This is a genomic window from Achromobacter mucicolens (assembly GCF_902859725.1).
Classification (GTDB): Bacteria; Pseudomonadota; Gammaproteobacteria; order Burkholderiales; family Burkholderiaceae_B; genus Achromobacter; species Achromobacter mucicolens.
The window spans coordinates 1-226,695 of the sequence record NZ_CADIJP010000004.1 but is presented as its reverse complement, the minus strand read 5'-3'; the positions used below and the strand labels follow the sequence as shown (position 1 = coordinate 226,695).

Here is a 226,695-nt window from a genome sequence, read left to right as displayed (position 1 = left end):
GATTGTCTTGTTCTGGTACTTCACTTCCCAGGACAGGGTGTCGGAGCCCGGCCGGTCGGCCTGGTAGACCACCTGCGCCACCGGCACCGATTTGTAGGCGCAGCGCCCGGAATCGTTGGATTGTCCGCGCGTCTGCAGGATGCTGGCCTTGCCCAGCGTCGGCATCTGGGTGATCGCGACGCGCGGCGCCCGCAACGCCAGGCAGTCCGACCCACGAATCTCATAGTAAGAGGCCAGAACGGCAACGTCCCCGGACTTCAAGGTTTGCGCCTGGGCAGAGGCCGAAAACCCCACGCCAAGCGTGGCGAGGACGATGCAAAAACGGTGACGCATTCGATTTAGGGACATTAGTGGGACAAAAGAGACAGTATTTGGGGCGGGACGGCGGGCAGTGTGCCCGGCTATCGTGGCGTCTTCAAGACGGCGGGCTTGCCTGACTGGAACTTTAATCGCCAAATGTAGCCAAAACCCGGTGCCGTTGCGAAAGTCGCAGATCTCCCTGCCGAGGGGCGTGGACACCGGAATGGCGCCGTTGAAGGCTCTGCGTGCGCCCAAAGCGCCGCGAGCGCGGCTTTTTTGGTCAAAACCGCGGCTTAGTCCTTGATTTCTCTCAATAACTATTTTGAAACTAGATTGTCATCAGACGGCTAAGGTAAGCTAAACTTTCAGCCACTTCTCATGCGAGGCTCATAACAGCTTTATGGATTACATCCTCTCCTTCATTGCCGGCGGCCTGACCCAAGCGACTTGGTGGCAGATCGTCGTTTTCACTTTGGTCGTGACGCACATCACGATTGTTGCGGTCACGGTTTTTCTCCATCGCAGCCAAGCGCACCGCGGTCTGGATCTTCATCCGGCTGTCATGCACTTCTTCCGCTTCTGGCTCTGGATGACGACCGGCATGGTCACTAAGGAATGGGTGGCCATTCACCGCAAGCATCACGCCAAATGCGAAAAAGAAGGTGACCCGCACTCGCCCATGCTGTTCGGCATCTGGAAGGTGCTGTTCCGTGGCGCCGAGCTGTACCGCGAAGAGTCGAACAACAAGGAAACCATGGCCAAGTTCGGCCACGGCACGCCTGACGACTGGCTCGAGCGCAACGTCTACAGCAAGCACAGCCTGTGGGGCGTGCTGACCATGCTCGCCATCGACATCGCCCTGTTCGGCGCCATCGGCGTCACGGTCTGGGCTGTCCAGATGGCCTGGATTCCCTTCTGGGCCGCCGGCGTCGTCAACGGCATCGGCCACTTCTGGGGCTACCGCAACTACAACAGCCCGGACACCAGCACCAACGTGTTCCCGTGGGGCATCGTGATCGGCGGCGAAGAGCTGCACAACAACCACCATGCCCACGGCACGTCCGCCAAGTTCTCGGCCAAGTGGTATGAGTTCGACATCGGCTGGTGCTACATCAACATCCTGAAGTTCTTCGGCCTGGCCAAGATCAAGAAGGTTGCGCCCAAGCTCAAGCTGGACGACTCCCGCACTGGCATCGACCTGCGCACGCTGCAAGGCGTGATCACGCACCGCTACGAAGTCATGGCCCGCTATGCGGACGTGATCAAGAGCGCCGCCCGCGAAGAACTGGCCAAGCTGAAGGCCTCGCGCCAGGAAGGCAACGCCGAATGCGGCTACACCAAGCTGCACAGCGTGCGCCGTGCCATCCACCGCAACGAAGAAATCCTGCAGCCCGAGCAACTGGCTGCCGTGGACAAGGCCATTGCCCAGAACAAGTCGCTGTCGACGCTGGTGCAGATGCGCCGCGAACTCGGCCGCATCTGGGAAAGCTCCAGCGCCAGCAGCGAGCAACTTCTTCATGACCTGCAGGCCTGGTGCCAGCGCGCCCAGCAAAGCGGCATCGCTGGGCTTGAGCAGTTCGCTCAACATCTGCGCCGCTACGCGGCATGATGCTAGAGAAGCTCAATCCTGAACAACGCGCCGCAGTAACGTTAGAACCGCAGCACGCCCTGGTCTTGGCCGGGGCGGGCAGCGGCAAGACCCGGGTGCTCACCACCCGCATGGCCTGGCTGATTCAAACCGGCCAGGCTTCGCCTTTTGGGCTTCTGGCGGTCACGTTCACCAACAAGGCAGCCCGCGAGATGCTGGCGCGCATGTCGGCCATCCTGCCGATCGATACGCGCGGCCTCTGGATCGGCACGTTCCACGGCCTCTGCAACCGCATGCTGCGCGCGCATCACCGCGACGCAGGTCTGCCGCAGAGCTTTCAGATCCTGGACGTCACGGACCAGCTTGCGGCCATCAAGCGCCTCATGAAGGCCAACGGCGTGGACGACGAAAAGTACCCGCCCCGCGATGTGCAGCGCTTCATCAACGGCGCCAAGGAAGAGGGCCTGCGCCCCGCCGACGTCGAAGCATACGACGCGCACCGCCGCCGCCTGATCGAGATCTACCAGCTCTACGAAGCGCAGTGCCAACGCGAAGGCGTGGTCGACTTTGCCGAGCTGCTGCTGCGCGCCTATGAGCTGCTGTCGCGCAACGCGCCCGTGCGCGAGCACTACCAGCGCCGGTTCCGCCACATCCTCGTCGACGAGTTCCAGGACACCAACACGCTGCAGTACAAGTGGCTTCGTTTGCTGGCGGGCGGTGGCGCGGCCATCTTCGCCGTGGGCGACGACGACCAGTCCATCTACGCCTTCCGCGGCGCCAACGTCGGCAACATGGCTGACTTCGAGCGCGACTATGCGCATGGCACCGTGATCCGCCTGGAGCAGAACTACCGCTCGTACGGTCATATCCTGGATTCGGCCAACGCGCTCATCGGCCACAACTCGGGACGCCTGGGCAAGAATCTCTGGACCGACCAGGGCGAGGGCGAACCGGTGCGCGTCATCGAGCAGCCGTCCGATGGCATGGAAGCGCAGTGGATCGTGGACGAGATCCGTTCCCTTATCCATGAAGGCAGCGACCGCCGGGAAATCGCCGTGCTGTATCGCAGCAACGCGCAGTCGCGCGTCATCGAGCACGCCATTTTCTCGGCCGGCATCCCGTACAAGGTGTATGGCGGCCTGCGCTTTTTTGAGCGCCAGGAAATCAAGCACGCGCTGGCCTACCTGCGCCTGATGGCCAACCCGCACGACGATACGTCGTGGATGCGGGTGGTCAATTTCCCGACGCGCGGGATCGGGGCACGCACGCTCGAACGACTGGCCGATGCCGCGCGCGAGCACGACACCAGCCTGTATGGCGCGGTGGCGCGGGTTGCGGGCAAGGGCGGATCCAACCTCGCCCAGTTCGCGCAGCTGATTCATCGGCTGATCGAAGAAACCCGCGAGCTGCCGCTGCCCGAAATGGTCGAGCACATGCTCGAAGCCAGCGGCCTGAACGCCCATTACAAGGCCGAGCGCGAAGGCGCCGAACGGCTGGAAAACCTGAACGAACTCATCACGGCCGCGGCGGTGTTTGCGTCCGAGGAAAACTACGACGGCATGCCCGCCGGCCAGGTTCCCGACGGTGACACGTCCTCCACGCTCATGCCGGGTGTCGTGGACGCGCCTGCAGTTGCAGGCGACAACCTGACGCCCCTGGCCGCGTTCCTGTCGCATGCGGCGCTCGAGGCCGGCGACAACCAGGCCCAGCAAGGCCAGGATGCCGTCCAGCTCATGACGGTGCATGCCGCCAAGGGCCTGGAATTCGACGCCGTGTTCATTACCGGCTTGGAGGAAGGGCTGTTCCCGCACGAGAACAGCATTCTCGAGCCGGCCGGCCTGGAAGAAGAGCGCCGCCTCATGTACGTGGCGATCACGCGCGCACGGCAGCGCCTGTACATCAGCCTGGCGCAAAGCCGGATGCTGCATGGCCAGACGCGATACGCCATGCGCTCGCGCTTCCTGGACGAAATTCCCGAGCAGCACCTGAAGTGGCTGACCCCCAAGGCCGGGCTGGCCCCGGTCAGCGCGACGGGTGCGGGGTGGGGCGGCGGCAACCGCGGCGATGCCTTTGGCCGCAAGCCGACCAACACCATTGCGCCGCGTCAACCCCGCGGTGTCGCTACCGGCGTCACGGTGGGCGACAAGCAGTATCGTGTGGGACAGGGTGTGCGTCACGCGCGTTTCGGCGACGGCACGATCATCGGCCTGAGCGGCGCGGGACAGGACGCCCAGGCGGAAATCCACTTCCGCGATGTCGGCGCCAAAACCTTGGCGCTCGGCATCGCCAAGCTCGACATTGTTCAGGGTTGACACATATGGCCAACAACGATTCCCCCAAAGCCGAGCTGGCGTCCCTGCGCGCCGAAGTCGACGAGATCGACCAGCAGATCATGCTGCTGCTGGGCGTGCGGTTCCGTTGCACGGACATGATCGGCGAACTGAAAACGAACCACGGGATGGATCTGGTGGACCCCAAGCGCGAGGCCCAGCAGGTCGAGCGCATCCGGCGCCTGGCACTGGAAGCCGGTGTGCCGCCCGATCTGGGCGAAACCATCCTGCGCGAAGTGATCGACACCGTGATCGACAACCACACCCGCCTTCGCGAGCGTCCGTACTCGTGACCACTGGCGCGCGTCCGTGGCGCGTCAGGCAAGTGCTCGGGTATAGGCCAGCCGAAAATAGCTAGCCCCAAAAAAACCGGCCCCAATTCGGGGCCGGTTTCTGTTTGAAGCCCGCTCATATGTGGGCCTGCTTCTTTTGGGTCAGGCTTCGCTCTGGTCGATCTCTTCCAGCGAGCCCTGCAGCTCCAGCCACTGCTCTTCCAGTTCCCCCATGCGCTTGCCGTGTTCGCCGTGGTCCGCCATGACCTTCTGGCGTTCGGCGCGACGCGCGTCGGAATACAGGTCCGGATCGGCGATCACCGCGTCCAGGGCCGCGAGCTTGCCCCGCAGCTTTTCCATTTCGGATTCCACCTTGGCCAGCTTGGACTCCAGCGGCTTGCGCAGGGCGGACAGGCGTTGCCGCTGTTCGGCTTCGGCGCGGCGCTGCGCCTTGCGATCGACGACTGGGTCACTGCCGTTTTCGGCGTTTTCCCGAGCCTCGGCGCGTTCGTCCGCATTGCGCGCGGCCAGCCAGTCGCGGTAGTCCTCCAGGTCGCCGTCGAACTCGCGCACCGCGCCGTCCGCCACGATCCAGAAGCTGTCCACGGTGGTGCGCAGCAGATGGCGATCGTGCGACACGAGCAGCATGCTGCCCCCGAAGTCTGCCAGGGCGGTGGCCAAGGCTTCGCGCGTCTCGACATCCAAGTGGTTGCTGGGCTCGTCCAGCAGCAGCAGATTGGGCTTCTGCCAAACGATGAGCGACAGCGCCAGGCGCGCCTTTTCGCCGCCCGACATCGGGCCCACCTTGCTGGTGACGGTATCGCCCGAGAAACCGAAACCGCCCAGGTAATTGCGCAGTTCCTGCTCTCGCGCCTCGGGCGCCAGGCGGGCCAGGTGCGCGATTGGCGTGCTGTCCACGTCCAGCATGTCGAGCTGATGCTGGTGGAAGTATCCGATCGCCAGACCGCGCGAAGCGCGGCGCTCGCCGGCCTGCACGGGCAGTTCCTCGGCCAGGGTCTTGATCAGTGTGCTCTTGCCGGCGCCGTTGGCGCCCAGCACGCCCACGCGGCTGCCCGCGCGAACCATCAGCGTCACATCGCGCAGGATGGGCACGGCATTGCCCTCGGCGTCCGTGTAGCCCGCCGACAGATGCTCAAGCGTCAGCAGCGGATCGGGCACCTGGTCGGGTGATGGGATGCGAATGTCGATGCCGGCTTCCGCTTGCAGCGGCGCCAGCACCTGCATGCGCGCCAACGCCTTCACGCGGCTCTGCGCCTGCTTGGCCTTGGACGCCTTGGCCTTGAAGCGGTCGATGAAGCCTTGCAGGCGGGCCGCCTCGCGTGTCTGGCGGTCGTAGGCAATGCTGGACTGGCGCAGGCGCTCGGCGCGCTGCGTCAGGAAGTCGCCATAGCCGCCGCGATACCGCGTCAGCTTGGCATGGTCGAAATGCAGGATCGATCGCGCGACCGCGTCCAGGAACTCGGTGTCGTGGGAGATCAGCATGACGGTGCCTTCGTAGGCGGCCAGCCATTTCTCCAACCACAGCATGGCGTCCAGATCCAGGTGGTTGGTCGGTTCGTCCAGCAGCAGCAGTTCGGACGGGGCCATCAGCGCGCGGGCCAGCGCAAGGCGCATGCGCCAGCCGCCCGAAAAGCTCTCGACCGGTTGCGTCCATTCGGTGGGCTTGAAGCCCAGACCGGCCAGAAGTTGCTCGGCACGGGAGGCGGCGCTCCAGGCGCCGGCTTCCACCAGCGCGGCTTCCACTTCGGCGATCTGCGTGCCTTGGTCGTCGGACAGCGCCGCGCGCTGCGCCTGCAATGCGCGCAGATGCGTGTCACCGTCGATCACGAACTCGCGGGCAGGGCGGTCGTCCGCGTGCAGTTCCTGCTCGACGCTGGCGATGCGCCAACCGGCGGGCAGCGACAAGGTGCCGGCGTCCGCGTCCAGCGCGCCGGTCAGCAGCGCGAACAGCGAGGACTTGCCCGCGCCGTTCTTGCCCACGATGCCTACCCGTTCCCCTGGGTTCACGACAAATTCGGCGCCGTCCAGCAGCACTTTCGTGCCGCGGCGCAGGGTCAATCCGTTGGCGCGTATCACAGGCTCAGTTGCTCGCGGGTAAGCAGCAGAAGCTGGTCCGAGGCTTCCTCGGTGTCCAGCCAGACGGGCGACAGCTGCGGGAAGGCGGCCTCGAAGAAATCGCGCTCATGGCCGATTTCAAGCACCAGAACGCCGTTCTCCGACAGGTACTGTGGGGCGGCTTGCAGAATGCGGCGCACGAGGTCCATGCCGTCGTCGCCGCCGGCAAGCGCCAGCTGCGGTTCGTGCAGATATTCCTGCGGCAGGGCGCGCATTGAGCCGCTGTTCACGTAGGGCGGATTGCAGACGATCACGTCGTATTCACGCGCGGGCAGGGCGTCGAAGAGGTTGCTTTCGTGCAGGTCCAGGCGGTCGGCAAGACCGTAGTCGTCGACGTTGCGGCGCGCGACTGCCAGGGCATCGGCGGACACGTCCACGGCGTCCACGTGCGCGTACGGGAAGGCCAGCGCCGCCAGGATCGCCAGGCAGCCGGAGCCGGTGCACATGTCCAGCACGTTCTCCACGGCCAGCGCATCCTGCACCCACGGCGACAGCCCCTCGTCCAGCAGCTCGGCGATGGGCGAGCGCGGCACGATCACGCGCTTGTCCACGTAGAACCGGTGGCCGCGAAGCCAGGCTTCGTTCGTCAGGTACGCGGCGGGCACGCGCTCGGCCACGCGCCGGTCCAGCAGGTCCAGCACACGCTCGCGCTCTTCGCGCACGACGCGCGCATCCAGGAACGGATCCAGCGTGTCCAGCGGCAGGTGCAGCGCGTGCAGGGTCAGGTAGACCGCCTCGTCCCAGGCATTGTCGCTGCCATGTCCCAGCGACACCTGGGCGCCGTTCAGGCGCGAGACGCCGTAGCGGATCAGGTCGCGCACGGTCTGCAGTTCTTCGCGGGAGGTTGCGTTCGTATCAGGCATTCAAATCACCGTCCCAGGGGGAAAACGGAAAAACGCCCCCTGAAAGGGGGCTGGAAAGCGTGCGCGGCGGGACTGGCGTCCCGCCGGCGCGGGCATCATGCAGGCAGCAGCAGGTTTTCCAGCGTGCGCCGATAGATGTTCTTGAGCGGTTCCAGCGAGGCGACCTCGATGCGCTCATTGACCTTGTGGATCGTGGCGTTGCCGGGGCCGAACTCGATGACTTGCGGGCAGATCTTGGCGATGAAGCGGCCGTCCGACGTGCCGCCGGTGGTCGACAGCTCGGCGGTCACGCCGGTTTCCGCGTGGATCGCCTGCACCAGCGCGTCGGTCAAGGATCCGCGCGGGGTCAGGAAGGGCTCGCCGCCCAATTCCCAATCCAGCTCGTACTCCAGGCCGTGCTTGTCCAGCACGGCGTGAACCTGCTGCTTCAGGCCTTCAGGCGTGCTGGCCGTGGAAAAGCGGAAGTTGAACAACGCCACGGCCTCGCCGGGCACGACGTTGGTCGCGCCCGTGCCCGAGTTCAGGTTGGACACCTGGAACGTCGTGGGCGGGAAATACTCGTTGCCCTGGTCCCATTCAATGCTGACGATCTCGGCCAGCGCCGGTGCAAGCTGGTGAACGGGGTTGCGCGCCAGATGCGGATAGGCAACGTGCCCCTGGATGCCCTTGACCGTGAGCTTGCCCGACAAGGAGCCGCGGCGGCCGTTCTTGCAGGTGTCGCCCAGCACATCGCCTGAGGTGGGCTCGCCCACGATGCAGTAATCCAGCTGCTCGCCGCGCGCCTTGAGCGCGTCGCACACGATGGCGGTGCCATCGATGGACGGGCCTTCCTCGTCGGAAGTGATCAACAGGGCGATCGAGCCGTCATGCTGCGGGTGGGCCGCCACGAATTCCTCGGCCGCCACCACGAAGGCGGCGATCGAACTCTTCATGTCGGCCGCCCCGCGGCCGTACAGCCAGCCGTCGCGTTCCGTGGGAACGAACGGATCGCTGTTCCACTTCTCGCGCGGGCCCGGGGGCACCACGTCGGTGTGGCCGGCAAAGACCGTCAGCGGCGCGGCGCTGCCGCGCCGTGCCCACAGATTGGTGACGCCGCCCTGCGCGATGGTCTCGCAGGTAAAGCCGATGCGTTCGAGCCGGGCGGCAATCGCCGCCTGGCAGTCTTCGTCGGCGGGCGTGACGGAGGGACGGGCGATCAGGTCCTTGACCAGATCCAGTACGGCCGAATTGCTCATCAAGCCCTCAGCAGGTCGTTGATGCTGGTCTTGGCGCGGGTCTGCGCGTCGACACGCTTGACGATCACGGCGCAGGCCAGGCTGTGCGTGCCGTCGGCGGAGGGCAAGGAGCCCGGCACCACGACCGAACCCGAGGGCACGCGGCCGTAGGTGATCTTGCCGGTGGCGCGATCGTAGATCTTGGTGCTTTGCGACAGGAATACGCCCATGGCCAGCACCGAGTTCTCTTCGACCACCACGCCTTCCACGACTTCGGAACGCGCGCCAATGAAGCAGTTGTCTTCGATGATGGTGGGGTTGGCCTGCAGCGGCTCGAGCACGCCGCCAATGCCCACGCCGCCCGACAGGTGGACGTTCTTGCCGATCTGGGCGCACGAACCGACGGTGGCCCAGGTGTCGACCATCGTGCCTTCGTCGACGTAGGCGCCGATGTTCACGTACGAGGGCATCAGCACCACGTTGCGGGCGATGAACGAGCCGCGGCGGGCCACAGCCGGCGGCACCACGCGATAGCCGCCTTGCTTGAACGCGTTGTCGCCGAATTCCGAGAACTTGAGCGGCACCTTGTCGTAGAACTGCAGGGGCGCCTGGCCCATGATGGCGTTTTCGTTCAGGCGGAAGGACAGCAGCACGGCCTTCTTGATCCACTGGTGCACGACCCAGTCGTCATTGATCTTCTCGGCCACGCGCAGGCGGCCCAGGTCCAGCCCGTCGATGGTGTGCTCAACGGCTTCGCGCACTTCGGCGCTGGCGTCGATGGGCGACAGGTTGGCCCGGTTCTCCCAGGCTTGTTCAATGGTGGTCTGCAGGTCGAGAGTCATAGCGGCTCAGCTTTTAAAGGTTGGTCAAACAGAAGTATGTACAAAATGGGCGATGCGCTCGGCCGCCTGCACGCAGTCGGCCAAGGGCGCCACCAGGGCGATGCGGATGCGTCCCTGGCCCGGATTCATGCCGTGCGCCTCGCGCGCGAGGAAGCTGCCAGGCAGCACGGTAACACCGGTACGGCCATAGAGGTCGCGCACGAACGCCGTATCGGAACCGGGCGTTGCCGCCCACAAATAAAACGAAGCCTGCGGCCGCGACACATCCAGCACCTTTTGCAGGATGGGCAGCACCGCGTCGAATTTCTCGCGGTACTGGCGGCGGTTTTCCTTCACGTGCGCCTCGTCCGTCCACGCGGCAATGCTGGCCGCGGACACGATGGGGCTCATCGCACTGCCATGATACGTGCGATACAGCAGAAACCGGCCGATCAGCGCCGCGTCGCCCGCCACGAAGCCCGACCGCAGGCCCGGCACATTGGACCGCTTGGACAGGCTGGAGAACACCACCAGATTGCGGTAGTCGTCCCGCCCCAGACGCCGCGCCGCCTGCAATCCGCCCAGCGGGGGATCGCCCTCGTCCAGATAGATCTCGGAATAGCATTCATCCGACGCAATCACGAAACCATGACGGTCCGACAGCTTGAACAGCGTTTCCCACTCTTGCAGCGACATCACGTTGCCGGCAGGGTTGCCCGGCGAGCACACGAACACCAGGCGCGTCTTCTTCCAGATGTCTTCGGGCACCTGGTTCCAGTCGCTGCCGAAATTGCGTACTGGATCGGCATTGACGAAGTAGGGCGTCGCGCCCGCCAGCAGCGTGGCGCCTTCGTAGATCTGATAGAACGGGTTGGGGCAGATCACCACGGAACCGGCCGCGGGATCGATCACTGTCTGCGTGAACGCAAACAGCGCCTCGCGCGACCCCAGGGCCGGCAGCACTTGCGTTTCGGCATCGGGCGCCGGAATGCTGTAGCGGCGCGCCAGCCACTCGGAAATCGCCCGGCGCAGGGCCGGATCGCCCTTCGTCGACGGGTAGACTGAAAGCCCGGCCATGCCGTCGCGGATGGCTTGCGCCACGCGCTCGGGCGCGGCGTGTTTAGGCTCGCCGATCGACAGGTTGATGGGCGTAATGCCGTCCGGCTGCGTGCTGGCAGAAGCCAGCAACGCGCGCAGTTTTTCGAACGGGTAGGGGTGCAGGGCATCGAGGCGCGGATTCATGACGCAAGATTTTAACAAGCAAGCTACAATAGCGGGCTTGGCCTATTGCGAAGGTGGCGAAATTGGTAGACGCACCAGGTTTAGGTCCTGACGCCGTAACAGGTGTAGGGGTTCGAGTCCCCTCCTTCGCACCACCAAACTTCCCATGTTTTTCCGTGAGTTAGGTTTCAGACCTATCAGGTTTCGAGCTAACCATTTCGGGAATCAGGACGGAGTGGCTGGGCGGGAATATTTTCCCTTTTCCCCAAGCCGTCCTTCATCTTGCCGCTGGCCACGAATCCGCATCCGCCGCGGACGCACCTTCCATGCCACTGAAACGGGCCCGGCCGCCAAGGCCTCCTTGCCCCGCGCCCAGTCTTCGCGTGCCCAACCCTGCCGCGTCTTGGCAACCCCGCCGCACCCGTCCAACGTCCGACCCGTTCGTGAAAGACACGACATGATTTCCACACTGATATACCGCAGCCGTGCTGTCGAAACCATGAATGCGCAGGATCTGACCGATCTGTTGACGCCCGCCCGAGCGCGCAACGCCGCGTTGGACGTGACCGGCATCATGCTCTTTGACGGCGTGCACTTCGTGCAACTGCTGGAAGGGCCCGATGAAGCGGTATCGCGCCTTTTCGATTCGATACGGCGCGACGACGCCCACAAGAACGTCGTGCTGCTCATGCAGGACCAAGGGCCGGCCCGCCGGTTCGGTGGCGATGCGATGGCCTTGCTTGACCTGCGCGAGCTCGGCCCGCAAGAGGTGTCCTCGCGCATTCTTGCCAAAATGACAGTTTTCGCCCGGCTGGCGCGTGGAGACGACCGGGTCGTGAAGATCCTGGGCTGGTATGCCGCCGCGCGGGGGACCGATCATATCGTCGAGGGCGAAGATGCGGCCCACTGGTGGTTTGCGGCGAGCGGCGCGGCTGCGATCCAGGAAGACCCCGCAGCGCCCGCCCGCGCGTATCCCTTTGCACTGCAACCCATCGTCGATCCCATGCGGCGCGAGGTCACATCCTTCGAGTTCCTGATCCGCGGCAGATCCGGAGAATCCCCTGAACAGATGTTCGCCAGTCTCGATCCCGCTCAGCGTTACCGCGTCGATCTGGAATCGAAAGCCGCCGCATTCGAACTGGCGCGGCGGTTGGGTCTGGACAATGTGAAGCTGTCGGTCAACCTGCTGCCGATGTCGCTGATCGAAGACCCGTCGGCGGTCAGCCGCCTGGTGGATCAGATTGCGGCCTGCGGTCTCTTGCCGCAGCACGTGATCGTGGAAATCACCGAACAGGAAGCCATTGAGCGCCCGTTTGCCTTCAGGGACGCGATCGCACGCCTGCGCCGGGCAGGCATCGGTGTCGCGATCGATGATTTCGGGGCAGGGTTCGCGGGCCTGTCGCTGCTGGCCGAATTTCAGCCGGACAAGCTCAAGATCGACCGGCAACTCATCCGGAACATTCATCTGGACGGCCCCCGCCAGGCGATCGTTTGCGGCATTGCGCGCGCTTGCAGCGCCATGGGCATCACGCCCGTCGCAGAGGGCGTGGAACGGGTCGAGGAATGGTGCTGGCTCCAGGCCGCCGGTTTCGAACGCTTTCAAGGCTATCTGTTCGCAAAGCCCGCACTGAATGCAGTGCCCGATGTGCGGTGGCCTGAGCGCGTTCAGGCTGATTGACGATCCGCGGGCGTCGGGACGACGTTTACGCACGCGGGCCACCGCTCGGCCGCTTTCGGCAACCAGGCGGTAAACCAGGCCGCGGCAGCCTGCGCCGCCAGGATGACGACCGTGCCTGCGGTGGCGGTGAACGCCGGCACGTACATCATCGCCAGATCCGCGACGACGATGACCATGAAGGCGGCCGCCCATGCCCAGGCAGTTGGATATTGAATGTCGTCCCCCCGCATCCCCCATCTGCCGGATTCCAGGGCGCCCGCCATCGGGCTATTTTGACCATTACCTTCGCGCCCGCCCCTACCTTAGGGCTTTCGATATCGAGGAATGGTCATGTACTCATTACCCAAGCGTTGCGGCGCGGAGTTCTTCGGCACCTTCTGGCTGGTGCTGGGCGGGTGCGGCGCGGCGGTGCTCGCCGCCGGATTTCCCCAGTTGGGCATCGGATTCTTGGGCGTGGCGCTGGCGTTTGGCCTGACCGTCCTGACGATGGTCTTCGCAGTGGGTCACATCTCCGGCGGGCACTTCAATCCTGCGGTCACGGTGGGGCTGGTGGCGGGCGGACGCTTTCCCGCCAAGGAAATCCTGCCGTACGTGATCGTGCAGGTGCTGGGCGCGATTGCGGCGGCGGCGGTCCTGGCATCCATTGCAAACGGCAAGCTGGGCTTTGACCTGCGGGCAAGCCACTTTGCCGCCAATGGCTATGGCGCGTATTCACCCGGCAAATACACATTGCTGTCCGCGCTGGTGACCGAATTGGTGCTGACGGCCGGTTTTATCTTCGTGATTCTTGGCGCGACCAGCCGGCGCGCGCCGGCAGGCTTTGCAGCCATTCCCATCGGCTTCGCGCTGACCCTCATCCACCTCATCAGCATCCCGGTCACCAACACGTCGGTGAATCCGGCGCGGTCGACCGGGCCGGCACTTTTTGTAGGCGGCTGGGCGCTGGAGCAATTGTGGCTGTTCTGGGTGGCGCCCATCGTGGGCGCGATCATCGGCGCGGTGGCCTACCGGCTGGTCAGCGATCCGGCGCTCGAGCGCGGATGACACGTCCGATCCGCATCGCGCGCGTGATTTAGGGCTACGGTGGGCAGGAAAATGGGGCCAGCCAGGTGATGCGGCGGTGGGGCAGGTTGTACATTACGCACTATCACCTGCCTTACCTTTACAGGATTGCCATCATGACCGCCCCAGAAGTCGTAATTTCCTCCTCGATCGCCTGCGCGAACGATCGGCCTTTCGTGCTGTTCGGCGGCATCAATGTCCTGGAATCCAAGGAACTGGCGCTGCGCGCCTGCGAGGAATACCAGCGTGTGACGCGCAAACTGGGCATCCCCTACGTGTTCAAGGCGTCGTTCGACAAGGCCAATCGCTCGTCCATCCATTCGTATCGCGGTCCCGGACTGGAAGAGGGTATGAAGATCTTCGAAGCCGTGAAAAAGGAGTTCGGCGTGCCGGTCATCACCGACGTGCACGAGCCTTGGCAGGCCGCGCCGGTCGCCGAAGTCGCCGACATCCTGCAACTGCCTGCATTCCTGGCCCGCCAGACCGACCTGGTCGTCGCGATGGCCAAGACGCAACGCGTGGTCAACATCAAGAAGCCGCAGTTCCTCAGTCCCACGCAGATGCTCAACATCGTCGAGAAGTTCACCGAGGCCGGCAACGACAAGCTGATTCTCTGCGACCGCGGCACGAGCTTCGGTTACGACAATCTGGTCGTCGACATGCTGGGCTTTGGCGTGATGAAAAAAGTATCCGGCAACCGTCCGCTGATCTTTGACGTGACCCACGCGCTGCAGCAGCGATCGGCCCTGGACGCCGCATCCGGCGGACGCCGCGAACAGGTGGCCGAACTGGCGCGCGCGGGCATGGCGGTCGGGCTGGCGGGCCTCTTCCTGGAAGCCCATCCCGATCCCAAGAACGCAAAGTGCGACGGTCCCAGCGCCTTGCCGCTGGACAAGCTGGAGCCCTTCCTGACGCAGCTCAAGCAGCTTGACGACCTGGTGAAGTCTTTTGCGCCCATCGACATCGAGCCCTGAAGCAGGCGCGGTCATGCCGCGCACGCCAAGCTGTTATACGATCCAGGCCACACGTTAGGGAGGCCTGGATGTCTTTGTATGTGATCGTCGCCGTGCGCAAGGAGGCCATGAGTGGCCATATCGCCTATGTGCGCTGGGGGCAGGCCGTGCGCGGCGTTCCCGGGTGGATCTCGGAGCCCACCACGGCGGCAGCCTCCGAAGTCATTGAACTTCTCAAGGACGGCGCTGAGGTCGAGACCGCGATCAGCGTGGACGGCTTGACCGTCGCATCGCGCGCGGTGCGCGTGCTGGTGGATGCCCGGGGCCGCGAGCATCTCGCGTCCGTCCCGGTGCCAAGCTCCACCTTGCACACGCTGTTCGACCTGCCGGAGTTCTGAGCGGTCTGGCTGTATTAGTGGCTGCCTAAGTGGCTGCCGTAGTGGCCGCCTTAGCGGCGGCCTTCGGCGAAATTGCGCAATGCGTCGCCGGCCATCCGATAGCGCACCCATTCGTCCTGAGGCAGGGCGCCAATGGATTGAAAGAAATCGATCGCGGGCTGGTTCCAGTCCAGCACACTCCATTCAAGCCGCCCGCAATCGTTTGCCACCGCCTCGCGCGCCAGATGGCGCAGCAGATCGCGTCCCGCGCCGATGCCTCGATGTTCGGGCGTGACGTACAGATCCTCCAGGTAGATGCCGTTCTTTCCAAGCCAGGTGGAGTAGCTGTAGAAATAGACGGCGTAGCCGATGGCCTTGCCCTCGACCAGGCACATCAACGCCCGGGCCGGAGCGCCTTGCGCAAACAAGGTGCGTTCGACATCTTCAGCGCTGGCGATCACCTCATGCGCGGCGCGTTCGTAGACCGCCAATTCGGTGATGAAGGCATGGATCTGGGCCGCGTCCGAAGGGACGGCAGGACGAATTTCGATGTTCACGGAAGCTTCCTGTTTACTGGGATGGCCATCCTACTCTTTCTTTGCGCAGCGGGCATGCGCAAACGTCGGGATTACCCTTGTTGCGCGGCGGCCCCGCTGGCGCGACGCTTTACCGGGATTGCACCCAGAGTCCGGACGCGTGCTCACGAAGGATGCCTTCAATGCCCGAGACTGCTCCTGCTGCCGCTCAAAAGCTCCCGCCTGCCCTCCGTGGCCGCCGGTTTTCCTGGATCTGGCTGGTGCCGATCGTCGCGGCGCTGGGTGGCTTGCTGTTGGTGCTGAAGGTCTGGATGGACGCCGGCCCGCAGGCCACGATCAGTTTCCAGACGGCAGAAGGGCTGGAGGCGGGCAAGACGCAGGTCCGATACAAGGAAGTGAATGTCGGCGTCGTGGAGCGCGTGGCGCTCAACGCTGACAGAACGGGCGTGATCGCGACGGTGCGGCTCAACAAGGATGCGGCGGGCCTCTTGCAAGAGGGCACCTTGTTCTGGGTGGTGCGGCCCCGGCTCACGCTTAGCGGCGTCTCCGGCCTGAGCACCTTGCTTTCTGGCGCCTACATCGGCCTGGATCCGGCTGGCCTGCGCGGCGGCGTCGATCCCGGCAATGCAAGCAAATTCGCGTTCGTCGGCCTGGAGGTCCCACCCGAAGTGACACAGGACCGGCCGGGCAAGCGCTTCACGCTCAAGGGCCATGACCTGGGATCGCTGGATATCGGATCGCCCGTCTATTACCGGCGCATCGCGGTGGGACAGGTTGTGAGCTATCGGCTGGACAGCACCGGCAAGGGGGTAGACATCCAGGTGTTCGTGGATGCGCCAAACGATGCATATGTGAACGAAGGCACGCGCTTCTGGAATGCGAGCGGGGTGGATTTTTCGGTGGATGCGCGGGGGCTTGACGTGCGCTCGCAATCCCTGCTGTCGGTGATCGTGGGGGGCGTCGCCTTCGATTCGATAGAGACCCGCCATCATGCCGCGGCCAAGCCAGAGGCCACGTTCGTCATCTACCCCTCCGAAACCGCTGCGCGGGCGCAGCCGGATGGCATGCCGTTGCATATCCGCATGCGGTTTGACCAGTCGGTGCGCGGCCTTTCCGTCGGCGCCCCGATCGACGCGTTTGGCGCTTCGGTCGGGCAGGTCGACGCCATCGGGCTGGAATTGGACCGTACGACCAACCAGTTCTACGCGCTGGTGGATGCCACGCTGTACCCGGAGCGGCTGGGCGCGAAGACCTTCGAAGAGATCCGGGAGTATGCCGGATCGTCGCTGGAGCATCCCAGCGGCAAGCTGATGGCGGCCATGATCGAGCACGGCCTGCGCGCGCAATTGCGCATCGGCAACCTGCTGACGGGCCAGCTGTACATTGCGATGGCGGTGTTTCCTGATGCCAAGCCCGTCACGTTCAAGATGGAAGAGGTGCCCTTCATCCCCACGGTGCCAAACAACCTCGATCAACTGCAACTGCAACTGAACTCCATTCTGACCAAGATCGAGAAGATTCCGCTGGAGGGCCTGGGCGCGGAACTGGGCAACCTGCTGCAAGGCACCTCCAGACTGGTCAAGCGGCTGGACACGCAGCTTGCGCCCGAAGCGTCCGCGATGCTGCGCCAAGCTAGCCGATCGCTGGGCGCGGTGGGCGGGTTGCTGAGTCCCGATGCGGGCTTGCCGGTCAACACGAGCACGCTGCTGCAGGAACTGGCCCGCACCGCGCGGTCGTTGCGCGAATTGGCCGACTACCTGCAAGCCCATCCGGGGTCGCTGTTGCGCGGACGCGCGCCGGATCCGGTGACTGGGCGGGCGCCAGCGCGTTAAACCATACGTTTCCCATCAGGAACGCCACTTGCTGCAAGCCATGCAGGGGCGCCAGGCGAGAGCGGATCGAGCGGCGCCGCGACAGAGGGGAGACTCAGCATGGACCATAGTGAAATGATGGCGCGCATGATCACGTTGCCGGTGGCGCCTGGCAGGTTTGACGGCTGGGACGGCGTGCTTTCCACTTTGGCCGACTGCCTGTTGCAGGTGCAGGGCAAGCTGTCTGACGCCGACGTGAAGCGTTTTCTGGACGTCGGCGCGCTGGTGTATCGCACCTGCTGTCAGGACGAAGCGCGCCAGCGCTGGACGGCCGAAGAACTCGCGGCGTATCACCGCAAGGCGCCTGTCGACGCCTGAGACGCAGGCGTGGCGCACCGCGGGGTCAGAAAAGACACTGCCTCAGCGCAAAAGTCCGCCCGAAGGCGCGGACTTCGTCGCCGTCCACCGACGCCGACACATCCCAATGCTCACCGCGCGTGACCAGAATGGACTGGCTGGAGAAGGCGTGCCGCAGCGCAAACTGCCAGAAGGCGCCTTCCGATCCTTCGGGCGCCAGATCATGCGGGCCGATCTGCAGGCGCGACGGCCGGGGCGTGGCGCCCAATGACCATTTCAGGGCAATCACCAGGAACGCGAAACGCGCGGACGTCGTGGCGGGCTGGATGCATAGAACTCGGATCTTCTCGCTCATGGCCGTGACCCTGGCTGAACAGACCAGTCCAGCGTAGCAAACGCCGTGCCGCGGCTCCATACCGCGTTTGGTCGACTCGACGCGCGGTGCCGCTGGCGCTTCGTCGTCCGCAGTGCGGTTGCTAGAATGACCAGCCGTCCCACGCCGGACTGCACAGGAGAAGCCCATGTCCCGAGTCGTCGTCAATCCCGATACGGTGTTCAACTCCGTGCAGTACGGTTTCAGCCAGGCGGTGATCGTTACCGGACAGCGCCGCATGCTGCTGTCCGGCCAGGTCGGCGTCGATGCCAACGAGCGCACGGTCGGACCCGGGCTGCAAGTGCAGACCGAAGCGGCGCTGGACAACGTCGAACGTGTCCTGGCGGCCGCGGGCGGCAATCTGTCGCAGGTCATCATGCTGCGGATCTACATTTGCGACACGGTCCGCACCGAACAGGAGGTCGTGGCGCAGGCGCTTCGCGACCGCTTCAAGGTCGATCCGCCGCCGTCGTCGTGGATCATCGTCAGCGGGTTGTCGTTGCCTGAATGGCTGATCGAGATCGAAGCGGAAGCGATGCTCGATTGAGCTGTCCTTGCGCCTAGGGCGCCCCGCCGCGCCAGGGCGGCGCGGCGAAGGCCGCGCGCAGCGCCGCCAGAAACCCCGCCGTGCGCGCGGACAGTTCCTGCCGCGATTTCACCAGCGCCACCACATTCGCATCGGGCAGGCTCCAGCCGGCCAGCAACGGGACCAGCGCGCCTGCACGGACGTGCGTGGCCACGTCCCATTCTGAACGCGCGACGATGCCGTGTCCGCCCAACGCCCACTCCAGCGCAGTGGCCCCCGCGTTGCACGACAACACGGGCGCGATGCGAACGCCGACTGCTGCGCCCCGGGCGCGCCTGAACCGCCACAGGGTCACGTCTTCGTCGTTCTCGCGCAGGGCGATGCAGTCATGGTTGCGCAGGTCTTCAGGCATGGCCGGCGTGCCGCGCCGCTTCAGGTACGCGGGCGACGCGCACAGCATGCGCCGGTTCGGCGCCAGCGGGTGCGCGACAAGGGTGGAGTCGCGCAGTTCGCCAATGTGCACCATGACGTCCCAGTTGTCCGACGCCAGGCGGGGAGGGCCGTCCGATAGCGTCAGGCTGGCCGTTACGTTCTCGCTGCGCGATCGGAAGTCGGCCACCAGGGGGGCGATGTAGCGCTGGCCAAAGCCCAGCGGCGCCACCACCCGCAGATGCCCCGCCACAACGCCGCGCCTGCCCGTAAGTTCATCGGCCAGCACCGTCAGGTCATGACTGATCTGCCCCGCACGCATGGCCAGCAGGCGGCCCTCGTCGGTCAGTGCGATGCCGCGGGCCGATCGGTTGACCAGTCTCACGCCCAGCCGCTTCTCCAGTGCATTGAGCCGCTGCGTGACTGCTGGGGGCGTCACATCCAGCGAGCGCGCCGCCTGCGCCAGCGATCCGGCAGTGGAAAGACTCAGGAAAAAGCGCAGGTCGTCGGTTGTAATCATTCAGGTTTGGATTAATGGAATATTAAGTTTGAATTAAACATGGGAAGTGGCGAGCGCGCCATACTTCGTCCTGATCCCGACGGGCCAGCCGTGCCCGCGCCCCTCATCCCTCAAAAGATTCCCATGACTCTGGAAAGCCCCGCGCCCACCCTGGATTCCCTGGAAACGCCCTGCCTGCTGCTGGACGAAACGCGCATGACGCGAAACATCGACCGGCTGAACGCCCTGATGTCCGGGCACGGCGTCAGGTTGCGTCCCCATCTGAAAACGCCCAAATCCATCGAGGTCGCGCGCCGTCTCATGACGACCCCGCAAGGGCCAGCCGCCGTATCGACGCTGCAGGAGGCCGAGCAATTCGCGGCCGCCGGCGTCACGGATCTGCTGTATGCCGTCGGCGTGTCTCCGTCGAAGCTCGATCGCGTGCTGGCCTTGCGTCAGCGCGGCATCGACCTGACGGTGGTGGTCGACAGCATCGAGGCCGCGCGCGCGGTGTCGGCGCGTTCCAAGGCTGCCGGCGATGCCATCCCGGCGCTGATCGAAATCGATTGCGACGGGCACCGCGCCGGTGTGCAGCCCAAGGACACCGGCCAGTTGCTGGCCATTGCGCGCGTGCTGCACCAAAAGGGCGCCTGCCTGCGCGGCGTCATGACGCACGCGGGCGAATCGTATGGCTGCCGTAGCGTCGAGGCGATCGCCGATATGGCCGAACAGGAGCGGTGGGCCGCCGTCAGTTGCGCGCAGGCGATTCGCGACGCGGGGTTGCCGTGCCCGGTGGTCAGCGTCGGCTCAACGCCCACCGCGCACTTTGCCCGGAACCTCGAAGGCGTCACGGAAGTCCGCGCTGGCGTGTACGTCTTTTTTGATCTCGTGATGGCCGGCCTGGGGGTGTGCAGCGTGGACGACATCGCCGCCACGGTGCTGACCACCGTTATTGGCCATCAGCCCGATAAAGGCTGGATCCTGGTGGACGCTGGGTGGATGGCCATGTCGCGGGACCGTGGCACGGCAAAACAGCCGGTGGACCAGTTGTACGGCTTGGTGTGCGACGTGGACGGCGCGGTCTACCCGGACGTGCTGCTTGCCGAAACCAACCAGGAGCAGGGCATCATCAAGGTACGCCCCGGCAGCAACGCGGTGTTGCCCGACCTGCCGATCGGCGCCAAAGTGCGTATCGTGCCGAACCACGCTTGCGCGACGTGCGCTCAGCACGACGCCTACGAGGTCGTGCGTTCCGGGGAGCCGGGCGTGGTGTCGCACTGGGAACGCTTCCGTGGCTGGTAGGCCGCGCATCATCAAGGAGGACGCTCGCATGGACCTCATCCAAACACCCGACGCCACCCCGCCGGCGGGCCATTATTCGCAGGCGATCCGCGCCAACGGTTTCGTCTTCGTCTCGGGGCAGTTGGGCTTTTTGCCGCCGGCCGCACCTGGCGTGCGCCCCGTCCTGGCGGAGGATGCGGCAGGCCAGACGCGGCAGGCGCTGCGCAGCGTGCGCGCAATCCTGGAGGCTGCTGGTTCCTCGCTGTCGTCGGTGGTCAACGTGACCGTGTACATCCCGGACGTCAGCCTGTGGGATGAGGTCAACGCGGTGTACGAGGAATGCTTTGGCAGCCACCGGCCAGCCCGCGCCATCGTGCCCACCCGAGAACTGCACTATGGCGCGTTGGTGGAAATCAGCGTGGTGGCGTTGGGCTGATCGGAGTTCGCAGCCGGGCAGGGGAGCAAAGGGCGGCAGGCAGGCGCCGCCTATAATGCGTGCGCCTCAATGCCCTTGGCGGAGACCGTCCCCATGCACTACGAGTATCTGTTCTGGTCCATGGCTGCCATGGTGGCCGCCGCACTTGCTGGCGGCACCTTGTGCGGCCGCCTGCGGACGGTCAAGCAGCTGCTGATCGGCCTTGTGGCGTGGTCGGCGGCGATATTCGTGGCCGTGCTGGTGCTGGCGCGGCTGGGGGGATTCGATGAACTGTCGGCGATGTTGTCGATCGCCGCCTTCATGTTCAGCCTGGTGATCGGCGCCGCGGCGGCGCTGTTGACGCGGCGCATCCGGCAACGCCGGCAAACGGCTCAATCATTGCGCTAAGCCGCGCGGATCGTCCGGCTGCGCCTTTCGGCGCAGCGTCTCATTCTTCGGCGTCGAAGTCCTCGTCGTCTTCGTCTTCGTCGTCCTCATCCTGCTCCAGGGCGTCGTAGCCCTTCCACGTGATGCGCCAGCGCGTGGCGCCGGCAGTCGCCGCGGTCTCGCTGATCTGCTTGACCAGGCCCGCATCTTCCAGCAGGTCCAGGTGATGCGCGATGAGCTGCAGGCCTTGTTCTTCGGGGTGCGGCGCCAGGGCGGCGTTCTTGATGTCGTGGGTGCTCAGGTTGGGGCCGGGGGCGTCGCGCAGGGCGCCCAGAATCGTGACGACCAGATCGAAATCGCGTTGCATGATGTCCACCATGTTGGGATGAAAGAACACGTTGACAATAGCAGACTTCCGCGACGGCGATAGGACGGCGCGCGCGCCTGCGTTACAGTCCGGGGTTCTTGCTAAACCACATTCGAAAACACCATGAAAAAACCCGCAGAACGGGATTGTCTGGCGGTCGTCCCAGGCTACACGGGCCAGTCCGCCAAGCTGTTCCTCTCCCGCGGCGAGGACGAGCGCATCGACGGCGTGACCGTCTACGACCTGCTCGGGCACGTCAAGCAGCAGGGCGATGCCGAGGCTGCCGCAGCCTGGGTGGGCGAATGGCTCGCCAAGGAAGCCGACAACCGCAAGGCGCGCCGCACGCAACTCCAGGCCCAGTTGTTCATCTGCAAGCTGGCCGCCGACGAAAAGACGGCGTTCCTCGCCGCGCAGAAGCCGCTGGCCCGGGTGCTGGCCGAAGCCGGGGTGCGTTGCCGTACCGTGGCGGCCACTTCCGGGGCCGCTCGCCAGTCGCTTGGCCCCAGCGTCAAGAAACGTTAGCCTAAGGCTGTTATAGTCGCGCCTGGGCGTGCGTGTGCACCTGTGAGGTGCGTGCCCAGGCGGGTTCAGCCCGCAAATCAAGGAAGATGGAAATGGAAATACTCAGTCGGCACGTTGCCGACGTAGCGGGCGGCGTCGAGCTGCACACCACCCTGGACGGCGAGAGCATCAGCGCTTATGTCGTCATGGGCGTGGATGATCTCAATGCAATCGCAGACATCGTGCCTCGCGAAAAAGTCGATGCCGGAGCGGATATACACGCCGCCAATGTCGACAATGTTGATAATGCTCAAGAACAGATCGACCAAGTGCTGGAAAATATGAACCCCGGCGACGTGGCGGTTTTCCTTTGCTCGGGCCCCGATGCTTTTGGCGCGGCGCTCGACTTGTTGGGTTTACCTATCGACGAGTAAGCCTGGCGGCAAACCATAGTGCCATCCGAACGGCGTATTGCAGGTCGTACGCGCTTTTGATGGCATTTATATAAGCCTTGTTTGTTTTTTTATGATGTATGGGTGTTAACACCTATGCAGGGACTCGTTTACCCTTTAAAAACGTGCAGAATAACTGCGCAGTTTCTCTTTGTTGCATTATTGGCACGTGTTTTTTAGGATTATGTTGACTTGTGAGGGGAATATAACGATAGTGTCGGCACACGATCACAAGCGTTGCGATTTTCGATCAGTGCGGTGCCTTTTCCGGCTCAGCGTTATTGTTCTACTGTCCCCTCCTTGATTGATTCGTGACCTCCGGGCATTTGCCCATTATCTCTAGGAAATACAGTATGGAAACCGGCGTCGTTAAGTGGTTCAATTCGGAAAAGGGTTATGGCTTCATCACCCCGGAAGCGGGTGGCAAGGATCTGTTCGCTCACTTCTCCGAAATTCAGGGCTCGGGCTTCAAGTCTCTGGAAGAGAACCAGCGCGTCAGCTTTGTGACGGCCAATGGCCCCAAGGGCCCGCAAGCCACGAAGATCCAGGTCCTGTAAGGCTCTGAATTTTCGCAAGAAGGCCCCCTAGTGGGGCCTTTTTTGTTTTCTGCGCGTTATGCTGGGCGGCTTATTTTCCGTCGCGCTACCCATTCTTTGGGAATGGCGGCGCGCTCACCCTTACGCACGCATCGCCATGACCGCAACCACCCCCACGCCGTTTGTCACGAAACCTCAGGATGTGGTCGCCTTCTGGCTGCACGCCGGGCCACCCCAATGGTTCAGCAAGAACGCACAGTTCGACGCCAGCTTTCGCGAGCGCTTCGAAGAGGCGCATATGGCAGCAGCCGCGCGCCGGCTCGATTCCTGGCTGGATGACCCCTCGGGCGCGATCGCGCTGATGATCCTGCTGGACCAGTTTCCCCGCAATGCCTACCGGGACACCGCGCATATGTTCGCCACCGACGCGCTGGCGCTGCATTTTGCGGAACGCGCGATCGCCGCGGGCCATGATCTGGAAGTCGATGCGTCGCTGCGCCAGTTCTTCTACATGCCGTTCGAGCACGCCGAGAGCCTGGCTGCGCAGAACCGCGCTGTCGCCCTGATGGAACCGTTGGGTGCGGAAGCCGTGAAATGGGCCGTCCTGCATCGCGACATCATCAAGCGCTTCGGACGCTTCCCGCATCGCAACGCGGCGTTGGGACGGCAGACGAGCCAGGCAGAACGGGAGTTTCTGGAATCCGGCGGATTCGCCGGGTAGGGCGCGGAACCTCGCGAGGCGAGCCCGGTGTGTCAGTTTCCACGTGTATCGGAGCGTGGCAAGTTGAAAATGTTCAACCCGCCCAGCGGCTTGGCTTGCGCTTTTTAGCGGGTGTAGGGCCCGTTTTCGGGATCAAAAACAGGCCTTTAGGACATTTGACGTTTTTCCAGATTCGCCAATAAACTGGTTTCAGCGAGATTCTCAAGCGACGCGGTCTGCGTTCTCCTTGGTCGCCGTCAGTGGTGCCGCGGTTGCTATCCTCTCCCATCCTTGAAGATCTGGCGTCCCGCGAGCAATCGCTTTTTAGGTCAAGGACATCCCATGGCAACCGGCATCGTCAAGTGGTTCAACGCCGAAAAGGGTTATGGCTTCATCATGCCCGACGACGGCAGCAAGGATCTTTTCGCTCACTACTCCGAAATCCGCAGCGAAGGCTATAAGTCACTGCAGGAAAACCAGCGGGTCACTTTCGACGTTGGAACCGGCCCCAAGGGCCCCAGCGCCAAGAACATCAAGGTAGCGGCCTGAGACCTATCGGGTAGCGCGCCGGGTGCGCCCGGTGTTCTATCCATAAAAAAGCCCCCACGTTTGTAGCGTGGGGGTTTTTTTGTGTGGGCGCTCAGTGCTTGGCGTTGCTGCCGGTCGAGAGCTTGTCCACCAATGCGATCCCCAGCGCCGAAAGAATGAAGATGGCGTGGATGATGGTCTGCCACATCACGCCGGCTTCGGTGAAGCGCGCATTCGGCGTGCCGATGGTGCCTGCTTCGATGAAGGTGCGCAGCAGGTGGATTGACGAGATGCCGATGATGGCCATGGCCAGCTTCACTTTCAGGACGCTGGCGTTGACGTGGCTCAGCCATTCCGGTTGATCGGGATGGTTCTGCAGGCGCAGGCGCGACACGAACGTCTCGTAGCCGCCAACGATCACCATCACCAGCAGGTTGGAGATCATGACCACGTCGATCAGACCCAGCACGATCAGCATGATCTCCATTTCGCCGAAGCTGGTGGCGTGGGTGACGAGGTGCCACAGTTCCTTGAGGAACAGCATGACGTATACGCCCTGCGCGACGATAAGTCCCAGGTAAAGCGGAAGCTGCAACCAGCGCGAACTGAAGATGAGATTGGGCAGCAGCCCGAGGCGAGGAGGGGGATTCGGGATCATGATGGGTGCGAGCCGTTGTGGTTTTGCGAAAAAATGCGCGGCGGCAATTCTATCAACGCCATGAGACAGCGGACATCTCTTTCAACCGGCGGCTTGCCGGTGCTCGGATGCCTAGCATGGCGTCCTTCGAGGCGCTCGGCTTTTTGGTAAGCGAAATTCGCATTTGCGAAACTCTGTGCCGAAATACGTCGAAAGCTGGAGCCGTATATAGAATTGCCGCCTCGTTTGCATAGAACAAGTCAATAGGAGTTTGTTCCCATGAAGATCCGCTACACCGTCGCCGCGTTGGCCATTGCGCTCGCCCCTTACTCGGCCGCACATGCGTTGGATATCGGTGGGCTCGTCGGCGCCGGCGCCAAGGTTGTCCAGGCGGCCACGCTGAGCGATGCCGAGATCAAGACCCTGTCGGACAAGGCATGCGCACAGAGCGATTCGCAGGAAAAGATCGCCGCGCCGGGCAGCAAATACGACGCTCGTCTGCAGAAGATCGCAAAGGCGCTGGGCGGCACGGTCAATGGCCAGAAAGCCAGCTACAAGGTCTATGTCACCAAGGACGTGAACGCCTGGGCAATGGCCAACGGCTGCATCCGCGTCTATAGCGGCCTCATGGATATGATGACGGACGACGAAGTGATGGGCGTGGTCGGCCACGAAATCGGTCACGTGGCGCTGGGCCACACCAAGAAGGCAATGCAGACCGCCTACACGGTGTCGGCTGCGCGTGACGCGGCTGGCGCGGCGGGCGGCGCGACCGTGTCTCAACTGAGCTCCTCGCAACTGGGCGACCTGACCGAGAAGTTCATCAATGCGCAGTTCTCGCAATCGCAGGAAAGCGCGGCGGACGATTATTCGTTCGACCTGCTGCAGTCCAAGAAGCAGAATACGCGTGGCCTTGTGACCGCGTTCCAGAAGCTGGCCGAGCTGGATGGCGGCAAGAGCGATATGATGAGCTCCCACCCGTCCTCGACCAAGCGCGCGCAGCACATCGAAGACCGCATCGCCAAGGCCAAGTAACCTCTCAGCCAGGCGTCGATCCTCGCTTTTTGGGCGATAAACGGGGCGCGAGCATCCGGGCAAATCCGGGGCTCGCGCCCCTTTGCGTCAGGGTTCCGGAAGTTTCCGGTAAAATGCCGCGTTTATCCGCCCGTAATCTCATCTCTCGGAAAATAGGTCTTTTAATGCAGCCTGTGGTTGAAACCCTCTCCGGCCTGGAGCGCCGTGTTGATCTGGCCGTCTCGGTGGCCGACGTCGAAAAGGAAGTCCAGGCGCAATTGAAGCGCGTGGCTCGGACCGCCAAGGTCCCCGGCTTCCGTCCGGGCAAGGCGCCGCTCGCCATGCTCGAGCGCAGCCATGGTCCCAGCATCCGCTACGACGTGATCAATAGCCAAGTTGGCCGTGCCTTTGAACAAGCCATCGACGGCGCCAAGCTGCGCGTCGCTGGCGCCCCGAACCTCGAGCCCAAGACGGAAGGCGTTTCCGACGACACGCTGGCGTTCACCGCCACGTTCGAGGTCTACCCGGAAGTCGCCGTGCCGGACCTGTCCGCCCTGGCCGTCACCCGCTACGAAACCGCCGTCACCGATGCTGAAGTTCAGCAGACGCTGGACGTGCTGCGCAAGCAACGCGCCACGTTCGAAGCCCGTGAAGGCCGCGCCAGCGCCGATGGCGATCGCGTGACGCTGGACTTTGCCGGCACCATCGACGGCGTGCCGTTCGAAGGCGGCAAGGCCGAAGACTTCCCGTTCGTGCTCGGCCAAGGCCGCATGCTGCCGGAATTTGAAGAAGCCGCGCGTGGTCTGAAGGCTGGCGAAACCAAGGTTTTCCAGCTCAAGTTCCCCGATGACTACCAAGGCGTGGAAGTTGCCGGCAAGACCGCCGAATTCACCATCACCATCAAGGAAGTGGCTGAAGGCGTCCTGCCCGAACTGAACAGCGAATTCGCCAAGTCGCTCGGCCAAGCCGAAGGCGACGTCGAAAAGCTCAAGGCCGACATCCGCAGCAATATCGAGCGCGAAGTGAAGGTCCGTTCGCAAGGCCGCACCAAGTCCAGCGTCATGGACGCCCTGGTCGAAGCCGGCAAGTTCGACGTGCCGAAGGCGCTGGTCGACAACGACGTGCAAGGCCGTATCTCGGCTGCCCGCGAAGAACTGAAGCAGCGCGGCGTGCCCAATGCCGAATCCGTGCCGATTCCGGCCGAAGCCTTCTCGACCGAATCCGAGCGCCGTGTCCGCCTCGGCCTGCTCGTCTCCGAACTGGTCAAGCAAGCTCAGCTGCAAGCCAAGCCGGAACAGGTCCGCGCGCGCATCGAAGAATTCGCCCAGAACTACGAACAACCCGCCCAGGTTGTCAGCTATTACCTGGCAGACCGCCAGCGTCGTGCTGAAATCGAGGCTATCGTGCTGGAAGACAACGTCGTCGCGCACGTGTTGGAAAAGGCCAAGGTCACCGACGAAAAGGTGCCTTTCGATCAGTTGATGGGGATGGCGTAACACTATGCAGAGATTCACCGATTTCTATGCGGCAATGAATGGCGGGTCTTCGGTGACCCCCACCGGCCTGGGCTACATTCCCATGGTGATCGAGCAGTCGGGGCGCGGCGAGCGCGCCTACGACATCTATTCGCGTCTGCTCCGCGAACGGCTCATTTTCCTGGTGGGGCCGGTGAACGACGCCACGGCCAACCTGGTCGTGGCTCAGTTGCTGTTCCTGGAATCGGAGAATCCTGACAAGGACATTTCCCTGTACATCAACTCGCCCGGCGGGTCGGTGTACGCGGGAATGGCCATTTATGACACCATGCAGTTCGTCAAGCCGGACGTGTCCACCCTGTGTACCGGCCTTGCGGCCAGCATGGGCGCGTTCCTCTTGGCGGCTGGCAAGAAGGGCAAGCGTTTCACCCTGCCCAACTCGCGCATCATGATTCACCAGCCCTCGGGCGGCGCCCAAGGGCAGGCCTCCGACATCCAGATCCAGGCTCGCGAAATCCTGGACCTGCGCGAGCGCTTGAACCGCATCCTGGCCCAAAACACCGGGCAAAGCATGGAGCGCATCGAGCTGGATACGGAACGTGACAACTTCATGTCGGCCGAAGATGCGGTATCGTATGGACTGGTGGACAAGGTCATGGCCTCCCGGTCCGAAGGCTGACTTCCCGGTTGATCCAGACCCGCTGCCATCATGTTTGAGTAAGCGCATGCGCTAGGCCATGTACCCGGCCTGGCGCATCTTTACCTGAGATACGAAAGAAATATGCCTGAAAAAAAGGGATCGGCAGACGCTAAGGTGCTGCATTGCTCGTTTTGCAATAAAAGCCAGCACGAAGTCCGCAAGCTGATCGCGGGTCCGTCGGTATTCATCTGCGATGAATGCATCGACTTGTGCAACGACATCATCCGCGAAGAGGCGCAGGCCACCGCGCGCGCGGCGATTCGTTCCGAGCTGCCCACTCCGGCTGAAATCAAGACTTTCCTCGACCAGTACGTCATTGGGCAAACGTCGCCCAAGCGCATGCTGGCCGTGGCCGTCTACAACCACTACAAGCGCATTCGCCACGGCGAGATCAAGGGCGACGAAGTCGAGCTCTCCAAGAGCAACATCATGCTGATCGGGCCCACCGGCTCCGGCAAGACGCTTCTGGCCCAGACGCTGGCTCGCATGCTGAACGTGCCTTTCGTCATGGCCGACGCCACCACGCTGACCGAAGCGGGCTACGTGGGTGAAGACGTCGAAAACATCATTCAGAAGTTGCTGCAGAACTGCAACTATGAAGTCGAAAAGGCCCAGCGCGCCATCATCTACATCGACGAGATCGACAAGATCTCGCGCAAGTCCGACAACCCGTCCATCACGCGCGACGTGTCGGGCGAGGGCGTGCAACAGGCCCTGCTCAAGCTGATCGAAGGCACGGTGGCGTCGGTTCCCCCGCAGGGCGGCCGCAAGCATCCGAACCAGGACTTCGTCCAGGTCGACACCACGAACATCCTGTTCATCGTCGGCGGCGCCTTCGACGGGCTGGAAAAGGTCATCCGTGACCGTACTGAAAAGTCGGGTATCGGCTTTTCGGCGTCGGTACGTGCCAAGTCCGAACGCGGCGTGGGCGAACTCTTCTCCGAAGTGGAACCCGAAGATCTCATCAAGTTCGGTCTCATTCCCGAACTGGTCGGCCGTCTGCCCGTGGTCGCGACGCTGGACGAGCTGGACGAAGCCGCACTGGTCCAGATCCTGACCGAACCCAAGAACGCCTTGCTCAAGCAGTTCCAGAAGCTGTTCGCCATGGAAGGCGCCGAGCTCGACGTGCGTCCGGCTGCGCTCAAGGCCATCGCCCGCAAGGCGCTGCGCCGCAAGACGGGGGCCCGCGGCCTGCGTTCCATCATCGAACAGGCGCTGCTCGACACCATGTATGACCTGCCTTCCCAGGGCAACGTCAAGCGCGTGGTCCTCGACGAAAACGCCATCGAAGGCGAGGGCAAGCCCCTGCTGATCTACGCGGATGAAAATGCCGCGCCAGAGAAGCCGGAGCGCGGAGAAGTCCGCGACGCCGCCGCCTGATATTTCAAAAAAGCCCGTTCTCGTAACGGGTTTTTTTACCTAGGGCGCGCCTACATCCCCGATCGCACTTTTCAGCCGCCCGTCATGGCCGCATACTGAAGGCGGTTCCAGGGCCTTTTTGGGGCCTTTTGGTGATCCAGGCGGCCGAGATCTTGAATTTTCGGCTATTGTTCCCATAACAGACGTAATTGACGAGTTTGCTCGGGTATTACCCGGGTGCCCCGTCCCCATACGCCGAGTCATACCGAGGAACCTCATATGTCTGCCAGCCAGACCCTGCCTTCCGACCCGATCGACCTTCCCCTGCTGCCGCTGCGCGATGTCGTAGTGTTCCCGCACATGGTCATCCCGCTGTTCGTCGGCCGACCGCGCTCCATCCGCGCGCTCGAGGTCGCGATGGAAGCGGGCAAAAGCATCATGCTGGTGGCCCAAAAGTCCGCCGGCAAAGATGACCCCACGCCTGAAGACGTCTACGAGATCGGCTGCGTCGCCGGCATCCTGCAGATGCTCAAGCTGCCTGACGGCACCGTAAAGGTGCTGGTCGAGGGTACGCAGCGCGCCCGCATCAACTCCATCGAAGACGCCGATTCGCACTTCACCTGCCAGGTGTCGCCCATCGAACCGGACGCCATGCAGGGCTCCGAAACCGAAGCCTTGCGCCGCGCCATCGTTGCGCAGTTCGAGCAATACGTAAAACTCAACAAGAAGATCCCGCCCGAGATCCTCACCTCGCTGGCTGGCATCGACGATGCTGGCCGCCTGGCTGACACGATCGCCGCGCATCTTCCCCTGAAGCTCGAGCAGAAGCAGAAGATGCTCGAGATCACCGGCACCTCCGAACGCCTCGAAGGTCTGCTCACGCAACTCGAAACCGAAATCGACATCCTTCAGGTCGAGAAGCGGATTCGCGGCCGCGTGAAGAAGCAGATGGAAAAGAGCCAGCGCGACTACTACCTGAATGAGCAGGTCAAGGCCATTCAGAAAGAGCTGGGCGAAGGCGAAGAGGGCGCGGACATCGAAGAGCTTGAAAAGAAGATCATCGCTGCCCACATGCCCAAAGAGGCGCGCAAGAAAGCCGATGCCGAGCTCAAGAAGCTCAAGCTCATGTCGCCCATGTCGGCCGAAGCCACGGTGGTGCGCAACTACATCGACACGCTCATCAATCTCCCCTGGAGAAAGAAGAGCAAGATCAACAACTCGATCAGCAACGCCGAAACGGTGCTGGACAACGACCACTACGGTCTCGAAAAGGTCAAGGAACGGATCCTCGAGTATCTTGCCGTGCAACAGCGCGTGGACAAGGTGAAGGCGCCGATCCTGTGCCTGGTCGGCCCTCCGGGCGTCGGCAAGACCTCGCTGGGTCAGTCGATTGCCAAGGCCACGAACCGCAAGTTCGTGCGCATGGCCCTGGGTGGCGTACGCGACGAGGCCGAGATCCGCGGCCACCGTCGTACGTACATCGGTTCCATGCCCGGCAAGATCGTGCAGAACATGTCGAAGGTCGGCGTGCGCAATCCCCTGTTCCTGCTTGATGAAATCGACAAGCTGGGCATGGATTTCCGCGGCGATCCCTCGTCGGCCTTGCTCGAAGTGCTGGATCCGGAACAGAACCATACGTTCCAGGACCACTACATCGAGGTCGACTTCGATCTGTCGGACGTCATGTTCGTGGCTACCAGCAACACGCTGAACATTCCGCCGGCGCTGCTGGACCGCATGGAAGTGATCCGCCTGTCGGGTTACACCGAGGAAGAAAAGATCCACATCGCCCGCGACCATCTGCTGCCCAAGCTGATGAAGAACAACGGCGTGAAGGATACCGAGCTGACCGTGGACGACAGCGCGCTGCGCGATATCGTGCGCTACTACACCCGCGAAGCCGGTGTCCGTGCGCTCGAGCGCGAAGTCGGCAAGATCTGCCGCAAGGTCATCAAGCAGTTGCTGACCCAAAGCGATCGCGCCAAGGCCGAGGGCAAGACGCCGGAGGTCAAGGCGGTCAACGTTACGGCCGACAACCTCAGCGACTACCTGGGTGTGCGCCGCTACGCGTTCGGCATGGCAGAAAAGGAAAACCAGATCGGTCAGGTGACCGGCCTGGCGTGGACGGAAGTCGGCGGCGACCTGCTGACGATCGAAGTCGCGGACATGCCCGGCAAGGGCGTCATCCAGCGCACGGGTTCGCTCGGCGATGTGATGAAAGAGTCGGTCGAGGCGGCGCGCACGGTTGTGCGTTCGCGGGCTCGCCGTCTGGGCTTTGCCGATAGCGTCTTTGAAAAGCACGACATGCACGTGCACGTGCCGGAAGGCGCAACGCCCAAGGACGGTCCGTCCGCCGGTATTGCGATCACTACCGCCATGGTCTCGGCGCTGTCGCGCATTCCGGTGCGCGCCGACGTCGCCATGACGGGCGAGATCACGTTGCGTGGTGAAGTCCTGCCGATCGGCGGTCTGAAGGAAAAGCTGCTGGCCGCCCATCGCGGCGGTATCAAGACGGTTCTGATCCCGGAAGAAAACGTCAAGGACTTGGCGGAGATCCCGGATAACGTCAAGAACCACCTTGAGATCGTGCCGGTCCGTTGGATCGACAAGGTGCTGGAATTGGCCTTGGAGCGTCTGCCCGAGCCCCTGGCCGAGGAAGAAGCCGTCAAGGAGCCGCTGGTTGCCAAACCTGCGGAACCTGGCTCGACCGACCCGGTGATGAAGCACTGATGGCGTCTTGAACGCCGGGGCGCCCTCGAAAGAGGGTGCCCGAAGCCGAAAGGCGTCACCAGGTCTTGTTGACGCCCGAAAGCAAAAAACCCCGCTTTCATGAGCGGGGTTTTCTTTTTGGTGAGCTTGCCTACCAGTTTGGGCGGGGTGGGGGGGGGGCGCCCGCCAGAGGGCTGCAGCCTAGTGCAGCGCTTGAGTGCGGATGAGACCCACCGCAATGCCTTCCAGCGCAAATTCCTGATCGGCCTTGACCACGATTGTTTCGAAGTCGGGGTTTTCAGGCAGCAGTTCGATATGGCCGTTCTGGCGTTGGAGCCGCTTGACCGTGACGTCGTCGCCCAGGCGGGCCACCACGATCTGGCCGTTGCGCGCTTCGGACGCCTTCTTGACGGCCAGAAGATCGCCTTCGAGGATGCCAGCGTCGCGCATGCTCATGCCGCGCACCTTGAGCAGGTAGTCGGGGGCTTGGGCGAAAAGGCTGGGGTCCACGCCAACTTCGCGCTCGACGTGCTCGGCTGCAAGGATGGGGCTGCCAGCTGCCACGCGGCCGACCAGCGGCAGCAGAAGCTGGGCGAGGGCGGGGATGGGAAGCGACGATTGCACCGGCGCGGCGGCGGCATCTTTGAGCCGGATTCCGCGTGAGGCGCCAGCCGTGAGCTCGATGGCGCCCTTGCGTGCCAACGCCTTGAGGTGGTCTTCTGCGGCGTTGGGAGAGCGAAAACCCAAGGCCTGGGCAATTTCGGCGCGGGTCGGCGGAAAGCCGGTGCGCGCGACCGTTTGCCTGATAAGGTCCAGGATTTGTTGTTGGCGATCCGTGAGTTTGCTGGCCATGGCGATGATCCGGTGTGAGCGGACTGTACATATATACAGCGCCATTCTGGGGGACGCAGCGCAAAAAAGCAAGCGGGGCACGATGCCAACAAAAACGGGACCCGAAGGTCCCGTTCTGACTGCTGACGGCGCACTGCCGACTTGATTTACAGCACGGCTGCGATGCCGGCTGCCACCTTGTCGATGTTGCCGCTGTTCAGCGCGGCCACGCAGATGCGGCCGCTGGACACGGCGTAGACGCCGTGTTCTTCACGCAGGCGGTCCACCTGGGCGGCGGACAGGCCCGAGTACGAGAACATGCCGCGCTGCTTGAGCACGAAGCTGAAGTCCTGCTTGCCGCCGTGTTCCTTGATCTTGTCGACCAGTTGAGCACGCATCAGGCGGATGCGATCACGCATGCCGGCCAGTTCTTCTTCCCACAGGGCAAACAGCTCGGGCGTGTTCAGCACCGTCGAGACGACCGTGCCGCCGTGCGTGGGCGGGTTGGAGTAGTTGGTGCGGATGACGCGCTTGAGCTGGCTCAGCACGCGCGTGGCTTCGTCCTTGCTGCCGGCGACAACGGTCAGCGCGCCGACGCGCTCGCCGTACAGCGAGAACGACTTCGAGAACGACGAGCTGATGAACATGGTCATGTCCATGTCGGCGAACAGGCGCACGACGGCGGCGTCTTCCTTCAGGCCATCGCCGAACCCTTGGTAGGCGATGTCCAGGAACGGGACCAGGTTGTTTTCCTTCACGACGGCGGCGATCTGCTTCCACTGGTCGGCGGTGGGGTCAGCGCCGGTGGGGTTGTGGCAGCATGCGTGCAGCACGACGATGGTCTTGGCGGGCGCGGCCTTCAGGTCGGCCAGCATGGCTTCGAAGTTCAGGCCACGGGTGGCGGCGTCGTAGTAGGCGTACGTGCCGACTTCAAAGCCGGCGCGTTCGAACAGCGCGCGGTGGTTTTCCCAGCTGGGATCGCTGATCAGCACCTTCGAGCCCGGCAACAGCTGGCGCAGGAAGTCAGCGCCGATCTTCAGGGCGCCGGTGCCGCCCAGGGCTTGCGTGGTCAGCACGCGACCGGCGGCGGCCAGCGCGGAGTCCTTGCCCAGAAGCAGGGCCTGCGCTCCGGCGTTGTAACCGGCAATGCCTTCGATCGGCAGATAGCCGCGGGCGGCAGCGGCTTCGATGCGGGCGGTTTCGGCCTTGCGCACAGCGCCCAGGAGCGGGATCCGTCCCTGATCATCGTAATACACGCCCACACCCAGGTTCACTTTACCGGGGCGGGTATCCGCGTTGTATTGTTCGTTCAGACCAAGAATGGGGTCGCGCGGCGCGAGCTCGACGGAATCGAAAAGGGTGCTCATGGGACTCTGATGAGGTGGGTGGACGCAGTACGAAGTGCTGTGGATAATGGGGGGTTTACCCTGGAACAGTCTAGCATGCCTAAGAGCGCAATAGACCCGAGCGCGGGGGCTCCCGCCGCAGGTCCGGGATTCGTCGATTTCCCTGACAGCCCCTTTCATCTTTACCAACCCTATCCGCCGGCGGGGGACCAGCCCACGGCCATCGCAGGGCTGACCCAGGGTGTCGAAGACGGCCTCATGTACCAGACGCTTCTGGGGGTGACCGGGTCGGGCAAGACCTACACCATGGCCAACGTCATTGCGCGCATGGGCCGCCCGGCGCTGGTGCTTGCGCCCAACAAGACGCTGGCCGCGCAGCTCTACGCCGAAATGCGCGAGTTCTTCCCGAAGAATGCGGTCGAGTATTTCGTTTCTTACTACGACTACTACCAGCCCGAGGCCTACGTGCCGACGCGCGATCTGTTCATTGAGAAGGATTCGTCTATCAATGAACACATCGAGCAGATGCGGCTGTCGGCCACCAAGAGCCTGCTCGAGCGCCGTGACACGATCATCGTGGGCACGGTGTCGTGCATTTACGGTATCGGCAACCCCGGCGACTATCACGCGATGGTGCTGATCCTGCGCTCCGGCGATCAGATCGCCCGGCGCGAGATTCTCGCGCGTCTGGTTGCCATGCAGTACACCCGCAACGATGCGGAGTTCACGCGTGGGGTGTTCCGCGTGCGCGGCGAGACCATCGATATCTTCCCGGCGGAAAGCGCCGAGCTCGCATTGCGCGTGACGTTGTTCGACGACGAAATCGAAAGCCTGGAATTGTTTGACCCACTGACGGGCCGTATCCGCCAGAAGCTGCCGCGCTTCACCGTCTATCCCGGTTCGCACTATGTGACGCCGCGCGACACCGTGCTGCGGGCCATCGAAACCATCAAGGAAGAACTGCGCGAACGCGTCAAGCGCTTCGTCGACGACGGCCATCTGGTCGAGGCGCAGCGTCTGGAGCAGCGTACCCGCTTCGATCTGGAAATGCTGCAGGAGCTGGGATTCTGCAAGGGCATCGAGAACTACTCGCGCCATCTGTCAGGCGCCGCGCCGGGTGAGCCGCCGCCGACCTTGATCGACTACCTGCCGTCCGACGCGCTGATGTTCATCGATGAAAGCCACGTGACCATCGGCCAGCTCAGCGCCATGTATCGCGGAGACCGGTCGCGCAAGGAGACGCTGGTGCAGTACGGCTTTCGTCTGCCGTCGGCGTTGGACAACCGCCCGCTCAAGCTCGAAGAGTTCGAAGCGCGGATGCGCCAATGCGTGTTCGTTTCGGCAACGCCGGCCGCGTACGAACAAGAACATGCGGACAACGTCGTGGAGCAGGTGGTGCGCCCCACGGGGCTGGTCGATCCGCTCGTGCAGGTGCTGCCCGCCCGCACGCAGGTGGACGATCTGCTCGGACAGATCAAGGCGCGTGTCACGCAAGGAGATCGCGTGCTTGTCACGACGCTCACCAAGCGCATGGCCGAAGACCTGACCGACTTCCTGAGCGAGCATGGCGTGAAGGTGCGCTACCTGCACTCCGACATCGATACGGTCGAGCGCGTCGAAATCCTGCGCGACTTGCGTCTGGGCACGTTCGACGTGCTGGTGGGCATCAACCTGCTGCGCGAAGGGCTGGACATTCCCGAAGTGTCGCTCGTGGCCATCCTGGATGCCGACAAGGAAGGCTTTCTGCGTTCGGAGCGCAGCCTGATCCAGACCATCGGCCGCGCGGCGCGCAACCTCAATGGTCACGCGATCCTCTATGCCGACCGGATCACGGACTCGATGAAGCGCGCCATGGATGAAACCGCCCGCCGGCGCACCAAACAGCTGCAATTCAACCTTGACAACGGCATCACCGCTCGCGGTGTGCAGAAGGCAGTGCGCGAGTTGATCGACGGCATCGTGGCGCCCGCCCAGCACGACACGCTGGAGGCCGCAGTGCCCGCCGAACTGCTGAAGGACGAAAAGGCGCTGGCGCGCGAGATCAAGCGTCTGGAAAAGCTGATGATGGATCACGCGCGCAACCTCGAATTCGAGCAGGCGGCCGCGGCGCGGGATTCGCTCAATGCGCTCAAGCAGCGGGTGCTGCTCGACGGGGCGGTGTAGGGGCTATATATGTTTCAGTTCATGTCCGTACGCTTACTGTATCCTGAATAGCTGCAAAAAGTGGTGCGTTGCAATCATGGTGTAACCATTCGGGAATTTTGCGCGGTTTGCATCTCAATGGTTACCTCAATATAAGCTTGCAAGCCCATGATTTTGTTGTGGTTATGCCGGCCTCTGATTTGCGCTGCGTCAATTGCGCGGGCGCAAAAAAAGCTTGCCTTATCTCGGGTTTTCCCGCACACTTGCTTCCATGATGACCAAGGTACTTTTCGTTTGCATGGGCAATATCTGTCGCTCGCCGAGCGCAGAGGGCGTGTTTCGCCATTTGGTGAATGACGCGGGTTTGAGCGATGTCGTTCGCATCGACTCCGCGGGCACGCACGCGTTTCATATTGGCGAGGCGCCTGATGCCCGGGCGCAGGCTGCAGCTCGCAAGCGCGGCTACGAGATCACTCACTGCGAGGCGCGTCAGGTCACCGCGGAAGACTTCCGTGACTTCGATCTTATCCTCGCCATGGACTGGGACAATCTGTCCGCCATGCAGCAGCAATGCCCCAAGGCATACCAGCACAAGCTGATGCTGCTGATGCGCTTCGCCAATGAATTCGAAGAAGCCACCGTGCCTGATCCTTACTACGGCGGCGCCGACGGCTTCGGCAAGGTTCTGGATTACCTGGAAGATGCCTGTCAGGGCGTCCTCGAATTGGTTCGCAAGCGCGCTACCCAGTACCAGGCTGCCTGATTGCATGGTCGTGGAGCCGCTCGCAGAGCGGCTCTTCAGGTATAAGGCAGTGAAAAACCGCGCAGATGCGCGGTTTTTTGTAGCCCGGAGCCATACCAAATTAGTCGGGAATAGGCTATACTTGAGCCAATTACTCGGGTATTGACCGCTGGATTCGCTGGCGGCCACTGCCGGAATCACAGGGAATTCACCATGCGGCTAACTACCAAAGGGCGTTTCGCCGTGACTGCCATGATCGACCTGGCTATGCGGCAGCATAGCGGTCCGGTCACTCTTGCGGCCATCAGCCAGCGTCAGAATATTTCGCTTTCGTATCTTGAACAGCTTTTCGGCAAGCTCCGCCGTCACGAGCTCGTGGACAGTGTCCGCGGCCCGGGCGGCGGTTATTCGCTTGCGCGTCTGGCGCGCAATGTGACGGTCGCGGACATCATCTTCGCCGTCGACGAACCGCTGGATGCGACCAGCTGTGGTGGCAAGCGGGACTGTACGAGCGGCAACGACGGCAAGCCGGGCAAGTGCATGACGCACGAACTCTGGGCGACGTTGAATCGCAAGATGGTGGATTACCTGGATTCGGTGTCCCTGCAGGATCTCGTTGATCAGCAGCGTGTGCGCCAACTGCAGGAAGCCACCAATCAAGCGCAGGCCTGCGCAGTGCGTGTGAACCGGGTGGGAGGCGCTACGGCCGCCAACGCCCCGACCACGACTGTGGCTGCCAACGCCACCGTATAAGAAGCATCAGGAGTTGTAGAAATGACCACCCGTCCGATCTATCTGGATTATTCGGCCACGACGCCTGTCGACCCCCGTGTCGTCGACGCCATGGTGCCCTGGCTGTACGAAAACTTTGGCAACCCGGCCTCGCGCAGCCACGCGTTTGGCTGGGAGTCCGAAGAGGCCGTCGAACGCGCTCGCGAAGAAGTCGCCAAGCTGGTCAATGCCGACCCGCGCGAAATCGTCTGGACCTCCGGCGCCACCGAATCCAACAACCTGGCCATCAAGGGCGCCGCGAACTTCTACGCCGAACGCGGCAAGCACATCATCACGGTCAAGACTGAGCACAAGGCTGTGCTCGACACCTGTCGTGAACTGGAACGCCAAGGCTTCGAAGTCACATACTTGAACGTCAAGGACAACGGCCTGATCGACCTGGATGTGTTCAAGGCTGCGCTGCGCCCTGACACCGTGCTGGTGTCGGTGATGATGGTGAACAACGAAATCGGCGTGATCCAGGACGTGGAAGCGCTGGGCGAAATCTGCCGCGAAAAGGGCATCATCTTCCATGTGGACGCCGCTCAGGCGACCGGCAAGGTGGAAATCGATCTGCAAAAGCTGAAGGTCGACTTGATGTCGTTCTCGGCCCACAAGACTTACGGCCCGAAGGGCATCGGTGCGCTGTATGTGCGCCGCAAGCCGCGTATCCGCATCGAAGCGCAGATGCACGGCGGTGGCCATGAGCGCGGTTTCCGCTCAGGCACGCTGGCAACGCACCAGATCGTCGGCATGGGCGAAGCGTTCCGTCTGGCCCGCGAAGAAATGGGCACCGAGAACGAGCGCATCCGCATGCTGCGCGACCGCCTCTGGAAGGGGCTGTCGGAAATCGAAGAGGTCTACCTCAACGGCGACATGGACCAGCGCGTGCCGCACAACCTGAACGTCAGCTTCAATTACGTCGAAGGCGAGTCCCTGATCATGGCGATCAAGGAACTGGCGGTGTCCAGCGGTTCGGCCTGCACCTCGGCCAGCCTGGAGCCCTCGTACGTGCTGCGCGCTCTTGGCCGCAACGATGAGTTGGCGCACAGCTCGATCCGTTTCACGCTGGGTCGTTTCACGACCGAAAAGGAAGTGGATTTTGCGGTCGAACTGATCAAGAGCCGGGTTGGCAAGCTGCGCGATATGTCGCCGCTGTGGGAAATGGCCAAGGAAGGCATCGACTTGAACACCGTGCAGTGGGCCGCGCACTAAGCGCCCGCGCCTCGAAATACGTGGAGAATTAACATGTCTTACAGCACCAAAGTTCTGGATCACTACGAAAATCCCCGCAACGTCGGTTCGTTCGACAAGTCGGACGACTCGGTGGGCACCGGCATGGTCGGCGCGCCGGCCTGTGGCGACGTCATGAAGCTGCAGATCAAGGTGAACGAAGCCGGCGTGATCGAAGACGCGCGCTTCAAGACCTACGGCTGTGGCTCGGCCATCGCGTCCAGCTCGCTCGTGACCGAATGGGTCAAGGGCAAGACGCTGGATCAAGCGATGAGCATCCGCAACACGCAGATCGCCGAAGAGTTGGCCCTGCCGCCGGTGAAGGTGCACTGTTCCATTCTGGCCGAAGACGCGATCAAGGCCGCGGTGCAGAACTACAAAGAAAAGCATTCGGCCACTGCCGAAGCTGTGGCGGGCTGATCATGTCCGTTACCCTGACCCAACAGGCTGCCACCCATATCGGCCGCTACTTGCAGAAGCGCGGAAAGGGTATCGGCTTGCGGCTCGGCGTTAGGACGACGGGCTGTTCCGGCATGGCCTACAAGTTGGAGTATGTCGACGAAGTCGAGGCGGAAGATGTTGTCTTCGAGAGTTTTGGCGTGAAGGTCTTCATTGACCCCAAGAGCCTTTCCTATCTCGATGGCACGGAGCTGGACTACGCCCGCGAAGGTCTGAACGAAGGCTTCAAGTTCCGCAACCCCAACGAGAAGGCGACCTGCGGCTGCGGCGAGTCGTTCACGGTGTAAGTCTTGGCTGGTGACGATCACTTCAGCCTGTTTGGCTTGCCGGCACGATTCGACCTGGACGGCCAGGCGCTTGAACACGCCTGGCGCAGCGTCGCCGCGAAGGTTCACCCCGACCGGTTCGCGACGGCCAGCCCTGCGGAGCGGCGCGTGGCGATGCAGTGGGCCGCCCGCGCCAACGAGGCATATCGCGAGTTGAAGGATCCGCTGCTGCGGGCGCGCTACCTGTGCGAGCAGGCGGGCGTGGACCTACAGACGGAAAGCAACACGTCCATGGACGCGGCCTTTCTGATGCAGCAGATGACCTGGCGCGAGATGCTGGATGATGCGCGCGATGACGCCGGCTTGCTGGAAACGCTGCAAGCCGAGCTGGACGCGGCGCGCGCCGAGATGCGAGCCACGCTGACGCGCCTCTTGGATGAGGAGCGCGATTACGCGGCCGCCGGGCGCAAGGTGCGGGAATGGATGTTCGTGGAAAAGCTGGCGCAGGAGCTGGCCAACGTGCAGCCCGCGGGATAGCCAACGGCGCGCTGGGGCGTACCAGACACGGGCGCCTGCACGGCGCGGCCTACTGACCAGAAAAAAGAATCATGGCCTTATTGCAGATATCCGAGCCCGGCGAATCGCCCGCGCCGCACCAGCGCAAGCTGGCGGTCGGGATTGACCTGGGCACCACTAATTCGCTGGTTGCTGCCGTGCGCAGCAGCGTTGCCGAAGTGCTGCCTGACGCGCAAGGCCATGCCTTGCTGCCGTCGGCGGTGCGTTATTTTCCTGGCGGCAAGGTCACGACCGGCCGTGAGCCCCTGGCCCAGCAAGCCGAGGATCCACTGAACACGGTCGTGTCCGTGAAGCGTTTCATGGGCCGGTCGCTGGAAGAGGCGCGCGCGACGCGTGCGCCGTACGAATTTGTGGATGCCCCCGGCATGGTGCGGATCCGCACGGCGCAGGGCGATTTGAGCCCGGTCGAGGTCTCCGCACAGATTCTGGCGGTGCTGCGCCAGCGCGCCGAAGACGTGCTCGGCGACGAACTGGTGGGCGCGGTCATTACCGTGCCCGCGTATTTTGATGACGCACAGCGCCAGGCCACGCGCGACGCCGCGCGCTTGGCGGGCCTGAACGTTCTGCGCCTCTTGAATGAGCCGACCGCGGCCGCGATTGCCTACGGCCTGGATAATGCTGCCGAGGGTGTATACGCGGTTTATGACCTGGGCGGCGGCACGTTCGATATCTCCATCCTGCGCCTGACGCAGGGTGTGTTTGAGGTGATCTCCACGGGCGGCGATACGGCGCTTGGCGGCGACGACTTCGATGTCCTGATCGCGGACCACGCCGTGGCGAGGCTGGGCTTGGGCGAGCTGTCGCCCGCCGAGCGCCGGGGCTTGCTGATGGCCGCGCGCGCCGCGCGTGAAACGCTGTCGGATTCCGACGTGACGAGCCTGAAGCTGACGCTGTCGGGCGGACGCGACGTCGCGCTGACGCTGACCCGTGACGAATTCGAATCCCTGGCTCAGCCGCTGATCGAGCGCACGCTGGACACGGCGCGCCGCGCGCTGCGCGATGCGGCGCTCAAGCCGGCCGACGTGCGCGGCGTGGTGATGGTGGGCGGCGCCACGCGCATGCCCGTCGTGCGCGCTGCCGTGGCCAAGGTGTTTGGCACGGAGCCGTTGACTGATCTGGATCCCGACCAAGTGGTGGCGCTGGGCGCCGCGCTGCAGGCCAATCTGCTGGCGGGCAATCGCGCGCCGGGCGAGGACTGGCTGCTGCTGGACGTGATCCCGCTGTCGCTGGGTCTGGAAACGATGGGCGGCCTGGTCGAACGCATCATCCCGCGCAACAGCACCATTCCGGTCGCCCGCGCGCAGGAATTCACGACCTTCAAGGATGGCCAGACGGCCATGAGCATCCACGTGGTGCAGGGCGAACGCGATCTGGTGTCGGATTCCCGTTCGTTGGCGCGCTTTGAACTGCGCGGCATTCCGCCCATGGTGGCCGGCGCGGCGCGTATCCGTGTGACCTTCCAGGTGGACGCGGACGGCCTGCTGAGCGTCACCGCGCGCGAGCAAAGCCAGGGCGTCGAGGCGATGGTGTCGGTCAAACCGTCGTACGGCTTGTCCGACGACGAGATCGCCAAGATGCTGGCCGACAGCGTGGCGCAGGCCGACACCGATGCGAAGGCGCGCATGTTGCGCGAGCAGCAGGTGGATGCGCGTCAGCTGGTGGAATCGGTGCAGGCCGCGCTGGCCGTCGACGGCGACCTGCTGGACCCGGACGAACGCAAGCGCGTGGATGAATGCCTGCAAGGGGCCATCGCTGCGCAGCAGGCGCAGGACGTGGACACCGTGACGCAAGCCGTGCAGGCCCTGTCGGCCGCGACTGATGAGTTCGCCGCGCGCCGCATGGACCGCAGTATCCGCGCCGCGCTTGCCGGCCGCAAACTTGACGAAATCGCCTGATAAGAAGTTATGCCGAAACTGACTGTATTGCCTCATCCCGACTACTGTCCCGAAGGCGCGGTGATCGAAGACGCGCCCAAGGGCGTGTCGATCTGCCGTGTGCTGCTGGATAACCACATCGATATCGAGCACGCCTGCGAATTGTCGTGCGCCTGCACGACCTGTCATGTGGTGGTCAAGCAAGGGTATTCGTCGCTGGAAGACGCAACGGACGACGAGGAAGACCTGCTGGACAAGGCCTGGGGCCTGACCCCGACCTCGCGGCTGTCGTGCCAGGCGCTGGTAAGCGATGCCGACCTGACGGTCGAGATTCCGAAGTACACGATCAATCACGCCAAAGAGGGCCATTGATGAAGTGGACCGACACCTACGAGATTGCCGCCGCGCTGTACGACGCGCATCCTGACGTTGACCCCAAGGCGCTGCGCTTTACGCAGTTGCGCGACTGGGTCATGGCTTTGCCGGGCTTTACCGACGATCCCGCGCACTGTGGCGAGAAGATTCTGGAGGCCATCCAGATGGCCTGGATCGACGAAGCCGACTGAACGTGATTTGCCTAGAACGCTCCCTTTCCGGGAGCGTTTTTTTTGGGGCGCGGCAGCGCCGTGCCGTTGGCCGGCGATGGTCTGCCGCCGTGTTTGACATGCCGGCGTCGCGCAGGCCACGGTATCATCGGGGATCCGTTTGTTGTCCTTTCCAGCCGAGTCTACCGATGCCCGCTGCCCAATTGCGTTTTGGCCTGGCCGCCAATCGTTTGCACCACGAAACCCCCGATGCCGCCTTGTTCACCTGGCTGCGTTCGTGCTCGTCCACCATCCGCGAGCTGGGCGTGCAGTTGCACACGGTGGGGCGCACCCATGATGCGATCGTGCGCGAGGGCATGCTGCAGGGTTACTCCGGCCTGATCCGCTACCCGTACGGCCGCGAGGGCGGCCTGATGAAGCTGGTGGCGCGCGTGACCGAAGGCCGCGATGGCCAGGCGCCGTTCGACGGCGCGATCTACCTGATCGATCCCGTGGATCCGTCCTCGATTTTTCCGGAGGCGCTTGCGCTCAAGCGGCAGTGCATCACGCACGGCCGGCCTTTCATTTCGACGCTGGCCGGCGCCATCGAGTGGATGGAGGTCGAACGCATTCACGCGGGGCTGGCGCCGGACGCGTCCGTGTCGCGCCATTTCAATTTCTCGGGTCAGACGCTGGCGATGATCGCCCACGATGCGCTCAAGGACGAAATGGTGGCCTTTGCCAGCGAGCACTTCGATGTGCTGTCCCGGTTTGCGCGGCGCGTGGCCACGGGCACGACGGGCGGTCGCCTGAACGAGCTGGCCTGGTCGCGCGGTTGGCCCAAGGATACGCCGTGGGTTCACCGTTACCTCAGCGGCCCGCTGGGTGGCGATGCGCAGATTGCCGAATTGGTGCTGGAGCACCAATGCCAGCGCGTCATCTTCTTTGAAGATCCGCACGTCGCGCGCCAGCACGAGGCCGACATCCAGTTGCTGGAACGCGCGGTGCGCGTGGTGACCGAGTCCGCCACCTGCGCCACGTCTCCCACCGTCGCGCGCCGTTGGGCGCAAGCCGTCGAAAGGCGCGGCATCTGACCGCTACATGCGCGTCGCGGCCGGGCCAGCGCTGGTGATGATGCGGGCGACGCGGTCCGCGACGGCCGCCGCCGCCATCGATAGCGGCAATACATCCGAACGGCACAGAAAGACGGGACGCGTCAGCCTGGGCCTGGCGATCCGGCGCAGCACGACCAGGCCGCGTGCGGCTTCCTGGCGGACGGCCTCGTAGGACAGGATCGTACTGGCCACGCCGGCCTGCGCCAGCTCGATGAGCTGCGGAATGGCGTTGGCCTCGGCAATGATTCGGAATTGCACCTGTTCGCGCTGCTGATATTGGTCGAGCAGCCGGCGCAGGCTGTGCGGATTGCCTGGCAACACCAGCGGCAACGCCGACAACGCGCGCAGGGTGATGGACGGTAGCCCAGCGAGGTCCGATGCCGCTCGCTTGCTGGGCTTTGCCGCGGGCGGCGACACCACCACCAGCTCTTCCTCGATCAGATGCTGAAAACGAAGGTCGACCGACGCTTCGTCGCTGAACGTGAGCCCCAGGTCGGCGTGCCCCGAGCTGACAAAGCCGGGAATGTAGCCGGTGCTGGATTCGATGATCTTCAGATAAACACCCGGCCATTGGGCGAGGGAAAAGCGCAGGAGCGGCACGGTCAGCAGCTTGGCCATCGACATCGACATTGCCAGCGATACCGTTCCGCGCGGGGCGTTGATGTCTTCGCGCACGTCTGCGCGCGCCGCGTCGATACGGCCAAGGATTTCGCGCGCATGCGCCAGCAGCCGTGAACCTGCGGCGGTGGGCGTGACGCCACGCGCGCTGCGATGCAGCAGCACGACGCCCAGATCTTCCTCGAGGTTGCGGATCAGCAGGCTGAGCGCCGGTTGGGCGACGTGCAGCGCGGCGGCCGCACGGCTGATCGAACCTGTTGAAACCACGGCGACGAAACACTGCATCGCACGGATGGACATGGACATGGGACGGCTCCGGACGGCACGGGCCATCATGTTTTTGTTATGGCCCGCATATTTAAACGGTATTTCTAATATAGCAATCCGCTTTCCATAATGAGCGTCGTCCAAGAAGAATCACAGGAGACAACATGACGCTCAACAAACTATTCGCTGCCTGCCTTGCTTCGGCGGCGCTGTCGGCCCCCGCGTTTGCGGATGCTTGGCCCGCCAAGCCCATCACGCTGGTTGTGCCATTTTCGGCGGGCGGGCCGACCGATTTCATCGCGCGCCTGGTGGCCGAGCCGCTGGCGCGCGAACTGGGCCAGCAGGTCATCGTGCAGAACAAGCCGGGCGCGAGCGGGAACGTGGGCTATCAGAGCGTGCTCAATGGCCCTGCCGACGGCTACACGCTCATGCACAACACGGTGGCCATGCAGGCCATCAATCCGTTGATGTATCCCAGCGCAAAGATGCACCCGCTGAAAGACTTCGTGCCGGTCGGCACGACGGGCGCCATGCCGAACCTGCTGGTCGTCAACCCCGAGCGCACGCCCGTCAAGACGCTGGCTGAGCTGGTGGAGCGCGGGCGCAGCGCGCCGCACGGCTTGAGCTACGCCACGTTTGGTCCGGGCAGCTCGCCGCACGTGTATGGCGCCTCGCTGCAGAAGCTTGCCAATTTTCAGGCCGTGGGCGTGGCTTACAAGGGCAGCGCCAACGCCGTGACGGACGTGATCGGCGGTCAGGTCGATTTTCTGTTCGACAGCATGTCCACCAGCATCGGCCAGGTGCAAGGCGGCCGGCTCAAGGCGTTGGCGATCACGTCGGCGGCGCGTTCGCCGCTGTTGCCGGACGTGCCGACGTTGAAGGAGGCGGGCTATCCCGCCTTGGATCTGAAATTCTGGTTCGCGCTGCAGACGCCCGCCGGCACGCCGGATGACGTGGTGCAGAAACTGCGTGCCGCCGTCGCGAAGGTGGTGGCCAGCGACGCTTACCGCCAGGCCATGCAGGAGCGGGGCGCCGAGGCCCTTCAGGTGGCGCCGGCCAAGCTGGACGAGTTCTTCAAGCAGGAAACCGCGCGATGGACGCAGGCGGCGAAGACGATCGGGTTGAAGGCGGAGCAGTGAACATGGAAGGCGGACATCGCATGACTCCATTGAAGAACATCACGGTCCTGGATCTGAGCAAGGTGCTGGCCGGACCGTTGTGCGGGCAGTATCTGGGCGAACTGGGGGCGTGCGTGATCAAGGTCGAGCCGGTGGGCACCGGCGACGACACGCGCGCGTGGCTGCCGCAGGAGGCCGGCGAATCCGCGACGTTTCTGGCCGTCAATCACAACAAGCGCAGCCTCGCGGTGGACCTGAAGACCGAAGCGGGGCGGGCGGTGGTCCATCGCCTGGCCGGCCAGGCCGATGTTGTGCTGCAGGGGTTTGGCGGCAAGACCGCGGCGCGCCTGGGCGTGGATTACGAGACGCTAAGCCGCCTCAATCCGCGTCTCGTGTATTGCGAGATTTCGGGCTACGGCCGTGAAGGGCCGATGGGCGACGAGCCGGGCTACGACGTCATGCTGCAGGCCTTCAGCGGCATGATCAGCACAATGGGCGAGCCGGATGGCAATTTTGCGCGCGCCAGCTTTTCGCCGGTGGATCTGGGCACGGGGTCGTTTGCGCTGAGCGGCATTCTGGCGGCGCTGCTCGAGCGCGGGCAGACGGGCAAGGGGCAATACCTGGATGTGTCGCTGCTGGACACGTCGCTGGGTCTGATGTCATACATGGCGCAGAATTATTGGCGCACTGGGAAAGTGCCGCGCCGGATGGGCACAGGCCATCCCGCCATGTGTCCGTACCAGGCGTTTCGCGCGTCCGATGGCGACCTCATGCTGGGTGTGGGCAATGACGCGCAGTGGCAGCGCTTCTGCGCTGCGGCGGGGTTGCAGGAATATGTGAACGATCCGGCGTTTGCGACCAATGCCGAGCGAGTCCGCAACTTTCAAGCGACCGTAGCCTTGGTGCAGTCGCGCATCGAAACGCGGTCTGTGGCGCAATGGCTGGCATTGCTCAAGCCGAACGGGATCGCGTGTTCCGCGATCCATACGCTGGACCAGGCGTTGGCGCATCCGCAGGTCGCGGCCCGCGAACTGATCGTGACGAGCGAGCATCCGGCGCTTGGCGAAGTGCGCAATATAGGCGTGCCCGTGCGTTTTGGGCGGCAGCCGCGCAAGGCCGCGCGGCCCGCGCCGCTGTTGGGCGAGCACAGCCGCGAAATCCTGGCGGAGCTGGGCTTTGAAGCAAGCGAGATTGCCGCGATGCTGGCCAGCGGCAGCGTGCAGCAGCACCCCTTCGATAAAGGAACGGCATGAATCCGGTGCGTTACGAAGTCCGCGATGGCATTGCGGAAATCCAGCTTTGTCATGCGCCCGTCAACGCGCTGGACGTGGGTGTGCTGGACGCGCTGATTGGAGCGCTGGAAAAGGCGAATGCGGATGCGGGCGTGCGGGCGGTGCTGCTGGCCAGCAGCCTGCCCGGGCGATTCTGCGCCGGGCTGGACATGAAGCAGCTGCTGCAAAGCCCGCCCGCGCGTGTGCGGGAGTTGCTGACCCGGCTCTACATCAAGCTGTATGACGCGCAGTTCAATCTGACTAAACCATCGATTTCGGTCGTGTCTGGCGCCGTGCGCGGCGGCGGCATGACGGTGGCGATTTCCAGTGACATGATCGTGGCCGCCGACAGCGCGACGTTTGGCTACCCGGAGATCGACGTGGGCGTGCTGCCCGCCATTCATTACGTGCATCTGCCGGCGGTGGTGGGCAAGCATCGGGCGTTCGATCTGCTCTTTACCGGCCGCACGTTCAGTGCAGGCGAGGCGCAGGCAATGGGGCTGGTGTCGCGTGTCGCCGCCGAGGCAGAACTGCTGGACGAGGCGCGCACGCTGGCTCGGTCGCTGGCGCAGAAGCCGCCAGAGGTCCTGGCGATGGGCCGGCGCGCGTTCGTGTACAGCAACGACAACGAGTATCGGCGCCGGGTGGCCACGGCAGTGGAAGTGTTCTGCAACGCCGCGGCCACGCCCGAGGCGCGCGAAGGCTTGAGCGCCTTCGTGCAGAAGCGGGCGCCCGACTGGGCCAGCGTCGGCGAATCGCGCTAGTGCTATTGGCCGGTGAAACGCGGCGGCCGTTTTTCGCGGAACGCCGCCACGCCTTCGGCAAAATCGGCGTGTGCGGCCGACTGCAGGAAGCGCGCCGTTTCCTCGGCCAGCTGGGCTTCCAGCGGCGCGTGCGCGGCGCTGCGCAGCAATGCCTTGGCGCCAGCAATGCCGTGTGGCGCGTGGCGGGCGATGTCCTGGGCATAAGCTTGCCCCGCGGCAGCGAGTTCGCTGGCGGGCGCGGTGCGCGTGATGATGCCCCAGGCCTGCGCCTCGTCGGCCGTGAAGGCGTCATGACGCAAGAGGAGATCGAGTGCGCGCTTGGGGCCGACGGCGCGCATGAGGCCATGCGTCATGCCGGCGTCGGGCGTCGCGCCGAGCTTCAGGTAGGCCGTCATGAAGCGCGCGCCCGCATCGGCGATGGCGAGGTCGCAGGCCAGGACGAGCGACAGGCCGGCGCCCGCCGCCACGCCGTGAACCTGCGCGAGCCACACCTTGTCCATGCGCGGGATGCGCGCAATGAACGCATTCAGTGGCGTGAACAGGTCCGACAGCGTGGCGCGCACCGCGTCGGGCTCGCCCGTGAACATGCCGATGTCCCCGCCCGCGCAGAATGCCTTGCCCGTGCCGCGCAGCAGCACGACGCGCACCGCGTCACGCGTGTCGAGCCATTGCGCGGCGCGCAAGAGGTCGCACGCCATGGCCACGTCGATGGCATTGAGCGCGTCCGCGCGATTGAGCGTGAGCGTGGCGACGGGGCCTTCGGTCTCCATCAACAGCGTCTGGAACTTCGGTGGTTCCTGGGTCATGGCGAGTCTCCGTTGTCGGGTAAATACCAACTGTCGATCAAAAAACCGCGATGCTATGTTCTGAACCAAGCGCTTGCTTGGTTGGGTTTTGAGCACGCTTAGCGTAACGCATAGAACGATTTTCCGGCGCTGTACTGGCGAAGGTAAAGACAGGTTCGTTGCATCTCCTGCCTCGCAGGGCCGCCAGGTTCACCGTCGTAAAAAATGTCCGCCCCAGGCGGCAAAATAACTTCGCATCAAAGCGGGGAGACAAATGGTGGATCAGTCCGACAGGCCTGCCTTGTTGCAGGCCGATGGCGTGACGCTGGCGTTTGGCGGCGTCAAGGCGCTTACCGACGTGGGCTTTCGCGTGGAGCAGGGCTCCATCACCACGGTCATCGGCCCGAACGGCGCCGGCAAGACCTCGCTGTTCAACACGATCTCCGGTTTCTACAAGCCCGCGGCGGGACGGATCCACTTCGAGGGCCGCGACATCACACGCATGCACGCGCCCGATCGCGCCAAGCTGGGTCTGGCGCGCAGCTTCCAGAACATTGCGCTGTTTCGCGGCATGACGGTGCTGGACAACATCAAGCTGGGCCGCCACGCGCATCTGCGCACCAACGTGCTGGATGCGCTTTTTTACCTGGGCCGCGCGCGCCGCGAGGAGATGGCGCTGCGGGCGGACATCGAAGAACGCATCATCGATTTTCTGGAAATCGACCACATCCGCCACGCGCCGGTTGCGGCGCTGTCGTATGGGCTGCAGAAGCGGGTTGAGCTGGCGCGGGCGCTGGCGATGCAGCCCAAGGTGCTGATGCTGGACGAGCCCGTGGCGGGCATGAACCGCGAAGAGACCGACGACATGGCGCGCTTCATCCTGGATGCGCGCGCCGAGTGGGGCGTGACGGTGCTGATGGTGGAGCACGACATGGGCATGGTGATGGACCTGTCCGATCACGTCGTGGTGCTGAACTTCGGGCAGGTGATTGCCCACGGCACGCCGGCGCAGGTGCAGTCCAATCCGGAAGTCATCAAGGCGTATCTGGGCGCGGGCGACGTGGGCGATTTGCGGCGGCGGCTGCGGGAGGCAGCCTGATGGACTGGCTGTTCTTCCTGGAGGTGTCGCTGGCGGGACTGGGCAGCGGCGGCCTGTATGCGTTGGCCGCGCTGGCGTTCGTGATCGTCTACAAGGCGACCCGCGTGGTGAACATCGCCATTGGCGAATTCCTGATGCTGGGCGCGTACGTGTTCTATGCGTTCGCATCGGGGATGGAGTGGCCGATCTGGCTGGCCATCGCGGGCGCGGTCGTGGTGTCGAGCGCGCTGGGCGCCGTCGTCGAGCGGCTGACCATACGACCGATGCTGGGCGAATCGCCGATCTCGGTCTTCATGATTACCGTGGGGCTGGCGTCGATACTGGTCGGCGCGGTTGAGCTTATCTGGACGGCGGACCAGCGGCGCCTGCCGGAATTCATGCCGCGCGCGCCAGTCATGGTGGGCGAGGCGTTCGTGGCGCCCAAGGTGTTCTACGGCTTCTGGGTGGCGGTGGTGCTGGCGCTTTTGGTGCTGGTGGTGTTTCGCTACTGGCGCGGCGGCGTGGCGCTGCGTGCGACGGCGTCGGACCAGGGCGCGGCCTATGCAATGGGCATCAATGTGCCGCGCGTGTTTTCGCTGGCGTGGGTGACGGCGGGCGCCATCGCGGCGGTGTCCGGCGTGATCGTGGGCGCGATCGGCGGGATCTCGTCGTCGATGGGCGTGTTCGGGCTGTCGGTGCTGGTGGTGGTCATCGTGGGCGGCCTGGACAGCGTCGCGGGCGCGCTGGTCGGCGGCATCTTCATCGGCCTGCTGGAGGCCTGGGCGGGCGCCTATCTGGGCGGCGAGTACAAGCTGCTGGCCACGTTCGTCGTGCTGGTCGTAGTGCTGATGGCCAGGCCCTACGGTCTGTTCGGCACCCGTGAAATCGAGAGGCTCTGATCCATGCGTATCGCGACCGCCAAACAGACCTACCTGGCCGACGAGGCGCTTTTCGACACGCGCACGCAGCACGTGTGGCTGGCGCTGCTGGCGGCCTCGCTGGTGCTGTTTCCCTTCGTGGCCAATGCCTATTGGCTTTATCTTGCGTGCCTGGTCGCGATCAACATCGCCAGCGCGACGGGGCTGAACATCCTGACCGGCTACACCGGATTGGTCAGCCTGGGGCAGGCGGCGTTCATGGGCCTTGGCGCGTACACGGTCGCAGTCATGGAGCTGCACTTGGGCACGCCGGTCCTGGTGAATCTGCTGGCGGGCGGCGTGGTGGCGATGATGGGTGGGCTGCTGGTGGGTATTCCCTCGCTGCGGGTGAAGGGACTGTACCTGGCGATCTCGACGATTGCCGCGTCGTTCATCGCGCACTTCATCTTCGCGAACTGGCAATTCACGGGCGGCACCTCGGGATTGCAGGTGCCGCCCGCGCGCATCCTGGGGCTGGACCTGGATACGTCCTTCAAGATCTATTGGCTGATCGTGCCCGTGACCGTGCTGATGGTGCTGGGCGCGGCGAATCTGTTTCGCACGCGCATCGGCCGCGCGTTCATCGCGATCCGCGACCGCGACATTTCCGCCGAGGTACTGGGCATCCGCCTGCTGCGCTACAAGCTGCTGTCGTTCGGGCTGTCCTCGTTCTATGCCGGCGTGGCGGGCGGTCTGTGGGCGTATTTTTTCCGTGTGGTCACGCCCGAGAGCTTTCCGCTCATCATGTCGATCTTCTTTCTGGCGGCGATCATTGTGGGCGGCATGGGCTCGATCCTGGGATCCATCCTGGGCGCGCTTTTCATGACGATGGTGCCGGAGTTTCTGAAGCTTGTTGTCGGCTGGCTGCCCGTGGGCGGCGACGCGCTGCGGCTGATCTCACCGGTGCGCACCATCGTTTTCGGCCTGCTGATCGTGGGCTTTCTGATCTTCGAGCCGCACGGGCTCGCGGAAATCTGGCGGCGCGTGCGCCGATTCTTTCACCTCTGGCCTTTCCGTACGTAGCGCGATGCGTGCGGCGTGACGGCGGCCACCCATAAGACCCAGGAGACAAACCATGAAGCGCATCCGGATAGGCAGCGGTTTATCGAGGTTGTTGGCCCCGTTGGGCCTGGCGGCGGCATTGGCGGCGGCGCCCGCGGCGCAGGCTGCCGAGGACCTGGTGCTGGGCGGCTCGATTCCCTTGAGTGGCGTGTTTGCCTTTGCCGGGCAGGGCATCCACGCCGGGATCACGGACTACGTGAAGATCATCAACGACCAGGGCGGCATCAAGGGCCGCAAGCTGCGCTACGTACCCGAGGACACGGCCTACAAGGTGGATGCGTCGGTGGCGGCGTTCAAGAAGATCACCAGCCAGAACAAGGTCAACTTCTACTACGGCGATTCGACCGGCTTTTCCAAGACCATCAATGCCGAGCTGAACCGCACGGGCGACATCCTGATGACGGGCGCGTCCTTCGCGACCGAGCTGAACGATCCGGCCAAGTATCCCGCCCAGTTCATGCTGGGGCCCGACTACACCGAGATGTTCGGCATTCTGCTGCGTTATATCGCCAAGGAGCAGCCGGGCGCCAAGGTGGCGTTCGTGTATTCGGACACCGAGTTCGGACGCGATCCGATCGCCAGTTCGCGCGCGGTGGCCGAAAAGCTGGGCCTGAAGGTGGCCACCGAGATCATGACGCCGCCGGGCAGCGTGGACGTGTCGACCGAGGTCATCAAGCTGCGCCGCGCCGACCCTGACTTCACCATTTTCCACGGCTATGTGCTGGCGCCAATTCCCGAGTTTGTGGGGCAGGGCAAGCGCATGGGCCTGAAGACGCGCTACATGGGCACGTTCTGGACGATGGACAACTCGACCGTGATGCAGATGGGCGAGGACGCCGAGGGCTTCATGGGCGTGATGCCGTACCGCTACTACTACGACCAGGCCGCCGACGCGCCGATGCTCAAGAAGATCCGCGAAATGCGGCCGCAGTATCAGAGCACGGGCTATATGCAGGGATTCCTGGCCGCCATGCTTTTTTCGGAAGTCGCCAAGCGCACGCTGGACGCGGGCAAGGAGCTGACCGCCGCCAATATGAAGGCCTCTTTGGATGGCATCAAGGATTTCGATACGGGCGGGCTGATCGGCGTGCCGATCACCATCAAGGGCAACTCCATTCCGGTGGGCCGGATCTACCGCGCGGACGTCAAGCAAAAGCAGATGGTGCCGGCGTCCGACTGGATCGTGCTCAAGTGAGGCTGCCGTGAACCAGGGACAGGACGTGGCAGGACAGGGCGTTCGTTCAGGCATGAACGCCGCCGCGCCGCCCAAGGCGGTGCTCGACATCAACAACATCGAGGTCGTCTACAACAAGGCGGTGCAGGTGCTGCGCGGCTTGTCCCTGTCGGTGCCGGCCGGCAGCATCGTCGCGCTGCTGGGCAGCAACGGGGCGGGCAAATCCACCACGCTCAAGGCGGTGTCCGGTCTCCTGGACCTGGAGGACGGGGAACTGGTGCGCGGCCAGATCGTGTTCGCTGGCGGCGACACGGCGGGCATCAAGCCGCAGAACCTGGTGCGGTCGGGCCTGGCGCACGTGATGGAAGGGCGCCGTGTGTTCGAAGACCTGACCGTCGAAGAAAACCTGGTGGCGGCAACCTATGCGCTGACCGGACGGCCCGCCGCGCGCGCGGACTTCGAACTGGTCTACGGCTACTTTCCGCGGCTTTTCGAGCGGCGGCGCGGACTGGCCGGCTATCTGTCCGGCGGGGAACAGCAGATGCTGGCCATCGGCCGCGCGCTGATTGCGCAGCCGACGTTGATGCTGCTGGACGAGCCATCGCTGGGCCTGTCGCCCATGCTGGTCGAGAGCATATTTTCGATCATCGCGCGCATCAATATCGAACAGGGGGTGTCGATGCTGCTGGTGGAGCAGAACGCTTCGGTTGCGCTGGCGGTGGCGCATTACGGCTACATCATGGAGACCGGCAAGGTGGTGATCGACGGTTCGGCCGAAAAGCTGGCGGCGGACCCCGACGTGCGCGAGTTCTATCTGGGCGTGGGCGGATCGGGCGAGGCCCGGGGCTTTCGCGACATCAAGCACTACAAGCGCCGCAAGCGCTGGCTGTCATGATGGACGCGCACAGGGATCCGGGCGCCTGGCCTGAACTGACGTTGCCGCAGATGCTGCGCGAGCAGGCGCGCCGCCAGCCGTCGGCGGTTGCCATCCGGCAAAAGGACTTTGGCATCTGGAAGCCGCTGACCTGGGACCAGTACTGGCAGCGCGCATGCCGCGTGGGGCTGGGAGTGCGCGCGCTGGGGCTCAGCGCGGGCGGCCGGGTCGCGATCGTCTCGGACAACAGGGTGGAGTGGCTGCTGACGCAGATGGGGGCGTGCGCGGCCGGCGGTGTGGCGGTGGGCGTCTATTCGACCAGCCCGGCCGAAGAAATGGGCTACGTGCTGGCGCATGCGGACGTCGAACTGGTGGTGTGCGAAGACCAGGAGCAGACCGACAAGGTGCTGCACGTGGCGGACCGGCTGCCGAATTTGCGCCGCATCGTGGTCATTGAAACGAAGGGGCTGCGCGCGTACGGCGCGGCGGATCGGGCGCGCATCGTGACCTTTGCCGAAGTCGAGGCCGATGGCGGCCAGCGCGAAGCCGTGGAGCTGGCCGCGCTGAATACGATGCTGGACGGGCAGCGCCTGGACGACACCGGGCTGATGATCTACACGTCGGGTTCCACCGGCAAGCCCAAGGGTGCGATGCTGAGCTACCGCAACATGCGCGGCGTGGCGCCGGGCATCGCCGATCGCCTGTCGATGGATGCATCCAGCGTGCACCTGTCTTATCTGCCGCTGTGTCACGTTGCCGAGCAGATGCTGTCCACGTTCGTGCCCATCTACCTGGGCACGCAGGTGAATTTTGGCGAGTCGCTGCGCACCGTGCAGGAGGACCTGCGCGAAGTCGCGCCGACGATTTTCCTGGGGGTGCCGCGCATCTGGGAAAAACTGCACGCCGCGATCTCGATCAAGATGCAGGAGGCCGGCCGGTTGCAGCAGTGGCTTTACCGCAAGTCGCTGGCGCAATGCGCGCCGTTTCTGGAGAAATCCCCCGCGCAGTATCGCGTGGGCGAGCGGTTGACGCATTGGCTGTGGTACTGGCTGGTGCTGCGCGCGCTGCAGAATTTCATTGGCCTGCGTCGTGTGCGGGTGGCAATGACAGGCGCCGCGCCGATTCCGCCGGACGTGGTGCGCTACTTTCGCACGCTGGGCGTGCCGCTGATCGAGGTGTATGGCCTGACGGAGTCGGCGGGGATGATCTTCGGACAGCATCCGGACCGCGTGAAGGTGGGCACGGTGGGCGAGCCGATCCTGGGCGTGGAGTGGCGTATCGGAGAGTCCGGCGAACTGCTGGTGCGTGGCGACATGGTGTTCCAGGGCTACTACAAGAACCCGGAGGCGACCGCGGACACCGTGCGTGACGGCTGGCTGCACACGGGCGACGTCGTGGCGCAGGAAGACGGGCGCGTGCGCATCGTGGACCGGCTCAAGGACATCATGATCACGGCGGGGGGCAAGAACCTGACGCCGTCCGAGATCGAGAACGCGGTCAAGGGCAGTCCGTATGTGAAAGAGTGCATCGTCATCGCCGACGGCAGGAAGTACGTGACGGCGTTGATCCAGCTGGAGTTCGACACCGTGGGCAAATGGGCCGAATCGCGCCGCATCGCGTTCACGCATTTCCGGTCGCTTGCGGAATGCCCGCAGGTGCGCGAACTGGTCCAGCAGGAGGTCACGCGCGCCAACGCCGGGCTTGCGCCCGTCTCGCAGATCAAGCGCTTTCATCTGCTGACCAAGGAACTGGACCACGACGATGGCGAAGTGACTGCAACGATGAAGGTGCGGCGCGCCAGCATCTACCGCGCCTACGCCAACGAAATCGAATCGCTCTATGTTGAGGAGACGACGGCATGAACCAAGCCGTGATCCTGGATGCCGTGCGCACGCCGTTCGGGCGTCGCGGCGGATGGTGGGCCGAGACCCGCCCCGACACGCTGCTGGCGGACACCGTGCACGCGCTGCTGGCGCGCGCGGGCCTGCCGGGCGACAAGGTTGAGGACCTGATCGCCGGCTGCGTCAGCCAGGCGGGCGAGCAGGGCGCCAACATCGGCAGGCTGGCGGCGATGCTGGCCGGGCTGCCCGAGAGCGTGCCGGGGGTGGCGTTGAACCGCATGTGCGGGTCCAGCCAGCAGGCCGTGCATTTTGGCGCGCAGGCCATCGCCGCGGGCGACATGCGCTACGTGGTCGCCGGCGGCGTCGAGAGCATGAGCCGCGTGCCGATGTTCCTGGACGTGACGCTGGGCCAAAGCGAATTCCGGGGATTCGAATCGCTGAACCCGGCGTTGCTGGCGCGTTATCCGCTGATTCACCAGATCGAGAGCGCCGAGCGCATCGCCAGCCAATGGGGGCTGTCGCAGGCCGACATGGACGCGTGGGCGCGCGAGAGTCACGCGCGCGCGTGGGCGGCGGCCAGCGCGGGGCTGCATGCCGAGTTGCTGCCGGGCCCGGCGCAAGCCGCGCGCCGCGACGAAGGCATCCGCGAAACGACGGACGCCGCCCGGATGGCGGCCATGGCGCCGGCGATGCGCGCGCCGGGCGAGGGCGGCGTGACGGCGGCCAATGCCAGCCAGCTTGCCGATGGCGCGGCGGCGGTGCTGCTGGGCGACAAGGACGCGGCGCTGGCCGATGGCTTGCGGCCACGGGCGCGCTTCCTGGCGCGCGTGGTGGTGGGTTCGGACCCCGTCATGCAGCTGACGGGCGTGATCCCCGCGGCGCAGCAGGCGTTGGCGCGTGCGGGCCTGGCGCTGGAGGACATCGACTGGATAGAGATCAACGAGGCCTTTGCAAGCGTGGTGCTGGCCTGGCAGCGCGAACTGGGCGCGGACCTGACGCGCGTGAACCCGTGGGGCGGCGCGATTGCGCATGGCCATCCGCTGGGCGCCACGGGCGCGGGCCTGATGGCCAAGATGCTGGCGGGGCTGGAGGCGACCGAAGGCGAGCTGGGCATGCAGCTCATGTGCATCGGCCACGGCATGGCGACCGCGACCATCATCCAGAGGGTTTGACCTGCATGGACAAGACCGGGACGGCTGCGTCGCGGGACGAGGGCGCGGAGACGCAACGGCGCCGGGAACTGGTCCTGGCGGCCGGCCGGCTCTTCAGCAAGCGCGGTTATGAGCGCACGACGGTGAGAGAGCTGGCCAAGGCGGTGGGGTTGCAGTCGGGCAGCCTGTTCCACCATTTCCGCAGCAAGGAAGAGATTCTGGTTGCCGTGATGAACAACGGCATCCAGGAAGTGATCGACCTGGGCGAGAAGGCGCTGGACTGCTATGCCGTGCCGGCAGACCGGCTGGCGGCGCTGTTTCGCGTGCATATGTGGAGCATGCTGCACGGCGCGGGCGGGGATGCGATGAACGCGCTGGTGTATGAATGGCGCAGCCTGTCGGCGTCCAGCCAGGCGTCGGTCAAGGTGCTGAGCGACCGCTACGAGGCGATGTGGCAGTCCGTGGTGGCGGGGGCGGTGCAGGCGGGGTTGCTGCGGGGCGATGCGCGCGTCATCAAGCGATGCGTGCTGGGCGCGATGAACTTGACGGTGCAATGGTACAAGCCGGGCGGGCGGCTGGCCCCCGCTGCGTTCATCGATGCCATGTTGCAGGCGGCGTTGCCGGCGCTGCCCGCGGGTGCGGGCAGGTGGCCCGTGGAGCCTAGCCGCGCCGCTTGATGAAGGCGCCGACGGCGCAGGCGACCGACAGCGCCAGCAGCGAAGCCGCGACGGGCAAGAGGAAATCGGCTTCGCCGTGATAACCGCCGCCCGTGACGCCGCCAGCCACGCCGCCCATCCAGAGCAAGGCGGTAAGGATCGCGGCGATGAGCGAGATGGCGGTGGCCACGCACAAGGCAATGAACGCCGGCCGACGCACGGGGGCGGACCGGTAGGGCGTGCCCGGCTGGACGCGGCGGGGTTGCTTGATCCAGTAGACCAGCCCCGCCACGACCAGCAGCAGCATCAGGATCTTGAAGATCATGACGCGCACCGTCGATCAGTCTTCACGGCGCAGGTGCGGGAAGAGGATGACGTCGCGGATGCTCGGGCTGTCGGTCAGCAGCATGACCAGGCGGTCGATGCCGATGCCGCAGCCGCCCGTCGGGGGCATGCCGTATTCCAGGGCACGGATGTAGTCCGCGTCGTAGAACATGGCTTCCTCGTCGCCGGCGTCCTTGGCTTCGACCTGCGAGCGGAAGCGCTCGGCCTGGTCTTCGGGGTCGTTCAGCTCGGAGAAGCCGTTGGCGATCTCGCGGCCGGTCATGAAGAGCTCGAAGCGCTCGGTGATGCCTTCGCGGGTATCGGAGGCGCGCGCCAACGGCGAGACTTCGACCGGGTAGTCGATGATGTAGGTGGGGTTCCAGAGCTTGGCTTCGGCGGTCTCTTCGAAGAGCGCCAGTTGCAGCGCGCCCAGGCCGGCGCGCGACAGCACGGGGCCGTCTGCGTCGGCGCCCAGCTTTTTCAGTTCGGCGCGCACGAAGGCCGGATCATCGAGCTGAGCCTGGGTGTAGCCGTCCGTGTACTTGAGGATGGCTTCGCAGATGGTCAGGCGGTCGAAGGGCTTGGACAGGTCCAGTTCGCGTTCCTGGTAGGTCAGGACGGCGCTGCCGGTGGCCGAGATGGCGGCCTGGCGGATCAGCTCTTCGGTGAAGTCCATGAGCCAGCGGTAGTCCGCGAAGGCTGCGTAGAACTCCATCATCGTGAATTCGGGGTTGTGCCGCGGGCTCACGCCTTCGTTGCGGAAGTTGCGGTTGACTTCGAACACACGTTCGAAGCCGCCGACGATCAGGCGCTTGAGGTAGAGCTCGGGCGCGATGCGCAGGAACATTTCCATGTCCAGCGCGTTGTGATGCGTGACGAAGGGCTTGGCCGCCGCGCCGCCCGGGATCGGGTGCAGCATGGGCGTTTCGACTTCGAGGAAGCCCGCGTTCAGCATGAACTGGCGGATGCTGCCCACGGCCTTGCTGCGCGCCTCGAAGGTGCGGCGCGTGGCGTCGGTCATGATGAGGTCGACATAGCGCTGGCGGTAGCGCAGTTCCTGGTCGGCAACGCCGTGGAACTTGTCGGGCAGGGGGCGCAGCGACTTGGACAAGAGGCGCGCCGAGGCGGCGTGCACCGACAGTTCGCCCTTGTTGGTCTTGAAGACCGACCCTTCGATCGCGATGATGTCGCCGATGTCCCACTGCTTGAACGCGGCGTAGGCGTCTTCGCCGAGCGTGCCGCGGTCCAGGTAGATCTGGATGCGGCCGGTGCTGTCCTGCAGCGTGGCGAAGCTGGCCTTGCCCATGACGCGCTTGAGCATCATGCGGCCGGCGACCTTGACGTTGACCGCGGCGGCGGCCAGGGCTTCCTGCTCCTGGCCGTCGTACTTGTCATGCAAAGCCGCGGCGCGGGCGTCCGGGACGAAATCGTTGGGGTACGCGACCCCGGCTTCGCGCAGTTTGGCCAGCTTGGCGCGCCGTTCGGCGATCAAGCGGTTTTCATCCTGGGCGGGAGCCGGAGTGGTCGAGTGGTCGGTCATGGTCGGGGGATCAGTCGTAATTGCGGATGTCGTCGATTTCGGTCGTGCCGAAATCTTCGCGATCCAGGTAGGCGAGGATGCGGGAGGCTACGTTGGCGGGCGAGGACAGCTTGCCGGTGGCATGGAAGTCCTGGAACTTGGCCAGCGCCGGGAAGCTTTCGGGGTCGCTTGCGCGGATGGCGGCCTGCATGTCGGTGTCGACGATGCCGGGGGCCAGCGCGACGATGCGGGCGCCGTCAGCGCCTTGTTCCTGCTTGACGACGCGGGCGTGCATGTCGAGGGCAGCCTTGGTGGCGCAGTACACGCCCCAGCCGGCGTTGGGATTGCGGCCCGCGCCGGAGGAGATGTTCAGGATGCGGCGGTCGGCCTTGATGTCAGCGACGGCGGCGAGGAACCGCGCCGTGAGCAGCATGACGGCGGTGACGTTCAGGTTGAAGGCGGCGGTGATGGCCGCGCCGTCGGTGAGTTCGTCGGTGCGCGCCACCGGATGCACCGTGCCCGCGTTGTTGATCAGCAGATAGCGTTTGGCATCGCGCGGCAGCGCGGCGCAGATGCGTTCGGCCGCGGATTCGGCCGCTTTCAGGTCCGAGAGGTCCACGGACAGTTGTTCCAACTGCACATCCTGCGAGCGCGCGTGGGCGGCGAGCTCGGGGTCTTCGCGGCGCGCCAGGGTAATCAGGCGGGTGCCGGGTTTGACCAGGCCGCGCGCCATGGCGGCGCCGATGCCGCGCGAAGCGCCGGTGAGAATAGCAATGGTGTCGGACATTCGTGGACCTCTGGGAGCGTGAAAGCGGGAAGAATCGCGGAACTTAGACGTTTTGCTTCAGGCTGGCCTGGATGAAGGGATCCAGGTCGCCGTCCAGCACTTTCTGCGTGTTGGAGATTTCGACGTTCGTGCGCAGGTCCTTGATCCGGCTCTGGTCCAGCACGTACGAACGGATCTGGTGGCCCCAACCCACGTCGGTCTTGGAGTCTTCCAGCTTCTGCTGCTCGGCCATGCGGTTACGCATTTCCAGTTCGTAGAGCTTGGACTTCAGCATCTGCATGGCTTCGGCGCGGTTGCGGTGCTGCGAACGGTCGTTCTGGCACTGCACGACGATGCCCGTCGGGATGTGCGTCAGGCGCACGGCCGAGTCGGTCTTGTTGATGTGCTGACCGCCCGCGCCCGAGGCACGGTAGGTGTCCACGCGCAAGTCGGCGGGGTTCACTTCGACCTCGAAGGAATCGTCGACTTCCGGATACACGAAGACGCTGGCAAACGACGTGTGACGGCCGCCCGATGAGTCGAAGGGGCTTTTGCGGACCAGGCGGTGCACGCCGGTTTCGGTGCGCAGGTAGCCGAAGGCGTAGTCGCCCTCGATCTTGATCGTGGCCGACTTGATGCCCGCGACTTCGCCGTCGGATTCTTCAAGGATCTCGGCCTTGAAGCCCTTGCGTTCGGCGTACTTGAGGTACTGGCGCAGCAGCATCGACGCCCAGTCCTGCGCTTCCGTGCCGCCCGCGCCCGCCTGGATGTCCAGGAAGCAGTTCAGGGGATCGGCCGGGTTGGAGAACATGCGGCGGAATTCCAGGGCTTCGAGCTTTTCCTGGAAGGCGTCGGCGTCCTGTTCGATCGCTTCGAGGGTGTCGCCGTCATCGTCGGCGGCGGCCATTTCGAAGAGTTCCTGGGAATCGGCCACGCCGGCGCCCAGGCTCGTGAGCGTTTCCACCACGTCCTCAAGCGATTTCTTTTCACGGCCCAGGTCCTGGGCGTGCTTGGGGTCGTTCCAGACGGCCGGGTCTTCGAGTTCGGCGTTTACGACTTGGAGGCGTTCAGCTTTGGCATCGTAGTCAAAGATACCTCCGTAGAGCCTGTTCGCGCTCCGCGTAGTCGGCGAGGCGGGCTGCGAGCTGGTTCTGACGTTCGGCTTCCATGATGATCCTGTCCTGATGACTTTGTGCGAAACCTGGCATTTTACCGTGGATGGAGCCTGTTCGCGGGCGGGCGTCGCGGGCACGGGCGGCGGGTCCTATTTCCCGGGGCGCGCGGGGGCAGATCCAGTTGTTCAGTTTTTTGTCAACCCGACGGCTCTAGCCTTGGCTGGTGGCCGTGATGTCCCCGTTTGGGGCGCGGACCGCGACGACGCCGGCCTCGCGCCGGCCTATCCCGCCAGAGGAATGGAGACAGTGATGGAAAACACGATGCCCCCCGGGGTCTCGCCGGCGCTCGGCGCCAGCGAAGAGGACCGGATCTACCGCAAGGTGGGCTGGCGGCTGGTGCCGCTGCTGGTGGTCTGCTATGTGGTGGCGTACCTGGACCGCGTGAACGTGGGGTTCGCCAAGCTGCAGATGCTGCAGGAACTGCAATTCAGCGAGACGGTGTATGGACTGGGCGCCGGTATTTTCTTCATCGGCTACTTTCTCTTCGAGATTCCCAGCAACATCATCCTGCACAAGGTGGGGGCGCGGATCTGGATCGCCCGGATCATGATCACGTGGGGCATCATCTCCGCCTGCATGATGTTCGTGACCAGCGCGCATATGTTCTACCTGCTGCGATTCCTGCTGGGCGCGGCCGAGGCGGGCTTCTTCCCGGGCATCATCCTGTACCTGACCTATTGGTACCCGGCCGCCCGGCGCGGACGCATCACCACGTTCTTCATGACTGCCGTGCCCATGTCCGGCCTCATCGGCGGCCCGATTTCCGGATGGATCATGGCGACGTTCCACGGCGAGCACGGCCTGTCGGGCTGGCAGTGGCTGTTCCTGCTGGAAGGGATTCCGTCGGTGGTGATCGGCGTGCTGGTGCTGATCTATCTGGATGACCGCATCAACAAGGCCAAGTGGCTGACGGCCAATGAAAAGGCCGTGCTGATCCGAAATATCGCGGCCGAGGAACAGCAAAAGGAAGATCCGCCGATCCGCGCCGCGCTGACCAAACCGCGGGTCTGGGCGATGGCGCTGATCTACTTTTCGTTCGTGATGGGGCTGTATGGGGTGGGCTTCTGGATGCCTAGCCTCATCAAGAGCACCGGCGTGCAGAGCCCGCTGGCGATCGGTCTGCTGACGGCGGTGCCCAACCTGTTCGCCGTGATCGGCATGATCCTGATTTCGCGCAATTCGGACAGGCAGCGCGAGCGCCGCTGGCACGTTGCGCTGCCGGCATTGTTTGGCGCCGTGGGTCTATTCCTGTCGGCCGTGTGGAGCGGCAACACGGTGCTGGCGATTTTCGCGCTGACCGTGGCCAACATCGGCATTTGCACGGTGCTGCCGCTGTTCTGGAGCCTGCCGACGGCGCTGCTCGGCGGCACCGCTGCCGCCGCGGGCATTGCGCTGATCAACTCGGTGGGGAACCTGGCCGGCTTTGTCAGCCCGTATCTGGTGGGCTGGTTGAAGGACATGACCGGCACCACGAATACGGGGCTGTACATGCTGGCCGGCTGCCTGGTGGTGGGCGCGCTGGTGGCGCTGGCGCAGCCGGCGAAGCTGGTGAATAAATAGCGCCGCTGGGAGGCGGTGTCTGACACCCTGGGCAGAGGCGCGTCGGCTTGGGCCGGCGGCTCAGAGGGTGTCAGACACCTGCGTGCGCCGACGGTGCCTCACATGGTGCGAGACACCGCCGCGCATTACCCGGCGTGTTCGATGACCAGTTGCACCGACACCATGCCATTCCAGACGTTTTGTTCCAGGCGGTACGCCGCCTGGATATGTTCCGGCAGCGATTGGTCGTGGCCGAACCAGATGGCGTCGAAGCGTTGGTGTCCGCGTTCAAGGGACAGCTTCAGGTGCTTCTCGCCGACCAGCCGCTGGTTGCGCACGGTGAATTCGTCCAGGAACAGGGGGGCGGCAAAGCCGGCACCCCACACCTGCTGTTGAAGCATGCCGGCCACGTCGGCGTTGGCGTAGCCGGTTTCCAGCGAGCCGTCGGTTTCGATGACGGGTTCGAAGGTGTCGCGTCCGGTGAGTTCGCGCACCGCGGCGTCGAAGGCGGGGGCGAAGGCAGGGAAATCGGCCTTGCCCAGCGTTAATCCGGCTGCCATCGCGTGGCCGCCGAACTTGCGGATCAGGTTGGGATGGCGCTTGGACACCAAGTCCAGCGCGTCGCGCAGGTGCACGTCGGGGATCGATCGGCCAGAGCCGCGGATCTCGTCGTCGCCCGCGGGCGCGAAGGCGAGGGTGGGGCGCCAGAATTTTTCTTTCAGGCGCGAGGCGACCAGCCCCACGACGCCCTGGTGCCAGCCCGGGTCGAACACGCAGACGGTCGCGCCTGCGGCGGCGTCGGGCGCTTCCATGGCGGCCAGCGCCTGCTCGCGCATCTCGGCTTCGATCGTGCGGCGTTCGCGGTTGATGTTGTCCAATTCACGCGCCATTTCCAGCGCCTGCGCCTCGTCGTCGGTGGTCAGGCAGGCGATGCCCAGGCTCATGTCGGCCAGGCGGCCCGCGGCGTTGATGCGCGGACCCAGCGCGAAACCCAGGTCGAAGCCGTTGGCGCTGCGCGGCTCGCGGCCGGCGACGGCGAAGAGCGCGCGCAGCCCCGGCTGCAGGCGGCCGCTGCGCATGCGCTGCAGGCCTTGCGTGACCAGCAGGCGGTTGTTGGCATCGAGCTTGACCACGTCGGCCACGGTGCCCAGCGCAACCAGGTCGGACAGCGCATCCAGGCGCGGCCCGCCGTCGGGGGCATACACGCCGCGGCGGCGCAGTTCGGCGCGCAGCGCCAGCATCATGTAGAAGATGACGCCCACGCCGGCCAGGTTCTTGGACGGAAAGCCGCAGCCCGGCTGGTTGGGATTCACGATCGCCAGCGCGTCGGGCAGGGTGTCGCCCGGCAGGTGGTGATCGGTGATGACGACGCCGATGCCCGCGGCGTTGGCCGCGGCCACGCCGTCGACGCTGGCGATGCCGTTGTCCACGGTGATGATGATGTCGGGCTTGCCGGCGCGGTGGCGGCAGGCCAGCTCGACCACGGCGGGCGACAAGCCGTAGCCGGTTTCGAACCGGTTGGGCACCAGGAAGTCGACATCCGCGCCCATGGCCGACAGCGCGCGCAGGCCGACCGCGCAGGCGGTGGCGCCGTCGCAATCGTAGTCGGCCACGATCAGCAGCTTCTTGCCCGCCTGGATGGCGTCGGCCAGGACGGCGGCGGCGTGCGCCGAGTGCGTTAGACCCGCCGGCGGCAGCAGGGACGGCCAGGCGAGGCGGGTCTGGTCGGGATGGGTCACTCCACGCGCGGCCCACAGGCGGGCCAGCAGCGGATGGACGCCGGAGGATTCGAGGATTTGGCAGGCGGCCAGGTTGGCCGGACGGATCGTTAAGCGGGGTGAGACCACCAGGCGCTCCAGTTCTTCTTGGGCGCGGGCAGCAAGCCAAGCAGGCCCCCGCGCGGTTTCAGGTCAAGGGCAGCCTGGCGGTCATCGCCCAGCAGCAGCAGTTCGATGGGCGTGGAGGGCAAGCCTTTGGCGGCCGCCAGCGGGCGCAGATGGCGCGCGTCCAGGTCAGCCAGCGCGTCGAGCCAGGCGGCCCAGTCGCCGGCGCGTTGCGGCGCGTCCAGTTCCGTCAGCACCTGGGCCGGGGAGGCTGGCGCCGCCGTCCAGGGCGTGCCGCCGCCATACAGCCACAGGGCGTTCACGGGCGGCAGGCCGCGCGCGGCCCGGTCGTCGTTGACGGGGTGCTCGTGCCACGCCATCTGGATTTCATTGAGCAAGCGCCGCCACGGACGCGCTTCAGCATCCTGGCGCCACCAGTCGTTCAGGCGCTTTCCGGCCACGGCCGCCGGGCTGGCCGTCTGGGGGCGCAGGTCCGCCGGCAGGTGCAGGCGCCACCGCTGGGGCGAAAGCGGCTCGACCGAGAAGCCGGTGCCGTCAAAGAGGGGGCGGGCGGTCTCGAGCAGGGCGGCCGATTCCGGTCCGGTCAGGTCCATCGACGCGGGATCCAGCAACGAGGCCTGGTCCGCGCCCAGGGCAAGATGCACCAGTTCGCAAAGCCAGACGGGCTCTTGCGGCGAGGCACGGGATTGTTCTGCGGCCAGCAGCGGGCCAAGGCCCGCGCTTTGCAGCAGGCCGGGCTCGGCGGCGTACCCCGCGCGCGCAAGTTGCCAGGATTCGAAGGCTGTGCAGCCGTGCGCGCGCAGGTCGTAGGCCTGCGGACGGGCAGTTGCGGCCTGCAGCCAGCCGTGCAGGGTGGGCGCGCGCTCGGGCAGGAGCTTGGCCAGTTCGGCGGCGACGGGAAGGGCGGGCAACGCGCCCGGAATGACGATCAGCATGGCCGCGATTGTAGTCCGCGGCGGCATGGGGAACTTAGCGCCGCCAGGAATTGCCATACGTTGTCACGGCTGGTCTAGGATCCGCACATCCGCGCGGCGATTTGCGGACGGTTAATGCAATAATGCGCACGTGCTGAAAATACCCTACGAACTATGGATCGGCGCCCGCTATGCGGGTCTTGCCCGTATCCGCCAGCGACGCGGCCGCCGCGATCGCTTCATCTCCTTCATCGCCGCCAGCTCCATGGCGGGCATCGCGCTGGGCGTCGCCGCCCTGATCGTGGTGTTGTCCGTGATGAACGGCTTTCAGAAAGAAGTGCGCGACCGCATGCTGTCGGTGCTGCCGCACATCGAACTCTACCTGCCCGGCGCGTCGCCCGAACGGGTGCTGGAGCAGTGGCAACAATTTGCCACCGCCGCCGAGCGCAACCCCGAGGTCAAGGCGGGCGCGCCCTTCGTCGCGGCGCAGGGCATGCTGGTCAGGGGCCAGGCGCTGCGCGGCGTCCAGGTGCGCGGCATCGATCCGGCCACCGAGGGCAATGTGTCGGACCTGCCCCGGCAAATGGTGTCGGGCAAGCTGACAGACCTGAAACCCGGCGGCTTCGGCGTGGTGCTGGGCAATGAACTGGCCGACGGCATGGGCGTCAAGGTGGGCGACACGCTGCTGATGATGGCTCCCCAGGGCTCGATCAGCCCGGCTGGATTTGCGCCGCGCATGCGTCAGTTCACCGTGGTGGGCGTGTTCTCGTCCGGCCACTATGAATACGATTCCTCGCTGGCTTTCGTCGATAACGAAGACGCCGCGCGCGTCTTCCGCGAAAGCGGCACCGCCGGCGTGCGCCTGCGCATCGCCGACATGCAGAAGGCGCCCGAGGTGGCGGCCGAGCTGCGCAACGTCCTGCCGCCCTATGTCATGGCCAGCGACTGGTCGCGCAACAACCGCACCTGGTTTGCCGCGGTCCAGACCGAAAAGCGGATGATGTTCCTGATCCTGGCGCTGATCGTGGCCGTGGCCGCGTTCAACCTGCTGTCCTCGCTGGTCATGGCCGTCAAGGACAAGCAATCGGATATCGCCATCCTGCGCACGCTGGGCGCGGGGCCGGGCGAAGTGGCCCGCATCTTCCTGGTGCAAGGCGCGCTGATCGGCGTGATCGGCACCTTGCTGGGTGTGGCCGGCGGCATCGCCATCGCCTACAACGTCGATGTGATCGTGCCGTTCATCGAGCGCATGCTGGGCGTGCACTTCCTGCCGCGCGAGATCTATTTCATCAGCGCGCTGCCGTCCGATCCCCAGGTGGGCGACATCGTCACCATCGGCGTGACCTCGCTGGTGCTGTCCTTGCTGGCGACCTTGTATCCGAGCTGGCGCGCCTCGCGTCTGCAACCCGCACAGGTGCTGCGCCATGATTGATTCCCCGACGCACACGCCCCTGGCCGGCGCCACCCCGGCGCTGCAGGCCGAGAACATCGTCAAGGTCTATGACGAAGGCCCCGCCCGCATCGAAGTGCTCAGCAATGTCAGCCTGTCCGTCGCGCGCGGCGAGATGGTCGCCATCGTGGGCGCCTCGGGATCCGGCAAGAGCACCTTGCTGCATATCCTTGGCCTGCTCGACGTGCCCACCAGCGGTTCGGTCACCGTGGATGGCCAGTTGGGCGTGGGGCTGTCCGAATCGCGGAAAAGCGCTGTTCGCAACCGCAGCCTGGGCTTTGTCTACCAATTCCACCATCTGCTGGCGGAGTTTTCGGCGCTGGACAACGTGGCGATGCCGCTGATCGTGCGCCGCGAGAACCGCGACAAGGCGCGTGAGGCCGCGCGCGAGGTCCTGGGCCTGGTGGGCCTGTCGGCCCGCGAGGGCCACTTTCCGGGGCAGTTGTCGGGCGGCGAACGCCAGCGGGTGGCGCTGGCGCGTGCCCTGGTGACGCGACCGGTGTGCGTGCTGGCCGACGAGCCCACGGGCAACCTGGATCGGCACACCGCCCACAACATGTTCGAACTGCTGACCCGGGTGAACCAGGAATCGGGCACGGCATTTGCGATCGTGACGCACGATCCCGAACTTGCCGCCCGCGCCGACCGTCAGTTGCTGATGGAAAACGGCCGCCTGGTGTCCGGCTAGCCCGGTCCGCAGCGAAAGCCGCCGGTCGCTGGCCCGCGCGGCGGCCGCGGGCGGATAATCCGCATTCGGAGGACACGCCCATGCTCATCGACACCCACTGCCACCTGGACGCCCCTGAATTCGACGCCGACCGCACCGAGGTCGCGGACCACGCCGCCCGCGCCGACGTCCAGGCCATTGTGATCCCGGCCATCGAACGGGCCAACTTCGCCATCGTGCGTGACCTGGCCGCCAGCATCGCCGGCGGCGCCTACGCGCTGGGCATTCATCCCTTGTACGTCCAACGCGCTGACGACGCCGATCTGGACGCGTTGCGCGAGGCGATCAAGGCATCGCTTGGCGATCCGCGCTTTGTCGCCATCGGCGAAATCGGACTGGATTTCTTCGTGCCGGAAATTGCCTCCGGCGCGCCGCGCGAGCGCCAGGAGCGCTTCTACGCCGCCCAGCTGGACATGGCCGTCGAATTTGACCTGCCGGTGCTATTGCACGTGCGCAAATCCCAGGACATCCTGCTGAAGTACCTGCGCCGCCATCCGCGCATCGGCGGCATTGCGCACGCGTTCAATGGCAGCGCCCAGCAGGCGCAGGCCTTCATCGATCATGGATTCGCGCTGGGGATGGGCGGCGCGATGACGTTCGAGCGCGCGCTGCAGATTCGCCGGCACGCGGTGGACGTCGGGCTGGAGCATCTGGTGCTGGAGACCGACGCGCCCGACATTCCGCCCGCCTGGCTGCACGAGCCTAACCGCCGCAATCGGCCTGGCGAATTGGCGCGCATTGCCGAGGTGCTGGCGGAGCTGCGCGGCATCACGCCGGGGCAGGTGGCGCACGCGACGACCGCCAATGCCATGCGGGTGTTGCCCCGGTTGCCCGCAGCCATCCTGGCCGACGCGGACTGACCGCCACGTCCTCGACCCGGGCGCCGTGCCCGCCGTGTCAGGCCGGCGGCGTTGTCAGCAGCGGCAGGTCCATGCGCACGCTCAGGCCGTGCGGCGCCACGTTGCGGGCCGATATCGTTCCCTTGTGCGCGGCGATTGCGGCTTGCGCAATCGACAGGCCCAGCCCCGCGCCGCCGCCTGACGTGTTGGCGGCGGCGGCCGATCCCGCGCGATAGAAGGGCTCGAACAACGACGCGAGTTCCTGCGTGGCGACGCCCGGACCGCGGTCTTCGATCTCAAGGCTTGCCTCGGTGGCGCTGGTCAGCAAGCGTACGCGTATGACGCTTTCGGCGGGCGCGTAGCGCAGGGCGTTGCGCAACACGTTCTCGATCGCGCTGGCCAGGCTGGCGCGGTCGGCGGCGATCAGGATGGGCGCCGGCGTTTCCCAATCGATGCGCAGGCGCCGGCCCTCCGCCTCGTAGCGCGCGTCGTCCACCACGCCCGATACGACTTCCGACAGATCCAGCGGTTCGGTGGGCACGGGCAGCGCGCCCACGCGGGCTAGCCGCAACGTGTTGCCCACCAGCGCGTCCAGGCGTTCGCATTCGCGTTCGATGCGGTCCAGTTGCAGATCGCGCCGTTCGTCGTTGCGCCGCGCCAGTTCCGAGGCCAGGCGCAGGCGCGCAAGCGGCGAGCGGAGTTCGTGCGCGACGTTATGCAGGAGCTGCTCGCGCGTATCGACCAGCGCCTTCAGGCGCACGGCCATTGCGTCGAAGTCGCGCGCCAAGAGGCCGAGCTCGTCCTTGCGCGTGGCAAGCTTGGCCGGGGTGTGTGTGTCCAGGCGTCCCGCGGCCAAAGCATGCGTGGCCTGGCGCAGTTGCGCGAGCGGCGCGGTGATGTGGCGGGTCAGCGCCCAGCAAAAGGGAGCGGTGACCGCCAGCGCGAACAGCAGCAGCGCGAGCGCGACGGGCGACAACGCCAGCACCTCCCAGCGCGACGAGTCAAATGGCAGGAACAGCATCAGCATTTCCGAGCCGTCCGGCAGCATCAGCGTCTGGGGTTCCCACCAGGAGACGCGCTCGCCCGCGGGATCGGCCGGCGCATAGTCGGACTGCGTCGCCCGGTCGGGTCCCGCGCGGTACGCGACCAGCCAGTCGTGCAGCCGCGTGGGCAGGCGCCTGCCCAGGATGTCCCGGTCCTCTGCATCCATGATGTAGATCTTCAGCGCCGAGTAGTTGTCGTCCATGGCGCGGACCCAGCGCGCCAGGCCCCCTTCGCCCTGTGTGCGCGCCACCTGCGCCGCGTCGCGCGTGAGGTTGCCCGGGTTCAGGCCATCCAGAGAATTGAAGCGGTACCAGGCCACGCTGGCGGTCAGCACCATGCCGCAGACCAGGATGACCGCCATGGCGCCCCAGAACGTCAGGAATGCGCGCCAGAAGAGCGAGCGGGCGGGCAGCAGCGTCATCACGCGGCGCCCGCCAGCACGTAGCCCAGCCCGCGCAGATTCCGGATGGACAGCATGTCGGCGTGTTGATCCAGGCGCAGCTTCTTGCGCAGGCTGCTGATGTGCGTGTCGATGCTGCGGTCGTACCGGTCTGGGGTGCGGCCCAGCGCATACAGGCCGATCTGGTCGCGTGCGATCACCTGGCCGGGCGCGCGCATGAGGATTTCCAGGATGCGCTGTTCCGCGCCGGTCAGCATGACCTCGTCCCCGCCCAGGCGCGCGCGGCCCGTGGCCGGATCCAGCGAGAGCGCGCCCAGGCTCAGCGACGGGCTGGCGGGGGCGGGGGCTTGCTCGAAGCGGCGCAGCACGGCCGTGATGCGGGCCTTCAGTTCGCGTGGGCTGAACGGCTTGGCCAGGTAATCGTCGGCGCCGAATTCCAGCCCCAATACGCGGTCGGTCTCGCCGCCGTGCGCCGTGAACATGATGACGGGGCGCCGTGAGCGCTGGCGGTAGTGCTTGAGCAGGTCCAGACCATTGCCGTCGGGCAGCATGAGGTCCAGGAGCACGAGGTCAAAGTCGTCCTGCGCCAGCAGGGTCTGGCCTTGCGAGCGGGTGTGCGCCAGCGTGAGCTGGCACTGATTCGGTTCCAGGTATTCGCGCAGCATCTGCGCCAGTTCGACGTCGTCGTCGATGAGCAGGATGCGGCGCGCCACCGCTGAATGATTCAAGAGCATGCGTGTTGGGCGTCGTGCATCCGGCAGTTTGGCCGAAGGGTGCACGGCGCAGTGTCAAGAAGTGCAAAGAAGATAAAAGTTGCGGAAAGCGTGTTGCCGCGTGCTGCAAGCCCCAATTCTAATATGAGAATGGTTTTCATTAATAAGTGGGAGCCGGCGTAACGCCGCGCGTGGGGCGCGGAGCAAACCGGGGACGGGAGAAGTTGGAATCATGAGCAGGAAAGAAGTGGCCACGGGCCAGCGCATCGCCGCGTCGCGCACGCAACTGGCCGCCGCCTTGTGCGCCGCGGGTTTCGGCATTGCGCCACAAGCGGTCTGGGCCCAGGCCGCGGACGCCACCACGACGATGGACACGGTGGTCGTGACCGCCAGCGGCTTCGAGCAGCGCATCCAGGATGCGCCCGCCTCGATCAGCGTGATCACGCGCGAAGATCTGGACAAGAAGTTCTACCGCGACTTGAACGACGCGCTGGTGGAAGTCCCCGGCGTCATCGTCACGGGCGGCGGCGACCGCCAGGACATCAGCCTGCGCGGCATGGGGCCGAAGTACACGCTGATCCTGATCGACGGTAAGCGCCAGAACTCGCGCGAAACCCGCACCAATTCGGATTCGACGGGCGTCGAAGGCGGCTGGACGCCGCCGCTCTCGGCCATCGAGCGCATTGAAGTCGTGCGCGGGCCCATGTCGTCGCTGTACGGCTCGGACGCCATGGGCGGGGTGATCAACATCATCACGCGCAAGGTGCCTGAAGAATGGCATGGCGAAATCCGCATGGATACGACCATCCAGGAAAGCAGCAAGTCGGGCGACATCTACCAGGGCAATTTCTACCTGGCCGGCCCGATCAAGAACGACCTGCTGGGCCTGCAGATCTACGGCCAGGCCACGCAGCGCGACGAAGACGACATCTACAACGGCTTTCGCAAGCGCAATGCCGAAAGCGTGACCGCCAAGCTGGCGCTCACGCCCAACCGCGATCACGACATCGTGCTGGAAGCGACCACGATGCGCCAGAAGTTCCAGGACACCCTGGGCAAGACGGTCGAGCCGCTGCCGCCCGGCACCGCGTGCCCGCGCACGGGCTGCCCGGCGTCCTCGGAAACCGATTACCGCAGCAGCAAGTGGGCGCTGTCGCACACCGGCCGCTGGGGCTGGGGCGTGTCCGACAGCTACGTGCAGCAGGAAGAGTTCGACAACCGCTCGCGCCAGATGAAGATCAAGAACCTGGACCTGCAGACCAGCTGGTCGCTGCCGCTGGGTTCGCACATGCTGACGCTGGGCGGCAGTTACCTGAACCAGCGCCTGAACGATCAGACGGGCAACCAGCTTGTCGGCGGCCCGAGCAAGGTCGAACGGTATCAATGGGCATTGTTCGCCGAAGACGAATGGCGCCTGACCGAAAGCTTCGCCGTCACGACCGGCCTGCGCATGGACCAGGACGAGAACTTCGGCAGCCATTTCAGCCCGCGCCTGTACGGCGTGTGGCACATGGCCGAACGCTGGACCCTGAAGGGCGGCGTCTCCACGGGCTTTCGCGCGCCCGACCTGCGCCAGACCGTGGCCGGCTGGGGCCAGACCAGCCGTGGCGGCAACATGTACGGCAACCCGGACCTGACGCCCGAAAAGTCCGTGACCCAGGAAATCGGCCTGCTGTATGACGACGGCCAAGGCGTGAGCGCCGGCGTCACGCTGTTCAACAACGACTTCAAGGACAAGATCACCCGGGTGGCTTGCCCCTTGACCCAGTGCACGGACGGTCCGAACCAGTTCGGCTCGAATCCCACCACTTACATGAACGTGGACAAGGCCGTGTCGCGCGGCGTTGAAGCCAGCCTCAAGTTGCCGCTGGCGGCCGACTGGTCGATGACTAGCAGCTACACCTTCACGAAGTCCGAGCAGAAGTCGGGCCAATACAAGGGCGAGCCGCTGAACCAGTTGCCCAAGCACCTTTTCACCACCACGGTGAACTGGCAGCCGTCCGACGCTCTGCAGGCCTGGGCGCGCGTGAACTTCCGCGGCCGCGAGAGCCAGCCGGTGACCGGCCCGTCCTCGGACGCGCTGGTGGCCCCGTCCTACACCTTCGTGGACCTGGGCGGTTCGTACGCCGTGAACAAGACCGTGTCGGTCTACGCCGGCATCTACAACCTGTTCGACAAACAGGTCGCCTACGACGACTTCGGCTATGTCGAGGACGGCCGCCGCTACTGGCTGGGCGTGGGCGTGAAGTTCTGAGTTTGACGGGGCGCGAGAGCGCCCCATTACAGAGAGGTTTGCATGAACAATGGAAAACAGGCGGGCGCCGCCCGCCGCTGGGCAACGCGCACCGGCATGGCCTTGGCGCTGAGCGCCGCGGCAGCGGTTTGCGCCGCGCAGTCCACCACGCCGGTCAAGCACGCGCGTGGCGAGACCGCGGTGCCGTCGAACCCAACCAAGGCCATCGTGCTGGACCTGGCCGTGCTCGATACCTTGCACACGCTGGGCGTAGACCCCGTGGGCGTGCCCAGCGCTGCAAAGCTGCCGCCGCACCTGAGTCAGTTTGCGGACAAGCGTTACCTCAAGGCAGGCACGATGTTCGAGCCCAACTACGAGGTCATCCACGCCGCCGCGCCGCAGGTCATCTTCGTGGCGGGCCGCTCGGCGCCCAAGTACGACGAGCTCTCCAGGATCGCGCCCACGGTCGACCTGACGGTTGACGCCAAGGATCTGGTCGGCAGCGTCAAGCGCAACACCGAATTGCTGGCCGCGCTGTACGGCAAACAAGACGAGGCGAAGGCAAAGCTGGCGGCGCTGGACGCGTCCATTGCGTCGCTGAAGGGCAAGGCGGCCAACGCTGGCACGGCGCTGATCGTGCTGACCACCGGCGGCAAGATGAGCGCCTACGGTCCGGGCTCGCGGTTTGGCGTGATTCACGACGCGTTCGGCGTCAAGCCCGCCGCGACGGGCCTGAACGTGTCGAACCACGGCCAGGCGATCTCGTTCGAGTTCATCGCCCAGACCGATCCGGACTGGCTGTTCGTCATCGACCGCGACGCCGCCATCGGCCGCGAGGGCGTGTCGGCCGAGCGCATGCTGGACAACGAGCTGGTGCGTCCGACCAAGGCCTGGAAGAACCAGCGCGTGGTGTACCTGAACGGCTTTAACTGGTACTTGCTGGGCAGCGCGGGCCTGACCGCGATGCAGCAGAACGTGGACCAGATCGCGGCGGCGTTGGCGCAGGGAAAGTAAGCAGCATGCAAGACGGGAAGGGCGGCTGGTGAACTGGCGGCGCGCAATCGGCGGGTGGGGCGGCCTGGCCGCCGTGGTGGTGGTATTGCTGCTGTTGTGCGTGGCCAGCGTCAGCGTGGGCGCGGGCCAGATGCCGTGGACCGCGCTGTGGGACGGCGGCGAGGCGGGCGAGCGCGCGTGGCGCCTGCTGATGGTCAGCCGCATTCCGCGCACGCTTGCGCTGCTGCTGGCGGGCATGGCGCTGGCCGTGGCCGGCCTTATCATGCAGATGCTCGTGCGCAACCGCTTCGTCGAGCCCACGACGGCCGGCACCGTCGAGTCCGCCACGCTCGGCATTCTGGTCATCACGCTGCTGGCGCCCGATACGCCTGTCATCGGCAAGATGCTGACGGCCACGGGCTTCGCGCTGGCGGGCACCTTGCTGTTCTTGGCCCTCTTGCGCCGCGTGCCGCTGCGCACGCCGTTCATCGTGCCGCTGATCGGGCTGATCCTGGGCGGCGTGATCCAGGCGGTCACTACCTTCGTGGCGTACCGCTTCGATCTGCTGCAATCCCTGCATGCGTGGACGACCGGCGACTTCTCCGGCGTGCTGCGCGGCCGCTACGAACTGTTGTGGATCGGCTTTGCGCTGGCCTGCGCGGCCTATGCCGCCGCCGACCGCTACACGGTTGCCGGCATGGGCCGCGAGTTCGCGTCCAACCTGGGACTGAATCATGCTCGGCTGACGCTGGTGGGCCTGTTGATCGTTTCCGCCATTTCAGCGGTGGTGGTCGTGACGGCCGGCAGCATCCCGTTCCTGGGCCTCATCGTGCCCAATGCCGTCAGTCTGGTGCTGGGCGACAACATGCGCCGCGCCATTCCGTGGGTGGCGCTGCTGGGCGGCGTGTTCGTGCTGGCCTGCGACATCATTGGCCGCCTGGTCATCCATCCCTACGAAATCCCGATCGGGACGGTGGTGGGCGTGCTGGGCAGCATTCTGTTCTTGTGGCTGCTGCGCACGCGGAGCAATCGCGTTGGCTGATATCTCGATACCGCCCTTGGCCGCGCGCGCGCCGCAGACGTGGCGCCTTGCGGCGCTGGGCGCTTTTGCGCTGCTCTGCATCGTGGCCTTCATGACGCTGGGCGCCAATGGCCAGTGGTCATTCGTCATTCCTTTTCGCGGCGGCAAGCTGCTGGCGATGTTGCTGGTGGCTTATGCGGTGGCCGTGTCTTCGGTGCTGTTCCAGACGATCACCCACAACCGCATCCTGACGCCGGCCATCATGGGCTTCGATGCGATGTACCTGCTGATCCAGGCGGTTGTGGTGTTCGGCTTTGGGCAGGCAGCGGCCACCGCCAGTCATCCGGTTGCGGCTTTTCTCCTGGAAGTGTGCGCGATGACGGCGTTCGCGTGCCTGCTGTTCCGGTGGCTGTTCTCCGATGCCGTGCGCAGCCTGCATCTGATGATGCTGGTTGGCATCGTCTTTGGACTGCTGTTTCGCAGCCTGTCCAGTTTCGTCGTCCGGCTGATCGATCCGAATGAATTCCTGGTGCTGCAGGACCGCATGTTCGCCAGCTTCAATTCGGTGCGCATCGAATTGCTGCCGATCGCGCTGGCGGCCGTCTGCGCGGCTTCGCTCCTTATCTGGCGCATGCGCCGGCGCTACGACGTGCTGGCGCTGGGGCGCGATATCGCCTTGAACCTGGGCGTGGACTACCGGCGCACGCTCATGCTGACATTGGCGGCCATTGCGGTGCTGGTGTCCGTGTCGACGGCGCTGGTCGGGCCCGTCACGTTCTTCGGCCTGCTGGTCAGCAACCTTGCGTATCACGCCATGGGGTCGGACCGGCATCGGCACACCGTGCCGGCCGCGATGCTGCTGAGCGTCATATTCCTGGTCGGCGGCCAGACGTTGCTGGAGCGCGTGCTTGGGCTGAACACCACCGTCAGCGTGGTGATTGAATTTGTGGGCGGCGTGATGTTCCTCGTCCTGATCCTGCGCAGGGGGCGCCGATGATAGAAATCCAGAACGTCAGCAAGCAATACGGCGACACTGTCGTCATCGACGATGTCAGCCTGGATCTGCCGGCAGGCGGCGTCACCGCCATCATCGGGCCCAACGGCGCGGGCAAGTCCACCTTGCTGTCCATGGTGAGCCGGCTGTTGCCGATGAGCGCGGGGCGGGTGCTGGTCGAAGGCCTGGACGTGACGCGCGCCGACAGCCGTGAACTGGCCCGGCGCCTGGCCATCCTGCGTCAGGACAACCACCTGCCGCTGCGGTTGACGGTCAGGGATCTGGTGGCGTTTGGCCGGTACCCGCACACGGGCGGGCGGCTGACGATGGATGACAAGGTCCATATCGACCAGGCCATCGCGTATCTGAATCTGGAGCCGCTGGCCGGTCGCTACCTGGACGAGATGTCCGGCGGCCAGCGCCAGCGCGCGTTCGTGGCCATGGTGCTGTCCCAGGACACGCGCTACGTGTTGCTGGACGAGCCGCTGAACAGCCTGGACATGAAGCACGCCGTCGCCATGATGGGCACGCTGCGCCGGGCAGCCGATGAACTGGGCAAGACGGTGGTGCTGGTGCTGCACGACATCAATTTCGCATCCAGCTACGCGGACCGCATCGTGGCGATGCGTCAGGGGCGGATCGCCCGGCACGGCACGCCGGCCGAACTGATCCGGCCGGTCGTGCTGAGCGATCTGTACGAGCTGCCGATTGACGTGCACGAAATCGGCGGCAAGCGTATCTGCGTGTACTACCGGTAAGGCGGTGAGCGACCGCTTACTGGGTCAGATCAATCGCGTAACGTGACAGCTGCGTCACCGGGTCCGGCGTCGCGTCGTACACCGAGACGTTGGTCACGCCGTGCGCCGTGGCCATCGCCAGCGTGCCCGGCACCGACGAAAACACCACCGGTCCGGCAAGCCCGCTCACCTGCGTGAAGCGCCAGCTGCGATCCAGCCCGAAAGTGGCCAGGTCGAGCGTGGGGTTCTTCTTGATGTAGGCGATCAACACGTCGCGGCTGGCATCCGGCGCTTGCAGCACGATGTCGCCCTTGCCGCCGGCCAAACCCGGGAAATCGCCGCCACCGCTGGCGCGGTAATTGTTGGTCACCACCAGGAACTGCGCGGTCAGGTCCAGCGGCGCGCCGTTGTACGTCAGCGCCGTGATGCGCGAGCCCTTCGGCTGCGTCACGTCGATTTCATACCGCAGCGCGTTGCCCGCCGCATACAGCACGTCGAAGTTGAACGTGGGAAAGCCGGTGTCGATCAGGTCCTGCGGCGCGACCTGTGCGGGGTCGATCTGCTTGAACTGCTCGGCCGTCTTCTCCAGCCACTGGCGCACGATGTCGCCGCTGACACGCACCACTTGCAGCGTGTTCGGGTACAGGTACAGGTCGGCCGCGTTGTTGATGGCGACGTTGCCTTGCTTCACATACGTGAAGTCTCCGGGACCGTTGCGGCCGCCCTTGAACGGCGCTGCGGCCGACAGGATCGGCAGGGCCGCGTACGACGGACTGTTCTTGGCAATGTAGTCGGACAGGTAGTCGATCTGCGCCATGTTCACGATCTGCAGCGCGGACACGTCGCCCGCCAGCGCGTAGTACGTGGCCATGTCGAACTGGCTTTGGCCGATCGGGGTCTTCACGTAGTCGATGGTCGCGGCGTGCTCGGCCTGCACCAGCTGCTGCGCGGCCGAGTCAGGCGCGACGTAGGTCGCGGGCGTGGATCCGCTTTGCGCGGTCAGCCTTGTCGAGATGCGCTGCACCTGCGTGGCGTCCTTCTGCACCTTCCAGCCCTGGTCATACGCCAGCTTGAGCGTGATCTGGCCCAGGTTGTTGCCCCATTGGCCAGCTTGCACGGTGGGCACGCCGTTGATCAAGCCCTTTTCCAGTTCGACGCCCGGCTGCCCGGCGAACTGCGACTTGGCGTTCGTGTCGGGAAAGAGCAGATGTTGGTGCCCCGTGATGAGCGCATCGATGCCCGCCACCTGGCTGAGATAGCCCGCGCCGTTCTCCATGTCGGGGCTGTAGGCCGTGGCCAGGTCGATGCCGCCGTGCGCCAGCGCCACCACCAGGTCCGCGCCCGCGGCCTTCATCTCCGGCACATAGCGCGCCGCGGTCTCCTTCCAGCCCGTGACTTCCACGTGGCCTTCCAGATTGGCCTTGTCCCATTGCATGATGGGCGGCGGCGCAAAGCCGATCACGCCCACCTTGAGGGGCACGTCGATGGACTTGCCGGTGGTGTCGGTCGCCTTGAAGGTCTTTTCCAGCAGCACGTACGGCTTGAAGATCGGCTGCTTGGAGGCTGCCGAGACAACGTTGGCCGACACGAACGGGAATGCCGGGGCAACGCAATCCTTGGCGCCCGCCGGGTTCGTCTGCGCCGTGCCCTTGCCGATGCCGGCCAGCCCGAAGTCCACATTGGTGATCTGCGACAGATAGGGCAGGCCATAGTTGAACTCGTGGTTGCCCATCGTGGCCGCGTCGTACGACAGCAGCTTCATCTGCTTGTAGATCGCGATCATGTCGGAACACTGCACCGGCGACACCAGCGCTTGATAGTCCGACAGCGCCGTGCCCTGCACCGTGTCGCCGTTGTCGAACAGCAGCGTGTTCGGGTGCTGCTTGCGCGCATTGGCGATCAGCGTGGCTGTACGGTCCATGCCGTAGCTCTTGTCTTCGGCAAGCTTGTAATAGTCATAACCGAGCACGTTCGCATGCAGGTCCGTGGTGCCCAGAATCGCGACGTCCAGCGTGGCGCCTTGCGGCACGCTGGCCTGCGGCGGCCTCTCGGGCACGGCAGTGTCGTCGTCATCGTCATCGCCGCCGCAGGCAGACAAACCGGCTACCAGCGCAAAGCTGGCGGTGACTGCATAGATCTTGCGTAGGTGTGGCTTCACCGTCTTTCCTCCGTGTTGAAGGAAAGAATTTTGGGGACGGTGTGTGACCTACCCGTGACATGCACGGGGCCAAATCAACGCAGGGGAGACTCGCGCGTCAGGCAATCCGCTTCCAGCGCGGCCAGCGCATCCAGGAACCGCCATGCGAACGATCCCGGGCCGTCGGAATGCAAAGCGGCGCGCTGGCCCGCAATGCCGAAGCACGACAGCGCGGCCACGGCCGCGGCAAACGCGTCATTGCGCGATACCGCGGCAAACGCCCCGACCACCGCGCTAAGCGCGCACCCGGTGGCGGTCACGCGCGGCATCAGCGGCGAGCCGCCCGTGATGTGTACGGCGCGTGCGCCGTCCGTCACGTAATCGGTTTCGCCCGTCACCGCCACCACCGTCTGGCGCTGCGTGGCGATGTCCCGGGCAGACTGCTCGGCATGCGCCACGGCGTCGCGCGCGTCCACGCCTTTGCCCGAGCTGAGGCCGCCGGCCAGCGCAATGATCTCGGATGCGTTGCCGCGGATGATGGCCGGCTTGAGGTCCAGCAGACGCTGGATGGCGTCACGGCGAAAGGCGGTGGCGTGGTGTGCGACCGGATCAAGCACCCAGGGCGTACCCGCGTGCGCGGCGGCCTTGGCCGTCAGCAGCATGCTTTGCAGCCACGGCGAGGAGAGCGTGCCGATATTGATGACGACCGCGCCGGCGATTCCGGCGAATTCAGGGGCCTCTTCTTCGGCATGCACCATGGCGGGTGACGCCCCGATCGCCAGCACGGCGTTGGCCGCGTAATTCATGGAAACGAAGTTGGTCAGGCACTGCACCAGCGGCGCGTCACGGCGGACGGCGGACAGAAGGTCCTGGGCGTGGTGGGCGAGGGGAGTCAGATGGGAATGCGGCATGCCGGGCGGATGTTGCGCGGGGACGCGCTCCCCGGGTGAATGGCGTATGTTCCCGGGGGCAGGGGGAAGGTGTCAAGCTCCCGCGTGGGACGCGAAGGACTCGGTCCTGGCGCGGGAGGCCGCACTGCCTAGCCGCATTGTCCTTCGACGGCCAGCTTCACTTCGGGCTTGGAGATCACGCGTTTGCCTTCCTCTTCGGACACCTGTTCAACGCCAGCGCCGCCCACAAACACGCCCAGCTTGATGAACTGACGGACAAAATAGTTTTTGCCGGATTCCATGGTCAGCAGCAGATCGTTTGGCGAGAATTCCGATTCGGTCGACACCTTATGCTGTTTGTCGCCTTCGACCTGGGTGTAGAAAAAAACCCGGTCGGCAGTTTCGCCCAGGCAGTTGCCATTGATATACACGTCTTTCTTCAATGCCTTGCCCGCATAACTGTCGCGATAAACAAACAGTCCGGATTTTCCGGCGTCCGGCGCCGCAAAGGTTTTAGCCTTTTGATTATCTTCTGCGGAAGCCAGCGGAACTTTCGCGCATCCGGTTGCCGCCAGGACGGCGGCGCAGGCAACAGCGAGTTTCAGCATATTCTTGGTCGATCGATTCATGGTCGTGGTGTCGGTTGATTGACGAGAAAGTAAGAACGTATCCAAAAATATCTGAGTGTGTCATAAATTGTTTCCCGCGTCCACGGCATGGAAGCGCAAGCTCGGGGCGGCGCGTGTACGCAATTTGAGGTATGGACGGTTTTCCCGGCAGGCTCACAATCATTGACCGGCCCCGGATCGTCGTGAAAATCGGGCACGCGACGTTATCGCTCGGGCGGCACGAACCTTTAAGCAAGCAGAGGAACCGCCATGCTGAGTTCCGAACAACTTCAACGCGTGTTTCCCAACTGCAACGCCCCCGCCGAGTGGGCGCAAGCGTTGGCGCCCGCGTTTCAGAAATACGAAATTGAAACTCCTGACCGTCTGGCGAGCTTTCTGGCGCAGACGGGCTATGAATCCAGCCAATACAACCGGATCGAGGAGAACCTTAATTTCTCAACCGCCGCGCGGTTGACCAAGGTGTGGCCCAAACGATTTCCGGATGAAGCGTCCGCGATGCCCTACGTGAATAATCCGCAGGGACTCGCGAATCTGGTTTATGCAAACCGGATGGGCAATGGCGATGCGCTAAGCAACGATGGTTACCGATATCGCGGACGAGGCATCATCCAGCTGACGGGACGCAGCAATTACGATTCGGCGGGCGATGCGATGGGCGTGGACCTGGTCAACGCGCCCGAGTTGCTGGCCGACCCGAAATGGGCGGCGCTGAGCGCGGGGTGGTATTGGCAGTCGCGCGGGTTGAATGAGTTGGCCGACGACCGGACCCATGACGACGATCTGGAAGACTTTGCCCGGATTACGCGGCGCATCAACGGGGGACTGGCAGGGCTGAAGGAGCGCTTTGCCTTGTTCAAGCGCGTTTATGCCGAACTGATGCGATAGCCCGGCAAGGGCGCGCCGCCTGCCCGTGCATTTTGCATCGGGCAGGCGGCGTATCACGAACTGCCTGGTTCGCAGTGCGACGCTTACGTCGTGGCGCGGTAGCGGTTACGCAGGTCGCGGATCTGGTCGTGGTTGTGCAGCACGCCCTGGTATTGGCGTTCGACGATGGCGCGCACGTTTTCCGGCAGCGTTTCCTTCAGCGCCTTGTCGTAGTCCGCCTTGGCCACGTCCTCGCCTTTTTCGCATTCCTCGAGCAGCGTCAGGTCGGTGCGGCTGGAAACCGCTGCCTTAATGTTGGTCCAGCCACGGTGCATGGCGCCAGCCACCGTGCCGCTGTCTTCGGGCTCGCCGCCCATCTGCGCCACGAGCGCTTGCAATTCCGCGGCGCCGGCGGCGCAATCACGGGAGCGGTTGCGAAAGAGTTCCTGCAACTCGGGAGCCTTCGCGTCCTCGGCCGCCGAAGCGAAGCCCTTCTCGCCGTTCTTCGACGTTTCGATGAGTTTGTTCAGCACCTTGATCACATGATCGGCCATATCGGTCTCCTTGGTTTGGAAGGATCAGGCAGCGGGGTGCTGCCTGTGGAACCGGATATTCAGCAAGCGGCGTGCCCGGCCGCATCGCGGCCGGGCAATCGAGGTCGCCGAGGTTGCGCTAGACGCGCGGGCAAGTGGAACCGGCTTTTAGCGCCTCCAGTTCCGGATCGGTCATTTCCAGCGCCAGCGACGCCATCGCGCAGGTGACGGCCAACGCGTTGCGCAGTTCGTCTTCCCGGATGATGTCCGGCAAATCGCCGCGAGACAGGATGTGGCGCACGCGGGATTCGGGCTTCTCGAAGCCCGCAACCAGACGCAGGGCAGGAATGCCTTGCTTGGCGAAATTGGCGTGGTCGGAGTTCGGCATGAAAGGCAGCCAGTGCGACACGGGCACCCCGGCGCGCGCGGCGGTGTCCTGGACCACGTCCGCCAGCGCCGGATAGTCGCTGATCAGCGCGCAGAGCGCGTCGTCGCCTGCAACGGTGTCCAGGTTGATGTCGAACTTCAGCCGTTGACGCTCGGTGGCCGGCATGTCGGCCAGGTAGCGGGCCGATCCGGCGAGCGCCCATTCTTCAGCGGTGAAGAAGCAGATACGCAGTCCAGGCGTGTCCGGGCCCAGCCGCTTTGCCAGCAGCCGCGCGGCAGCCAGCGCGACGGCAACGCCCGTGGCATTGTCCAGCGCGCTCTGGCCGAGGTCGTGGCCGTCCATGTGGGCGCTGATCACGATCCGGCTGTCCCGGCCGCCGGGCAGGTCCAGAACGCCCGCGCAGGCCATCGAATCGCGCAACTCTTCGCCCTGGATCTGCAAGCGGACGCGGACGCTGGGCCGGGCGGTCAATGCGGATGCGGCTTCGTGGCCAATATAAGCCGCGGGAATGCCTGCGCCGTCGCGGGGGCGGCCGGAGGAGCCGGACAAGGGGCCCGCGCCGGGCAGCGTGTTGGCAATGAGGAAAGCGGCGGCGCCCTGAGCGACCGCCATGTCGTATTTGCGGCGGCGGTGCACGTGCGTTTGCGAGAACGGATATTCATGGCGCACCAGCACGATCCGGCCGCGCACGGCATCGCCGGCACGCTCGAAGTCCTCCGGGCGGCCCGCGCCGACATCCAGGACTTCGCCTTCCAGGCCTTGCGCGGCGGTGGAGGCCGAGCGTAGCAGGGGCACGCACTCCAGATCCTCGGGCGCGTCGCCCAGCAGCGTCAGGCGGCTGGACAGGCAGCGCCAGCCATCGTAGGGCACCGGCACGCGCCGCACGTCGGGTCCGATTTCCCGGAGCCGGTCCAGCGCCCAGTCCATGGCTGCATCGTCCTGCCCGGTGCCGGACAGGCGTCCGCCAAAACTGCAAAGGGTCTGGAAATCGTGCATCAAGGCCGCTTCGTCGGCGGCCTGCTGTTGCCAGCTTGTCGTCATCAATGTCTCCGGCGCCGCGCGCATGCCGCGCGGCGTTGCTTGCGTGTTATTCGAAGGTGATATTGGCGCGCTGCACCAGATCGGCCCAGCGGGCGAAGTCCTGCGTCAGCAACGCCTTGAGGGCTGCGGCGCTGGTGTCGGGCGGCAGGTTCATGCCCACGCTGGCGAGCCGCTGCTTGACGGGCTCGGACTGCATGACCTTGGCCATCGCTTCCGACAGTTTTTTCTGGACGGCCTCAGGCGTGCCGGCCGGCGCGACCAGTCCCCACCAGCTTTGCACGGTCAGGCCCGGATAGCCCAGTTCCTGGAACGTCGGCACGTCCGGCGTGCCGGCCTGACGGGCGGGCGAGGACACGCCAATCGGCTTGATCTTGCCGCTCTGGAACAGGGCAACGGCCGAGGCCATCGTCGTAAAGCTGGCGTCGATCTGGCGGCCGGCCAGGTCATTGACCGATGCCGACGCGCCCTTGTAGGGGATGTGCGCGAGCTTGGTGCCGGTGTTCTGCATGAACAGTTCGGCCATCAGATGGGTCAGCGAGCCGTTGCCGCCCGAACCGATGGAGATGGTGTCCGGCTTGGCCGAAGCGATCTTGACCAGCGACGGCACGTCCTGCGCCTCGAACCCGGGATTCACGAACAGGTACATGGGCGACAGGCCCAGCAGCGTGATCGGCGTGAAATCCTTTTTCGCGTCGTATTTCACACGGTCCTTGTACAGCGCCGGCACGATGGTGAACGGCACGTCGGCCAGCAACAGCGTGTAGCCATCGGGCGCCTCGGTCGCCACGTAGGCGGTGCCCAGCATCGATCCCGCGCCCGCCCGGTTCTCGACAACAACGGACTGCCCAAGCTGGGCGCTCAATTGATCGCTGATGGCCCGGGCCACCACGTCCGAGCTGCCGCCCGCCGAATACGGCACGACGATCTTGATGGGTTTGTCGGGATAGGCGGCCGAGGCGGATTGCACGCTTGCGAAGCACGCGGGAACGGCCATGGCGGCCAGCAGTTTTTTCCACTTGAACATGATTTTTATGGTGATCCATGAATTATTCACGTCATTGTGGTGCGCGCGCTGGCCCCTCGCAAAGGAAGTATGCGCATAGGATATTCCAAACTGGAATAGGTGCTCTCGCAGGGCCGGCGGCTTGAAAGCAGTCAGGTTCTAGGCAATGCCCGCGTATTGCCGCGTCTGCATATTCAGCGCCTGGCCCTGCGCGATGACCCACTCGCAGAACGCTTCGCAGTAAGGGCCGCCGACGTTGGGACGAGGTTGCATCAGGTGATAGCCGTAGCGGCCTTCGATGGCCTCGCCGAAGGGCCGCACCAGGCGTCCCGACTCCAGATGCTCCAGCACCATGCACAGCGGCATGATGCCCGCGCCCAAGCCATTGAGCACCGCCGGCAGCAGGATGGAAAAGCCTTCGTATTCCGCCGCGGTGGCGGCGGGACCGGACCACAACGGGGCGACGTCGGCCCGCCACTCGTCCCAGCCATAGCCGCGCTGGGCGCGCTTGAGCAAGGGCAATCGGGCGATGTCGTCCACGCACTTGACCGGATGGCGCTTGATCACAGAGGGCGCTGCCACCAGCGCCATTTCGCGGCCGCACAGATACTGCGCGCTCATGCCCGACACATATCCCGTGTGAAGCTGGATCTCCGCGTCGAATCGTTCAGAGCGGTCGCGGCCATGCAGCAGCCGAGGGCGGATGTTGACTCGGATCTCAGGGTGCAATTCAAAGAACTCGGCCAGCCTGGGCAGCAGGAAAAACTGCGCAAACGACGGCGAGACAGCCACATTCAGGGCGACGCGCGACGCGGGGTTGGCGACCAGCGCATCGGCCTCGTCGATGAGCCGCACTGCCGCGCTGATGCGTTCCAGGTACAGGGCGCCCGCGTACGTAAGCCGCAGGCCCGCGGGCATGCGCTTGAAGAGGGCCGTGCCCAATCGGTCCTCCAACGCCGCCACGTGTTTGCTGACCGCGCTTTGGGTCAGGCTAAGCGCCTCGGCCGCGCGGCTGAAGTTCAGCGTTTCGGCGGCGGTGAGGAAGATGCGCAGCGAAGACAGGGAGTTGCGGGAGCCTTTCATGGGAAGCGGGGCGTGAGAGTAGGTTGGCGCTACTGTACTGCGTGCGCCCGGAAGGTGACGGCTGGCCGAGGTGGATCGATTCGTTCACTTGCTCATGTGACCCGTCCGGCCAAGACCTACGCTTTCTCTTTTTTGCGGAGAAAGCCATCGCGGGCCGCTCGTTCTGTATTGCGTTTGTCGCGGGCTCGGGGCTGGTGCAGATGCTGCCGTCTCTGCCGGGTTCGATTGGGCTGTGGCTAGCGGTGGCCGGGGGCGCTGTGTCCGCCGTGTGGGTTCGCGTCGGGAATTCTCGATGGCGGGTTCTGGCGGCGCTGGCGTTGGGACTTTCGGCCGGCTTCCTGAATGCAGCGCTGCAAGCGCAGCAACGGTTGGACGATGGGCTTGCCGACGCGCATCAGGATCAGGTGTCGCGGCTGGTGCTGCGCGTGGCCGCATTGCCCGATGGCGACGCGAAGCGCCAGCGCTTCCTGGCCGAGGTGATGCCGCCCGCTCGTCCCGGCATTCCCTCGCACGTCCAGGTCACCTGGCAGGCGGGTGCGGGGTCCAACCAGGCCGTGCCGCAGGTGCTGCCCGGGCAAGTGTGGCGAATGGCGCTGGTGCTGAGGCGGCCGCACGGTCTGCTCAACCCCGCGGGGCCGGATGTGGAGGGGCGCATGTTTGCCAACGGCATCCGCGCCACGGGAACCGTGCGCGGGCAGCCCGTCCTGATGGACGACCGGCCGTGGGCCACGCCCGGCATTGCCATCGAACGCGCCCGGCATCTCGTGCGCGAGGGCATGCGCGCGGCGTTGGGCGAGCATCGTTACGCGCCGGTGCTGATTGCGTTGGCGATTGGGGATCAGGCCGGCGTGGCGCGCGACGACTGGCGGATCTTCAACCGCAGCGGCATCACGCATCTGGTGTCGATCAGCGGCATGCACGTGACATCGATTGCCGGTATCGCTGGGTTGCTGGCGTCTTCGCTTTGGCGGCGCGTGCGGTGGCGGGGCGTGGGACTTGCCGAGCGGATCCCTGCGCGCGTTGCCGGCGGGGCGGTAGCGGCGGTGGTCGCGTTGCTGTATTGCCTGCTGGCGGGCTGGGGCGTGCCCGCGCGCCGCACGTTTTTCATGCTGCTGGTGGTGTTGGGGGCGGCGTTGTCGCGGCTGCCCGTGTCGGGTGATCGGGTCCTGGCCTGCGCGGCGGCCGCCGTGGTGGCGCTGGACCCGTGGGCCCCGATGTCCGCTGGCTTCTGGTTGTCGTTCGGCGCGGTGGCGGTGTTGTTGCGTATCGCGGCCGCGCCGATTGATGTGGACGCCAGCTGGCGCGCGCGATGCGCGGCCCGGCTACGGCAGGCCGCGCACGTGCAGCTGATGGTCACGATAGGGCTGATGCCGCTGCTGGCCTTTCTGGTGCACCAGGTGTCGCTGGGTTCGCCCTTTGCCAATGCCGTCGCCATTCCGTCGGTGACGTTCATCGTGACGCCGCTGGCGTTGCTATGCGCGGCACTGTCGTCCGTGCCCGGCGCCGAGGCGCTGGCGGCATTGGCCGGGCAAGCCGGGCTGGCCGCGTTCGACCTGACCATGACGCCGGTTGCCTGGGTTGGCAATGCAAGCTGGTCGAGCGTGCCGGTTGCCGCGGCCGGCTGGCCCTGGCTGCTGCTGGCGGTGGCGGGCATGATCTGGGCCCTGCAGGCCAAAGGCTGGCCAGGACGGCACCTTGGTTGGTTCTGCATGCTGCCGTTGCTGTTCTGGCGGCCCGACAAGCCCGAACCGGGCCACTGGCGCATGAGCGCGATGGACGTGGGGCAGGGCAGCGCCATCCTGGTGGAAACTGCGACTCAGTCGTTGTTGTTTGACGCGGGCCCGCGCAGCTACGGCGGCAGCGATGCGGGCGAACGGGTCGTCGCGCCATTTCTGCAAGCGCGGGGGATCGGACGGCTGGATGTGCTGGTGCTGTCGCACGCAGATATGGATCATGTCGGCGGCACGCGCGCGGTGCTGGGGGCGGTGCCAGTGGGGCGAAGTTATACATCCTTCGATTTGCCCGCCTATCTACGGCGCGACGCAAACATGTGGCCCGACGTCGGCAATGCCGAACCGGTGTTGCCCGATACGATGGCGCGGTGCGAACGTGGACTGGCATGGGAAGCGGACGGGGTGGTGTTCACCTTCCTGCATCCGGTTCCGTCAGAACGCAGCGCGAAGGTGGATGACCGCAATGCCGACAGTTGCGTGCTGCGCGTGGAGGGGGCAAGCCATTCCCTGTTGCTGACAGGGGACGTAGGCGTTGCGCAGGAGCGGGACATGGTGGCGCAGGGGCTTGCCAGTGCCGATGTCGTGCTGGCGCCGCATCATGGGTCAGGGTCGTCGTCGGGGCATGACCTGGTGAACGCGACGCAGGCCGTCCATGCCATTGCGCAGGCTGGGCACCTGAACCGGTTCCGCCACCCGGCACGGGCGGTGGAGCTGCGTTGGAGCCGGGCGGGCGCCAGCTTCTGGCGTAGCGACCAGGACGGCGCCGTGATGGCGGCGTCGCGGCCGGATGCGTTGGAGGTGTGGGGGCACCGCGAACGTGCGAGACGGTACTGGCATGGTCGCTAGCCCGTTCGGCACGTCAGAACGCCTGCGGCGGCCGTCAGACCTTGCCGGCAATCAACTCGTCAAACAGCCGATCCCCACCCATCTGCCCGCCCTTGAGCATCAGCTCCACCCCGTCCGTTACCGGATCGTCGCTGCGTGCAACGCTGACGGTCACGCCCGGCGCCAGGACGCAGCGAAACGCCAATCCCCACAGTCCGAGCGCAAGCGTGGCTTGACTGGAGGTGTCGCCGCCGGCGATTCCGATTCGGTTCAGCCGATGGCCAGCGTACGCGCTGGCGCGCACGATGTCAGCAACCAGCCTGGCGGTGGCGCGGGCGGTGGCGGCGGTCTGGTCTGCGTTGACGGCGCCGGCAGGCTTGTCGGTATGCACCAGCACGTTGTGGCCCTGGGCCAGTGTGGCAGCGGCCAACGCGACCTGTTGCGCGGCGTAGTCGTCATCCGCCAGCAACCGTTCGACTCGCAGAGCTTGGCGCGTATAGGTTTCGCATGCGGCGATCTGCCGGGCGGTGACGGGCGACAGGCTGCCCGCGACGACCAGCACCGGGCCATTTGCAGGGCCGAGTGGCGTCGCCGGTGCGGCCCCCGAGTGCCCCGCGGGCCGAGCGCGGGCCAGCGCCTGTTGCACGCTGCTGGGGCCGACGGCCAAGAGGGGGGCGCGGGAAGCGGCGCGTTGAATCAAACGGCCGATGACGGGGAGCTGCGATTCGTCCACCAGATCCAGCAGCAGCGGACCGTCAGTGTTTCCAATGACCTGATCGATCCAGGCATCAAGCGCGGCCGAGTGCGCGGCGGTGTCCTCAGCCGAGGCTGCACCCGTCTTCGCACCCGGTTCCACGGCCGAGGGGTAGGCCGTGTGCGGCACCGAGCGGATGCCCGCCAAACCCTGGGCCTCCAGGTGCAACCGCAGATCCGCCTCGTGCATGGGCGTCACGGGATGCACGCTCATCACGGGATGGCGGTCAATGCGATGAATCTCGGGCGCTGAACCCGCGCGCGCGAATAGGTTTCCAAAACTGCAATAACGGCCGATGCTGGGCTGCCCACCCACGATCGGCACGATGGGATTCGCAAAATGCCGACGCAATTCGCGCACCGCCACCCCAATGCTGCCGACATGCGGCGCGCTGTCAAAGGTGGAACAGCACTTGTAGTGCAGCACGCGCGCGCCGGTGCCTGCCATGAATGCACCGACCGCGCGCAGCTCGTCCGTCATCTCCGCAGGCGTCATGCCACGCGCCGCGCCCGCGATGCCGATGGCATCCAACGGCCCGGCACGTTCCAGTTGCGCGGAAGAAGGCACACTCAAAAAAAGCAGGCTGCGCAGCCCGGCGCGAGCGACCTCGGCCAACGTGTCGGTGGCGCCGGTGAAGTCGTCGCCATACCAGCAAACCTGCGGCGCGGTGCCGCCATTCATGCGCGGCTTCCAAAAAATTCCAGCGCGCGCTGCAGCTCCGGCGCGTTGCGGGCGTAGTCTTGCAAGGTCTGGTTGTCGCGCACGGCGTGCCAGGCCTGGCGGATGCTTTGCACGCCGGCGGCGGGGCCGTCGGGGTGGGCCAGGATGCCGCCGCCCGACATGAAGAGCAGGTCGTCGCTGCGCACGGCGGCCCAGGTGGCGGGCACGGTGCCAGCCCATTGACCCGACGAGAAGGCGGGCATGACGGCGTCGTCGATGCCCGGCGTCAGCGATGCCAGGCAGTCGCGGGCCGAGTCGACGACCTCGCTGTCTTCCTGCGAGAACTTGCCTTGCAACCCATGCACGTGCATGTGATCCACGCCCGCCAGCCGCCACAGCGTCTGGTAGGCCTGAAAGCCGATGCCCAGCAGCGGGTGGCGCGACAGTGCGCCAAAACCATTGCGGTGGCCGTGCAGCGCCAGCGGCGTGCTGCGGCGCAGGGTCTGGATGGCCGAGTAGCCGCACCAGTTCAGGCTGGCCATGACGCAGGTGCCGCCTTCGCGTTCGATCAAGTCGGCATGGCGGCGCATGGCGTCGGTTTCGTCGCTGATATTGAAGGCGACCATCACATTGCGGCCGGTGCGTTCGCGGTGCGCGCGCACCACGGCCATGACTGCGGCGACGCGTTGGGCGAGCGGGGCGTGGGCCGGGTTGGCGCACACCTCGTCGTCCTTGATGAAGTCCACGCCAGCCGCGCAAAGCTGGGCCACCAGATGCGCGGTCTGCTCGGGCGAGAGGCCGACGTTGGGCTTGATGATGGTGCCGACCAGCGGCCCCTTGTCCACGCCGGTCAGCGCGCGCGTGCCGGTAATGCCGACCTGCGGCAGGTCGAACTGGGCGCGGTAGTTGGCGGGCAGCTCCATGCTTTCGAGCCGCAAGCCGGTGACTTCGCCCAGGTCGTACAGGTTGCCGCCGACGGTGGCCGCCAGCGTGGGCAGGTTGGCCCCGACGTTGGCGACGGGGAACGCGATGCGAATCCGCGCGCGCTGGAATTTGCCGGGCATGCCGCCCGCCTGGCGCGCCAGATAGGCGTTGGGCAGGCTGGGCGCGTCGACCGTTTCCAGCGTTTCGATGGATTCGATGCGGGCGCGCGCGCGGGCGCGCAGCTCGTCGGTTTCGCCCTGAACGCGCGTGAAGGTGCCGCAGGACTGCTCGCCGGCCATGACTTCCGCGACCTTGGCGGGGTCGACGGGGGTTTCAATCAGGTAGGTGGCGGTAAACGATTGGGAATTCATGGTGGCGGTGTGCGGCAGGGGCGTATCAGAGGCGGCTCAGATCGGGGAAGGCGCGGACGGGGTCCTTGCCGTCCCAGTTGACCGAGCTTTCGCGGATCAGGTCGAAGAGGCGGCCCTTGGGGCCGGCGACTTCGGAGAGCTCGATGACGGTGCCAGGGTGGTATTCGGTGTCGAAATAGATGAAGCGGCCCTTTTCGCCGACTTCGCCGCTCATCTTGGGCTTGAAGCCTTGCGCCAGCAGGCGCTCCAGATCGGCGTCGTAGCTTTCGGTCCAGTAGGCGACGTGTTGCAGACCGGTGCGGCCGGCCTGCAGGAAGTCTCGGTACATGGAAGGCACGTCGTTGCGGGTTTGGATCAGTTCGACCTGCACGTAGCCGGAGTTGGCCAAGGCGACGGAATTGTGAGGCTCGTGCCGTTGGCCGTCGTACTCATAGTTCACGATCGGCACGCGGGGGTTGTAGTACCAGGGGCCCACGCCGAGCTTGCTGCTCCAGTAGTCCATGGCGGCTTCGATGTCGTGCACGACATAACCGAGTTGGCGGATCTCGCCCAGGAAACGACTCATGATGGATCTTTTTAAAAGGGGTGGCTGAGGGACGGGAAGGGCGCGGCCCGCGAGGGGCCGCGTCGCGTCACAGGAAACCGATGGAGAACCAGGGGAAGGCGGCCACGACGATCAGGCCGATCAGCAGCGCGCCGATGTAGCCCCAGATCGGGCGGATGCCTTCGTTGGGATCGACGCGGCTGATGGCGCAGGCGCCGTAGTAGCCGACACCGAAGGGCGGGGCGAACAGTCCAATGCCCATCGCAAAGATCACGACCATCGCGTAGTGGACCTCGTGCACGCCGGCCTGCACCGCGATCGGGAACAGCAGGGGACCGAACAGCACGATGGCGGGGATGCCTTCCAGCACGCTGCCCAGGATGATGAAGGCCACGATGGACACCGCCAGGAAGCCGTAGCTGCCGCCGGGCATGCCCGCCATCAGCTTGGCCAGGTCGCCCGAGAAACCGGATTGTGTCAGCGCCCACGCCATCGCGGTCGCGCAGCCCACGATCAGCATGATGGCGCCGGACAGGGACGCGGTTTCGATCAGCATGGGCTTGACGCGTGCCCAATCGAAGCAGCGGTAGATCAAAAGGCCCACGACGGCGGAGTACACGATGCCGATGGTGGAGACCTCGGTGGCGGTCGCCACGCCTTCGACCACGGCGGCGCGGATCACGAAGGGCAGGGCCACTGCGGGCAGCGCGATCATGAAGAAGCGGCCGATCTCCTTGAAGGTGAAGCGCTGCACAAGGCTCAGGTCTTCCTTGCGGTAGCGCCACCAGACCACGGTGCACAGGGCCAGGCCCAGCACCACGGCGGGCAGCAGGCCGCCCGTGAACAGCGCGGCAATCGACACGCCCGTCACCGAACCGATGGTGATGAGCACGATGGACGGCGGAATCGTTTCGGTCTGCGCGCCGGTCGCCGACAGCAGGGCGACCAGGTCACCGGGCTTGGCGCCGCGCTTCTTCATTTCGGGGAACAGCACGGGCGCGATGGCCGCCATGTCGGCGATCTTCGAGCCCGAGATGCCGGACACCAGGTACATGGCGCCGATCAGCACGTAGGACAGCCCGCCGCGCACGTGGCCGAGCAGGCTGGCCAGGAACTGGATCATGGCGCGCGCCATGCCCGTCATTTCGATGAGGGAACCCAGGAAGATGAAGAGCGGCACTGCCAGCAGCATCAGGTGCGACATGCCTTCGTCCAGCCGGCCCACCATGACGACCATCGGCGTGTTGGTGGTCAGCGCCAGGTACGAGAACGTGGCCAGCGCGAAGGAGAACGCGATCGGCACGCCCGAGAACACGGTGGCGGCGACGATGCCCACGAAGAAGATCACCAGGTTCAGCTTGCCCAGCCCCGAGAACAGCGGCTGCGCCATCCAGAAGATGCCGACGACGGCGGCCACGCCGGCCAGCGCCATCGCAACCTGCGGCAGCGGCTGCGTGCGCAACAGGCGCAGCAGCGCGATGATGCCCATCAGTCCCATGCCGACCGGAATGGCGGCGGCGCGCCAGGCGTTGCTCAGCTCCAGCGCGGGGGTGATGATGAAATGCTCTTCGTGCGCATATTCGATGGCGGGCGCCAGGATCAGCACCAGAAAGGCCAGCGATGCCGCCAGCGCCGCGGTTTCCAGCTGTGCCCGCCGGGCCGGGCTGACGTTGTTCACCAGCGCCGTCATGCGCATGTGTTCGCCGCGCCGCAGGGCCACGACGGCGCCCAGCATGGACAGCCAGAGGAACAGGATGGAGGCAAGTTCATCGGACCAGACGAGCGGGCTATGGAACACGTAGCGCGACACCACGCCGGCAAACAGGACGATGATCTCGACCAGCACGATGGCTGCGGCAACGTGTTCGACCACGGTGCCCAGCACGGTGTCGAGCGCGCCGGCCGCCCGGCGCAGGGGATTGGCCGGCAGCGCGGGCGCCGCGGCGTGGGGAGCGGACAGGGAGGCCATGACGCTCGACCTCAGGCCAGCTTGCCGACGGACTGCTCCAGGAGGCCCCAGGCCTCATTGCCGAAGCGGCCCTGCCATTCCTTGTAGAAGCCCGCGGTGCGCAGTTGCTCGCGGAAGCTGTCGGCCGACGGCTGATTGAACACCAGGCCCTTGGATTCCAGGTCGGACTGCACCGAGGCGTTGAGCTTCTTGATGTCTTCGCGCTGTGCGAGGCCAGCTTCATTGATGCCGCGCGCGACAACCGTCTTCAGGTCGGCGGGCAGGCCTTCCCACATGCGGCCGTTGGCGATGAACCAGTAGCCGTCCCAGATGTGCTTGGTCAGCGAGCAGTACTTCTGCACTTCGTACAGCTTGGCGACCTGGATGATCGGCAGCGGGTTTTCCTGCGCGTCCACCACCTTGGTCTGCAGCGACGAATAGACCTCGCTGAACTGCAGGCTGGCAGGGGCGGCGCCCAGGCCCTTGAACATGGAGATCGGCAGCGAACTCACGGGCACGCGGATCTTCAGGCCGTCCATGTCGGCGGCGGTATTGACCGGGCCCTTGCTGCTGGTGGTCTGGCGAAAGCCGTTGTCCCACATCTTTTCAAAGGCATAGAGCTTGCGCTGCGCGATGGCCGCACGCACGTGGGCGCCCAGCGCGCCGTCCATGGCATTCCAGACCTGGTCGTAGTCCTTGAACGCGAAGCCGACCGCGTTGATGGCGGCCACCGGCACCAGCGTGGCAATCACCAGGGCGGACGGCGTGAAGAAGTCGATGCCGCCGGAACGCACCTGGGCCAGCATGTCGGTGTCGCCGCCAAGCTGGTTGTTCGGGAAGATCTTGATGTCGACGCGGCCGTTGCTTTCCTTGAGGATGCGTTCGGCCGCTTCCTGCGCGCGGATGTTCAGCGGATGCGTCACCGGCAGGTTGTTGCCGTACTTGAGCGAGTAATCGGCGGCGCGGGCGATCAGCGGAAAGCCGGTGCCGGCGACGGCAAGGGCGGGGACCGCGCAAAGGCGGCGCAGGGCACTGCGGCGTGTAAGCAGCTTCATGGTTGTCTCCGTTGTCGTGCTTATGATGTTTTTTGATGTGCCACAAAACCGCCTAAGCCGTGCGGCAGAATGGACAATAGTGAATAGGCGGTATCATCGTCAAATCTTATTCATGATGGTTTTTGATGTGAATAAAACCGCCTCCTCCCGCGGACTTGCCCGCCTGGCCGATGTCGCCGCCCGCGCCGGCGTGTCCACCGCCACCGCCGACCGCGTGCTCAATCGCCGTCCGGGCGTGCGTCCGGCCACCGCGCAAAAAGTCTTCAAGGCGGCCATCGATCTGGACTATCTGCCGGACGAAGCCGCGTACGCCGCCGCCGCGCCCGAGCCCATGCGGCTGGTGTTCCTGCTGCCGCGCGGCAGCAACCGTTACTTGCGCATGCTGGGCGACACCGTCAACTTTGCGCACGAGCACTTTGCGCCGCTGAACGCCAAGTGCCACGTCGAATACGTGGAAAGCTTCAATCCCGACGCGCTGGCGCAGGCGCTGACCAAGCACGGCAAGCGCGCCGACGGGATCGCATTCATGGCGCTGGAGCATCCCGTGGTGCGCGAGGCCGTCAACGCGCTGGCGCAGCAGGGCGTGCCCACGGTGACGCTGATTTCCGACATCGCCAACAGCGCCCGCACGGCGTACGTGGGGTTGGACAACCGCGCGGCGGGGCGCACGGCCGGCTACCTGATCGCGCGCTTCATCGGCCTGCGCGCGGCCCACGTCGCGCTGATCGCGGGATCGCGGCACTACCGCGCCCATGAAGAGCGCGAAAGCGGTTTTCTGCAGCTGTATGCCGAACAGTTCCAGGCGATGCAGGTGGTGGACCTGCGCGAAGGCTACGACGATGCGCAGCGCAACTACGAGCAGACGCGCCAGTTGCTGGAACAGTATCCGCAGCTCGCCGGCATCTACAACATCGGCGGCGCATCGGACGGCGTGGCCCGGGCGTTGAAAGAGGCAGGGCAGCAGCACCGCGTGGTTTTTATCGGGCACGGGTTGACGCCCGACACGCGTGCCCTCTTGATCGACGGCACGATGGACGCCGTCATCACGCAAAGCCCCATGGAAGCGCTGATGAGCTGCGTGCGCATTTTCAGCAATTTGCGGGATAAACGCAGCCCGATGAACGGGGTGGAATTGGCGCGCAGCCAGGTGATATTCAGGGAGAACTTGCCTTAGGGGCTGGGGTGCAGGTGGGCCGGTGTCTCAGGCGCGCCTGCATTTGCGCCGATCGGCGAGTCGCGGGCGTATGATTTCGGCTATGGGCTCGCACCCAGTGCGGCAGCGGCGGGGCATGCCGCTGCCTACTTCAACGGAAGGTTCCTCTACAACGGTTGCCCGGCGCCCGCCGGACGACAGCCGGGAGGGCGCTGCGCCATGGACCACACCGCCGGCCGCCAGGACGCTCCCGCCTCTTGCGAGGCGGGGTTTGCCATGCGCTTAACGGCGGGTAATCACAATTTCCATGTATTCGCTGGGCACCACCACCGCCGAATCGCCGGACCGGTTGAAGCGGTCGATCTGGGCCGTGATGTCGGCCGTCAGCGCCGTCTGCGCCGCGGGGTCCAGCGCGCCGAACGCCTTGAGCATCGGGCCGTAGTAGGTCTTGAAGACCTGCATCCAGTGCTCGGGCGAGCGGTAGCGGAACACGAAGTGACGCGGTTCGCACGTGATCGATGCGGCCTGCGGCCCGAACATTTCTTCGATGCGCGCCTTGGTTCCCCACAACGCGGGGGATTTGACGCCGGCGGGCGGGGGCAGGTGCTTGCCGATGGTCTTGAAGATCTGGCCGATGAAGCCGTCGGGCGTCCAGTTTGCGAGGCCGATCTTGCCGCCGTGCTTGCACACGCGCATCAGCTCGGCGGCGGCCTTGTCCTGGTCGGGCGTGAACATGACGCCGAAGGTCGACATCACGACATCGAACGACGCGTCCGGGAACGGCAGCGCCTCGGCGTCGGCCTCCTGGAATTCGACCTTCAGGCGCTCCGCGGCGGCGCGTTCGCGGCCGCGGCTCAGCAGCGCGGGCACATAGTCGGTCGAGGTCACGTCGCACCAGCGGCGGGCGGCGGCCAGTGTCGCATTGCCGTTGCCGGCGGCGACGTCCAGCACTTTCTGGCCGGCGCGGACATCAAGGGCTTCGCAAAGCTGTTCTCCTACGATCTGCAGCGTGGTGCCGACGACGGCGTAGTCCCCGGAGGACCAGGTGCCTTGCTGGCGGGTCTTCAAGGCAGCCAGGTCGGGCTGTGCGGTTTCGCGCACGTCACTGGTGGCAAGGGAGGAAATGGACATGGTGAGTCTCCGTTGGTGCGTGGGGTGCGCGACGGCATCCGTTGCCAGCGCGCCGGGGTGATGCAACCAGCGCCGCGACGATGTTCGCGTGCCGTGCGCCCCGGATACAACGATAGGAACGGGACGTGGAGGCGGGCGTGGTAGCGGGCGTGGAATCCGGCGTGGATTCGTCAGGCGTGGATTCGTCCGGCGCGGGCATCCACGTGCACATGCTGGGGCCGATGCGCATCAGCCGGGGCGGCGCTCCGCTTGCGCTGCCGCCGTCGCGCAAGCTGCGGGCGCTGATCGCGTACCTGGCGCTGGCCCCGAACGCCGTGATGCGCTCGCACCTGTGCGAACTGCTGTGGGACATTCCCAACGATCCGCGCGGCGAACTGCGCTGGTGCCTGAGCAAGGCGCGGGGCCTGCTGGACGAGCCCGGCCGCCGCCGGGTCGAGACGATGCAGGACGCCGTGCGCCTGGACCTGTCCGACTGCCGTGTGGACGTCATCGACATCGGGGCCGCCATGCAGGCGGGTATACGCAAGGCCAGCCCGGAGCGTCTGCGCGCGCTTGCGGCCATGTTCGCGGGCGACTTTCTGGAAGGGTTGGAGATTGGCCGCAGCCCGTTCTTTCACAGCTGGCTGACCGCACAGCGGCGGCGGCTGCGGGCCTGTCACACGGCCGTGCTGGCGCATCAGGCCGTTCTTCTGCCCGAGGGGTCGGAGGAACGGTTTGCCTGCCTGGACAAGTGGCTTGCGCTCGTGCCGTTCGATCCGCAAGCCCATGAACTGAAGCTGGACGCGTTGGGACTGCGCGGGCAATGGCGTGAAGGCGAGGAGCATCTGGCCGCGGCCGTGCGCGCCTTCGAAGCCGAGGGGCTGGATGGGCGGCCGCTGCGCGAAACGTGGCGCGATGTGCGCGCCCGGCGGGCAGGCGGCGGCCCGTCATCGGTTCAAGCGTTGAGTCCGGCCCCGGCAGGCGCCGCAGCGCCGATGAAACCTGCCCCATTGCCGGAAGCGTTAGCGGCCCGGATCGCGCCGCAGTCCCTGGCCGACACGGATTTGCCAACGCGTCTGGCCGATGCGCTGCCGCACCGGCGCGGACGGGCATCGATTGCCGTCATGCCGTTCGTGGACCGGTCGGCGCAAGCGGGCGTCCGGGGCGGGCTGGCGGACGGGCTGGCCTTTGACGTCATCGCGCGGCTGGCAAAGCTGCGCAGCCTGTTCGTCATCGCGCAGGGCACCGTGTTTGCGCTGGACCAACGCAGCGTGGGACCGGAGGAGGCCGGGCGCACGCTCAACGTGGACTACGTGGTAAGCGGCTCGCTGCGGCGCCACGGGCAGCGCCTGGCGGTGGACGTGCAGCTCGTCGAATCCCGCACCGCGCGTATCGTCTGGGCGGACGTGCTCGACCATCCGTTTGACGACGCCTTGCTGGCGCTGGACGAGATCGGCAACCGGATCGTGGCGTCGGTCGATATCGAGATCGAGGCCGCCGAGCGCAACCGCGCCATCCTGACGCCGCCCAATTCGCTGGACGCCTGGCAGGCGCATCATCGCGGCCTCTGGCATATGTACCGGTTCAATCGCACCGACAACGAACAGGCCCGCCACTTCTTCGAGATGGCGGTGCGGCTGGACCCGACGTTCTCGCGCGCCTACGCGGGCTTGTCCTTCACGCATTGGCAGACGGCATTCCAGCGCTGGGGCGAGCAGGAGGCGGCCATCGATCAGGCATTCGAGTCCGCCGGGCAAAGCCTGATCGCCGATGACCGGGATCCGGCGGCGCATTGGGCGATGGGGCGTGCGCTGTGGCTGCGCGGCAGCCAGGACCAGTCGGTAAGCGAGTTGCGGATCGCCGTGGACCTGAGTCCGAATTTCGCGCTGGCGCATTACACGCTGGGTTTTGTCGATTGCCAGATGGGCGACGCCGAAGCGGCCATCGGCGCTTCCGACCATTCGCGTCACCTCAGCCCCTTCGATCCGCTGCTCTTCGGCATGCTGGCCGTGCGCGCGCTGGCGTTGGCGCGGCTGGGCCGGATCGACGAGGCGGCGGGGTGGGCGGTCAAGGCGGCCGCCCGGCCCAACGCGCACGTGCACATCTTGGCAATTGCGGCGTGCTGCCTGGCGCTGGCCGGCAGGACGGACGAGGCGCTGGGGTTTCTCCCGGCGATCCGCAAAGCGCAGCCGTCGTACCGCGTAGAGGACTTTCTGGCGTCGTTCCGGCTGGAGCCCGAGACGCAGGCCCTGTTCCGCGAGGGCGCGCGGAGGATCGGCATCGGGTAACGCGGATCCCGCGTGCCGAATCCACCACGCCTCAAAAGATTCCGCTTGCCAGTTAACTGCCTAGGCAGCTAATATCCCCGTCATTGATTCCGACCGCAACGTGCCAGACCGATCATGAGCAACGCAACGCCTTCCGTGCTGGACGAACTGTGCACCGGCGAACTGGGTTTCCTGGTGACCAACGTGCGCAACGGCATTCTGGATGCGCTGGACCGCGAACTGGCGCCGCTGCAGATCACGGTGCAGCAGTACGTCGTGCTCAATTGCATCGTCAAGGGGTGGGGCCGCACGCTCAGCGACTTCTGCCGCGTGCTGTCGTATGACTCGGGCGCGATGACCCGGCTGCTGGATCGGATCGTGGCCAAGGGCTTTATCCGCCGCGTCGAAAACGAAGCCGACCGCCGCAGCTCGCTGATCGAGCTGACCGAGCAGGGCAAGGCGGCGTTTCCGCAGGCGCGCCAGGCCACCGAAATTGCGTTTCGCCAGTTGCTGGATGGTTTTTCGGAAGCCGAAGCGCAGGTGCTGCACAAGCTGCTGTCTCGCATCCTGATCAACGCGCGGGCGGATTAGGTTTTCCGCCAGCGATTTTTTTATCCATTTATCTGCCTAGGCATATACAGCCTGGGCATATTAAAAGCTCTCTCGACCATGCAAGCGCCCATCTCGTCTATCCATTGCCTCCCGCGCCTGTGGCGCAGTGCGGGACTCGTCCTGGCTGCTTCTGTTTTGGCCGGATGTGCAAGCACGGGCGGTCTGCACACCCAATCGTCGATCACCAGCGCGAACGGACTGGCAGTCAGCGCGTCTTTGCAAGGATCGACCGTCTCGCCGGCCGCGTGGCCGACGCAGGCGTGGTGGGTGAGCTTTGGCGACGCGCAGTTGAACCAGCTTGTGCAGGCTGCGCTGGCCGAACAGCCCAGCCTGCGGGCGGCGGCGGCGCGGGTGCGGCAGACCGACGCGTTGGCCAGCGTCGCGGGGGCGCCGCTGTCGCCGCAAGGGAACTTGAGCGGCCGCGCGACGCGCCAGCGGTTCAGCGAGCACAGCACCACGCCACAGCCGCTGGCCGGCGCGTGGGATTGGACGGCGGACCTGCAGGCGGGCGTGGGCTACGAGATCGATTTCTGGGGCAAGAACCGGGCGGCGCTGGACGCGGCGCTGCAACGCGCGCAGGCCGCCGAGGTGGACCTGCATGCCGCGGAGCTGATGCTCACGACCTCGCTGGTCCGCGCGTATCTGAAACTTGACGCCGCCTACCAGCTGCGCGATCTGGCCGAAGAAACCCTGCGTCAACGCGAGACCACGCTGGCGTTGACGCAGCGTCGCGTCGACGCGCAGCTGGATTCACGTCTGGACATGACGCAGGCCGAAGCCGCGCTGCCCGCCACGCGCGAGCGCATTGCCGCGTTGAACGAACAGATCGCGCTGACGCGCAATCAGGTCGCCGCGCTGGTGGGCCGTGGCCCCGACGCGGGGATCCAGGTAGACCGGCCGGCGCTGCGCGGGCGCTTTGCCGAGGCGATCCCGACGACGGTGCCGGCAGAATTGATCGGCCGCCGGCCCGACGTGGTGGCGCAGCGCTGGCGCGCCGAAGCAGCCGGCGCCGAGATCAAGGCCGCTCGCGCGCAGTTCTATCCCAACGTCAGCCTGACCGCGTTTGCCGGCTTGCAGAGCTTGGGGCTAGCGGACCTGTTAAACGCCGGCAGCCGCGTGTTGGGCATTGGCCCGGCGGTGTCGTTGCCGGTCTTTGACGGTGGCCGGCTGCGCGGCAACCTGGGCGCGCGCCAGGCGGAATACGACGCGGCGGTCGAACAGTACAACGGCACGCTGGTCACGGCGCTGCATGACGTGGTGGACCAGCTGGTTTCCCTGCGGTGGCAGGCTGAACGCTCGGCCCAGCAGCGCGAGGCGTTGCGGCTGACGCAGCAGGCCTACGACATGGCGTCCGCGCGCTACCGCAGCGGCGTGGGCAGCTACCTGCAGGTGCTGTCCGCCGAAGGTCAGGTGCTGCAGCAAAAACAGTTGCTGATCGAACTGGACACGCGCAACCGCACGCTGCATCTGGAACTCATCCGCGCGTTGGGCGGCGGCTATCAGCCCGGCGCATCCGAGACGCCCGCGACGGCCGATTCCGGCGCTGTGACGCAAACCCGGTCATGAGCCGCCATCCCGCCCGATCATCCCCCTCTGAACGCTCGCAAGCCATGAACATCGAAGCCGCCCCAAATTCTCCATCCCCCTCATCCCGGCCGCGCAAAGCCTTCGCGCGCAAGGTGGCCGCCGGCGGAGCGGCAATTCTGGCGGTCGCCGTGCTGGCCGGCGCGTATGCCGCGCATGCAGACGGCCGCTGGGTGTCGACGGAAGACGCCTACGTCGAAGGTAACGTCGTGCAGGTGACGCCGCAAGTGGGCGGGGTGGTGACGGCGATCCGCGCGGACAACACCGACAGGGTCGAGCCGGGGGCGGTGCTGATCGAACTGAACGGGGTGGACGCGCAACTGGCGCTGGACGCGGCGCGCGCCAACCTGGCGCGCAGCGTGCGGCAGGTGCGCGGCCAGTTCGCGATGGCCGGGCAGGACGGCGCCACCGTGGCGTTGCGCAAGGTGGACCTGGCCCGCGCCGAGGAAGACGTGGCGCGCCGGTCGGCGCTGGCCAGGATCGGCGCCATTCCGGGAGAGGAACTGGTGCACGCCCAGCAGGCGGTGCGCACCGCGCGCGCCGCGCTGGCGGTCGCCAGCGAACAGCTCAAGCGCACCCATGCGCTGATCGACGGCACCACGGTCGAATCGCATCCGGACGTGCAGGCCGCCGCCGTGCAGTTGCGCAACGCCAGCGTGGCCCTTGCGCGCACGAAAGTCGTCGCGCCGGTGGGCGGGGTGGTGACCAAGCGCGGCGTGCAGGTCGGGCAGCGCGTGGCCGCTGGCGCGCCGCTGATGTCGGTGGTGCCGCTGGACCACCTGTGGGTCACGGCCAACCTGAAGGAATCTCAGCTGCGCAATGTGCGTATTGGCCAGCCTGTCCGGCTGACCACCGACCTGTACGGCGATGGCGTGGTCTATCACGGCCGCGTGCTCGGCCAGGACGCCGGCACCGGCAGCGCCTTCTCCCTGCTGCCCGCGCAAAATGCCACCGGCAACTGGATCAAGGTGGTGCAGCGCGTGCCGGTGCGGATCGCGCTGGACCCGGCGGAGGTGGCGGCGCAACCGCTGCAACTGGGCCTGTCGATGCGGGTCGAGGTGGACACCGAGACGCGCGACGGCAAACGGCTGGTTTCGGCGCAAGGCCAGCCGCAGGTCTACACGACGGCCGTGTATGCCGACGAGCTGGCCCAGGCCGACGCGCAGGTGCGCGCCATCATCGACGCCAACCGCTGAGCCCGCGCATCATGTTCCAACCGAAACCCCCGGTCGCGCTGCTGCTGGTCATCGGCGCCCTGACGTTCATCGATTTCCTGCAGAACGGCATGGCGACGTTTGGCGCGGCGCCCATCATGGGCGAAATCGGCGCCAGTCCCGAGGAATACACGCATATCGCGCTCATCTACGCCTGCGTGGCGGTGATGATGATCGCCTTGCAGGGGTGGCTCACGCATCGGCTGGGCCTGCGCGCCTACCTGCTGGCGTCATTGGCGGCCGCAGGCGTGGGGGCGGCGGTCTGCGCGATGGCGCAGGACCCTGGGCAATTTCTGCTGGGCCGCGTCCTGATGGCGGCGGGCTGCGCGGCGATGCTCACGTCGTCGCGGCTGACGGTCAACCTGATTCCGCCAAGTCCGGCTCGATTTCTGGGCATCAAGGCCCTGGCGACGGGGCTGTGCGTGGGTACCGCGCTGGCGCCCTGGCTGGCCGCGGTGGCGGTCGAGCACGACGGCTGGCCGTTGATGTTCTGGCTGATCGCGGCGCTGTCGCTGCTGGCGATGGCGCCGGTCTCGCTGGCCATGCCGGGCCGCGAGGCGGGGTCGGTGCTGTCCGGCAAGGTGCGCCTCGCGCCGATCGCCGCGCTGGGCGCGGGCAGCTTCCTGGTGCTGCATGCCTTGCAGCGCGCCTACTACGACTTCTTCAGCGAGTTCGCGTTGTTGGCGCTGTCCGCGGCGGCGGGCGTGGCCGCGCTGGGCTACTTTGTGTGGTCCGAAACGCGCAACGGCGCGCCGCTGCTGCGGCTGGGCGGCATGAAGGAAGTGCGTTTCCTTTGCGGGCTGGGCCTGTTCATGGCCTGCTACGTGATGCTGGGCGCCAATGGCTATCTGGTGCCGCTGATGCTGCAACGCGGGCTGGGACAGGCCTGGCTGACGGCGGGTGAATTCTTTGCGATGGGGCTGGGGGCGGGCGTCATGACCTGGGCCGTCATGTCGCAATTGCTGCCGCGCTGGCCGTCACCGCGCAAGTTCTTCGTGACCGGCTTTCTGGCGCTGGCGGCGTTCGGCGTGTTGATGTCGCGCCTGACCCCCACCGCCAACATGTGGACCGATGTGCTGCCCGCGCTGGCCTGCTATGGCGTCTTCATCATGACGCTCATGCCCACGACCGCGATGCAGACCTTTACCGGCTTGACGGGCGATCCCGCGGTGTTTGCCCATGCCCAGCAGGTCAAGAACATGCTGGCGCAGGTTGGCCAGGCGCTGGGCATTATGCTGGCCACCGTCGGCCAGCAGTGGTTCACGTCGCGGCACTACACGGCGCTTCAGACAGGCATCGCGACCGGCAATGCGCATTTCGAAGCCGTGATGGCGCAGCTATCGGCCCACTTTGCGGCGGTGGCGGGGCCGGGGCAGGCCCAGCAGCTTGCCACGGCGCGGATTGCGCAGTTGCTGAACGAGCAGGCGATACTGCTCGGCAGCCTGGACCATTTCCGGGTGGTGGCGGGCGTGGCGCTGGCGGCAGCGGCCGTCAGCCTGATGCAGCGGGTGTTCCGCTAGCGTGTGTTCCGCTGGGCCGCCTTCAGCGGGGCCGGCCGCCGCAACCCGCGACGATTCAGTTTCCGCCAAGCTGGGCGATGATCTGCCGCGCCACGTCCGCCAGCGACAGGCCGCCGTCCATTGCCGCGCGTTGCAGGCGTTCGTGCGCGGCCTGCTCGGTCAGGCCGTAGCGGCTGATCAGAAGCAGCTTGGCGCGGTCGATGCGCTTTCTTTCGTCCAGCGCGCCACGCACGCTGCTAAGCGCGTCATCGGCGCGCTGCATGCGCAGGGTCTGCTCGCGCATCATGTCCAGGATCGAGCGTTCCATTTCGTTGCCCACGCCGTCTTCGGGGGGCAGGTCCAGGATGCGGCTTTGCACGCTGAACACCATGCTGGGCGCGCGGCCGCTGGCGTGATCCGTGTACCGGCTGAGCAGCAGGCGGCGGTCGTCCAGTTCCTGGCGGGTGTCGGCAATGCGGCGCGCGCACTGTTGCGCCAGCTCCTGCGCCAGTTGCGTCTCGACCGTGCGCATGGCGTCGATGCGCGCGGTGCACAGGTCGAACCACAGTTCGGCCAGACCGGTGTCCACGCGCTGCGCGTCGCTGGTGTGTTGCGCCATGTCGCGCATGCGTTGCACCGGCTGCGCCTGCTGCTGAACCTGATCCCACGCCTGTAGCGGCGCGCCTTGCGCGTACTGCGTGTAGACCCCGAAGCTGCGCGCCTGGTTCGCCGCCAGACCCAGCATCCGCGCCTTGCGCGCGTCGTCGAACCAGCCGGCGATAAAGCCCATGACGCCGCAGGCGCGCTCCTGGCCGCTCAGTTCCTTGCCCTGCATGAAATTCAACAGCGCCACCAGGAGGCGCGTCACACCGGGGTCGAGCGAGGCGTCGGCGGCCTCGAAGACCACCGCCAGCAGGCTGCCGATCACCTGGGTGAAACGGGCGTCGGCGTCTTCGACCGGCACGCGCCGGTCGCGGACCTCGCGGCGCAAGGCTGGCAGTTCGTCCAGCCGGAATAGGGCATACGCGATGCAATTGAGCAGGCGCGCCCGGCCGCTGGCGCCTGCCGGGTCGGCTTCCAGACCGTCCAGAAAGGCGCGCACGTCGGTCTCAACCGCTTGCGCATCGCTGGACAGGCCCGCCAGCACCGGCTCAAGCCGGTCGGCGGGGCTGCACAGGGTCAGGTTGGAGTAACCGCGCTCTTTTTGCAGCGCGTGCACCAGCGCGCTGATGCGCAGCACCAGATCGCAGGTGGCGGCCAGGGCTTCCAGGCCCTGGAGCTCGCTGCGGCGGGCGGCGAGCAGAAAGCGCAGCGGCGGCGGCATGTGGCGTTCGGCCATCGGAATCTCTATGCGTTATCAATGCGCGGGGCACCGCGCAAACCTCAGGCCATGCGGCGTTGCGGGATCGTCGCACCGGCCGCGTTGTCCAGCACGCCGAACATCCGGCAAGCCGCAACGTCGCCAATGACCAGCACGGCCGGACTGCGCAACCGGAAGGCCTGGGCGTCGGCCGCCATGGCCGTCAGCGTCGAGGCGCAGACCCGCTGGCTGGGCAGCGATGCGCGCTCGATCATTGCGACGGGCGTGTCCGGGGCCATGCCGGCGGCCAGCAACTGGCTGCGCATGTCGTGCACCTTGGCCACGCCCATGTAGACGACCAGCGTCGTGCCGCTGCGCGCCAAACCAGACCAATCGGGCGTCGCGCCGTCCTGCGAATGCGCGGTGATGAGTGTAACGCCCTGGGCCATGCCGCGCTGCGTCAGCGGGATGCCGGCGGACGTGGCAGCGGCCAGCCCGGCCGTGATGCCGTTGACGATGTCACAGGCGACGCCGTGGTCGCTGAGCCACTGCGCTTCTTCGCCGCCGCGGCCGAAGATGCAGGGGTCGCCGCCTTTCAGGCGCGCCACGCGCAGGCCTTGGCGGGCGTAGCGCAGCATCAGGCGCTGGATGAACTCCTGCGGCGTCGAGCGGCAGCCCCCGCGCTTGCCCACGTGCACGATGCGGGCGCGCGGGCAGTGCTGCAGGATTTCGGGATTGACCAGGTCATCGACCAGGACCACGTCCGCGCGGCCCAGGGCCTTGACCGCCTTGAGCGTCAGCAGCTCGGGATCGCCAGGGCCGGCGCCGATCAGGGATACGGTGGGAAGGTGGGCGGACATGGTGGCCTCGGTTCAACGGTTGAAGGCAAGTATCACGATCACGATGGCCAGGATCAGGCAGAGGCCCTTCCAGAAGGCGACCGGATTGCGTTCCAGAAGGGGCAGGCGCTCGGCTCCGCGCGTGTCGCCCGGGTGGCGCAGCGCGTGCGTGAATTCGGACAGCTCGGGCGTGCGGTGCTGCGGATCGGGGTGCAGGGCGCGGCTGAGCACCCCGTCGACCCATGCCGGAATCTCGCGCTCGCGGTCCAGCACGGACACATACGTCAGGCGCAATTGCGCGGCGCGGCTGCGCGAGCGCGCGACCTCGGCGCCGTAGGGCAGCCGGCCCGACAGCATCTGGTACAGGATCGCCGCCAGCGAATAGATGTCGGACCGCGCGGTGCCGGCTTCGCCCAGAAAATATTCGGGCGCGGCGTACTGGGCGGTGCCCAGCACGGGCATGGCGTCGTCGCCATCGGCGCCGAGCTCTTGAATGCCGGCCGTGCGCGCCGAGCCCAGGTCGATGATTTTTGCCGTGCCGTCCGGCGTGATGATGATGTTGTCCGGCCGCAGGTCCTGATGCACGATCTCCAGGCGGTGAAAGGCCTGCAGGCCGCGCGCGACATGCTCGATGATGGCGATTGCCGGTTCCAGTTCGGGGCGCGGGTTGGAGGCCATCCACTGTGTCAGCGTGCGGCCTTCGAGGTATTCGCTGACGGTGTAGAGCGAGCGGCGCTGGCGCGTGCGCGGCCAGGCTCGCACGACGTGGCGGCTGTCGATGCGGCGCGCCAGCCATTCCTCGGTCAGCAGGCGCTCCAGATACGCCGGGTCATGGCGCAGGTCCAGCGACGGGATCTTGATGACCACTGTGTCGCCGCTGTCCAGGTCTTCGGCCAGGTAGACGTGGCTGCGGCTGCTGGCGCGCAGTTCGTCCTTGATGCGAAAGCCCTCGAAGGTCTGGCCGACCTCCAGAAGCGGGGGGCAGGGCAGGCTGCCCGAGTACTGGGCGATCTCGCCCGCCTGCCGAGCGGGCAGGGCGTCCACACGCACGATCTGCACGGTCAGGTTGTCGTCGCTGCCGCGCGCAAGCGCCTGGCCGACCAGCCCTCGGGCGGCGTCGTCCAGATTGTCCGCGTGCGCCGCGACGGCGTGGCGCAGGTCGTCGTCCGTCACGTGTTCGTAGACGCCGTCGGTGGCGAGCACGAACACGTCGCCCGGCTCGACGGCCTGGGTGTGATAGTCGATCTCAAGGTGGGGCGCCAAGCCCAGCGCGCGGCCCAGATAGCTTTTGTCGTGCGCGACCCAGACGCGATGGTCTTCGGTCAGCTGCTCCACCGCGCCGTCCCGCAGGCGGTAGATGCGCGCGTCGCCAATGTGCAGGATGTGCGCGGTGGCGCCCTTGAGCACCATCACGGTCAGCGTGCAGACATAGCCGCTGTCCTGGTCCTGCCCGTGGCGCTGGCGGCTCTGCGCGTGCAGCCACGCATTGGCCGCGCTCAGCACCTTCTGTGCGGACTTTTTCACCGACCAGGTTTCGGAGGTGCAGTAATAGTCTTCCAGGAAGCTGGCCACGGCCGTTTCGCTGGCAATGTGGCTGACGTTGCTGCTGCTGATGCCGTCGGCCAGCGCGATGGCGATGCCCTTGGCGCCCAGCAGCGGTTCGTCCGGCACGCACAGCCCGTGAAAGTCCTGGTTGACGGACTTGACGCCGGGATCGGTGTGCTGGCCCACCGCCACCTTGAGCGAGGCGGCGGGCGCGCCGGGCGTGTAGCTGTCCATACTTGGCGGCAATCAGCTGAAGCGGCGCTTGGGCGCGGTCTTCATGTGGGTGGTGTAGAGGGTCAGGCCCGTCAGCGAGATGCCGCCGATCAGATTGCCCAGCACCACGGGGATTTCGTTCCAGATCATGTAGTCCATGATCGAGAAATTGCCGCCCATGATCATCGCCGACGGGAACAGGAACATGTTGACGATGGAGTGCTCAAAGCCCATCGCAAAGAACAGCATGACGGGCATCCACATTGCGATGACCTTGCCGCTGACGGTGGTCGAGATCATGGCGCCCACGACGCCCAGCGACACCATCCAGTTGCACAGCACGCCGCGGATGAAGATGGTCAGCATGCCGCCCGCGCCGTATTCCTTGTAGCCCAGCGTACGGTTCTCGCCGATGTGCGAGATGACCTGGCCGACCTTGTTGGGCGGCACCGAAAAGCCGTACGTGAAGACGATGGCCATCAGCACGGCCACCGTCAGCGCGCCGAGGAAGTTGCCGATAAACACCAGGCCCCAGTGCTTGAGAATGCCCCCCATCGTGACGCCCGGCCGCTTGTCAAAGAGCGCCAGCGGCGTCAGCACGAACACGCCGGTCAAGAGGTCAAAGCCCATCAGGTACAGGATGCAGAATCCCACCGGAAAGAGCGCGGCGCCCAGGATGGGCGAGTCGGTCTGCACCGTGACGGTGACGGCAAAAACCGCGGCAATCGCCAGGATGGCGCCGGCCATGAAGGCGCGGATAAGAACGTCGCGCGTCGCCATGTAGAGCTTGGATTCGCCCGCGTCCACCATCTTGGTGACGAACTCGGAAGGAGCTAGGTAGGACATGATGTTTCCTGTTGCTTTGCTGAAGGTATGAATGAATCCGGGTATGAATGAATCCGGCGGCGCCCGTCAGGCGATTTCCACCGCGTCGCTGTTAAAGCGCGCCTGCCAGGTCTGCAGGCGTTGTTCCGGGAATTGCACGCAGCTGCCATCCGCCAGCCGGAAGTGCTGCTTGTAGAGCGGGGAGGCCACCACCAGGTCGCCGCAGAGCTGTCCTACGATGCCTCGGCCAATCACGTTGGCGCCCGATTTCGGGTCGCGGTTCGACACGGCGTACAGCGTCTGGCCGCCGGCGTCCGGTAGGTAGAACAGCGCCACTTGCTCGCCGTCCACCAGCGCCACGACGCCGGAATTGGCCACGAGGTCGCGGCGGTCGCAGGCGCGGCGCCAGACAGGGTGTTGAGCAGGTTGGGCGGCCATCAGACGATCTCCTCGGCAATGGGAATGACGCGTTGCGCGGCGCGCACCGGCGCGGGCCGGGGCTGGCCGCGTTCCTGCACGAACTTGATGTCGGGATCGCCCTGGCTGTCGTTGACGAAGGTGCGAAAGCGCTTGAGCTTTTCGGGATCGCCGAGCGCGTTGGCCCATTCGCATTCGTAGCGGTCCACCACCAGCTGCATCTGCGCCTCCAGCTCGGTGGCGAGGCCCAGGCTGTCCTCGATGACGACCTGCTTCAGGTAGTCCAGCCCGCCTTCCAGCGATTCGCGCCACACGGACGTGCGCTGCAGCTTGTCGGCCGTGCGGATGTAGAACATGAGCAGGCGATCGATGTAGCGGATGAGGGTGGCGTCGTCCAGGTCGGTCGCAAACAGTTCCGCATGGCGCGGACGCATGCCGCCGTTGCCGCACACATACAGGTTCCAGCCGTTCTCGGTGGCGATCACGCCGATGTCCTTGCTCTGCGCCTCGGCGCATTCGCGGGTGCAGCCGGACACCGCGAACTTCAGCTTGTGCGGCGCGCGCAGGCCCTTGTAGCGGTGCTCGATGTCCAGCGCCATCTTCACGCTGTCCTGCACGCCGAAACGGCACCAGGTGCTGCCCACGCAGGACTTCACCGTGCGCGTGGACTTGCCGTAGGCGTGTCCCGTCTCGAAGCCGGCGGCGATCAGTTCCGACCAGATGCCGGGCAGCTCGTGCAGTTGCGCGCCGAACAGGTCGATGCGCTGGCCGCCCGTCACCTTGACGTACAGGTTGTATTTCTTGGCGACGGCGCCGACGGCGATCAGGCCGTCGGGCGTGACCTCGCCGGCGGGCATGCGCGGCACCACGGAGTAGGTGCCGTTTTTCTGCATGTTCGCCATGAAGGTGTCGTTGGTGTCCTGCAGCGGCACCAGGTGCGGGTCCTGGATGGGGCGGTTCCAGCAGGACGCAAGGATCGAGCCCACCGCGGGCTTGCAGATCTCGCAACCCACGTGGCCGCGGCCGTGGCTGGCCAGAAGTTCGTCGAAGGTCTCGATGCCGTTCACTCGCACGATCGCGTACAGCTCCTGGCGGGTGTAGGCAAAGTGCTCGCACAGGCTCTTGTCGACCACAACACCGCGGCTGGCCAGTTCGTGCTCGACCACCTGCTTGAGCAGGCCCGCGCAGCCGCCGCAGCCCGAGGCCGCCTTGGTGCAGGCCTTGACGCCGGCCAGGTCCGTACAGCCGCCGTCGATGGCGTCGCAGATCGCGCCCTTGTTGACGTTGTGGCACGAGCAGATCGTGGCGGTGGCGGGCAGGGCGTCCACACCCAGCAGCGGCGCGGCCTGGCCTTGCGGCAGGATCAGGCTGGACGGATCCGCGGGCGGCGCGATGCCGTTCTGCGCGTATTGCAGCAGGGTGTCGTAGTAGCTGTTGTCGCCCACCAGGACGGCGCCCAGCACGCGCTTGCCGTCGGCGGACACGACCAGACGCCGGTAGCTGGCGCCGGCCTCGTCGATGTACCGGTAGCTGCGCGCACCCGGCGTGGCGCCGTGGGCGTCGCCGATCGAGCCCACGTCCACGCCCAGGAGCTTGAGCTTGGTGGACATGTCGGCGCCCGAAAAGGCCGCTTCGGGCGCGCCGCACAGTTCGGCGGCAACGATGCGCGCCATCTGGTAGCCGGGCGCCACCAGGCCGAAGACCGTGCCATTCCAGGACGCGCATTCGCCGATCGCGTAGATGTGTTCGTCGCTGCTGCGGCAGTGGTCGTCGATGGCGACGCCGCCGCGCTCGGCCAGCGCCAGTCCGGCCTTGCGCGCCAGGAACACCTGCGGACGGATGCCGGCCGAAAACACGATCAGGTCGGTTTCCAGCGGCGCGCCTTCGGCAAAGCGCATGCGGTAGCGGTACTGCGTGCCGGGCTTGATGTCCTGTGTGGCGCGTGACAGGTGCACGCCCACGCCCAGCGCCTCGATGCGCGCCTTGAGCGCGGCGCCGCCGGCCTCGTCCAGCTGCACCGGCATCAGGCGCGGCGCGAACTCGACGACGTGGGCTTCCAGATTCAGCGACTTCAACGCATTGGCCGCTTCCAGGCCCAGCAGGCCGCCGCCCACCACCACGCCGCGCCGCGCGCCGCTGGCCGCCTCGCGGATCAGGTCCAGGTCGTCGATGCTGCGGTACACCAGCCGCGAGTGGCCTTCGGCGCCCGCGATGGGCGGCACGAAGGGATAGGAGCCGGTTGCCAGCACCAGCTTGTCGTAGGCGAAGCGGCCATTGGCGGTGACGACTTCCCGGGCGTGGCGGTCGATGTCCACCACTGGCTCGCCCAGACGCAGGGTTACGCCTTCCTGCGCATAAAGCGCGGCGTCGCCCAGCGCCATGGACTCGGCGTCGCGGCCGTTCAAGTATTCGGACAGATGGACGCGGTCGTAGGCGCGGCGCGTTTCCTCGCCGAAGATGGTGATGCGATAACGCTCAAGGGCGCCGCGGGCGATCAATTGCTCGACGCAATGATGGCCCACCATGCCGTTGCCGATGACAACCAGCGTCTGCAAGGAATCGGATGTGGCCGCTGCATTCATGGGATTTCCCCAGGCTTGGATTTTCGGATTTCAAAAGACAAACGGCGCCCTGGACCTTTCGGTCGGGGCGCCATTGCCGGTAATGCTCACGTTGTCTTGCCGGGTTTGCACCCGCACAAGAGCTATCAAGCAAAGTCCATGCCAGGTATGCCGAATGCCGTGGGGACGGCGGGAATTTCCTCGCGGTTCATAGGGAAAGCGGGCGCGCCGGCGGCCTCGCGGAGGCAGGCGCGGCTTTTGCGGTCGTGGGCGGGCATGCCTCGGATCGGTGCATATCCGTGTGCGGCCTGCACTTTTTTGGCGCAGCGCAACATGACGTACCGCCGCTTGAGCCGGATTAGGGCTGCGAAGCGGCTGGTGTCAGGCGAACGCCGCCTGCACCGCGGCAAAGGCAGCAGCGACCAAGGGATCGTCGCGCCGCGCCGTCTGTGTGATGAACGACAGCTCGGCCTGGATCGACAAGCCTTTGACCAGTTGCAGGCCGCTGGACTGCGATTCGCGCAGGGCGATCGAATCGCGGGCGAGCGACAGCCCAACGCCCGAGCGAACCAGATCCAGCATCGAGGCCTCCTGGTCCACCTCGGCCACCGCGTGGGGCGTGATGCCCAGCGCGTCGAACTTGTCGGACAGCAGCCGGTGATGGACGGAATCCGGCGGGGTCCAGATCCAGGGCAGCGCAGCAATCTCGGCCCAGCCCCGGCCGGCGACCTGCGCGCTCCAGCCTTTGGGTGCGACGACGTAATAGGAAAACGAAGCGAGCGGTTGGGCATGCAGGCCGGATGGCTGCGGGGGGCCCAGGTAGAAGCCCACGTCCAGGTCGCCTGCGCGCACTTGGCGGCCGACCGATCCCGACATGCCGTGCCGCAGGGTGGGGCGGATCTTCGGGTAATGCTCGACCAGGTATTGCAGCGTGGCGCCCAGGCGCAGGAACTCCGGATCCAGGATCGTGCCGATCCGCAGTTCGCCCTGAACGGTGTCGCGCAACGCGCCGATGGCGCGCTGGAAGTCGTCCAGCGCATCCAGCACGCGCTGCGCCGGCGCCAGCAGCGCCCGCCCGTCCGCATTCGGGGCCAGTCCTTGCGCGGTGCGGGTGAAAAGCGTCAGGTCCAGCGATTCCTGGAAGTTCTTGAGCTGCAGGCTCAGCGCGGGCTGCGTCAGGTGCAGATGCTCGGCCGCCCGGGTCAGATTGCCCTCCCGCGCGACGGCGGCGAATGTGCGGATGTGCTTCAGATCCATGAATGCTTCCAGAAGATGTGGGGGTGTCTGACACCTGATGCGCCGTGGAACTGCCGAGCATTATTAGAGACACTAATAAAGCCCTTTTCAACATTTCATTGGACAGCCGCCTCGCCGTGCGCCAGAGTCTCGGCAGATTCCCGGCGCGCGCACCGCGTCGCAGCCGGGGCGGCTCACCGTGCCGGCGTCCTTATCGGGCCCGGACTTGATAAGAAGAGCTTATGGAGACATACGACTACATCATCGTGGGTGCGGGCTCGGCCGGCTGCGTGCTGGCCAACCGCCTGAGCCGCGATCCTGCCGTGCAGGTCCTGCTGCTGGAGGCCGGCGGGCGCGACAACTATCACTGGATTCACATCCCGGTCGGTTACCTGCACTGCATCGGCAACCCGCGCACCGACTGGATGTACCGCACGGCCGAGGAACCCGGGTTGGGCGGGCGCTCGCTCATTTATCCGCGCGGCCGCGTGCTGGGCGGCTGCTCGTCGATCAACGGCATGATCTACATGCGCGGCCAAAGACAGGACTACGAGGATTGGGCCTCCTTGTCCGGTGACGCGGCCTGGAGCTGGGATCAGGTGCTGCCGGTCTTCAAGCGCAGCGAGGACTACCACCGGGGCGCCGACGAATTTCATGGCGCGGGCGGCGAATGGCGCGTCGAGCAGCAGCGGCTGCGCTGGGACATTCTGGAAGCCTTTGCCACCGCAGCCGAACAGGAAGGCATTCCGCGGGTGCAGGACTTCAACCGCGGCGACAACTTCGGTAGCGGCTATTTCGAGGTCAACCAGCGCAGCGGCTGGCGCTGGAACACGTCCAAGGCATTCCTGCGCCCAGTGCAGAAACGCCCGAACCTGCACGTGATGACGGGTGCGCTGGCCGAGCAGCTTGAATTCGACGCGAAGCGTTGCGTGGGCGTGCGCGTCAACCGCGCCGGGCGCGCGATGTCGCTGCGGGCGCGGCGCGAGGTCGTGCTGGCAGCGGGCGCCGTGAACTCGCCGCACCTGCTGGAAGTCTCGGGCATCGGCGAGCCCGCGCGCCTGCGCGAAAGCGGCATCACGCTGCGTCATGCCTTGCCGGGCGTGGGCGAGAACCTGCAGGACCATCTGCAACTGCGGGTCATCATCAAGGTGAACGGCGTCAAGACATTGAACCGCATCGCCTCCACGTGGCTGGGCCGCGCGGGCATCGGGCTGGAATACCTGATGAGCCGCAGCGGCCCGATGAGCATGGCGCCCTCGCAGTTGGGGGCGTTTGCAAAATCCGATCCCGGCCAGGACCGCGCCAACGTCGAGTTCCACGTGCAGCCGCTGTCGCTGGGCGCCTTCGGCGAACCCCTGCATGGCTTCGACGCCTTCACCGCCAGCGTCTGCAACCTGCGCCCCACGTCGCGCGGCAGCGTGCATGCGCAAGGCCCGGCGGGGCAGAAGGGCAGCGAGGCCCCTGTCATCCGCCCCAACTACCTCAGCACCGAAGAAGACCTGCAAGTCGCCGCCGATTCGATCCGCCTCGTGCGCCGCATCGCCGCCGCGCCCGCCCTGCAGCGTTACCAGCCTCAGGAATGGCTGCCGGGTCCGGCCTTCCAGACCGAGGACGAACTGCGCCAGGCGGCCGGCAAGATCGGCACCACGATCTTCCACCCGGTGGGCACCTGCGCGATGGGCCGCAACGCCGACCACGGCGCGGTGGTCGACGCGCGGCTGCGCGTGCATGGCCTGCAAGGACTGCGCATCGCGGATGCATCCATCATGCCGCGCATCACGTCGGGTAACACCAATTCGCCGACCATCATGATCGCGGAGCGCGCGGCAGACATGATTCGGGAAGAGGCGGGCGCATAGCAGCGCGCCAATGAAAACAAGCCGCCCGGTACGGGGCGGCTTGCCGATGCAAGCGGGCCGCGCCGGCTTCAGCGCAGCGACCGGTAGGTGTCCTGCCGCTGCGGATGCGTCAGGATCACCTGCCAAAGCTGGCCCTCGCGCGACCGGAAAAAGCCCGCGCAACACATCAGGTAGTACTTCCACATCCTGTAGAACCGGGTGCCGTAGCGCGATTCCAGCGTTGGCCAGGCGCGCTCGAAGCGTTCCCACCAGGCCATCAGCGTGCGGTCGTAGTCGGCGCCGAAGTTGTGCCAGTCTTCGATGATGAAGCGGCCCTCGACGGCGGTGGCGATCTCGCGCGCCGACGGCAGCTTGCCGTTGGGGAACACGTAGCGGTCGATCCACGGATCGGTGCTCTGGCTGGTGGCGGCGATGCCGATCGTGTGCAGCAGGAAAATGCCTTCCGGCGCCATCAGCCGCTGCACGTTGGTGAAGTAGGTGTCGTAGTTCTTGGGGCCGACGTGCTCGAACATGCCGACCGAGACGACCTTGTCGAAGCGGCCCTGCAGGTCGCGGTAGTCCTGTAGCAGCAGCTCGACCGGCAGGCCCTTTACCCGTTCCTGCGCCAGCGCGAGTTGCTCCTTGGATACCGTCACGCCCGTGACCTTGACGCCATAGCGCTCGGCCGCGAACTTGGCCAGTCCGCCCCAGCCGCAGCCGATGTCCAGCAAGGTCTCGCCTTCCTTCAGTTGCAGCTTGCGGCAGATCATGTCCAGCTTGGCGACCTGCGCCTCTTCCAGCGTCTGGGCGTGTTCCCAATAGGCGCAGGAGTAGATCATCCGGCTGTCGAGCATGGCCTCGAACACGTCGTTGCCCGCATCGTAGTGCTGCTCGCCGACCTCGAACGCGCGGTGCTTGGATTGCAGGTTGAACAGCTTGTGTCGCAGGTGCTCGGCGATCAGCTTGATGCGCGCCACGCCCAGCGCCGCGGATCCCATGTCGGCGCGCAGCAGGCGGGTGAAGAGCTCGTCCAGTTGCTCGCAGTCCCATTCGCCGTCCATGTACGACTCGCCCAGCCCCAACGACCAGCTGGCGAACACCCGCTCGTACATGTGCTTGTCATGCACCTGCATGTCCCAGGGGCGCGACCCGTTGATCTGCACGTCGGCGCGGGCCATCAGGTCCTGCAGGATCTTGGGGGGGGCGGGGGGAGGCGAGACGACGACGCCGGTTTGAACGGCGGGCTGTTCGGTCAGCGGGGGGACGGGACTGCTTTGCTGCATACGGACTCCATATCAATTTTGGGAAGACTGATCTGGCAATGCCTGAAGCTTTTTACTGTGCGCCTTGAAAGGTGTGCAACTCCAATTTAATGAATGCATCGCGCCGATAGCCATCGGCAATGTCGGACGGGTGCCAGGCGGGAACGGCGGCTCTGAGATGCAGGGATCGTAGCCACGAAGTCCGCGATAGTCCAGAGCCGGCCGCACCGGCCTTTCATAACCGATAAGATAGCGGCCAAAGCGGCGCCGCCGTGCCGGCCGCGCGCAACCCGTGGAGCGTACCGAAGTGCAAGCCAGCCTGGAACCCCGTTTGGAATTCGTCACCTGCGCCAGCCCGGCGGGCCTGCACCGCATGGCCTATTGGGAGTGGGGCGATCCCGCCAATGACCGGGTGCTGCTCTGCGTGCACGGCCTGACCCGCAGCGGGCGTGACTTCGATGTGCTGGCGCGCCGGCTGGCCGGCCACTACCGGGTGGTCTGCCCCGACGTCGTGGGGCGCGGCCGCTCGGATTGGCTGGTCAATCCGGCGTTCTACACGGTGCCGCAGTACGTGTCCGACATGGTGACGCTGATCGCGCGCCTGCGCCCGGCCAGCCTGTCGTGGGTCGGCACGTCCATGGGCGGGTTGGTCGGCATGGCGCTGTCGGGCGCCGCCGCGTTCGCCAAGGCCATGGCCGCGATGCGCCCGCATGCCGGGATGTTGCCGCCTGACCAGGGACTGCGTCTGGACAAAATGGTGCTCAACGACGTGGGGCCGCGTCTGGAGAACGGCGCCCTGTCGCGCATCGGCCAGTACGTGGGCGCGCCCGGCGAATTCGCCACGTTCGAAGAGGCCGTGGCGACGATGCGCGCCAATTCGGAAACCTTCGGTCCGCACACTGACGCGCAGTGGGCGGAGCTGGCCAAATATCTGTATCCGGAACAGGGCGGCAAGTGGGTCAAGCACTACGACCTGGCGATTGCCCAGGCTTTGGGGGCCCAGACGCCCGAGGAACTGGCGGCGGGCGAACAGATCCTGTGGCGATCGTATGACGCGCTCGATTGCCCGGTCCTGATCGTGCGCGGCGAGCTGTCCGACCTGCTGACCCGCGCCACGGTAGACGAAATGCGCAAGCGCAATCCGCGTGCCCGGGCGCTTGAAGTGCCCGGTGTGGGCCATGCCCCCACGCTCATCGTGGACGACCAGGTCGATCCGGTGGCGGACTTCCTCTTGGCCTGAACGGGCGGGCGGCATTGTGGGGACAGGCCGGCGCTAGGCGCGCCGCCGGGCCTTCTCTACAATAGCCCCATGAAATCGCCCACGCTGAACATCGACCTGCATTGCCATTCCACCGTCTCGGACGGCGCGCTCGCGCCCCGCGACGTGGCGCAGCGCGCGTTCGCCAATGGCGTTGATGTCTGGGCGCTGACCGACCACGACGAAGTGGGCGGCATCGCCGAAGCCTCGGCGGCGGCCCAGGAACTGGGCATGCGGTTTGCCACCGGCGTCGAGATCTCGGTCACCTGGGCCGGCCTTACGGTGCACATCGTCGGCCTGCGGTTTGATCCCAACAACGCGGATTTGATCGAAGGCCTGCGCAAGACCCGCTCGGGACGCGCCGCCCGCGCCAAGCGCATCGGCGACCGCCTGGCGGACATGGGCATGCCCGGCGCGTATGAAGGCGCGCTGCCGTTTGCCGGCAATCCCGAACTGATCAGCCGCACGCACTTTGCGCGTTATCTGGTGCAGGCCGGCTATTGTCCGGATGTGCAGACCGTGTTCAACAAGCACCTGGGCGACGACTGCCCCGGTCACGTGCCCATGCAGTGGGCCACGCTGGCCGACGCGGTGGGCTGGATCCGCGGCGCGGGCGGTCAGGCCGTCATTGCGCATCCGGGCCGCTACAAATACACGCCGCTGCAGTTCGCCGCGCTGTTCGACGAATTTCTGCAACTGGGCGGCGTGGGCATCGAGGTCAACACGGGCAGCCATACCGTGGAAGAAGCGCGCCAGTACGCCGAGGTGGCGCGCCGCTACGGCTTCCTGGCCTCGCGCGGCTCGGACTTTCACAGTCCCAAGGAAAGCCGGATGGATCTGGGCCAACTGCCGCCGCTGCCTCCCGACCTGAAGCCGGTCTGGCACGACTGGTTCTGACGCGGGCGGCCCGCGCCGCTCATTTTCACAAGCTTCGACAGTGATCGCGCCATCGCGATGCAACCGCCATGAACAAAGCCTTTGTTAAAGAGTCCGACCACGAGGACGACGAAGACCTGCCGCAGGCCCAGGCGCTGCCGGCCGGCACCAAGAACTACATGACGCCCGAGGGCTACGAACGCCTGCGTGGCGAGCTGACGCAGCTCATGAATGTGGAACGACCGGCCGTCGTGCAGGTCGTGTCGTGGGCCGCGTCCAACGGCGACCGTTCGGAAAACGGCGATTACCTCTACGGCAAGAAGCGCCTGCGCGAGATCGACCGGCGCATGCGCTTTCTGACCAAGCGGCTGGACATTGCCGAGGTCGTGGACCCCAAGGCCCAACCCAACCGCGACCAGGCCTTCTTTGGCGCCACCGTCGTCTATGTCGACAAGGCGGGCGAAGAACACACCGTCACCATCGTGGGCGTGGACGAAGCCGAACCGCTTGCGGGCAAGATCAGCTGGATCTCGCCGGTGGCGCGCGCTTTGATCAAGGCGCGGGAAGGCGACACGGTCGTGCTGCGCACACCGGCCGGCATCGATGAGCTGGATATTCTGGAAGTCAGCTACCCGGAATAGGGCGGCTGTCTAACACCGATCGTCCGGGGTGTCAGGCACCCAAAAAATAACGGGCGCCGGTTTGTGGCCGGCGCCCGTCTGGTGGGCGGGATTCTAGCGTCCCTGCCTCGGTTGGCGGCTTGCGCCGCCGGTTCCCCTGGGGCTTGCTGCGAAACTTTCGCGGGTTACTTCTTGCGCTCAGCGATCGACTTTTCGGCCTTGTTGACCAGATCCTCGCCGATCTGCTTCTTCCACTTTTCGTAGACGGGCTGGGTGGCCTTCACGAAGGCGTCGTGGTCGGCTTGCGACAGGGTGGTCACTGTGACGCCGTGGCCGGCGATTTCCTTGAGGAGCGACGGGTCTTCAGGCGTCACGCCCTTGCGCGCGATGACAATCTGCTGCTTGCCGGCGTCCAGCGCGGCCTGGCGCACGATGTCGCGGTCTTTTTCCGACCAGGAATTCCAGACTTCTCGGTTGACCACGAAGATCAGCGGATCGGCCACGTAGTTCCAGAGCGTCAGGTACTTCTGGCCCACGGTGTAGAGCTTGGAGCCGGTGTAGATCGACAGCGGGTTCTCTTGCCCGTCGACCGCGCCGCTGGCCAGCGCGGGCTGCGCATCAGCCCAGCTCATCTGCGTGGGATTGGCGCCCAGCGCGGTGAAGGTGTCGATGTACAGCGGCGACCCCACCACGCGCAGCTTCATGCCCTTCATGTCTTCGGGCCGCTTGATCTCGCGCTTGGAGTTGCTGACCTGCCGGTAGCCGTTCTCGCCCCAGGCAAGCGGCACCACGCCCGCCTTTTCGATGAGCTTGAACATGTCCTTGCCCACGTCGCCCTGCACCAGCGCGTCGATGGCGGCGTAATCGGGCATCAGGAAGGGCAGCGAGAACAGGTTCAGCTGCTTGACCTGCGGCGACCAGTTGATGGTCGACCCGACGGCCATGTCGATCACGCCCTGGCGGATGGCGGTGAACTCGCGGGTCTGATCGCCCTGGACCAACGAGGTGCCGGGGTAGACCTTGATGTTGATGCGGCCTTCGGTGCGCTCGCGCACCAGGTTCGACCAGATCTCGGCGCCCTGGCCCCACGGGAAGGTGGTGCCCACGACGATGGAGAGCTTGTACTCGGGCTTGTAGTTCTGCGCATGCGCGGGCGCCATGCCCACCACGGCCGCCGCGCACAGCGCCGCGCCGATCAGGTTGCGGAATTTCATGTTGCGTCTCCTCTCTCTGCGAGTCTTTCTGTTGTTGTCATCCACGGCCGGGCACCCAGTCGGGCCGGCCCCGTCCAGCCTCTCTCAATAACCCAGCTTGCGCGGCAGCCACAGCGCCAGTTCGGGAAACACCAGCACCGCGACCAGCACCAGGAACATCGCGCCCAGCAGCCACACCACCCAGCGCACGGTCGACTCCATCGGCACGCGCGCGATGCGGCACGACACCATCAGGTTCACGGCCAGCGGCGGGGTGAACTGGCCCAGCGCCACCTTCAAGGTCAGGATCACGCCGAACCACACCGGATCCCAGCCATAGGCATTGGCGATGGGCATGAGCAGCGGCACGAAGATCAGGAAGATCGAGATGCCGTCCAGGAACATGCCCACGGTCATCAGCAGCAGGATCAGCAGCGCCAGCACGCCCCATTCGCCCAGGCCCGAATTGACGATGGCGTGGGTGATCGGGTCGATCACGCTGAGCGTGGACAGCGCCCACGCGAAGATCCCGGCCAGCGTCACCACCAGCATGATCACGGCGGACAGCTCGGCGGCTTCGCGCAGGATCGTGTACAGGTCCCGGAACTTGATGGTGCGATGGATGAAACCGCCCACGAAAAGGCCATAGAACACGGCAACGACCGCCGCCTCGGTGGGCGTGAACCAGCCCAACCGCATGCCGCCCAGGATCAGCACCGGCGCGGCCAGGCCCCAGGACGCCTCGTGCAGGCTCTTCCAGAAAGGCGGGCGGGGCAAGTGCGCCTCCAGCGCGCCCATCTTGTATTTACGCGACAGCCACACGGCCGGAATGATCAGCGCGAAGCCGGCCAGGATGCCCGGGATCATGCCGGCGGCAAACAGCGCGGGCACCGAGGCGCCAGGCACCAGCACGGAGTAGATGATGAAAGCCACGGACGGCGGAATCAGGATGTCGGTGGCCGCCCCGGCGGCCACCACGGATGCGGAGAACGACCCCGGATAGCCCGCGCGCGACATCGCGGTGATCATCACCGCGCCCACGGCCGCGGCGCAGGCCGGCCCCGAACCCGAAATGCCGCCCAGGAACATCGCCACCGCGATCGACACCAGCGGCAACATGCCGGGACCGCGCCCGACAATGGCGATCGCAAAGTCCACCAGCCGCTTGGCAACGCCTGACCGGTCAAAGATCGACCCCACCAGCACGAACATGGGAATCGCCAGCAGCGGGTACTTGGCCAGGCCGGCATAGAAGTTCTGCGGAACGGTCAGAAGGCCGTACCACGGCGTGTCCAGGTTGGTCAGCACGATCGCGACCGTGCCGCCGATCCCCAGCGCCACGCCGACCGGCACGCCGATCACCATCAGGACGATGAAGACGGTAAATAGGATGACGGCGATCATCGCAGGGCATCCCGGACCGGAGCGCGCGCCAGACGGCGCAGGGTGCCAAGGGTGCGCAGCGAAATGGCCGCGGCCATGACCGGTAGCCAGATCGAATACCACCACGTCGGCACGCCGATGGCCGGCGAGGTTTCCTCGTAGATGAATTCGTCGTACACCAGCTTCACCGACAGCACGGTCAGCAAGACGAAGAACGCCAGCACGCAGGCGTTGGATATCAGCGCCATGATGCGCTGGCGGCGCGGCGAACCCGAGTCGGCCAGGATCTCGATCCGGATGTGATGGTTGCGCACGAAGGCCACGCTGCCGCCCGCCATCGTCAGCACAATCAGCAGGAACACGGAAATTTCTTCCGTCCACGCAAACGACTGATCGGTGAAATAGCGCACCAGCACATTCAGGAAAGTGATGATGGCCAGGGTCGCCAGCAGGATCACGGCCAGCCAGTCCTCGACGGCCAGCGGCACCTTCACGGCGGGATCTGCTTCTACGGGGATGATTGGTTCTACAGGCTCGGCGGGGGCGTCGGGGCGGGACATGTGAGGCAACGGCCAGCGGGCGTGGGGCGCCGCTTTTCTTGTTGGATAGGGTCGCTGCATCCTACCGTCGCACCGCGAGCGAGGGTGTTCGTGTTTTCCCGCAATGCGGGGCGGCCGCAACATGCTGCATTGCGCAAAGCGTCAGCCGGCGGGCAGGGCCCGCGAGGGGAAAACCGCCATCGCCCCCAGCGGTGGCGGACCGATATTGCTGTGCACCATCCGCGCCAGACACCATGCGGAATTCTTTTGTAACAATGGTCGGATGAGGGCGGCAGAACCTCCATTGAACTTCGGCTCCGGGAAAACCCCTTAAACGGGTAAAATCCTTTCTTTGCACCCCTCTTTATACGGCGCCCGCATCGTGTCCCTAGTTCAGCATCTGCCTGGTTCCTCCGTCCTGTCCTCCTTTCGACGTGATCGCCTTCTGGCGCAATTGAAGGAAGCCGGCCTGCCGGTGGCCGACATATCCGCCCGCTACGAGCACTTCGTCAGCACCGACGCCGCCCTGACGGCCGAACAGCAGCAGCAACTCACCCAACTGCTGGACTACGGCACGCCCAGCACCGCCGAGGCGCCAGCCAAGAGCGTGTCCCTGCTGGTGATCCCGCGCCTGGGCACGATTTCCCCCTGGGCCAGCAAGGCCACCGACATCGCCCACAACTGCGGCCTGTCGTCGGTGCATCGCATCGAACGCGGCGTGCGCTACGTCATCACGCCCGAACGCGGCCTGCTCGGCGCCAAGTCGCTCGACGAAGCCATGCTGGCGCGCGCGGCCGACTGCCTGCACGACCGCATGACCGAAACCGTGGTGGACGCCAGCTTCGACGGCCAGGCGCTGTTCCAGCCGCTGGCGAGCAAGCCCATGCGCACGGTCGACGTTCAGACGCGCGGCGCCGATGCCCTGGTCGAAGCCAACACCACGCTGGGCCTGGCCCTGTCCGACGACGAGATCGAATACCTGGCCAAGTCCTTCACCGACCTGGGCCGCGATCCCACCGACGTCGAACTGATGATGTTCGCGCAGGCCAACAGCGAACACTGCCGCCACAAGATCTTCAACGCCGAATGGGTCATCGACGGCCAGTCGCAGCCCAACACGCTGTTCGGCATGATCCGCGCCACGCACAAGGCGCAGCCGCAAGGCACCGTGGTCGCCTACTCGGACAACGCCGCCATCATGGAAGGCGGCCCCGCGCAGCGCTTCCAGGCCGGCGTGCCGGGGCTGGCGGGCGAGGGCGCCGCCAGCGCCAAATACATCCGCCGCGATACCACCGTGCACACGCTCATGAAGGTGGAAACCCACAACCACCCGACCGCGATCGCGCCGTTCCCCGGCGCCTCCACCGGCAACGGCGGTGAAATCCGCGACGAAGGCGCCACCGGCCGCGGCTCCAAGCCCAAGGCGGGCCTCACGGGCTTCACCGTGTCGCACCTGCGTTTTGACGACGCGCTGCAACCCTGGGAAGCCGACCACCACGGCCTGCCCGATCGCATCGCCTCGCCGCTGTCCATCATGATCGACGGCCCCATCGGGGGCGCGGCGTTCAACAACGAATTCGGCCGTCCCAATCTGCTGGGCTACTTCCGCTCGTTCGAGCAGACCGCCGGCGGCACGCGCTGGGGCTACCACAAGCCCATCATGATCGCGGGCGGCCTGGGCAGCATCGACGCCGGCCTCACGCACAAGGAAGTCATTCCTCCCGGCGCGCTGCTGATTCAATTGGGCGGCCCCGGTTTCCGCATCGGCATGGGCGGCGGCGCCGCCTCCAGCATCAGCATGGGCAGCAACTCGGCTGAACTGGACTTCGACTCCGTCCAGCGCGGCAACCCTGAAATCGAACGCCGCGCGCAAGAGGTCATCGACCGCTGCTGGCAGCAGGCCGAAAACAACCCCATCATCGCGATCCACGACGTGGGCGCGGGCGGCCTGTCCAACGCATTCCCCGAGCTGGTCAACGACGCCGGCCGCGGCGCGATCTTCGATCTGAAGCGCGTGCCCCTCGAAGAATCGGGCCTGTCGCCCGCCGAAATCTGGAGCAACGAATCGCAGGAACGCTACGTCCTGTCGATCCTGCCGCAAGACCTGGAACGCTTTGACGCCATCGCGCGCCGCGAACGCTGCCCGTACGCGGTGGTGGGCGTGGCCACCGAAGAGCGCCAGCTGCGCGTGGTGGATGGCGAGGGTCTGCCCGGCCTGGACACGATCCGTCCGCAAAATGAGGCCGAAGTGCGCCCCGTGGACGTGCCCATCGACGTCATCCTGGGCAAGCCGCCGCGCATGACGCGCGACGTCACTCGCCTGCCCGGCGTGTCCGAGCCGCTGGACCTGGCCGGCATCGACCTGACCGAAGCCGCCTACCGCGTGCTGCGCCACCCCACGGTGGCCAACAAGTCCTTCCTCATCACCATTGGCGACCGCACCGTCGGCGGCCTCTCCAGCCGCGACCAGATGGTCGGTCCGTGGCAGGTGCCGGTTGCCGACTGCGCCGTCACGCTGGCCGACTACGAAGGTTTCCGCGGTGAAGCCATGTCGATGGGCGAGCGCACGCCCATCGCCATGCTGGACGCCCCGGCCTCGGGCCGCATGGCCGTGGCCGAAGCCCTGACCAACCTGGCCGCCGCCGACGTGGCGCGCCTTGAAGACATCAAGCTGTCGGCCAACTGGATGGCCGCCTGCGGCGTGGCCGGGCAAGACGCCGCGCTGTACGACACCGTGTCCGCCGTCAGCGAACTGTGCCAGGCCACCGGCCTGTCCATTCCGGTCGGCAAGGACTCGCTGTCCATGAAGACCTCGTGGGAACAGGACGGCGAGCAGCGCCAGGTCGTCGCGCCGGTGTCCTTGATCATTACCGCGTTTGCGCCGGTCGCCGATGTGCGCGCCAGCCTGACGCCGCAGCTGCGCACCGACGCGGGCGACAGCGTCCTGATCCTGATCGACCTGGGCCGCGGCCGCCATCGCATGGGCGGCTCGATCCTGGCGCAGACGTATAACCAGGTCGGCCAGACCGTGCCGGACATCGATTCGCCGCAAGACCTGCGCGCGTTCTTTGTCACCATCCGCACGCTGGCCGAAGCCGGCACCATCCTGTCCTACCACGACCGCTCCGACGGCGGCCTGTTCGCCACGCTGGTCGAAATGGCCTTCGCCGGCCGCACCGGCATCTCGGTGAACCTGGACATGCTGACCTTCGATCCGCAATCGGCGGATTGGGGCGACTACAAAATCCGTCCGGAACAGGTCGCCGTGCAGCGCGACGAACTGACCCTGAAGGCCCTGTTCTCGGAAGAAGCGGGCGCCGTCATCCAGGTGCCGGCCTCGCAACGCGACGCCGTCATGCAGGTGCTGCGCGGCGCGGGTCTGTCGGCGCACTCGCACGTCATCGGCGGCCTGAATGCCGCCGACGAGGTCGAGTTCTACCGCGACGGCCGCAAGGTCTGGGGCCAGCCGCGCGCCGACCTCGGCCGCGCCTGGTCCGAAGTCTCTCACCGCATCATGGCGCGCCGCGACAACCCCGCGTGTGCCCAGGCGGAACTGGACGTCTGGAACGACACCAAGGATCCGGGCATGAGCCCGAACGTGGCCTTCGACCCGCAAGAGAACGTGGCCGCGCCGTTCATCAACACCGGCAAGCGTCCGCGCGTGGCCATCCTGCGCGAGCAAGGCTGCAACAGCCAGGTCGAAATGGCCTGGGCCTTCGACACCTCGGGCTTCGAGGCCATCGACGTCCACATGACCGACCTCCTGTCCGGCCGCCTGGACCTGGCGGAAATGCAGGGCCTGGTCGCGGTGGGCGGCTTCAGCTACGGCGACGTGCTGGGCGCCGGTGAAGGCTGGGCGCGCACCATCCGCTTCAACAGCAAGCTGTCGGACCAGTTCGCCGCGTACTTTGCGCGTCCCGACACCTTTGCGCTGGGCGTTTGCAACGGCTGCCAGATGATGGCCGCTTTGGCGCCGATGATCCCGGGCGCCGAGCACTGGCCGCGCTTCACGCGCAACCAGTCCGAAAAGTACGAAGCCCGCCTGTCGATGGTGGAAGTGGCCAAGTCGCCGTCCATCTTCTTTGCCGGCATGGAAGGCGCCCGCGTGCCGGTCGCCGTGGCCCACGGCGAAGGCTTTGCCGACTTCTCGCAGCAGGGCGACGCCGGCCGCGTGCTGGCCGCCGCGCGCTTCATCGACAACTACGGCCAAGCCACCGAAGCCTATCCGTTCAACCCGAACGGCAGCCCGGGCGGCCTGACCTCGGTGACCACGGCTGACGGCCGCTTCACGGTCATGATGCCGCACCCGGAACGCGTGACCCGCAACGTCATGATGTCGTGGGCGCCCGAGAAGTGGGGCACCGCGGATTCGGGCGGCGCGTTCAGCCCGTGGATGCGCATCTTCCGCAACGCGCGCGCCTGGCTGAAGTAAGCGTCCGGGGGTGAACCCCGAACCGTAGCCACAGAAACCGCCGCGGCACGTCCGCGGCGGTTTTGCGTTGCGCGCTTGCGTGAGGCCCGGGTCCGGGCCTTGCCCACATGTAACCCAATGAGATATTTAACTTTTCATTGCATTGCGCCGTTAAGGGGAGAGCGTTACGCAACCCCCGGAGTGGTTTTCAATGTTCAAGAATTTAAGTATCCGCGCAATCCTGACGACCGCTCTGGCCGTCTTCTTTGCCCTTTTTCTGGTGACCGGCATCGCGGTCTATCAGCAACTGACTTCCAACCGCACCTCGATCGAGGTGATGCTGGACACCAACCTGGTCCGCGCCAATTCGCTGGACGACGCGGCATCTGACCTGCTGCGCGCCCGCGTGGTGCTGCTGGCCGCGCACAGTGCGCTGCTGGAAGGCAAGAGCCTGGACACCGCCGCCAGCAACATGCAGCGCATGGACAGCTATGTGGCCAAGGCCACCAGTCAGATCGAGACCGCGCGCAAGCTGCCCGAAACCTCGCCGCAGGGCAAACCCCTGTTCGAGGCTGCGCTGGCCGCCTACGACGTCTACGTGCGCGAAGCCATCTTCCCGCTGATCGCCGCGATCCGCGCCGGTGACGCCAAGGAGGCCGGGCGCATCAACCAGGAGAAGGTGAGCCCGCTGGGCACCAAGTTCACCCAGGCCAACCAGCAGTACGTGGACTTTGCCGACGAAATCGGCCAGCGAGTGGCCCACGATTCGGCCGCGCGCATCAATAGCGCGATCGTGTTTCTGATCTGTCTGCTGGTCGTCGTGGCGGCGCTGGTCGTGGGGCTGTATGTGGTCTTCGGCAGGGCGGTCTTTCGTCCGCTGCATGAAGCCGGACGTCTGTTCGACCGCATCGCCAGCGGCGACCTGACCAACCGCATCGAGCAGCGCGGCAACAACGAAATCGGCGTGCTGTACGCCGCCGTCAAGCGCATGCAGGACAGCCTGGCGCGCACCGTGTCGGCCGTGCGCCTGGGGGTTGAAGAGATCCACACCGGCTCACGCGAGATCGCTGCGGGCAACATCGACCTGTCCTCGCGCACCGAGCAGCAGGCCGCTTCGCTGGAAGAAACGGCCGCCAGCATGGACGAGCTGTCCTCCACCGTGAAGAACAACGCCGACAGCTCGCGCAGCGCGGCGCAACTGGCAATGGCCGCGTCTGAGGTGGCCACGCGCGGCGGCCAGGCCGTGGGCGACGTGGTGGGCACGATGCGCGGCATCGCCGACAGCTCGCACCGCATCTCCGATATCGTCGGCGTGATCGACGGCATTGCCTTCCAGACCAACATCCTGGCGCTGAACGCCGCGGTCGAAGCCGCCCGCGCGGGCGAGCAGGGCAAGGGATTTGCGGTGGTGGCAAGCGAAGTGCGCGCGCTGGCGCAGCGCAGCGCGGCGGCCGCCAAGGAGATCAAGGGCCTGATCGACGATTCCGTGCAGAAGGTGTCCGTGGGCTCGGACCAGGTGGAAGCGGCTGGCGCCACCATGCAGGAGATCGTCGCGTCGGTGCGCCGCGTGACGGACATCATCAACGAGATTTCTCACGCCTCGGAAGAGCAATCCCAGGGCATCCAGCAGGTGAACCAGGCGGTATCGCAAATGGACAGCGTGACGCAGCAGAACGCCGCGCTGGTCGAAGAGGCGGCGGCTTCGGCGGCATCGCTGGAAACGCAGGCCCAGCGCCTGCGCGAAGCGGTGGCGGTGTTCAAGCTGCAATCCGGCCGGGTGATCGAGGCCGATGCGCCGGCGCTTGACAGCCGAGGCGGCGAGCCGGCGCTCATCGGCGCCTGATCCCGCCCTGCAACGTTAAGCACCAACAAAAAGCCGGCCCTGAAGGCCGGCTTGCAAGCTCCCTGCAAAGACCCCGCCGCGCAACGCGCCGGGGTCTTCTGCTTGGCGTTTACTGGTCCAACTGGATCTTGGCGTCGTTGGCGACGTTCTTCCACTTTTTCACGTCGCTGGCGATCACTTGCTGGAAGGCGTCCGACGAACCGGCCACCACGGTGCCGCCCAGGCTGGCCATCTTGGCCTTCACTTCGGGCGTGTTCAGCGCCTTGACCGAGGCGTCGTGCAGCTTCGTCTTCACCGCTTCCGGCAAGTTCTTCGGGGCCAGCAGGCCGTTCCACGCGTTGGCTTCGTAGCGTGCCAGGCCGGCTTCCTTGAAGGTCGGCGTGTCGGGCAGTTCCGGCGAACGCGCGTCGGCGGCGATGGCGATCGGGCGGATCTGGCCGCTCTTGATGTAGGGCAGCGAGGCCGGCACGGGTTCCCAGATCATCGACACCTGGCCGCTGATCACATCGGTGAAGGCGGGACCCGCGCCGCGGTAGGCGATGTGCATCAGATGCGCACCCGTCATCGACTTCATCAGTTCCATCGCCAGGTTGCCCAGGCCGCCCGCGCCGGACGAGGCGTAGGTGTACTTGTCCGGATTGGCCTTCGATTGCGCGATCAGCGCGTTCAGGTCGGCCGCCGGGAAGTCCTTGGTGACGCTCAGCACGCCGGGCACGGTGACCAGTTGCGTGATGGCCGTGAAGTCCTGCGACGCATCGTAGGTCAGGTTCTTGTAGACGGCCGGGTTGGTGCCGTGGGTGCTGGAGGAAGCCAGGAGGATCGTGTAGCCGTCGGGCGCGGCGTCGGCAACGTAGCGCGTGCCGATCGAGCCGCCCGCGCCGGCCTTGTTCTCGACCACCACCGTCACGCCGAGTTCGGTACCCAGTTGCGCGGCGAAGACGCGGCCGATGATGTCGGCCGTGCCGCCCGGGGCAAAGGGCACGATCATGCGGATGGGCTTGCTCGGGTAATCGGATTGCTGGGCCGACGCGCCGGCTGCCAGCGTGGCGCCGGTCAGGAGCGCCAGGGCAATGGTGGTTTTCTTCAGGGTCATCGGTGTCTCCACGAGAAGGTTAGTCGAGGCTGCGATCGAGCCAATCGACGATCAATCCGGCAATGTGGTCGCTGTTGCGATCCAGCATGCAGAAGTGCGAGTTGCCGGCAATGCCGGCAGCGGGCAGGTCCAGCACGTCGGCGCATTGGCCGGCCGCGCGCAGGGCGTTCCAGTAGGCGTCCGTCTGGGCGCGGTAGCGCTGCCAGGTGTCGTCCGCGTTGAAGTGATCGCCCCAGATCAACAGCTGCGGGGGCAATTCGCAGGTGGCCTGGGCCGGGGTGCCGGTGGGCTCGACCGCCACGACGGCGCGCACGGTCGCCGCGTACTCCTGTGCCAGTTGCGTGGCAAAACCGCCGCCTTGGCTGTGGCCGATCACGATGCAAGGGCCCGCACGGTCCAGCAGTGCGCGATACGCGTCCAGCGCCATGTCGCCGTGAGTCAGCCAGCGCGGCACGAACTGCTTGGAAAAGGTGTCGAACGCGTCGACGGGAAATTGCTGTTGGGGATACGCCTGCCGCGGCTCGCCGGCGCGCGCATAGCCCGAGGCCGGACCAATGCGAAACAGCCGCCACGCTTCTTCCTTCGAGCGGAAGATCGGGGACGAGTCGTAGACCTCGGGAAACATCGCCCAGGAAGCGCGGCCGCGTTCCGGCGCGTCGGACACGAAAACGTCGTACCCGGCCTGCAGCAGCCGCCACAGCCAGCCATCGCGCCCGTCGGGCGTGCTCTCCCACTGCGCGCCCGTCATGCCGCCGCCGTGCCACAGCAGCACGGGGTAGGGCCGGGTCGGCTGCGCCAGCCGGTACTCCTGCACATACAGTTGGCCGGCGCTGTAGCCGCCATTCATGTCGATCAGCCGGGGCGACGCGTTGCCGACCACTTTTTGCTGCTGCATCGGGAGTCCGCCAGCCACCACTTCGGTGCCGCCGACGTAATGGCTGCGAATGGACTTGAGCAGGACGGGGGAGTCAGGCATAGGGTTTTCCAGGAGTGGTCGAAGGGATGTTAGTTGCAAGGTGTTTCTGTCTTGTGCAAAATGCGCAAGCGTTGTGCTGGATCGGCACAGCCGCTGAGCCGCTGGAAAACACACGCCCAGCCCCGGACAGACATGGGGCGGGCACGGGAGGCAGGAGGACACATGGACATCAAATGGCTCGAGGACTTCGTCGCGTTGTCGAAGTCGCGCAACCTGTTTCAGGCCGCCGAGTCGCGCAACGTGACGCACCCGGCGTTCGGGCGACGCATCAAGGCGCTGGAGGAGTGGGCGGGCGTGCCGCTCATCGAGCGCGGCCACCAGGTGTCCACGCTGAATGCCGCCGGCCGCAGCGTGCTGGCCGCCGCCATCGACGTGCTGGACATCCTGCAAGAGACGCGCGAGGCCCTGCAAAGGCCGGAGCAGGAACGCGCCCGCAAGATCACGATCGCCTCAGGCAAGACGCTGGCGCATTCTGTCCTGCCCGGGCTGATGGCGGGCGTGCAGCGCAGCCTGCCGGCTTTTCAACTGAAGGTGATCACGACGACGCTGAATTACGGCGTGGACATGCTGGAGGACGGCGAAGTCGATTTCCTGCTGTGCCATGCTCACGAACCGCTGTACGCGAAGATCGACAATCCCAATTACCGCTGCCGCCGGGTGGGGGCGGACAAGCTGGTGGCGGTCAGCGCGCCGGTCGCGCCGGGCGGGCGCCATCCCCGCCATGCCGTGCCCAAGCTGGCCTCGGATCCGCCCGTGCCGTTTCTGGCCTACGCCGACAGCATGTCGCTGGGGCGCATCCTTCATGACAAGCTGCGCGGCTTGTGCGAGGTGCCGCTCTTGCAGACCACGTACGAGTCCGACCTGGCCGACGCGCTGCACGCGATGGCGCGCCAGGGCTTCGGCCTGGCCTGGCTGCCGCACACGCTGGTCGAACCCGACCTGCGCAACGGCAGCCTCGTGCGGGCCGACGGCGCCCGCAACGACATCCACATGGAAATCCGCCTGTACCAATCGGTCGGCAACGCCAAACCCCTGGCCCGCGAGGTCTGGAGCCGGATCGAGGCCTACGCGGCCAAGTAGTCCCGGCTGCCGTCGCGCCATGCCCTGGTGTCTGACACCGTCATAAAAATGCCACCCCCACCCAAACATCCCTGCCGCCCGGGCATAAAATAGCGGTTTGCCCCTTTCCCGCACACAGGAAGCCAGCGCCATGAACGCACGCATCCCCGAAGACGCATTGCCGCCCACCCTTGATCCCAAAGCCCTTCAGGACTTTGTGGACGACAAGTGGGACAACGAGATCATCCCCGCGCTGACCGATTACATCGCCATTCCCGCCAAGAGCCCGGCCTTCGATGCCGACTGGGAAAAGAACGCGTTCATCGAGCGTGTGGTGCGCGACGCGGCGCAGTGGGTCGAAGCGCAGAAGGTTTCCGGCCTGAAACTGGAAGTGGTGCGCCTGCCGGGCCGCACGCCCGTCATCTTCTTTGACGCGCCCGCCACCCGCAGCGACAACGGCGACACCGTGCTGCTATACGGCCACCTGGACAAGCAACCCGAATTCTCGGGCTGGCGCGCCGGCCTCGGCCCGTGGACGCCCAAGTACGAAGACGGCAAGCTCTATGGCCGCGGCGGCGCCGACGACGGCTACGCGGTGTACGCGTCGCTTACCGCCATCATGGCGCTGGACAAGCAAGGCATTCCGCGTCCGCGCTGCGTCGGCATCGTCGAGACCTGTGAAGAATCGGGCAGCTATGACCTCTTGCCGTACGTGGACGCGCTGCGCGACCGCCTGGGCAACGTGGCGCTGGTGGTGTGCCTGGACTCGGGCGCCGGCAACTACGATCAGCTCTGGATGACCACGTCGCTGCGCGGCATGGTGTCCGGCACGCTGGAAGTCCAGGTTCTGGACGAAGGCGTCCATTCGGGCGACTCCAGCGGCGTCGTGCCGTCCTCGTTCCGCATCCTGCGCCACCTGCTGGACCGCCTCGAAGACAGCGGCACCGGCCGCCTGCTGCCGCAAAGCCTGCACTGCGAGATCCCCGCCGAACGCATCGAACAGGTTTCCGCCACCGCCCGCATCCTGGGCGACGAAGTGTGGCGCCGTTTCCCCTGGAGCTGCGGCGCTGACGGCGGCTTCGTGCTGCCCATGACCACCGAACCCGAGCAGGCGCTGCTGAACCGCACCTGGCGTCCGACGCTGTCGGTAACGGGCGCGGAAGGCTTGCCGCCGCTGTCCAGCGCCGGCAACGTGCTGCGTCCGCGCACCGCGTTCAAGCTGTCGCTGCGCCTGCCGCCGCTGGTCGACGCCGTGGCCGCGTCCCAGGAAATCAAGGAGCTGCTCGAAGCCGATGCGCCCTACAACGCCAAGGTCATCTTCAAGGCCAACGAAGGCGCCGCCACCGGCTGGAACGCGCCCGCCACGGTGCCCTGGCTGACGCAGGCGCTGGACGCGGCGTCGCAGCAGTACTACGGCGCACCTTGCGGCTATATCGGGCAGGGCGGCACCATTCCGCTGATGAGCATCCTGCAAAAGGGGTTCCCGCAGGCGCAATTCATGGTCTGCGGCGTGCTGGGTCCCAAGTCCAACGCGCACGGTCCCAACGAATTCCTGCACGTGCCGTACGGCAAGAAGCTGACCGCCGCCGTGGCCCAGACCATGGCCGCCATGCCGGCCGCCTGATACATACGCGTGCCATGCAGAGCGCGGGGCCCCGGGCCTTGCGCTCTTTCTTTTTCCAGGACTGATTCCATGATTTCCACTTCCGACGCCTACGCCAATGTGGTCGCAGAAACCCGCCATTGGCTGAACCAGGCCGTGATCGGCCTGAACCTCTGTCCCTTTGCCAAGGCGGTGCAGGTCAAGGACCAGATCCGCTTTGCGGTCAGCGACGCCACCGACGCCGAGGGTGTGCTGACCGATCTGCAGGACGAACTGGCGCTGCTGGCCGAAACCGATCCCGACAAGATCGACACGACGCTGCTGATCATCCCCGATGCGCTGGACGACTTCCTTGAGTTCAACGAATTCGAAGACCTGTCGGACCGTCTGCTCAAGCGCATGCGTCTGGTGGGAGAGCTGCAGGTTGCCACTTTCCACCCGCAGTTCCAGTTCGCCGACACGCAGCCGGACGATATCGAGAACTACACCAACCGCTCGCCGTATCCCATCCTGCACCTGCTGCGCGAAGACAGCATCGACCGCGCCGTCGAATCGTTCCCGGACGCCGCCGAGATCTACGAAAAGAACATCGACACGATGAACAAGCTGGGTCTGGAAGGCTGGAAAAAATTGATGACCAAGCCCTGACCGGCGGCCTTGGCGCCAACGCTTGCGGGATATCCCTAGATAGCCCGTCGGGTGTATTGCATACAACATACGATCATTGTGACCGTCGCCGTTCGGCGGCGGCCTGTACGTCCTTCCCCTTTTCATTGCCTTGCCTCGCGGCCCTCGTTGGCCGCGCGTTGGCCTTTGCCTTTGTCTGGAGAGCCGTATGCGATTCACCCGCCGTCATGCCCTGGGCGCGCTTGCCGCCTTGCCGTTGATCTCGCGCCCGGCCTGGGCCCAGCAGAACGCCTTTCCGACGCGGCCCGTGCGCCTCTTGGTAGGCTTCGCGCCGGGTGGGCTGACCGACATCGCCGCGCGCGCGCTGGCCGATCGCATGGGCAAGACGCTCAAGCAGAACGTCGTCGTCGAGAACCGTCCGGGCGGGCAGGCCATCATTGCCACCGTCGCGGTGGCGCGCGCCGAGCCGGACGGCTACACGCTGGGCTTTGCCGGCACCAACGGCATGATCCTGAACCCCTTGCTGTACAACAACCTGCCGTACCAGCCGTCGGACTTCAAGCAGCTCGGCTCCATGGGCAAATCGCCCATGCTGTTGATCGTGCATCCCGACCTTGGCGTGAACACCGTGCAGGAATTCATTGCCCTGGCCAAGAAAAAACCCAACGACATCACGTGCGCGCACGCGGGCCGCGGTGTCATCAACCACCTCGCGCTGCTGCATTTTCAGTCCAAGACCGGTACGCAGTTCCAGGACGTGCCCTACAAGGGCAGCGGCCCGGCGCTGCTGGATCTGATGGCCGGCACCGTGCAAAGCACGTTCGACTTCCCGACCTCGGCGCTGCCCAACATCAAATCCGGCAAGCTTAAGGTCCTGGCCGTGACCGCGGACAAGCGGCTGTCCAGTCTGCCCGATGTGCCGACCATGAAGGAAGCGGGCGTGGACGACTTCGAGCTCTACACCCGCATGATGATCTCGGGCCCTGCCGCAATGCCTGCAGACGTGGTGAAAACGCTGGAACACGCCGTGCGCGAAGGCACGCGCGACCCCAGCCTGATTCAGCAGTTTGCCGAGCAGGGCGTGGCCGTGGAGTTCACGTCATCCGCCGACCTGGACAAGGTCATCGCCGACGAATCGGCCATGTGGGCGCAGGTCATCAAGGCCAACGGCGTGCCCAAGACCGATCTGAAGGCATAAGGCCGCGACTGCCAGGGAGACGACTGTGACGCAGCCCCGTATCACCGTAACGCCAGAACGCGCGCTCATCGACGTCGAGCGCGACATCCATATCGAAGGCTTTCCGGCGTATGCCTTCATCACCGTCACCGCCAGCATGAGCATGTGCGGCGCGACGTGGCGCTCGGAAGCCGTGTTCATGGCTGGCCATGACGGACGGCTGGACCTGCGGCGCGATTGCCCGGTGTCCGGCTCGTATGCCGAGCCTTCGGCCATGGGACTTGTCTGGTCCATGGTGTGCCAGGACATGGAACGCGTGGTGTTCCCGCCCGACAACACCCAGGCGCTGACCGTGCATATCCATGCCGCCAGCGGCACGCTCACGGCCGACGCCACGATGGTCCAGGACTTCCTGGCCGATGGCGTCACGCACCGATCCGTGCGAGAGACGGTGGACGGCATGATGGTGTCCGGCGAACTCTACATGCCCGCCGGCCCCGGTCCGCATCCCGTCGTGGTCTACATGAACGGTTCGTCGGGTGGCGTCAATGCGCCGCGGGCCGCGCTGTTCGCCGCCCGCGGCTACCAATGCCTGGCGCTAGCGATCTTCAACTACGATGGCCGGCCGAAATACCTGAACGACATGCCGCTGGAATACTTCGAGGCGGCGCTGAAGTGGGTGCGTAAATCGCTGCAGCCGCGCGACGGCTTCGTGGCGGTGTCCGGCATCAGCCGCGGCGGCGAGACCTCATTGCTCGTGGCCTCGCATTTTCCCGACCTGGTAAGTGCCGTCGTCGCTTACGTGCCGTCGCCCGTGACGCACGGGGTGGTCAGCGCGGGCGCGCCGGGCACGGGTCGAAACGCCCAGGTCTGGACCCGGCATGGCGAGCCCTTGCCGCACTTGTGGCAGGACAACGCCACGGCCGACTGGGACGCCGCCTACGCCTCGGATCCGCCGTACCGCCAGACCCTGGCGTTCCTGAGCGCCACGCGCGATGCGGCGGCCGTCGAGCGCGCGCGTATTCCTGTCGAAAACTATCCCGGCCCGGTCATGCTGGTAAGCGCATCGGACGACGGCTTCTGGCCCAGCACCGCGTATTCGGAAATGGTGGTGCGCCAGCGCCAGGCGCATGACCTGCCGACGCGTCATTACGTCTGCGCGGGGGCAGGGCACCACGTCCACTATCCCTGCCTGCCGGCCACCCTGATCAACAAGCCGCACGCGATGTCCGGCCTGCTGCTGGATGCGGGTGGCACGCCATCCGCCAATGCGGCCGGCAACGAAGGATCGTACCGGGCGGTGCTGGACTTTCTGGCGCAGGCGCGGGCGGGGGAATTGTAGGAAGGCTGGGCGTCACTGCCGGCGGATCGCCTCGACCTGGATCTTCAGTTTCACTTCCGGCTTGAAGCCCATGTCCAGCCCGAAGTTCATGCCGAAATCCTTGCGGCTGAATTCCGTGGAGGCATCGGCGCCGCAGACCTCGCGCTTGACCATCGGGTGGTCGATGCACTTGAAGTCGTCGATCTCAAGCTTGACCTGGCGCGTGACGCCGCGCAGCGTCAGGTCGCCCGTCGCTTCTTCCGGCTTGTCGCCGTCGAATTTGGTGAACTTGCCCTTGAACGTGGCGGTGGGGTACTTGGCCGCATCGAAGATGTCGGGCGCGATCGCGTGCTGGTTCATCTCGTCGTGGCCGAAGTCGACCGATTTGATGTCCACGGTGACTTCCAGCGTGCCGGTGCGCGCCTGGCGGTCCAGCACGACCACGCCGCTGGACTGGTTGAACTTGCCGCGCCAGGTCGACAGGCCGCCGAAATGATCGGCCTCGAAGCTGGGATACGTATGCGAGGGATCAAGATCATAGGTGACCGGCGCGGCGGTGGCGCCCACGGTCAGCGATAGCGCACTTGCGCCCAGCAGCAGGGTCGGGATCAACTTCATTGCGGCTCCTTGAATAGGGTGTTCAAGTCACGTTTGCGGCAGGCGGCAAGCGTGCGGGGAAGCCAAGACAATAACATTCAGGTCTGAGTCAGCAGAGCGGCCAAGCGCTAGCACTGGGGGTGCCGCGCGCGTGCCGGTCAGCATCGCAGGCATCGGCAGGCGGCCGGCGCACCTGCAAAAAAGGGCGGCGCCAAAACGCCCGTGCTGCCGTTTACTCGTCGTTCGCCCACTCAACCTGCACGCCCAGGCTGCGCAGGTTTTCGACAAAGCGCGGGTGCGCCCGGCGGATCGGCGTGGCGTTGCGGATCTCGGAACGGCCCTTGATGCTGCTGGCCACCATGAACAGCGCGATCGCCACGCGGATGATGTAGGGGCTTTCGACCACGCCCGGCGTGAGCGGATTGCCGCCGAAGGTCACCACGCGGTGCGGGTCCGACGAGAACACATGCGCGCCGAACTTGGACAGTTCGCCCGTCCAGCCCAGCGCGCCGTCGTAGACCTTGTTCCAGAACATCGCATTGCCCTCGGCGCATACGCCCAGCGCAATGAAGATCGGCAGCAGGTCCACCGGAAAGTACGGCCAGGGCGCCGCTTCCACCTTGGTCAGCACGTTGCTGGTGAACGGCGTCTGCACCTTCAGCGGACCATCGCGCAGCGCGCGCGACCAGCCGTCCTTGTGCTCGATCCGCACGCCAAACTTGGCGAACGTGCGGTCGATCAGCGGGAAGTTGCCCGGCGTGCGGTTGCGCACCACCACATCGCCGCCGGTGATCGCGCCCAGCGCGAGGAACGTGGTGATTTCGTGGAAGTCCTCTTCGAACGTGAACTCCCCGCCGCCCAGGCGCTTGCCGCCGCGCACCACCAGCCGCGACGTGCCGATGCCGTCGATGTCGGCGCCCATCATGGCCATGAAGCGGCAGAACTCCTGCACGTGCGGCTCGGACGCCGCATTCGTCAGCGACGACTCGCCTTCTGCGGCGGCGGCGCACAACACGAAATTCTCGGTCGTGGTCACTGACGCGTAGTCCAGCCAATGATGCGTGGGCTTGAGCGGGCCGCCCGCGCGCACCAGCAGCGATCCGCTGGCGCGCTCCACCTCGCCGCCGAACGAGCGGAAGATGTCCACGTGCGGATCGATCTCGCGCACCCCCAGCGTGCATCCCTTGACGTTGTCTTCCAGCCGCGCCACGCCAAAGCGGGCCAGAAGCGGCGGCACCAGCATGATCGACGAACGCATTTCCTCCGGCAGCCGGTGCGCCGCCGCGTCGAACACGGTGTTCTTGTGATGCAGTTCCAGCGTGCGCGTCGCATCGTCCAACCGCACGTCGCTGCCCAACGTGCGGAAGATATCCAGGATCTTGCGCACGTCGGTGATGTCCGGCACCCCGTGCAGCCGCAACGGCTGGTCGGTCAGCAGCGTGGCGCACAGGATCGGCAGCACCGCGTTCTTGTTGGCCGAGGGGACGACGCGGCCGCGCAAAGGCGTGCCGCCGTGGACGATGAGATTGGACATGGGGATGGGACAGCCGGGAAAGAAATAGGGGAGAGCGCGGGGATTGTACCGGGGTCCTTCAAGGGGTCATTTTGACGAAAGGCGGCTAAACGTTTCAGACTGCAATGTTCCTAACGCAGACGCTGTTCTAATTCTGGTCACCGTCTATCGGTGCGCGTTCCATCATCGTCAAATGAAATCGCTGCCGCAGCCGAAACCCCAGGCGCTCATACAACGCAATCGCACCGGCGTTCTGGCCAAGCACGTGCAGGAACGGCGATTGGCCCTGCAGCCAGATCTGCGCTTCGAGGCTTTGCACCAGCCGTTGGGCCAGTCCCTTGCCGCGCCATTGCTCGTCGACACAGACGGCGCTGATCTCGATGTGGCCGGCTGGGCGCATCCGTTCGCCCGCCATCGCGACCAGGCGGCCTTGCCATCGAATTCCGATGTAGCGGCCCATCTCGTGGGTGCGCGGGCAGAACGGACCGGGCTTGGTTTTGGCGGCCAGCGCCTGCATCTCGGCAGCATCGGCCGCGGTGAGCGCGACCATGTCGGCGGTGTCGGCGACACAGGGACCGCGCCGCGTCGCAACCATCTGATGGATCACGCCGACCGGATTGGCGCGAAGCCGGGCGGGGGGCTTGAGCGGGTCAAACGAAAGCAGCGCCACCTGCTCGCCCGGCGGCAAAAGCTGTGCAAGCGCGGCCCATGCCTCGGGTGAGTCATCGGACGCCATCGCGGCAAACGGCGCGATATCCGGGTGATAGCGGCGGGCAAGGTGCTCGCCGGTGCTCAGATGCGCCTGCTCCGTGACGAGGGACGTCCAGATCGGGTTGTCCAGACTGTGTGCTTGTTGGTCCATGCGGGCTCCCATTGATCCGCGCCAAGGGCGCGTGGGGCCAATGTAGACAGGAACGGGGCGCCGTTCTATGGTCGCAAATGACATTTTTGGAGTTATTCACGCCATGAAGATCTCCGTGCTGGCGCTGGACGGCTGCTTCGACACAGGGCTGTCGGCCATCCTGGACGCATTCACGACGGCCAACGAGCTGGCCGACCTCCAACAGCCCGGCGAAGGGCCGCGGTTTGACATCGACATCATCGGTGTGCGGCGCGAGGTGCGCACGGGTCTAGGCATGCGCGTTCCGGTCAAGCCTGTCAGCGCAATGGGCAATCCCGATTGGGTCGTGCTGCCAGCCATCGCCACCAAGATGCCGGAGCAACTTCTGCCGGCGCTGGAACGCCGGGAGGTCAAGGACGCGCTAGGGGTGCTGCGGGATTCCCATGCCGGCGGCGCCAGGATCGCGGCCGCGTGTATTGGCACCTTCGTGCTGGCCGAATCCGGGTTGCTCGATGGACACGAGGCCACGACGTCATGGTGGCTGGCGCCGCTGTTTCGCCAGCGGTATCCGGAAATTGAACTGGACAGCGCACGTATGATGGTGCCGTCCGGCAGCTTCACGACCGCGGGCGCGGCGATGGGTCATCTGGATCTGGCCCTGTGGCTGGTGGGCCAGGCCAGTCCGGCGCTGGCCGCCGTGGTTGTGCGCTATCTGCTCGTGGACGCGCGGCCGTCGCAGGCGCCGTACATGATCCCCGATCACCTCGCGCGCGCCGACCCGCTGGTCGAGCGTTTCGAGCGTTGGGCCCGCCAACGCTTGGCGCAGGGGTTCTCTGTGGCCGACGCCGCGGACGCGCTTGCGACCAGTACCCGCACGTTGCAACGCCGTATCGAGGCGGTGCTGGGCAAGTCGCCGCTGTCTTACTTCCAGGACTTGCGCGTCGAGCGGGCGGTCCATCTGCTGCGAACCAGCCACCTGAACATCGATGCGATTGCCACAGAGGTGGGCTATGAGGACGGCGCGACATTGCGGACGCTGCTGCGCCGCAAGCTGGGTAGGGGGGTGAAAGAGCTACGGCTCACGCGGGCTTATCCCGATGCTTGCGAATCAGCACCGCGCCGCCAATCGTCAGCAGCAAGCCGCCGCCCAGATACGGCAGGCCAAAGATGAGCAGGAAGAAGAACAGTGCGGTGTTTGCATCCCGAGCGTCCGCGCCGCCGCCCGTGTGCATGGCCGGGTCCATCTGCAGCAGCGCAATCGGCACGGTCAGCAGCAGCGTCACACCCAGCGCAAGGCAGCCCCAGCCGATCAGCCGGCGCAGATTTCCGATGCGCGCCAGCAATACGGCGGCAATCACCGCGATCACCGCGTAAAGCACGGCACTGGCGATCTGCATCCGCTGCAGCGCGGTGTCGTCCAGCGGCACGTAGGTGCCGCCGGCGGGCTGGTTTAGGCCGAACAGGGCTTGCAGCAGCGGATTGGTGACGCCAAAACTAGCGCTGCCGATCAGCAGACCCAGGACAATGCTGGCCAGCCATTTGATCGCGGTCGGGGGCATGGGGCGGCGGGTCGCTTCTTGTGGATCAGTAGTAGATGTCGACGTAATCGGTCAGGCCGCCGCACGCTTCCATCTGCTGCAGACGCCAGTACTTGCGCTTGCCGGTCGCCTTGAATTCGTAGTCGCCGGTACGCTCGCAGCGGCGGCCCTTGTCGGGCGCGTCCAGGATCAGGATCGTGCCGCGCAGCACGAAGCTGTCGCGGCCGATGGAGACGACCTCGCCTTTGACCTTCAAGGTGCCTTCATGGTTGGCCTGCGTGCCGTCAAGACGCACCACGTCGTTGTCGTCGATCGCGTTCATCTTGCCGCGCTTGGCGGACCACAGCCATTGCAGCGTCACGCCGCTGTTGTTCAGCAGCCGCTCGTAGGCGGCCTGGTCGTTGATCTGCGTTTTTTGCACCGGCGCAAGGGCGCCGCCGGCGGGAGCCTGCTGCGCGGGCGCTTGACGGGCGGGCGCCTGTTGAACCTGGGGTTGCGCAGCGGGGGCCTGCTGCGGCGCCGGCGCCTGATTGCCCGAATTGGCGCGCGGAGGCAGGATGGCTGCGCCGGGATCCTTCTGCGCGAAGGCGGGAGCGGCGGCTGCGAAGGCCAGTCCCAGAGCCAGAAGCAGATTACCGGACTTGCGTTTGATTCCCGAGGCGCGGGCAACGTGAGTGTGCATGGTCTGTATCAAGAGAGGAAAGGGATGTGCCGTACAAACCTGACCCCGATTACGGCACGGGCGCCAACTTATCACGCCCGTGCGCGCAAATAATTGCGGTGTTTAGCGTAGCTGTATCCATTCGTTAGACGGAAAACAGAATGCTTCACCGACCCGCCCGTGCGATCCCATCAGGCTCGCCGCCGCACGTTCTCTTCGTGGAGCAATCGCACGGGTTCCACGAATTCCGGGACCGGCCCCTCCGCCTCGATCCCGCTGACCACCTCGGAGATGGGCAGGGACCGCACGGGCGAGGGCGGCACGCCCCATTCGCGCATCCATTCGGCGTACTGGGCAGACGACACGGCGTACACGATCCGGCCGAGTCCCACCCAGCCGTGCGCCGCCGAACACATGGCGCAATGCTCGCCGGACGTGTACACCGTGCAGGCCGCACGGTCCGCGGGCGGCACGTTGTTTGCCGCCCAGCGCGCGATTTCGAATTCCGGATGCCGCGTGCGGTCGCCGCTGGAGACATGGTTATGGTCTTCAAACAGCACCCGTCCATCGCCCGACACCAGCACCGATCCAAACGGCTGGTCTCCCGCATCGAGCGCCTGCCGGGCCAGCTCGACGCAGCGTGCAAGGTGCTTCTTGTCCTCTGCGGTAATCACGCGTGATCTCCTTGTAAAGATTGAGCCGGCGCGGGATGTGCGCGCCGGCCGATTTGTTCTACAGCAGCAGCGGCGAAATCTTGCTGCCGTCCACCGAGACGCCCGCCATCAGGCCGCCATTGTTCATCACGAACCCCACGATGGGTTGCTGCGCGGTATAGGAATCGATGCTGCCGTTCACGCCCACGTTGGCCACGGCGACGGTGGCGTCCGCGCCGATGGTCCAGCCGCTGCTGGCGCGGAACTTCGCCAGCGCGTCGTCCGTCATGAAAAGCAGCACCATCGCCTTGGACTGCGCGCCCGCCTGAAAGCCGATGGAACCGCCCGTGATGCTGTAGTAGCCCTTGTCTTGCCCGCCGACCTGCAGCACGCCCGAGCCATGCTGGGCGCCCACGATGAAGCTGGCGCTCAGCACGGCCGGAAACACCAGCACGCCGCGGGCGCGTTCCACCAACTGCTTGGACTGCGGCGCGGACTCATACAGCTTGGACAACGTCGCCGCCGCAGCGGTATCCAACTCCTGACGCTTTTCAGCGGCAGTTGCCGTGGCGCGCGAGTCTGTCGTGGTGCAGCCCGCAAAGAGCAGCCCCGCCATGCCGAATGTGACGGCCGCCACGGCGGTTCTGCGGAATTTTGAATTGATATCAAGCATTTGCGCTTCCTATTTGTAGGTGACCACGGTGCACTTCGAATCATCTCCTGGCTGGAGATTACTCCGGCTTGCGCGCGCAGGCGATGGGGGCGATCTTGCAAGGACAAAAATGTCCGCTTGATAGGAAAGCTGCCTCGGCTGCCCGCGCGCTCAAGGCGAGCGAATCAAAAATCGTTGCTGTGGCCGCTGCGGTGTTTGTGCGGCCAGGATGGTGTTCTCCCGCGCGCAACAAGCAGCCAGAGCGGTCAAGTCATCCATCGAATTGACCTGATGGGTTCGGGCAAGGTGCTGAAAGCGCCGAATCTCCGCTGACGAGCAGGCGCGATGCGCGTCCCGCAGCAGGCCATTGGCTTGCAACAGCCGCAGGTTTTCCGGGTGGATCAACGCCAGCAGGCTTTCCACCTTGCCGATTTTTTCTCGCAGGTGCTGCAAGGCATCCGGTTCGCTCAACACGCCGTATCGCTTCCATGCCGGTTCATGGTGGAAAAGGCGGTTGCGGAAGTCACGCAAGGTCGCGACCAGATCATGCGCATGGGCCAGCATCGCTGCGGCGCGATGCACCGGCCACGGGCCGCGGAATACCGCCGACAAGTGCTTGGGCCAGATCATTCCGCGGCCCATGAACTCCGCGTCCAGCAAAAATTCCCAGGTCGAGAATTCCGTCTTCGCAATAATGCCGTGATGTTGCGGCATTACGTTGCCGCGCACGGCGTGGCGGCGGCGCTGTTCGGCAGCATGGCTGCGAGTCGCTTTGGCGAAGTTTTCGCGCACCGCCTGCACTGGATGCGGCGCGTCGGCGCCGGGCGCGAATGTGCGGTACCGCAGCTTGCCACCCGCCCACCAGAACCGGCCCATGTCGGCGACGAGCGCTTGGTCGATCGCGTTGCGCAAGGTGATTTCCACGGCGGCCATCAGAGGGTAAAGCGCGCCGCAAACGAAGCCGTTCCATAAGTACACGCCCATCAGTTCCACATCGTTGCGGGGAAGAAATACGTTCTGATAGCTGCTGATGCGCTCGTTGCTGATGAGCGCTTCGATCAGAAGGGGACGGTATTGCAGTGTTTGGGGCATGTTGCCGCGCCTTGAATGGAAAAACTGCCGCCGTGGTTTGACCGTGCCCGACGGGAAAGCATAGAATCCGCTCAAGGTTGGTGATGGCTTCCAATGGGCGCAAGCCTACGACCCATCATTTAAGACCTGATCCCACCCCGGCCTTGAGCCGGGGCTTTTATTTGCGGGTCCCCGATGCCTGTGGCCAGCTGAATCCCGGTGGCTCAAGACCGAAGCTCTCCACGGTTAACATCGCGCCATGCTATTCATCATCTTTCTCTGGATCGCGCTGGCCATCGTGGTTGGCTTCATGGCGCGTAAGCGTGGCCGCAATGGGGTGGGGTGGGCGGTGCTGGCTTGTCTGATCAGTCCGCCGGTGGCGGCCGTTTTTCTGGCAAACATCGCCAATCGTTCGCCGCTGGCCGGACAGCCGATTCTGTCATCGCATGTCGATTGCCTGCACTGCGGCAAGCCCATTCTGCGCGAGGCGCGCGTGTGCCGTCATTGCGGCGGCGACGTGACGGAAAGCGGGCTCGCGCCGGTGCGTCAGGCAATGCCTGTCGGGTATTGGTTCGATCTTCCCGATCCCGCCTTCAAGCTGATTCGATCCGCGGACCGCGTGTCGCTCGTAAAGCCCGTTCCGCCGTGGATCGTGGTGGACCAGTCGCTCGACTCCATCGTCATCGGAAGCCGCTGGCCGGGCCGGCTGTGGCGCGTGCGGGTGGAGAAGCAGGGCGACATGTCCGATCTGGTCGCACAACCCGGCTATTGGCGCGCCAGTGCAATCGCTTTGCTGGAAGAATTGCCGCTCTCTGCCCTGTTCGGGCCGAATGGCGAGGGCGTGCTGGAGATCGTTGACGAGATCGGGACGTTGTCGCGCAGCCAGGCGCAGGCGTTGGCGGACAACCTACCTGAAGACGCCTGGCGGGCGTACAGCCGGGCTTGGATGCGTTGGTCGCAACAGGGTGGTGAGCCAACCTCGAACGACGAGGACGACTGGCGCGGCACGCTGGCTGCCGCGCGGCGGGACGACAAGGCGCGTTCGCCGGTCCATGCCGGCTTTCTGCTGATCCATGACCAGCTGCGCAAGCGCGCCGAACAAGTGGATGGCGGCGGCGCCTTCATCGTGGTCGAGGAAGATGGCGAGACCGAACGGGTGTTGAACCCGTTATGGCAAGCCGCTTGCGATGCGTTGCTGTTTGCCGCCATGGCGCGGGGGGCGCCGCAGTACGTGACCGAAGCAGACGCGCTGACGTTGACGCAGGCCTGGACTCGCGGTCTGGACGGGGCCAGCCAGCGCGCCTGAGCGTCACCACATCGCTTCATTCAGGATCTTTCGGGCCCGCCTGAAGGTAATCACTGCCGCCCAGCCTGCCAGCACCAACGCGATCCAACCGTTCATGTTGAACTGCACTTTGCGCGAATGGCTTTCGTCATGGACCTGCTTGGCATCGACCAGCGTTTCGCCGTTCTTGCGCACGCCGTAGACCCGCACGGGAATGGCCATGTTGTATTGCCGCGCAATCGTGCCGTCTGTAAGCTGCTTTTGGTCTTCAAGCACCATGAATTCGACGTGCTCGCCCTCGGTGTACCGAACCTTGTAGGTCGCCTCGAAGAACTTGAACACCATGTAGGGATAGTTGCCCGAATAGACGCAAGGCACGGCGTAACGTTCCAACCGTCCGCGTATGCGCGCCTGGGCATCGCAACTGGCGACCTTGTCGACACGAAGCTGGATCGTGTTCAGCTTGGCGGGGTCATAGGGCAGGCGGATGTCCTTTGCCGCATTGAAGCAGTAGATGGCGATGCCCAGGAGCACAAGTGCTGCAATCGCGGGAATGCGGCAAGGCTGGAAGGCGCGTTTCCAGTCAGCCAATTCACCCGGCATGCTGGCTGACTGGGAAACGATGGCGACGATTGCGGGAACCAGTATCGATGTTCATGGGGCGCGCTGCGGAATTTGCCAGCGCGTATCTTAAAACAGCCGCTTGCCGCGACGCAGGCTACTTCGGGTCGCAGTGATTGCGAAACGCCTTTTCGCCCGCGTCGGATACCTCGACCCATTTCTGGTCGGGCGGCGCGTCGGGCGCGTAGCTGTCGTGCCAGTTCCACCATTTGTAGGGCGGCGTCTGCGGATAGCCGGCCGGAGAATCCTCCCAGGTCTCCTGCCGCCCCAGCGGCGTGATGTCCAGGTAATTCCACGTGCCGCCCATCTGCTCGTCGCCCCGGTTGTTCAGGAAGTACGTGCGATAGATGCGGTCGCCGTCGCGATAGAACACGTTGGTGCCGTGCCATTCGTCCACACCGAAATCCGCGTCGAAACTGTCGGTCAGCGTGAACCACGGCATCGTCCAGCCCATGCGCGCCTTCAGCCGGTCGATGTCCGCCTGCGGCGCGCGCGACACGAAGGCGAGCGTCGTGTCGCGGGCATTCAGGTGCGAAAGGTGGGCCACCTGGTCCGCCACCATCGAGCAGCCGCGGCACGCATGATCCGGCCAGCCGAACACCCCGGGCTCGTGAAACGCGCGATAGACGATGAGCTGCCGGCGGCCGTCGAACAGGTCGCGCAGCGTCACCTTGCCGGCCGGGCCTTCAAAAACATATTCCTTGTCGACCGCCGTCCAGGGCATGCGGCGGCGTTCCGCGGCGAGGGCGTCGCGAGCGCGGGTGTGGGCTTTTTCCTTGGCGAGCAGTTGCAGGCGGGCGGCTTCCCAGTCTTTCCCGGAGACGACCGGGGGCGTCTGCATGGCGGGCCGGGCGCCATTGCCGGCGGATGCGGGGGGCGTCGTCATGACTTGATCCTCCTGAGGGGTTCGGTGCCAAAGGCGCCGAGCGAGCGGCGCGGGTACGGGAATAGTGTGGCACCGGCAGGCGGCGGCCAGGAGTAACAAATCTGGCGCGTGTCCGGCGGCTCAGGCGCTAAGCAGCGCGGCCTCGCGCGGCATGGCCTGCGCAGTCCACCCCCGCAGGCTTTCACGCAGCAGGGTCACGGCAGCCTGCCCGCTTTCGTTCAGACGGTGCGCCGCGTACAGGCCGAATTGCGCGGTCAGCGGCAACGCGCCTTCGTCCCCGATGGAAATCACGCGCATGGTGTCGGGCCGCAGGCACTCGGTCGTCAGCAAGGCCACGCCCAGGCCGTTCTCGACGGCGGCGATCGTGGCGCCCACGTTGTGGCTGGTCAGCGACACCCGGAAATCGCGCCCCGACGCCGTCAGCGCGTCGAACGCCAGCCGGCGCCATGAGCACGGCTCGGCGTACACGATCACGTCGAGCGGCTGGTCCGGGGCCAGGGTTTCGTCGATCCCGCAGGCCCAGTGCAGATCGACCGTCCACGTCTCGATGGGTTCTTCGGTGAATCCCACACAGGCGCCCACGGCCACGTCCAGCGTGCCGTCCTGCCAGCGCGCGGCCAGCCGCTCGCCGTCGTCGATGACGACCTCCAGATGCAGGTTGGGGCACGCGCGCCGCAGCCGGCCCAGCGCCGCCGGCAACGCGGCCACCGCCACGTCCTCGGACAGCCCGATGCGCACGCTGCCCGCCACCGCCCGTTCGCGCAGCCGCGCCGCCGCCGCCTCGCCCAGCGCAAGGATCCGATTGGCGTAGCTCAGCAGCAACTCGCCCTCGGTGGTGGGGGCCATGCCGCGGCCCGTGCGATGCAGCAGCCGCTTGCCCACCATTTCCTCCAGCCGGCGGATCTGCGTGCTAAGCGCCGACTGCGCGCGGCCCGACATTTCGGCTGCGCGGCTCAGGCTGCCATATCGGCAGACCGCGACAAAGGTGCGGAGCAGGGCGGGGTCGAAGTCGGTTGACATTATCAATCCATGAATTCTGGTTTACGAGCTATCAGTCTATCTGTAACTCTGCGGCGTCCCTAGGATGACCCTTGTCGCGAAATGTCCGACTCAACTCAAGGAGCCATCCACCATGACACACCCCCAGAATCTGCGCGTCGTTCTCGCATCCCGGCCGGTTGGCCGCCCCAAGGCCACTGATTTCCGCGTCGAGCGCGCACCCATTCCCGAACCGGCCGAGGGCCAGGTGCTGCTGGAAGTCCAGACCCTGTCGCTGGACCCGTACATGCGCTGGCGCGTCAGCGACGAAAAATCCTATGCCGAGCCCATGCAAATCGGGGACGTCATGGTCGGCGGCACCGTTGCCCGGGTAAAGACGTCCCGCCATCCCGACTGGCGTGAGGGCGACATCGTGCTGTCGTCTGCCGGCTGGCAACACTACGCGCTGTCCGACGGCAGCGGTCTGCGCCGACTTGATCCGGAGATGGCGCCGCCGTCCACCGCGCTGGGCGTGCTGGGCATGCCCGGGCTCACGGCCTACGTCGGGCTGCTCAACATCGGCCAGCCCAAACCGGGCGAAACCGTGGTCGTTGCGGCTGCTAGCGGCGCCGTTGGTTCGGTGGTCGGCCAGATCGCGCGGATCAAGGGCGCGCGCGTCGTGGGCATCGCGGGCGGGCCGCAGAAGTGCGCCTTCGTCAAAGAGGAACTGGGCTTTGACGTGGTCGTGGACCACCACGCGCCCGACTTTGCGCAGAAGCTGGCCGAGGCCTGCCCCGACGGCATCGACGTCTACTTTGAGAACGTCAGCGGCCATGTCTGGGACGCGGTGCTGCCGTTGCTGAACGACTTTGCCCGGGTGCCGGTGTGCGGCCTGATCGCCAACTACAATGACGGCCCTGCCGACCGCCGCGGCCCGGACCGCTTGCCCGCCACCATGCGCGAGATCCTGTCGCGCCGCATCACGCTGCAAGGGTTCATCGTGTTCGATTTTCCGAAGGAACAGGAAGACGAATTCCTGCGCGTGGCGGGGCAGTGGATCCGCGAAGGCAAGCTGCGCTGGCGCGAGGATGTCGTCGACGGACTGGAACAGGCGCCCGAAGCGCTGATCGGTTTGCTTGAAGGAAAGAACTTCGGGAAGCTGGTGGTGCGGGTGGGTGACTGACCCACGGCGCGTGGCACGGGCGCCGGGGGGCGGGATGTTTTATTGGCCGAGGGTGCGCGCCTTGCTGCGCCGCGCCCTCGGTTTGGGCGCCACGCCCATGCGCGGATCCCGCGCCAGCGCCAACGCCGCCAGCGTGGCCGCGGTCGATTCGAAGGATTCGCTCGACTGCGGCAGGTACAGCCACTTGCCCAGCACCGGATGCGGCAGCAGTTCGGGAATGTCCGCCCGCAGCGCCGCGTGACGGTCCTGCGACGTGCTGACCATCACACCGTTCCAGGGATCGTCGCGGTCGGCGACGATCAGATACAGCAAGCCGTCCAGGTAGGCCGCGTCGGCCCCGAACATCTTGCGATGCATGTAGGCGGCGTCGCGCGCCAAGGGCTCCAGGATCCAGAGCAGCGAATTGGTTTTCGCGGCGCGCTGCTTGCGGGGTGGGGCGAAGGGATCGGGTGGGTTGCGCATGAAGGAGAACCGGGCGGGCAGGGCACGGGAAATATGCCACAGCCGCTATTGCTCGAACAAGGGAGCCAAAGGCATCAGGGGGCCATATTTCTTCAGTTTTTCCCAGTTCTCGGCAGCCTGACGCAGCTCCTCGTTCTTGCGCGCTTCCTCCAGGATTTCATCGATGCGCGGCGCCAGCGCCACGGACAGGTCGATGATGTCGTAGGCGGTGTAACCGCGCTCCCAGCGCGCACGCAAGGTCACGTCGTCACCTTTGGCGCGCATGGCGCGCGTGCCTTCCTTCAGCATCGCCTTGCGTTGATCGGCATTGAGCCGCTCGGCAAACGAAATGCCCGCCACCAGCCCTTGCACCACGCCTTTTTCGCGATACCCGGTGGTGGCCGCCACCTCGCTCGCTACGCTGCGGCTGATGACTTTCGGCGCCAGGTTGTCGCGTATCCAGCTGCGGCTCAACCGCAGCAACCCGGCTGCCAGACCGTGGCCAAAGCCCGTGCGCATCCCTTCCGCGCGCGCCGCTTCCTGCGCCTCGGCATACGTCATGGCGAACTGCACCATCAGCATGATCGCGTCTTGCGGCCCGGGCATCAGAAAGTCCGCGACCCAGCCCGCGGCGCTGCCGATCTTGCCGAGCGTCGAAGCGGTGCGGCCAGAAACCTTCAAGAGTGAACCGGCTTCCTCGGCCACGACCGTGCTGGCGGCGGTGGCGGGCACCGCGGTGGGCGCCTTTCCGTAACGCGCCTCCAATTCCGCCATGCGGGGCGGTCCCGAGCCGACCTTCGGCGCTTCACCGGGCACGCGAGGCTTGGTGGCGGGCTGTTCGACAGGCAGTTGCGGCAAGGACGATTTGGGGCGAGGCCGCACGGCGGTTTCGGGATGCTGGATGAACTTTTCGTCAGGCAGGCCCGCCTGCACGGCGGGCTGGCGCATGCTGGACAACGACCGGTAGTGACCCGAGCCGTCGTTCCAGGATTTCACCTTGCCCGCCTCGAATTCCACTTGTCCTGCCCAGTTGACGCGCCCGCCGCGCGCCGCTTCGGTGTGGCCCAGCGGGTTCATCGTGTTCTTGGCCTTGACCGCGTAGATTTCGCCGTCTTTGACGACAAAATCATAGTTACCGCGCGCGGTCCTGCCATATTTCCCGCCGACCTCCCGCCATGTGCCGTTCACGTTCTGCAGCTTGATGACGTTGCGCGACGACCCGAACGCGGGCGCGTCCCGCGGCAGATTGCCATACGTCGGCCCGCTGGGCTCGCGCTGCAACAGGCGAGGGCCGCGCGCACTGATTGACGACTGCTGGACCACGTGCGCGAGTTCGTGCGCCAACAGCGCTTGGCCTGCGGCGGTGCCCGGTGCGTATTGGCCTGAGCCCAGGACGATGTGATGGCCGATCGTGAAGGCGCGGGCTTGTACGGCGCGGGCTGATGCGCCAGCCCGCGCGTCCGAATGCAGCCGGACGTGGCTGAAATCTTTCTGAAAACGCGGCTCCATGAACGCGCGGGTATCGGCGTCGAGGGGATGGCCGCCGGCCGCCAGCACGTTGGCAAGGGGCGACGGGTCGGTTATCGATGCCGCGTTTCGCGCGTCGACCGGGTGCAGGGGAATCGGCGAAAAGCCCTGCGCGGGGTCGAGCCGCGGGATGCGCATCACCTGTTCGGACGCCCGCTGCGCTTCCTGCTCCGATGCATCGCCTGACCGTGACATGGCAAGGCGGGCATCGGGGGGATGCACCGCTGCGGTTCGTGCGCGCCGTTCGGCCGGTGCGGGGTGAAAAGCCGCTTTGGGCTTCTGTACGAAAGCGCGCATGAGGTCGCTCCTTTCGTTCGGCCTGTTGAAAGCCGGGAATTCAACATGCGGTGTTGGGCCCGGCAGGGGTGCGATCTCAGGCGGGCAACGCCGATTATTGTGCGCCTTTTCCTGGGCGTGCGCACCGTCTGCAAACAGGAGAGCGCAAGAACCGGATAGCCGCTGCGGCGCGGGGTTTCGACAATGACGGCACGCCATTCATCCAGGACACACATCATGCCCATCTTGCAAGGAAAAACCGCCCTCATCACCGGCGCATCGTCCGGCATCGGACGCGCCGCCGCATTGCTATTCAGTGCCGAAGGCGCCGACGTCGTGCTCAATGCCCGAGGCGAGGCGCCCCTGGACGCCGTGGCCGCCAGCATCCGCGACCGGGGCGGGCGGGTGCGTACCGTCGCGGGCGACGCCAGCCAGCCGGGCACGCACGTGCGATTGATCGCCGAGGCGAATGATGCTTTCGGCGGCCTGGACATCGCCTTCAACAACGCTGGCGCCACGGGCCCGATCGGCCCGCTGGCCGACATCAGCTTTGCCGATTGGCAAGCCACGATCGACGTGAATCTCACCGCAGCCTTCCTGGGCAGCGCCCATCAGATCCCCGCCATGCTGGCGCGCGGCGGCGGCGCCATCATCTTCACGTCCAGCTTCGTGGGCACCAGCGTCGGATTGCCCGGCATGGCGGCCTACGGCGCGGCCAAGGCGGGGCTGATGGGGCTGGTCAAGGGCATCGCCGCGGACTACGGCGGCAAAGGCATCCGGGCAAATGCGCTGATGCCGGGCGGTGTGGACACGGCGATGGCCGGAGACGCCGCGCAGAAGGAATGGGCGGCAGGATTGCACGCCATGAAGCGGATTGCGCGGCCGGAAGAAATTGCGTCGGCCGCCTTGTTCCTGGCCAGCCCGATGTCAAGCTTCGTCACCGGCTCCGCGCTGTTCGCCGACGGGGGAAATGCAGCGGTGAAGTGATGACGAACACGCCGTGGCGCCGGGCAGTTTCTGTAATACTGCGGCTTCGTAGCTTTGGCGTGAATCGGACCTCATCCGGCTTCGCGCCATCCCTCCCAGCGCCTGGATGACCGGTCATGTCTGAACACCATCAATTCATCTTCCCCCGTGATTTCCATCTGGCGCCGCCCGACTGGCCCGCCCTGCAAGCGCGGCTATTGGAAGGCGGTTACGTCCTGCCCGCGCAAGGCGACAGCATTCCCTACAGCGCCAGCCGCGACAGCTTTGACGAAGCCGACGCGGCTTGGCATAGCGTCCAATACTGTCTGGGTCCGGCGGCCCGGCCCTACCTGAGCGCCGCGGTCAGGGACGATTACGACGCCGATCCCCGGAACTTCCCGATTCTGCTGCTGGCGTTTGACGGCGCGAACCCGCGCGTCATGGTCGGCGAGAATCTTTGCGCACCCAGCCCCCCGGGATCGAACGAACCCGCCTCTCCCATGCCGGCCGACTCGCATGTGGACTTCATCGGCCAAGCCTACGAGAACCCGGCCGCGCAATGGCATTGCGAACAGAGCGGACGCAGCTATCGCATTCTTGAGCTGGACTGGCACTACAGCCTGGCGATGGGGTTTCGAATGGTGCGCTGTGAAGGGCTGGACCGGGAAAGCGCGCAAGGCCTGGCGCGGTTGATTGGGGAGCTGACAGGGCAGGTGATGGGCTGCAGTCACCGGCATCTTTGATGGCGAATCGGCTCGCGGTTCACCTGCCTGCGGCCAGAGACAATTCGATACGCAACGTGTTGCGGACCCCGGCGTCTTCGTCCATGCTGAACGGCATTGCTGCGCCGGACCAATCGGCGCTACAGACCCATTCTCAAGGAGCGATATGTCGATTCAGACGTTAGGCCGTTGCAGTGTCTTGTTGTTTCTCGCGGCGTTGAATGCCGGCTGCTCCTCGGTTGTCGGCGAGTGCGGAATGCTGCGCAGCAGCTGCATGTACGAAGGTCAGTACGAGTCCGGCGAAGAAGGCTACGCGGAAGACGAAGCGAAGCGCTTGAACAAGGAGTCGACGGATCGGCTGCGCCGAAGTTCGGGCGATTGATTGGCAGGCGGTTGGCGTGCGCGCGGCACGCCAGAGCCCGCGAAATTGAAACGACCCTATTCAGACGCGTGGGCCGCGAACCGCGCCGCAAGTTGATCGCAGTGGCGCGCCAGGATCGCCGCATCCACGCCTACCGCCGTGTACAGGCTTCCCGCAGCCATGTACCGCCGTGCCAACGTCTCCTCCGTGGTCAGCACGCCCGGAGCCTTACCCGCCGCCCGCACCCGGCGGATGGCTTGTTCAACGGCCGCCACCACGTTGGGATGCTGCGGCTCGCCGGGATATCCCAGGCTGGCCGCCAGGTCGGCTGGCCCGATGAACACGCCGTCCACGCCGTCCACGGCGATGATGGCGTCAAGATTTTCCAGGGCCTCGCCGGTCTCGGCCTGAACCAGGAGGCAAAGCTCTTCCTCGCAGCGGCGCATGTAGTCGGGCACGCGTCCGTAACGCGTGGCGCGCATGGTACCGCTTACGCCGCGCACGCCGCGTGGCGCATAGCGCATGCCGGCCACGGCGCTTTCTGCTTCCGCGGCATTTTGCACGTACGGCAGCAGAAGCGTCTGCGCGCCAATGTCCAGGTATTGCTTGATCTGCACCTTGTCGTTCCACGAAGGGCGCACGACCGGATGGCTGCCATACGCCGCCGCGGCCTGAAGTTGCGCCATGACGGTGGGCAACAGTGCCGGCGTGTGCTCGGTGTCGAGCAGCAGCCAATCGAAGCCGCTGGCCGCCACCAGCTCGGTGCTGTTCGGATGGGCAAGCGTGACCCAAAGCCCCGTCTGGTGACGCTGTTCACGCAGCGCGCGCTTGAACGTGTTGATCGGAAGTTCCACGTCTTGTCCTAGGAAAAGTGCACCGAAATGCTGCCGAGCTTGCCGTAGTCGGCATGCAGCGTGTCGCCCCGCTTGACCGCGACCGTGCGGGTGAACGACCCCGCCAGCACGATTTGCCCTGCAGCCAGGCCCGTATCGTGCAGGGCCAGCTTGTTGGCCAGCCACGCAATCCCCAGCGCCGGATGCCCCAGCACCGCGGCGGATACGCCCGATTCCTCGATCACGCCGTTCTTCAAGAGCAGGGCGCCTACCCAACGAAGATCCACGTCAATCGGACGCACGGGCCGGCCGCCCAACACGATGCCGGCGCATGCGGCGTTGTCGGCAATGTTGTCGACGATCCGGCGCGGATACTTGCTGCGTCCATCGATCAGCTCCAGCGCCGGCACCACGTAATCCGTGGCATCCAGTACATCAAACAGGCTTACGTCCGGCCCGCGCAGCGGCTTGCCCAGTACGAACGCCAGTTCCACCTCGACGCGCGGCACGATGAGCTTGTCGGTCGGGATCGTCTCGCCGTCCTGGTAGAACATCGTGTCCAGCAGATGTCCGTAATCCGGTTCGTCGATGCCGACAGTGCTCTGCATCGCCTTGGACGTGAGGCCGATCTTGTGGCCGCGCAGTTTGGCGCCCGCAGCCAGCTTTTCGTCGATGATCCGCTTCTGGATCGCGTAGGCGTCCGCGATCTCGATATCCGGAAAGACCTGGTCCAGTTGCGTGGTGGGCACGCCGCTGCGCTCTGCTTGCAGCAGCAGGCTCGCGGCGCGGTCGCGGTCTTTTTCATTCAGCATGTCGGCTCCTTATGCGGACACGGCCGGTTCATCGGCCACGGGATTGGACAGGACGCCGATGCCGGCGACTTGCACCTCGACCACGTCGCCGGGCTTCAGGAACCGTGGCGGCGTGAAGCGCACGCCCGCGCCAATCGGCGTGCCGGTCGAGATCACGTCACCTGGCTTGAGCGTGGTCCAGATAGAGATGTAGCGGATCAGTTCGGCGAACGGGAACATCAGGTTCTCGGTGGTGTCCTGCTGGCGCAGTTCGCCGTTCACGCGCGTGCTGACCGTGAGCGGCGCGGCCGGATCGAACTCATCCGCGGTCACCAGCCACGGTCCCATTGAACCGCTGGCGTCGAAGTTCTTGCCCTGGGTCACATTGAACTTGCCGTGCTTGATCCAGTCGCGCACCGTGCCTTCGTTCAAACACGTCAGGCCCGCGACATGGCTCCAGGCGTCTGCCGCGGCAATGCGGCGCCCGGCCTTGCCGATCACGATGGCGATCTCGCCCTCGTAGTCCAGTTGTTCGGACTCCGGCGGGCGCAGCAAGGGTTCGCCATGTCCCACGAAAGATCCCGGAAAGCGCGGGAATACGCTGGGATAGGCCGACGGCGCGCTGCCGTCCTGGTATTCCTCGTTGCGCTTGCCGTAGTTCACGCCCACGCAGATGATCTTCTCGGGGGCGGGGATGGGCGGCAGCAGACGCACCTGATCCAGCCGGTGCGTTGCGGGCAGCGACTCGGCCAGGCGCGCCAGCGCGGGCAGGTCGCCGGCTTGCAGCGCGGTCTGCAAGCTGTCGTGGCCGTGGCCGTCCAGCGCTACGATCTCGTCCTGGCCGCGCAGCGCGCCAAAGCGCACCTGGCCGTCATGCGTAAAACTGAGCAATTTCATTTGTCGAATCCAAAAAGGTGCGCGGGGTTGTCGACCAGGATCTTCTTGAGCGTGTCCTGATCGCCGGCATAGCGCGCCAACTGATCGAGCAGCCGGCCTTCGTTGGGCGTGGCTTTCACCGACACCGGATGCGGCCAGTCGCTGCCCCACACCACGCGGTCCGGGTTCGCGGCGATCAGCGCCTGGGCCAACGGGATCACATCGTCCCAGGGCTCGCTCGTGCGCGATATCTTCTCCGTCAACGACAGCATCACCCAGAAGTTGCCGCGCGAGAGCAGCGACTCCAGCATGCGTCGCGTGGGGTCGGCGGCGCCCGCGCTCGGGTCCGCCCGGCCCATGTGGTCCAGCAGCACGGGGATGTCCAGGCTCTCGAACTGTGCTGCCTGCGCCATCATTCCGTCGGGTTCCGGCTGGAACTTGGCGTACCAGCCCAGCTCGCGTATGCGTGCGATGGCGCGGTCGAAGACCTCGGGCGCCATGCTGATGCCCAGTCCCTGGCGCGTGAACCGCGCGCCGCGCACGCCGGCGTCGTGCAGCTTCTGGATATAGGCGTCGTCGCATTCGGCCAGCACCACGGCATTCGCGCAGCCGCGATACGACGGGCCAGCCGCGGCCAGGCCGTCCAGCACCACCTGGTGATCGGCGCCGTACGTGGTGGCTTGCACGATCACGCCGCGCTGGATGCCCAGCAGCCTGTGCAGGCCCAGCGCCGTTTCGATGGTCGCACTAGGCATCTCATAGGCTGCGCCCGGGCGCACCGGGTAGCGGTCGGCGGGGCCGAACACGTGGAATTGGCTATCGCACGATCCGGGCGGCAGGCGATAGGCCGGCGCGGTCGGGTTGGGGTTGAAGGCTTGATATTGCGGCATCGTCCGGCCCCTTTATTCGATCACGGCCACGAAGTCGCACTCGATGAGCTTGTCGCCATCCAGGTCCGCCTGCATGGTGTGACGCGCCGGACGATTCTGCGCGTCCGGAAAGGCTTGCAGCCACACGGCATTGAGCGCCGCGCGCTGGCTGCGGTCGCGCATCCACACCGTCATCTTGGCGATGTGATGCAGCGAGCCGCCGCCTGCCTGCACGATGCGGCGCACGTGGTCGAACATCAGCTCGCACTGGCGTTCCAGCGAGTCGCCATAGGCGCCCGTCGCGGGGTCGGTGCCCTGGATGCTGCCGGAATACAGCATGGGGCCGATCCGGCAGGCGGCGGGTATGGGGTTCTTGTGGCTGAAGCCTTCGGCATAGATGCTGCGTCTGCTCATGGCGTTTTCCGTCTCAATCGAAGTGTCTGGGGAGGGGGCGACGTTGCCGCGCCCCGTGGATCCAAGTGGCTGCCGGGTTGGCTGCTCAGAGGGCTGCCTGATTGCCGGCTAGGGGGGGCGCTCAGTTCGCGGTGATGCCGGCGCGCTTGATGATCGGCGTCCAGCGCGCATCTTCCGCGGCCAGATAGCGCGTGAATTCCTCGGGAGAGCTGCCGCGCGCCTGGGCGCCCAGCTCGTCAAAGCGCTGGATGATCGTCGGCTGCGCCAGGATCTTGGTCAGCGCTTCGCTCAGCTTGTTCAGCACCTCGGGCGGCGTGCCCTTCGGGGCCAGCAATCCAGTGAACGTCGCCGCTTCCATGCCCGGCACGCCGGCTTCCGCAAACGTTGGCACGTCCGGCATCGATGGCACGCGCTTGGCCGTGGTCACGGCCAGCGCGCGCAGCCGGCCTTCCTTGACGTAAGGCAACGCCACCGAAATCTGGTCGAAATTGAAATCCACCTGGCCGCCCAGCAGATCCGTCGTCGCGGGTGCGTTGCCCTTGTATTGCGCCGTCGTCCAGCGCGCCCCGGTCAGCGACTGCAGCAGTTCGCTCACCAGGTGATTCGTCGTCCCCGCGCCGGGCGATGCCATGTTCAGCTTGCCCGGCTCCTTCTTGGCCAGCGCCAGCAGCTCTTCCAGATTCTTGGCCTTGAGCTCCGGCCGCACCTGCAACACCAGCGGCGTATAGGACACCGAACTGATCGGCGCAAAGTCCCGGTCCCACTTGTAGGCGTCGCGCTTGAAGATCAGCGGCGAAAACAGCAGCGGTCCGTTGGCCGCCATGAACAGCGTGTAGCCATCCGGTTCCGACCGCGCCACCTGCTCGCCGGCAATCATGCCGCCCGCGCCCGGCTTATTCTCCACGATGAACGGCTGCCCCAGCGCCGCCTGCAACCCCGGCGCGATCAGCCGCGCCGCCACGTCCACATTCCCGCCGGGCGGGTAGGGCACAACGATCTTCACGGGCTTGTCGGGCCAGGCGGCGTTCGCCATCGAGGTAAGGACGGTCAGCGCCACTGTGGCGCAGGCGCGGAGCGCGGTGCGGTTCATGGTGAGTCTCCTGTGCGTGTCATCGCGTTTTGTTTGTTTGTTGACACTCTAGGAATTTGCGCCGCGCTGAACAACGGCAATTTCTCAAAAAGGTCCGGATATTGGACTCTTTTTGAACGCTGGGTTCGGCGCTCCTTTCGGTCGACCCCTGCTTCACGGGAAAATGACGCTCGGCGCATGAAGTCCGCATGGACGCGCCCTTAAACTGATGTTCAATATCCGGACTACGGAGCGAGACGACCATGCACTTTCCCGCCAGTGACCTGAACCCCGAGCAGACCTACCGCCTGATGAGCGGCATCATCGTGCCCCGGCCGATCGCCTGGATCAGCAGCGTCAACGCCCACGGTGTCGTCAACCTGGCCCCCTTCAGTTGCTACACCTTCGTCTCCAACCAGCCGCCCATGATTGGCGTGAACATCGGCAGAAAGGCCGGCCAGCGCAAAGACACCGGCCGCAACATCATGGAAAACGGCCATTTCGTCGTGAACATTGCCGACGAAACGCTGCTGGACCCCTTGCACGAAAGCGCTCAGGAACATCCGCCCGAAGTCAGCGAAGCCGATTTGCTGGGCCTCCCCGTCATCCCCGGCGTGGTGGTCGCCACCCCCCGCCTGTCCGCCGCGCCCATCAGTCTGGAGTGCCGGCTGCACAGCGTCACGCCGTTTGGCAACACCGGCGCCGAGTTCTTTGTGGGTGAAGTCGTGATGTTCCACATCCGCGAGGGCCTGATGCAAGACGGCAAGATCGACACCGCAACACTGCGCCCCATCTGCCGCATTGGCGGGCCCAACTATGCGTCGCTGGGCGAAATCATCACCAAGCGCGGTATCGCCCAAACGGCAAAGTCCGTCATTAAACCGGAGGCCGCATGAGCGGCTCCGAGGATAAAAGCGCGGCCGGCGCCCAGACCGTCCGGCGCGCATTGGCCTTGCTGCGGTTGATCGCGTGCGGGCAGGAACGGGGAGTGCGCCTGGTGGACCTGGAGCGCATGTCCGGCCTGAACCGGCCGACCGTGCATCGACTGCTCAAGACCTTGGTGCAGGAAGAGGCGGTGGAACAGGACCCCGAGACGCGCCGGTATTTGATTGGCCAGGAAATCACCCTGCTCGGGCTGGCGCGAACGCGGCGGTTCCCGTTGTTGACGCTGGCCGATCCCTATATGGCGGAGCTTGCCGACCAAGTCGGGGATACCGTGTTTCTAAGCATCCGGCATGGGCATGACTCGATCTGCATTGGGCGCCGCACGGGAAGGCACCCGATACAGGTGTTGTCGATTGAGGTGGGTGTTCGCAGACCGCTCGGGGTGGGGGTCTCCGGGGTGGCGTTGTTGGCCAGCCTGGACGCAGACGAAAGCGCGCGGCTGGTCTGCAGCAATGCGGCGCGGTTGGAGGTGTTGGGCGAGCGGGTAGAGGATGTGATCGCACGGGTTGATGCGGCCCGCCGGGAGGGCCTGGCACATGCGCCCGTGGGGCTGATGCCGGGGACCAGTGCGGTGGCGGTGCCGATCATGTCGGCCAAGGGGGAAGCGCTTGGGGCGATTACGGTGACAGCGATGGCGGAGCGGTTGGGGGCCGGGAGATTCGGGGAGGTCGTGGACAGGATGAGACAGGCGGTGGCCGGGATTGCGGCAAGGTGGGGACAGGTATCGACTCGGGCGTGACGGGCCCGCCCGCAAGGCAGACTAGGCGGCTGCCGGCCTGGCAGCGCGCGTGCGGCGCAGCTCGACCACTTGCTCCGCGCCTACGGCACGCGCGCGCAGCTGGCCACAGCCGCCGTCCACATCCTGCCCCGCGCTATTCCTGACTTTGGTCAGCACGCCACGGCTGTGCAGATAACGGACGATTTCGCGGGTGCGCTCGGAATCGGGGCGCTGGTAGGTATCGCCTTCAAGGCTATTGAACGGAATGACGTTGAGCACGCCGTACTTGCCTTTGAGCAAATCCGCGACCGCATCGAGTTCGTCGTCGCCGTCGTTGACGCCTTTGAGCAGCGTCCATTGATACTGAATCGGATAGTCGGTGTCGCGAGCATATCGCTCGCCAAGTTCGATCAGTGCTTCCGGCGAGATCTTGGGCGCGCGTGGCAGCAGATGCTCTCGCAACTCGGCTTTGGTCGTGTGCAGCGACAGCGCCAGCGCAGGCTTGACGCGTTGCCGCGGCAGCGCGTCGAACACGCGCTGGTCTCCCACGGTGGAAAACACAAGATTCTTGTGCCCGATATTGCCTTCGGTGCCGAGCAGGTCGATGGCTTCTAGCACGTTGTCGAGGTTGTGCGCCGGTTCACCCATGCCCATGAAGACGACTTTCTTCACCGCACGCTGACGCCGCGCCAGCACGACCTGGGCAAGGATTTCCATGCTGGTGACCTGACGAATCAAGCCGCTCTTGCCGGTCATGCAGAAGCGACAGCCGACCGCACAGCCGACCTGGGTGGATACGCACAGTCCGTCGCGCGGCAACAGCACGCTTTCCACCATCTGCCCGTCGGCCAGTTCAACAAGCAAGCGCGAACCGTCGCTGCCGGCATGTTCGGAGCGGATGCGGGCAAGGCCGTCCAGTTCCGCCGTCAAGGCGGGCACGGCATCGCGAACCGCGAGGGGCAGAAAATGCTCAGCGCTACGGCGCCGCGTGCCGGTGTCGAGCGCTTGTCCTTGCAGCCAGACGCGCATGACCCGCCCGCGGTGAACGGGCAGCGCGCCGAGCGCGGCGAGGCGTTGGTCGAAGTCAGAGAAGCGCATGGGGAGCGGATTTTACTTTGGTCGTGGGAATGGGCGGGGGGCGTCTGATCCCCAGCCTTAAAAATCCCCCAGAAATTCCTCGGGGTCGGCTTCGACCTCAGCGATTGATCCCGTCAGTAGCGCGGCGAAGCTTGGCGCCACCCACGTGATCTGATCCGGGTCATGGGTGAAAGCGATGATCTGCCCCGGTGTGCCGGATTCGCTCGGGGAGTGGTCGACCATCAGCAGCATCGTGGCGCCGCCAAAGCTGGCGAAGGGGAGCCAGCCCGGGTGAAACCAACCGTCCCTGATGCGCGCATCTCGCGGCTCTGGTTCCTCATATCCGGCATATCGCGGCGCGCGGTCCGCCATCCGTGCTCGTCCTGCAATCGCCTTTTCCAGCGGCAGAAAATCATACGCCGTCAGATAGCCCGGCCGCATGAATACCGGCGCATCGCGCTCGGCCCCATTGGTCAGAAGCCAAGCCTGCCTGGCATCCGCAGCGATGGGGAAGCCAAGTTCCGCCTCGACCGCTTCAAGCCCCGATTCCGCCGCACCCGGGTTGAGGTGTAGCGCGTGGCCATGCGCGTCGCACACCGCACGAAGCCGATCAAGATAAAGGGAAAAATCCATTGCCGCAGGCAGTCCTTTTCAGTGTTACGCAGCTTGCGGCAAGAAAAACCGATCCTTCAATTCCTGCAACCCGATCCGCTCCAACATCTCGGTCAAACGCTGCGCAGGCTTGCGCGTCGGCAGGTTTTTATATTGCGCGATGATCAGCTCATTCTTCATCGAATGCTCCCAGCCGACCAGTTCGGTCACGCTGACCTGATATCCGTGCGCCTCTAGCTGCAGGCACCGCAGCACATTCGTAATCTGGCTACCAAATTCCCGCGTATGCAGCGGATGCCGCCAGATCTCGGCCAACGGATCCGCCAGCGCCTTCGCTTTGTTCTTGCGCAGCACCGAAGCCACCTCGGCTTGGCAGCACGGCACGACCACGATGTATTTGGCCTTCTTCTCCAACGCAAAGTGAATCGCGTCGTCGGTTGCAGTGTTGCAGGCGTGCAGGGCGGTCACCACGTCGATCGACGCGGGCAGTTTGTCCGAAGTGATCGACTCCGCCACCGACAGGTTCAGGAACGACATGCCGCCAAAGCCCAGCCGCTTGGCCAGATCTTCTGACGACTTCACCAGTTCTTCGCGGGTTTCGATGCCGTAGATGTGGGAGCCGTTTTTCAGCGCCTCGGGCTGATCCTTGAAAAACAGGTCGTACAGGATGAAGCCCAGATACGACTTGCCCGCGCCGTGGTCGGCCAGGGTGACGGCGCCGCGTTGGTCTTGGACATCCTTGAGCAGCGGCTCGATGAACTGGAACAGGTGATAGACCTGCTTCAACTTGCGGCGGCTGTCCTGGTTCATCTTGCCGTCGCGGGTCAGGATGTGCAGGGCCTTGAGCAGTTCGATCGACTGGCCGGGGCGGATGTCGTGGGTTTTTTCGGACATGGGAAAGGCAAAGCGCCCCGCTGGGGCGGGGCGCGTGTATGTGCGGGAAGGGACAGTGTAACAAGCCGATCCTTCCGAGTGTCTGACACCCGTATGCGCAGGCGGGGGAACCCAAGCGAGCGTACGCGGGTGTCAGACACCGGCTGAATGTGGCTGTCCGTCAGACCGTTACAAGCAACGGCTCACCCAAATTCAGCATCAACCGGTTCGCCCACGCAAAGATCGCGTCCGAATGCAGCAGATCCAGGATCTCGCCGTCATTCAGCCCCACATCCTTCAACGCCTGGATGCTGGCCGCGTTCACGTTGGCCTGCGCCTCGGTGATCTGGATCGAGAACTTCCCAATCGCCTGCTCACGCTTGGTCGTGCCAGCCGTGACCGGATTCTCAAACACCTGCCCAATCACATCATTGCGCTTGGCCAGTTGCTCGAACCGCTGCGCGTGGACCGACGCGCAGTACACGCAGCCGTTTACACGCGACACCACCGTGGCGCCCAGTTCGCGCTCGGCGCGCGACAGGCCGCCCGGCGCGTACATGATGGCGTTGAAGGCCGTGGAGCGTTGGCGCAGGATTTCGGGCTGGTGGACCAGGAACAGGTAGTAGTCCGAGACCTTGGCCTTGGGGTGGCTTTCTTCCAGGACGGCGATCTGTTCGGGGGTGGCGGTGTCGACGTTGACGACGTCCAGCCACGCCTTCCATTCCAGGACTTCGTTGGTGAAGCCATGGGCCTTGATGACGGCGCCGGGTTCGGTGTTGCCGGGGTTGATCACGGCCGTGGCATCGGCGGCAGCGGCATCAGACCCCAGGCTCTCAGCCGCTTTCATCGCGACCAATCCAGCCACCAGGCGCGTTTGATACGACAGGAACGCGATCAGTTGAGATAGCGTGACGACGGCCGGGGTGGAAACCCCCGCAGCCGGCAGCGTCTTCAACGCGGCTTCGTCGCCTTCGACCGGCTTTTCGATCAGCTTGCGGGTGAATTCCAGGATGGCGGCCAGGCGGGGGTCGGCGGCATCGGCCGGCTTGCCGGATTCGGCGACGGCGATGTCCGCGGCCGGCACGCCGGCCTCGACCGCACGGGCGCGATAGTGCGCGGCCAAAAGCGGCGACGGGGTGATGCGCGTGGCGTACAGCGCGACCAGCAGGCGGTCGGCCAGCGGCAGGCCGGGCAGGGCGGGGTCGAAGAGGGCGTCGTAGCTGCCTTGCGTGGCGGCGGCGACCTTGTCGCGCTTGTGGCGCACGTCAAAAGTCTGGCTGCCGGGCGCCAGGCCCACGAGCTGGTCGACGATGTCTTTGCTGATGTCGTAGACGATCGGTTGTTGTGCCATTGAGGAGGTCTCCTAAAGTTTCGTTCAGCGGACGTTGCCCGAGGCATCGTTCGTGGTCGCTGCCGGCTTGCCAGCCGCCGCGCCCTTGGCCTTTACCGCCGCGTCCAGGAACGTCTTCACGCCTTCCCAGGATTCCTGGTCGGCGCGGGCGTTGTCCTTGGGGTTGCCGCCGCTGGTGCTGATCTTGCCCGACACGGGGTGGGCATACACGAGCTGGGTGGTGGGCACGTAGGGGAACAGGATCGAGTGGCCGCCGTTCTCGTAGTCCAGCCACTGGACCGGGTACGGGTGCCGCACTTCGGTCAGCTTGTCCTGCACCATCTTCGAGTACAGGCTGGACGGCCACGAGCCGTCGTCGGTGCCGGACAGCAGCATGACCGGGCCTTCGATGTCTTCCACGCGGATGCGCGCGCGCGCCACGGCGTCGGGGTCCTGCAAGGCCGTCAGGATGGCTTTTTCGTGGCGATGGGGCGCGGGGCCTTCATCGAACGGGGCCCAGGTCGCCGTGCGGTTGTTTTCCCAGACGTGGGGGATGGGCTTGCCACCCAGCAGCCAGGTCGGGCCTTCGCGGCCGATCTTGGGGTCGCAGGCGTTCTGGCCGCTGTGCACGACGGCGCCGGGCACGTAGGCGACGACGGCCGATACTTCCTTCGGGAAGGTGGCGCCCAAGAGCAGCACCAGTTCGCCGCCGCGCGACTGGCCGCTGATGGCGACGAAGTCGTGCAGGGGCTGGACCTTCTTGCGCAACCAGCGCAGGCCCGTCTGGAAGTACTCCAGCGGGGTGTTGGAAATGTAGTCCGACAGGCCGGGCGCCTTGAAGTACGCCAGCGCGAAGGCGGCGTAGCCGCGCGAGGCGTACAGGGCGGCGCGCGGTTCGTTGATGCCGCCGCCGGACCCGTTCAGGATCATGACGGCGGGATGCGCTCCCGGGGCGCTGCCGGCGGGCAGGTACAGGGTGCCGACCAGGCCTTCCTCGCGGACCTCGACGCGCGTGACGCCGTCGGCCGCCAGGCGTTGCGTGAAGCTGCCGCGCGCCTCGGCGCCTTCGGCGCGGACCACCACCTCGGTGACGAGGGCGTCGGTCACCGGCTGGTTGAAGTACTCGCGGCTCTTGCCGTCATCGGGAGACTGCGCCCAGATCAGCCCCATCGGGGCCAGGCCGGTGTAGTCGCCCGAGACGGGGGCGTCGCGGGTCAGGTCGACGGCGCCGTCCTCGCCTGCCGTGTAGGCGGCCTGGGCTTGCCAGAGCACGCCGTTGCGGCGGGTGAGGGCGGTGATCTCGACGGTGGCGCCGGGCGCGACGTGTTCGACGCGGATCTGGCGCGGGACGTCGATGAGAGCGTCCGCGGGGCTGATGTGCAGGGTCGGCGCCATGGCTTACTTGTCCGAGACCTTGGTGACCATCATGGCGGCCGTGCGGTCGCTGGTCATCGGGGTGACCTTCAGACCCTTCTTGGTGGCCCAGATGTTCTTGTAGTGGAACAGCGGGATGATGCCGACGTCGTCGGACACGAGCTTGACGGAGTCGCGCAGGATGGCTTCACGCTTGGCCACGTCGAATTCCGAGGTGGATTGCTCCAGCGCGGTGTCGACCTTGGGGTTCGTGTAGTGGCCCCAGTTGGAGGCGCCCAGGCCCTTCTTGGCGTCGACGGTGGCCAGGATGTTGACCAGCGCGTAGCTGGCTTCGCCCGTGCCGTTGCCCCATGCCAGCATGCTGACGGCGAATTCGTTCTTGTTGGCGCGGCCCGAGTACACGGCCCACGGCACGACTTCCACCTGGGTCTTCACGCCCACGCGGGTCCAGAACTGCGCCACCGCCTGGGCCGTTTCCGGGCCTTGCGGGTAGCGGTCGTTGGGCACGTGCATGGTCAGCTTGAAGCCGTCGGGAAAGCCCGCTTCGGCCAGCAGCTTCTTGGCTTGCGCGACGTCGTTGGGGATGTCCTTGATCTCGGGGTTGTAGCCGAAGGTGCCCTTGGGCATCCACTGGTTGGCTTCGGTGGCGGCGCCTTGCAGGATGCGGTCGGCGATGGCCTTGCGGTTGATGGCCAGGTTCAGCGCCTGGCGCACGCGCACGTCCAGGAGCGGGTTCTTGTCCAGGGGCTTGCCGTTGTTGTCGGTGATGTACTGGTTGGGCGCCGGGTTGAAGCTGGGTTGCAGCAGCATGACGCGCAGGCCGTCGTACGGGTAGACCGAGATGTTGGCGGCCTTCTCCAGCTTGGCCAGGTCGGATACCGACACCTTGTCAATCACGTCCACGTCGCCGGCCAAGAGGGCGGCGGTGCGGGCGGCGGCGTTGTTGATGTAGCGGTAGTTGACCTTCTCCCAGATCTGCTTGTCGCCCCAGTAGGCGTCGTTGCGTTCCATCAGGACGCGGTCGCCGGGCGTGTAGGAGACGAACTTGTACGGGCCGGTGCCGACCATGGCCTTGCCCGAGTTGTAGTCTTCGGTCGAGGACTTTTCGCCGACGTGCTTGCTGACGACGTGGATGGACGCCAGGTTAAGCGGCAGGTCGGGGTTGGGGGCCTTGGTCTTGATGATGAGGGTCAGCGGATCCTTGGCGGTCATCGTGTCGATGGTGCGCAGGTAGCCGGCGTAGGTGGCGACGCTGCCCGGCACGCCGCGGGCGCGGGTGTAGGAGTAGATCAGGTCGTCGGCGGTGAACGGCGTGCCGTCCTGCCACTTGACGCCTTCACGCAGCTTGAATTCCCAGGTGGTGTTGTCCAGCGGCTTCCAGCTCACGGCCAGGCCCGGCTGCAGCTTGTTCCACTTGTTCTCGATCAGGAGGTCCCAGAAGTGCAGGGCCACCGAACGGTCGCCGGCGTGGTTGTTCAGCTGCGGGTCCAGCGACGACAGCGGGTCGGCAAAGCCGATCGACAGGTTGTCCGCGGAGGCGGCGGCCGAGGCGCCCAGGATGGCGGCGGTGAGGGTCGAGAGAATCAGGCGTTTCATTGTCCGGGATCCTTGGTGAAGGGGGAACGGTGTGGGTCCAGCGGCCGCGGCGGTCGTGCCGCGGCCAGTGATGGTCAGGCCATGTCGTTCAGGTGACAGGCGCTCAGGTGGTTGATGGCGATTCCCTTCAACGTGGGAACCTCGGTCTTGCAGCGCGGCATCGCGTGCGGACACCGCGGATGGAAATGACAGCCGGTGGGCGGATTGAGCGGGCTGGGAATCTCGCCCTTGATCGCGGTGAAGGTCTTGTGGCGCGATTTCAGGCTGGGGATTTCGGCCAGCAGAGCCTGCGTGTAAGGGTGGTTGGGACGGCGGAAGACCTCTTCCACCGTCGCCGTTTCCACGACTCGGCCCAGGTACATGATGACCACGCGATCGGACAGGTGTTCGACCACGCCCAGGTCATGGCTGATGAACAGATACGTCAAGTTCAGTTCTTCGCGCAGGTCCATGAACAGGTTCAGGATCTGCGCCTGGATCGAGACGTCCAGCGCGGCCACGGCTTCGTCGCAGACCAGCATGGACGGCTGCACCGCCAGCGCGCGGGCGATGCCGATGCGCTGGCGTTGGCCGCCGCTGAACTGGTGCGGGTAACGCTGGCGCAGCGACGGGTCCAGGCCCGCGCGTTCCAATTGCGCGCTGACGTAGTCGTCGAAGTCGCCGTTGCCGACCAGGCCGTGGATGCGGGCGGCCTCGCCCACGATCTCGTCCACGCGCAGGCGCGGGTTGAGGCTGGCGTACGGATCCTGGAAGATCATCTGCACCTTCAGGCGCGCGGCGTGGGCCTCGGCCGGATTCATGTCGGCGGGGCGCACGCCATTGATGCGGACTTCACCGCCCGAGGGCGTGAGCAGGCCCGCCGCGATGCGGCCCAGGGTGGACTTGCCGCAGCCGGATTCACCGACCAGGCCGACGACCTCGCCAGGATTCACGATCAGATCGACGTGGTCCACGGCGCGCGTGATGGCGGGCGGCTTGGACAGGCCCAGCGACTGCATGGCGCGGCCGGCGGCGCCGACCTTGCGTTCGCCAAAGCGCTTGCTGACCTGACGCAGGTCGATCAGCGGCGTGGGGGCGTTGGCAGCGGAAATGGCGCTCATGCCGCCACCTCGCGGTGGATCTGGATGGAAGGATGGAAGCAGCGCACGTTGTGTTGGGGTAAGGCTTGGGTGATGCCGGGTTGCTGGCCGCAGGCGGCGGTGGCGCGCGAGCAGCGCGCCGCGAAGGCACAGCCGGCCGGCAGGTGCAGCAGGTTGGGCGTCATGCCAGGAATCTGGCGCAGGCGCTGGCCGCGCGCATTGTTGCTGGGCAGGCTGTCGATCAGGCCCACGGTGTACGGGTGCTGCGGACGGTCCAGCACGTCGTCGACCTTGCCGTGTTCGACGATGCGCCCGGCGTACATGACGGCCACTTCGTCGGCAAGGCCCGCCACCACCGACAGGTCGTGGGTGATCCAGATAAGGCTGGTGCCGTGCTGCTGGGCCAGCTTCTGCACTTCGGACAGGATCTGCGCCTGGATGGTGACGTCCAGCGCGGTGGTGGGTTCGTCGGCAATGATGAGGTCCGGCCGGTGCAGCATGGCAATGGCGATGGCCACGCGCTGGCGCATGCCGCCAGACAACTGATGCGGATAGGCGAGCAGGCGTTCCTCGGGGCTGGGGATGCCCATCATGCCCAGCGTGTCGCGCGCCAGGATGCGGGCCTGGGCGCTGCTCATCTTGTTATGCGCGCGCACCGTCTCGATCATCTGCACGTCCACCCGCAGCACGGGGTTCAGCGTCATCATCGGATCCTGGAAGATCATGGCGATGCGGTTGCCCTGCAGGCGGCGCAATTCGCGCGGGGGCAGCGTGGTCAGGTCGCGGCCCTGGAACAGGACCTGGCCGCCCACGATGCGGCCCGGCGCATCGACCAGACCCATGATGGAAAAGCCCGTCACGGACTTGCCCGAGCCGGATTCGCCGACCAGGCCCAGGATCTTGCCGCGAGGCAAGGTGAAAGAGACGTCGTCCACGGCGGGCAGCACGCCCGCGCGGGTATGGAAGTGCGTGCGCAGGTTGCGCACTTCAAGCGTGGCCGGCGCGCCAGCCGAGGCAGAGCGGTCGGTCATTTGTGGGTCCTCGGGTTCAGCACGTCGCGCAGGCGGTCGCCCACCAGATTGATCGCCACGATGGTGATGAGCAACGCGATGCCGGGGTAGAAGCTGATCCAGTATTCGCCGGACAGCATGTATTGGAAGCCGTTGGAAATCAGCAGGCCCAGCGACGGTTCGGTCACGGGCACGCCCAGTCCCAGGAAGCTCAGCGTGGCTTCCAGCGTGATGGCGCGCGCAATCTGCAGCGTGCCGATGACGATCAGCGGCGGCAGGCAGTTGGGCAGGATGTGCTTCAACATGATCCGCCAGTTGGGAATGTCCAGGCAGCGGGCGGCTTCCACGTATTCGCGGCGGCGCTCGACCAGGGCCTGGCCGCGCGCGGTGCGGGCGTAATAGGCCCATTCCAGGATCACCAGCGTCAGCACCACGTTGCCCACGCCCTTGCCCAGATAGGCCAGGATCATCATCGCGACCAGGATCGACGGGAACGACAGGATCAGGTCCACGAGGCGCATGATGAAGGCGTCGACCTTGCCGCCGGCGTAGGCGGCCAAAAGGCCCAGCAGCGTGCCGATGATGCCGGCGATCAGCGCCGAGCCCACGCCCACCATCAGGCTGATGCGCAGGCCATACAGGATGCCCGACAGCAGGTCGCGGCCCTGGCCGTCGGTGCCCAACCAGTAGTGGAACGTGTCCAGGCCATTCATGGAACCCGGCGGCAGGCGCGAATCCAGCACGTCGATCTGCAGCAGGTCATAGGGATTCTGCGGCGAGATCCACGGCGCCAGCACGGCGGCCAGGATCAGCAGGGTGGCGACAACCAGGCCCAGCACGGCCGTCTTGGACGACATGAACTCGGCAAGGTTGCGGCGCCACGGCGACTCTCGGCGCAGGGCGGGCGCCTGCGCGGTTTGGGATACGGAACTCATGCCGTGGCCTCCAGCCGTACCCGGGGGTCCAGCACTTTGTACAGAATGTCGACGATCAGGTTCAGCGTCACGAACAGGCACACCACCACGATCAGATAGGCCACAATCACGGGGCGGTCCAGCGCGTTCAGGCTGTCCAGGATAAGCTTGCCGGCGCCGGGCCACGCAAAGATGCTTTCGGTGATGACGGCAAATGCGATCGTCGAGCCCAGCTCCAAGCCCAGCACCGTCACCAGCGGAATCATGGTGTTGCGCAGCACGTGGACACAAACCACGCGGAACGGCGACAGGCCCTTGGCGCGCGCGAACTTCACGAAGTCCAGCGGCATCACGTCGCGCACGCCGGCGCGGGTCAGGCGGATCACCAGCGAGATCTTGAAGAGCGACAGATTCAGCGCCGGCAGGATCAGGTGGCGCCAGCCGTCGGCCGTGAGCCACGACCACTGAAAGCCCAGGAACTCCACCGTCTGGCCGCGGCCGCTGGCGGGCAGCCAGCCCAGCGACACGCTGAACGCCATGATGAGCATCAGCGCCACCCAGAAGGTGGGCAGCGAAAAGCCGACGATGCTGCCCGCCATGATCATCTTGGCCGCGCGGCTGTCGGGATACAGACCGGCAAACAGACCCAGCGGCAGGCCGATGATGACGGCAAAGGACAGGGCGGTGATGGCCAGTTCAAGCGTGGCCGGCAGGCGCTGGATCACCAGTTCGATCGCCGGGATGTTGTAGACGAAGCTGTTGCCCAGGTTGCCGTGCAGCGCGCCGTTCAGGAAGGCCAGGTATTGCTGCCAAAGCGGCTTGTCCAGCCCCAGTTCGGCGATGATGCGCGCGCGGTCCACCTGGTCCACGTCCTGGCCGATCAGGATGTCCACGGGGTTGCCGATGGCGTGCAGGCCCACGAAGACGATCAGCGTCATCAGGAACACGACCACCGCAGCCTGCGCCACGCGGCGTAGCAGCCATGCGGTCATTGCGCGGTCTCCGCCTGCGAAGCCGTGGCCGGCGCGGCGGCCGGCGTCCACTCGTCACCGAACACTTCGGGCTCCGAGAACGCTTCCATGTTGGCGTAGTGCGTCACCACGTCTTCGCGGTAGAACAGGCCGGCGATGCCTTGCGCCAGGCGCTTGGCGCCTTCGCTGATCGCGGGGATGTCGCCCGAGATCGTGCCGTGCGTCAGCGCGGCCGGGTACGAAAAACAGTGCACGCGATCCAGGCCCGGGCAGGCGCCGGGGACTTTCTCCTGCAGTTCGAACACCGGTCCCAGATCAGGCGAGTCATGCAGTTCCTGGTCTTCCTCGCCGGCCGGCGGCGTGTAGCGGTCGCCCCAGGCGCGCACGTGGGGCGCCAGCGGCGCGAACTCCGGCCGCACGGTCCAATCGATGCGAAAGCCCGTGGAGAAGATCAGGAAGTCCAGCACGAACACGCCCTTGGGCGTGGTGACGTTGATCTCGTCATCGACCAGGGCCAGGTCCAGCACGCCACAGCCCAGGTTGAAGAACGCATTGGGATGGCGCGACACGCGCAGCGTGCTGCCGCGCGGGGGCGGCACTTGCGCGGCGTTGATGTAGTGGCGGATCTTCCACTTCCATTCGTCCGGCAGCGTCAGGTGGCCGTGGGTCAGGCCCGGGTTGCCCGCGCCCTTGCCCTTGTTGATGCGCGGGATGTCATTGCGGCGGATCAGCAGGTCGACGCTGGCGGCGCCGGCTTCCAGCGCGGTCGCGGCGCTGTCCATGGCGGACGCGCCCGCGCCCACGACGCCGACGCGCTTGCCGGCCAGGGTGTTGTAGTCCATCACGTCGGACGAATGCGCCCAACGGTCGCGCGGCAGCTTCTTTGCAAAGTCGGGCACGTATGCGCCGCCCAGGCCGTCGCGGCCGGTGGCCAGCACGACGCGGCGGGCCAGGACGGTCGTGCATCCGGCGGGCGACTGGATGTCCAGCGCAACCAGCTGATCGGCGCGCGGCTGCACGGACAGGATGCGGTGTTCGTTGCGCACGTCCAGGTTCAGCACGCGGCGGTACCAGCGCAGATAGTCCATCCATTGCAGGCGGGGAATCTTGTCCAGCGCTTCCCAGGCCGCCAGGCCGAATTGCGCCTCGAACCAGGCGCGGAAGGTCAGCGCGGGCAGGCCCAGCGCGGGACCAGTCAGTTGCTTGGGCGAGCGCAGCGTTTCCATGCGGGCCGTCGTGGCCCACGGGCCTTCGTAGCCTTCGGGCGCCTGATCGAAGATCGGCGCATCGATGCCCAGGTGCTTCAGAGACGCCGCCGCAGCCAGGCCGGCCATGCCGCCGCCGATGATTGCCACATCCAGCACCTGCTGGCCGTCGACCAGCCGGGGCGTCACCCAGTTCTTGGCGGGAATTTCCAGCCAGGAGAGGTCTTGCCGAAGGCGCGCCTCCAGGGCGGGCAGGCCTTGCGGCGGGGTGGCGAGGGGCAGATTCATGATGCGGGTGTTTCCATGACAGGGGCGTCATCGCCGTAGATCGACTGCAGCAGCGCCGAATGCTCGGACGCGTCGTGCAGCACGAAGCCGGGCAGCAGGTCTGCGGCGGCTTCGGCCAACGCGTCTGCCATTGCCTGGCAGGCGGGCGACAACGTTTGCGACTGCGGGGTGATGACCCCAAAGAAGAAAGGGATGTCCAGATCGATGGGACGGATCGCCACGCCCGCCATCGGCGAACCGTAGGCGGTCACGGGTTCCAGCACCGATACGCCCAGGCCCGCGCGGACCGCGGCCAGGGCGTTGACGGACGAATTGGTTTCGATGGTGCCCAGCGCCTGCACGTTGTGCGCGAGCGCCGCATCCAGCCGGCGGCGCAGGCGATAGGGGTTGGCCATGGTGATGAGGCGGCGTCCGGCCAGCGCCGACACCGGCACCACGGCGTGGCGCGCGACGGGATCGTCTTCGGGCAATGCCGCCACGCAAGGCGCCTGTGCAATCCAGTGCACGGTCAGCCCGCGGTGCTCCAGCGGCAGGCTGGTCGCGCCCAACTGCGCGGCGCCCGACAGCACGGCGTGCACCACGCGCTCGGGCGAGGCGCTGCGCAACTGCACGCGGGCGGGCCCAAGCCGGTCTTCGATGCGTTTGAGGGCGGCCGGCACCAGGCCAGCGGCAAGGGCGGACGTGGCAGCCATCAACAGCGGCTGCGCCTGACCGCGCGCAATTTCGTCGGCCCGGCTGCGGATCTGCTGCAGGCCGGACAACGCGCGTTCAACATCGTCGTAAAGCAGGAAGCCCTGTTCGGTGGGCGTCACGCGCGGACCGCTGCGGTTGAACAGGGGATAGCCGATTTCGGCCTCCAGTTCCTGCAGCAACCGGCTGATCGCAGGCTGCGAGCGTCCCAGCAGCCGGCCGGCCGCGGTGACGCTGCCGGTGGACATGACGGCCGCGAAGGCCTCGAGTTGACGAAGTTCCATTGGTCTTGATTTATGCCAAGGACGAATTCTGGCCCGTCAAGTATGCGCCTTACAAATAATTAAAAGGCATAAGTAAATTCCCTAATTGGGAATTTCTTATGCCTTTTCATTACCTCGAGTTATTTCAAGCGCTTAGGGCGCTGGCGCTGGGTGCATCTGTTATTCGGGCTGAATGTTGGCGTCCTTCATCACCTTGATCCAGCGCGCGCTTTCGGCCAGGTTGAAGGCTTCGGCCTCTTGGTAGCTCATCGTGCTGGGCATCGTGCCCTGCGATTTCAGCGCATCGACCACCTTGGGCGACTTCGAGGCCTGCACCATCGCCGCATTCAGCTTGGCGATGATCGGTTCAGGCGTGTCCTTGGGCACCCACATGCCATACCAGGTGACGATGTCGAAGTCGGGCAGGACGCTTTCGGCGATGGTGGGCACGTTGGGCAAGTCGGCCAGCCGGGCTTTGGTGGTGACGGCCAGGGGAACAACCTTGCCGCTCTGGATCAGGGGCAGGGCGGGGGCAAGCGGCGCATACATCAGATCCACATGGCCGCCGGCAACGTCAGTCAGGGCCGGGCTGCTGCCGCGGTAGCCCACATGCGAGATGGACGCCTTGGTGGACGAATTGATCAGTTCTCCCGCCAGGTGAGGCAGGGTGGCGACGCCGGGCGACGCGAAGGTCAGCGTGCCGGGCTGCGCGCGGGCATGTTCGATAAGGTCGGCGAAGGTCTTGAACTTGGACGTGGGCGGGACGACGGCCACCATCGGCACCGTGCCCAGCACACCCACCATCCGGAAGTCTTTGATCGGATCGAAACTCAGGCTTTTGAACTGGGCCGGATAGATGCCCTGGACCGACGGGTTCATCAGCACCGTGTAGCCATCTGCCGGCGCCTTGGCGACCTGAGCGGCGCCAATGGTGCCGCTGGCGCCTGCGCGGGTTTCGATGACCAGCGGCTGGCCCAGGATCTCACCCATTTGCACAGCCACGACGCGGCCGACGACGTCTGTCGGGCCGCCCGCCGCCCACGGCATGATCACGCGAATCGGCTTGTCGGGATAACTGCCCTGGGCCAGCGCCCCGGTGACAGGCATGGCGGCAAGGATGGCCGAGCAGGCCGCGGTAAGAAAGCTGCGCTTGTTCATCTACTGTCTTCTCCTACGAAGGTGAGGTTGGCCGAGGGCAGGGCGGCATGCATCAGTGCCTTGACCTCTTCCAGCTGTTTTCCAGTGGTGGCTTCGTTCTTGAGCATGCGGCCCAGGGGGCCGGCCACCACGATGGCAAAGGGTTGTTCGTATGCCCGGAATCCGAGGGACATGGACATCACGTCTTCGACGTTCTCGCCGACCGAGCGCTGCCAGCCGCGCGCCACGCCCGCCTGCAGATCGCTGTCGAAAGCGGCGCGGGTGGTGATGGTGCGGTCGGTGAATGCGGTAAATCCGCCATAGGCCTTGAACCATTTTTGGCGTTCTTCAGGCGACAGCACGGACAGCAGCGCCTTGCCCGAACTGGTGGCGTGGACGGCCTTGAAACCGCCCGGTTGGTGCGAGAAACGGATCGTCTGCTTGGATTCCGCCACGATCAGGTACACCACCTTGTCGTCCGCCAGTTTGGCCAGCAGGGCGGTTTCACCGGTCAGGTCGCGCACCCGTTCCAGCACGGGCTCGATCACGTCATTCAACGGATCGTTGCGGCAGATCAGGGTAGCGACGTGGATCAGCTTCTGCGTCGGGTAATAGCCATGCTTCTTGCCTATTTCATACAGGTAGCCGCGCGCCACCATGGTCTTGAGCAAGCCGTGGCAACTGGACAGGGGGATCTGCATCTGCGTGGCGATTTCGCTGTACAGCAATGGCTTCTGCTCCTCGGCAAAGAGGTTCAGCACATCCAGAACTCGAGCTGCTGTTTTCACATCCATGATGCTAGTATCCTATACGTGATAAATTTAAGTCAATCCGCTTTCAACGCCAAGGAGTTGCGACGCATGAGATGGAAGAACCGTCCCGAAGGATCGAACTGGGGGGACTTCGGTCCTGACGATCAGCGCGGTTGCCTGAATTACATCACTCCCGCCAACGTGCTCAAGGGCATAAGCGAAGTCCGCGCGGGCCTGAGTTTCTGCCTGTCTCTGCCGCTGGACTATCCGGGCGGCAACGGTGTCAACGTCCGTCGCCATCCGCCCAAGCTGCGCCCCACCGAAAGAGACGGCGACCAGTACATGAATTTCCCGCTCGGCCGGTTGCGGCCGGGCTGCGTGGACGTGCTCAGCGACGACATCGTCGAGATGAGCTTGCAGTACTCGACGCAATGGGATTCGCTCGCGCACGTGGGTGCGCTATTCGATGCGAATGGCGACGGCCTGCCCGAGCGTGTCTACTACAACGGCTACCGGCCCAACGATCATGTGGTCGGGCCGGTGGATTACGACGTGGAGAATGATTTCGCCAAGACAGACCTGGGTCAGGGAGCCGCCTCCAACGCCAAGAAGCTGGACATCACGCACCTGGCCGAGTCCTGCCTGCAGAGCCGTGGCGTCATGGTGGATCTGGCCAGGCATTACGGCCGTGCGCAGAAATCGGTGGGCTACGACGACCTGATGCGGATCCTCGAGGCGGACAAGATCGAGATCGAGCAGGGCGACATCGTGCTCTTTCATACCGAATTCGGCGACGCCTTGCTGGAAAAGCAGCGCCAACCGGACCCGCACACGCTGCATGAAATCTGCGCCGGCCTGGACGGCAGCGACGAGAAACTGCTGCAGTGGATCACGGACGCGAAAGTCGCGGCCATGGCGTCGGACAACCATGCGCTGGAGATCTACCCCACCCAGAAGCCCAATGCCTGCTGCGCGGCGCTGCCGCTGCACCATCACTGCATCTTCAAGCTCGGCATGCCGATTGGCGAGATGTGGTATCTGGGCAAGCTTGCCCGATGGCTTGAAGCCAACGGCCGAAGCCGCTTCCTGTTGACGGCCCCGCCCTTGAACCTGCCGGGCGCGGTCGGATCGCCGGCCACGCCGGTGGCAACTGTGTAAAGCGGCCTCACGCGAGCAAGTTCCGCCCTTTTTCCGTCAGCACCACCACCGCTTCCCCGCGCACCGAGCTTTCGCCCGGCGACATGTCGATCAGGCCATTCGCCGTGGCGTCTTCCCAAGCCGACAGCCGGGGGCAATTGGTGCGCCAGGCCTCCATCGTCTCGGCATACGTGCGCGGCCGCGCGGCGATCCACAGCAGGAACTGCACCAGGTTGCCCATCTGGGACGCGCCGGCCTCGATGTCTATTTCGGGTTTTTCAGGCATGGGCGCCTCCGTTCCTGGATCAGGGATGCGTCTTGACGATACTCCTGCGCCCGCCCGCGCTCCAGTCCTATCTGGGCGCCATTCCCTTGCGCAATCTGTTGGCGGGTTCCATGAGCGCGTCTTTCATGTCATCGCGTTCCAGCACACAGGGTTCTTGGTGCAGATCCCGCATGAAATCGTCGTAGAGCTCGCCGGTGATGCCGGCCGGACGCTTGAAATCGCCGGACAGCTGGTACGCGCGCAAAAGAATCGAGCGCAGTCGCTTGACCTCCCAGAGCAGGGCGATCACATCGGGATTCCAGGGCTGACGCTCGCGGATGAATCGCAGGTCGGCGTGGGAGAGCGGGGTTTTGAACGGCATGGCGGAAAATACTGTTTATATATCCAGTATAGTCCGGCCGAATAAAAGGCAGGAGGGGGATTTACCGAATTGCGTCCACGGCACCCGAAAAAGGTAACTCAGATAAACCAATTGTGAGAATTGTTGAGCTTCAGCGCAAGCATCGTCCGTACCATTTCCTGAAAGCAAAATGAAAGGGAGCGGAAATGACGCTGTGCGGCCTGTGCGCGGCCATCATCGTGGGCCAGGCTGGCGCGCCTGGGCACGAAAGCCTGATCAGCCTGGGGTACGTCCGTTCGTTGCCGCTGGCGCATCGCGGCGTGACGCACGAGGCGTTTACCTGCGGGGATTGCGGCGCCAACTGGGACTACCTGCACGACAAGCGCGACCCCGCCTCAGGATGGACGCGATGCGATCGCACCACGCCCGGCCTGAAGGTCTGACGGCCTGACCGCCACTGCCGCAGGCCGTGCGGGGAGTTCCGATCACACCACCCGCGTATGCACCTGGCCTTCGCGGAACCATGAATCCAGATTCGCGCGCATCAGATCCGCCATCGCGCGGCGCGTTTCGTGGGTGCCGCTGGCGATGTGCGGCAGCATCACCACGTTATCCATGGCGTTCAATTCGGAAGGGGTGGCAGGCTCGTGTTCGAACACGTCCAGCCCGGCGCCCGCGATGCGCTTATCCTGCAGCGCCGCCACCAGCGCAGCCTCGTCGACCACCGTGCCGCGCGCAATGTTGATCAGCCAGCCGTCGGCGCCCAGCGCATCCAGCACCTGCGCATTCACCATGTGCCGGGTGGCGCTGCCGCCCGGCACGGCCAGCACCAGGTAATCGCATTGCGAGGCCAGGTCCACGATAGTCGGGCAATAGCGATACGACGCGGGCGCGTCGGCGCGGGGTTTGCGGTTGGTGTAAAGAATTTCCATGTCGAATGCCTGCGCGCGGCGGGCAATCTGAAGGCCGATGTTGCCCAGGCCGACGATGCCGCAGCGCTTGCCGGTCATGCGCGAACCCAGGCCGAATCCTTCGGAGGGCCAGCGGCCCGCGCGCACGAAGCGGTCGGCTTCGGCGATACGGCGCGAGACGGCCAGCATCAGGGCCAACGCGGTATCGGCCACGCAGGCGTCCAGCACGCCGGGCGTGTTGGTGACGACGACGTTGCGTGCCTTGGCGGCCGCGATGTCGATGGTGTCGTAACCCACGCCAAAGCTGAAAATGCCTTCCAGCGCGGGCAGGGCGTCGATCAGTTCCTTCGTCGCGCCAAACCGGCCGCTGGTAGCGATGCCGCGGATGGCGGCGCCGTGCTCACGCAGCAGCGCCGCCTTGTCCTGGGCCTCCCAGAGGCGATGGACGCGGTAGCGCGATTCCAGGTCGGCCACCAGGTCGGGCAGCAGGGGACCGACCATCAGCAGATCGGCGGCGCAAGTGGGAAGGGATGCAGTCATGGATACGGCTTATCGAATTAGAAGGAAAGGCCCGCCGAAGCGGGCCGGGACCGGAATCAGTTGGTCTGGATGTTGCGGGACTTGATTATCTGCCCATAACGTTCACGCTCGCTGGCGGCCAGATCCTGCAGTTCCTTTGGCGTCGAGCCATGCGCCACGGCGCCCTGCGATTCCAGCTTGGCCTTGACGGCCGGATCGGCCGCGACGGCGCGGATGGCCTCGGAAAGCTTGTCGATCACGGCCTGCGGCGTGCCGGCAGGCGCCAGCACCGCTGTCCACGAGCCGCTTTGCGCGTTCTTGACGCCGGCTTCGTCGATGGTGGGCACGTCCGGCATGGCGGGCGAGCGCGTCGCACCGGTGACGGCCAGCGCGCGCAGCTTGCCGGCCGTCACGTACGGCATGGTCTCCAGGACCGAGGCGAACAGCATATCGACGCGGCCGGCCATCAGGTCGGTCATGGCCGGGCCGCCGCCCTTGTAGGGCACGTGCACCAGGTCCACGCCCGTGGCTTCTTGGAAGATTTCGCCGGACAGATGGGGCGCGCCGCCCGTGCCCGAGCTGGCAAACGTGTGCTTGCCCGGCTGGGATTTGGTCAGCGTGACCAGTTCCGCGACGTTCTTGGCCGGCAGGCTGGCGGGCACCACCAGCACAAACGGCAGGTCCGAAAACAGCGATACGGGCGCAAACGCCTTCACCGGGTCGGAATGCAGCTTGTAGATCCAGGGGTTGATCGCCAGCATGCCCGAGTTCGCGAACAGCAGCGTGTAGCCGTCGGGCTGCGAGCGGGCCACCAGGTCGGCGGCGATCTGGCCGCCGGCGCCCGGCCGGTTGTCCACCACCACCGACGACGAGAATTTTTCACCCAGGGCCGCGGCCAGCAACCGCGCCGAGATGTCGGTGCCGCCGCCGGGCGAGAAGGGAACGATGAGATTGATCGGGCGTTCCGGATAGCCTGCGGCGCTGGCAGCGTGGGGCACGGCCACGGTGGCGGCCAGGGCCAGCGCCGCGGCGAGGAGCCGGACGCGGATCCGGGCGGGGTTCTTTGTCTCCATGGATTTTCTCTTTTATGGCGTTGATGGCGGCGAGGCCGCAAAAAATGGTGCTGCGGGTAAAGCTCCTGATGCTTGGAGGACCGGCTGGCGGCCCTGCAGCCGAGTATAGGGAGGCCTGTCCATGGATATCCGTTCGAGCTATAAATAGCATCAATCAATTCAAGGATTGAATCGATGGAATTCCGCCAGCTTGAATGCTTCATTGCGGTGGCAGAGGAACTGCACTTCGGCCGCGCCGCCGAACGGCTGTGCATGACGCAGCCCCCGCTATCGCGCCAAATTCAGTTGCTGGAGCAGGATCTGGGCGTCACGCTGTTCGAGCGCAATAGCCGTCAGGTCGTGCTAAGCGCCGCGGGCCGGCGCTTTCTGCGCGATGCGCGCCACCTGCTGGAGTTTTCGGCACAGGCGGCCGCCACCGCGCGGCGCACGTCGGGCGGCGAGGCCGGCCACATTACGCTGGGATTTACTGCCGTGGCGTCGTACCGCCTGATGCCGTCGCTCATCGTGCAGGCGCGCAAGCTGCTAGCGGGCGTGGAGATCCAGCTTCGAGAAACCGTCACCACCGAACTGGCCCGTCTGCTGCTGGCCCATGAGCTGGATGCCATCCTGGCGCGCAGCGTGCCGCAGCAGGCCGGCATCGAATCGCGCCTGGTCGAACGCGAACCGCTGGTCCTGGCGCTGCCCGCCGATTCGCCGTTGTGCGAACACACGACCGTGCCCCTGCGGTTGCTTCAAGGCCAGCCGTTCGTGCTGTATTCGCCGCGGGAAGGAAAGTACTTCTATGACCGCATCGTGGGCGCCTTCGGCCTGGCGGACGTGCAGCCGCAGTACGTGCAGCGCGCCGGGCAGACGCATACGCTGCTGGCGCTGGTGCGCGCGGGGCTGGGCGTGGGCATCGTGCCGGATTCGGCGCGGGAACTGCGCTTTGAAGGCGTGGTGTTCCGGCCCATCGACCAGCGCAATCTGTATGCGGACATGTACCTGGCGTGGCACGCGCAGCACGACAACCCGGCGCTGGATGCGTTCCTGCAGCGCGTGGCCAAGCTGGACAGCCCGCAGCCCGTCCGCGGCGGCTGACAGGCGTGGGCCGGTCTGGTTGCTACCGGCGCTTCGCGCGGTTCGGCGCAGGCAGCGGCGCGCCGACGTGGCTGGCCAGCCAGTGTTCGATCTTGTCGTCCCGGCGGGCGGCCCAGTCCTTGCCGATTTCCAGGATCAGCAGGTTGCGGGTGTCACCGTAATCCTGGCCCGGCGCCTTCTGGAACATCTCGCGCCAGATTTCGGAGGCGACCAGTTCCGTCGTCACCAGCACGCCGATTCCCTTCGCATCGATCCACAACGGCGCGGCGCGTTCATCCACATGGGTCTTGATGTTTTCCAGGATCTTCTGCGCCAGCGCGGCGTTGTCTTTGGATGCCGCAATCAGCACCAGATACTGCCTGTGGTCGCTGGACGGTTCGTCGGCATCGCCAAACGGATTTTCCATGATGTGTTCCTTTCGGGTGAACGTTGACGGGACCGACTGTAGTTCATTGGTCAAACGGGCCGGCGTATTGGGCCTGGAAGTCCTGTGGCATCGCCCGGTCGTGGCCGGCGCGGGCGCCTTGATCCTGCAACTGCTGCGCCTGGGTCGAGCACGCGGTCAGCACGAGCCTGCATTCGGATACCGTCTTGTCGCGGCACAGGCCCAGAACGTAATCCCCGGTCCGCTGCCCGTCCCACGCATGCTCGCCAATGGCGACAACGTGCTGCGCGCCGTTCGCCGCCACCGCCACGCATTGGTTCTTGAAACTGGCATACACCGCGCAGGTGGCGCGTGGCTCGTCTTCGCGGCAAGCGGCGAGCGCGCCGCCGCGAGCCGCTGCGGCGGAGCCATACAGGATCGACGCGTAGTAGCGATACGTCGACGAGACGATCAGGGCGCCATGCAGGTCGGGCGGGACCGGCTGTGCGCTGGCCGCGGTGGCGCATGCAGCAGACATGAGCAAGCCCGAAACAAGCCGTGGCGGCATAGGAATCCCCTGGGGTTCAGGACCACAGTAGCGGAGCGGCGCGCGCCTTGCCAGCGTCACCGGGGCCGACGCGGATATATCAAGTTGAAACATCCATAGACCATCCAAGTGGATGGTTTATGATTCGTTCCATGCCGCCTCGCACCTCACAACTCGCCTCCACCCCCAAACCTGCGGACGAGAAGATCACGATCAACCTGGGTTATGTCGACCTTGGCCAGATCGATCTGCTCGTCCAGGAAGGGTTCTATGCAAACCGTACGGACCTGATCCGCACGGCGATCCGCAATCAACTTGCCACCCATGGCGACGCGGTGCGACAGGCCGTCAGCCGTAAAACGCTGGTGCTTGGCATCCAGCACTACACCGCCCAGGAGCTGCTGGCGGTTCAAGCCGCGGGCGAAATGCTCCAGATCCGGGTGCTTGGCCTGGCGACCATCGCCTCCGATGTCACGCCCGAGCTCGCGCTTGCCACGATCGAATCTCTAACGGTATTGGGGGCGCTGCATGCCAGCCCCGCCGTCAAAGCCGCCTTGCGTCAGCGCATCCGCTGATCGTCCACGCCGCAAAAAGGTCACTCAATGCACCCTGAATTCCAGCACCTCATGAACCGGGCCACCCAGCTTACGCAAGCCGGCGATCTGTCGGCTGCCACCGCCGCGATCCAGGCTGCGCTGCGCGGCTTGCCGGCCGCTGCCGCGCCGAGCAACGACGATGCCGACGTCATCGACGTTGAGGCCTGGGAGGTTCCCGATTCCGGCCGGGAGTCTGGTGCGGCCCGGCCCGTGTTCGACGAAGCCGCCCGGCCCACGCACACCGCCGCTGTCTCCGGCGATACGTTCACGTCGGGATCATTTCGCAATGCGTCCGGACAGCGCGGATACAAGCTGTATGTGCCGCCCAACCCGGAGGGCGCGCCGCGTCCTCTGGTTGTCATGCTGCACGGCTGCACCCAGGACGCCGACGATTTCGCGGCCGGCACCGCCATGAACGACGCCGCCCGCGAACAGGGTTTCTATGTGCTGTATCCCGTCCAAGCGCGCGATGCCAATCCCCAGAAGTGCTGGAACTGGTTCAAGCACAACCACCAGCAGCAAGGGCGCGGTGAACCCGCCATCCTGGCGGGCATGACGCGCGAGGTCATGGCCACCCACAACATCGATCCGGCGCGCGTGTATGTCGCCGGCCTGTCGGCGGGCGGGGCCATGGCCGCGATTCTGGCCGGCGCCTATCCCGACCTGTATGCGGCGGCAGGCGTGCATTCGGGGCTGGCTGCTGGCGTGGCGTCGGATCTTCCGTCGGCGCTATCCGCCATGAAGGGCGTGGGGCTGAAAACGGCCGTGCCCGTCAACGATGGTGCGCCGGTCATTGTCTTTCATGGCGACCGCGACGCCACCGTGCACCCGGCCAATGCCCACAACGTGGTCGCCGCCAGCGTGGGCCCTGATGTGCGTGTCGAGACCGTTCGCGTGCCGGGCTCCGCACAAAAGCGCCACAGCACCCGGCATGTGTACCGCGACGCGGCGGGAGGCATCGTCGCCGAACGTTGGGATGTTCACGGCGCCGGTCATGCCTGGGCTGGCGGATCGGAGCTGGGCTCGTACACGGACCGGTCCGGTCCGGACGCCACGGCCGAGATGCTGCGATTCTTCTTCGCGCGCACGGCAAAGCAGTGACGTGCAATCCTGGCTGCCGGCGCTGAGCCGGCTAGCGCACCGCCACCGGCTTGCCGTAGAGCACCCGCGCGCACAACAGTCCGGCCACCGCAGCGGGCAGGGCGCCCATGAACAGCGGAAAGCCCAGGGATTCAAGTGTCCGGTCGTTCGTGCCGAACGTCATCAGGAAGATGAACGCATACGCCGCGCCAATGAGCCCCATGCGCAGGATTGCGACCCAGTTCGGCGCGACAGGTTTGAGCGCGCCCGCGGTCATTCCGCAGAACAGCGCCGGAACTCCGCCAAAAATATAGGCCCACGGCAATCCGTAGAGGCCAAACAGGAGCAACTCTGGGTCCTGCGAGGCGATGGCGGTGGTCACGGCGATGACCTGCATGCCGACGGCCGGCCCCACGAATGCAAAGATCGCAGCGCCCGCCAGCATGTCGCGCGACATGATGCGGCCGGCGTCTTCGGGCCTGCGCTGCATGCGGCGATAAACGGCCGCGGCCAGCGTACATGCGAGAAGCAGGGCGCCAAGGATGTAGATCATCAAGTCAATTCCGCGTTGAGTGGCTAAGGAGAGCGAGGCCGGCAGGCGCATGGCTCGCGGCGCACGGGGCGCTTATCGATCAAGCGGAGCCCCATTGCGCGTGTTGCGCGGTCAGTGCATCAAGGCATTTTTTTCTTGCCCAGCAAGGTCAGCGTCAAACTGCGGCCTGTGCGCATGAAGGGATACAACGCCTTGGACAGGCAGGCGTTGCTGAAGATGGCGGCATTGAGGCGGTTGAACACATCGCTGCCGGTGCTGAGTAACGCCAGCCGGTGGATCGCGTCGGCGCCCCAGTAATCGCGGCCGTCCAGGTGCAGGAGCATGCCCTGATTCAGGTCGTAGCCTTGCGCGCGATGATGCGCGGCCAGTTCGGGATGGTCGCGCATGTTCAGCATGGCGATGGGCCCGGCGGCCTTGCGTAGCCGCATCATCCGCACGTAGTTTGAGCAGAAGGGGCAATCGCCGTCGTAAAGGAGGTAGTTTTCGTCGGACTGCATCGTCGGGTTCCGTCGGGTGTTCCAGGAACATACCTCATAAATCAGGCCGGATGGTTGCGGGGCGTGCCTTCGGCATGCGCTGTAGTTTGCCGCGCGCGGCGGCGCCGATTGGCGTTGGGCCGCCCGCCGCCGGGTTCAAACATTTTCGGCCGGCGCTTGGGCAGCGTCCCACGCCAGCGCCATTGCATAGCGCCGCACGTCCTGCGGCCATTGCCCCACGTGCCGCGCGAAGGCGTCGCGATCGTTCGCGTAGAGCGCGCGCGTGGCTTCCTCGAAACCAGGCAGGTTGCCCGCGACACTGGTCATGAACCGGTACGCCGCCTCCTGGCGATGGCGTCGCGCGTCCTGCGCCTCGTTATCGCGGCGGGCCTGCTCCACCAGTTTGCGCAGCGCCACCGAAGCGCCACCTGGTTGGGCGGCCAGCCAATCCCAATGTCGCGGCAAGAGGGTCACCTCGCGCGGCACCACGCCCAGTTTCGGGCGGCCCCGGCCGCGCGGCGCCTCGTCGGGCGGCATGTCTTGAATCAGCGGGGCGGCAGTGTCCGTCCGGGCATACCGGTCAGCAATCTGCGCATCATCACCGCTTACGTCCAGATCGACCTGCTTGCCTGTCGAATCCTGGAACACCAGCACGGCGTCATTACGGCGCGCGGCCAGCGCCTGCTTGACCGCCAGCGCCACGTCGGCCAGCGAGCCCGCCGCCAAGAGCCGATGGCCTTCGAAGGCGGTATGAGAGTCGGAAGGGTTCGGAATCATTTTTTTGTCCGGGTAAATTTATGGTTTGGATTATTACCCAGTCAAAATTCCCTGTCAATATGATCCGGGTAAAAATAAGTCACTCAGGTTGTCGTGTCGTTGCGGTGTCATAAATATCCACCTCGACCTATGGTTAACACCTAGTCAAATCAGGCTGGCGGCGTATAATCTTGCTTTGCGCCCGGAGTTACCCATGCGTCTCGTACAAAAAGCGCTCACCTTCGACGATGTGTTGTTGGTGCCTGCGTATTCCGAGGTGTTGCCGCGCGACACCTCCCTGGCCACGCGCCTGACTCGCAACATCAGCCTGAATATCCCCCTCGTGTCCGCCGCCATGGACACCGTCACCGAATCGCGTCTGGCCATCGCCATGGCGCAAGAGGGTGGCATCGGGATCATTCACAAGAATCTCTCCGCCGACGCCCAAGCGCGTGAAGTGGCTCGCGTCAAGCGCCACGAATTCGGCATCGTGATCGATCCGGTCACCGTCACCCCCCAGATGAAAGTGCGCGACGCCATTGCGTTGCAGCGCCAGCATGGCATCTCGGGCCTGCCGGTCGTCGAAGGCCGCAAGCTGGTCGGCATCGTCACCAACCGCGATCTGCGCTTCGAAGAAAACCTGGATCAGCCCCTGCGCAACATCATGACGCCGCAGGAACGCCTGGTCACCATGAAGGAAGGCGCCACGCTCGACGAAGCGCAGGCCCTGATGCACAAGCACCGTCTGGAACGCGTGCTGATCGTGAACGACGGCTTTGAACTGCGTGGCCTGGCCACCGTCAAGGACATCGTCAAGAACACCGAACACCCGATGGCCAGCAAGGACGGCCAAGGCCAGCTGCGCGTTGGCGCGGCCGTGGGCGTGGGCGGCAACACCGAAGAACGCGTGGAAAAGCTGGTCGCCGCCGGCGTCGACGTCCTGATCGTCGACACCGCGCACGGCCACTCCAAGGGCGTGCTCGAAGGCGTGCGCTGGGTCAAGCAGAACTACCCCAAGGTTGAAGTCATCGGCGGCAACATCGCCACCGCAGCCGCCGCGCGCGCACTGGTCGAATACGGCGCCGACGGCGTCAAGGTCGGCATCGGCCCCGGCTCCATCTGCACCACGCGTATCGTGGCCGGTGTTGGCGTGCCGCAAATCCATGCCATCTCGCAAGTCGCCAAGGCGCTGGAAGGCACGGGCGTTCCGCTCATCGCCGACGGCGGCATCCGCTACTCGGGCGACGTCGCCAAGGCGCTGGCCGCCGGCGCGTTCTCGTGCATGATGGGCGGCATGTTCGCCGGCACCGAAGAAGCCCCCGGCGAAGTCGTGCTGTTCCAAGGCCGGTCGTACAAGTCGTACCGCGGCATGGGCAGCCTGGGCGCCATGACGGAAGGCTCGGCCGACCGCTACTTCCAGGACCCGGCCAACAACGCCGACAAGCTGGTCCCCGAAGGCATCGAAGGCCGCGTGCCCTACAAGGGCAGCGTGCTCGCCATCATTTACCAACTGGTCGGCGGCATCCGCGCCTCCATGGGCTACTGCGGCGCCGCCACCATCGACGACATGCGCACCAAGGCCGAGTTCGTGGAGATCACCTCCGCGGGCGTTCGCGAGTCCCACGTGCACGACGTGCAGATCACCAAGGAAGCGCCCAACTACCGCGCCGACTGATCCGCACAGTCAACTACAATGTCATGCATCACGCACCGGCAGAACCGCAACGATCAGCGGGTCTGCCGGTGCGGTTTTATTTCCAACGGGTAGAGTCTCCATGCACCAGCGCATTCTTATCCTCGACTACGGTTCGCAAGTCACGCAGCTGATCGCCCGCCGCGTCCGCGAGGCCGGCGTCTATTCCGAAGTCCACCCTGGCGACGTCGATGACGCCTTCGTGCGCGATCAGATGGCGCAGGGTCTGAAGGGCATCATCCTGTCCGGCAGCCACGCTTCGGCCTACGAAGAGGGCTCCATGCGCGTCCCGCACGCCGTGTTCGAGCTGGGCGTGCCCGTGCTGGGCATCTGCTACGGCATGCAGTCCATGGCGCAGCAACTGGGCGGCGTGGTCAGCTTCTCTGACCACCGCGAATTCGGCTACGCCGAGGTCCGCGCCCACGGCCACACCAAGCTGCTGGAGGGCCTGGAAGACTTCAGCACACCTGAAGGCCACGGCATGCTCAAGGTCTGGATGAGCCACGGCGACAAGGTCACCGAGCTGCCCCCGGGCTTCAAGCTGATGGCGTCCACGCCGTCCTGCCCGATCGCCGGCATGGCCGACGAAGACCGCCGCTTCTACGCCGTCCAGTTCCACCCCGAAGTCACGCACACCGTTCAAGGCAAGGCCATGCTGGCCCGCTTCGTGAACGAGATCTGCGAGTGCTCGGGCGACTGGAACATGCCCGACTACGTGTCGGAGGCCGTCGCCCGCATCCGCGAGCAAGTCGGCACCGACGAAGTCATCCTCGGCCTGTCCGGCGGCGTGGATTCCTCGGTTGCCGCCGCGTTGATCCACAAGGCCATCGGCGACCAGCTCACCTGCGTCTTCGTCGACCACGGCCTCTTGCGCCTGGACGAAGGCAAGCAGGTCATGCAGACCTTCGCCGAAAACATGGGCGTGAAGATCATTCACGTCGACGCCACCGCGCAATTCATGGGCAAGCTGGCCGGCGTTGCCGACCCCGAAGCCAAGCGCAAGATCATCGGCCGCGAATTCGTCGAAGTCTTCCAGGAACAAGCCGGCAAGCAAAAGAGCGCCAAGTGGCTGGCCCAGGGCACGATCTACCCCGACGTCATCGAATCCGCCGGCGCCAAGACGGGCAAGGCCACCTCCATCAAGTCGCACCACAACGTGGGCGGCCTGCCGGACACGCTGAACCTGCAACTGCTGGAACCCCTGCGCGAACTCTTCAAGGACGAAGTCCGCGAACTGGGCGTGGCACTGGGCCTGCCGCCGCAGATGGTCTACCGCCACCCGTTCCCCGGTCCGGGCCTCGGCGTGCGCATCCTGGGCGAAGTGAAGCATGAATATGCCGAACTGCTGCGCCGTGCCGACGCGATCTTCATCGAAGAGCTGCGCAACACCAAGGACGAGGCCAGCGGCCTGACCTGGTACGAACTGACCTCGCAAGCGTTTGCCGTGTTCCTGCCGGTGAAGTCGGTGGGCGTCATGGGCGATGGCCGCACGTATGAGTACGTGGTTGCGCTGCGCGCCGTGCAGACGTTTGACTTCATGACCGCTGATTGGGCGCCGCTGCCGCATCCGTTGTTGGCTCGCGTTTCGTCGCGGATCATCAATGAAGTGCGCGGGATCAATCGGGTGGTGTACGACGTGTCGAGCAAGCCGCCGGCGACGATTGAGTGGGAATGATTCCGCGTCTGGCACAGCCAGGCACCTGATGGCATGAAATGCCGCTAAGCCCGCGTAATTGCGGGCTTTTTTTTGTTTGTGTTTGGCACGATCTGGCAACGGGAGGAAGCGCCAAGCACCGTTTGAGCATGGCATTAAAGCTGGTATTATGGTTTGGCGATGCCATGATTGATGCCGATACCATGCTGCGTTCTTTTGTGTGTTCATGGTATTAATATTCTATAAGTTACTGTTTCGTAAGAAAAAATACGATAAATTCGAGATTTTTTCAGCATGGTATCGGAGACGAAGAAGGACAAGGTACATGCTGACCGATACCAAGCTGCGCAATCTCAAGCCCAGGGACAAACTCTACAAAGTGAATGACCGGGAAGGTCTCTATGTGGCAGTGACTCCAGCCGGCTCCATCTCGTTCCGTTACAACTACTCAATCAACGGTCGGCAGGAGACCATCACCTTTGGGCGTTATGGTGTCGGTGGCATCACCCTGGCCGAAGCCCGCGAGCTGTTGGGTGACGCCAAGAAGATGGTTGCGGCGGGCAAGTCGCCGGCCAAGGAGAAAGCCCGAGACAAGGCGCGGGTGAAAGATGCAGAGACGTTCGGTGCCTGGGCGGAGAAGTGGCTGCGTGGCTACCAGATGGCCGACTCCACCCGCGATATGCGCCGCTCGGTTTATGAGCGTGAGCTGAAGCCGAAATTCAGCAATCAGAAGCTGGTGGAGATCACCCACGAAGACTTGCGGGCGCTGGCTGATGCCATTGTTGAGCGAGGCGCACCGGCCACCGCCGTTCATGTGCGTGAAATCGTGTTGCAGGTATTTCGCTGGGCCATCGAGCGTGGGCAGAAGGTCGAAAACCCGGCAGAACTGGTGCGCCCAACAAGCATCGCTCGATTCGAGCCACGTGACCGAGCGTTGACGCCAGAAGAAATTGGGCTGATGTACCAGTACATGGAGCGAGTGGGCACAAGCCCAACAAACCGTGCGGCGGCCAAGCTGTTATTGCTGACGATGGTGCGCAAGAGCGAGCTGACCAATGCGACCTGGAGCGAGATCAATTTCAGCGAAGCGTTGTGGACGATTCCAAAGGAGCGGATGAAACGCCGTAACCCGCACCTGGTATTTCTGTCCCAGCAGGCTCTGGATATTTTCATTGCCATGAAAACCTTTGCCGGTGGTTCCGACTTCGTTTTGCCATCACGGTACGACTCGGATGCGCCGATGAGCGCTGCCACACTTAACCAGGTGCTGACGCTGACTTACAAGGCGGCGCAGAAAGATGGGAAGTCACTTACCAAGTTCGGACCGCATGATTTGCGGCGCACAGCCAGCACGCTGTTGCATGAGGCCGGCTACAACACCGACTGGATCGAGAAGTGCCTGGCGCACGAGCAGAAGGGCGTGAGGGCTGTCTACAACAAGGCTGAGTACCGCGAGCAGCGGGCGGCGATGTTGCAGGATTGGGCCGATATGATTGATGAGTGGACTTCGGGAGGCAGTAAGGGTTGATGTTTTTGCTATCTTTGATAGCATTGAAGTTGATGCCGTGAATTTATAAATAAGGCCGCCATTGGCATCGGGCAGGTCAATTACCGATTAGCTGCTTCGCGCAGCTACTCGATGAATAGCAACTATTCATTTGAGAGGTATTGACCCATGCAAAATATAAAGACCCTCATCAACAGGAAGAAGCTCCTGGAGATGATCCCGCTTTCGACACGAACAATTTATAACCTGGAGCAGCGAGGGGATTTTCCACGCCGTATCGCGTTAACCAGTAGAAATGTCGCCTGGGATTTGTCAGAGGTCGAAGAGTGGATTGAGGCACGTAAATCATCGGGTGATCAAGCTGCGCGACCTGGCCCTATAGAGGGCTAGTTATATGGCTCTTGATCTTATGGCGGCTTTCACGGAATTGCCGCCACCCATTGATTATGTTCTGCCTAATATGGTTGCTGGCACTGTTGGTGCTCTTGTGTCGCCTGGTGGGGCTGGTAAATCCATGTTGGCCCTTCAATTGGCTGCACAGATTGCAGGCGGGCCTGATTTACTTGAAATAGGCGAGTTTCCCACCGGGCAAGTGGTCTATCTGCCTGCTGAAGATCCACCGGCCGCTATTCACCATCGTCTGCACGCCCTTGGGGCACACCTCAGCGCAGCGGAACGGCAAGCCGTGGCTGATGGTTTGCTCATTGAACCCTTGATCGGTAAATGCCCAAACATCATGGCTGCTAGCTGGTTCGATGCTCTCAAACGAGCCGCTGAAGGTCGTCGCTTGATGATCTTGGACACTTTGCGGCGCTTCCACATTGAGGAGGAGAACGCTAGCGGGCCGATGGCGCAGGTTGTTGGGCACATGGAGGCCATAGCCGCTGATACAGGCTGCTCCATTGTGTTTCTGCACCACGCGAGTAAAAGCGCAGCCATGATGGGGTCGGGCGATCAACAGCAGGCCAGTCGTGGATCGTCCGTACTGGTTGATAACATCCGTTGGCAATCGTACCTATCCGGCATGACGCAAGGCGAGGCCGAGATACTGGGGGTCGATGATTGTCAGCGTGGGTATTTTGTCCGCTTTGGCGTCAGCAAGGCCAACTATGGCGCACCTTTTCAAGAACTCTGGTTTAGACGGCACGACGGCGGCGTGTTGAAGCCTGCTGTACTGGAGCGGCAGTGCAAGGTGAAAAGGAGACAGCGTGAAGAAGCCTAAGCATGACCTGACCCACGTCCGACATGATCCCGCGCACTGTTTGGCACCTGGCCTGTTCCGCAGCCTCAAGCGTGGCGATCGCAAACGCTGCAAGCTGGACGTGACCTACACCTTTGGCGAGGACGAATCCATGCGTTTCGTCGGATTCGAACCTCTCGGGGCCGATGATATGCGTCTTTTGCAAGGCATCGTGGCCCTTGGCGGCCCGAACGGCATCTTGCTAACCCCGGAACCGACCAGTGAGACGGGGCGACAGCTACGGCTATTCCTTGAACCCCGTTTCGAAGCCATTGAGCAAGACGGCTTGGTGGTTCGTGAGAGCCTGACCAAACTGCTCTCAGAAACGGGCATGACGGATAGCGGCGACAACATCAAGGCGCTCAAAGCCAGCCTGCTGCGCATGTCGAACGTCACCATCCTTGTGACGAAGGGACGGCGGCAAGCCGCGTTCCACCTGATGAGTCATGCTTTTGACGAGACGGACGGCAGGCTATGGGTTGCCCTGAATCCGCGTATTGCCGAAGCGATCCTGGGGCATCGTCCATATGCCCGTATCGACATGGCGGAAGTGCGGGTGCTACAGACTGATCCGGCACGGCTGATGCACCAACGGCTATGCGGCTGGATCGACCCCGGCAAATCCGGGCGCGTGGAACTGGACACGCTTTGCGGCTATGTCTGGCCAGATGAAGCCAATGCCGAAGCTATGAAAAAACGCCGTCAGACTGCCCGGAAGGCACTGGCCGAACTTGCCGCCGTGGGTTGGGTAGTGAACGAATACGCCAAGGGAAAATGGGAGATCAAGAGGCCTGGCCCCACGGCAACTGCACCCGTTTACCGTCGTAACGTTCCCTTGTTACCGTCGTAACGCTCCCCTTCTGCCGTCGTAACGTTCCCCGTCCCAATTTGGAAAACCCAGACGGTGCGCTGCTTTGCGGGCAGTTTGGGAAATCCATCCAAGATTATCTAAAGATAATCCATCATGCGCGGTGCAGCTCGCGCCTTGAGGGCGCGTTCTGACCTTGCCAATAAAGCCCTGGCGGGCTTTATCAATCGGCCATAGGCCGATGGTTTAACGCCAAGAAGAGAAGGCGGCTTCAGTGGCCGCTGAAACGCCTTGTGAGAGGGGAAAACAACCCGGAGTCCCTTATTCCATGAGCTGAAGCAGAATCTGCGTCTAACGGTGCTGGAGGGCCGCTGTGTGCACTTGTAGTTATCTGTACTGAAACCTTGGCTCGAAACGTGAAATGGCTAAGCAGTGCCCATTCGTTCGGTAAGAATAATAAGAAGATTATTATTCTTATTATTACCAAGCAGGAATGAGCCGTGTGTGTTGGACGCCCATAACCAGTAACCTGCGTGAAGGTGTCAACATCAGGAAAGGTTGCCCCTCAAGTATCAATACGTCGCCTTAGTGGTATGACGGGAGGGGAGGCAAATTTCTTGTGTTCATTGACACTTGAGGGGCGGGTTATGCCCTTCTTTTTTGGCGTCCAACTCGCCCCATCGGGGCGAATGGTTTGTGTCGATTGTTGGCATTTTAGGTTCCGATTTAAAGCCGATTGAGCAGCGATTTTGAAGCGACTATGTCGATTGCAGGCCGATTTGGTGACGATTACGGTTATGTTGCCAAGAATCGGTGTTTGTTTGACGATAAAACGCTTTACGTTCGATATGCGCTAGATTTTCAATAGTGGGTGAAATGCGGGCAGGATGGGTGAAGTTAGCTAACCGGCAAGCCGGTTATCTATCTTCACTGTCCCTTATTCGCGCCGGGGGCACTCAACGGGAATCCTGCCCTGCGGGGCTGATCGGCTACCGCCGGTTGCAAGAGTATAGGTCTTGCTATTTTTAATATCTTTGATAGCATGGTTGTCGGGTACACCAAAAGGGTATTGATATGGCAAATGTGCTTATCAGGAATTTACCCGCCGAGGTGCACCGTGCGTTGAAAGTTCGAGCAGCGCTCAACGATAGGAGCACCGACGCGGAAATACGCGAAATACTGACGGCGGCAGTACAGCCGCTAGAGCTTGAAGAGATTGGCCGGGAAGTTGGCTTGTCCGAAAGCGATAAAAAAACAGAGTAGTTTTACGTTTGTAAGTCCGGGCCTCAGCGCCAAGGGCAATACCGATCAGCTAGTGGCGTAGCTCTTCGATGAAACGTTGCCGAGAACAAGCACAACGCTTGGTCAAGGCAATGCCTTCTTTTCATCGACGGAGTACGACCATGAAGTCCAAAATTTTAGCGGCTAAAAAAACCGCTCTAGCCGTTGCACTCGCAACCGGCTTTATCACCACTACCACCGCCCCTGTGCAAGCTGGTATCCCCGTCATCGACGGCGGCAACCTGGCCCAGAACATCATGACGGCCATCGAGTCGGTGGCGCAGACGCTCAAGCAGATTGAGCAGTACCAGACCCAGTTGCAGCAGTACGAAAATCAGCTCCAGAACACGATGGCCCCAGCCGCGTATATCTGGGATCAGGCGCAGACTACGATCAACCGGCTGATTGCCGCGCAAAACACGCTGGCCTATTACGAGAACCAGCTAGGCAGCCTGGATCGTTACCTGGCCAAGTTTCAGGACGTGGCCTATTACCGCAGCTCGCCATGCTTCAACGGCAGCGGCGGATGCACGCCGGCCGAAAAGGCAGCGATGGAAGAGAACCGCCGCCTGGCGTCAGAGTCGCAAAAGAAGGCCAACGATGCCCTGTTCCAGACCGTTGCCGACCAGCAAAAGGCTTTGAAGGATGACGCCCGTACCCTGGAGCGGCTGCAAGGCGCGGCCCAGGGTGCAACTGGCCAGCTACAGGCCATCGGCTACGCCAACCAGCTCGCCAGCCAGCAGGCCAATCAGCTCTTGCAGATTCGCACCATGTTGACCGCCCAACACAACGCGGAGGCAGCCCGGATTGCAGCAGAACTCGATGCCGAGGCGCGAGGTGATGCCAGGGCCGAGCAAATGCGTACCTGGACGTTTCGCCCGAGTCCGGCAGACAACTACTAGGGAGGCGGTGAGATGAAAAAAATCTTTTTTACTACCGCGGCTACGTTGCTGTTGTTGGCTGGATGTGAACAGGAAAGGATGCCCGAACCAAATGCGGCGACGTGTGCCCCCGATGCGTTCCAGGCAGCACTGAATGAAATGCGCAGCGAAGCGAACCGAGAGGCCTTTACCGAGGAATGCAGAGCATTCCAGAAGGCCAAGCAGATGCGTCAGTGGGAGTTCAAGCCCAGCCCTAAAGATGATTATTGAGGTGGTCGCCATGAGAAAGAAAATTGCTCTAGGTGGCTTGATGATGGTCGCCACAATGGTGCTGGCTGAACCTGCAATGGCGCAGGAGCTAAGTAGCAGCGGTGTTATGAATGATGTGCTCAAGCGTTTTCATGATGCTGCCGCAACATGGGGGCCAGCTATTGAGTCCGCTGCATCGCGTTTGTTCTGGACGCTGGTTGTGATTTCGATGGTCTGGACATTCGGCATGATGGCTTTGCGCAAGGCCGACATTGGCGAGTTCTTCGCGGAGTTCGTTCGCTTCACGATCTTCACCGGCTTTTTCTGGTGGTTGCTGACGAATGCGAACCAGGGCATGAATATCGCCGGTACGATTGTTCAGTCATTGCAAACTCTGGGCGCGCAGGCGGGGGGACTTTCCAATAGCAATCTTGGGCCCTCCAGCATCCTTGATCTTGGTTTCGAGTTATACAACCGCACAGTACAGGCCACCTCGGAGCTGGGATGGCGGCAGATGGCAACTGCTCTGGTCATGGAGCTAATGGCCCTGGCTGTTTTGTTTGTCCTGGCGTTGATTGCGGTCAACCTGTTGCTGTTGCTCGCATCAGCCTGGATTCTGTTGTATGCCGGTGTGTTCTTCCTTGGCTTTGGTGGAAGTCGTTGGACTTCCGACATGGCGATCAATTACTACAAGACCGTGCTGGGCCTGGCCGCACAGCTTATGGCAATGGTGCTTCTGGTTGCGATTGGCAAAGAGTTCATCAATCACTACTACACGCAAATCAGCGAGAACATGGCATCCCAGGAACTGGCCGTGATGTTGGTTATATCGGTCATCTTGCTTTTCTTGGTCAACAAAGTTCCGCCGATGATTTCTGGTCTTGTGTCTGGTGGTGGTATTGGCGCAGCCGGTGGAATTGGAAACTTCGGTGCGGGTGCGGCAGTTGGGGCGGCGGTGACGGCGGCCAGTATGGCAACTGGCGGCGCTGCCCTGGCAGGTAAAGCGGTTATGGGTGCCGCAGCCGGTGCAGCCGGAGGTGCAAGTGCACTCCAAGCGGCTTTTCAGAAAGCATCAGCGAGTATGGAAACCGGCGGTGACATGTCCAGCATGGGGTCAGTTGTCAGCAGTGGCGGAAACGGTGGTGGTGAAGCGGGTACTGCTGGCAGTAGCCCATTCGCCCAAGCGGCTGGCTTTGGTGACAGCGGCAGTAGCTCAAGCGGTGGCGGCTTTGCCAAGGCCGCGAAGCTGGCCACAGGCACGGCCTCCGAGTTAGCCAAGGGTGTCGGCTCTCAAGTGAAGCAGGGATTCCAGGAGCGAGTGAGCGAAACCACAGGCGGAAAACTGGCTGCTTCGATACGCGAAAGCATGGAGCCGAAAGAAGCAAGCCAATCTGGCCAGTTCGAGGGCAATAGCTTGGGCGCCGATTCTGGCCCAGATAGTAACGAAGTCAGGAGTTAGCACGATGACGACATCAACATACATGGCCGCATTGGCGGCCCTGGATGAAGCGCCAAGGGAAGAAGTCAGCCAGGTATTTATTTCGCCGCTGGGTGATCAATCGACCGAGGTCGATGCAGAGACAGAAACAGCCGCTTTTGTATCACGGCCAGACCCTATGAGAGAGAGCGAAACTAAGCCGATAAGTATTGAGGTTAATGGCGGCAGGAATGAGCGGTCAGCATTCGCGGAGGCGGCGGGGCTGTACCTGTAGGCGCACCGGGCTGGCCACAACCAGCCCGGCACTTTCAATCAACACCTACTGGAGAGGTGAATTATGACAACACAACATATTATCGAACCAGGGCAAGCAGTGCATCAAGCAGCGGCTATTCTTTCTTCTTTGGAGTACATCAACCAAGCGGAAGCGCGGAGCCTTGGGCCATTGGCCGAAGCCGTCGCTAATGCTTTTATGGTGGTGTACTACCAAGCTGAAACGGGCCGGGCGACACAGGCTGATTTTCAAGAAGCAATGAACGCCTTGCGCCAAGCGTGCAGCTAATGACGAAAGGGCGGCCACTCGAACTGGCCGCCTTTTTCAATCTTCACTGTTTGGCCATTCCCGACCCACAGACGGCGCATCCATCCATTCGCGTTCCTCCGGCGGCAGCGGGTAAGCCCCGGATGCTTCCGCGTCGGCCAGTAGTTCGGCCAGTGTGTAGCGCACCCGACCAGTGGAAACGGCGCGGGCCGGGTCGGCCTTCTCATGCAGCCTGTTCTCTAGGTTCTTTGGGTCTGTCATCGGGCGACCTCAGCAAGCATGGATACTAGGTGTTCCAGGTCAGTGATCGAATGCGCCAGGAAGCGGCCGGCGCGGCAATCTGCAATCATTTCCTCAGTTTTTTCCTACTCATGTTCAACCTCGTTCGTACCAGCTCTTCGAGCGATTCACCACGCGCACGACCAGCAGCATCACCGGCACTTCGACCAGGACGCCGACCACGGTTGCCAATGCAGCGCCGGAGTGCAGACCGAACAAGCTGATGGCGGCCGCCACGGCCAGCTCGAAGAAGTTGCTGGCACCGATCAGGGCCGAAGGACAGGCGACAGAGTGCTTTTCCCCCGCCCGCTTGTTCAGCCAGTAGGCTAACCCGGAATTGAAGAACACTTGAATCAAGATCGGCACGGCTAGCATGGCGATCACTAACGGCTGCCGGATGATGGCCTCGCCCTGGAAGGCGAACAGTAGAACCAACGTCAGCAGCAGCGCGGCCATCGACCACGGCCCGATCTTCTGCATGGCCCGTTCAAAGGCGGCCTGTCCTTGCTTGAGCAGATGCCGCCGCAAGAGCTGCGCCAGGATCACCGGCACGATGATGTAGAGCACGACCGAAATCAGCAGCGTGTCCCAAGGCACCGAGATCGAGGACATGCCCAGCAGCAGGCCGACGATGGGCGCGAAGGCCACGATCATGATGGCGTCGTTCAGAGCCACTTGCGAGAGCGTGAAAAGCGGGTCGCCGTTGGTAAGGCGGCTCCACACGAACACCATTGCCGTGCAGGGCGCGGCGGCCAGCAAGATCAAGCCCGCGATGTAGCTGTCCAGTTGATCGGCCGGCAGGAACGGAGCGAACACTTGTCGGATGAACAGCCACCCCAGCAGGGCCATCGAGAATGGCTTGACGGCCCAATTCACGAACAGCGTGACGCCGATGCCGCGCCAATGCTCTTTGACCTGGTGCAGCGCCCCGAAGTCGATCTTGACCAGCATCGGGACGATCATTACCCAAATCAGCAGGCCCACCGGCAAATTGACCTGGGCCACTTCCATGCGGCCTATGGCCTGGAACACGTCAGGAAGGCCCTGGCCGAGCGCAACACCGGCGACGATGCACAGGGCCACCCACAGCGTCAGGTAACGCTCGAAGCCGCTCATCGGGGCCTGGCGCGGCTTCGCGGCGATGGCCTGTGCGCCGGCGCTCATGCTTCCTGCTCGGTCTTGCCGATGTTCGCCAGCTCGCGCTTGATGGCCGTCTGGTCAAGCATTTTGAGAGGCAGATTCACGAACAGGCGGACGCGGTTCATCATGTGCCGGAAGGTTTGTTCGAAGGCCCGGCGCTTCTCGGCGTCAGTGCCTTCGACGGCGGCCGGGTCTTCAAATCCCCAATGCGCCGAGATCGGCTGACCAGGCCACACCGGACACATTTCGCCGGCGGCGTTGTCGCAGACGGTGATGATGAAGTCCATCTTCGGTGCGTCGGGCGTGGCGTACTCGTCCCAGCTCTTGCTGCGCAGATTCTCGGTCGGGTAATTCACCGACTCCACCTTTTCGACGGCGAAGGGATTGACCTTGCCGGTTGGGTGACTGCCGGCGCTGTAGGCGCGGAAGCGCCCTTGCCCCATCGTGTTGATGAGAGCTTCGGCCATGATGCTGCGCGCCGAATTGCCGGTGCAGAGGATGAGGACGTTATAGATTCTTTCGGTCATGATGTTTCGCTTTCTGGTAGTGGCTGGGGAGCAATGGCGATGGATGAAAGATCGGTGGCCTCGTCGATGACGTGGCCGGCCGCTTTCCGTTCGGAATAGCGGTCTGTCAGTGCTTCACGGTGCGGCCGTACCAGCGCCGTGAAGCGCACCAGTTCTTCCATCACATCGGCTATTCGGTCGTAGTACGGCGAGGGCTTCATGCGGCCCGCCGCGTCGAACTCTTGGAACGCTTTGGCGATACTCGACTGGTTCGGAATGGTGAACATTCGCATCCAGCGGCCGAGCAGACGCAAGGTGTTCACGGCGTTGAAGCTCTGCGAGCCGCCGGATACCTGCATCACGGCCAGGGTGCGGCCTTGGGTCGGCCGGATGCCGGCCATTTCAAGCGGCAGATGGTCAATCTGCGCCTTCATGACACTGGTAATCTGACCGTGGCGTTCCGGGCTGCACCAGACTTGTCCCTCTGACCACTCGGACAGGGCGCGCAGCTCCTTGACGGCCGGGTGATCGTCGCTTTGCACTTGATCGGGCAACGGCAAATCGGACGGGTCGAAGATGCGTGTTTCTGCGCCAAAGAATTGCAGCAGCCGGGCCGCTTCCTCGACGGCCAGCCGTGAGAACGAGCGGGCGCGCAGCGAGCCATACAGCAGCAGGATACGCACCGGCGGGGCGTCGGGTGCCAGCCCGAGCGCCGGGCGCTCGATGGCAAAGGATTTGTCCAAAGCGGGCAAAGAATCGGGGTCGGAAAGATGGCGAAGTCTCATGCCAACACCTTCCCGGCTTCCGTGGTGCAAGACAGGTTGCACACCTGGCCGCCGCAGCAGTTTTCCGTGAGAAAGGCCACCAGGTTAGTGGCCGTCGAAAAGTTCGCCTCGTAGATCACAAATCGGCCTTCTTGCCGCGACGTGACCATGCCGGCGTGTGCCAGCTCTTTCAGGTGGAAGGATAGCGAAGACGGCGGGATGCCGGCCGCTTCGCTGATTTTTCCGGCGGCCATGCCGGCGGGGCCGGCCTGGACGAGAAGCCGGAACACCGCGAGGCGCGATTCTTGAGCGATGGCCGCCAGGGCGGCTACAGCATTTATCGTTTCCATGTTTCAATAATAGTCGAAATATGGAGTGTGCTCAATAGCTCATTTAAGCTGTAAAAATGAGCTAGGCGCATTTAGATCGATATGTGATAAATTGGCCTGCCAGTTTAAGATGGGTGCATTTGAGTATGCCCAAAGGAGCCCGCAAGTATGCGCAGGACGAAGCCAGTAGCCGCGCCGATGGTGGCGCGGGTCTATCTGCGCGTCAGCACCGACGCGCAGGACTTGGAACGCCAAGAGGCGATCACTACGGCCGCGAAGGCCGCCGGCTACTACGTCGCCGGCATCTACCGTGAGAAGGCATCCGGCGCACGCGCCGACCGGCCTGAGCTGCTGCGCATGATCGGCGACCTACAGCCCGGCGAGGTGGTCATTGCCGAGAAGATCGACCGCATCAGCCGCCTACCTTTGCCCGAGGCCGAGCGCCTGGTGGCCTCGATACAGGCCAAAGGCGCACGCCTGGCCGTCCCTGGCGTGGTCGATCTATCCGACCTGGCGGCCGAGGCCCAGGGCGTCGCCAAGATCGTGCTGGAAGCCGTGCAGATCATGCTTTTTCGCCTGGCCTTGCAGATGGCCCGCGACGACTACGAGGACAGGCGCGAACGCCAGCGCCAAGGCATTGAGTTGGCCCGCCAGGCCGGGCGGTACAAGGGCCGCCGTGCTGATCCGAAGCGCCGCGCCCAAGTTGTCGCGCTGCGCAAGTCCGGCTACAGCATCAACAAGACCGCCGAGCTGGCCGGGTACAGTGCGGCCCAGGTGAAACGGATATGGGCCGAGGTCAGCCAGGCCGAAGCGAAGCAGCACGGCGCGTTCGTGGAGGACGCATTGACGGAAGCCGATGCCCTGGCCGCTGTCGGCCAGGATGAGCGCCAGGAGGAAAGGGCATGAAGAAGCCGAACCAAGACGACGAGCCGTTTTTCATCACCGAGGAGATTGCGGCCGAAATGATCGCCGGCGGCTATGAGTTCGAGCTGCCGCCCATTCCTTGCACCATCCGCCTACGCGACGTGCTGGAGCGCATGACCGATGCTGAGCTAGCATTGCAGCCGGGCGAGATCGCCGACCAGGAGCGTGAACGCTGCCGGCGCAAGCCGTGTTCAACCTCATGATCTGGTCATGGTATTTTTCATGGCACTGAGCCTGATAGTTCTTGCAAATTGTTGTCACTAAAGGGTTTTGTGTGCTTGTTTACAATCGAGTGGGAGTGACGGGCACTGGCTGGCAATGTCTAGCAACGGCAGGCATTTCGGCTGAGGGTAAAAGAACTTTCCGCTAAGCGATAGACTGTATGTAAACACAGTATTGCAAGGACGCGGAACATGCCTCATGTGGCGGCCAGGACGGCCAGCCGGGATCGGGATACTGGTCGTTACCAGAGCCACCGACCCGAGCAAACCCTTCTCTATCAGATCGTTGACGAGTATTACCCGGCATTCGCTGCGCTTATGGCAGAGCAGGGAAAGGAATTGCCGGGCTATGTGCAACGGGAATTTGAAGAATTTCTCCAATGCGGGCGGCTGGAGCATGGCTTTCTACGGGTTCGCTGCGAGTCTTGCCACGCCGAGCACCTGGTCGCTTTCAGCTGTAAGCGTCGCGGTTTCTGCCCGAGCTGTGGGGCGCGGCGGATGGCCGAAAGTGCCGCCTTGCTGGTTGATGAAGTACTGCCTGAACAACCCATGCGTCAGTGGGTGTTGAGCTTCCCGTTTCAGCTGCGTTTCCTGTTTGCCAGCCGGCCCGAGATCATGGGGTGGGTGCTGGGCATCGTTTACCGCGTCATTGCCACGCACCTGGTCAAGAAAGCGGGCCATACCCACCAAGTGGCCAAGACGGGCGCGGTCACCCTGATCCAGCGTTTTGGATCGGCGCTCAATCTGAATGTTCACTTCCACATGCTGTTTCTCGACGGTGTGTATGTCGAGCAATCCCACGGCTCAGCGCGTTTCCGCTGGGTCAAGGCGCCGACCAGCCCAGAGCTCACCCAGCTGACGCACACCATCGCCCACCGGGTGGGTCGCTATCTGGAACGGCAAGGCCTGCTGGAACGGGATGTCGAAAACAGCTATCTGGCCTCGGATGCGGTGGATGACGACCCGATGACACCCCTGCTGGGGCACTCGATCACTTACCGTATCGCTGTCGGTTCACAGGCGGGGCGAAAGGTGTTCACTTTGCAAACTCTGCCGACCAGTGGTGATCCGTTCGGTGACGGGATTGGCAAGGTAGCCGGGTCCAGCCTGCACGCCGGCGTGGCGGCCAGGGCCGATGAACGCAAGAAGCTCGAACGGCTGTGCCGGTACATCAGCCGCCCGGCGGTATCCGAGAAGCGGCTGTCGTTAACACGAGGCGGCAACGTGCGCTACCAGCTCAAGACGCCGTACCGGGACGGCACCACGCACGTCATTTTCGAACCATTGGATTTCATTGCAAGGCTGGCCGCCCTGGTACCGAAGCCCAGAGTCAACCTAACCCGCTTCCACGGGGTGTTCGCACCCAACAGTCGGCACCGGGCGTTGGTCACGCCGGCAAAACGGGGCAGGGGCAACAAGGTCAGGGTGGCTGATGAACCGGCAACACCAGCACAACGGCGAGCGTCGATGACATGGGCGCAACGGCTCAAGCGTGTTTTCAATATCGACATCGAGACCTGCAGCGGCTGCGGCGGCGCCATGAAAGTCATCGCCTGCATTGAAGACCCTATAGTGATCAAGCAGATCCTTGATCACCTGAAGCACAAAGCCGAAACCAGCGGGACCAGGGCGTTACCCGAAAGCCGGGCGCCACCGGCTGAGCTGCTCCTGGGTCTGTTTGACTGACGAGCCTGAAGGCCAACGATACCAATCAAAATGCTGCGTTCACAGCGCCGCGGCAGGGATCCGCCGTGCTGGTTGTCGGAAAAGGAGCCGCTAGTGGGAAAGAGGAGGGTAAATTTTCAGCGTTGCTGGCTCCCCGTCAGCCGGATTGGGTTGCATCGCAGGGGTGTCGAAAGAGTCAACTGCGGTCCAAAGCTGTTGGACTTGGGTGAAAAGGGCGTTTATTCTTCCTATACGTTGTCGGCAGCGGGCCAAAAAGGAATACGTCCATGCCCATCGAGGTGAAACCGGCTGTGAGCGCGGGTTCAAGCATATAGCCCGACAGGCGCGTATCCTTGCCGATCACGACACGATGGCGGTGGTCACCGCGACGAAAGACACGGCCAGCCGCCATGCCGACGCGCAAGGCGGTTTCCGCCGTCATCGCGCCTTCGTTGGCTTTGCCACGAATACCGTCTGTGCCGAAATATTTGCGCACCATAAGGTCGATTATCCTGTCGTCGGGTCGCCCTCAAAGGGGACATGCCTGCTGAACCGCGAATATAGAGAAATATCCCGAATGTGCAGTTAACGAATTCTTGCGGTTTCTTTCAGCGCCGCCAATACCGCCAGCCCGTCGCGCAAGGGGCGCGGCTCGTGTGTGCGGATGAAGTCAGCTCCACCTGCGGCGGCGGCAAGCTCTGCAGCGAGTGTCGCGGCCCCGACATCCCCCGGACCACGGCCTGTGAGCGCGCGCAGAAAGGATTTGCGCGAAACAGACAGAAGCACCGGCAAATCGAAGCGCAGCCGCAATTCATCGAACCGCGCCAGCACCGAGAGCGAGGTTTCGGGAGCAGCCCCCAGAAAAAACCCCATGCCGGGATCAAGGACAAGGCGGTTGCGTTTGATACCGGCACCCGTCAGCGCCGCGATGCGCGCGTCAAAGAACGCCGCAATGTGATCCATGATGTCGCCAGCGGGTGCCTCGCGCCGATCTGCCTGCCCGTCTTGCACCGAATGCATAACGACGAGTTTGGCAGATGATTTCGCCAATTGCGGATAGAACGCAGCGTCTGGAAAACCGCGAATATCATTGAGATAGGCCACACCACGCGACAAGGCATAGGCTTGCGTCGCGGGTTGATAACTGTCGAGCGAGACGGGAATGCCATCTGCCTTGAGCGCGTCCAGCACCGGCGCGATACGCGCGATTTCTGTGTCGGACGAAACAGGCGCGGCGTCGGGATTGCTGGATGCCGGACCGAGGTCGATCACATCTGCCCCCTCGGCCATCAGCTTACGCGCCTGCGCAATGGCTGCGTCTGGCGCCAGATACCGGCCTCCATCGGAGAAACTGTCCGAGGTTATGTTGACGATGCCGAAAATGATGAGCGATTTATTCATGGGGGCTTCTATAATAATAATAATCGAGCATGAGTCTCATACGGATGCTCGGGTCGAAAGGGAATCCCCAGGCGAGTAACCTGTTTGCGGTGATCCATTAGCTGCAGGAGCAGAAGAGCATACATCTGGAAGCAAAGCCAGGAAAGCGGCCTATGGAGCTGTGCGGCAGCGCTCAGTAGGCAATTTTTCAAAATATTGTTGAGCCTTTTCTGAGCATGGTATTTTTCATGGTATTACCAATTAGCAGGAAAATAAGCCATTGAATATAAAAGATAAAAATGTCTTGTTTACAATAGAGTGGGAGTGATCCTGCGATAGCGGGTTTCGCGAGGGCAAAAAAGGCGCTTCCGGCGCCTTTTTTCTATAGCATCCTGCGTTAACCCTTGATGCTTGAGTGCATGAACGAAGGCCTAGCGCTACCCATATGTTATTGATCGTCGCGCGAAAGTCGGGCCTGGAAAAAAGCACTCCGCGCTCATCCCGGTTGTGCAATGGCTATTCGTCCGTCGTCGATGGGGCTTAGCGTCTGAGTTGCCAAAAGCACACCTAACTGTGCTTCGATCCGGGCCGAGATATTCGCACTTGCGCGGTTAAATCCTAGCTGCCGAGCCACTTCAGCGATCAGCTGTGTGGACGATATCGAAAACGCAAGCAATGTCGTCTGAACCAACGCAGTTCGAATTTCCTCAGGAGCAATCAGTTCAATCTTCCGCTCAGCTGTCGGCAATGATGATCTATCTCGGACCGTAATCGGGGCACTTCCATCCAACTGCTCGGGCCGGATGATGAATCCTTCGTCCTGTAGCACGTAAGCATGCTCGTTCATCGAGGCATCCACCGCTTCCTTGATGCGGGCAACAACTCTAGCCCCGGCCCTGCTGACGCCGAATGCAGCCATGAGCCGACGACCGATGATTTCTATGCTTACAGGCGCCTCGCCATCAACAACGGCCGATACCAATTCACGAAGGGTGTGCAGCGGCGCGGAGGCGATGTCGCTGCCGTTTTTTTGCACAGGCAGTTCGATCGAGACGTACCGAGTGGCGCGGAGGCTCTCTTCTGACAGGTCAGCAGCTTCTCGATCGAGTTCAATCCTTGCAGACGCTTCAGTCCGCTCGGGCGACGAGGCCTTAGACAATTGGGTAGATTCAGCCGCTGCTTGAAACGATTCTTGTGCCGCTTTGATTGCGTCTATGACGCGGTCCGTCTCGTGCCCTGCATTTCGGAACCAGTCCGTACTCCAAATACGATGGAAGCGCCATCCCAGGCCCTCGAGGACTCCTTGGCGAAGGCGATCTCGGTCTCGAGCTGATTTCGCGCTGTGATAAGCCGCGCCATCGCACTCAATTGCTAGCAAATAGCGCCCGGGAAGCTCAGGGTCGCGCACAGCAAGGTCGATGAAGTAACCGGCGGTGCCAACCTGGGGTTCGACACTGTAGCCCCGTTCCTGCAGGGCGCGCATAACCTGATCTTCAAAGGGGGAATCCGTCGCTTTCCCGGTTTCTACGCTGCATTCCAGTTCACGAGTTTCGGCGTACTTGAGCAAATTCTTCAATGCGCGCACGCCATGTTTGGCGCCTGCGTCGAGTTCGAGCTCGTCAGCACGGAAGTTGCTAAACACAGTCATGGCCATTTTGGCACGCGTAATAAGTACATTAAGTCGACGATGTCCACCGTCTCGATTCAGCGGTCCGAACTCCTTCGCGATGCGACCGGATTCATTGCGGCCATAACCGATGCTAATAAACATGACGTCTCGTTCGTCACCCTGAATATTCTCCAAATTTTTTACGAAGAATGGTTCATTGGGATGCGAAGCGAAAAATTCCTCGGTTTCAGGATGCGCCTTGCGCAGACGCTCCAGCTCTTCTTCGATACGATCGCGCTGCGCGACGCTGAAGGCTGCAACGCCCAACGAAAGATGTGGGGTAATGCGGGCGTGCTCAAGAACTGCGTTTGCGACTGCTTGAGCCTCGCCGGAATTGCTACGAGTCTTGCCGCGATCATATAGCGCATTGGGGTTGTGTCTGAAGGCAATACCCGTTGCATATCGGTTTTGACCAGCGGCGGGAAACACGACCAGCCTGCTGTCGTAAAACTCGACATTGGATACTGCGATTAGTGACTCGTGGCGGCTGCGGTAATGCCAGCGCAGGTACCGTTCGTTGCAGCCTTTGGCCTTAAACAGACTGAGAATGCTCTCGATGTCGGCAGTTTCCGTGTCTTCTTCCTGCTCAGCGTCTCGACTGAAGAAATCGGTGGGCGGCATCTGCCGCGTGTCGCCGACCACGATGACTTGCCGGCCGCGCAAAATCGCGCCCAGTGCGTCCACCGCTTTGACCTGCGACGCCTCGTCGAAGATCACTACATCGAAGGCCACTTTGGCCGGAGGCAGGAAGTTGGCAATTGACATCGGGCTCATCATGAACACAGGCTTTAACTGCTGGATCGCGCGTCCCGCACGGTCGATCAATTGGCGAATTGGCAGATGTTTCCGCTTTTTATTGATCTCTCCTCTCAGTACGGCCATTTCACCAGGCTGATTTATCTGAGGTTTTCGTCTCCAAATGTCCGTAGCGAGTTTGGTCTGCGCATGTTCAATCGACGCGAGGTCTAGGCTCTTGAAGCGTTGAATTCTGTGCTCATGTTCCAGGCGATCAAACCCCGCTAACTCCGGGTGATCGGTATAGGCCTTTTGCACCAGAAAGTCGTACCAACTGATATCCAGCAGCGGACGCAGAGTGTCGGGTTGGTCGCAATTCTGGGCAACATCCCGGATAGGCTCCAGCCCTGCCGCATTGAATCGCCCGGTCAGGGTGTTGAATCTCGCCATCTGGTGAAGTTGAGGCAACTGCTTAAGCCACGTGTTAAGGCGCTCACCGAGCTCCTGCAGAGGGTGTTCGGTCCAGGGGATTGGCTTCAGTGCCAGCGAAGTGGTTGCGGCCTCCACAGCGGTTTTGAGAGCACTAACGTTGGCTTCAGTGGAAGCTGCCAATTCTCCAAGACCACTTGCATCTTGATGTCCCGACAAGAAGTCTACGATGCCCTGAGGCATGTCGCCCTTGCCAACCTCATCGTGCAAGGTAATCACCCAACGCGAAATTCGGTCGAGCACGTCCCAATCAGACTTTTCGAATTGCCATTGCGCGCCGAATAGCGCTTCTCCTAGAGCCGCGTGAGAAACGTACGTCCTCTTATGCTGTTGATACGCGAGCACGCTATCCGCCAGCTCAACTAGATGCTGAGGATCGCTGGGCAAGTCGGATTTCGCAAGGCCCTGCATTTTTTTCTTTGCCGCACGCCATTCGCCCGCGAAGGATCGCCACCACTTGCTCCCATATCGGGCGAGGCTTTGACGGGTGGAAAGCAGATCCTCGTTCTCAGCCGCATCTATCAAACTCGTGGACCAGTGCAGCCGTGCCGAGCTCATTCCGGATCCAGCATCGGTCAACGCTTTTAATGCGTCGCGGCGCGCTTGCCAGTCTCCTGTCGACAGGCGGATACCAGAAAGCTTGGGTGCCTCGGCTGCGCGCCTCGCGGCTCTGCAGACGACGTCGATATCATGCAGGCTCGCCGGCTCGGTAAGCTGCAGTCGTTGAGATAGGTCGTTCGAAGATTGCAGCAATGACTGGAGCGCCGCGCCGCCCCGGGTCAGCGCTTCGCTCGCTCGGCTCTCTTCGATTGGTGTGAAGACTGTGTGCTGGCTCCCCCACAATGCGCTAGCTGTTGGACGACCCAGTGCGCCCAGCACCAGTGCCATGCTGTCTACGAGCTCTCGGGCGTCGATATGATCTTTCTCCTGCCACTTGGCCATGGCAGGCATCGCTAGCGCCGTCAGGTCGGGAAACTGCCGCTTCAGTGACAGCAGCCGCCCCAGCACTACAGAAAATGGCATTTTTGTTTTGCCCACAGGCGCTGCCACTGCTTCACAGTAAGCGTTCAGCTCAGTTTGGACCTTTCGCAACTGCTGCATTTCGCGCTCACCGCTCTCCACGACGGGCCGCCCTTGTTCCAGTGCGTTGGCCAGATCACGAAGTACGGCGGTTTTGGTGGCACGGTGGCTGTGCAGCTCAAGTACGGCATCGCCAAGATGGCATTCGTCTAGTCTGCGCTTTACCACCTCAAGGGCCGCCATCTTCTCAGCGACGAACAATACTGTCTTGTCTTGTCCAACGAGTTCGGCGATGAGGTTGGTGATAGTCTGAGATTTTCCTGTCCCGGGCGGACCTTGAATCACAAGATTGCGCCCCGCACGCACCTCGAGAATAGCCTGAGTTTGACTGCTGTCCGCATCCTTGACGAAATGCACTTCACCTGGGGTAATCACCTCGTCAATGTGCACGTCCTCGTGATACGCCGCGGATTCTCCTGCAAATCCCTCGCCGATCAGGCGGCGAACCACGGGGTGGTCGCTTGGTTGCTTTTCTTTAGGCCATGTTTCGGGATCCAGGTCCTTGTACATGAGAAATTTGCCGAAAGAAAAGAACCCGAGCATCACTTCGTTTGCGCACACGCGCCAGCGCGGCTGACGGGTAACAGCGCGCTCTACGGCTCCGAAATACTCCAGCCATGCAGCGGCATCCGATTCGGCCTCGGCATCGGGTGTTGGCAAGGTGATGCCGAAATCCGTGCGGAGCTTGGCGGCTAGTGACATATTCACTTGAATGTCATCACCGGTAGGCTCTAGGTGGAACGTCTCTTGGGCAGACTTACGCACTAAGTTGCACGGTACCAGGACCAGGGGCGCGCGCCTCGGATCTTTGGAAGAATCGCTCTCGTACCAATGAAGAAATCCGATAGCAAGGAACAGAAGATTTGCGCCTTGTTCTTCGACGAACGCCTGCGCGTCAGCGCGGATTTTCAAGAGTTGAAGAGAAAGCGAATCTTCGGTGCTGGCCACTTGCAGCTCGTGAGCGCGCTGACCAACGGTTTTGGTTTGGTGGTTCGGGAAGGGTTGTGCGTCTTCAAGTGCGGGGGAGCTGCCGGACGGCTTCGCCTCTAGACGTTCAACATTGCTGTCGGTAGCCTCGTCGCGGGAGCAGGCACGCCGAGCAGGCGTTTCCGCCTTCGTCTTTGCTTGAGAATCTGCGGCGTCTTGGGCGCTGTTTCGGCTGGATCCAATTGCTCGGAACGTGAGTGACTTTTGGTTATCCACCAGAGCAACTAGTAGGGACTCTGCCACTGCCGACTGAACAGTAATTGTTTTGCTTGTTTTTCTGGCGCTGATCAGATTATTGCGCAGCCCAATGTCTAATAATTCTTGGCGGCTTTGCAGCAACTTCGTATGGATGTCTGCGGTGGTTCCATCAATTACTGACATAACGGTGTTGGCTCAGGATGATATGGCTCGCATCAAGCGCGCTCTGTTTCGGAAACATGAACCAAACCCATGCCGGTGGTCCATCTGCACGTAAGGGGCGGCCGCAACGCCGCCGCGAACCTAAATACTACAATGGGTAACGATCATTAACGGGCAGGATCTGTTTTTTATCTTGATCTATTCCGGCGTTGGTAGCAGATTCGCGACAACGCTTTTCACCGATAGATGCAGGAATTCGGCTTGTGCTCGGTTTCTAGAGAAGTAAACCGTCCCTTGCAGGGCTGTGCCAACGTATGATTTTTTATTGGTGACCGACCATTGATATACTCCCCGAGCTTAGTTGAGCACCACCCCACAGGAGATATCGGATGCGCTTAAAGGCCCTTGCTCTTGGCTTGATGACTGTTTGCGGTACGTCGATGGCAGCACAGGACAGCACTCAAACCTTGCAACAGGCCTTGAAGCAAGTACCGCAGGTGGTGTTGAGTGCCCCTGAAGCGATGCAGATATCCTTCCTTGATGTGCAGGCGTGGCGCGGCCTTGAAAAAGATGGGCCCACCGCCGATGCGATGCGCCGGTTGTCTATCGCGCAGGCGATCACGCCGCTGCAATCCATTGGCTACGGTCTGGATAAATGGTCCGACAGCGCGCATATACCTCTCAATGATTTGTCCTATTTCGCAGGCTTCGGCCATTCGCCCAGCAATGTCACCTACTGGGGGCTGAAGGACAAACAATCGGCGGACAAGTTTGCCGATCGTCTGAAGCAGGCGGACTTCAAGCCTGTGGACGGCGATGTGGCCGGCCTGATGGCAAACGGCGAGCCCAATAAACCCGATCTGACCAATGCCACCGGACAGCAACCATGGCGGGGCACGATGGGTATGCCGACGTTTGTGTTGCCGCTGGATGCGGCGTTGGTGCAGGCAGCGGCGCCCTCGGGAATGAAGGCGTTGTCTCAGCCCAAGCCTTCCGCTGCGGACAGCGAGATCGTGGCGGCTTCAATTGCCGGCCTGAAGGAGGCGGTGCCTTCGGAGGGCGGGCGGATCGTGCAGGCGGCTGTCATCTCGCCGGTCTTTGGCTTGCAGGGGGTGGATCCGGCAAAGGTGTTGATGTCATCGCCGGCCGACTTGGAGGGTGCGAAGCAGAAGCTTCAAGCGGCTGCGGCATCCAGCAATGAAGGCATTCCGCCTTATTTCGGCGGCATCATTGCGGACGTGCAGGTCAAGGACGTGCCTGCGGTGGTGCTTTCGCTGTCCTACTCGGATTGCGGCGTTGCACAGCAGGCGGTCGATGGGGTTGGCGCGGCCTGGAAAAAGGCCATGGCGGCGACGGTGCAGGCCGATGTGAAGGGGCACACCGTTCAGGCGGGCAAGCTGTGCGCGGCCGTGGTCAGCCTGACGGCGCCGAAGGCGGAGAACGCGGGCAACCCGATTCTGAGCCAGATCGTTAATCGGTATATGCAGCGCGACCCGTCAGTGCTGCAGATCGGTATGGCGCGCTAAGTCAACCAAGCCGGCAGATGCCGGCTTTTTTATATCCGCATCGCTCAATCGGCGGCGAAAATCCTTTCGACAGCGCGGCGTGCGTAAGCGATGAACGCCGCCGTTTCCCTTGCGTGCCGTTCGGCCAGATCGTCAGTCGCATGTCCAAGGTAGATCGCGTGCGCCTTGCTGAGGACCGGCCGATAGGGTGGGTCGATCCTTTCCAGCAGCCACGTCGCCGCGTCTGACTTTGATGCGATTTCCCCCGTCACAGCCGTGTACCAGATGCGCGCCAGCGCCAGGATGATGTTTCGCTCTTCGCCCGCCCAGTCCTCCGGCCGGTTCCATTGGGCGACGGTATCCAGCAATGCGCGTGTCAGATCTTGGCGCGGTACGGCGTCAAGGATCCGATCGGCGGGCGGACCGACGACTGGGATGCTGTGACCTAACACCTTGGTCAGGACGATGGCGAGGTCGTGGTCCTGCATGGGCGGCTCCACGATGCCCGCCAGCAAATCCTTACGCAGCCATTCGCCGAACTGAAGCTCTCGCCGGGCCGGGTGACGCCAAGGTACGGCGTTCTGAAGCGTCATTACGGTGACTTCAAGCGCGCGCAAACTGGGCGACTGGCCCGGCGGTGCGGAGACCGTCAGTAGTTCCCTCGCCAAAGCATGGAGCGTTGCCGTGTCGGGCGACTCAGTCACGGTGACGAGCAGGTCGATATCGCTGTGAGGTTGCAACCCGCCGTCGACCGCAGAGCCAAACAGATGGATGGCGGCAAGGCGGGTTCCGAGATGGCGTTCGATGACGCGTCTGGCGTCATCAATCTGCGCTGCGACGGCGATGGGTGGGGCTTGGATCATGCAAGGATAATAGCCAAGCGTTTGCGCCTTGTGCAGTCGGATGGCCTCCGCGAGCGGTCCGAATCCATTTTGAGCAGTCCGACGGCCGCAACAAGCCAGTCCGTATCCATAACAGTCTTCATCGAAGCTTCATGACCAACTACCCCCAACTATTCAGTCTCCAAGGCAAAACCGCAGTAGTACTAGGCGCCGCTTCCGGCATCGGGCAAGCGTCGGCGCACGCATTGGGCGCGATGGGCGCCTACGTGATGTGCGCTGACCGCGACGAACCTGGCGCGCAGGCCACGGCGCAGCAGATCATCGACGGCGGCGGCGCGGCGAACTGGATGCAGACCGATGCCGCCAGTGGCGCGGCCATTGCGCAGTTGGCTGCGCGGGTTCTGGACGAGCATAAGAAGATAGACATCGCGGTGGCGACGCCCGCGCTGAACATCCGCAAGCTCATTGTGGACTACACGGAAGACGAGTTCGATCAGGTGGTGAACCTGAACCTTCGCGGCGCGTTTCACTTCATGCGCCACTTCGGACGGCCGATGATGAAGCAGGGCGCCGGCAGCATGATCCTGTGTTCGTCGATGCGCGCCGTGACGATCGAGCCGGGGCTGGGCATCTATGCGGCCACCAAGGCGGGCATCGAGCAGATGGTCAAGGCGTTCGCGGCCGAGGTCGGTCCCTACGGCGTGCGCGTCAACGCGGTGATGCCCAGCATCATCGAGACCCGTCTGACCGAGCCGCTGAAGGAACGTCCCGACATCTACAACACGTATGCCGGCCATACGGTGCTGAACCGCTGGGGCCAGCCCTCCGAGGTGGGCGCGGCGGTGGCGTTTCTGGCGTCGGATGCCGCGAGCTATATCTCGGGCAGCAGCCTGGCGGTGGATGCGGGGTGGACGGCAATTGATGGGCCGCCCACGGGGCTGACGCAGACGCGGCCATCTGAATGAACGCGATGGCGCGCGGCGGCGAGCCTGCTTACCCCTGACGGCCCATGATGCTAAGGGCCACAGCCTCGGCGATCTTGATCCCGTCGACCCCTGCCGACAGAATCCCGCCCGCATAGCCCGCGCCTTCACCGGCCGGGAACAAGCCCTGCGTGTTGATGCTTTGCAGCGTGTCGTTATCGCGCTTGATGCGGATAGGCGAAGACGTCCGCGTTTCCACGCCCGTCAGCACGGCATCGGGCATGTTGAAGCCCTTGATCGTCTTGTCGAACGCCGGCAACGCCTCGCGAATGGCGGTGATGGCGAAGTCGGGCAGGGCGGTGGCCAGATCGGTCAAATGAACGCCAGGCGTGTAAGAGGGCAGCACCTTACCGAATTCCGTCGAAGCCCTGCCTTCCAGAAAGTCGCCCACCAATTGCCCCGGCGCGCTGTAGTCGCGGCCGCCCAGTTCGAACGCCTGGGATTCCCACTTGCGCTGAAAGTCGACGCCAGCCAGCACGTGCTCGGGGTAGTCGACTTCGGGCGAAATCCCCACGACGATGCCGGCGTTGGCATTGCGCTCGTTGCGCGAGTACTGGCTCATGCCGTTGGTGACGACGCGGTTGGGCTCGGACGTGGCCGCGACGACGGTGCCGCCGGGGCACATGCAGAAGCTGTAGACGGAGCGGCCGTTGCTGGCGTGATGGACCAGCTTGTAGTCGGCGGCCCCCAGGATGGGGTGGCCGGCGTTGGGGCCGAAGCGTGCGCGGTCGATGAGCGATTGCGGGTGTTCGATCCGAAAGCCGATGGAGAAGGGCTTGGCTTCCATGAAGACGCCCTGGTCCCGCAGCATCTGGAAGGTGTCGCGGGCACTGTGGCCGATGGCCAGGACGACGTGGTCGGCGTCGATGTGTTCGCCGTTTGCCAGCGTGACGCCGGTGACCTTGCCGTTCTCGCGGTGCAGGGTTTCAACCCGGCTGGAGAAGCGGACTTCGCCGCCCAGCTTGGTGATGGTGTCGCGCATGACTTCGACCATGCCGACCAGGCGGAACGTGCCGATGTGGGGCTTGCTGACGTAAAGGATTTCTTCAGGCGCGCCGGCCAGGACGAATTCCTTCAGGACCTTTTCGCCGTAGTGCTTGGGGTCCTTGATCTGGCTATAGAGCTTGCCGTCCGAGAACGTGCCCGCGCCGCCTTCGCCGAATTGAACGTTGGAATCGGGATTCAGGATGCGCTTGCGCCACAGGCCCCAGGTGTCCTTGGTGCGTTCGCGCACGGCCTTGCCGCGTTCCAGGATGATGGGCTTGAAGCCCATTTGCGCCAGGACCAGGCCGGCAAAGAGGCCACAGGGACCGGTGCCGATGACGATGGGGCGCTTGGAGAGCGTGGCGGGCGCCTGGGCGACGAATTTGTATTCGGTGTCCGGAGACGGCTTGACGTTGCGGTCGTCATGAAAGCGCTCGAGGATTGCGGCTTCGTTGGCCACGTCGACATCCAGCGCATAGATGAGCAGGATGTTGTGCTTTTTTCGCGCGTCGTAGCTGCGCAGGAAGATGGAGAAGCCGTTCAGGTCGCTGGCCGGGATGCCCAGTTTCTTGAGGATTGCCGCGGGCAGTTCCTCGGGCGTGTGGTTCAACGGCAGCTTGATTTCAGACAGACGCAACATGCTTGGGGTCCAGACAGATGGGCGATCACAACGTCGCCAAACGCGGATTGTACTGGACGGCCGACGACGGTTTTTGTTCACCTTGCTGTCAGAAAGCAATGCATTTCCGGTGTTCTTACGTTGTCCTTAATGCAAAAGACTTTCCCACGTCAAGAAAATCCATCTGATACGGTCGGAAGAGCGGATCAGAAGCGCATAATGCCGACACCTGCTCTTACGTCCCTTTTCAAAGAGCAGTCTTGATCTTGAGCAAGAAAAGAGCGTGTTGTCACTAGCTCGGGCAGTTCGTGTTTCCAGGTTGCATGTTCGGTAGCGCGCTAGGACAACTTGGAATATTCACGGAGATGTCCATGACTGATGACGCACAACCGCGCCGGCGGTTTCTGCAGGCGATGGCCATTGTGCCAGCGTCGACGCTGGCGGTCGGCGGCCTGACCGTCGGCTGTACCAACGCCGCCGACGGCAATACCGCGAAGGCGGCCAAGCCGTACGAGCCCACCTATTTCACCAAGGCCGAATGGGCCTTTATCGTTGCCGCGGTGGATCACCTGATTCCCGCCGACGAATACGGTCCTGGCGCCATCGCCGCGGGCGTGCCCGAGTTTATCGATCGTCAGATGGAAACGCCCTTTGGCCACGGCAAGCTCTGGTACATGGACGGGCCGTTCCACACCGACCAGGTGCCGGAACTGGGCTATCAGCTCGACCAGAATCCCCGCCAGGTCTATCGCAACGGCATCAAGGCCTGTGACGCCTTCTGCGTGAAAACGCACGGCAAGGCGTATGCCGAGCTGGACAAGGCCTTGCAGGAGCAGATCCTGAAGGACCTGCAGTCCGGCAAGATCGCGTTCGAGTCCGTGCCGTCCAAGACGTTCTTCAGCTTCCTGCTCGCCAACACGAAGGAAGGCTTTTTCGCCGATCCGATCTATGGCGGCAACAAGGGCATGGTCGGCTGGAAGATGGTGGGCTTTCCCGGCGCGCGCGCCGATTTCATGGACTGGGTCGACCAGCCCAACGTGAAGTACCCCTATGGCCCCGTGTCGATCTCTGGGGAGAAGGGTTAAATCATGGCGATCAAGAAAGACAAAGTTGATGCGGTGCTGGTCGGATTCGGCTGGACCGGCGCGATCCTGGGCCAGGAGCTGACCGAAGCGGGCCTGCAAGTGCTGGCGCTGGAGCGTGGCGGCATGCAGGACACGCCCAAGGATGCCGAGTATCCCAAGGTGATCGACGAGCTGAAGTATTCGGTTCGCGGCTATCTGTTCCAGGACCTGTCCAAGGAAACTGTCACGATCCGCCATGGCGTGGATGACGTGGCCGTGCCGTACCGCCAGAACGGTTCGTTCCTGTTGGGAACGGGCGTGGGCGGGGCGGGCTTTCACTGGAACGGCATGCACTACCGCGTGCTGCCCGAAGAGCTGGAACTGCGCACCCGCTACGAAACGCGCTACGGCAAGAAGTTCATTCCGGAAGGCATGACGATCCAGGACTTCGGCGTGACGTACGACGAACTGGAACCGTACTTCTCGAAGTTCGAATACGTCTGCGGCACGTCGGGCAAGGCCGGCAACCTGAACGGCAAGATCGTCGAAGGCGGCAACCCGCTGGAAGGCAAGCGCAGCAAGGAATTCCCGCTGCCGCCGCTGGCCACGACCTACGGCGCTTCGCTGTTCGAGAAGGCCGCGCGCGAAGTCGGCTTCAACCCGTATCCCACGCCGGCCGCCAACGCGTCCGGACCGTACACCAACCCGTACGGCGTGCGTCTTGGCCCCTGCAATTTCTGCGGGTTCTGCGAAAACTACGGCTGCTACATGTATTCGAAGGCCTCGCCGCAGACCACCATTCTGCCGGTGCTGCTGAAGAAGCCAAATTTCGAGCTGCGCACGCGTTCGCAGGTTATCAAGGTCAATCTGGATTCGACCGGCAAGAAGGCCGTGGGCGTAACGTACATCGACGCAGACGGCAACGAGATCGATCAGCCCGCGGATCTGGTGATCCTGTCGGCCTACCAGATGCACAACGTGCGCCTGTTGCTGCTGTCGGGCATCGGCAAGCCCTATGACCCGAAGACCAACGAAGGCGTGGTCGGCAAGAACTACGCCTACCAGATGAACGGCGCGGTCAACGTGCTGTTGCCCAAGGGTACCCAGCTCAACCCCTTCGTCGGCACCGGCGCGGGCGGCGTGGGCATGGACGACTTGAACGGCGACCAGTTCGACCACGGTCCGCTGGGCTTTGTGGGCGGTGCCAGCATCCGCCACGTGCGTTACGGCGGCCGTCCCATCAAGCAGACGCCGACGACGCCGGGCACTCCGACGTGGGGCACGGCCTGGAAGGCGGGCGTGCAGGACGCCTATCAGCGCTTCATGACGATCGGGATTTCTGGTTCGGTGATGTCGTACCGCGACGCCTACCTGTCGCTCGATCCGACGTACAAGGATGCCTATGGTCAGCCGCTCTTGCGCATGACGTTCGACTGGCACGACAACGAGTTCGACATGCTGGGCTACATGGGCAAGCGCATGGAGACCGTGGCCAAGGCCATGAATCCTGAAAAGCACTTCGTGGCTGTGCGCAAGAAGGGCGCCCGTTACGACACGCGCGTCTACCAGAGTACGCACAACACGGGCGGCGCCATCATGGGCTCCAATCCCAAGGAAAGCGTCGTCAACAAGTACCTGCAGAGCTGGGACGTGCCGAACGTGTTCGTGATGGGCGCCTGCGTGTTCCCGCAGAACATGGGCTACAACCCGACCGGTCTGGTCGGCGCGCTGGCTTACTGGGCGGCGCAGGCCATCCGCGATCAGTACCTGAAGAACCCCGGCCCGCTGGTCCAGGCTTAAGGAGACGGAACAATGATCAAGCACACCATTGTTGCGGCCTTCTCGGCCCTCGTTGCCAGCGCCGCGTTCGCGGCCGACGGCACGCCGGCGTCCAGCGACGCGCAGATGATCAAGCAGGGCGAATACCTGTCGCGCGCGGGCGACTGTATCGCCTGCCACACGGCCAAGGGCGGCAAGCCCTTTGCCGGCGGCCTGGGCATCGATTCGCCGCTGGGCATGATCTATTCGACGAACATCACGCCGGACAAGGAAACGGGCATCGGCAATTATTCGTACGAGGACTTCGACCGGGCCGTGCGCCACGGCGTGGCCAAGGACGGACATTCGCTGTACCCGGCCATGCCGTACACCGCGTACGCCAACGTCACGCCCGAGGATGTGAAGGCCCTGTACGCCTACTTCATGCACGGCGTCCAGCCGGTGAAGCAGGAGAACAAGGACACCGACATCGTCTGGCCGATGTCCATGCGCTGGCCGCTGACGGTGTGGCGCTGGATGTTCGCGCCTGACGTTGCGACGGCGCCTGTCACGGTGAACACGAGCGGCGCGGACAAGCAGGCGCTGCTGCGCGGCCAGTACCTCGTCGAGGGCCTGGGCCATTGCAGCACCTGCCACACGCCGCGCGGCGTGGCCTTGCAGGAAAAGGCGCTGACCGACGCGGACGGCTCGGCCTTCCTGTCGGGCGGCGTGGTGGAAGGCTGGTTGGCCAAGAATCTGCGCGGCGACGCGACCGACGGCCTGGGCAGCTGGAGCAAGGAGGATATTGCGACCTTCCTGAAGTCCGGCCGCAACGGCCATTCGGCGGCGTTTGGCGGCATGGCCCAGGTGGTGGAGGACAGCACCCAGCACCTGACCGATGACGACCTGAACGCCATCGCGGTGTACCTGAAGAGCCTGCCTCCCGTGAACAAGGACGCGACCAAGCCGCTGGCCTATGACGAAACCGTGGCGCAAGCGCTGCGGTCCGGCAAGGACAAGAGCGACGGCGCGATGGCCTTCCTGAACAACTGCGCGGCCTGCCACCGCAGCACGGGCAAGGGCTATACCGAAACGTTCCCGCAACTGGCATTGAGCTCGACGGTCAACTCGGCCGATCCGGCCTCGCTGATCCACATCGTGCTCAAGGGCGCGCAGATGCCGGGCACGGCCTCGGCGCCCACCGCGTACGCGATGCCGGGCTTTGACTGGCGCATGACCGACAAGGAAGTCGCCGACGTGGTGAGCTTTGTGCGGTCGAGCTGGGGCAACAAGGGCGCGGCGGTCAGCGCGTCCGACGTGGCCAAGGTCCGCAAGGAAATCGGCGCGGCGCCGCAACCGGTGCGCGCGCAGTGATGTGACGATGTCGTGATCGCCTGTCACGCCTTGTGATGGGCGGGACGCAAACGGCGCTGGAGAGCTCAGGCTTTCCGGCGCCGTTTTTCATGCGTGAGTAGATGAGCCGCCGACCTGCCGAGTTTTCCCTGCGCGAAAGGCGGTGCGGGCAGTTTGGGACGGGCGGCGGGTTGCCGGGCGGCCCCGGGCCTGCGGTTCAGCGAAGACAGCCGGCCTGCTATGATTACTGGATAAATAAACAGTCCAGCCGGCCGCCGCCGATGTTGCCCCCGCACCGTTACTACTATCTGCACAATTTCCAGCGCGCGCTGGCGTGGGTCTCGGACCGTTACGCCGATCTGCTGGACGAGGACGATTGCCGCTTTCTCGCGGACTTTGCGGCGTTGCCGCAGGCGTCGCAGGCGTTGATGGTGCGCATGCTGATGCGGCGCGGACCGTGGTTTCGGGCCGGCCGGCTGGTGTACGAAGAGATTCCGGCCGTTGAAGAGGCCGCCGGGCCGCTCGAAGCGCTTGGGTGGCTGGACCGGCGTGCGCCGATGGCGCTGGATGAACTGTTCGTGCTGTTGACCAAGCCCGAGCTCTGCCGGGTGTTCGCCTCGCACGCGGCGGCCAGGCCGGGCGTGCGCAAGGCCGACATGCTGGAAACGCTGCGCGCCGATCTGATGCAAGCCCGGTCATTCTGCGAGTGGGCGCCGCAATCCGCTGAAGCCGTCTGGCGCGTGATGGTGGCGGACCGTTGCGAACGCCTGCGCCTCATGTTCTTCGGCAATCTGCATCAGGATTGGTCGGAGTTCGTGCTGGCGGACCTGGGCGTGTTTCATTACGAGACCGTGCCGTTCGATGCGGCGTCGCGGGCCTTTCAGACGCGGGCGGACGTGGATTGCTATCTGGCGCTGCACGCCTGCCGCCAGGCGCTGGACGAGGGCGCGGCGGTGGACGATCTGTTGCAGGCTGCGCAGGCGTGCATCAGCGGCAACGCTTGGCTGGAAAAGCGCCGCGCCAAGGTGTTGCTGCGCATTGGTCAAGCCTGCGAACGCGCACAGGACTGGGAAGCCGCCCAGCGCGTGTATGCGGCCTGTGGCTATCCCGGGGCGCGGCATCGGCGCATCCGCGTGTACGAAAGGATGCAGCGCTTCGAAGACGCCATGGCGTTGGCCCAGCAAGCCGCCAGCGCGCCCGAAAGCGAGGAAGAAAGCCAGCGCGTGGCACGCATGATGCCGCGGTTGCGGCGCGGGCTGGGGCAGGGCGCGGCGGCACGCGCCGCGGCACCCATCCTGCCGCGCACGGAGCTGGCGCTGGCCCGCCCGGCGCAACCGTCCGCGGTCGAATACGTGACGCGCGATCACCTGCATCACGACGACGCGCCGGTGCACTATGTCGAGAACGCGCTGATCAATTCGCTATTCGGCTTGCTGTGCTGGCCGGCAGTGTTCGCGCCGCTGCCGGGCGCGTTTTTTCACCCGTTCCAACGCGGTCCGGCGGATCTGGAGGCGCCGGATTTTCATGCCCGGCGTCAGGCGCAGTTCGAGGCCTGCCTGGCCCTCCTTGATACGCCGGCTTACCGGGACGTGATTCTGCAGCGTTACGCCGACAAGGCGGGCCTGCAGTCGCCGTTCGTGTTCTGGGGCGCCTTGTCCGAAACCTTGCTGGCGCAGGCGCTGGATTGCCTGCCGGCCGCGCATCTGAAGCTTTTCTTCACGCGGCTGCTGCGCGACGTCAAGGGCAACCGCACCGGTCTGCCCGATCTGGTGCGTTTCTGGCCCGCCGAGCGCCGCTACGAACTGATCGAGGTGAAAGGGCTGGGCGATAAGCTGCAGGACAACCAGATCCGCTGGCTGCAATATTGCGTGGCGCACGGCATGCCGGTGCGCGTGTGTCACGTGAGCTGGTTGCAGGAGGCCGCATGAGCTATGCGGTGGCGGTGCGGGCGTTGTGCGAATTCACGGCGCGGGCGGGGGATCTGGACTTGCGTTTCACGCCCGCGCCCAGCGGCCTGGAAGGCATGGCTGGCCATGCGGCCGTGACAGGGCGGCGCGGGCCAGACTACGAAACCGAAGTGTCGCTGTCGGGCGTGTTTGGTGACCTGCTGGTGCGCGGGCGTGCTGATGGCTACGACCCTGCCGCCAATCAGCTCGAAGAGATCAAGACCTACCGCGGGCAGTTCGACAGCGTGCGCGAAAACCACCGCGTGGTGCATTGGGCGCAGGCCAAGGTGTACGGCTATTTGCTGTGCCAGGCGCGTGGCCTGGCCGAAGTGCGGGTGGCGCTGGTGTACTACAACGTGGCGACCGAGGAAGAGAGTGTGCTGGTGGAGACGCACCAGGCGGCGGACCTTGCCGCGTTCTTCCAGCTGCAATGCGAGCGTTTCCTGGCGTGGGCCAAGACCGAACTCGCGCACCGGCAGGCGCGTGACGCAGCGCTGGAGACGTTGGCGTTTCCGCATGGCGAGTTCCGCGCGGGCCAGCGCGATCTGGCGGTGGCCGTGTACCGCACGGCGCGCGATGGGCGCTGCCTGATGGCGCAGGCGCCCACGGGCATCGGCAAGACGCTGGGCACGATCTTTCCGCTGCTCAAGGCCAGTCCGGGCACGGGCCTGGACAAGGTGTTCTTCCTGGCGGCAAAGGGGTCGGGCCGTGGGCTGGCGGTGGAGGCGCTGGAAACCATCAACGCGCAGCCCGCCAAGCCAGGCTTGCGGATTCTGGATCTGCAAGCGCGCGATAAAAGCTGCGTGCATCCGGATCTGGCTTGCCACGGCGATTCCTGCCCGCTGGCGCGCGGCTTCTACGACCGCCTGCCGCAGGCCCGCGCCGCCGCGCTCGAACACACGCGGCTCGATGCGCCCGCCGTGCGCGCCACCGCGCTTGCGCACGACGTGTGTCCCTACTACCTGTCGCAGGAACTGATCCGCTGGAGCGACGTGGTGGTGGGCGACTACAACTACTACTACGACGCCACGGCCATGCTGCATGCGCTGACGCAGGCGCATCAATGGAAGGTGGCCGTGCTGGTCGACGAGGCCCATAACCTGGTGGACCGCGCGCGCCGCATGTACACGGGCGAGCTAGACCAGAACCGGCTGACCGCCGCACGGTTGGCGGCGCCCAAGGCGCTCAAGAAATCGCTGGACGGGCTGCACCGGTCGTGGAACGCGCTGAACAAGAAGCAGGCCGAACGCTATCAGGCCTATGATGCCGCGCCAGCCGGCGTGCTGACGGCGGTGCAGAAGGCGGTGGCCGCCATTACCGAATTCATTGGCCAGACGCCGCTGCCGCAGGACGACCCCTTGCTGGGGTTTTATTTCGAGGCGCTGCATTTCATGCGGCTGGCCGAGCAGTTCGGCTCGCATGCGCTATTCGATGTGACGCTTGGCGAAGCCGGCGTCAGCAGCGCCAAGACCCCGCCTTCGACGCTGTGCGTGCGCAATGTGATTCCCGCGCCGTATCTTGCCGCGCGGCATGCCGCGGCGCACGCGACGGTGCTGTTCTCCGGCACGCTGAGTCCGCAGCAGTTCTACCGGGACACACTGGGCCTGCCCAAGGACACCCCGTGGATCGATGTGGCCGCGCCGTTCAAGGCCAACCAGCTGGCGGTGCGCGTCGTGGGCAACGTGTCCACGCGCTTTCGCGATCGCGAACGTTCGCTGGCGCCCATCGCGGACCTGATCGCCCGGCAGTACGCCGAGCGGCCCGGCAATTACCTGGGTTTCCTGAGCAGCTTCGATTACCTGAAGCGCGTGGCCGACCTGATGCGGGAGCGCCATCCGCAGGTGCCGATCTGGTTGCAGACGCCGGGCATGGACGAGCCGGGGCGGGCGGCCTTCCTGGCGCGGTTTACCGAAACGGGGCAGGGCGTGGGGTTTGCGGTGCTGGGCGGTGCATTCTCGGAGGGCGTGGACCTGCCCGGCAAGCGGCTGATCGGCGCCTTCATTGCGACGCTGGGCCTGCCGCAGGTCAATCCCGTGAACGAGAACATGAAGCGCGCCATGGACTTGCGTTATGGCGAAGAGAACGGGTACGACTACACGTATCTGTACCCGGGCATGCAAAAGGTGGTGCAGGCGGCGGGCCGGGTTATCCGGACCGAACACGATGAGGGCACCGTGCACCTCATCGATGACCGCTATCGGCGCGCCAAGGTGCGCGGGCTGTTGCCGGGGTGGTGGCGGGTGGACTGACCTTGCGAGGCGTCAGGCGGGGCGCAGTTCGGTCAGCGGCTGGTTGGGGTCGCGCGACAACTGGTAGCCGTACCACAGGCTGCGCGCCATGCGCTTGGCCATTTCCTGCGCGGCGTCGGCCAGGGCACGGTTGGGCAGGGCGTCGGTAGTTTCGCCAAAAAGCACCAGCCAACGTTCGAAGAGTTCAGCCTTCAGGTTGGGCATGGCCGCGTGCTTGGGCATGGGCATGCCCGTGAAGCGCCGGGTGCCCAGAATCACGGCGGACCAGAAATCCGAGAGCGTGGACAGGTGTTCGTCCCAGTCGTGGACCATGCCATTGAAGATGGGGCCCAGGGCTTCGTCGGCGCGCGCCTTGCCGTAGAAGGTGTGGACCATGTCCTGGATTTCGGCTTCGGTGCAGATGTCGTCGGGTGCGGTGGGGGTCAAGAGGGTCTCCGGGCGGGATGGCAGGAGGCGATGTTAGGACGGGGGGCGAATCGCGTGATTTGATCTGGCGCAATTGTCGGTAGGGTTGCTTGAGCCAATCGTTAAGACCCGCCTGGCGGAAGTTTCCGGGATGGGGCCGTGCGGGCTGGCACGTTGGCGGCGTCCGCCGCGCCTGACATCCAGCGCTTTTCCCAGGCGCGGGGCCACCGATTTGCGTAGTATTGTCGCGATGCGCGCGGCCGGCCGCCGCGCTGCGCCCCATGACAACATGCGCACCCGGCGAATCCGCGGCGCGCGCCCAGGAGACGAATAGCCATGCCGACTTCCGCCCCGCTCAATGACATCGTGGCCATGCCCGCGCACGCGCTGTCGGACGCCATCCGTGGCCGACGGGTGTCCTGCCGCGAAGTGATGCAGGCGTATCTGGCGCATATCGACCAGGTCAATCCCAAACTGAACGCCATCGTCGCGCGCCGCGATAGCTCCGAGCTGCTGCGCGAAGCCGATGCGCGCGATGCGCAACTGGCCGCGGGGCAGTGGCAGGGGTGGCTGCATGGCATGCCGCAGGCGCCCAAGGACCTGACCGCCGTGCGCGGCATGGTCACGTCGATGGGTTCGCTGGTCTACAAGGACACGGTGACGCAGCATGACTCGATCCTGGTCGAGCGCATGCGCGCCGCCGGCGCGATCTTCATCGGCCGCAGCAATGTGCCGGAGTTCGGCCTGGGCTCGCACACCTACAACCCCGTGTATGGCGCCACCGGCAATCCCTACGACGCCACCAAGACGGCGGGCGGCAGCAGCGGCGGGGCGGCGGCGGCGCTGGCCGCGCGCATGCTGCCCGTGGCGGACGGCAGCGACTTTGGCGGTTCGCTGCGCAACCCGGCGGCCTTTTGCAACGTGTACGGCATGCGCCCCTCGGCCGGCCGTGTACCGTCCGGCCCGTCGCCCGAAGTCTTTCTCAAGCAACTTTCCTACGAAGGCCCCATGGGCCGCACGCCGCGCGACGTGGCCCTGCTGCTGTCGGTGATTGCCGGCCACGACAGGCGCGCGCCGCTGTCGCTGGCGGATGATCCGGCTCAGTACGCGCAGCCGCTGGACGCGGACCTTGCAGGCAAGCGGGTGGGCTGGCTGGGCGATTGGGACGGTTACCTGGCGATGGAACCGGGCATCCTGGACCTGTGCGAGCAGGCGCTGAAGGATCTGGAGACGGCCGGCTGCCAGGTCGACGCCTACCGGGTGCCGTTCGCGGGCGACCGCCTGTGGCGCATCTGGCTGGCGCACCGTCACCTGATGGTGGGCGGGCAGTTCCACGACCTGGTCCACAATCCCGACACGCGAAAGCTGGTCAAGCCCGCGCTGATCTGGGAGGTCGAGGGGCTGGAAGGCATGACGGCCCGGCAGGTCTATCAGGCCACGGAAGAACGAAGCGCGTGGTACCAGACAGTGCTGCGCATGTTTGAAGACGTGGACTTTTTGGCGGTGCCGTCCGCGCAAGTCTTTCCGTTTGACGTCAACCTGGATTGGCCCAAGGAGATCGCGGGGCGGCCCATGGACACGTATCACCGCTGGATGGAAACCGTCACGCCCTGGACGCTGGCCGGTTGCCCGGTCATCAGCGTGCCGGTGGGTTTCAATGCCGATGGGCTGCCGATGGGCATGCAGCTGATCGGTCCGCCCCGGGGCGACCTGGCCGTGCTGCAACTGGCGCACGCCTACGAAAAGGCCCGCGACTGGGTCCAGGACCGGCCGCCGGTCGCGCTGTGGAGCGCCGCTGGTTGACCGCAGATGTAACCGTTCAGACAAACGCGCGGTTGATTTTATGTAAGAGACCTTTGCTTTTTTCCGACATGACCGCCATGTTTGGCGTTTTCCCGCGTTTTTCATGGCTGCGGCGCGGCACCTTTGTAATAATTGTCGAAATTTCCCATATTCCCGTAAAAGGCGCCGGGTGCGGCTTGGCCGGCGCGGGAATAACCCAGGGGCGTCCCGGCAGGGCGTCGACGAGTCGATTTAGGACAAAGGTCTCCCGGTATGAAGAATGTGACGCTCCGCCAAAGAATCCTGGTCAGCTTCCTGGCCATTCTGGCCATCATGACGCTGATGGTGGTGGTGGACTACCGGCGGCTCCTGCATGTCGAAGCAGAAGCCCAGATGATCAATACCGACGCGGTGCCCGGCATCTACTACAGCACGTCGATCCGGGCATCGTGGTTCGCCGGCTTCGTTGTGGTGCAGGACGCGTTCAATGCGCCCACCGAGGCCGAACGCCGGGTCGCGCTGGAATCCCTGCCGCGCAACGACCAGCAGCTTGATGAGCACATCGGCTTCTACCGGCACACGATCGCCCGGCAGGACGATCAGCAGATGTTCGATGAGTTCCAGAAGGAACTGCAGGAGTACAAGCGCATCCGCGCCGATATTCTTTCGCCGGCCATGCTGGCCGAGCCGGCCCGCGCACAGGCACGCATCGTGACCGAGCTGCGCCCGTCGTTCTACCGGGGGCGCGACATCCTGGCCAGGATGGTGAGCGAAAACAAGAAGCAGGCGGACGATGCCGCGGTCAGCATCCAGCAATCGGTGGAAGCGGCCGAGACGGGAATGATTGTGTCGCTGCTGATGGCCATTGCCGCGTCGATCGTGTGCGGCTACCTGCTCATGCGCGCCATCGCCAACCCCATGCGCGACATCGTCAAGACGCTGGAAGCCACCGGTAGCGGCGACCTGACCCGGCGCCTGAAGCTGGCGCGCAAGGACGAATTCAACGCCATTGAAACGGGTTTCAACGGCATGGTCGACGAACTGACCGGCCTGGTGGGCAGGACGCAGCGGTCGGCCGTGCAGGTGGCCACGTCGGTGACGGAAATTGCCGCGACGTCCAAGCAGCAGCAGGCCACCGCGTCGGAAGTGGCCGCCACCACGACGGAAATCGGCGCCACCTCGCGGGAGATTTCGGCGACGTCGCGCGAACTGGTTCGCACCATGACGGAAGTCTCCAGCGCGGCCGAACAGACCGCCACGCTGGCGGGCAGCGGCCAGGTGGGCCTGGCGCGCATGGAAGACACGATGCGCAACGTTGTCGGGGCAGCGGGTTCGGTCAACGCCAAGCTGGCGGTGCTGAATGAAAAGGCCGGCAATATCACGCAGGTGGTGACCACGATCACCAAGGTCGCGGACCAGACCAATCTGTTGTCGCTGAACGCGGCGATCGAGGCCGAGAAGGCCGGCGAGTACGGGCGCGGTTTTGTGGTGGTGGCAACCGAGATCCGTCGCCTTGCGGACCAGACGGCCGTGGCCACCTACGATATCGAGCAGATGGTGCGCGAGATCCAGTCGTCGGTGTCGGCCGGCGTGATGGGCATGGACAAGTTTTCCGAGGAAGTGCGCCGCGGCATGGCCGACATGCAGCAGGTCGGCGACCAGCTGTCGCAGATCATCCAGCAGGTGCAGACGCTGGCGCCGCGCGTGCAGATGGTCAACGAAGGCATGCAGGCCCAGGCCACCGGCGCCGAACAGATCAACCAGGCCTTGCAGCAGCTTAGCGACGCGGCCCAGCAGACGGTTGAGTCGCTGCGGCAGTCCAGCCTTGCCATCGAAGAACTGACGCTGGTGGCCAATGACCTGCGCAGCGGCGTGTCGCGCTTCAAGGTGTGATTGCGTCCATGACTGCTTCCGCCGTCCGCCCACGTGCCGCCGCGGGCCATGCCGGCCCGGCGCGCCGGCTGTATCTGCTTTTCCGGATCGGCCCGGACCGCTATGCGCTGGACGCCGCGGACATCGCCGAAGTGCTGGGGCTGCGCGTCTTCAAGCAGGTGCCGGGCGCGCCGCATTGGGTCGCGGGCATGATGGCGCGCCGCGGCACGGCGGTGCCGGTCATCGACATGAGCGCGCTGGCCGGTGCAGGGGCGTGCGCCGCCGTGACCAGCACGCGGCTTGCGCTGGTGCGTTACCGTTCCGGCCCGGCAAGCGCCGAGCGCCTGCTTGGCCTGATCCTGGAGCAGGCCACCGAAACCGTCCACTACGACCCGGCGGCGTTTCAGCCGCATGCGCTGGACAATGCCGAGGCGCGCTATCTGGGTCCCGTTCTGTCCGACGCGCACGGCATGGTGCAGGCCGTCAGCGTGGATGACCTGTTGCCCGATTTCGTGCGGGCAATGTTGTTTCCGGCTGGTGGCGAGGCTTCGATGACTGAGGCGCAGCCATGAGCCTGATCGAGGAATTCAGCGGGCTGCTCAAGCGCCGCATGGGGCTGGACAGCGGGTCCATCGGCCAGGCGGCCGTCGAGCGCGCCGTGCGGCATCGCATGCACGCGGCCGGCGTGGACGACGAGCAGGACTACCTGATGCGCGTGCAGGCCTGGCCCGACGAGATGCAGCAGCTGATCGAAGCCGTGATCGTGCCGGAGACCTGGTTCTTCCGCTATCCGGAATCCCAGGTCGCCATGGCAACGCTGGCGCGCGAGCGCCTGTTTGCGCCGGGCTGCGAGGGCCGTGTGCTTAGCGTGTTGAGCGTGCCGTGTTCCAGCGGCGAAGAGCCGTATTCCATTGCGATGGCGCTGCTGGATGCGGGCGTGCCGGCGCATCGGTTCCAGGTGGATGCGGTGGACATCAGCGTGCGCATGGTGGAATTTGCACAGCGCGCGGTGTATGGCCGTAATTCGTTTCGCGGGGGCGATCTGGCGTTTCGCGACCGCCACTTTTCCGAAGTGCCGGAAGGCCATCAGCTGGCGGCGCGGGTGCGCGGGCAGGTCCGGTTCCAGCCCGGCAACCTGTTCGATCCAAATCTCCTGGCGGGGGCCGCGCCGTATGACTTCGTGTTCTGCCGCAACCTGCTGATCTACTTCGACATGGCCACGCAGGAACGCGCCGTGCAAGTGCTCCGCCGGTTCGCGCGCGAGGACGGCTTGCTGTTCGTCGGACCCGCCGAAACCAGTCTTCTGACGGGCCGCCGCCTGCCGGCGGTGCCGCTGGCGCGGTCCTTTGCATTTCGCGCCACGCCGGCGCCGGCGCCGGTCGAGTCGCCGACGCCCGCGCGCGCGCCACT

General features: G+C 64.7%; 214 protein-coding genes, 1 tRNA gene and 1 pseudogene (1 of these 216 only partly in view). 113 read left to right on the top strand and 103 right to left on the bottom strand.

Annotated features, from left to right (window positions below):
• Both HV786_RS06395 and HV786_RS27560 read right to left on the bottom strand, forming a co-directional pair.
• Positions 1-333, bottom strand: partial view of a hypothetical protein gene (locus tag HV786_RS06395; RefSeq protein ID WP_252870173.1) — the 5' portion only. The gene continues 48 nt to the left of window position 1, outside the view; 333 of the gene's 381 nt are visible here — the first part of the coding sequence; its start codon is at positions 331-333; its stop codon lies beyond the left edge, outside the window.
• 343 nt (positions 334-676) lie between these two features.
• Positions 677-853, bottom strand: a complete 177-nt coding sequence (locus HV786_RS27560) for a hypothetical protein (RefSeq protein WP_370458371.1) — start codon at positions 851-853, stop codon at positions 677-679.
• Between HV786_RS27560 and HV786_RS06390 the strand changes: the two genes are divergently transcribed.
• The 3 genes from HV786_RS06390 to HV786_RS06380 are packed head-to-tail and all read left to right on the top strand — an operon-like array spanning position 773 to position 4,511.
• Positions 773-1,909 carry a DesA family fatty acid desaturase gene (locus HV786_RS06390; protein WP_369818561.1) on the top strand — a complete coding sequence of 379 codons (1,137 nt, stop codon included), beginning with the start codon at positions 773-775 and terminating at the stop codon, positions 1,907-1,909. The two genes, HV786_RS27560 and HV786_RS06390, sit on opposite strands and share 81 nt — an antisense overlap.
• Entirely contained in the window at positions 1,906-4,200 is a 2,295-nt protein-coding gene (locus tag HV786_RS06385; RefSeq protein WP_128828516.1) for a UvrD-helicase domain-containing protein, read from the top strand. Before HV786_RS06390 ends, HV786_RS06385 begins: the two co-directional genes overlap by 4 nt.
• 5 nt (positions 4,201-4,205) lie before the next feature.
• Entirely contained in the window at positions 4,206-4,511 is a 306-nt protein-coding gene (locus HV786_RS06380; RefSeq protein WP_128828515.1) for a chorismate mutase, read from the top strand.
• A gap of 141 nt (positions 4,512-4,652) precedes the next feature.
• On the opposite strand, the gene HV786_RS06375 is transcribed toward HV786_RS06380, so the two are convergent.
• The 5 genes from HV786_RS06375 to dapC all read right to left on the bottom strand — a co-directional run bounded on the left by HV786_RS06375 (position 4,653) and on the right by dapC (position 10,766).
• Positions 4,653-6,587, bottom strand: a complete 1,935-nt coding sequence (locus HV786_RS06375) for an ABC-F family ATP-binding cassette domain-containing protein (protein ID WP_175210323.1) — start codon at positions 6,585-6,587, stop codon at positions 4,653-4,655.
• Entirely contained in the window at positions 6,584-7,489 is a 906-nt protein-coding gene (gene prmB / locus HV786_RS06370; protein ID WP_128828514.1) for a 50S ribosomal protein L3 N(5)-glutamine methyltransferase, read from the bottom strand. The genes HV786_RS06375 and prmB overlap by 4 nt, the downstream gene beginning before the upstream one ends.
• A 95-nt stretch (positions 7,490-7,584) precedes the next feature.
• Positions 7,585-8,724: a succinyl-diaminopimelate desuccinylase gene (gene dapE / locus HV786_RS06365; RefSeq protein ID WP_056324429.1), complete on the bottom strand. Its 1,140-nt coding sequence runs from the start codon at positions 8,722-8,724 to the stop codon at positions 7,585-7,587.
• Positions 8,724-9,545, bottom strand: coding sequence for a 2,3,4,5-tetrahydropyridine-2,6-dicarboxylate N-succinyltransferase (gene dapD / locus HV786_RS06360; RefSeq protein WP_063955502.1), 822 nt, complete (start codon positions 9,543-9,545; stop codon positions 8,724-8,726). The genes dapE and dapD overlap by 1 nt, the downstream gene beginning before the upstream one ends.
• 24 nt (positions 9,546-9,569) lie before the next feature.
• On the bottom strand, positions 9,570-10,766 hold the full coding sequence (dapC, locus tag HV786_RS06355) for a succinyldiaminopimelate transaminase (RefSeq protein WP_175210314.1): 1,197 nt from the start codon (positions 10,764-10,766) through the stop codon (positions 9,570-9,572).
• Positions 10,767-10,813: 47 nt separating this feature from the next.
• On the opposite strand from dapC, the gene HV786_RS06350 reads away from it, so the two are divergent.
• Positions 10,814-10,900: transfer RNA gene (locus tag HV786_RS06350), tRNA-Leu, on the top strand.
• Positions 10,901-10,911: 11 nt separating this feature from the next.
• Positions 10,912-12,423 (top strand): diguanylate phosphodiesterase, encoded by a 1,512-nt coding sequence (locus HV786_RS06345; RefSeq protein WP_252870172.1) that lies wholly within the window; start codon positions 10,912-10,914, stop codon positions 12,421-12,423.
• Here HV786_RS06345 and HV786_RS06340 read toward each other — a convergent pair.
• On the bottom strand, positions 12,411-12,599 hold the full coding sequence (locus tag HV786_RS06340; protein ID WP_128828512.1) for a hypothetical protein: 189 nt from the start codon (positions 12,597-12,599) through the stop codon (positions 12,411-12,413). The genes HV786_RS06345 and HV786_RS06340 overlap by 13 nt on opposite strands.
• A 154-nt stretch (positions 12,600-12,753) precedes the next feature.
• On the opposite strand from HV786_RS06340, the gene aqpZ reads away from it, so the two are divergent.
• From aqpZ to HV786_RS06325, 3 genes are all read left to right on the top strand, one after another.
• Entirely contained in the window at positions 12,754-13,467 is a 714-nt protein-coding gene (gene aqpZ / locus HV786_RS06335) for an aquaporin Z (protein ID WP_128828511.1), read from the top strand.
• A 134-nt stretch (positions 13,468-13,601) separates the two neighbouring features.
• Positions 13,602-14,459 carry a 3-deoxy-8-phosphooctulonate synthase gene (kdsA, locus tag HV786_RS06330; protein WP_128828510.1) on the top strand — a complete coding sequence of 286 codons (858 nt, stop codon included), beginning with the start codon at positions 13,602-13,604 and terminating at the stop codon, positions 14,457-14,459.
• Positions 14,460-14,527: 68 nt separating this feature from the next.
• Positions 14,528-14,836 carry a carbohydrate isomerase gene (locus tag HV786_RS06325; protein ID WP_128828509.1) on the top strand — a complete coding sequence of 103 codons (309 nt, stop codon included), beginning with the start codon at positions 14,528-14,530 and terminating at the stop codon, positions 14,834-14,836.
• A gap of 50 nt (positions 14,837-14,886) precedes the next feature.
• Here the strand turns inward: HV786_RS06325 and HV786_RS06320 are convergent, their stop codons facing one another.
• Positions 14,887-15,372 (bottom strand): GNAT family N-acetyltransferase, encoded by a 486-nt coding sequence (locus tag HV786_RS06320; protein ID WP_128828508.1) that lies wholly within the window; start codon positions 15,370-15,372, stop codon positions 14,887-14,889.
• Between the two features lie 161 nt (positions 15,373-15,533).
• Between HV786_RS06320 and HV786_RS06315 the strand changes: the two genes are divergently transcribed.
• Both HV786_RS06315 and HV786_RS06310 read left to right on the top strand, forming a co-directional pair.
• Positions 15,534-17,183, top strand: a complete 1,650-nt coding sequence (locus tag HV786_RS06315; protein ID WP_175210312.1) for a PqiB family protein — start codon at positions 15,534-15,536, stop codon at positions 17,181-17,183.
• A gap of 99 nt (positions 17,184-17,282) precedes the next feature.
• The gene (locus HV786_RS06310) at positions 17,283-17,540 is read left to right on the top strand and encodes a hypothetical protein (RefSeq protein WP_128828507.1); all 258 of its coding nucleotides are present in this window, start codon (positions 17,283-17,285) and stop codon (positions 17,538-17,540) included.
• Positions 17,541-17,565: 25 nt separating this feature from the next.
• Here HV786_RS06310 and HV786_RS06305 read toward each other — a convergent pair whose 3' ends face one another.
• Positions 17,566-17,874 (bottom strand): hypothetical protein, encoded by a 309-nt coding sequence (locus HV786_RS06305; RefSeq protein WP_062840797.1) that lies wholly within the window; start codon positions 17,872-17,874, stop codon positions 17,566-17,568.
• Positions 17,875-18,040: 166 nt separating this feature from the next.
• Between HV786_RS06305 and HV786_RS06300 the strand changes: the two genes are divergently transcribed.
• Positions 18,041-18,439 carry a RidA family protein gene (locus HV786_RS06300; protein ID WP_128828506.1) on the top strand — a complete coding sequence of 133 codons (399 nt, stop codon included), beginning with the start codon at positions 18,041-18,043 and terminating at the stop codon, positions 18,437-18,439.
• Between the two features lie 13 nt (positions 18,440-18,452).
• Here the strand turns inward: HV786_RS06300 and HV786_RS06295 are convergent, their stop codons facing one another.
• The gene (locus HV786_RS06295; RefSeq protein ID WP_175210310.1) at positions 18,453-19,367 is read right to left on the bottom strand and encodes a LysR family transcriptional regulator; all 915 of its coding nucleotides are present in this window, start codon (positions 19,365-19,367) and stop codon (positions 18,453-18,455) included.
• Positions 19,368-19,490: 123 nt separating this feature from the next.
• Between HV786_RS06295 and HV786_RS06290 the strand changes: the two genes are divergently transcribed.
• From HV786_RS06290 to HV786_RS06280, 3 genes are all read left to right on the top strand, one after another.
• Positions 19,491-20,648 carry a DSD1 family PLP-dependent enzyme gene (locus HV786_RS06290; protein ID WP_175210308.1) on the top strand — a complete coding sequence of 386 codons (1,158 nt, stop codon included), beginning with the start codon at positions 19,491-19,493 and terminating at the stop codon, positions 20,646-20,648.
• Between the two features lie 28 nt (positions 20,649-20,676).
• Positions 20,677-21,063: a RidA family protein gene (locus tag HV786_RS06285; RefSeq protein ID WP_128828505.1), complete on the top strand. Its 387-nt coding sequence runs from the start codon at positions 20,677-20,679 to the stop codon at positions 21,061-21,063.
• Between the two features lie 93 nt (positions 21,064-21,156).
• Positions 21,157-21,450, top strand: coding sequence for a hypothetical protein (locus tag HV786_RS06280; RefSeq protein ID WP_128828504.1), 294 nt, complete (start codon positions 21,157-21,159; stop codon positions 21,448-21,450).
• Positions 21,451-21,490: 40 nt separating this feature from the next.
• Here HV786_RS06280 and HV786_RS06275 read toward each other — a convergent pair whose 3' ends face one another.
• Positions 21,491-21,796, bottom strand: a complete 306-nt coding sequence (locus HV786_RS06275) for a DUF2513 domain-containing protein (RefSeq protein WP_128828503.1) — start codon at positions 21,794-21,796, stop codon at positions 21,491-21,493.
• A 123-nt stretch (positions 21,797-21,919) separates the two neighbouring features.
• Here HV786_RS06275 and HV786_RS06270 point away from each other — a divergent pair, with 123 nt between their 5' ends.
• The 5 genes from HV786_RS06270 (at position 21,920) to HV786_RS06250 (ending at position 24,534) form a co-directional block, all read left to right on the top strand.
• Positions 21,920-22,318, top strand: a complete 399-nt coding sequence (locus tag HV786_RS06270) for a hypothetical protein (RefSeq protein ID WP_128828502.1) — start codon at positions 21,920-21,922, stop codon at positions 22,316-22,318.
• 92 nt (positions 22,319-22,410) lie between these two features.
• Positions 22,411-22,731, top strand: coding sequence for a hypothetical protein (locus HV786_RS06265; protein ID WP_056324478.1), 321 nt, complete (start codon positions 22,411-22,413; stop codon positions 22,729-22,731).
• A 371-nt stretch (positions 22,732-23,102) separates the two neighbouring features.
• Positions 23,103-23,306, top strand: a complete 204-nt coding sequence (locus HV786_RS06260) for a cold-shock protein (RefSeq protein ID WP_006220190.1) — start codon at positions 23,103-23,105, stop codon at positions 23,304-23,306.
• A 136-nt stretch (positions 23,307-23,442) separates the two neighbouring features.
• Positions 23,443-24,006: a DUF924 family protein gene (locus HV786_RS06255; RefSeq protein WP_128828501.1), complete on the top strand. Its 564-nt coding sequence runs from the start codon at positions 23,443-23,445 to the stop codon at positions 24,004-24,006.
• 321 nt (positions 24,007-24,327) lie between these two features.
• Positions 24,328-24,534, top strand: coding sequence for a cold-shock protein (locus HV786_RS06250; protein WP_042794090.1), 207 nt, complete (start codon positions 24,328-24,330; stop codon positions 24,532-24,534).
• A gap of 91 nt (positions 24,535-24,625) precedes the next feature.
• Here the strand turns inward: HV786_RS06250 and HV786_RS06245 are convergent, their stop codons facing one another.
• The gene (locus tag HV786_RS06245) at positions 24,626-25,171 is read right to left on the bottom strand and encodes a TIGR00645 family protein (RefSeq protein WP_128828500.1); all 546 of its coding nucleotides are present in this window, start codon (positions 25,169-25,171) and stop codon (positions 24,626-24,628) included.
• A gap of 258 nt (positions 25,172-25,429) precedes the next feature.
• On the opposite strand from HV786_RS06245, the gene loiP reads away from it, so the two are divergent.
• The 5 genes from loiP (at position 25,430) to lon (ending at position 32,428) form a co-directional block, all read left to right on the top strand.
• On the top strand, positions 25,430-26,185 hold the full coding sequence (gene loiP, locus HV786_RS06240; protein WP_128828499.1) for a metalloprotease LoiP: 756 nt from the start codon (positions 25,430-25,432) through the stop codon (positions 26,183-26,185).
• Between the two features lie 164 nt (positions 26,186-26,349).
• Positions 26,350-27,660, top strand: coding sequence for a trigger factor (gene tig / locus HV786_RS06235; protein WP_056318847.1), 1,311 nt, complete (start codon positions 26,350-26,352; stop codon positions 27,658-27,660).
• Between the two features lie 4 nt (positions 27,661-27,664).
• The gene (gene clpP / locus HV786_RS06230; RefSeq protein ID WP_063955619.1) at positions 27,665-28,318 is read left to right on the top strand and encodes an ATP-dependent Clp endopeptidase proteolytic subunit ClpP; all 654 of its coding nucleotides are present in this window, start codon (positions 27,665-27,667) and stop codon (positions 28,316-28,318) included.
• Between the two features lie 102 nt (positions 28,319-28,420).
• Positions 28,421-29,719 carry an ATP-dependent Clp protease ATP-binding subunit ClpX gene (gene clpX, locus HV786_RS06225; protein WP_056318854.1) on the top strand — a complete coding sequence of 433 codons (1,299 nt, stop codon included), beginning with the start codon at positions 28,421-28,423 and terminating at the stop codon, positions 29,717-29,719.
• A 258-nt stretch (positions 29,720-29,977) separates the two neighbouring features.
• Complete coding sequence (lon, locus tag HV786_RS06220) at positions 29,978-32,428, top strand: endopeptidase La (protein ID WP_056318855.1); 2,451 nt, start codon at positions 29,978-29,980, stop codon at positions 32,426-32,428.
• A gap of 180 nt (positions 32,429-32,608) precedes the next feature.
• Here lon and lexA read toward each other — a convergent pair whose 3' ends face one another.
• Positions 32,609-33,259 carry a transcriptional repressor LexA gene (gene lexA / locus HV786_RS06215; RefSeq protein WP_062840730.1) on the bottom strand — a complete coding sequence of 217 codons (651 nt, stop codon included), beginning with the start codon at positions 33,257-33,259 and terminating at the stop codon, positions 32,609-32,611.
• 146 nt (positions 33,260-33,405) lie between these two features.
• Positions 33,406-34,605, bottom strand: coding sequence for an amino acid aminotransferase (locus HV786_RS06210; protein ID WP_056318860.1), 1,200 nt, complete (start codon positions 34,603-34,605; stop codon positions 33,406-33,408).
• Positions 34,606-34,680: 75 nt separating this feature from the next.
• Here HV786_RS06210 and uvrB point away from each other — a divergent pair, with 75 nt between their 5' ends.
• The 11 genes from uvrB to HV786_RS06155 all read left to right on the top strand — a co-directional run bounded on the left by uvrB (position 34,681) and on the right by HV786_RS06155 (position 44,265).
• Positions 34,681-36,747: an excinuclease ABC subunit UvrB gene (uvrB, locus tag HV786_RS06205; protein ID WP_128828498.1), complete on the top strand. Its 2,067-nt coding sequence runs from the start codon at positions 34,681-34,683 to the stop codon at positions 36,745-36,747.
• A 250-nt stretch (positions 36,748-36,997) separates the two neighbouring features.
• Positions 36,998-37,489, top strand: a complete 492-nt coding sequence (locus HV786_RS06200; RefSeq protein WP_042794076.1) for a low molecular weight protein-tyrosine-phosphatase — start codon at positions 36,998-37,000, stop codon at positions 37,487-37,489.
• Positions 37,490-37,681: 192 nt separating this feature from the next.
• Positions 37,682-38,221, top strand: a complete 540-nt coding sequence (iscR, locus tag HV786_RS06195; protein ID WP_056318865.1) for a Fe-S cluster assembly transcriptional regulator IscR — start codon at positions 37,682-37,684, stop codon at positions 38,219-38,221.
• Positions 38,222-38,242: 21 nt separating this feature from the next.
• Entirely contained in the window at positions 38,243-39,454 is a 1,212-nt protein-coding gene (locus tag HV786_RS06190; protein ID WP_108696353.1) for an IscS subfamily cysteine desulfurase, read from the top strand.
• A gap of 33 nt (positions 39,455-39,487) precedes the next feature.
• Positions 39,488-39,892: a Fe-S cluster assembly scaffold IscU gene (gene iscU / locus HV786_RS06185; RefSeq protein WP_175210306.1), complete on the top strand. Its 405-nt coding sequence runs from the start codon at positions 39,488-39,490 to the stop codon at positions 39,890-39,892.
• A 2-nt stretch (positions 39,893-39,894) separates the two neighbouring features.
• Positions 39,895-40,218 (top strand): iron-sulfur cluster assembly protein IscA, encoded by a 324-nt coding sequence (iscA, locus tag HV786_RS06180; RefSeq protein WP_056318874.1) that lies wholly within the window; start codon positions 39,895-39,897, stop codon positions 40,216-40,218.
• Positions 40,219-40,221: 3 nt separating this feature from the next.
• Complete coding sequence (gene hscB, locus HV786_RS06175) at positions 40,222-40,734, top strand: Fe-S protein assembly co-chaperone HscB (RefSeq protein WP_128828497.1); 513 nt, start codon at positions 40,222-40,224, stop codon at positions 40,732-40,734.
• A gap of 71 nt (positions 40,735-40,805) precedes the next feature.
• Positions 40,806-42,668, top strand: a complete 1,863-nt coding sequence (hscA, locus tag HV786_RS06170) for a Fe-S protein assembly chaperone HscA (RefSeq protein WP_175210304.1) — start codon at positions 40,806-40,808, stop codon at positions 42,666-42,668.
• A gap of 9 nt (positions 42,669-42,677) precedes the next feature.
• Positions 42,678-43,019: an ISC system 2Fe-2S type ferredoxin gene (fdx, locus tag HV786_RS06165; RefSeq protein ID WP_056318881.1), complete on the top strand. Its 342-nt coding sequence runs from the start codon at positions 42,678-42,680 to the stop codon at positions 43,017-43,019.
• Positions 43,019-43,213, top strand: coding sequence for a Fe-S cluster assembly protein IscX (gene iscX / locus HV786_RS06160; protein ID WP_063955637.1), 195 nt, complete (start codon positions 43,019-43,021; stop codon positions 43,211-43,213). The genes fdx and iscX overlap by 1 nt, the downstream gene beginning before the upstream one ends.
• A 167-nt stretch (positions 43,214-43,380) precedes the next feature.
• Complete coding sequence (locus HV786_RS06155; protein WP_128828495.1) at positions 43,381-44,265, top strand: methylglyoxal synthase; 885 nt, start codon at positions 43,381-43,383, stop codon at positions 44,263-44,265.
• A 3-nt stretch (positions 44,266-44,268) separates the two neighbouring features.
• Here the strand turns inward: HV786_RS06155 and HV786_RS06150 are convergent, their stop codons facing one another.
• On the bottom strand, positions 44,269-45,210 hold the full coding sequence (locus tag HV786_RS06150; protein WP_252870171.1) for a LysR family transcriptional regulator: 942 nt from the start codon (positions 45,208-45,210) through the stop codon (positions 44,269-44,271).
• A gap of 125 nt (positions 45,211-45,335) precedes the next feature.
• Here HV786_RS06150 and HV786_RS06145 point away from each other — a divergent pair, with 125 nt between their 5' ends.
• The 3 genes from HV786_RS06145 to HV786_RS06135 are packed head-to-tail and all read left to right on the top strand — an operon-like array spanning position 45,336 to position 48,324.
• The gene (locus HV786_RS06145) at positions 45,336-46,310 is read left to right on the top strand and encodes a Bug family tripartite tricarboxylate transporter substrate binding protein (RefSeq protein WP_175210302.1); all 975 of its coding nucleotides are present in this window, start codon (positions 45,336-45,338) and stop codon (positions 46,308-46,310) included.
• Between the two features lie 20 nt (positions 46,311-46,330).
• Complete coding sequence (locus HV786_RS06140) at positions 46,331-47,542, top strand: CaiB/BaiF CoA transferase family protein (protein WP_128828494.1); 1,212 nt, start codon at positions 46,331-46,333, stop codon at positions 47,540-47,542.
• Positions 47,539-48,324, top strand: a complete 786-nt coding sequence (locus HV786_RS06135; protein ID WP_128828493.1) for an enoyl-CoA hydratase/isomerase family protein — start codon at positions 47,539-47,541, stop codon at positions 48,322-48,324. Before HV786_RS06140 ends, HV786_RS06135 begins: the two co-directional genes overlap by 4 nt.
• A gap of 2 nt (positions 48,325-48,326) precedes the next feature.
• On the opposite strand, the gene HV786_RS06130 is transcribed toward HV786_RS06135, so the two are convergent.
• A complete protein-coding gene (locus HV786_RS06130; protein ID WP_175210301.1) occupies positions 48,327-49,130 on the bottom strand; it encodes an enoyl-CoA hydratase/isomerase family protein in 804 nt (267 codons plus the stop codon).
• 253 nt (positions 49,131-49,383) lie between these two features.
• On the opposite strand from HV786_RS06130, the gene HV786_RS06125 reads away from it, so the two are divergent.
• From HV786_RS06125 to HV786_RS06090, 8 genes are read left to right on the top strand one after another with little or no spacing between them, the layout of a single operon-like run.
• Positions 49,384-50,208, top strand: a complete 825-nt coding sequence (locus HV786_RS06125) for an ABC transporter ATP-binding protein (protein ID WP_056318900.1) — start codon at positions 49,384-49,386, stop codon at positions 50,206-50,208.
• Positions 50,208-51,086: a branched-chain amino acid ABC transporter permease gene (locus tag HV786_RS06120; protein WP_128828492.1), complete on the top strand. Its 879-nt coding sequence runs from the start codon at positions 50,208-50,210 to the stop codon at positions 51,084-51,086. The genes HV786_RS06125 and HV786_RS06120 overlap by 1 nt, the downstream gene beginning before the upstream one ends.
• A 3-nt stretch (positions 51,087-51,089) precedes the next feature.
• The gene (locus HV786_RS06115) at positions 51,090-52,127 is read left to right on the top strand and encodes a branched-chain amino acid ABC transporter permease (RefSeq protein ID WP_128828491.1); all 1,038 of its coding nucleotides are present in this window, start codon (positions 51,090-51,092) and stop codon (positions 52,125-52,127) included.
• 52 nt (positions 52,128-52,179) lie between these two features.
• Complete coding sequence (locus HV786_RS06110; RefSeq protein ID WP_056318909.1) at positions 52,180-53,361, top strand: ABC transporter substrate-binding protein; 1,182 nt, start codon at positions 52,180-52,182, stop codon at positions 53,359-53,361.
• A 52-nt stretch (positions 53,362-53,413) separates the two neighbouring features.
• A complete protein-coding gene (locus HV786_RS06105; protein WP_128828814.1) occupies positions 53,414-54,235 on the top strand; it encodes an ABC transporter ATP-binding protein in 822 nt (273 codons plus the stop codon).
• Positions 54,232-56,076, top strand: a complete 1,845-nt coding sequence (locus tag HV786_RS06100) for an AMP-dependent synthetase/ligase (RefSeq protein ID WP_128828490.1) — start codon at positions 54,232-54,234, stop codon at positions 56,074-56,076. Before HV786_RS06105 ends, HV786_RS06100 begins: the two co-directional genes overlap by 4 nt.
• A complete protein-coding gene (locus HV786_RS06095) occupies positions 56,073-57,227 on the top strand; it encodes a thiolase family protein (RefSeq protein WP_175210299.1) in 1,155 nt (384 codons plus the stop codon). Before HV786_RS06100 ends, HV786_RS06095 begins: the two co-directional genes overlap by 4 nt.
• Before the next feature lie 5 nt (positions 57,228-57,232).
• Positions 57,233-57,883, top strand: coding sequence for a TetR/AcrR family transcriptional regulator (locus HV786_RS06090; protein ID WP_175210297.1), 651 nt, complete (start codon positions 57,233-57,235; stop codon positions 57,881-57,883).
• Here HV786_RS06090 and HV786_RS06085 read toward each other — a convergent pair.
• From HV786_RS06085 to prfB, 4 genes are all read right to left on the bottom strand, one after another.
• Positions 57,867-58,187, bottom strand: coding sequence for a preprotein translocase subunit TatB (locus HV786_RS06085; RefSeq protein WP_142054757.1), 321 nt, complete (start codon positions 58,185-58,187; stop codon positions 57,867-57,869). The two genes, HV786_RS06090 and HV786_RS06085, sit on opposite strands and share 17 nt — an antisense overlap.
• A 15-nt stretch (positions 58,188-58,202) precedes the next feature.
• Positions 58,203-59,726, bottom strand: a complete 1,524-nt coding sequence (gene lysS / locus HV786_RS06080; RefSeq protein WP_063955660.1) for a lysine--tRNA ligase — start codon at positions 59,724-59,726, stop codon at positions 58,203-58,205.
• Between the two features lie 10 nt (positions 59,727-59,736).
• Positions 59,737-60,492 carry an SDR family oxidoreductase gene (locus HV786_RS06075; RefSeq protein WP_128828489.1) on the bottom strand — a complete coding sequence of 252 codons (756 nt, stop codon included), beginning with the start codon at positions 60,490-60,492 and terminating at the stop codon, positions 59,737-59,739.
• 43 nt (positions 60,493-60,535) lie between these two features.
• A protein-coding gene (gene prfB / locus HV786_RS06070) for a peptide chain release factor 2 (RefSeq protein ID WP_108696343.1) occupies positions 60,536-61,640 on the bottom strand; the annotation gives its coding sequence in 2 pieces (ribosomal slippage) (positions 60,536-61,558 and positions 61,560-61,640; 1,104 coding nt in all).
• 255 nt (positions 61,641-61,895) lie between these two features.
• Here prfB and HV786_RS06065 point away from each other — a divergent pair.
• The gene (locus HV786_RS06065) at positions 61,896-63,206 is read left to right on the top strand and encodes an MFS transporter (protein ID WP_128828488.1); all 1,311 of its coding nucleotides are present in this window, start codon (positions 61,896-61,898) and stop codon (positions 63,204-63,206) included.
• A gap of 125 nt (positions 63,207-63,331) precedes the next feature.
• Here HV786_RS06065 and recJ read toward each other — a convergent pair whose 3' ends face one another.
• Both recJ and HV786_RS06055 read right to left on the bottom strand, forming a co-directional pair.
• Complete coding sequence (recJ, locus tag HV786_RS06060) at positions 63,332-65,032, bottom strand: single-stranded-DNA-specific exonuclease RecJ (protein WP_175210295.1); 1,701 nt, start codon at positions 65,030-65,032, stop codon at positions 63,332-63,334.
• The gene (locus tag HV786_RS06055) at positions 65,014-65,964 is read right to left on the bottom strand and encodes a hypothetical protein (protein WP_175210293.1); all 951 of its coding nucleotides are present in this window, start codon (positions 65,962-65,964) and stop codon (positions 65,014-65,016) included. Before HV786_RS06055 ends, recJ begins: the two co-directional genes overlap by 19 nt.
• Positions 65,965-66,094: 130 nt before the next feature.
• On the opposite strand from HV786_RS06055, the gene HV786_RS06050 reads away from it, so the two are divergent.
• The 3 genes from HV786_RS06050 to HV786_RS06040 all read left to right on the top strand — a co-directional run bounded on the left by HV786_RS06050 (position 66,095) and on the right by HV786_RS06040 (position 68,980).
• Entirely contained in the window at positions 66,095-67,375 is a 1,281-nt protein-coding gene (locus HV786_RS06050; RefSeq protein ID WP_056318935.1) for a lipoprotein-releasing ABC transporter permease subunit, read from the top strand.
• On the top strand, positions 67,368-68,081 hold the full coding sequence (locus tag HV786_RS06045) for an ABC transporter ATP-binding protein (RefSeq protein ID WP_128828487.1): 714 nt from the start codon (positions 67,368-67,370) through the stop codon (positions 68,079-68,081). Before HV786_RS06050 ends, HV786_RS06045 begins: the two co-directional genes overlap by 8 nt.
• Before the next feature lie 80 nt (positions 68,082-68,161).
• Entirely contained in the window at positions 68,162-68,980 is an 819-nt protein-coding gene (locus HV786_RS06040) for a TatD family hydrolase (RefSeq protein WP_128828486.1), read from the top strand.
• Between the two features lie 37 nt (positions 68,981-69,017).
• Here the strand turns inward: HV786_RS06040 and HV786_RS06035 are convergent, their stop codons facing one another.
• Positions 69,018-70,424 (bottom strand): HAMP domain-containing sensor histidine kinase, encoded by a 1,407-nt coding sequence (locus HV786_RS06035; protein ID WP_128828485.1) that lies wholly within the window; start codon positions 70,422-70,424, stop codon positions 69,018-69,020.
• On the bottom strand, positions 70,424-71,137 hold the full coding sequence (locus tag HV786_RS06030; protein ID WP_062840754.1) for a response regulator transcription factor: 714 nt from the start codon (positions 71,135-71,137) through the stop codon (positions 70,424-70,426). The genes HV786_RS06035 and HV786_RS06030 overlap by 1 nt, the downstream gene beginning before the upstream one ends.
• 211 nt (positions 71,138-71,348) lie before the next feature.
• Between HV786_RS06030 and HV786_RS06025 the strand changes: the two genes are divergently transcribed.
• Genes HV786_RS06025 through HV786_RS06005 form a run of 5 tightly spaced genes read left to right on the top strand, consistent with a single transcriptional unit; the run spans position 71,349 to position 77,115 of the window.
• Positions 71,349-73,370, top strand: a complete 2,022-nt coding sequence (locus HV786_RS06025; protein WP_128828484.1) for a ligand-gated channel protein — start codon at positions 71,349-71,351, stop codon at positions 73,368-73,370.
• Positions 73,371-73,412: 42 nt separating this feature from the next.
• Positions 73,413-74,363 carry a siderophore ABC transporter substrate-binding protein gene (locus HV786_RS06020; RefSeq protein WP_128828483.1) on the top strand — a complete coding sequence of 317 codons (951 nt, stop codon included), beginning with the start codon at positions 73,413-73,415 and terminating at the stop codon, positions 74,361-74,363.
• Between the two features lie 28 nt (positions 74,364-74,391).
• A complete protein-coding gene (locus tag HV786_RS06015; protein WP_128828482.1) occupies positions 74,392-75,384 on the top strand; it encodes an ABC transporter permease in 993 nt (330 codons plus the stop codon).
• A gap of 1 nt (position 75,385) precedes the next feature.
• Positions 75,386-76,360: an iron chelate uptake ABC transporter family permease subunit gene (locus HV786_RS06010; protein ID WP_476691490.1), complete on the top strand. Its 975-nt coding sequence runs from the start codon at positions 75,386-75,388 to the stop codon at positions 76,358-76,360.
• Positions 76,357-77,115: an iron ABC transporter ATP-binding protein gene (locus HV786_RS06005; RefSeq protein ID WP_128828481.1), complete on the top strand. Its 759-nt coding sequence runs from the start codon at positions 76,357-76,359 to the stop codon at positions 77,113-77,115. Before HV786_RS06010 ends, HV786_RS06005 begins: the two co-directional genes overlap by 4 nt.
• A gap of 16 nt (positions 77,116-77,131) precedes the next feature.
• On the opposite strand, the gene HV786_RS06000 is transcribed toward HV786_RS06005, so the two are convergent.
• From HV786_RS06000 to HV786_RS05990, 3 genes are all read right to left on the bottom strand, one after another.
• Positions 77,132-79,252, bottom strand: a complete 2,121-nt coding sequence (locus HV786_RS06000; RefSeq protein ID WP_128828480.1) for a 5'-nucleotidase C-terminal domain-containing protein — start codon at positions 79,250-79,252, stop codon at positions 77,132-77,134.
• A 74-nt stretch (positions 79,253-79,326) separates the two neighbouring features.
• The gene (gene thiM, locus HV786_RS05995) at positions 79,327-80,142 is read right to left on the bottom strand and encodes a hydroxyethylthiazole kinase (protein ID WP_128828479.1); all 816 of its coding nucleotides are present in this window, start codon (positions 80,140-80,142) and stop codon (positions 79,327-79,329) included.
• Between the two features lie 128 nt (positions 80,143-80,270).
• Positions 80,271-80,750, bottom strand: coding sequence for a DUF2846 domain-containing protein (locus tag HV786_RS05990; RefSeq protein WP_252870165.1), 480 nt, complete (start codon positions 80,748-80,750; stop codon positions 80,271-80,273).
• A 249-nt stretch (positions 80,751-80,999) separates the two neighbouring features.
• Between HV786_RS05990 and HV786_RS05985 the strand changes: the two genes are divergently transcribed.
• Entirely contained in the window at positions 81,000-81,635 is a 636-nt protein-coding gene (locus HV786_RS05985) for a glycoside hydrolase family 19 protein (protein ID WP_128828478.1), read from the top strand.
• A gap of 83 nt (positions 81,636-81,718) precedes the next feature.
• On the opposite strand, the gene HV786_RS05980 is transcribed toward HV786_RS05985, so the two are convergent.
• The 4 genes from HV786_RS05980 to HV786_RS05965 all read right to left on the bottom strand — a co-directional run bounded on the left by HV786_RS05980 (position 81,719) and on the right by HV786_RS05965 (position 85,662).
• Complete coding sequence (locus HV786_RS05980) at positions 81,719-82,168, bottom strand: PA2169 family four-helix-bundle protein (protein WP_128828477.1); 450 nt, start codon at positions 82,166-82,168, stop codon at positions 81,719-81,721.
• Positions 82,169-82,286: 118 nt separating this feature from the next.
• A complete protein-coding gene (locus HV786_RS05975) occupies positions 82,287-83,576 on the bottom strand; it encodes a M28 family peptidase (RefSeq protein WP_158216692.1) in 1,290 nt (429 codons plus the stop codon).
• Between the two features lie 46 nt (positions 83,577-83,622).
• Positions 83,623-84,600 carry a Bug family tripartite tricarboxylate transporter substrate binding protein gene (locus HV786_RS05970; protein ID WP_128828475.1) on the bottom strand — a complete coding sequence of 326 codons (978 nt, stop codon included), beginning with the start codon at positions 84,598-84,600 and terminating at the stop codon, positions 83,623-83,625.
• A 138-nt stretch (positions 84,601-84,738) separates the two neighbouring features.
• Positions 84,739-85,662 carry a LysR substrate-binding domain-containing protein gene (locus tag HV786_RS05965; RefSeq protein WP_128828474.1) on the bottom strand — a complete coding sequence of 308 codons (924 nt, stop codon included), beginning with the start codon at positions 85,660-85,662 and terminating at the stop codon, positions 84,739-84,741.
• A 200-nt stretch (positions 85,663-85,862) separates the two neighbouring features.
• Here HV786_RS05965 and HV786_RS05960 point away from each other — a divergent pair, with 200 nt between their 5' ends.
• Positions 85,863-88,241, top strand: a complete 2,379-nt coding sequence (locus HV786_RS05960) for a DNA internalization-related competence protein ComEC/Rec2 (RefSeq protein WP_175210288.1) — start codon at positions 85,863-85,865, stop codon at positions 88,239-88,241.
• A 34-nt stretch (positions 88,242-88,275) separates the two neighbouring features.
• On the opposite strand, the gene HV786_RS05955 is transcribed toward HV786_RS05960, so the two are convergent.
• The 5 genes from HV786_RS05955 to HV786_RS05935 form a co-directional block, all read right to left on the bottom strand.
• Positions 88,276-89,655: a four-carbon acid sugar kinase family protein gene (locus HV786_RS05955; RefSeq protein WP_175210286.1), complete on the bottom strand. Its 1,380-nt coding sequence runs from the start codon at positions 89,653-89,655 to the stop codon at positions 88,276-88,278.
• On the bottom strand, positions 89,652-90,929 hold the full coding sequence (locus tag HV786_RS05950; protein ID WP_128828864.1) for a ribulose-bisphosphate carboxylase large subunit family protein: 1,278 nt from the start codon (positions 90,927-90,929) through the stop codon (positions 89,652-89,654). The genes HV786_RS05955 and HV786_RS05950 overlap by 4 nt, the downstream gene beginning before the upstream one ends.
• Before the next feature lie 25 nt (positions 90,930-90,954).
• Positions 90,955-91,494: a VOC family protein gene (locus HV786_RS05945; RefSeq protein WP_128828863.1), complete on the bottom strand. Its 540-nt coding sequence runs from the start codon at positions 91,492-91,494 to the stop codon at positions 90,955-90,957.
• A 67-nt stretch (positions 91,495-91,561) separates the two neighbouring features.
• On the bottom strand, positions 91,562-93,442 hold the full coding sequence (locus HV786_RS05940; RefSeq protein WP_062840771.1) for a TRAP transporter large permease: 1,881 nt from the start codon (positions 93,440-93,442) through the stop codon (positions 91,562-91,564).
• Positions 93,443-93,453: 11 nt separating this feature from the next.
• Entirely contained in the window at positions 93,454-94,476 is a 1,023-nt protein-coding gene (locus HV786_RS05935; protein WP_062840772.1) for a TRAP transporter substrate-binding protein, read from the bottom strand.
• A gap of 112 nt (positions 94,477-94,588) precedes the next feature.
• Between HV786_RS05935 and HV786_RS05930 the strand changes: the two genes are divergently transcribed.
• Positions 94,589-95,650, top strand: coding sequence for a LacI family DNA-binding transcriptional regulator (locus HV786_RS05930; protein ID WP_128828862.1), 1,062 nt, complete (start codon positions 94,589-94,591; stop codon positions 95,648-95,650).
• Between the two features lie 261 nt (positions 95,651-95,911).
• Here the strand turns inward: HV786_RS05930 and HV786_RS05925 are convergent, their stop codons facing one another.
• Positions 95,912-96,760, bottom strand: a complete 849-nt coding sequence (locus HV786_RS05925; RefSeq protein ID WP_128828861.1) for a class I SAM-dependent methyltransferase — start codon at positions 96,758-96,760, stop codon at positions 95,912-95,914.
• A gap of 125 nt (positions 96,761-96,885) precedes the next feature.
• On the opposite strand from HV786_RS05925, the gene HV786_RS05920 reads away from it, so the two are divergent.
• The 5 genes from HV786_RS05920 to HV786_RS05900 all read left to right on the top strand — a co-directional run bounded on the left by HV786_RS05920 (position 96,886) and on the right by HV786_RS05900 (position 103,936).
• Complete coding sequence (locus HV786_RS05920; RefSeq protein WP_175210284.1) at positions 96,886-99,027, top strand: transcriptional regulator; 2,142 nt, start codon at positions 96,886-96,888, stop codon at positions 99,025-99,027.
• 114 nt (positions 99,028-99,141) lie between these two features.
• Complete coding sequence (locus tag HV786_RS05915; protein ID WP_128830263.1) at positions 99,142-99,597, top strand: MarR family winged helix-turn-helix transcriptional regulator; 456 nt, start codon at positions 99,142-99,144, stop codon at positions 99,595-99,597.
• 78 nt (positions 99,598-99,675) lie between these two features.
• Positions 99,676-101,184, top strand: a complete 1,509-nt coding sequence (locus HV786_RS05910; protein WP_175210282.1) for an efflux transporter outer membrane subunit — start codon at positions 99,676-99,678, stop codon at positions 101,182-101,184.
• Complete coding sequence (locus HV786_RS05905) at positions 101,181-102,398, top strand: HlyD/EmrA/EmrK family protein (RefSeq protein ID WP_254599452.1); 1,218 nt, start codon at positions 101,181-101,183, stop codon at positions 102,396-102,398. Before HV786_RS05910 ends, HV786_RS05905 begins: the two co-directional genes overlap by 4 nt.
• An 11-nt stretch (positions 102,399-102,409) precedes the next feature.
• Positions 102,410-103,936 (top strand): MFS transporter, encoded by a 1,527-nt coding sequence (locus HV786_RS05900; RefSeq protein ID WP_175210280.1) that lies wholly within the window; start codon positions 102,410-102,412, stop codon positions 103,934-103,936.
• 55 nt (positions 103,937-103,991) lie between these two features.
• On the opposite strand, the gene HV786_RS05895 is transcribed toward HV786_RS05900, so the two are convergent.
• The 7 genes from HV786_RS05895 to HV786_RS05865 form a co-directional block, all read right to left on the bottom strand.
• A complete protein-coding gene (locus HV786_RS05895; protein ID WP_128830032.1) occupies positions 103,992-105,254 on the bottom strand; it encodes a nitrate- and nitrite sensing domain-containing protein in 1,263 nt (420 codons plus the stop codon).
• A 44-nt stretch (positions 105,255-105,298) separates the two neighbouring features.
• Complete coding sequence (gene cobA / locus HV786_RS05890) at positions 105,299-106,075, bottom strand: uroporphyrinogen-III C-methyltransferase (protein WP_128830031.1); 777 nt, start codon at positions 106,073-106,075, stop codon at positions 105,299-105,301.
• 12 nt (positions 106,076-106,087) lie between these two features.
• Entirely contained in the window at positions 106,088-107,833 is a 1,746-nt protein-coding gene (locus HV786_RS05885; protein WP_175210278.1) for a bifunctional protein-serine/threonine kinase/phosphatase, read from the bottom strand.
• Positions 107,834-107,845: 12 nt separating this feature from the next.
• The gene (locus HV786_RS05880; protein WP_056319032.1) at positions 107,846-108,658 is read right to left on the bottom strand and encodes a formate/nitrite transporter family protein; all 813 of its coding nucleotides are present in this window, start codon (positions 108,656-108,658) and stop codon (positions 107,846-107,848) included.
• A 66-nt stretch (positions 108,659-108,724) separates the two neighbouring features.
• Positions 108,725-109,075, bottom strand: coding sequence for a nitrite reductase small subunit NirD (gene nirD, locus HV786_RS05875; protein WP_128827206.1), 351 nt, complete (start codon positions 109,073-109,075; stop codon positions 108,725-108,727).
• A complete protein-coding gene (nirB, locus tag HV786_RS05870) occupies positions 109,075-111,636 on the bottom strand; it encodes a nitrite reductase large subunit NirB (RefSeq protein ID WP_175210276.1) in 2,562 nt (853 codons plus the stop codon). Before nirB ends, nirD begins: the two co-directional genes overlap by 1 nt.
• 360 nt (positions 111,637-111,996) lie before the next feature.
• A complete protein-coding gene (locus tag HV786_RS05865; protein WP_128827205.1) occupies positions 111,997-112,872 on the bottom strand; it encodes a LysR family transcriptional regulator in 876 nt (291 codons plus the stop codon).
• 221 nt (positions 112,873-113,093) lie between these two features.
• Here HV786_RS05865 and HV786_RS05860 point away from each other — a divergent pair, with 221 nt between their 5' ends.
• Entirely contained in the window at positions 113,094-114,710 is a 1,617-nt protein-coding gene (locus HV786_RS05860) for a GMC family oxidoreductase (RefSeq protein ID WP_175210274.1), read from the top strand.
• A 68-nt stretch (positions 114,711-114,778) separates the two neighbouring features.
• Here HV786_RS05860 and cfa read toward each other — a convergent pair whose 3' ends face one another.
• Positions 114,779-115,972, bottom strand: a complete 1,194-nt coding sequence (gene cfa, locus HV786_RS05855; RefSeq protein ID WP_174245446.1) for a cyclopropane fatty acyl phospholipid synthase — start codon at positions 115,970-115,972, stop codon at positions 114,779-114,781.
• Between the two features lie 352 nt (positions 115,973-116,324).
• Between cfa and HV786_RS05850 the strand changes: the two genes are divergently transcribed.
• The 3 genes from HV786_RS05850 to greB all read left to right on the top strand — a co-directional run bounded on the left by HV786_RS05850 (position 116,325) and on the right by greB (position 118,726).
• A complete protein-coding gene (locus tag HV786_RS05850) occupies positions 116,325-117,191 on the top strand; it encodes an alpha/beta fold hydrolase (RefSeq protein ID WP_252870007.1) in 867 nt (288 codons plus the stop codon).
• Between the two features lie 69 nt (positions 117,192-117,260).
• On the top strand, positions 117,261-118,106 hold the full coding sequence (locus HV786_RS05845) for a 3',5'-nucleoside bisphosphate phosphatase (protein ID WP_062841093.1): 846 nt from the start codon (positions 117,261-117,263) through the stop codon (positions 118,104-118,106).
• 68 nt (positions 118,107-118,174) lie between these two features.
• Positions 118,175-118,726, top strand: coding sequence for a transcription elongation factor GreB (gene greB / locus HV786_RS05840; RefSeq protein ID WP_128827202.1), 552 nt, complete (start codon positions 118,175-118,177; stop codon positions 118,724-118,726).
• 164 nt (positions 118,727-118,890) lie between these two features.
• Here greB and HV786_RS05835 read toward each other — a convergent pair whose 3' ends face one another.
• The 3 genes from HV786_RS05835 to HV786_RS05825 form a co-directional block, all read right to left on the bottom strand.
• Positions 118,891-119,919: a DctP family TRAP transporter solute-binding subunit gene (locus tag HV786_RS05835; RefSeq protein ID WP_128827201.1), complete on the bottom strand. Its 1,029-nt coding sequence runs from the start codon at positions 119,917-119,919 to the stop codon at positions 118,891-118,893.
• An 84-nt stretch (positions 119,920-120,003) separates the two neighbouring features.
• Positions 120,004-121,302 (bottom strand): TRAP transporter large permease, encoded by a 1,299-nt coding sequence (locus HV786_RS05830; protein ID WP_128827200.1) that lies wholly within the window; start codon positions 121,300-121,302, stop codon positions 120,004-120,006.
• Positions 121,299-121,841: a TRAP transporter small permease gene (locus HV786_RS05825; protein WP_128827199.1), complete on the bottom strand. Its 543-nt coding sequence runs from the start codon at positions 121,839-121,841 to the stop codon at positions 121,299-121,301. Before HV786_RS05825 ends, HV786_RS05830 begins: the two co-directional genes overlap by 4 nt.
• A 361-nt stretch (positions 121,842-122,202) precedes the next feature.
• Between HV786_RS05825 and purL the strand changes: the two genes are divergently transcribed.
• Positions 122,203-126,252 (top strand): phosphoribosylformylglycinamidine synthase, encoded by a 4,050-nt coding sequence (purL, locus tag HV786_RS05820; protein ID WP_128827198.1) that lies wholly within the window; start codon positions 122,203-122,205, stop codon positions 126,250-126,252.
• Positions 126,253-126,442: 190 nt separating this feature from the next.
• Entirely contained in the window at positions 126,443-128,074 is a 1,632-nt protein-coding gene (locus HV786_RS05815; RefSeq protein ID WP_128827197.1) for a methyl-accepting chemotaxis protein, read from the top strand.
• Positions 128,075-128,183: 109 nt separating this feature from the next.
• On the opposite strand, the gene HV786_RS05810 is transcribed toward HV786_RS05815, so the two are convergent.
• On the bottom strand, positions 128,184-129,167 hold the full coding sequence (locus HV786_RS05810; protein ID WP_056319064.1) for a Bug family tripartite tricarboxylate transporter substrate binding protein: 984 nt from the start codon (positions 129,165-129,167) through the stop codon (positions 128,184-128,186).
• A 19-nt stretch (positions 129,168-129,186) separates the two neighbouring features.
• Positions 129,187-130,143, bottom strand: a complete 957-nt coding sequence (locus HV786_RS05805; RefSeq protein WP_128827196.1) for an alpha/beta hydrolase — start codon at positions 130,141-130,143, stop codon at positions 129,187-129,189.
• Positions 130,144-130,305: 162 nt separating this feature from the next.
• Between HV786_RS05805 and HV786_RS05800 the strand changes: the two genes are divergently transcribed.
• From HV786_RS05800 to HV786_RS05780, 5 genes are all read left to right on the top strand, one after another.
• Positions 130,306-131,223: a LysR family transcriptional regulator gene (locus HV786_RS05800; protein WP_128827195.1), complete on the top strand. Its 918-nt coding sequence runs from the start codon at positions 130,306-130,308 to the stop codon at positions 131,221-131,223.
• Positions 131,224-131,353: 130 nt separating this feature from the next.
• A complete protein-coding gene (locus tag HV786_RS05795; protein ID WP_062841085.1) occupies positions 131,354-132,826 on the top strand; it encodes a M20 family metallopeptidase in 1,473 nt (490 codons plus the stop codon).
• Positions 132,827-132,895: 69 nt separating this feature from the next.
• Positions 132,896-133,453 (top strand): DUF1415 domain-containing protein, encoded by a 558-nt coding sequence (locus HV786_RS05790; RefSeq protein ID WP_128827194.1) that lies wholly within the window; start codon positions 132,896-132,898, stop codon positions 133,451-133,453.
• 187 nt (positions 133,454-133,640) lie between these two features.
• A complete protein-coding gene (locus HV786_RS05785) occupies positions 133,641-134,630 on the top strand; it encodes a Bug family tripartite tricarboxylate transporter substrate binding protein (protein ID WP_056319078.1) in 990 nt (329 codons plus the stop codon).
• A 25-nt stretch (positions 134,631-134,655) separates the two neighbouring features.
• Complete coding sequence (locus HV786_RS05780; protein ID WP_175210272.1) at positions 134,656-135,951, top strand: acyl-CoA thioester hydrolase/BAAT C-terminal domain-containing protein; 1,296 nt, start codon at positions 134,656-134,658, stop codon at positions 135,949-135,951.
• 12 nt (positions 135,952-135,963) lie between these two features.
• On the opposite strand, the gene HV786_RS05775 is transcribed toward HV786_RS05780, so the two are convergent.
• From HV786_RS05775 to HV786_RS05765, 3 genes are all read right to left on the bottom strand, one after another.
• On the bottom strand, positions 135,964-136,548 hold the full coding sequence (locus HV786_RS05775; RefSeq protein WP_056319084.1) for a YceI family protein: 585 nt from the start codon (positions 136,546-136,548) through the stop codon (positions 135,964-135,966).
• A gap of 211 nt (positions 136,549-136,759) precedes the next feature.
• Positions 136,760-138,061 (bottom strand): UDP-N-acetylglucosamine 1-carboxyvinyltransferase, encoded by a 1,302-nt coding sequence (locus tag HV786_RS05770; RefSeq protein ID WP_056319089.1) that lies wholly within the window; start codon positions 138,059-138,061, stop codon positions 136,760-136,762.
• A gap of 127 nt (positions 138,062-138,188) precedes the next feature.
• On the bottom strand, positions 138,189-138,902 hold the full coding sequence (locus HV786_RS05765) for a GNAT family N-acetyltransferase (protein ID WP_128827193.1): 714 nt from the start codon (positions 138,900-138,902) through the stop codon (positions 138,189-138,191).
• Positions 138,903-139,005: 103 nt separating this feature from the next.
• On the opposite strand from HV786_RS05765, the gene HV786_RS05760 reads away from it, so the two are divergent.
• Positions 139,006-140,052: a GlxA family transcriptional regulator gene (locus tag HV786_RS05760; RefSeq protein ID WP_252869973.1), complete on the top strand. Its 1,047-nt coding sequence runs from the start codon at positions 139,006-139,008 to the stop codon at positions 140,050-140,052.
• On the opposite strand, the gene HV786_RS05755 is transcribed toward HV786_RS05760, so the two are convergent.
• The 5 genes from HV786_RS05755 to HV786_RS05735 form a co-directional block, all read right to left on the bottom strand.
• A complete protein-coding gene (locus HV786_RS05755) occupies positions 139,961-140,440 on the bottom strand; it encodes a hypothetical protein (RefSeq protein ID WP_128827192.1) in 480 nt (159 codons plus the stop codon). The two genes, HV786_RS05760 and HV786_RS05755, sit on opposite strands and share 92 nt — an antisense overlap.
• 25 nt (positions 140,441-140,465) lie before the next feature.
• Entirely contained in the window at positions 140,466-141,101 is a 636-nt protein-coding gene (locus HV786_RS05750) for a hypothetical protein (protein ID WP_128827191.1), read from the bottom strand.
• 170 nt (positions 141,102-141,271) lie between these two features.
• A complete protein-coding gene (locus HV786_RS05745; RefSeq protein WP_128827190.1) occupies positions 141,272-141,754 on the bottom strand; it encodes a nucleoside deaminase in 483 nt (160 codons plus the stop codon).
• 58 nt (positions 141,755-141,812) lie between these two features.
• Positions 141,813-142,406: a BPSL1445 family SYLF domain-containing lipoprotein gene (locus HV786_RS05740; protein ID WP_128827189.1), complete on the bottom strand. Its 594-nt coding sequence runs from the start codon at positions 142,404-142,406 to the stop codon at positions 141,813-141,815.
• A 150-nt stretch (positions 142,407-142,556) separates the two neighbouring features.
• A complete protein-coding gene (locus HV786_RS05735) occupies positions 142,557-143,477 on the bottom strand; it encodes a CAAX protease (protein WP_128827188.1) in 921 nt (306 codons plus the stop codon).
• Between the two features lie 238 nt (positions 143,478-143,715).
• Here HV786_RS05735 and HV786_RS05730 point away from each other — a divergent pair, with 238 nt between their 5' ends.
• Positions 143,716-144,762 (top strand): hypothetical protein, encoded by a 1,047-nt coding sequence (locus tag HV786_RS05730; protein ID WP_252869972.1) that lies wholly within the window; start codon positions 143,716-143,718, stop codon positions 144,760-144,762.
• A gap of 3 nt (positions 144,763-144,765) precedes the next feature.
• Here the strand turns inward: HV786_RS05730 and HV786_RS05725 are convergent, their stop codons facing one another.
• The 3 genes from HV786_RS05725 to HV786_RS05715 form a co-directional block, all read right to left on the bottom strand.
• Positions 144,766-145,275, bottom strand: a complete 510-nt coding sequence (locus tag HV786_RS05725) for a hypothetical protein (protein ID WP_128827187.1) — start codon at positions 145,273-145,275, stop codon at positions 144,766-144,768.
• Positions 145,276-145,459: 184 nt separating this feature from the next.
• On the bottom strand, positions 145,460-146,203 hold the full coding sequence (locus HV786_RS05720) for a DUF899 domain-containing protein (RefSeq protein WP_175210404.1): 744 nt from the start codon (positions 146,201-146,203) through the stop codon (positions 145,460-145,462).
• 165 nt (positions 146,204-146,368) lie between these two features.
• The gene (locus tag HV786_RS05715; RefSeq protein ID WP_175210271.1) at positions 146,369-147,268 is read right to left on the bottom strand and encodes a LysR family transcriptional regulator; all 900 of its coding nucleotides are present in this window, start codon (positions 147,266-147,268) and stop codon (positions 146,369-146,371) included.
• A gap of 112 nt (positions 147,269-147,380) precedes the next feature.
• On the opposite strand from HV786_RS05715, the gene HV786_RS05710 reads away from it, so the two are divergent.
• Positions 147,381-148,409 (top strand): NADP-dependent oxidoreductase, encoded by a 1,029-nt coding sequence (locus tag HV786_RS05710; protein WP_128828911.1) that lies wholly within the window; start codon positions 147,381-147,383, stop codon positions 148,407-148,409.
• A 39-nt stretch (positions 148,410-148,448) separates the two neighbouring features.
• On the opposite strand, the gene HV786_RS05705 is transcribed toward HV786_RS05710, so the two are convergent.
• Positions 148,449-148,871: a hypothetical protein gene (locus HV786_RS05705; RefSeq protein ID WP_128828910.1), complete on the bottom strand. Its 423-nt coding sequence runs from the start codon at positions 148,869-148,871 to the stop codon at positions 148,449-148,451.
• Positions 148,872-148,916: 45 nt separating this feature from the next.
• Entirely contained in the window at positions 148,917-150,674 is a 1,758-nt protein-coding gene (locus tag HV786_RS05700; protein WP_252870225.1) for an eCIS core domain-containing protein, read from the bottom strand.
• A 216-nt stretch (positions 150,675-150,890) separates the two neighbouring features.
• On the opposite strand from HV786_RS05700, the gene HV786_RS05695 reads away from it, so the two are divergent.
• From HV786_RS05695 to HV786_RS05685, 3 genes are all read left to right on the top strand, one after another.
• Complete coding sequence (locus HV786_RS05695; protein ID WP_128828909.1) at positions 150,891-151,640, top strand: SDR family oxidoreductase; 750 nt, start codon at positions 150,891-150,893, stop codon at positions 151,638-151,640.
• A 116-nt stretch (positions 151,641-151,756) separates the two neighbouring features.
• Positions 151,757-152,362 carry a hypothetical protein gene (locus tag HV786_RS05690; protein ID WP_128828908.1) on the top strand — a complete coding sequence of 202 codons (606 nt, stop codon included), beginning with the start codon at positions 151,757-151,759 and terminating at the stop codon, positions 152,360-152,362.
• Between the two features lie 145 nt (positions 152,363-152,507).
• Positions 152,508-152,723: a hypothetical protein gene (locus HV786_RS05685; protein WP_056319125.1), complete on the top strand. Its 216-nt coding sequence runs from the start codon at positions 152,508-152,510 to the stop codon at positions 152,721-152,723.
• A gap of 56 nt (positions 152,724-152,779) precedes the next feature.
• Here the strand turns inward: HV786_RS05685 and HV786_RS05680 are convergent, their stop codons facing one another.
• From HV786_RS05680 to HV786_RS05655, 6 genes are all read right to left on the bottom strand, one after another.
• Positions 152,780-153,556, bottom strand: coding sequence for an aldolase/citrate lyase family protein (locus HV786_RS05680; protein WP_128828907.1), 777 nt, complete (start codon positions 153,554-153,556; stop codon positions 152,780-152,782).
• Positions 153,557-153,564: 8 nt separating this feature from the next.
• On the bottom strand, positions 153,565-154,347 hold the full coding sequence (gene hpaH / locus HV786_RS05675) for a 2-oxo-hept-4-ene-1,7-dioate hydratase (RefSeq protein WP_128828906.1): 783 nt from the start codon (positions 154,345-154,347) through the stop codon (positions 153,565-153,567).
• 9 nt (positions 154,348-154,356) lie between these two features.
• On the bottom strand, positions 154,357-155,223 hold the full coding sequence (locus HV786_RS05670; protein WP_128828905.1) for a fumarylacetoacetate hydrolase family protein: 867 nt from the start codon (positions 155,221-155,223) through the stop codon (positions 154,357-154,359).
• Complete coding sequence (locus HV786_RS05665; protein WP_128828904.1) at positions 155,220-156,092, bottom strand: amidohydrolase family protein; 873 nt, start codon at positions 156,090-156,092, stop codon at positions 155,220-155,222. Before HV786_RS05665 ends, HV786_RS05670 begins: the two co-directional genes overlap by 4 nt.
• A 12-nt stretch (positions 156,093-156,104) precedes the next feature.
• Entirely contained in the window at positions 156,105-156,485 is a 381-nt protein-coding gene (locus tag HV786_RS05660; protein ID WP_128828903.1) for a RidA family protein, read from the bottom strand.
• 121 nt (positions 156,486-156,606) lie between these two features.
• Positions 156,607-157,575: a Bug family tripartite tricarboxylate transporter substrate binding protein gene (locus tag HV786_RS05655; RefSeq protein ID WP_128828902.1), complete on the bottom strand. Its 969-nt coding sequence runs from the start codon at positions 157,573-157,575 to the stop codon at positions 156,607-156,609.
• 242 nt (positions 157,576-157,817) lie between these two features.
• On the opposite strand from HV786_RS05655, the gene HV786_RS05650 reads away from it, so the two are divergent.
• Both HV786_RS05650 and HV786_RS05645 read left to right on the top strand, forming a co-directional pair.
• The gene (locus HV786_RS05650; protein ID WP_128828901.1) at positions 157,818-158,450 is read left to right on the top strand and encodes a flavin reductase family protein; all 633 of its coding nucleotides are present in this window, start codon (positions 157,818-157,820) and stop codon (positions 158,448-158,450) included.
• Complete coding sequence (locus HV786_RS05645) at positions 158,447-159,238, top strand: IclR family transcriptional regulator (protein WP_128828900.1); 792 nt, start codon at positions 158,447-158,449, stop codon at positions 159,236-159,238. The genes HV786_RS05650 and HV786_RS05645 overlap by 4 nt, the downstream gene beginning before the upstream one ends.
• Before the next feature lie 21 nt (positions 159,239-159,259).
• Here the strand turns inward: HV786_RS05645 and HV786_RS05640 are convergent, their stop codons facing one another.
• From HV786_RS05640 to HV786_RS05575, 14 genes are all read right to left on the bottom strand, one after another.
• Positions 159,260-160,315 carry an RNA methyltransferase gene (locus tag HV786_RS05640; RefSeq protein WP_128828899.1) on the bottom strand — a complete coding sequence of 352 codons (1,056 nt, stop codon included), beginning with the start codon at positions 160,313-160,315 and terminating at the stop codon, positions 159,260-159,262.
• Between the two features lie 57 nt (positions 160,316-160,372).
• Positions 160,373-160,927 carry an SMI1/KNR4 family protein gene (locus tag HV786_RS05635; RefSeq protein WP_128828898.1) on the bottom strand — a complete coding sequence of 185 codons (555 nt, stop codon included), beginning with the start codon at positions 160,925-160,927 and terminating at the stop codon, positions 160,373-160,375.
• 24 nt (positions 160,928-160,951) lie between these two features.
• Positions 160,952-161,800, bottom strand: coding sequence for a class I SAM-dependent methyltransferase (locus tag HV786_RS05630; protein ID WP_128828897.1), 849 nt, complete (start codon positions 161,798-161,800; stop codon positions 160,952-160,954).
• Between the two features lie 160 nt (positions 161,801-161,960).
• Positions 161,961-163,130 carry a CMD domain protein gene (locus HV786_RS05625; protein ID WP_175210270.1) on the bottom strand — a complete coding sequence of 390 codons (1,170 nt, stop codon included), beginning with the start codon at positions 163,128-163,130 and terminating at the stop codon, positions 161,961-161,963.
• 24 nt (positions 163,131-163,154) lie between these two features.
• A complete protein-coding gene (locus HV786_RS05620; RefSeq protein ID WP_175210269.1) occupies positions 163,155-164,504 on the bottom strand; it encodes an acyl-CoA thioester hydrolase/BAAT C-terminal domain-containing protein in 1,350 nt (449 codons plus the stop codon).
• A 3-nt stretch (positions 164,505-164,507) separates the two neighbouring features.
• Positions 164,508-166,079, bottom strand: coding sequence for an ABC transporter substrate-binding protein (locus HV786_RS05615; RefSeq protein WP_056319159.1), 1,572 nt, complete (start codon positions 166,077-166,079; stop codon positions 164,508-164,510).
• A gap of 74 nt (positions 166,080-166,153) precedes the next feature.
• Complete coding sequence (locus HV786_RS05610; protein ID WP_128828895.1) at positions 166,154-167,179, bottom strand: ABC transporter ATP-binding protein; 1,026 nt, start codon at positions 167,177-167,179, stop codon at positions 166,154-166,156.
• Positions 167,176-168,189 (bottom strand): ABC transporter ATP-binding protein, encoded by a 1,014-nt coding sequence (locus HV786_RS05605; RefSeq protein WP_128828894.1) that lies wholly within the window; start codon positions 168,187-168,189, stop codon positions 167,176-167,178. The genes HV786_RS05610 and HV786_RS05605 overlap by 4 nt, the downstream gene beginning before the upstream one ends.
• A complete protein-coding gene (locus tag HV786_RS05600) occupies positions 168,186-169,103 on the bottom strand; it encodes an ABC transporter permease (RefSeq protein WP_056319169.1) in 918 nt (305 codons plus the stop codon). Before HV786_RS05600 ends, HV786_RS05605 begins: the two co-directional genes overlap by 4 nt.
• Positions 169,100-170,074 carry an ABC transporter permease gene (locus HV786_RS05595; protein WP_056319244.1) on the bottom strand — a complete coding sequence of 325 codons (975 nt, stop codon included), beginning with the start codon at positions 170,072-170,074 and terminating at the stop codon, positions 169,100-169,102. Before HV786_RS05595 ends, HV786_RS05600 begins: the two co-directional genes overlap by 4 nt.
• Positions 170,071-171,546: a flavin-containing monooxygenase gene (locus HV786_RS05590; RefSeq protein ID WP_175210268.1), complete on the bottom strand. Its 1,476-nt coding sequence runs from the start codon at positions 171,544-171,546 to the stop codon at positions 170,071-170,073. The genes HV786_RS05595 and HV786_RS05590 overlap by 4 nt, the downstream gene beginning before the upstream one ends.
• On the bottom strand, positions 171,543-172,520 hold the full coding sequence (locus HV786_RS05585; RefSeq protein WP_175210267.1) for a LysR family transcriptional regulator: 978 nt from the start codon (positions 172,518-172,520) through the stop codon (positions 171,543-171,545). The genes HV786_RS05590 and HV786_RS05585 overlap by 4 nt, the downstream gene beginning before the upstream one ends.
• A gap of 159 nt (positions 172,521-172,679) precedes the next feature.
• Entirely contained in the window at positions 172,680-173,657 is a 978-nt protein-coding gene (locus tag HV786_RS05580) for a Bug family tripartite tricarboxylate transporter substrate binding protein (protein WP_128828243.1), read from the bottom strand.
• Entirely contained in the window at positions 173,654-174,430 is a 777-nt protein-coding gene (locus tag HV786_RS05575) for an IclR family transcriptional regulator (RefSeq protein ID WP_128828244.1), read from the bottom strand. Before HV786_RS05575 ends, HV786_RS05580 begins: the two co-directional genes overlap by 4 nt.
• A gap of 66 nt (positions 174,431-174,496) precedes the next feature.
• On the opposite strand from HV786_RS05575, the gene HV786_RS05570 reads away from it, so the two are divergent.
• Positions 174,497-175,546 (top strand): cyclase family protein, encoded by a 1,050-nt coding sequence (locus HV786_RS05570; RefSeq protein ID WP_128828245.1) that lies wholly within the window; start codon positions 174,497-174,499, stop codon positions 175,544-175,546.
• A gap of 7 nt (positions 175,547-175,553) precedes the next feature.
• Here the strand turns inward: HV786_RS05570 and HV786_RS05565 are convergent, their stop codons facing one another.
• Both HV786_RS05565 and HV786_RS05560 read right to left on the bottom strand, forming a co-directional pair.
• Positions 175,554-175,811, bottom strand: a complete 258-nt coding sequence (locus HV786_RS05565; RefSeq protein WP_252870119.1) for a hypothetical protein — start codon at positions 175,809-175,811, stop codon at positions 175,554-175,556.
• Between the two features lie 67 nt (positions 175,812-175,878).
• Complete coding sequence (locus tag HV786_RS05560; protein WP_128828246.1) at positions 175,879-176,172, bottom strand: hypothetical protein; 294 nt, start codon at positions 176,170-176,172, stop codon at positions 175,879-175,881.
• 185 nt (positions 176,173-176,357) lie between these two features.
• Here HV786_RS05560 and HV786_RS05555 point away from each other — a divergent pair, with 185 nt between their 5' ends.
• Positions 176,358-176,594, top strand: a complete 237-nt coding sequence (locus tag HV786_RS05555; RefSeq protein ID WP_128828247.1) for a hypothetical protein — start codon at positions 176,358-176,360, stop codon at positions 176,592-176,594.
• A 42-nt stretch (positions 176,595-176,636) separates the two neighbouring features.
• On the opposite strand, the gene HV786_RS05550 is transcribed toward HV786_RS05555, so the two are convergent.
• A complete protein-coding gene (locus HV786_RS05550) occupies positions 176,637-177,602 on the bottom strand; it encodes a 2-hydroxyacid dehydrogenase (protein ID WP_128828248.1) in 966 nt (321 codons plus the stop codon).
• 56 nt (positions 177,603-177,658) lie between these two features.
• Positions 177,659-178,654, bottom strand: a complete 996-nt coding sequence (locus HV786_RS05545; protein WP_175210266.1) for a Bug family tripartite tricarboxylate transporter substrate binding protein — start codon at positions 178,652-178,654, stop codon at positions 177,659-177,661.
• A gap of 174 nt (positions 178,655-178,828) precedes the next feature.
• Here HV786_RS05545 and HV786_RS05540 point away from each other — a divergent pair, with 174 nt between their 5' ends.
• Complete coding sequence (locus HV786_RS05540; RefSeq protein ID WP_128828249.1) at positions 178,829-179,731, top strand: LysR family transcriptional regulator; 903 nt, start codon at positions 178,829-178,831, stop codon at positions 179,729-179,731.
• Between the two features lie 22 nt (positions 179,732-179,753).
• Here HV786_RS05540 and HV786_RS05535 read toward each other — a convergent pair whose 3' ends face one another.
• Both HV786_RS05535 and HV786_RS05530 read right to left on the bottom strand, forming a co-directional pair.
• Positions 179,754-180,137, bottom strand: coding sequence for a hypothetical protein (locus tag HV786_RS05535; RefSeq protein ID WP_128828250.1), 384 nt, complete (start codon positions 180,135-180,137; stop codon positions 179,754-179,756).
• Between the two features lie 43 nt (positions 180,138-180,180).
• Complete coding sequence (locus HV786_RS05530; protein WP_158216684.1) at positions 180,181-180,633, bottom strand: DUF4189 domain-containing protein; 453 nt, start codon at positions 180,631-180,633, stop codon at positions 180,181-180,183.
• Positions 180,634-180,782: 149 nt separating this feature from the next.
• Here HV786_RS05530 and HV786_RS05525 point away from each other — a divergent pair, with 149 nt between their 5' ends.
• Complete coding sequence (locus HV786_RS05525; protein ID WP_252870121.1) at positions 180,783-181,217, top strand: CopG family transcriptional regulator; 435 nt, start codon at positions 180,783-180,785, stop codon at positions 181,215-181,217.
• A gap of 27 nt (positions 181,218-181,244) precedes the next feature.
• Positions 181,245-182,339 carry an extracellular catalytic domain type 1 short-chain-length polyhydroxyalkanoate depolymerase gene (locus HV786_RS05520; protein WP_128828252.1) on the top strand — a complete coding sequence of 365 codons (1,095 nt, stop codon included), beginning with the start codon at positions 181,245-181,247 and terminating at the stop codon, positions 182,337-182,339.
• A 31-nt stretch (positions 182,340-182,370) separates the two neighbouring features.
• Here HV786_RS05520 and HV786_RS05515 read toward each other — a convergent pair whose 3' ends face one another.
• The 3 genes from HV786_RS05515 to HV786_RS05505 form a co-directional block, all read right to left on the bottom strand.
• The gene (locus HV786_RS05515) at positions 182,371-182,922 is read right to left on the bottom strand and encodes a hypothetical protein (RefSeq protein WP_128828253.1); all 552 of its coding nucleotides are present in this window, start codon (positions 182,920-182,922) and stop codon (positions 182,371-182,373) included.
• A 68-nt stretch (positions 182,923-182,990) separates the two neighbouring features.
• Complete coding sequence (locus HV786_RS05510; RefSeq protein ID WP_128828254.1) at positions 182,991-183,368, bottom strand: DCC1-like thiol-disulfide oxidoreductase family protein; 378 nt, start codon at positions 183,366-183,368, stop codon at positions 182,991-182,993.
• A 135-nt stretch (positions 183,369-183,503) separates the two neighbouring features.
• On the bottom strand, positions 183,504-184,124 hold the full coding sequence (locus tag HV786_RS05505) for a DUF2239 family protein (protein WP_128828255.1): 621 nt from the start codon (positions 184,122-184,124) through the stop codon (positions 183,504-183,506).
• 193 nt (positions 184,125-184,317) lie between these two features.
• Between HV786_RS05505 and guaB the strand changes: the two genes are divergently transcribed.
• The 12 genes from guaB to HV786_RS05440 all read left to right on the top strand — a co-directional run bounded on the left by guaB (position 184,318) and on the right by HV786_RS05440 (position 195,416).
• Positions 184,318-185,778 carry an IMP dehydrogenase gene (gene guaB, locus HV786_RS05500; protein WP_063952246.1) on the top strand — a complete coding sequence of 487 codons (1,461 nt, stop codon included), beginning with the start codon at positions 184,318-184,320 and terminating at the stop codon, positions 185,776-185,778.
• Positions 185,779-185,878: 100 nt separating this feature from the next.
• On the top strand, positions 185,879-187,471 hold the full coding sequence (gene guaA, locus HV786_RS05495; RefSeq protein ID WP_128828256.1) for a glutamine-hydrolyzing GMP synthase: 1,593 nt from the start codon (positions 185,879-185,881) through the stop codon (positions 187,469-187,471).
• A 304-nt stretch (positions 187,472-187,775) separates the two neighbouring features.
• Entirely contained in the window at positions 187,776-188,978 is a 1,203-nt protein-coding gene (locus tag HV786_RS05485; protein WP_000954590.1) for a tyrosine-type recombinase/integrase, read from the top strand.
• A 147-nt stretch (positions 188,979-189,125) separates the two neighbouring features.
• Positions 189,126-189,347 carry a helix-turn-helix transcriptional regulator gene (locus HV786_RS05480; RefSeq protein WP_001179606.1) on the top strand — a complete coding sequence of 74 codons (222 nt, stop codon included), beginning with the start codon at positions 189,126-189,128 and terminating at the stop codon, positions 189,345-189,347.
• A 4-nt stretch (positions 189,348-189,351) separates the two neighbouring features.
• Entirely contained in the window at positions 189,352-190,179 is an 828-nt protein-coding gene (locus tag HV786_RS05475; RefSeq protein WP_001162384.1) for a helicase RepA family protein, read from the top strand.
• Positions 190,166-191,047, top strand: coding sequence for a replication protein C, IncQ-type (gene repC / locus HV786_RS05470; protein ID WP_000743064.1), 882 nt, complete (start codon positions 190,166-190,168; stop codon positions 191,045-191,047). Before HV786_RS05475 ends, repC begins: the two co-directional genes overlap by 14 nt.
• Positions 191,048-192,079: 1,032 nt before the next feature.
• Positions 192,080-192,268 (top strand): FitA-like ribbon-helix-helix domain-containing protein, encoded by a 189-nt coding sequence (locus HV786_RS05465; protein WP_000024442.1) that lies wholly within the window; start codon positions 192,080-192,082, stop codon positions 192,266-192,268.
• A gap of 140 nt (positions 192,269-192,408) precedes the next feature.
• Entirely contained in the window at positions 192,409-193,188 is a 780-nt protein-coding gene (gene trbJ / locus HV786_RS05460) for a P-type conjugative transfer protein TrbJ (RefSeq protein ID WP_000836966.1), read from the top strand.
• Positions 193,189-193,200: 12 nt separating this feature from the next.
• Positions 193,201-193,437 (top strand): entry exclusion lipoprotein TrbK, encoded by a 237-nt coding sequence (gene trbK / locus HV786_RS05455; RefSeq protein WP_000718002.1) that lies wholly within the window; start codon positions 193,201-193,203, stop codon positions 193,435-193,437.
• A 10-nt stretch (positions 193,438-193,447) separates the two neighbouring features.
• Entirely contained in the window at positions 193,448-194,875 is a 1,428-nt protein-coding gene (gene trbL, locus HV786_RS05450) for a P-type conjugative transfer protein TrbL (protein ID WP_001405816.1), read from the top strand.
• A 4-nt stretch (positions 194,876-194,879) separates the two neighbouring features.
• Positions 194,880-195,128 (top strand): hypothetical protein, encoded by a 249-nt coding sequence (locus tag HV786_RS05445; protein WP_000213809.1) that lies wholly within the window; start codon positions 194,880-194,882, stop codon positions 195,126-195,128.
• A gap of 63 nt (positions 195,129-195,191) precedes the next feature.
• Positions 195,192-195,416, top strand: coding sequence for a type I toxin-antitoxin system ptaRNA1 family toxin (locus tag HV786_RS05440; protein ID WP_000211355.1), 225 nt, complete (start codon positions 195,192-195,194; stop codon positions 195,414-195,416).
• 354 nt (positions 195,417-195,770) lie between these two features.
• Here the strand turns inward: HV786_RS05440 and arsB are convergent, their stop codons facing one another.
• From arsB to HV786_RS05415, 4 genes are read right to left on the bottom strand one after another with little or no spacing between them, the layout of a single operon-like run.
• A complete protein-coding gene (gene arsB / locus HV786_RS05430) occupies positions 195,771-196,838 on the bottom strand; it encodes an ACR3 family arsenite efflux transporter (RefSeq protein ID WP_001272375.1) in 1,068 nt (355 codons plus the stop codon).
• A complete protein-coding gene (locus tag HV786_RS05425; protein ID WP_000140066.1) occupies positions 196,835-197,341 on the bottom strand; it encodes an arsenate reductase ArsC in 507 nt (168 codons plus the stop codon). The genes arsB and HV786_RS05425 overlap by 4 nt, the downstream gene beginning before the upstream one ends.
• Positions 197,338-198,105: an arsenical resistance protein ArsH gene (gene arsH / locus HV786_RS05420; protein ID WP_001239389.1), complete on the bottom strand. Its 768-nt coding sequence runs from the start codon at positions 198,103-198,105 to the stop codon at positions 197,338-197,340. The genes HV786_RS05425 and arsH overlap by 4 nt, the downstream gene beginning before the upstream one ends.
• Positions 198,102-198,434, bottom strand: coding sequence for an ArsR/SmtB family transcription factor (locus tag HV786_RS05415; protein ID WP_000447876.1), 333 nt, complete (start codon positions 198,432-198,434; stop codon positions 198,102-198,104). The genes arsH and HV786_RS05415 overlap by 4 nt, the downstream gene beginning before the upstream one ends.
• A gap of 147 nt (positions 198,435-198,581) precedes the next feature.
• Between HV786_RS05415 and HV786_RS05410 the strand changes: the two genes are divergently transcribed.
• From HV786_RS05410 to HV786_RS05400, 3 genes are all read left to right on the top strand, one after another.
• Complete coding sequence (locus HV786_RS05410) at positions 198,582-199,319, top strand: recombinase family protein (protein ID WP_001366550.1); 738 nt, start codon at positions 198,582-198,584, stop codon at positions 199,317-199,319.
• Positions 199,316-199,540, top strand: coding sequence for a hypothetical protein (locus tag HV786_RS05405; protein WP_000743213.1), 225 nt, complete (start codon positions 199,316-199,318; stop codon positions 199,538-199,540). Before HV786_RS05410 ends, HV786_RS05405 begins: the two co-directional genes overlap by 4 nt.
• Before the next feature lie 210 nt (positions 199,541-199,750).
• On the top strand, positions 199,751-201,244 hold the full coding sequence (locus tag HV786_RS05400; protein ID WP_001120888.1) for an IS91-like element ISCR2 family transposase: 1,494 nt from the start codon (positions 199,751-199,753) through the stop codon (positions 201,242-201,244).
• 235 nt (positions 201,245-201,479) lie between these two features.
• Here HV786_RS05400 and glmM read toward each other — a convergent pair.
• The 3 genes and pseudogenes from glmM to HV786_RS05380 all read right to left on the bottom strand — a co-directional run.
• Positions 201,480-201,722: pseudogene (gene glmM, locus HV786_RS05390) on the bottom strand (phosphoglucosamine mutase); the annotation flags it as partial.
• A gap of 86 nt (positions 201,723-201,808) precedes the next feature.
• A complete protein-coding gene (gene sul2 / locus HV786_RS05385) occupies positions 201,809-202,624 on the bottom strand; it encodes a sulfonamide-resistant dihydropteroate synthase Sul2 (protein WP_001043260.1) in 816 nt (271 codons plus the stop codon).
• A 475-nt stretch (positions 202,625-203,099) separates the two neighbouring features.
• A complete protein-coding gene (locus tag HV786_RS05380; RefSeq protein WP_128828257.1) occupies positions 203,100-207,944 on the bottom strand; it encodes a DUF3320 domain-containing protein in 4,845 nt (1,614 codons plus the stop codon).
• A gap of 368 nt (positions 207,945-208,312) precedes the next feature.
• Between HV786_RS05380 and HV786_RS05375 the strand changes: the two genes are divergently transcribed.
• A complete protein-coding gene (locus HV786_RS05375; RefSeq protein ID WP_252870122.1) occupies positions 208,313-209,449 on the top strand; it encodes a hypothetical protein in 1,137 nt (378 codons plus the stop codon).
• A gap of 44 nt (positions 209,450-209,493) precedes the next feature.
• On the opposite strand, the gene HV786_RS05370 is transcribed toward HV786_RS05375, so the two are convergent.
• Positions 209,494-210,291 (bottom strand): aminoglycoside adenylyltransferase family protein, encoded by a 798-nt coding sequence (locus HV786_RS05370; RefSeq protein ID WP_128828258.1) that lies wholly within the window; start codon positions 210,289-210,291, stop codon positions 209,494-209,496.
• Positions 210,292-210,422: 131 nt separating this feature from the next.
• Between HV786_RS05370 and HV786_RS05365 the strand changes: the two genes are divergently transcribed.
• Positions 210,423-211,235, top strand: coding sequence for an SDR family NAD(P)-dependent oxidoreductase (locus tag HV786_RS05365; RefSeq protein WP_128828259.1), 813 nt, complete (start codon positions 210,423-210,425; stop codon positions 211,233-211,235).
• 28 nt (positions 211,236-211,263) lie between these two features.
• Here HV786_RS05365 and HV786_RS05360 read toward each other — a convergent pair whose 3' ends face one another.
• Positions 211,264-212,877, bottom strand: a complete 1,614-nt coding sequence (locus HV786_RS05360; protein ID WP_128828260.1) for an NAD(P)/FAD-dependent oxidoreductase — start codon at positions 212,875-212,877, stop codon at positions 211,264-211,266.
• 350 nt (positions 212,878-213,227) lie between these two features.
• Here HV786_RS05360 and HV786_RS05355 point away from each other — a divergent pair, with 350 nt between their 5' ends.
• The 5 genes from HV786_RS05355 to HV786_RS05335 all read left to right on the top strand — a co-directional run bounded on the left by HV786_RS05355 (position 213,228) and on the right by HV786_RS05335 (position 221,226).
• A complete protein-coding gene (locus tag HV786_RS05355; protein ID WP_128828261.1) occupies positions 213,228-213,941 on the top strand; it encodes a gluconate 2-dehydrogenase subunit 3 family protein in 714 nt (237 codons plus the stop codon).
• 3 nt (positions 213,942-213,944) lie between these two features.
• Positions 213,945-215,720, top strand: a complete 1,776-nt coding sequence (locus tag HV786_RS05350; RefSeq protein WP_128828262.1) for a GMC family oxidoreductase — start codon at positions 213,945-213,947, stop codon at positions 215,718-215,720.
• A gap of 12 nt (positions 215,721-215,732) precedes the next feature.
• Positions 215,733-217,052 carry a cytochrome c gene (locus HV786_RS05345; protein ID WP_128828263.1) on the top strand — a complete coding sequence of 440 codons (1,320 nt, stop codon included), beginning with the start codon at positions 215,733-215,735 and terminating at the stop codon, positions 217,050-217,052.
• 260 nt (positions 217,053-217,312) lie between these two features.
• Positions 217,313-218,959: a VRR-NUC domain-containing protein gene (locus tag HV786_RS05340; RefSeq protein WP_175210265.1), complete on the top strand. Its 1,647-nt coding sequence runs from the start codon at positions 217,313-217,315 to the stop codon at positions 218,957-218,959.
• Entirely contained in the window at positions 218,956-221,226 is a 2,271-nt protein-coding gene (locus tag HV786_RS05335; protein WP_128827588.1) for an ATP-dependent DNA helicase, read from the top strand. Before HV786_RS05340 ends, HV786_RS05335 begins: the two co-directional genes overlap by 4 nt.
• 12 nt (positions 221,227-221,238) lie before the next feature.
• Here HV786_RS05335 and HV786_RS05330 read toward each other — a convergent pair whose 3' ends face one another.
• Positions 221,239-221,601 carry a group III truncated hemoglobin gene (locus HV786_RS05330; protein WP_056318787.1) on the bottom strand — a complete coding sequence of 121 codons (363 nt, stop codon included), beginning with the start codon at positions 221,599-221,601 and terminating at the stop codon, positions 221,239-221,241.
• Between the two features lie 366 nt (positions 221,602-221,967).
• Here HV786_RS05330 and HV786_RS05325 point away from each other — a divergent pair, with 366 nt between their 5' ends.
• From HV786_RS05325 to HV786_RS05310, 4 genes are all read left to right on the top strand, one after another.
• Positions 221,968-223,434: an amidase gene (locus tag HV786_RS05325; protein ID WP_175210263.1), complete on the top strand. Its 1,467-nt coding sequence runs from the start codon at positions 221,968-221,970 to the stop codon at positions 223,432-223,434.
• A gap of 252 nt (positions 223,435-223,686) precedes the next feature.
• Positions 223,687-225,306, top strand: coding sequence for a methyl-accepting chemotaxis protein (locus tag HV786_RS05320; protein WP_128827174.1), 1,620 nt, complete (start codon positions 223,687-223,689; stop codon positions 225,304-225,306).
• Between the two features lie 8 nt (positions 225,307-225,314).
• A complete protein-coding gene (locus HV786_RS05315; RefSeq protein ID WP_175210261.1) occupies positions 225,315-225,857 on the top strand; it encodes a chemotaxis protein CheW in 543 nt (180 codons plus the stop codon).
• A partial coding sequence (locus HV786_RS05310) for a CheR family methyltransferase (RefSeq protein ID WP_175210259.1) occupies positions 225,854-226,695 on the top strand: 842 nt, incomplete at its 3' end. The genes HV786_RS05315 and HV786_RS05310, both read left to right, overlap by 4 nt.

Coding starts and splice junctions, on each gene's coding strand:
- HV786_RS05935 (WP_062840772.1), bottom strand. CDS start 94,476: ATGAAGCTGCTTACACGCCGCAGTGCCCTGCGCCGCCTTTGCGCGGTC.
- iscA (WP_056318874.1), top strand. CDS start 39,895: ATGTCCGTTACCCTGACCCAACAGGCTGCCACCCATATCGGCCGCTAC.
- arsH (WP_001239389.1), bottom strand. CDS start 198,105: ATGAGACTTCGCCATCTTTCCGACCCCGATTCTTTGCCCGCTTTGGAC.
- HV786_RS06260 (WP_006220190.1), top strand. CDS start 23,103: ATGGAAACCGGCGTCGTTAAGTGGTTCAATTCGGAAAAGGGTTATGGC.
- HV786_RS05690 (WP_128828908.1), top strand. CDS start 151,757: ATGTCTGAACACCATCAATTCATCTTCCCCCGTGATTTCCATCTGGCG.
- HV786_RS05635 (WP_128828898.1), bottom strand. CDS start 160,927: ATGGATTTTTCCCTTTATCTTGATCGGCTTCGTGCGGTGTGCGACGCG.
- HV786_RS06325 (WP_128828509.1), top strand. CDS start 14,528: ATGTCTTTGTATGTGATCGTCGCCGTGCGCAAGGAGGCCATGAGTGGC.
- HV786_RS05965 (WP_128828474.1), bottom strand. CDS start 85,662: ATGAAAGGCTCCCGCAACTCCCTGTCTTCGCTGCGCATCTTCCTCACC.
- HV786_RS05830 (WP_128827200.1), bottom strand. CDS start 121,302: ATGATCGCCGTCATCCTATTTACCGTCTTCATCGTCCTGATGGTGATC.
- HV786_RS05615 (WP_056319159.1), bottom strand. CDS start 166,079: ATGAAACGCCTGATTCTCTCGACCCTCACCGCCGCCATCCTGGGCGCC.
- HV786_RS05860 (WP_175210274.1), top strand. CDS start 113,094: ATGGAGACATACGACTACATCATCGTGGGTGCGGGCTCGGCCGGCTGC.
- HV786_RS05910 (WP_175210282.1), top strand. CDS start 99,676: ATGCAAGCGCCCATCTCGTCTATCCATTGCCTCCCGCGCCTGTGGCGC.
- HV786_RS05985 (WP_128828478.1), top strand. CDS start 81,000: ATGCTGAGTTCCGAACAACTTCAACGCGTGTTTCCCAACTGCAACGCC.
- HV786_RS05590 (WP_175210268.1), bottom strand. CDS start 171,546: ATGAATCTGCCCCTCGCCACCCCGCCGCAAGGCCTGCCCGCCCTGGAG.
- HV786_RS05785 (WP_056319078.1), top strand. CDS start 133,641: ATGCGATTCACCCGCCGTCATGCCCTGGGCGCGCTTGCCGCCTTGCCG.
- HV786_RS06055 (WP_175210293.1), bottom strand. CDS start 65,964: ATGCTGATCGTCATTCCGGGCGCGTTGCCCGCCCTTCCCGTCGCCGCC.
- HV786_RS05650 (WP_128828901.1), top strand. CDS start 157,818: ATGCACTTTCCCGCCAGTGACCTGAACCCCGAGCAGACCTACCGCCTG.
- HV786_RS06250 (WP_042794090.1), top strand. CDS start 24,328: ATGGCAACCGGCATCGTCAAGTGGTTCAACGCCGAAAAGGGTTATGGC.
- iscX (WP_063955637.1), top strand. CDS start 43,019: ATGAAGTGGACCGACACCTACGAGATTGCCGCCGCGCTGTACGACGCG.
- HV786_RS05345 (WP_128828263.1), top strand. CDS start 215,733: ATGATCAAGCACACCATTGTTGCGGCCTTCTCGGCCCTCGTTGCCAGC.
- dapC (WP_175210314.1), bottom strand. CDS start 10,766: ATGAATCCGCGCCTCGATGCCCTGCACCCCTACCCGTTCGAAAAACTG.
- HV786_RS05940 (WP_062840771.1), bottom strand. CDS start 93,442: ATGGCCTCCCTGTCCGCTCCCCACGCCGCGGCGCCCGCGCTGCCGGCC.
- HV786_RS05655 (WP_128828902.1), bottom strand. CDS start 157,575: ATGAACCGCACCGCGCTCCGCGCCTGCGCCACAGTGGCGCTGACCGTC.
- HV786_RS05485 (WP_000954590.1), top strand. CDS start 187,776: ATGCTGACCGATACCAAGCTGCGCAATCTCAAGCCCAGGGACAAACTC.
- HV786_RS06310 (WP_128828507.1), top strand. CDS start 17,283: ATGGACCATAGTGAAATGATGGCGCGCATGATCACGTTGCCGGTGGCG.
- nirB (WP_175210276.1), bottom strand. CDS start 111,636: ATGAATGCAGCGGCCACATCCGATTCCTTGCAGACGCTGGTTGTCATC.
- HV786_RS06120 (WP_128828492.1), top strand. CDS start 50,208: ATGGACTGGCTGTTCTTCCTGGAGGTGTCGCTGGCGGGACTGGGCAGC.
- HV786_RS05350 (WP_128828262.1), top strand. CDS start 213,945: ATGGCGATCAAGAAAGACAAAGTTGATGCGGTGCTGGTCGGATTCGGC.
- hpaH (WP_128828906.1), bottom strand. CDS start 154,347: ATGCTGAATGAAAAAGACCGCGACCGCGCCGCGAGCCTGCTGCTGCAA.
- HV786_RS05705 (WP_128828910.1), bottom strand. CDS start 148,871: ATGCGCAACCCACCCGATCCCTTCGCCCCACCCCGCAAGCAGCGCGCC.
- HV786_RS06110 (WP_056318909.1), top strand. CDS start 52,180: ATGAAGCGCATCCGGATAGGCAGCGGTTTATCGAGGTTGTTGGCCCCG.
- HV786_RS05795 (WP_062841085.1), top strand. CDS start 131,354: ATGAACGCACGCATCCCCGAAGACGCATTGCCGCCCACCCTTGATCCC.
- HV786_RS27560 (WP_370458371.1), bottom strand. CDS start 853: ATGAAGATCCAGACCGCGGTGCGCTTGGCTGCGATGGAGAAAAACCGT.
- HV786_RS05610 (WP_128828895.1), bottom strand. CDS start 167,179: ATGAGCGCCATTTCCGCTGCCAACGCCCCCACGCCGCTGATCGACCTG.
- HV786_RS06385 (WP_128828516.1), top strand. CDS start 1,906: ATGATGCTAGAGAAGCTCAATCCTGAACAACGCGCCGCAGTAACGTTA.
- HV786_RS05845 (WP_062841093.1), top strand. CDS start 117,261: ATGAAATCGCCCACGCTGAACATCGACCTGCATTGCCATTCCACCGTC.
- HV786_RS05540 (WP_128828249.1), top strand. CDS start 178,829: ATGGAATTCCGCCAGCTTGAATGCTTCATTGCGGTGGCAGAGGAACTG.
- HV786_RS05980 (WP_128828477.1), bottom strand. CDS start 82,168: ATGGCCGATCATGTGATCAAGGTGCTGAACAAACTCATCGAAACGTCG.
- HV786_RS05560 (WP_128828246.1), bottom strand. CDS start 176,172: ATGCCGTTCAAAACCCCGCTCTCCCACGCCGACCTGCGATTCATCCGC.
- HV786_RS05520 (WP_128828252.1), top strand. CDS start 181,245: ATGCACCCTGAATTCCAGCACCTCATGAACCGGGCCACCCAGCTTACG.
- cobA (WP_128830031.1), bottom strand. CDS start 106,075: ATGTCCGCCCACCTTCCCACCGTATCCCTGATCGGCGCCGGCCCTGGC.
- clpX (WP_056318854.1), top strand. CDS start 28,421: ATGCCTGAAAAAAAGGGATCGGCAGACGCTAAGGTGCTGCATTGCTCG.
- HV786_RS06075 (WP_128828489.1), bottom strand. CDS start 60,492: ATGTCCGACACCATTGCTATTCTCACCGGCGCTTCGCGCGGCATCGGC.
- HV786_RS06210 (WP_056318860.1), bottom strand. CDS start 34,605: ATGAGCACCCTTTTCGATTCCGTCGAGCTCGCGCCGCGCGACCCCATT.
- HV786_RS05865 (WP_128827205.1), bottom strand. CDS start 112,872: ATGGATCTGAAGCACATCCGCACATTCGCCGCCGTCGCGCGGGAGGGC.
- HV786_RS05440 (WP_000211355.1), top strand. CDS start 195,192: ATGACAACACAACATATTATCGAACCAGGGCAAGCAGTGCATCAAGCA.
- HV786_RS05760 (WP_252869973.1), top strand. CDS start 139,006: ATGAAGATCTCCGTGCTGGCGCTGGACGGCTGCTTCGACACAGGGCTG.
- HV786_RS06245 (WP_128828500.1), bottom strand. CDS start 25,171: ATGATCCCGAATCCCCCTCCTCGCCTCGGGCTGCTGCCCAATCTCATC.
- HV786_RS05525 (WP_252870121.1), top strand. CDS start 180,783: ATGATTCGTTCCATGCCGCCTCGCACCTCACAACTCGCCTCCACCCCC.
- HV786_RS05640 (WP_128828899.1), bottom strand. CDS start 160,315: ATGCGCTTCTCTGACTTCGACCAACGCCTCGCCGCGCTCGGCGCGCTG.
- HV786_RS06130 (WP_175210301.1), bottom strand. CDS start 49,130: ATGACCCAGGAACCACCGAAGTTCCAGACGCTGTTGATGGAGACCGAA.
- HV786_RS05895 (WP_128830032.1), bottom strand. CDS start 105,254: ATGGCCGAACGCCACATGCCGCCGCCGCTGCGCTTTCTGCTCGCCGCC.
- HV786_RS06190 (WP_108696353.1), top strand. CDS start 38,243: ATGACCACCCGTCCGATCTATCTGGATTATTCGGCCACGACGCCTGTC.
- HV786_RS06005 (WP_128828481.1), top strand. CDS start 76,357: ATGATAGAAATCCAGAACGTCAGCAAGCAATACGGCGACACTGTCGTC.
- thiM (WP_128828479.1), bottom strand. CDS start 80,142: ATGCCGCATTCCCATCTGACTCCCCTCGCCCACCACGCCCAGGACCTT.
- HV786_RS05700 (WP_252870225.1), bottom strand. CDS start 150,674: ATGCGCGCTTTCGTACAGAAGCCCAAAGCGGCTTTTCACCCCGCACCG.
- HV786_RS06315 (WP_175210312.1), top strand. CDS start 15,534: ATGCCCGAGACTGCTCCTGCTGCCGCTCAAAAGCTCCCGCCTGCCCTC.
- loiP (WP_128828499.1), top strand. CDS start 25,430: ATGAAGATCCGCTACACCGTCGCCGCGTTGGCCATTGCGCTCGCCCCT.
- HV786_RS06280 (WP_128828504.1), top strand. CDS start 21,157: ATGCACTACGAGTATCTGTTCTGGTCCATGGCTGCCATGGTGGCCGCC.
- HV786_RS05545 (WP_175210266.1), bottom strand. CDS start 178,654: ATGGAGACAAAGAACCCCGCCCGGATCCGCGTCCGGCTCCTCGCCGCG.
- HV786_RS05425 (WP_000140066.1), bottom strand. CDS start 197,341: ATGACCGAAAGAATCTATAACGTCCTCATCCTCTGCACCGGCAATTCG.
- prmB (WP_128828514.1), bottom strand. CDS start 7,489: ATGCCTGATACGAACGCAACCTCCCGCGAAGAACTGCAGACCGTGCGC.
- trbJ (WP_000836966.1), top strand. CDS start 192,409: ATGAAGTCCAAAATTTTAGCGGCTAAAAAAACCGCTCTAGCCGTTGCA.
- HV786_RS05515 (WP_128828253.1), bottom strand. CDS start 182,922: ATGCGCCTGCCGGCCTCGCTCTCCTTAGCCACTCAACGCGGAATTGAC.
- dapD (WP_063955502.1), bottom strand. CDS start 9,545: ATGACTCTCGACCTGCAGACCACCATTGAACAAGCCTGGGAGAACCGG.
- HV786_RS05915 (WP_128830263.1), top strand. CDS start 99,142: ATGAGCAACGCAACGCCTTCCGTGCTGGACGAACTGTGCACCGGCGAA.
- guaA (WP_128828256.1), top strand. CDS start 185,879: ATGCACCAGCGCATTCTTATCCTCGACTACGGTTCGCAAGTCACGCAG.
- HV786_RS05955 (WP_175210286.1), bottom strand. CDS start 89,655: ATGAATGGCGGCACCGCGCCGCAGGTTTGCTGGTATGGCGACGACTTC.
- tig (WP_056318847.1), top strand. CDS start 26,350: ATGCAGCCTGTGGTTGAAACCCTCTCCGGCCTGGAGCGCCGTGTTGAT.
- HV786_RS05570 (WP_128828245.1), top strand. CDS start 174,497: ATGAGATGGAAGAACCGTCCCGAAGGATCGAACTGGGGGGACTTCGGT.
- HV786_RS06135 (WP_128828493.1), top strand. CDS start 47,539: ATGAATCCGGTGCGTTACGAAGTCCGCGATGGCATTGCGGAAATCCAG.
- HV786_RS06125 (WP_056318900.1), top strand. CDS start 49,384: ATGGTGGATCAGTCCGACAGGCCTGCCTTGTTGCAGGCCGATGGCGTG.
- cfa (WP_174245446.1), bottom strand. CDS start 115,972: ATGCAGCAAAGCAGTCCCGTCCCCCCGCTGACCGAACAGCCCGCCGTT.
- HV786_RS05825 (WP_128827199.1), bottom strand. CDS start 121,841: ATGTCCCGCCCCGACGCCCCCGCCGAGCCTGTAGAACCAATCATCCCC.
- HV786_RS06380 (WP_128828515.1), top strand. CDS start 4,206: ATGGCCAACAACGATTCCCCCAAAGCCGAGCTGGCGTCCCTGCGCGCC.
- kdsA (WP_128828510.1), top strand. CDS start 13,602: ATGACCGCCCCAGAAGTCGTAATTTCCTCCTCGATCGCCTGCGCGAAC.
- HV786_RS05960 (WP_175210288.1), top strand. CDS start 85,863: ATGCTGCCGTCTCTGCCGGGTTCGATTGGGCTGTGGCTAGCGGTGGCC.
- HV786_RS05975 (WP_158216692.1), bottom strand. CDS start 83,576: ATGACGACAAGCTGGCAACAGCAGGCCGCCGACGAAGCGGCCTTGATG.
- trbL (WP_001405816.1), top strand. CDS start 193,448: ATGAGAAAGAAAATTGCTCTAGGTGGCTTGATGATGGTCGCCACAATG.
- HV786_RS05620 (WP_175210269.1), bottom strand. CDS start 164,504: ATGGCGCCGACCCTGCACATCAGCCCCGCGGACGCTCTCATCGACGTC.
- hscA (WP_175210304.1), top strand. CDS start 40,806: ATGGCCTTATTGCAGATATCCGAGCCCGGCGAATCGCCCGCGCCGCAC.
- HV786_RS06305 (WP_062840797.1), bottom strand. CDS start 17,874: ATGAGCGAGAAGATCCGAGTTCTATGCATCCAGCCCGCCACGACGTCC.
- HV786_RS05625 (WP_175210270.1), bottom strand. CDS start 163,130: ATGGCACAACAACCGATCGTCTACGACATCAGCAAAGACATCGTCGAC.
- HV786_RS06040 (WP_128828486.1), top strand. CDS start 68,162: ATGCTCATCGACACCCACTGCCACCTGGACGCCCCTGAATTCGACGCC.
- HV786_RS06265 (WP_056324478.1), top strand. CDS start 22,411: ATGGAAATACTCAGTCGGCACGTTGCCGACGTAGCGGGCGGCGTCGAG.
- HV786_RS05325 (WP_175210263.1), top strand. CDS start 221,968: ATGCCGACTTCCGCCCCGCTCAATGACATCGTGGCCATGCCCGCGCAC.
- HV786_RS05535 (WP_128828250.1), bottom strand. CDS start 180,137: ATGGAAAATCCGTTTGGCGATGCCGACGAACCGTCCAGCGACCACAGG.
- HV786_RS05790 (WP_128827194.1), top strand. CDS start 132,896: ATGATTTCCACTTCCGACGCCTACGCCAATGTGGTCGCAGAAACCCGC.
- HV786_RS05775 (WP_056319084.1), bottom strand. CDS start 136,548: ATGAAGTTGATCCCGACCCTGCTGCTGGGCGCAAGTGCGCTATCGCTG.
- HV786_RS05800 (WP_128827195.1), top strand. CDS start 130,306: ATGGACATCAAATGGCTCGAGGACTTCGTCGCGTTGTCGAAGTCGCGC.
- HV786_RS05880 (WP_056319032.1), bottom strand. CDS start 108,658: ATGTCCTACCTAGCTCCTTCCGAGTTCGTCACCAAGATGGTGGACGCG.
- HV786_RS06045 (WP_128828487.1), top strand. CDS start 67,368: ATGATTGATTCCCCGACGCACACGCCCCTGGCCGGCGCCACCCCGGCG.
- HV786_RS05475 (WP_001162384.1), top strand. CDS start 189,352: ATGGCTCTTGATCTTATGGCGGCTTTCACGGAATTGCCGCCACCCATT.
- HV786_RS05990 (WP_252870165.1), bottom strand. CDS start 80,750: ATGAATCGATCGACCAAGAATATGCTGAAACTCGCTGTTGCCTGCGCC.
- HV786_RS05720 (WP_175210404.1), bottom strand. CDS start 146,203: ATGCAGACGCCCCCGGTCGTCTCCGGGAAAGACTGGGAAGCCGCCCGC.
- HV786_RS06290 (WP_175210308.1), top strand. CDS start 19,491: ATGACTCTGGAAAGCCCCGCGCCCACCCTGGATTCCCTGGAAACGCCC.
- HV786_RS05585 (WP_175210267.1), bottom strand. CDS start 172,520: ATGGAACTTCGTCAACTCGAGGCCTTCGCGGCCGTCATGTCCACCGGC.
- HV786_RS06030 (WP_062840754.1), bottom strand. CDS start 71,137: ATGCTCTTGAATCATTCAGCGGTGGCGCGCCGCATCCTGCTCATCGAC.
- HV786_RS06145 (WP_175210302.1), top strand. CDS start 45,336: ATGACGCTCAACAAACTATTCGCTGCCTGCCTTGCTTCGGCGGCGCTG.
- HV786_RS05735 (WP_128827188.1), bottom strand. CDS start 143,477: ATGCCCCAAACACTGCAATACCGTCCCCTTCTGATCGAAGCGCTCATC.
- nirD (WP_128827206.1), bottom strand. CDS start 109,075: ATGGCCGCCCAACCTGCTCAACACCCTGTCTGGCGCCGCGCCTGCGAC.
- HV786_RS05805 (WP_128827196.1), bottom strand. CDS start 130,143: ATGCCTGACTCCCCCGTCCTGCTCAAGTCCATTCGCAGCCATTACGTC.
- HV786_RS05410 (WP_001366550.1), top strand. CDS start 198,582: ATGCGCAGGACGAAGCCAGTAGCCGCGCCGATGGTGGCGCGGGTCTAT.
- HV786_RS05335 (WP_128827588.1), top strand. CDS start 218,956: ATGAGCTATGCGGTGGCGGTGCGGGCGTTGTGCGAATTCACGGCGCGG.
- HV786_RS05415 (WP_000447876.1), bottom strand. CDS start 198,434: ATGGAAACGATAAATGCTGTAGCCGCCCTGGCGGCCATCGCTCAAGAA.
- HV786_RS06025 (WP_128828484.1), top strand. CDS start 71,349: ATGAGCAGGAAAGAAGTGGCCACGGGCCAGCGCATCGCCGCGTCGCGC.
- HV786_RS06255 (WP_128828501.1), top strand. CDS start 23,443: ATGACCGCAACCACCCCCACGCCGTTTGTCACGAAACCTCAGGATGTG.
- HV786_RS05320 (WP_128827174.1), top strand. CDS start 223,687: ATGAAGAATGTGACGCTCCGCCAAAGAATCCTGGTCAGCTTCCTGGCC.
- HV786_RS05380 (WP_128828257.1), bottom strand. CDS start 207,944: ATGTCAGTAATTGATGGAACCACCGCAGACATCCATACGAAGTTGCTG.
- HV786_RS05550 (WP_128828248.1), bottom strand. CDS start 177,602: ATGACTGCATCCCTTCCCACTTGCGCCGCCGATCTGCTGATGGTCGGT.
- HV786_RS05445 (WP_000213809.1), top strand. CDS start 194,880: ATGACGACATCAACATACATGGCCGCATTGGCGGCCCTGGATGAAGCG.
- HV786_RS06285 (WP_128828505.1), top strand. CDS start 20,677: ATGGACCTCATCCAAACACCCGACGCCACCCCGCCGGCGGGCCATTAT.
- HV786_RS06345 (WP_252870172.1), top strand. CDS start 10,912: ATGTTTTTCCGTGAGTTAGGTTTCAGACCTATCAGGTTTCGAGCTAAC.
- HV786_RS05850 (WP_252870007.1), top strand. CDS start 116,325: ATGGCCTATTGGGAGTGGGGCGATCCCGCCAATGACCGGGTGCTGCTC.
- HV786_RS05970 (WP_128828475.1), bottom strand. CDS start 84,600: ATGTTCAAGTGGAAAAAACTGCTGGCCGCCATGGCCGTTCCCGCGTGC.
- HV786_RS05835 (WP_128827201.1), bottom strand. CDS start 119,919: ATGAAATTCCGCAACCTGATCGGCGCGGCGCTGTGCGCGGCGGCCGTG.
- HV786_RS05510 (WP_128828254.1), bottom strand. CDS start 183,368: ATGCAGTCCGACGAAAACTACCTCCTTTACGACGGCGATTGCCCCTTC.
- trbK (WP_000718002.1), top strand. CDS start 193,201: ATGAAAAAAATCTTTTTTACTACCGCGGCTACGTTGCTGTTGTTGGCT.
- HV786_RS06115 (WP_128828491.1), top strand. CDS start 51,090: ATGCGTATCGCGACCGCCAAACAGACCTACCTGGCCGACGAGGCGCTT.
- HV786_RS05815 (WP_128827197.1), top strand. CDS start 126,443: ATGTTCAAGAATTTAAGTATCCGCGCAATCCTGACGACCGCTCTGGCC.
- lysS (WP_063955660.1), bottom strand. CDS start 59,726: ATGACCGACCACTCGACCACTCCGGCTCCCGCCCAGGATGAAAACCGC.
- HV786_RS05645 (WP_128828900.1), top strand. CDS start 158,447: ATGAGCGGCTCCGAGGATAAAAGCGCGGCCGGCGCCCAGACCGTCCGG.
- HV786_RS05925 (WP_128828861.1), bottom strand. CDS start 96,760: ATGTCCATTTCCTCCCTTGCCACCAGTGACGTGCGCGAAACCGCACAG.
- HV786_RS05600 (WP_056319169.1), bottom strand. CDS start 169,103: ATGAGTTCCGTATCCCAAACCGCGCAGGCGCCCGCCCTGCGCCGAGAG.
- greB (WP_128827202.1), top strand. CDS start 118,175: ATGAACAAAGCCTTTGTTAAAGAGTCCGACCACGAGGACGACGAAGAC.
- HV786_RS06095 (WP_175210299.1), top strand. CDS start 56,073: ATGAACCAAGCCGTGATCCTGGATGCCGTGCGCACGCCGTTCGGGCGT.
- HV786_RS05565 (WP_252870119.1), bottom strand. CDS start 175,811: ATGCCTGAAAAACCCGAAATAGACATCGAGGCCGGCGCGTCCCAGATG.
- HV786_RS06085 (WP_142054757.1), bottom strand. CDS start 58,187: ATGATCTTCAAGATCCTGATGCTGCTGCTGGTCGTGGCGGGGCTGGTC.
- HV786_RS06200 (WP_042794076.1), top strand. CDS start 36,998: ATGATGACCAAGGTACTTTTCGTTTGCATGGGCAATATCTGTCGCTCG.
- HV786_RS06065 (WP_128828488.1), top strand. CDS start 61,896: ATGGAAAACACGATGCCCCCCGGGGTCTCGCCGGCGCTCGGCGCCAGC.
- HV786_RS05365 (WP_128828259.1), top strand. CDS start 210,423: ATGACCAACTACCCCCAACTATTCAGTCTCCAAGGCAAAACCGCAGTA.
- HV786_RS05670 (WP_128828905.1), bottom strand. CDS start 155,223: ATGAAATTGCTCAGTTTTACGCATGACGGCCAGGTGCGCTTTGGCGCG.
- HV786_RS05340 (WP_175210265.1), top strand. CDS start 217,313: ATGTTGCCCCCGCACCGTTACTACTATCTGCACAATTTCCAGCGCGCG.
- HV786_RS05370 (WP_128828258.1), bottom strand. CDS start 210,291: ATGATCCAAGCCCCACCCATCGCCGTCGCAGCGCAGATTGATGACGCC.
- HV786_RS06100 (WP_128828490.1), top strand. CDS start 54,232: ATGATGGACGCGCACAGGGATCCGGGCGCCTGGCCTGAACTGACGTTG.
- HV786_RS05555 (WP_128828247.1), top strand. CDS start 176,358: ATGACGCTGTGCGGCCTGTGCGCGGCCATCATCGTGGGCCAGGCTGGC.
- HV786_RS05665 (WP_128828904.1), bottom strand. CDS start 156,092: ATGCCGCAATATCAAGCCTTCAACCCCAACCCGACCGCGCCGGCCTAT.
- HV786_RS05930 (WP_128828862.1), top strand. CDS start 94,589: ATGATGGTTTTTGATGTGAATAAAACCGCCTCCTCCCGCGGACTTGCC.
- HV786_RS05770 (WP_056319089.1), bottom strand. CDS start 138,061: ATGTCCAATCTCATCGTCCACGGCGGCACGCCTTTGCGCGGCCGCGTC.
- sul2 (WP_001043260.1), bottom strand. CDS start 202,624: ATGAATAAATCGCTCATCATTTTCGGCATCGTCAACATAACCTCGGAC.
- HV786_RS06155 (WP_128828495.1), top strand. CDS start 43,381: ATGCCCGCTGCCCAATTGCGTTTTGGCCTGGCCGCCAATCGTTTGCAC.
- HV786_RS05595 (WP_056319244.1), bottom strand. CDS start 170,074: ATGACCGCATGGCTGCTACGCCGCGTGGCGCAGGCTGCGGTGGTCGTG.
- HV786_RS06295 (WP_175210310.1), bottom strand. CDS start 19,367: ATGATTACAACCGACGACCTGCGCTTTTTCCTGAGTCTTTCCACTGCC.
- dapE (WP_056324429.1), bottom strand. CDS start 8,724: ATGAGCAATTCGGCCGTACTGGATCTGGTCAAGGACCTGATCGCCCGT.
- HV786_RS05530 (WP_158216684.1), bottom strand. CDS start 180,633: ATGTCTGCTGCATGCGCCACCGCGGCCAGCGCACAGCCGGTCCCGCCC.
- HV786_RS05715 (WP_175210271.1), bottom strand. CDS start 147,268: ATGTCAACCGACTTCGACCCCGCCCTGCTCCGCACCTTTGTCGCGGTC.
- iscR (WP_056318865.1), top strand. CDS start 37,682: ATGCGGCTAACTACCAAAGGGCGTTTCGCCGTGACTGCCATGATCGAC.
- HV786_RS05575 (WP_128828244.1), bottom strand. CDS start 174,430: ATGGATGTGAAAACAGCAGCTCGAGTTCTGGATGTGCTGAACCTCTTT.
- HV786_RS05605 (WP_128828894.1), bottom strand. CDS start 168,189: ATGACCGACCGCTCTGCCTCGGCTGGCGCGCCGGCCACGCTTGAAGTG.
- HV786_RS05755 (WP_128827192.1), bottom strand. CDS start 140,440: ATGCCCCCGACCGCGATCAAATGGCTGGCCAGCATTGTCCTGGGTCTG.
- HV786_RS05695 (WP_128828909.1), top strand. CDS start 150,891: ATGCCCATCTTGCAAGGAAAAACCGCCCTCATCACCGGCGCATCGTCC.
- HV786_RS06140 (WP_128828494.1), top strand. CDS start 46,331: ATGACTCCATTGAAGAACATCACGGTCCTGGATCTGAGCAAGGTGCTG.
- HV786_RS05740 (WP_128827189.1), bottom strand. CDS start 142,406: ATGCTTGATATCAATTCAAAATTCCGCAGAACCGCCGTGGCGGCCGTC.
- HV786_RS06105 (WP_128828814.1), top strand. CDS start 53,414: ATGAACGCCGCCGCGCCGCCCAAGGCGGTGCTCGACATCAACAACATC.
- HV786_RS05355 (WP_128828261.1), top strand. CDS start 213,228: ATGACTGATGACGCACAACCGCGCCGGCGGTTTCTGCAGGCGATGGCC.
- HV786_RS05810 (WP_056319064.1), bottom strand. CDS start 129,167: ATGACCCTGAAGAAAACCACCATTGCCCTGGCGCTCCTGACCGGCGCC.
- HV786_RS05685 (WP_056319125.1), top strand. CDS start 152,508: ATGTCGATTCAGACGTTAGGCCGTTGCAGTGTCTTGTTGTTTCTCGCG.
- uvrB (WP_128828498.1), top strand. CDS start 34,681: ATGCCTAAGAGCGCAATAGACCCGAGCGCGGGGGCTCCCGCCGCAGGT.
- iscU (WP_175210306.1), top strand. CDS start 39,488: ATGTCTTACAGCACCAAAGTTCTGGATCACTACGAAAATCCCCGCAAC.
- HV786_RS06020 (WP_128828483.1), top strand. CDS start 73,413: ATGAACAATGGAAAACAGGCGGGCGCCGCCCGCCGCTGGGCAACGCGC.
- HV786_RS05765 (WP_128827193.1), bottom strand. CDS start 138,902: ATGGACCAACAAGCACACAGTCTGGACAACCCGATCTGGACGTCCCTC.
- HV786_RS05885 (WP_175210278.1), bottom strand. CDS start 107,833: ATGGACAGCTACACGCCCGGCGCGCCCGCCGCCTCGCTCAAGGTGGCG.
- clpP (WP_063955619.1), top strand. CDS start 27,665: ATGCAGAGATTCACCGATTTCTATGCGGCAATGAATGGCGGGTCTTCG.
- HV786_RS05750 (WP_128827191.1), bottom strand. CDS start 141,101: ATGCACACTCACGTTGCCCGCGCCTCGGGAATCAAACGCAAGTCCGGT.
- HV786_RS06300 (WP_128828506.1), top strand. CDS start 18,041: ATGTCCCGAGTCGTCGTCAATCCCGATACGGTGTTCAACTCCGTGCAG.
- HV786_RS05505 (WP_128828255.1), bottom strand. CDS start 184,124: ATGATTCCGAACCCTTCCGACTCTCATACCGCCTTCGAAGGCCATCGG.
- lon (WP_056318855.1), top strand. CDS start 29,978: ATGTCTGCCAGCCAGACCCTGCCTTCCGACCCGATCGACCTTCCCCTG.
- HV786_RS05580 (WP_128828243.1), bottom strand. CDS start 173,657: ATGAACAAGCGCAGCTTTCTTACCGCGGCCTGCTCGGCCATCCTTGCC.
- lexA (WP_062840730.1), bottom strand. CDS start 33,259: ATGGCCAGCAAACTCACGGATCGCCAACAACAAATCCTGGACCTTATC.
- HV786_RS05730 (WP_252869972.1), top strand. CDS start 143,716: ATGCTATTCATCATCTTTCTCTGGATCGCGCTGGCCATCGTGGTTGGC.
- HV786_RS05465 (WP_000024442.1), top strand. CDS start 192,080: ATGGCAAATGTGCTTATCAGGAATTTACCCGCCGAGGTGCACCGTGCG.
- HV786_RS05630 (WP_128828897.1), bottom strand. CDS start 161,800: ATGTCCGAAAAAACCCACGACATCCGCCCCGGCCAGTCGATCGAACTG.
- HV786_RS06340 (WP_128828512.1), bottom strand. CDS start 12,599: ATGGTCATCGTCGTCGCGGATCTGGCGATGATGTACGTGCCGGCGTTC.
- HV786_RS05315 (WP_175210261.1), top strand. CDS start 225,315: ATGACTGCTTCCGCCGTCCGCCCACGTGCCGCCGCGGGCCATGCCGGC.
- HV786_RS05360 (WP_128828260.1), bottom strand. CDS start 212,877: ATGTTGCGTCTGTCTGAAATCAAGCTGCCGTTGAACCACACGCCCGAG.
- HV786_RS05400 (WP_001120888.1), top strand. CDS start 199,751: ATGCCTCATGTGGCGGCCAGGACGGCCAGCCGGGATCGGGATACTGGT.
- aqpZ (WP_128828511.1), top strand. CDS start 12,754: ATGTACTCATTACCCAAGCGTTGCGGCGCGGAGTTCTTCGGCACCTTC.
- HV786_RS05405 (WP_000743213.1), top strand. CDS start 199,316: ATGAAGAAGCCGAACCAAGACGACGAGCCGTTTTTCATCACCGAGGAG.
- guaB (WP_063952246.1), top strand. CDS start 184,318: ATGCGTCTCGTACAAAAAGCGCTCACCTTCGACGATGTGTTGTTGGTG.
- HV786_RS05945 (WP_128828863.1), bottom strand. CDS start 91,494: ATGAGTCGTTTCCTGGGCGAGATCCGCCAACTCGGTTATGTCGTGCAC.
- HV786_RS05950 (WP_128828864.1), bottom strand. CDS start 90,929: ATGAATTCCCAATCGTTTACCGCCACCTACCTGATTGAAACCCCCGTC.
- HV786_RS06090 (WP_175210297.1), top strand. CDS start 57,233: ATGGACAAGACCGGGACGGCTGCGTCGCGGGACGAGGGCGCGGAGACG.
- fdx (WP_056318881.1), top strand. CDS start 42,678: ATGCCGAAACTGACTGTATTGCCTCATCCCGACTACTGTCCCGAAGGC.
- HV786_RS06270 (WP_128828502.1), top strand. CDS start 21,920: ATGAAAAAACCCGCAGAACGGGATTGTCTGGCGGTCGTCCCAGGCTAC.
- HV786_RS05330 (WP_056318787.1), bottom strand. CDS start 221,601: ATGGTCCACACCTTCTACGGCAAGGCGCGCGCCGACGAAGCCCTGGGC.
- HV786_RS06035 (WP_128828485.1), bottom strand. CDS start 70,424: ATGACGCTGCTGCCCGCCCGCTCGCTCTTCTGGCGCGCATTCCTGACG.
- HV786_RS05660 (WP_128828903.1), bottom strand. CDS start 156,485: ATGAGCAGACGCAGCATCTATGCCGAAGGCTTCAGCCACAAGAACCCC.
- HV786_RS05480 (WP_001179606.1), top strand. CDS start 189,126: ATGCAAAATATAAAGACCCTCATCAACAGGAAGAAGCTCCTGGAGATG.
- HV786_RS05375 (WP_252870122.1), top strand. CDS start 208,313: ATGCGCTTAAAGGCCCTTGCTCTTGGCTTGATGACTGTTTGCGGTACG.
- HV786_RS06275 (WP_128828503.1), bottom strand. CDS start 21,796: ATGCAACGCGATTTCGATCTGGTCGTCACGATTCTGGGCGCCCTGCGC.
- HV786_RS06150 (WP_252870171.1), bottom strand. CDS start 45,210: ATGTCCATGTCCATCCGTGCGATGCAGTGTTTCGTCGCCGTGGTTTCA.
- arsB (WP_001272375.1), bottom strand. CDS start 196,838: ATGAGCGCCGGCGCACAGGCCATCGCCGCGAAGCCGCGCCAGGCCCCG.
- HV786_RS05905 (WP_254599452.1), top strand. CDS start 101,181: ATGAGCCGCCATCCCGCCCGATCATCCCCCTCTGAACGCTCGCAAGCC.
- HV786_RS05900 (WP_175210280.1), top strand. CDS start 102,410: ATGTTCCAACCGAAACCCCCGGTCGCGCTGCTGCTGGTCATCGGCGCC.
- HV786_RS05710 (WP_128828911.1), top strand. CDS start 147,381: ATGACACACCCCCAGAATCTGCGCGTCGTTCTCGCATCCCGGCCGGTT.